Annotated in this window: 173 protein-coding genes, 2 pseudogenes and 1 riboswitch (2 of these 176 cut by a window edge); of the genes and pseudogenes, 82 read left to right on the plus strand and 93 right to left on the minus strand. The window is 57.1% G+C overall.

Translation table 11 applies throughout. From position 1 onward, the window contains the following. The 21 genes from pyrE to ALFI_RS11415 all read left to right on the plus strand — a co-directional run. Window positions 1-371: the 3' portion of an orotate phosphoribosyltransferase gene (gene pyrE / locus ALFI_RS11315; RefSeq protein ID WP_009597415.1), read on the plus strand. Its footprint begins 262 nt before the window's first position; only the last 371 of its 633 coding nucleotides appear in the window; its start codon lies off the left edge, out of view; its stop codon occupies window positions 369-371. A gap of 151 nt (window positions 372-522) precedes the next feature. Then, on the plus strand, window positions 523-1,608 hold the full coding sequence (gene pyrB, locus ALFI_RS11320; protein WP_009597373.1) for an aspartate carbamoyltransferase: 1,086 nt from the start codon (window positions 523-525) through the stop codon (window positions 1,606-1,608). Window positions 1,609-1,949: 341 nt separating this feature from the next. After that, complete coding sequence (locus ALFI_RS11325) at window positions 1,950-3,263, plus strand: MFS transporter (RefSeq protein ID WP_009597335.1); 1,314 nt, start codon at window positions 1,950-1,952, stop codon at window positions 3,261-3,263. A gap of 17 nt (window positions 3,264-3,280) precedes the next feature. Further along, window positions 3,281-4,291, plus strand: coding sequence for a glycoside hydrolase family 130 protein (locus ALFI_RS11330; protein ID WP_009597427.1), 1,011 nt, complete (start codon window positions 3,281-3,283; stop codon window positions 4,289-4,291). 5 nt (window positions 4,292-4,296) lie between these two features. Then, complete coding sequence (locus ALFI_RS11335) at window positions 4,297-6,561, plus strand: GH92 family glycosyl hydrolase (protein WP_042494077.1); 2,265 nt, start codon at window positions 4,297-4,299, stop codon at window positions 6,559-6,561. Continuing rightward, a complete protein-coding gene (locus tag ALFI_RS11340) occupies window positions 6,562-8,757 on the plus strand; it encodes a DUF4838 domain-containing protein (RefSeq protein WP_014775920.1) in 2,196 nt (731 codons plus the stop codon). 30 nt (window positions 8,758-8,787) lie between these two features. Further along, window positions 8,788-11,004: a GH92 family glycosyl hydrolase gene (locus tag ALFI_RS11345; RefSeq protein ID WP_014775921.1), complete on the plus strand. Its 2,217-nt coding sequence runs from the start codon at window positions 8,788-8,790 to the stop codon at window positions 11,002-11,004. A 15-nt stretch (window positions 11,005-11,019) separates the two neighbouring features. Beyond that, complete coding sequence (locus ALFI_RS11350; protein ID WP_014775922.1) at window positions 11,020-13,350, plus strand: GH92 family glycosyl hydrolase; 2,331 nt, start codon at window positions 11,020-11,022, stop codon at window positions 13,348-13,350. Between the two features lie 313 nt (window positions 13,351-13,663). Then, the gene (purE, locus tag ALFI_RS11355; RefSeq protein WP_009597424.1) at window positions 13,664-14,131 is read left to right on the plus strand and encodes a 5-(carboxyamino)imidazole ribonucleotide mutase; all 468 of its coding nucleotides are present in this window, start codon (window positions 13,664-13,666) and stop codon (window positions 14,129-14,131) included. After that, on the plus strand, window positions 14,132-15,226 hold the full coding sequence (gene purK, locus ALFI_RS11360) for a 5-(carboxyamino)imidazole ribonucleotide synthase (RefSeq protein ID WP_014775923.1): 1,095 nt from the start codon (window positions 14,132-14,134) through the stop codon (window positions 15,224-15,226). A 129-nt stretch (window positions 15,227-15,355) separates the two neighbouring features. Continuing rightward, window positions 15,356-19,066: a phosphoribosylformylglycinamidine synthase gene (locus ALFI_RS11365; protein ID WP_014775924.1), complete on the plus strand. Its 3,711-nt coding sequence runs from the start codon at window positions 15,356-15,358 to the stop codon at window positions 19,064-19,066. 22 nt (window positions 19,067-19,088) lie between these two features. Beyond that, window positions 19,089-20,051, plus strand: a complete 963-nt coding sequence (locus ALFI_RS11370; protein WP_014775925.1) for an endonuclease/exonuclease/phosphatase family protein — start codon at window positions 19,089-19,091, stop codon at window positions 20,049-20,051. A 37-nt stretch (window positions 20,052-20,088) separates the two neighbouring features. Further along, window positions 20,089-20,805, plus strand: coding sequence for a phosphoribosylaminoimidazolesuccinocarboxamide synthase (gene purC / locus ALFI_RS11375; protein ID WP_009597338.1), 717 nt, complete (start codon window positions 20,089-20,091; stop codon window positions 20,803-20,805). Next, window positions 20,805-22,226 carry an amidophosphoribosyltransferase gene (gene purF, locus ALFI_RS11380; RefSeq protein ID WP_014775926.1) on the plus strand — a complete coding sequence of 474 codons (1,422 nt, stop codon included), beginning with the start codon at window positions 20,805-20,807 and terminating at the stop codon, window positions 22,224-22,226. The genes purC and purF overlap by 1 nt, the downstream gene beginning before the upstream one ends. Window positions 22,227-22,249: 23 nt before the next feature. Continuing rightward, a complete protein-coding gene (gene purM, locus ALFI_RS11385) occupies window positions 22,250-23,275 on the plus strand; it encodes a phosphoribosylformylglycinamidine cyclo-ligase (protein WP_014775927.1) in 1,026 nt (341 codons plus the stop codon). Window positions 23,276-23,279: 4 nt separating this feature from the next. Continuing rightward, window positions 23,280-23,843, plus strand: a complete 564-nt coding sequence (gene purN / locus ALFI_RS11390) for a phosphoribosylglycinamide formyltransferase (RefSeq protein ID WP_009597404.1) — start codon at window positions 23,280-23,282, stop codon at window positions 23,841-23,843. Further along, a complete protein-coding gene (locus ALFI_RS11395; RefSeq protein WP_014775928.1) occupies window positions 23,840-24,259 on the plus strand; it encodes a pyridoxamine 5'-phosphate oxidase family protein in 420 nt (139 codons plus the stop codon). Before purN ends, ALFI_RS11395 begins: the two co-directional genes overlap by 4 nt. Before the next feature lie 6 nt (window positions 24,260-24,265). Then, window positions 24,266-25,795, plus strand: a complete 1,530-nt coding sequence (gene purH, locus ALFI_RS11400; RefSeq protein ID WP_014775929.1) for a bifunctional phosphoribosylaminoimidazolecarboxamide formyltransferase/IMP cyclohydrolase — start codon at window positions 24,266-24,268, stop codon at window positions 25,793-25,795. A gap of 170 nt (window positions 25,796-25,965) precedes the next feature. Beyond that, window positions 25,966-27,213 carry a phosphoribosylamine--glycine ligase gene (gene purD / locus ALFI_RS11405; RefSeq protein WP_014775930.1) on the plus strand — a complete coding sequence of 416 codons (1,248 nt, stop codon included), beginning with the start codon at window positions 25,966-25,968 and terminating at the stop codon, window positions 27,211-27,213. A 9-nt stretch (window positions 27,214-27,222) separates the two neighbouring features. After that, a complete protein-coding gene (gene folD, locus ALFI_RS11410) occupies window positions 27,223-28,077 on the plus strand; it encodes a bifunctional methylenetetrahydrofolate dehydrogenase/methenyltetrahydrofolate cyclohydrolase FolD (RefSeq protein WP_014775931.1) in 855 nt (284 codons plus the stop codon). A 543-nt stretch (window positions 28,078-28,620) separates the two neighbouring features. After that, entirely contained in the window at window positions 28,621-29,514 is an 894-nt protein-coding gene (locus tag ALFI_RS11415) for a fimbrillin family protein (RefSeq protein WP_014775932.1), read from the plus strand. A gap of 103 nt (window positions 29,515-29,617) precedes the next feature. Here ALFI_RS11415 and ALFI_RS11420 read toward each other — a convergent pair whose 3' ends face one another. The 8 genes from ALFI_RS11420 to ALFI_RS11455 all read right to left on the minus strand — a co-directional run bounded on the left by ALFI_RS11420 (window position 29,618) and on the right by ALFI_RS11455 (window position 39,299). Continuing rightward, window positions 29,618-31,003 carry a GNAT family N-acetyltransferase gene (locus ALFI_RS11420; RefSeq protein WP_014775933.1) on the minus strand — a complete coding sequence of 462 codons (1,386 nt, stop codon included), beginning with the start codon at window positions 31,001-31,003 and terminating at the stop codon, window positions 29,618-29,620. After that, window positions 30,996-32,906 (minus strand): LTA synthase family protein, encoded by a 1,911-nt coding sequence (locus ALFI_RS11425; protein WP_014775934.1) that lies wholly within the window; start codon window positions 32,904-32,906, stop codon window positions 30,996-30,998. Before ALFI_RS11425 ends, ALFI_RS11420 begins: the two co-directional genes overlap by 8 nt. Before the next feature lie 36 nt (window positions 32,907-32,942). After that, window positions 32,943-33,797, minus strand: coding sequence for a carboxylating nicotinate-nucleotide diphosphorylase (gene nadC, locus ALFI_RS11430; protein WP_014775935.1), 855 nt, complete (start codon window positions 33,795-33,797; stop codon window positions 32,943-32,945). Window positions 33,798-33,801: 4 nt separating this feature from the next. Continuing rightward, window positions 33,802-34,278 carry a hypothetical protein gene (locus ALFI_RS11435; protein WP_009597374.1) on the minus strand — a complete coding sequence of 159 codons (477 nt, stop codon included), beginning with the start codon at window positions 34,276-34,278 and terminating at the stop codon, window positions 33,802-33,804. A 15-nt stretch (window positions 34,279-34,293) separates the two neighbouring features. Beyond that, window positions 34,294-36,657, minus strand: a complete 2,364-nt coding sequence (locus ALFI_RS11440) for a TonB-dependent receptor (RefSeq protein WP_009597418.1) — start codon at window positions 36,655-36,657, stop codon at window positions 34,294-34,296. Window positions 36,658-36,733: 76 nt separating this feature from the next. Continuing rightward, entirely contained in the window at window positions 36,734-37,321 is a 588-nt protein-coding gene (locus ALFI_RS11445; protein WP_014775936.1) for a helix-turn-helix transcriptional regulator, read from the minus strand. A 4-nt stretch (window positions 37,322-37,325) separates the two neighbouring features. Next, window positions 37,326-37,799: a 23S rRNA (pseudouridine(1915)-N(3))-methyltransferase RlmH gene (rlmH, locus tag ALFI_RS11450; RefSeq protein WP_009597397.1), complete on the minus strand. Its 474-nt coding sequence runs from the start codon at window positions 37,797-37,799 to the stop codon at window positions 37,326-37,328. A gap of 141 nt (window positions 37,800-37,940) precedes the next feature. Continuing rightward, window positions 37,941-39,299 (minus strand): glycoside hydrolase family 2 TIM barrel-domain containing protein, encoded by a 1,359-nt coding sequence (locus ALFI_RS11455; protein ID WP_014775937.1) that lies wholly within the window; start codon window positions 39,297-39,299, stop codon window positions 37,941-37,943. A 131-nt stretch (window positions 39,300-39,430) separates the two neighbouring features. Between ALFI_RS11455 and asnS the strand changes: the two genes are divergently transcribed. The 3 genes from asnS to ALFI_RS11470 all read left to right on the plus strand — a co-directional run bounded on the left by asnS (window position 39,431) and on the right by ALFI_RS11470 (window position 43,182). Further along, a complete protein-coding gene (gene asnS / locus ALFI_RS11460) occupies window positions 39,431-40,819 on the plus strand; it encodes an asparagine--tRNA ligase (protein WP_009597341.1) in 1,389 nt (462 codons plus the stop codon). Between the two features lie 185 nt (window positions 40,820-41,004). Next, complete coding sequence (gene rpoN / locus ALFI_RS11465) at window positions 41,005-42,426, plus strand: RNA polymerase factor sigma-54 (RefSeq protein ID WP_009597405.1); 1,422 nt, start codon at window positions 41,005-41,007, stop codon at window positions 42,424-42,426. 150 nt (window positions 42,427-42,576) lie between these two features. Continuing rightward, a complete protein-coding gene (locus ALFI_RS11470; protein WP_014775938.1) occupies window positions 42,577-43,182 on the plus strand; it encodes a hypothetical protein in 606 nt (201 codons plus the stop codon). A gap of 67 nt (window positions 43,183-43,249) precedes the next feature. On the opposite strand, the gene gdhA is transcribed toward ALFI_RS11470, so the two are convergent. From gdhA to ALFI_RS11530, 12 genes are all read right to left on the minus strand, one after another. After that, window positions 43,250-44,605, minus strand: coding sequence for an NADP-specific glutamate dehydrogenase (gene gdhA, locus ALFI_RS11475; RefSeq protein ID WP_014775939.1), 1,356 nt, complete (start codon window positions 44,603-44,605; stop codon window positions 43,250-43,252). A gap of 238 nt (window positions 44,606-44,843) precedes the next feature. Then, window positions 44,844-45,470 (minus strand): DUF4923 family protein, encoded by a 627-nt coding sequence (locus tag ALFI_RS11480; RefSeq protein WP_014775940.1) that lies wholly within the window; start codon window positions 45,468-45,470, stop codon window positions 44,844-44,846. Then, on the minus strand, window positions 45,467-47,404 hold the full coding sequence (locus tag ALFI_RS11485; protein ID WP_208854093.1) for an NAD(+) synthase: 1,938 nt from the start codon (window positions 47,402-47,404) through the stop codon (window positions 45,467-45,469). The genes ALFI_RS11480 and ALFI_RS11485 overlap by 4 nt, the downstream gene beginning before the upstream one ends. 118 nt (window positions 47,405-47,522) lie before the next feature. Beyond that, window positions 47,523-48,740: a peptidase T gene (gene pepT, locus ALFI_RS11490; RefSeq protein WP_042493629.1), complete on the minus strand. Its 1,218-nt coding sequence runs from the start codon at window positions 48,738-48,740 to the stop codon at window positions 47,523-47,525. 22 nt (window positions 48,741-48,762) lie between these two features. Further along, window positions 48,763-49,635: a hypothetical protein gene (locus tag ALFI_RS11495; RefSeq protein ID WP_014775943.1), complete on the minus strand. Its 873-nt coding sequence runs from the start codon at window positions 49,633-49,635 to the stop codon at window positions 48,763-48,765. An 87-nt stretch (window positions 49,636-49,722) separates the two neighbouring features. After that, the gene (locus ALFI_RS11500) at window positions 49,723-51,729 is read right to left on the minus strand and encodes an OPT family oligopeptide transporter (RefSeq protein ID WP_014775944.1); all 2,007 of its coding nucleotides are present in this window, start codon (window positions 51,727-51,729) and stop codon (window positions 49,723-49,725) included. After that, on the minus strand, window positions 51,730-52,137 hold the full coding sequence (locus tag ALFI_RS11505) for a hypothetical protein (RefSeq protein WP_014775945.1): 408 nt from the start codon (window positions 52,135-52,137) through the stop codon (window positions 51,730-51,732). A gap of 2 nt (window positions 52,138-52,139) precedes the next feature. Further along, on the minus strand, window positions 52,140-52,466 hold the full coding sequence (locus ALFI_RS11510; protein ID WP_009597369.1) for a nucleoside triphosphate pyrophosphohydrolase family protein: 327 nt from the start codon (window positions 52,464-52,466) through the stop codon (window positions 52,140-52,142). A 275-nt stretch (window positions 52,467-52,741) separates the two neighbouring features. After that, window positions 52,742-55,345 (minus strand): 4-alpha-glucanotransferase, encoded by a 2,604-nt coding sequence (locus tag ALFI_RS11515; RefSeq protein WP_014775946.1) that lies wholly within the window; start codon window positions 55,343-55,345, stop codon window positions 52,742-52,744. 125 nt (window positions 55,346-55,470) lie between these two features. Continuing rightward, window positions 55,471-56,400 (minus strand): alpha/beta hydrolase, encoded by a 930-nt coding sequence (locus ALFI_RS11520; protein ID WP_014775947.1) that lies wholly within the window; start codon window positions 56,398-56,400, stop codon window positions 55,471-55,473. Between the two features lie 245 nt (window positions 56,401-56,645). Next, window positions 56,646-57,890 carry a UDP-N-acetylmuramoyl-tripeptide--D-alanyl-D-alanine ligase gene (locus ALFI_RS11525; RefSeq protein WP_014775948.1) on the minus strand — a complete coding sequence of 415 codons (1,245 nt, stop codon included), beginning with the start codon at window positions 57,888-57,890 and terminating at the stop codon, window positions 56,646-56,648. Between the two features lie 37 nt (window positions 57,891-57,927). Then, window positions 57,928-59,001: a mannose-1-phosphate guanylyltransferase gene (locus tag ALFI_RS11530; protein ID WP_014775949.1), complete on the minus strand. Its 1,074-nt coding sequence runs from the start codon at window positions 58,999-59,001 to the stop codon at window positions 57,928-57,930. 89 nt (window positions 59,002-59,090) lie between these two features. On the opposite strand from ALFI_RS11530, the gene ALFI_RS11535 reads away from it, so the two are divergent. The 3 genes from ALFI_RS11535 to ALFI_RS11545 all read left to right on the plus strand — a co-directional run bounded on the left by ALFI_RS11535 (window position 59,091) and on the right by ALFI_RS11545 (window position 62,761). Then, window positions 59,091-59,825, plus strand: coding sequence for a CDP-alcohol phosphatidyltransferase family protein (locus ALFI_RS11535; RefSeq protein ID WP_042493634.1), 735 nt, complete (start codon window positions 59,091-59,093; stop codon window positions 59,823-59,825). A gap of 72 nt (window positions 59,826-59,897) precedes the next feature. Beyond that, window positions 59,898-62,024, plus strand: a complete 2,127-nt coding sequence (locus ALFI_RS11540; protein WP_338141096.1) for a putative porin — start codon at window positions 59,898-59,900, stop codon at window positions 62,022-62,024. Window positions 62,025-62,068: 44 nt separating this feature from the next. Further along, window positions 62,069-62,761 (plus strand): transglycosylase SLT domain-containing protein, encoded by a 693-nt coding sequence (locus ALFI_RS11545; RefSeq protein WP_009596086.1) that lies wholly within the window; start codon window positions 62,069-62,071, stop codon window positions 62,759-62,761. A 263-nt stretch (window positions 62,762-63,024) separates the two neighbouring features. On the opposite strand, the gene ALFI_RS11550 is transcribed toward ALFI_RS11545, so the two are convergent. From ALFI_RS11550 to dpp5, 11 genes are all read right to left on the minus strand, one after another. Beyond that, window positions 63,025-64,710, minus strand: a complete 1,686-nt coding sequence (locus ALFI_RS11550; RefSeq protein WP_014775952.1) for a PCMD domain-containing protein — start codon at window positions 64,708-64,710, stop codon at window positions 63,025-63,027. Between the two features lie 3 nt (window positions 64,711-64,713). Next, complete coding sequence (locus tag ALFI_RS11555; protein WP_014775953.1) at window positions 64,714-65,715, minus strand: hypothetical protein; 1,002 nt, start codon at window positions 65,713-65,715, stop codon at window positions 64,714-64,716. Between the two features lie 13 nt (window positions 65,716-65,728). Beyond that, complete coding sequence (locus ALFI_RS11560) at window positions 65,729-66,550, minus strand: hypothetical protein (RefSeq protein ID WP_014775954.1); 822 nt, start codon at window positions 66,548-66,550, stop codon at window positions 65,729-65,731. 17 nt (window positions 66,551-66,567) lie between these two features. Further along, entirely contained in the window at window positions 66,568-68,715 is a 2,148-nt protein-coding gene (locus ALFI_RS11565; protein WP_014775955.1) for a DUF4493 domain-containing protein, read from the minus strand. Next, window positions 68,715-70,445, minus strand: coding sequence for a DUF4493 domain-containing protein (locus ALFI_RS11570; protein ID WP_014775956.1), 1,731 nt, complete (start codon window positions 70,443-70,445; stop codon window positions 68,715-68,717). Before ALFI_RS11570 ends, ALFI_RS11565 begins: the two co-directional genes overlap by 1 nt. A 21-nt stretch (window positions 70,446-70,466) precedes the next feature. Then, a complete protein-coding gene (locus tag ALFI_RS11575; RefSeq protein WP_244264972.1) occupies window positions 70,467-71,270 on the minus strand; it encodes a DUF4493 domain-containing protein in 804 nt (267 codons plus the stop codon). Window positions 71,271-71,712: 442 nt separating this feature from the next. Then, window positions 71,713-74,205, minus strand: a complete 2,493-nt coding sequence (locus ALFI_RS11580; protein ID WP_014775958.1) for a PCMD domain-containing protein — start codon at window positions 74,203-74,205, stop codon at window positions 71,713-71,715. Between the two features lie 13 nt (window positions 74,206-74,218). Further along, the gene (locus ALFI_RS16970) at window positions 74,219-74,389 is read right to left on the minus strand and encodes a hypothetical protein (protein ID WP_014775959.1); all 171 of its coding nucleotides are present in this window, start codon (window positions 74,387-74,389) and stop codon (window positions 74,219-74,221) included. A gap of 250 nt (window positions 74,390-74,639) precedes the next feature. Continuing rightward, on the minus strand, window positions 74,640-76,991 hold the full coding sequence (locus ALFI_RS11585) for a PCMD domain-containing protein (RefSeq protein WP_014775960.1): 2,352 nt from the start codon (window positions 76,989-76,991) through the stop codon (window positions 74,640-74,642). Window positions 76,992-77,005: 14 nt separating this feature from the next. Next, a complete protein-coding gene (locus ALFI_RS17155; protein ID WP_014775961.1) occupies window positions 77,006-77,170 on the minus strand; it encodes a hypothetical protein in 165 nt (54 codons plus the stop codon). A gap of 219 nt (window positions 77,171-77,389) precedes the next feature. Next, entirely contained in the window at window positions 77,390-79,522 is a 2,133-nt protein-coding gene (gene dpp5 / locus ALFI_RS11590) for a dipeptidyl-peptidase Dpp5 (protein WP_042493640.1), read from the minus strand. Between the two features lie 54 nt (window positions 79,523-79,576). On the opposite strand from dpp5, the gene ALFI_RS11595 reads away from it, so the two are divergent. Continuing rightward, on the plus strand, window positions 79,577-80,203 hold the full coding sequence (locus ALFI_RS11595) for an NUDIX hydrolase (RefSeq protein ID WP_014775963.1): 627 nt from the start codon (window positions 79,577-79,579) through the stop codon (window positions 80,201-80,203). A 5-nt stretch (window positions 80,204-80,208) separates the two neighbouring features. After that, window positions 80,209-81,342 (plus strand): annotated as a pseudogene (locus tag ALFI_RS11600) (acyltransferase family protein). A 45-nt stretch (window positions 81,343-81,387) separates the two neighbouring features. Here the strand turns inward: ALFI_RS11600 and ALFI_RS11605 are convergent. The 4 genes from ALFI_RS11605 to porX all read right to left on the minus strand — a co-directional run bounded on the left by ALFI_RS11605 (window position 81,388) and on the right by porX (window position 85,663). After that, the gene (locus tag ALFI_RS11605) at window positions 81,388-82,971 is read right to left on the minus strand and encodes a MutS-related protein (RefSeq protein ID WP_014775964.1); all 1,584 of its coding nucleotides are present in this window, start codon (window positions 82,969-82,971) and stop codon (window positions 81,388-81,390) included. A 109-nt stretch (window positions 82,972-83,080) separates the two neighbouring features. Further along, the gene (locus ALFI_RS11610) at window positions 83,081-83,497 is read right to left on the minus strand and encodes a polyketide cyclase (protein WP_009596069.1); all 417 of its coding nucleotides are present in this window, start codon (window positions 83,495-83,497) and stop codon (window positions 83,081-83,083) included. Between the two features lie 198 nt (window positions 83,498-83,695). After that, window positions 83,696-84,112, minus strand: coding sequence for a tRNA (adenosine(37)-N6)-threonylcarbamoyltransferase complex ATPase subunit type 1 TsaE (tsaE, locus tag ALFI_RS11615; RefSeq protein WP_014775965.1), 417 nt, complete (start codon window positions 84,110-84,112; stop codon window positions 83,696-83,698). Continuing rightward, entirely contained in the window at window positions 84,113-85,663 is a 1,551-nt protein-coding gene (gene porX, locus ALFI_RS11620) for a T9SS response regulator signal transducer PorX (RefSeq protein WP_009596052.1), read from the minus strand. Between the two features lie 475 nt (window positions 85,664-86,138). On the opposite strand from porX, the gene ALFI_RS11625 reads away from it, so the two are divergent. The 10 genes from ALFI_RS11625 (at window position 86,139) to ALFI_RS11670 (ending at window position 100,830) form a co-directional block, all read left to right on the plus strand. Then, a complete protein-coding gene (locus ALFI_RS11625) occupies window positions 86,139-86,411 on the plus strand; it encodes an HU family DNA-binding protein (protein ID WP_009596092.1) in 273 nt (90 codons plus the stop codon). Between the two features lie 485 nt (window positions 86,412-86,896). Then, window positions 86,897-88,447, plus strand: a complete 1,551-nt coding sequence (locus tag ALFI_RS11630) for an Rne/Rng family ribonuclease (RefSeq protein ID WP_009596110.1) — start codon at window positions 86,897-86,899, stop codon at window positions 88,445-88,447. A 4-nt stretch (window positions 88,448-88,451) separates the two neighbouring features. Continuing rightward, a complete protein-coding gene (gene mfd / locus ALFI_RS11635) occupies window positions 88,452-91,778 on the plus strand; it encodes a transcription-repair coupling factor (RefSeq protein ID WP_014775967.1) in 3,327 nt (1,108 codons plus the stop codon). Further along, window positions 91,775-92,515, plus strand: a complete 741-nt coding sequence (locus ALFI_RS11640; protein WP_014775968.1) for a type III pantothenate kinase — start codon at window positions 91,775-91,777, stop codon at window positions 92,513-92,515. Before mfd ends, ALFI_RS11640 begins: the two co-directional genes overlap by 4 nt. Beyond that, window positions 92,490-93,863 carry a BamG family beta-barrel-assembly machinery protein gene (gene bamG, locus ALFI_RS11645; protein WP_014775969.1) on the plus strand — a complete coding sequence of 458 codons (1,374 nt, stop codon included), beginning with the start codon at window positions 92,490-92,492 and terminating at the stop codon, window positions 93,861-93,863. Before ALFI_RS11640 ends, bamG begins: the two co-directional genes overlap by 26 nt. Before the next feature lie 116 nt (window positions 93,864-93,979). Then, window positions 93,980-95,314 carry a tetratricopeptide repeat protein gene (locus tag ALFI_RS11650; RefSeq protein WP_014775970.1) on the plus strand — a complete coding sequence of 445 codons (1,335 nt, stop codon included), beginning with the start codon at window positions 93,980-93,982 and terminating at the stop codon, window positions 95,312-95,314. A gap of 3 nt (window positions 95,315-95,317) precedes the next feature. Next, complete coding sequence (lptC, locus tag ALFI_RS16225) at window positions 95,318-96,193, plus strand: LPS export ABC transporter periplasmic protein LptC (RefSeq protein WP_052312792.1); 876 nt, start codon at window positions 95,318-95,320, stop codon at window positions 96,191-96,193. Window positions 96,194-96,196: 3 nt separating this feature from the next. After that, window positions 96,197-97,459 carry a hemolysin family protein gene (locus ALFI_RS11660; protein WP_014775972.1) on the plus strand — a complete coding sequence of 421 codons (1,263 nt, stop codon included), beginning with the start codon at window positions 96,197-96,199 and terminating at the stop codon, window positions 97,457-97,459. Window positions 97,460-97,549: 90 nt separating this feature from the next. Further along, entirely contained in the window at window positions 97,550-99,583 is a 2,034-nt protein-coding gene (locus ALFI_RS11665; protein WP_009596114.1) for a peptidylprolyl isomerase, read from the plus strand. Between the two features lie 104 nt (window positions 99,584-99,687). Continuing rightward, window positions 99,688-100,830, plus strand: coding sequence for an iron-containing alcohol dehydrogenase (locus tag ALFI_RS11670; RefSeq protein WP_014775973.1), 1,143 nt, complete (start codon window positions 99,688-99,690; stop codon window positions 100,828-100,830). A 273-nt stretch (window positions 100,831-101,103) separates the two neighbouring features. On the opposite strand, the gene scpA is transcribed toward ALFI_RS11670, so the two are convergent. Both scpA and ALFI_RS11680 read right to left on the minus strand, forming a co-directional pair. Beyond that, window positions 101,104-103,242: a methylmalonyl-CoA mutase gene (scpA, locus tag ALFI_RS11675; RefSeq protein WP_009596087.1), complete on the minus strand. Its 2,139-nt coding sequence runs from the start codon at window positions 103,240-103,242 to the stop codon at window positions 101,104-101,106. A gap of 2 nt (window positions 103,243-103,244) precedes the next feature. Next, window positions 103,245-105,095 carry a methylmalonyl-CoA mutase family protein gene (locus tag ALFI_RS11680; protein WP_009596057.1) on the minus strand — a complete coding sequence of 617 codons (1,851 nt, stop codon included), beginning with the start codon at window positions 105,093-105,095 and terminating at the stop codon, window positions 103,245-103,247. A gap of 605 nt (window positions 105,096-105,700) precedes the next feature. On the opposite strand from ALFI_RS11680, the gene ALFI_RS11685 reads away from it, so the two are divergent. From ALFI_RS11685 to ALFI_RS11710, 6 genes are all read left to right on the plus strand, one after another. Further along, window positions 105,701-107,857, plus strand: a complete 2,157-nt coding sequence (locus ALFI_RS11685) for a glutamine synthetase III family protein (RefSeq protein WP_014775974.1) — start codon at window positions 105,701-105,703, stop codon at window positions 107,855-107,857. A 128-nt stretch (window positions 107,858-107,985) separates the two neighbouring features. After that, complete coding sequence (locus ALFI_RS11690) at window positions 107,986-108,417, plus strand: hypothetical protein (RefSeq protein ID WP_042493645.1); 432 nt, start codon at window positions 107,986-107,988, stop codon at window positions 108,415-108,417. Between the two features lie 268 nt (window positions 108,418-108,685). After that, the gene (locus ALFI_RS11695; protein WP_014775976.1) at window positions 108,686-109,534 is read left to right on the plus strand and encodes an ATPase; all 849 of its coding nucleotides are present in this window, start codon (window positions 108,686-108,688) and stop codon (window positions 109,532-109,534) included. Next, window positions 109,497-110,312, plus strand: a complete 816-nt coding sequence (locus ALFI_RS11700; protein ID WP_014775977.1) for an N-acetylmuramic acid 6-phosphate etherase — start codon at window positions 109,497-109,499, stop codon at window positions 110,310-110,312. Before ALFI_RS11695 ends, ALFI_RS11700 begins: the two co-directional genes overlap by 38 nt. After that, window positions 110,293-112,104, plus strand: a complete 1,812-nt coding sequence (locus ALFI_RS11705) for a menaquinone biosynthesis decarboxylase (protein WP_014775978.1) — start codon at window positions 110,293-110,295, stop codon at window positions 112,102-112,104. Before ALFI_RS11700 ends, ALFI_RS11705 begins: the two co-directional genes overlap by 20 nt. A gap of 41 nt (window positions 112,105-112,145) precedes the next feature. After that, window positions 112,146-112,952, plus strand: a complete 807-nt coding sequence (locus tag ALFI_RS11710) for a ComEA family DNA-binding protein (RefSeq protein ID WP_014775979.1) — start codon at window positions 112,146-112,148, stop codon at window positions 112,950-112,952. Window positions 112,953-112,994: 42 nt separating this feature from the next. Here the strand turns inward: ALFI_RS11710 and ALFI_RS11715 are convergent, their stop codons facing one another. Continuing rightward, window positions 112,995-113,963 (minus strand): IS110 family RNA-guided transposase, encoded by a 969-nt coding sequence (locus ALFI_RS11715; RefSeq protein WP_014774638.1) that lies wholly within the window; start codon window positions 113,961-113,963, stop codon window positions 112,995-112,997. Between the two features lie 294 nt (window positions 113,964-114,257). On the opposite strand from ALFI_RS11715, the gene ALFI_RS11720 reads away from it, so the two are divergent. Next, entirely contained in the window at window positions 114,258-114,440 is a 183-nt protein-coding gene (locus ALFI_RS11720) for a ComEA family DNA-binding protein (protein WP_244265034.1), read from the plus strand. A gap of 99 nt (window positions 114,441-114,539) precedes the next feature. Then, a complete protein-coding gene (gene rpsU, locus ALFI_RS11725; RefSeq protein WP_009596091.1) occupies window positions 114,540-114,731 on the plus strand; it encodes a 30S ribosomal protein S21 in 192 nt (63 codons plus the stop codon). Window positions 114,732-115,152: 421 nt separating this feature from the next. Here the strand turns inward: rpsU and ALFI_RS11735 are convergent, their stop codons facing one another. From ALFI_RS11735 to ALFI_RS17805, 15 genes and pseudogenes are all read right to left on the minus strand, one after another. Further along, entirely contained in the window at window positions 115,153-117,831 is a 2,679-nt protein-coding gene (locus tag ALFI_RS11735) for a hybrid sensor histidine kinase/response regulator transcription factor (RefSeq protein ID WP_244264973.1), read from the minus strand. Between the two features lie 62 nt (window positions 117,832-117,893). Then, window positions 117,894-118,391, minus strand: coding sequence for a carbohydrate binding domain-containing protein (locus ALFI_RS11740; RefSeq protein WP_009596055.1), 498 nt, complete (start codon window positions 118,389-118,391; stop codon window positions 117,894-117,896). A gap of 70 nt (window positions 118,392-118,461) precedes the next feature. Further along, window positions 118,462-118,851 (minus strand): DUF4185 domain-containing protein, encoded by a 390-nt coding sequence (locus ALFI_RS17630; RefSeq protein WP_042493653.1) that lies wholly within the window; start codon window positions 118,849-118,851, stop codon window positions 118,462-118,464. 17 nt (window positions 118,852-118,868) lie between these two features. Continuing rightward, a complete protein-coding gene (locus tag ALFI_RS17635; protein ID WP_167537972.1) occupies window positions 118,869-119,966 on the minus strand; it encodes a DUF4185 domain-containing protein in 1,098 nt (365 codons plus the stop codon). A 44-nt stretch (window positions 119,967-120,010) separates the two neighbouring features. Beyond that, the gene (locus tag ALFI_RS11755) at window positions 120,011-121,576 is read right to left on the minus strand and encodes a DUF4185 domain-containing protein (RefSeq protein ID WP_139022425.1); all 1,566 of its coding nucleotides are present in this window, start codon (window positions 121,574-121,576) and stop codon (window positions 120,011-120,013) included. Window positions 121,577-121,610: 34 nt separating this feature from the next. Beyond that, window positions 121,611-123,209, minus strand: a complete 1,599-nt coding sequence (locus ALFI_RS11760; protein ID WP_014775982.1) for a RagB/SusD family nutrient uptake outer membrane protein — start codon at window positions 123,207-123,209, stop codon at window positions 121,611-121,613. An 11-nt stretch (window positions 123,210-123,220) separates the two neighbouring features. Then, window positions 123,221-123,685, minus strand: coding sequence for a hypothetical protein (locus ALFI_RS17485; RefSeq protein ID WP_244264974.1), 465 nt, complete (start codon window positions 123,683-123,685; stop codon window positions 123,221-123,223). 120 nt (window positions 123,686-123,805) lie between these two features. Continuing rightward, window positions 123,806-126,157: a SusC/RagA family TonB-linked outer membrane protein gene (locus ALFI_RS11765; protein ID WP_244264975.1), complete on the minus strand. Its 2,352-nt coding sequence runs from the start codon at window positions 126,155-126,157 to the stop codon at window positions 123,806-123,808. 17 nt (window positions 126,158-126,174) lie between these two features. After that, window positions 126,175-127,761: a glycoside hydrolase family 172 protein gene (locus ALFI_RS11770; protein ID WP_014775983.1), complete on the minus strand. Its 1,587-nt coding sequence runs from the start codon at window positions 127,759-127,761 to the stop codon at window positions 126,175-126,177. 25 nt (window positions 127,762-127,786) lie between these two features. Next, window positions 127,787-128,647, minus strand: coding sequence for a carbohydrate kinase family protein (locus tag ALFI_RS11775; RefSeq protein ID WP_014775984.1), 861 nt, complete (start codon window positions 128,645-128,647; stop codon window positions 127,787-127,789). Window position 128,648: 1 nt separating this feature from the next. Continuing rightward, entirely contained in the window at window positions 128,649-129,977 is a 1,329-nt protein-coding gene (locus tag ALFI_RS11780; protein WP_014775985.1) for a sugar porter family MFS transporter, read from the minus strand. Window positions 129,978-130,357: 380 nt separating this feature from the next. Further along, window positions 130,358-131,248, minus strand: coding sequence for an IS3 family transposase (locus ALFI_RS11785; RefSeq protein ID WP_014775986.1), 891 nt, complete (start codon window positions 131,246-131,248; stop codon window positions 130,358-130,360). After that, complete coding sequence (locus tag ALFI_RS11790) at window positions 131,245-131,784, minus strand: hypothetical protein (RefSeq protein WP_081488112.1); 540 nt, start codon at window positions 131,782-131,784, stop codon at window positions 131,245-131,247. Before ALFI_RS11790 ends, ALFI_RS11785 begins: the two co-directional genes overlap by 4 nt. Window positions 131,785-132,327: 543 nt before the next feature. Continuing rightward, window positions 132,328-133,335, minus strand: coding sequence for an IS110 family RNA-guided transposase (locus ALFI_RS11795; RefSeq protein WP_014774945.1), 1,008 nt, complete (start codon window positions 133,333-133,335; stop codon window positions 132,328-132,330). A 342-nt stretch (window positions 133,336-133,677) separates the two neighbouring features. Further along, window positions 133,678-133,779: pseudogene (locus ALFI_RS17805) on the minus strand (site-specific integrase); the annotation flags it as partial. A 564-nt stretch (window positions 133,780-134,343) separates the two neighbouring features. Here ALFI_RS17805 and ALFI_RS16640 point away from each other — a divergent pair. From ALFI_RS16640 to ALFI_RS11855, 12 genes are all read left to right on the plus strand, one after another. Continuing rightward, entirely contained in the window at window positions 134,344-134,490 is a 147-nt protein-coding gene (locus ALFI_RS16640; protein WP_227042929.1) for an integrase core domain-containing protein, read from the plus strand. Between the two features lie 663 nt (window positions 134,491-135,153). Continuing rightward, window positions 135,154-136,542, plus strand: a complete 1,389-nt coding sequence (locus ALFI_RS11805; RefSeq protein WP_009596088.1) for an MFS transporter — start codon at window positions 135,154-135,156, stop codon at window positions 136,540-136,542. 46 nt (window positions 136,543-136,588) lie between these two features. Then, window positions 136,589-137,152, plus strand: a complete 564-nt coding sequence (locus tag ALFI_RS11810; RefSeq protein WP_014775988.1) for an RNA polymerase sigma-70 factor — start codon at window positions 136,589-136,591, stop codon at window positions 137,150-137,152. A 179-nt stretch (window positions 137,153-137,331) separates the two neighbouring features. Beyond that, window positions 137,332-138,333: a FecR family protein gene (locus ALFI_RS11815; RefSeq protein ID WP_009596067.1), complete on the plus strand. Its 1,002-nt coding sequence runs from the start codon at window positions 137,332-137,334 to the stop codon at window positions 138,331-138,333. Between the two features lie 40 nt (window positions 138,334-138,373). Further along, window positions 138,374-141,961 carry a TonB-dependent receptor gene (locus ALFI_RS11820; protein ID WP_014775989.1) on the plus strand — a complete coding sequence of 1,196 codons (3,588 nt, stop codon included), beginning with the start codon at window positions 138,374-138,376 and terminating at the stop codon, window positions 141,959-141,961. A 26-nt stretch (window positions 141,962-141,987) separates the two neighbouring features. Further along, window positions 141,988-143,493, plus strand: coding sequence for a RagB/SusD family nutrient uptake outer membrane protein (locus ALFI_RS11825; protein ID WP_009596108.1), 1,506 nt, complete (start codon window positions 141,988-141,990; stop codon window positions 143,491-143,493). Window positions 143,494-143,516: 23 nt separating this feature from the next. Then, a complete protein-coding gene (locus ALFI_RS11830; protein ID WP_009596084.1) occupies window positions 143,517-145,586 on the plus strand; it encodes an FISUMP domain-containing protein in 2,070 nt (689 codons plus the stop codon). 43 nt (window positions 145,587-145,629) lie between these two features. Next, window positions 145,630-147,804 carry a glycerophosphodiester phosphodiesterase gene (locus tag ALFI_RS11835; protein ID WP_227042930.1) on the plus strand — a complete coding sequence of 725 codons (2,175 nt, stop codon included), beginning with the start codon at window positions 145,630-145,632 and terminating at the stop codon, window positions 147,802-147,804. A 34-nt stretch (window positions 147,805-147,838) separates the two neighbouring features. Then, entirely contained in the window at window positions 147,839-148,654 is an 816-nt protein-coding gene (locus tag ALFI_RS11840) for a glycerophosphodiester phosphodiesterase family protein (protein WP_014775990.1), read from the plus strand. A gap of 27 nt (window positions 148,655-148,681) precedes the next feature. Continuing rightward, window positions 148,682-149,737 carry an NAD(P)H-dependent glycerol-3-phosphate dehydrogenase gene (locus ALFI_RS11845; RefSeq protein ID WP_014775991.1) on the plus strand — a complete coding sequence of 352 codons (1,056 nt, stop codon included), beginning with the start codon at window positions 148,682-148,684 and terminating at the stop codon, window positions 149,735-149,737. Window positions 149,738-149,754: 17 nt separating this feature from the next. After that, window positions 149,755-150,735, plus strand: coding sequence for an endonuclease/exonuclease/phosphatase family protein (locus tag ALFI_RS11850; RefSeq protein WP_009596121.1), 981 nt, complete (start codon window positions 149,755-149,757; stop codon window positions 150,733-150,735). 31 nt (window positions 150,736-150,766) lie between these two features. Continuing rightward, window positions 150,767-152,800, plus strand: coding sequence for a transketolase family protein (locus tag ALFI_RS11855; RefSeq protein WP_014775992.1), 2,034 nt, complete (start codon window positions 150,767-150,769; stop codon window positions 152,798-152,800). A 629-nt stretch (window positions 152,801-153,429) separates the two neighbouring features. On the opposite strand, the gene ALFI_RS11860 is transcribed toward ALFI_RS11855, so the two are convergent. After that, window positions 153,430-153,795 (minus strand): tyrosine-type recombinase/integrase, encoded by a 366-nt coding sequence (locus ALFI_RS11860; protein ID WP_042493664.1) that lies wholly within the window; start codon window positions 153,793-153,795, stop codon window positions 153,430-153,432. 116 nt (window positions 153,796-153,911) lie between these two features. Between ALFI_RS11860 and ALFI_RS11865 the strand changes: the two genes are divergently transcribed. Next, the gene (locus ALFI_RS11865) at window positions 153,912-155,141 is read left to right on the plus strand and encodes a site-specific integrase (RefSeq protein WP_014775993.1); all 1,230 of its coding nucleotides are present in this window, start codon (window positions 153,912-153,914) and stop codon (window positions 155,139-155,141) included. 19 nt (window positions 155,142-155,160) lie between these two features. Then, window positions 155,161-156,372 (plus strand): site-specific integrase, encoded by a 1,212-nt coding sequence (locus ALFI_RS11870; protein WP_014775994.1) that lies wholly within the window; start codon window positions 155,161-155,163, stop codon window positions 156,370-156,372. A gap of 64 nt (window positions 156,373-156,436) precedes the next feature. On the opposite strand, the gene ALFI_RS16645 is transcribed toward ALFI_RS11870, so the two are convergent. The 15 genes from ALFI_RS16645 to ALFI_RS11940 form a co-directional block, all read right to left on the minus strand. Then, window positions 156,437-156,730: a helix-turn-helix domain-containing protein gene (locus tag ALFI_RS16645; RefSeq protein WP_005859453.1), complete on the minus strand. Its 294-nt coding sequence runs from the start codon at window positions 156,728-156,730 to the stop codon at window positions 156,437-156,439. A gap of 12 nt (window positions 156,731-156,742) precedes the next feature. Next, complete coding sequence (locus ALFI_RS16650) at window positions 156,743-156,946, minus strand: helix-turn-helix domain-containing protein (protein ID WP_009016895.1); 204 nt, start codon at window positions 156,944-156,946, stop codon at window positions 156,743-156,745. 387 nt (window positions 156,947-157,333) lie between these two features. Continuing rightward, window positions 157,334-157,546: a hypothetical protein gene (locus ALFI_RS17160; protein ID WP_005825814.1), complete on the minus strand. Its 213-nt coding sequence runs from the start codon at window positions 157,544-157,546 to the stop codon at window positions 157,334-157,336. 1,318 nt (window positions 157,547-158,864) lie between these two features. Beyond that, window positions 158,865-159,431 carry a DUF2284 domain-containing protein gene (locus ALFI_RS11885; protein ID WP_004289236.1) on the minus strand — a complete coding sequence of 189 codons (567 nt, stop codon included), beginning with the start codon at window positions 159,429-159,431 and terminating at the stop codon, window positions 158,865-158,867. Next, a complete protein-coding gene (locus tag ALFI_RS11890) occupies window positions 159,428-160,186 on the minus strand; it encodes an ABC transporter ATP-binding protein (RefSeq protein ID WP_004289235.1) in 759 nt (252 codons plus the stop codon). The genes ALFI_RS11885 and ALFI_RS11890 overlap by 4 nt, the downstream gene beginning before the upstream one ends. Further along, a complete protein-coding gene (locus ALFI_RS11895) occupies window positions 160,183-161,163 on the minus strand; it encodes a FecCD family ABC transporter permease (RefSeq protein WP_004311292.1) in 981 nt (326 codons plus the stop codon). The genes ALFI_RS11890 and ALFI_RS11895 overlap by 4 nt, the downstream gene beginning before the upstream one ends. Then, window positions 161,164-162,303 (minus strand): ABC transporter substrate-binding protein, encoded by a 1,140-nt coding sequence (locus ALFI_RS11900; RefSeq protein WP_004289233.1) that lies wholly within the window; start codon window positions 162,301-162,303, stop codon window positions 161,164-161,166. It abuts the gene before it with no gap. A gap of 11 nt (window positions 162,304-162,314) precedes the next feature. Further along, window positions 162,315-164,393 (minus strand): TonB-dependent receptor plug domain-containing protein, encoded by a 2,079-nt coding sequence (locus ALFI_RS11905; protein WP_007567603.1) that lies wholly within the window; start codon window positions 164,391-164,393, stop codon window positions 162,315-162,317. Between the two features lie 18 nt (window positions 164,394-164,411). After that, on the minus strand, window positions 164,412-165,512 hold the full coding sequence (locus tag ALFI_RS11910) for a YncE family protein (protein WP_004293828.1): 1,101 nt from the start codon (window positions 165,510-165,512) through the stop codon (window positions 164,412-164,414). 28 nt (window positions 165,513-165,540) lie between these two features. After that, complete coding sequence (locus ALFI_RS11915; protein WP_014775997.1) at window positions 165,541-167,631, minus strand: receptor L domain-containing protein; 2,091 nt, start codon at window positions 167,629-167,631, stop codon at window positions 165,541-165,543. A 14-nt stretch (window positions 167,632-167,645) separates the two neighbouring features. Then, window positions 167,646-169,427, minus strand: coding sequence for a PKD-like domain-containing protein (locus ALFI_RS11920; protein ID WP_004293827.1), 1,782 nt, complete (start codon window positions 169,425-169,427; stop codon window positions 167,646-167,648). Window positions 169,428-169,491: 64 nt separating this feature from the next. Next, entirely contained in the window at window positions 169,492-170,409 is a 918-nt protein-coding gene (locus tag ALFI_RS11925; RefSeq protein ID WP_007567599.1) for a DUF4465 domain-containing protein, read from the minus strand. Window positions 170,410-170,564: 155 nt separating this feature from the next. Continuing rightward, window positions 170,565-170,756, minus strand: a riboswitch (cobalamin riboswitch). 386 nt (window positions 170,757-171,142) lie between these two features. Further along, window positions 171,143-171,472 carry a site-specific integrase gene (locus tag ALFI_RS17710; RefSeq protein ID WP_004289226.1) on the minus strand — a complete coding sequence of 110 codons (330 nt, stop codon included), beginning with the start codon at window positions 171,470-171,472 and terminating at the stop codon, window positions 171,143-171,145. A gap of 46 nt (window positions 171,473-171,518) precedes the next feature. After that, window positions 171,519-172,412, minus strand: a complete 894-nt coding sequence (locus tag ALFI_RS11935) for a phage integrase SAM-like domain-containing protein (protein ID WP_004289225.1) — start codon at window positions 172,410-172,412, stop codon at window positions 171,519-171,521. A gap of 429 nt (window positions 172,413-172,841) precedes the next feature. Next, window positions 172,842-173,909 carry a site-specific integrase gene (locus tag ALFI_RS11940; RefSeq protein WP_014775999.1) on the minus strand — a complete coding sequence of 356 codons (1,068 nt, stop codon included), beginning with the start codon at window positions 173,907-173,909 and terminating at the stop codon, window positions 172,842-172,844. 486 nt (window positions 173,910-174,395) lie between these two features. Here ALFI_RS11940 and ALFI_RS11945 point away from each other — a divergent pair, with 486 nt between their 5' ends. The 3 genes from ALFI_RS11945 (at window position 174,396) to ALFI_RS11955 (ending at window position 178,554) form a co-directional block, all read left to right on the plus strand. Further along, on the plus strand, window positions 174,396-174,761 hold the full coding sequence (locus ALFI_RS11945) for a BlaI/MecI/CopY family transcriptional regulator (RefSeq protein ID WP_014776000.1): 366 nt from the start codon (window positions 174,396-174,398) through the stop codon (window positions 174,759-174,761). A 2-nt stretch (window positions 174,762-174,763) separates the two neighbouring features. Continuing rightward, the gene (locus tag ALFI_RS11950) at window positions 174,764-176,734 is read left to right on the plus strand and encodes a M56 family metallopeptidase (RefSeq protein ID WP_014776001.1); all 1,971 of its coding nucleotides are present in this window, start codon (window positions 174,764-174,766) and stop codon (window positions 176,732-176,734) included. 392 nt (window positions 176,735-177,126) lie between these two features. Beyond that, the gene (locus tag ALFI_RS11955; RefSeq protein ID WP_014776002.1) at window positions 177,127-178,554 is read left to right on the plus strand and encodes a WG repeat-containing protein; all 1,428 of its coding nucleotides are present in this window, start codon (window positions 177,127-177,129) and stop codon (window positions 178,552-178,554) included. Between the two features lie 53 nt (window positions 178,555-178,607). On the opposite strand, the gene ALFI_RS11960 is transcribed toward ALFI_RS11955, so the two are convergent. The 8 genes from ALFI_RS11960 to ALFI_RS11995 all read right to left on the minus strand — a co-directional run bounded on the left by ALFI_RS11960 (window position 178,608) and on the right by ALFI_RS11995 (window position 192,709). Next, a complete protein-coding gene (locus tag ALFI_RS11960; protein ID WP_014776003.1) occupies window positions 178,608-180,464 on the minus strand; it encodes a BamA/TamA family outer membrane protein in 1,857 nt (618 codons plus the stop codon). Window positions 180,465-180,671: 207 nt separating this feature from the next. Continuing rightward, complete coding sequence (locus ALFI_RS11965; protein WP_014776004.1) at window positions 180,672-181,052, minus strand: TraR/DksA family transcriptional regulator; 381 nt, start codon at window positions 181,050-181,052, stop codon at window positions 180,672-180,674. A 174-nt stretch (window positions 181,053-181,226) separates the two neighbouring features. Beyond that, window positions 181,227-184,628: an isoleucine--tRNA ligase gene (ileS, locus tag ALFI_RS11970; protein WP_014776005.1), complete on the minus strand. Its 3,402-nt coding sequence runs from the start codon at window positions 184,626-184,628 to the stop codon at window positions 181,227-181,229. Between the two features lie 159 nt (window positions 184,629-184,787). Continuing rightward, on the minus strand, window positions 184,788-187,055 hold the full coding sequence (locus tag ALFI_RS11975; protein WP_014776006.1) for a PAS domain-containing sensor histidine kinase: 2,268 nt from the start codon (window positions 187,053-187,055) through the stop codon (window positions 184,788-184,790). Window positions 187,056-187,068: 13 nt separating this feature from the next. After that, complete coding sequence (locus ALFI_RS11980; protein ID WP_014776007.1) at window positions 187,069-187,626, minus strand: sugar O-acetyltransferase; 558 nt, start codon at window positions 187,624-187,626, stop codon at window positions 187,069-187,071. A gap of 14 nt (window positions 187,627-187,640) precedes the next feature. Further along, window positions 187,641-189,470, minus strand: coding sequence for an ABC transporter ATP-binding protein (locus ALFI_RS11985; protein ID WP_009598706.1), 1,830 nt, complete (start codon window positions 189,468-189,470; stop codon window positions 187,641-187,643). A 140-nt stretch (window positions 189,471-189,610) separates the two neighbouring features. After that, complete coding sequence (gene rnhA, locus ALFI_RS11990) at window positions 189,611-190,075, minus strand: ribonuclease HI (RefSeq protein WP_009598701.1); 465 nt, start codon at window positions 190,073-190,075, stop codon at window positions 189,611-189,613. Window positions 190,076-190,081: 6 nt separating this feature from the next. Beyond that, window positions 190,082-192,709, minus strand: a complete 2,628-nt coding sequence (locus ALFI_RS11995) for a valine--tRNA ligase (RefSeq protein ID WP_014776008.1) — start codon at window positions 192,707-192,709, stop codon at window positions 190,082-190,084. 117 nt (window positions 192,710-192,826) lie between these two features. Between ALFI_RS11995 and lon the strand changes: the two genes are divergently transcribed. The 6 genes from lon to ALFI_RS12025 all read left to right on the plus strand — a co-directional run bounded on the left by lon (window position 192,827) and on the right by ALFI_RS12025 (window position 200,200). After that, on the plus strand, window positions 192,827-195,256 hold the full coding sequence (gene lon / locus ALFI_RS12000; protein ID WP_009598691.1) for an endopeptidase La: 2,430 nt from the start codon (window positions 192,827-192,829) through the stop codon (window positions 195,254-195,256). A 79-nt stretch (window positions 195,257-195,335) separates the two neighbouring features. Further along, a complete protein-coding gene (gene kdsB, locus ALFI_RS12005) occupies window positions 195,336-196,091 on the plus strand; it encodes a 3-deoxy-manno-octulosonate cytidylyltransferase (protein WP_014776009.1) in 756 nt (251 codons plus the stop codon). A gap of 78 nt (window positions 196,092-196,169) precedes the next feature. Further along, a complete protein-coding gene (gene kdsA, locus ALFI_RS12010; protein WP_014776010.1) occupies window positions 196,170-196,922 on the plus strand; it encodes a 3-deoxy-8-phosphooctulonate synthase in 753 nt (250 codons plus the stop codon). Further along, window positions 196,922-197,887: a KpsF/GutQ family sugar-phosphate isomerase gene (locus ALFI_RS12015; protein ID WP_009598708.1), complete on the plus strand. Its 966-nt coding sequence runs from the start codon at window positions 196,922-196,924 to the stop codon at window positions 197,885-197,887. Before kdsA ends, ALFI_RS12015 begins: the two co-directional genes overlap by 1 nt. Before the next feature lie 3 nt (window positions 197,888-197,890). Then, window positions 197,891-198,175 (plus strand): YciI family protein, encoded by a 285-nt coding sequence (locus ALFI_RS12020; RefSeq protein ID WP_009598702.1) that lies wholly within the window; start codon window positions 197,891-197,893, stop codon window positions 198,173-198,175. A 27-nt stretch (window positions 198,176-198,202) separates the two neighbouring features. Beyond that, complete coding sequence (locus tag ALFI_RS12025; protein ID WP_014776011.1) at window positions 198,203-200,200, plus strand: glycoside hydrolase family 97 protein; 1,998 nt, start codon at window positions 198,203-198,205, stop codon at window positions 200,198-200,200. A gap of 37 nt (window positions 200,201-200,237) precedes the next feature. On the opposite strand, the gene ALFI_RS12030 is transcribed toward ALFI_RS12025, so the two are convergent. The 3 genes from ALFI_RS12030 to trpS form a co-directional block, all read right to left on the minus strand. Continuing rightward, window positions 200,238-200,582 (minus strand): PAS domain-containing protein, encoded by a 345-nt coding sequence (locus ALFI_RS12030; RefSeq protein WP_014776012.1) that lies wholly within the window; start codon window positions 200,580-200,582, stop codon window positions 200,238-200,240. A gap of 79 nt (window positions 200,583-200,661) precedes the next feature. Next, on the minus strand, window positions 200,662-202,443 hold the full coding sequence (locus tag ALFI_RS12035) for a chloride channel protein (protein WP_014776013.1): 1,782 nt from the start codon (window positions 202,441-202,443) through the stop codon (window positions 200,662-200,664). Window positions 202,444-202,473: 30 nt separating this feature from the next. Then, complete coding sequence (gene trpS / locus ALFI_RS12040; RefSeq protein WP_009598718.1) at window positions 202,474-203,598, minus strand: tryptophan--tRNA ligase; 1,125 nt, start codon at window positions 203,596-203,598, stop codon at window positions 202,474-202,476. Between the two features lie 312 nt (window positions 203,599-203,910). Here trpS and ALFI_RS12045 point away from each other — a divergent pair, with 312 nt between their 5' ends. The 8 genes from ALFI_RS12045 (at window position 203,911) to ahcY (ending at window position 212,284) form a co-directional block, all read left to right on the plus strand. After that, window positions 203,911-204,810, plus strand: a complete 900-nt coding sequence (locus ALFI_RS12045) for a hydrogen peroxide-inducible genes activator (protein WP_014776014.1) — start codon at window positions 203,911-203,913, stop codon at window positions 204,808-204,810. Window positions 204,811-205,345: 535 nt separating this feature from the next. Then, the gene (gene rsfS / locus ALFI_RS12050; RefSeq protein WP_009598690.1) at window positions 205,346-205,696 is read left to right on the plus strand and encodes a ribosome silencing factor; all 351 of its coding nucleotides are present in this window, start codon (window positions 205,346-205,348) and stop codon (window positions 205,694-205,696) included. A gap of 39 nt (window positions 205,697-205,735) precedes the next feature. Continuing rightward, window positions 205,736-207,814, plus strand: a complete 2,079-nt coding sequence (gene ftsH, locus ALFI_RS12055) for an ATP-dependent zinc metalloprotease FtsH (RefSeq protein WP_014776015.1) — start codon at window positions 205,736-205,738, stop codon at window positions 207,812-207,814. 29 nt (window positions 207,815-207,843) lie between these two features. Then, on the plus strand, window positions 207,844-208,692 hold the full coding sequence (locus ALFI_RS12060; RefSeq protein WP_042493693.1) for a phosphatidate cytidylyltransferase: 849 nt from the start codon (window positions 207,844-207,846) through the stop codon (window positions 208,690-208,692). A gap of 20 nt (window positions 208,693-208,712) precedes the next feature. Then, complete coding sequence (locus ALFI_RS12065; protein WP_009598707.1) at window positions 208,713-209,384, plus strand: phosphatidylserine decarboxylase family protein; 672 nt, start codon at window positions 208,713-208,715, stop codon at window positions 209,382-209,384. Window positions 209,385-209,396: 12 nt separating this feature from the next. Next, complete coding sequence (locus tag ALFI_RS12070; RefSeq protein WP_009598703.1) at window positions 209,397-210,503, plus strand: AI-2E family transporter; 1,107 nt, start codon at window positions 209,397-209,399, stop codon at window positions 210,501-210,503. Further along, a complete protein-coding gene (locus ALFI_RS12075; protein WP_042493697.1) occupies window positions 210,503-210,868 on the plus strand; it encodes a riboflavin kinase in 366 nt (121 codons plus the stop codon). Before ALFI_RS12070 ends, ALFI_RS12075 begins: the two co-directional genes overlap by 1 nt. A 6-nt stretch (window positions 210,869-210,874) precedes the next feature. Further along, window positions 210,875-212,284 carry an adenosylhomocysteinase gene (ahcY, locus tag ALFI_RS12080; protein ID WP_014776017.1) on the plus strand — a complete coding sequence of 470 codons (1,410 nt, stop codon included), beginning with the start codon at window positions 210,875-210,877 and terminating at the stop codon, window positions 212,282-212,284. 79 nt (window positions 212,285-212,363) lie between these two features. Here the strand turns inward: ahcY and ALFI_RS12085 are convergent, their stop codons facing one another. From ALFI_RS12085 to ALFI_RS12095, 3 genes are all read right to left on the minus strand, one after another. Next, a complete protein-coding gene (locus ALFI_RS12085) occupies window positions 212,364-213,251 on the minus strand; it encodes an IS3 family transposase (protein ID WP_117615371.1) in 888 nt (295 codons plus the stop codon). Continuing rightward, window positions 213,182-213,706, minus strand: a complete 525-nt coding sequence (locus tag ALFI_RS12090; protein WP_032558195.1) for a helix-turn-helix domain-containing protein — start codon at window positions 213,704-213,706, stop codon at window positions 213,182-213,184. The genes ALFI_RS12085 and ALFI_RS12090 overlap by 70 nt, the downstream gene beginning before the upstream one ends. A 79-nt stretch (window positions 213,707-213,785) precedes the next feature. Beyond that, window positions 213,786-215,051 carry a fibronectin type III domain-containing protein gene (locus tag ALFI_RS12095; protein ID WP_014776018.1) on the minus strand — a complete coding sequence of 422 codons (1,266 nt, stop codon included), beginning with the start codon at window positions 215,049-215,051 and terminating at the stop codon, window positions 213,786-213,788. Window positions 215,052-215,621: 570 nt separating this feature from the next. Between ALFI_RS12095 and ALFI_RS12100 the strand changes: the two genes are divergently transcribed. Then, window positions 215,622-217,751 carry a PL29 family lyase N-terminal domain-containing protein gene (locus ALFI_RS12100; protein WP_014776019.1) on the plus strand — a complete coding sequence of 710 codons (2,130 nt, stop codon included), beginning with the start codon at window positions 215,622-215,624 and terminating at the stop codon, window positions 217,749-217,751. A gap of 78 nt (window positions 217,752-217,829) precedes the next feature. On the opposite strand, the gene ALFI_RS12105 is transcribed toward ALFI_RS12100, so the two are convergent. From ALFI_RS12105 to panC, 4 genes are all read right to left on the minus strand, one after another. Further along, on the minus strand, window positions 217,830-220,730 hold the full coding sequence (locus tag ALFI_RS12105) for a M16 family metallopeptidase (RefSeq protein ID WP_042493700.1): 2,901 nt from the start codon (window positions 220,728-220,730) through the stop codon (window positions 217,830-217,832). 11 nt (window positions 220,731-220,741) lie between these two features. After that, window positions 220,742-221,254, minus strand: a complete 513-nt coding sequence (locus ALFI_RS12110) for a DUF456 domain-containing protein (protein ID WP_009598367.1) — start codon at window positions 221,252-221,254, stop codon at window positions 220,742-220,744. Between the two features lie 127 nt (window positions 221,255-221,381). After that, complete coding sequence (gene panD / locus ALFI_RS12115) at window positions 221,382-221,741, minus strand: aspartate 1-decarboxylase (RefSeq protein WP_009598363.1); 360 nt, start codon at window positions 221,739-221,741, stop codon at window positions 221,382-221,384. Then, window positions 221,741-222,577: a pantoate--beta-alanine ligase gene (gene panC / locus ALFI_RS12120; protein WP_014776021.1), complete on the minus strand. Its 837-nt coding sequence runs from the start codon at window positions 222,575-222,577 to the stop codon at window positions 221,741-221,743. The genes panD and panC overlap by 1 nt, the downstream gene beginning before the upstream one ends. 365 nt (window positions 222,578-222,942) lie before the next feature. Between panC and ALFI_RS12125 the strand changes: the two genes are divergently transcribed. Beyond that, window positions 222,943-223,599 (plus strand): outer membrane beta-barrel protein, encoded by a 657-nt coding sequence (locus tag ALFI_RS12125; protein WP_014776022.1) that lies wholly within the window; start codon window positions 222,943-222,945, stop codon window positions 223,597-223,599. Between the two features lie 252 nt (window positions 223,600-223,851). Further along, window positions 223,852-225,867 carry a dipeptidyl-peptidase 3 family protein gene (locus tag ALFI_RS12130; protein WP_421721552.1) on the plus strand — a complete coding sequence of 672 codons (2,016 nt, stop codon included), beginning with the start codon at window positions 223,852-223,854 and terminating at the stop codon, window positions 225,865-225,867. A 68-nt stretch (window positions 225,868-225,935) separates the two neighbouring features. Here ALFI_RS12130 and ALFI_RS12135 read toward each other — a convergent pair whose 3' ends face one another. From ALFI_RS12135 to ALFI_RS12155, 6 genes are all read right to left on the minus strand, one after another. Beyond that, a complete protein-coding gene (locus tag ALFI_RS12135) occupies window positions 225,936-226,364 on the minus strand; it encodes a hypothetical protein (protein WP_042494088.1) in 429 nt (142 codons plus the stop codon). Window positions 226,365-226,678: 314 nt separating this feature from the next. After that, a complete protein-coding gene (gene rd, locus ALFI_RS16660) occupies window positions 226,679-226,843 on the minus strand; it encodes a rubredoxin (protein WP_009598359.1) in 165 nt (54 codons plus the stop codon). A 147-nt stretch (window positions 226,844-226,990) separates the two neighbouring features. Then, on the minus strand, window positions 226,991-227,581 hold the full coding sequence (locus ALFI_RS12140) for a PH domain-containing protein (protein ID WP_014776024.1): 591 nt from the start codon (window positions 227,579-227,581) through the stop codon (window positions 226,991-226,993). Beyond that, on the minus strand, window positions 227,565-228,272 hold the full coding sequence (locus ALFI_RS12145) for a 2-C-methyl-D-erythritol 4-phosphate cytidylyltransferase (protein WP_014776025.1): 708 nt from the start codon (window positions 228,270-228,272) through the stop codon (window positions 227,565-227,567). The genes ALFI_RS12140 and ALFI_RS12145 overlap by 17 nt, the downstream gene beginning before the upstream one ends. Then, window positions 228,242-228,649, minus strand: coding sequence for a pyridoxamine 5'-phosphate oxidase family protein (locus tag ALFI_RS12150; RefSeq protein WP_081488130.1), 408 nt, complete (start codon window positions 228,647-228,649; stop codon window positions 228,242-228,244). Before ALFI_RS12150 ends, ALFI_RS12145 begins: the two co-directional genes overlap by 31 nt. A gap of 254 nt (window positions 228,650-228,903) precedes the next feature. Then, complete coding sequence (locus ALFI_RS12155; protein ID WP_042494094.1) at window positions 228,904-230,220, minus strand: M23 family metallopeptidase; 1,317 nt, start codon at window positions 230,218-230,220, stop codon at window positions 228,904-228,906. A gap of 145 nt (window positions 230,221-230,365) precedes the next feature. Between ALFI_RS12155 and lpxK the strand changes: the two genes are divergently transcribed. Then, a protein-coding gene (lpxK, locus tag ALFI_RS12160) for a tetraacyldisaccharide 4'-kinase (RefSeq protein ID WP_014776028.1) crosses the window boundary here: on the plus strand, window positions 230,366-230,686 show its beginning. 723 nt of this gene lie beyond the right edge of the window; only the first 321 of its 1,044 coding nucleotides appear in the window; it begins with the start codon at window positions 230,366-230,368; its stop codon lies beyond the right edge, outside the window.

Consider the following 230,686-nt stretch of genomic DNA (forward strand, 5'->3'; position numbering starts at 1 on the left):
TGCCGATGGGCTATGTGCGCAGCGGTTCGAAGGATCACGGCCGCGGCAACCAGATCGAGGGCAAGCTCGAAAAGGGGCAGAAGGTGGTCGTGATCGAGGACCTGATCTCGACCGGCGGTTCGTGCATCGAGGTGGTGACCGCCCTGCGCGAAGCCGGCGCCGAGGTGCTGGGCGTGGCGTCGATCTTCACCTACGGCATGAAGAAGGGACTGGACCGCATGAAAGAGGCGAACGTCGTCAATTACAGTCTCTCGAATCTCGACGCATTGGTGGAAGTGGCCGCCGAGGAGGGATACATCAAGCCCGAAGACAAGGCCCGTCTGCTGAAATTCCGCGACAATCCGTCGGACGAAAGCTGGATGGAAAAATAGTTTGCCGGGATCGCACGACGCTTTTCCGCACCTCGCTTGGGGGCATGGAAATGCGGCTTGCACTCCCTCCGCACTCCGGTCGGCGCCGCGTGCAATCCGCAGCATGCCGCCGGCCGGCTGCAAACCCCGATTTTGATAAATGAAACAACCTATGAGACACCTGATTGACCCGACCGACCTGACGGTGGCCGAAACCGAACAAATCGTGGCGCTGGCCGAAGATATCATCGCCAACCGCGCCAAATACAGCGAAGCGTGCAAGGGGCGCAAGCTGGCGACGCTCTTTTACGAGCCTTCGACCCGCACCCGCCTGAGTTTCACCTCCGCCATGATGGAGCTGGGGGGCAGCGTCATCGGCTTTTCGGACGCCAATTCGTCGTCCGTGTCGAAAGGCGAAACCGTGGCGGACACCGTACGCGTGATCCGCTGTTTCGCGGACATTATCGCCATGCGCCACTTCAAGGAGGGCGCGCCGCTCGTAGCTTCGCAGTACGCCGGAATTCCGGTCATCAATGCGGGCGACGGCAGCCACAGCCACCCGACGCAGACCCTTACGGACCTTCTGACGATCAAGCGCGAGAAGGGGCGTTTCGACAACATGACGATCGGCTTCTGCGGCGACCTGAAATTCGGCCGCACGGTCCATTCGCTCATCAAGGCGTTGTCGCGCTATTCGGGGATCAAGGTGATCCTGATCGCCCCGCAGGAGCTGCGTCTTCCGGACTACATGCTGGCCGAGATGAGCGAGAATTCGAAACTCGAATTCCGCGAAGTCGAGACCATGGAGGAGGTGATGCCCGAACTGGACATACTCTACATGACGCGTGTGCAGAAGGAGCGTTTCCTCGACGAGGAGGAGTTCGACCGCGTGAAGAACAGCTTCGTGCTCGATCCCGGAAAGCTCGAAACCGCCAAGGAGGATATGATTATCCTGCACCCGCTGCCGCGCGTGAACGAAATCACGCGCGCCGTGGACAACGATCCCCGCGCAGCCTATTTCCGACAGGTCGAGAACGGCAAGTTCGTACGCATGGCGCTGATCCTTACGCTGCTGCGCTGGGCCGACGAAAACAAGCCCTTCGAGAAGACTCCCGTTTTCAGCGAAGACTACGTCGTCAATGAGATGGAGTGCTCCAACCGGCGCTGTATCTCGGCGACCGAAGATGTCGACCGGCTTTTCCACCGCCTGCCCGACGGCTCGTGCCGCTGCGCCTACTGCGAGGCCAAGGCGAAGTGATCTCCGGTATGGCCTTTCATATAAAGCTCCCATAAGGGAGCTTTTTTTCTTCCGCCTGCCTGAGTCTGTCTTCCGTTTTTCCTGAGTCCGCCGCTCTTCCGGGCCTTAGGGCGTGTTCCGGTCCGGGCGGTGCTTTCCGGCGGGTCGGACGGAGTGCATGCGCCCTGTTCGGCCGATTTTCCGGTTTCGAATGTAAAATTTGTTATTTCGATTAGTAACCTGTCTTGTGAAATTGTATTATTTATAGAAACAAAGGCGCAGAACGGGATGCATTCCCGTCTGCGGTTGCAAAAAGTTTTACTATCTTTGCATCAATTCTAACCTTAACCTGAAAAGAACCGATGTCTGCAAATTCCCGAAAAGTATCGCCGCTGGCATGGGTCCCCACGGTCTATTTTGCCATGGGGCTCCCGTTTATTATCGTAAACATGGTAGCGACGCTGATGTTCCGAGGGCTGGGTATCGACGATGCCCGCATTACGCTCTGGACTTCGCTGATTATCCTGCCGTGGTCGCTCAAACCCTTCTGGAGTCCCTTGATGGAGATGTTCAGGACCAAGAAATTCTGGGTCGTCGCCACGCAGCTGGTTTCGGGTCTGGGACTTGCGCTGGTCGCCCTGTCGCTTCCGCTTCCCAACTTTTTCCCCTATGCCATCGCCCTGATGGCCGTCGTGGCCTTCAGCGGCGCGACGCACGACATCGCCACCGACGGCGTCTATATCACCGAACTTTCCAAAGACCTGCAGGCCAAGTTCATCGGCTGGCAGGGCGCCTTTTACAACATCGCTAAGGTCTTCGCCATGGGCGGACTGGTCTATCTGGCCGGCGCGCTCAAGGACCATGTCGGAATCGTGCAGGCGTGGATGACCGTGATGGGCCTTTGCGGCGGCATTCTCTTCCTGCTGGGACTGTACCACATCCGCATGCTGCCTTCGGGTGGCGCCGCGACGGCCCATGCTGACAGTTTCGGCGGCGCCATGCGCGAAACGAAACGCATCTTTCTGGAGTTCTTCAAGAAGAAATACATCTGGATCTATTTCGCCTTCATCCTCTTCTACCGCTTCGCCGAAGGTCTGGTCATCAAGATCGTGCCGCTGTTCCTCAACGCTCCGCTCGATCAGCAGGGCATGGGCCTTACCGAACAGCAGATCGGACTCTATTACGGTACGTTCGGCGTGATCGCCTTCGTCGTGGGGTCCATTCTGGGCGGCTATTTCATTTCGTGGCTCAAACTGCGGCGCGCCTTGTTCCCGCTGGTCTGCATCTTCAACGTTCCGTTCGTGGTCTATGCGCTGCTGGCGTGGTTCCAGCCTTCGAGCCCCGTGCTGATCTGCGCGGCCATCGTGTTCGAATATTTCAGTTACGGCTTCGGCTTCGTGGGACTCACGCTCTTCATCATGCAGCAGGTGGCGCCCGGCCCGCACCAGATGGCGCACTACGCCTTCGGGTCGTCGCTTGCCAACCTCGGCGTGATGCTTCCGGGTATGATCAGCGGCTGGCTTTGTGACAGTTTGGGCGGCTATCACTACTTCTTCATGTGGGCGCTGCTGGCGACGGTTCCCGCCTTCCTGCTCGCCGCGCGCATTCCCTTCACCCATCCCGATACCGAAGAGGTGACGGCCGAGGAGATCGACAAAGAATTGATCAACGAATAAACAGATAACGTAAAACTATGGACAACAACCTGAAAATCGTAGGCCCGGCCATGCCGGATATGCCGTGGGAGGATCGTCCCGCCGGCTCCAAGGAAGTGATGTGGCGCTATTCGGCCAATCCGATCATCCCGCGCGACGCGCTTTCGACGTCGAACAGCATTTTCAACTCGGCGGTCATTCCCTTCAAGAAAGGCAAGTATAACTATGCGGGCGTTTTCCGCTGCGACGACACCAACCGCCGCATGCGCATCCACGCCGCTTTCTCGGTGGACGGCATCAAGTGGGATATCTGCGAGGAGGATTTCAAACTCGTGGGCGCCGATCCCGAAATCGCCGAGTGGGTTTACGGTTACGATCCCCGCGTAGCCAAGATCGAGGATAAGTATTATGTGACGTGGTGCAACGGCTACCACGGCCCGACGATCGGCATCGCGTGGACCGACGACTTCGAGACGTTCCACCAGCTGGAGAACGCCTTTATCCCCTTCAACCGCAACGGCGTGCTGTTCCCCCGCAAGATCAACGGCCGTTTCGCCATGCTGTCGCGTCCGAGCGACAACGGCCATACGGCTTTCGGCGACATTTTCTACTCGGAGTCGCCCGACATGGAGTTCTGGGGCCGCCACCGTCATGTGATGTCGCCCGCGGCCTTCGAGGTGTCGGCATGGCAGTGCATGAAGATCGGTGCGGGTCCCGTACCCATCGAGACGAGCGAGGGCTGGCTGCTGCTCTACCACGGCGTGCTGCGTTCGTGCAACGGTTATGTCTATGCGTTCGGTTCGGCGCTGCTCGACCTCGACCAGCCGTGGAAGACGATCGCCCGCAGCGGCCCGTACCTGATTTCGCCGCGCGAGATCTACGAGCTGACGGGCGACGTTCCGAACGTCACGTTCCCCTGCGCGTCGCTCCATGACCCCGAAACGGGCCGGATCGCCGTCTATTACGGATGCGCCGACACCGTCACGGGCCTTGCCTTCGGTTATATCCCCGAAATCGTCAAGTTTACCAAGGAAAACAATATTCTCTGACGATGCTGCGACGAACGCTCTTAACTGCTGCGCTCGCCGCAGCCGTTTTCTGCGCACCGCTGCGTGCGCAGGAACCCGCCGACTGGGTCGATCCTTTCGTCGGCACGACCAACTTCGGCACGACCAACCCCGGCGCGGTGTGTCCCAACGGCATGATGTCCGTGGTTCCCTTCAACGTGATGGGTTCCGACGAGAACGTCTACGACAAGGACGCCCGCTGGTGGTCCACGCCCTATGAGTTCCACAACAAGTTCTTCACGGGTTTCGCGCACGTCACGCTGAGCGGCGTGGGGTGCCCCGAACTGGGATCGCTGCTGGTGATGCCGACCACGGGCGCGCTCGACGTCGATTACCGCAATTACGGCAGCAAGTACACCGGTGAAACCGCTTCTCCGGGCTACTATTCGAACCGGCTTTCGAAGTACGGCGTCCTTGCCGAAGTGACGGCCACGCCGCGCAGCTCGGCCGAACGCTACACCTTCCCGGCGGGCGAGAGCCATATCCTGCTCAATCTGGGCGAGGGCCTTACCAACGAATCGGGGGCTTGGGTGCGCCGCGTGAGCGACACCGAGGTCGAGGGCATGAAACTGCTCGGCACGTTCTGCTACAACCCGCAGGCGGTGTTCCCGATCTATTTCGTGATGCGCGTCTCGAAACGCCCCTCCGCCACGGGATTCTGGAAGAAACAGCCCCCCAAATACGGCGTCGAAGCCGAGTGGGACAAGGATGCCGGCAATTACAAACTCTATACGCACTACGGCCGTGAACTCGCGGGCGACGATGTGGGCGTGTGGTTCAGCTACGATACGACGGAGGGCGAGCAGCTCGAAGTCCGCATGGGCGTTTCGTTCGTGTCGGTCGAGAATGCGCGCCTGAACCTCGAAGCCGAGCAGCAGGAGCGTTCGTTCGACGACATCCGTGCCGCGGCGCGCCGCTCGTGGAACGACGATCTGGGCCGCATCCGCGTCGAGGGCGGCACCGACGCGCAGAAGAAGGTCTTCTATACGGGGCTCTATCATGCGCTGATCCATCCCAACGTGCTGAGCGACGTCAACGGTGAATACCCCGCGATGGAGAGCGCCGAAATCCGCACCGCCGAGGGCAACCGCTATACGGTCTTCTCGCTCTGGGACACCTACCGCAACCTGCACCAGCTGATGACGCTGGTCTATCCCGAACGCCAGTTGGAAATGGTGCGTTCGATGATCGGCATGTACAAGGAGTGGGGCTGGCTGCCGAAATGGGAGCTTTACGGCCGCGAAACCTTCACCATGGAGGGCGATCCGGCCATCCCGGTGATCGTCGATACGTGGATGAAGGGCCTGCGCGATTTCGACATGGACGCCGCTTACGAGGCGATGCGCAAGTCGGCCACGACGCCCGGCGCGCAGAACAGGATGCGCCCCGACATCGATCCTTATGTCGAAAAGGGCTACGTGCCGCTGGGCTTCTACGCCCGCGACCTTTCGGGCGACAACTCCGTATCGCACGCGCTGGAATACTACATCGCCGACCATGCCCTGTCGCTGCTGGCCGATTCGCTCGGCCGCAGGGAGGACGCGGCGCTGTTCCGGAACCGTTCGCTCGGCTATAAAAACTATTACAGTCCCGAATCGGGCACTTTCCGTCCGATCACCGGGGAGGGCGGTTTCCTGACGCCGTTCGATCCGCGGCAAGGCGAGAATTTCGAGCCGGTCCCCGGTTTTCACGAAGGCTCGGCATGGAACTATACGTTCTATGTCCCGCACGACGTCTACGGACTGTCGAAGCTGATGGGCGGACGGCGCAAATTCATCGACAAGCTGCAAATGGTCTTCGACGAGGGGCTTTACGATCCCGCGAACGAACCCGACATCGCCTATCCCTACCTTTTCAGCTATTTCCGGGGTGAGGAGTGGCGTACGCAGCGCGAGGTGAACCGCCTGCTGGCCAAATACTTCACCACCGCGCCCGACGGCATTCCCGGCAACGACGATACGGGAACCATGTCGGCGTGGGCCGTCTTCTCGATGATGGGCTTCTATCCCGACTGTCCGGGCGAGCCGTATTACACGCTTACCTCGCCCGTTTTCGATCGGGTGACCATTACGCTAGACAGGAAATACTATCCGGCCGGGGAACTCGTCATCGAGACGAAGCGTCCCGATTCCGGCGCGGTCTATATCCGCTCGATGACGCTCGGCGGCAAACCGCTGAAGCGATACCGCATCGGCCACGACGAGCTGCTGCGGGGCGGACGGCTGACTTTCGAACTTCAAAACCGCAAATAGATGAGACTCTTCCGCTGGATATTCGTTGTGTCGCTGCTGCTCGTCTCGTCCGGAGTCCGGGCGCAGACCCGGCTGACCCGCAACGGCAAACCTGCGGCCCGGATCGTCGTGGCGCAGCAAACTGCCGCCGATCTCACGGCCGCGCAGCTGCTGCAGCGATTCGTCCGCGAATCGACCGGTGCGACACTGCCCCTGCTGCATGACGTGACGCCCCGCAAGGGCGACATCCTGATCGGAGCTTCGGATACCGCGGGACTTGCCGAGGACGGCTTCCGCCTGCGTACGCAGGACGGCGTGCTGCGCATCAGCAGCGGCGGCGACAAGGGGGCGGTTTACGGCGTCATGACACTGCTGGAACGTTACTTGGGGCTGGATTACTTCGCCGCCGGGGTCTATGACCTCGACCGGAATCCGACCGTCACGCTTCCGGCGATGGACTTCGCCGAAAATCCGGCGTTCCGCTATCGCCAGAGTCAGGGCTACGGCATGGCGCAGGACTCCGTGTACCGGCTGGCCCTGCGTCTGGAGGAGCCGCGCGACATCTTTGCCGGCGGCCTGTGGGTGCACACCTTCAACAGCCTGCTTCCGGCGTCGGTCTACGGCGCGGAGCATCCCGAATACTACTCGTTCATCAACGGCGAACGTCGTCCCGGCCGCGCCAGCCAATGGTGTCTCACCAACGACGAACTCTTCGAACTGGTGGCGGCGAAAGTCGATTCGATCTTCCGGGCCAACCCCGGCATGAACATCATCTCCATAAGCCAGAACGACAGCAATTTCACCTACTGCCGCTGCGAGGAGTGCGAGAAGGTCAACCGGTACGAAGGCGCGCCTTCGGGCAACTATATCCGCTTCCTGAACAAGCTGGCGGAGCGTTTCCCCGACAAGGAGTTTTCGACGCTGGCCTACCTCTTTACGATGCAGCCCCCGAAGCACGTGAAGCCGCTGCCCAACGTCAATATCATGCTGTGCGACATCGACTGCGACCGCGAAGTGCCCCTTACGGACAATGCGTCGGGCCGCGAGTTCATCGAAGCGATGGAGGGGTGGGCGGCCCTGTCGGACAATATCTTCGTGTGGGATTACGGTATCAATTTCGACAACATGGTCGCTCCGTTCCCCAACTTTCCGATACTCAAACCCAACATCGGGCTTTTCCGGCGCAACCACGCCACGATGCACTTCTCGCAGATCGGCGGCTCGTACGGCGGCGATTTCTCGGAGATGCGCACCTATGTGGTCGCCAAGCTGATGTGGAATCCCGATCAGGATACCGACTCGCTCATGCTGCGTTTCATGCGCGGCTATTACGGACCCGCTGCGCCTTATATTTATCAGTACGAAAAACTGCTCGAAGGCGCATTGCTGGCGGGCGGCCAGCGGTTGTGGATATACGATTCTCCCGTCTCGCACAAGGACGGCATGCTCAACGCCGCCTGCCGCAAGCGTTACGGAGAGCTGTTCGACTGCGCCGAGCGGGCCGTGGCGGGGGATTCCGTCCTGCTGCGCCGCGTGCGCCTGACGCGTCTGCCGCTGATGTACTCCAACCTCGAAATCGCCCGCACGACGGCCGACAAGGACCTCGGCGCCGTGGTGAGCGAGCTGGACGCGTTCGAGAAATACGTGACCCAATTCGGCGTGAAGACGCTCAACGAACGCAACAACAGCCCGCAGGAATACTGCCGGCTCTACCGCGAACGTTATCTTCCTGCGGAGAACTCCAATCTGGCGCTGGGCGCGCGGATCGTCTGGATCGACGCTCCTGCGGAGAAATACCGGGCGTCGGGCGAAAAGACCCTGACCGACGGTCTTTTCGGCGGCGCGTCGTTCGTCGAGAGCTGGACGGGCTGGGAGGGCAAGGACGGCGCCTTCGTCGTCGATCTGGGCCGCGACGTAGCCTTCTCGACGGTCGAGACCGATTTCCTGCACCAGCTGGGCCAGTGGATTCTGCTGCCCCGTTCGGTGCGCTACTCCGTTTCGTCCGACAACGCGGACTGGACCCCGTTCGGGCAGGTGGAATTTCCTGAGGACCAGTCGGTGCCCGTGAAGTTCGTTCCGGCTGCCGTCACGGCCGCACAGCCGGTGCGGGCCCGCTATGTCAAAGTCGAAATCGAAGGCGTCAAGACCTGCCCGCCGTGGCATTACGGCGTAGGCTGCCCCTGCTGGTTCTTCCTCGACGAAGTGACCGTGAAATAAAACGTTGCGAAAATTTTAAACGATTGCATAATGAAACCCAAGCATCTTCTTTCCTTATCCGTTCTGCTGATTTCGGCCGCCTGTTCGCAGCCTGAGCAGAAGCCGCTGACGCAGTATGTCGATATGTACATCGGCACGGGCGGCCACGGCCATGTCTTCATGGGGGCCAACGTTCCGTTCGGCGCCGTGCAGCTCGGCCCCACCAGCATCCCGCAGTCGTGGGACTGGGTGTCGGGATACCACATTTCCGATACGACCGTCATCGGTTTCAGCCATACCCACCTCAACGGTACGGGTATCGGCGACCTGTTCGACGTCACGGTGATGCCTGTCGTGGGCGGGGTGACCTACGCCCGCGGCACGGAGGACGACCCGCAGTCGGGGCTTTGGTCCTATTTCAGCCGTAAGAACGAAAAAGCCCGTCCGGGCTATTACGCCACGCGGCTCGACCGCTACGGCGTCGATGTGGAGCTGACCGCCACCAAGCGTGTCGGGCTGCACAAATACACCTTCCCCGCGTCGCAGGAGGCCGCCGTGGTCTTTGACCTCGAAAACGGCGGCTGCTGGGACAAGGCCACCGAGACCGCATTCGTTTCCGACGGACTCCGGCTCAGCGGTTACCGCTATTCGACGGGCTGGGCCAAGGATCAGCGCGTTTACTTCACGGCCGAATTCTCGAAGCCGGTGAAGAATATCTCCTATCCCGATGCGTCGGAGACGGTTCCGGAGGAGGGCGACGTTACGGTCAAGGGCCGTTACGCCCGCGTGGAGTTCGATACGACCGACGGCGAGCCGCTCTATATGAAAGTGGCGATTTCGCCCGTGAGCATCGAGAACGCCAAGCTCAACATGCAGGCGGAACTTCCCGGCTGGGACTTCGAAGCCACGGCGGCGGCGGCCGACAAGGCGTGGAACGCCGAGCTGCAGAAGGTGCGTGTCGAGACTGCGGACGAAGCCGCCCGCCGCATCTTCTATACGGCGCTCTACCACACGATGGTCGCTCCGTCGGAGTTCTGCGACGTGAACGGCGACTATCGGGGCGCTGACGGCGAGATCTACCGCGCCGCGCCGTTCGTGAACTATACGACCTTCTCGTTGTGGGACACCTACCGCGCTGCCCAGCCGCTGATGACGATTCTCCATCCTGAGAAGATGCCCGACATCGCCAATACGATGCTCCATATCTACACGCAGCAGGGCAAGCTTCCCGTCTGGCACCTCGCGGGCAACGAGACCGACTGCATGGTCGGCAATCCCGGCATTCCGGCCATGGCCGACATCGTGCTGAAAGGTTACGGCGGCTTCGACAAGGAGCTGGCCTACGAGGCGCTGAAGAAATCCGCCATGCTCGGCGAGCGGGGTATGGACCTGCGCATGAAATACGGCTATATCCCCTGCGACCTCTTCAACGAAGCGGTGGCCTACGACATGGAGTACGCGCTGGCCGACTGGGCCGTGGCTCAGGTCGCGGCGCAGCGCGGCGATACGGCCGATTACGACTATTTCCTCGATCGCAGCAAATCCTACCGCCACTTCTTCGATCCCGAAACCCGCTTCATGCGCGGGCTGGATTCGAAAGGCGGCTTCCGCACGCCCTTCAACCCGTTCGCTTCGACCCACCGCGAGGACGACTACTGTGAGGGCAATGCGTGGCAGTATACGTGGCTCGTGCCGCACGACGTCGAGGGGCTGATCGGCTGCTTCGGCGGCAAGGAGGCTTTCGTCGAAAAACTCGACTCGCTCTTCACGGTCAGCTCCGTGCTGGAGGGCGCCGCTTCGCCCGACATTTCGGGCCTGATCGGTCAGTACGCCCACGGCAACGAACCCAGCCACCACGTCGTCTACCTCTATACGATGATCGGCCAGCCCGCGAAGACCGCCGACAAGGTGCGCGAAATCCTGACGACGCTCTATCACGACCAACCCGACGGATTGTCGGGCAACGAGGACGTCGGCCAGATGTCGGCGTGGTACGTGCTTTCGTCGCTGGGATTCTATCAGGTCGAGCCAGCCGGAGGACGCTACTTCTTCGGTTCGCCGCTCTTCGACAAGGCCGAGCTGCGCGTGCGCGACGGCGTGTTCACCGTGATCGCGCACAACAATTCGGCGGCTGACAAATACATTCAGCGCGTGAAACTCAACGGCGAGCCGTACGCCAAGCCCTATATCGGTTTCGAAGAGATCGCCGCGGGCGGCACGCTCGAATTCGAAATGGGACCGGAGCCTGCCGTATGGTACGAACTTTAAACGGAAATGACAGCAATGAAAAGTAGAAATATCTTTTTCGCGGCCCTTTGCGCCGCCGTTTTGGCCGGCTGTTCGTGCCCTTCGGCCGGGCAGCGATCCCCTCAGCGTCCGTCGGACTATGTTTCGACATTGGTAGGCTCGCAGTCGGATTTCACGCTTTCGACGGGCAATACCTATCCTGCCGTCGCTCTGCCTTGGGGTATGAACTTCTGGACGCCCCAGACCGGTAAGATGGGCGACGGCTGGGCCTATACCTACGGGGCGCACCGAATCCGGGGCTTCAAGCAGACCCATCAGCCCTCGCCGTGGATCAACGACTACGGCCAGTTCGCGCTGATGCCCGTGCGCGGGAATGATAAGCTGGACGAAGAGTCCCGCGCGAGCTGGTATTCGCACCAAGCCGAGGTGGCGAAGCCTTACTATTACAAGGTCTATCTGGCCGACCACGACATCCGCGCCGAGATCGCCCCGACCGAACGTGCCGCGATGATGCGCTTCACCTTTCCCGAAAGCGACGAGTCGGGCGTTGTGATCGACGCCTTCGACCGCGGTTCGCAGATCGGCATGCTCGACGCCCGCACGATCGTGGGTTACACCACGCGCAACAGCGGGGGTGTTCCTGATAATTTCCGAAATTACTTCGTCGTGCGTTTCGATACGCCGTTCACCGCCGTCGAACTGACCGACGCCCCCGGCGAGTACGAACCCGGCAGCAGCTTGCTCTATCCTGACGGCAGCAAGTCGGTGACGGGCGGACACGCCGTGGCGAAGGTGCACTTCCCGACCCGCCGCGGCCAGCAGGTCTGCGCCAGCGTGGCTTCGTCGTTCATCTCGCCCGAACAGGCCGTTCAGAATCTCAGGGAGCTGGGGGCCGACGACTTCGAGACCGTCAAGTCCAAGGCGCAGGAGCGCTGGGACGAAGTGCTGGGCCGCATCGAGGTCGAGGGCGGCGCCGAAGAGCAGATGCGCACCTTCTATTCGTGCCTGTACCGTTCGGTGCTTTTCCCGCGTAAATTCTATGAAGTGACCGCTTCGGGCGAAATCATGCACTACAGCCCCTACAACGGCGAAGTGCTGCCCGGCTACATGTATACCGACACCGGGTTCTGGGATACGTTCCGCAGTCTGTTCCCGCTGCTCAATCTGGTCTATCCTTCGGTGAACGCCGAAATCCAGCAGGGACTGGCCAACACGGCCCGCGAAAGCGGCTTCCTGCCCGAATGGGCCTCGCCGGGCCACCGCGGCTGCATGGTGGGCAACAACTCCGCATCGGTGGTGGCCGACGCGCTCCTCAAGGGCGTCACGCCCGAAAAGGAGTGGCAGACGCTCTACGAGGCCATGATGCACGCGCGCACGAACGTCCACCCCGGCGTCTCCTCGACCGGACGTCTGGGGCACGAGTATTACAACCGGCTGGGATACATTCCCTACGACGTGAAGATCAACGAGAATGTCGCCCGCACGCTCGAATACGCCTACGACGACTGGTGTATCGCGCAGGTGGCCCGCAAACTGGGTAAGACGGAGGATGCCGCGGCGCTTGAGGAGGCTTCGCGCAACTACCGCAACGTATTCGACAAGACGACCAAGCTGATGCGCGGCCGCAACGAGAACGGGGAGTTCCAGTCGCCGTTCAGCCCCTACAAGTGGGGCGACGCCTTCACCGAGGGCAACGCATGGCACTACACATGGTCGGTGTTCCACGATGTGCAGGGACTTGCCGAGCTGATGGGCGGCCGGGAAGGATTCGCCGAAATGCTCGACTCGGTGTTCGTCGTGCCGCCGATCTACGACGACAGCTATTACGGGACCCGCATTCACGAGATCACCGAGATGCAGGTGGCCGACATGGGCAACTACGCCCACGGCAACCAGCCTGCGCAGCATATGATCTACCTGTACAACTATGCGGGCCAGCCGTGGAAGGCGCAGTACTGGACGCGCGAGGTGATGGACCGTCTCTATTCGTCCAAGCCCGACGGCTACTGCGGCGACGAGGACAACGGCCAGACCTCCGCGTGGTATGTCTTCTCGGCCATGGGATTCTATCCCGTATGTCCGGCTTCGGACCAGTACGTCATAGGGTCGCCCCTGTTTCGCAAGGCGACCGTGAAACTGGAGAACGGAAAGAAGATCGTGATCGAGGCTCCGGACAACGCTCCCGAAAACCGCTATATCGGAACCATGAAGCTCGACGGGAAGCGATACGACCGCAACTTCATCCGCTGGTCGGACCTCGTAAAAGGCGCGAAAATAGACTTCGCGATGCAGCCCGATCCGGCGTACAAACGGGGTGTCGGCCCGCAGGACGCGCCCTATTCGCTCAGCCGTGAAGAATGTCGATAATTTGTCAATAGAATCTGACTTTCGGTTTTGAAAATTGGCCGGAAAATACTACTTTTGTAGCGTTGTTTTTACAATTGTTAGGTTAATCCGGACATATCTCATGACCTCCACAGGCAAAATCGATCAACGCGAACGAAAGAAACAGCAGGGCCAAGCCGCTGCATTCTATTCGTCGTGCCGACAGCAGGGTCAGAGCGCGCAGTCGCAGGGGCAGCAAATGTCCTGCAGCGGGATGCGCGGATAGATACCAGACCGCCATGACATGCGATGTCGTGGCGGTCTGCTTTTTTGAAAAAACTTAAAACCAAAGGATATGAAGGTCGGTGTGATTATGGGCTCGGTGAGCGATTACGAGGTGATGGCCGACGCCGTCGCCACGCTCGAACAATTCGGTGTCGATTTCGAAAAGCGCGTCGTAAGCGCCCACCGGACGCCCGATCTGTTGTGCGAGTATGCCAAGACGGCCAAGGCGCGCGGTATCGGCGTGATCATCGCCGGTGCGGGCGGCGCGGCGCATCTGCCCGGCATGGTGGCTTCGATGACGACGCTGCCCGTGGTGGGCGTTCCGGTCAAGTCGCGCGCCCTGAACGGGCTGGACTCGCTGTTGTCGATCGTGCAGATGCCCGCGGGCGTTCCCGTGGCCACCACGGCGATCAACGGTTCGAAGAATGCGGCGCTGATCGCCGTCTCGATTCTCGCTTTGCAGGATGCGGAACTCGCGGCCCGGCTCGAAGCGTTCCGCGCCAAACAGACCGCCGACGTACTTAAAGCGGAACTTTAGATGAAGACGATCGGCATCATAGGCGGCGGCCAGCTGGGGCTGATGATTATCGAACAGGCGCACCTGCTCGGTGCGCGCACGGTGTGTCTCGATCCTGCGGCGGACGCTCCGGCCTTTGCGCTCAGTGACGAGCGGATCGTGGCGGCGTATGACGACCCCGCGGCGCTGGAGGAGCTTTGCCGCCGCAGCGACGCGGTGACCTACGAGTTCGAGAACGTGCCGGGCAGCGTGCTGATTCCGCTTGAGAAGAGATACAACATCCCGCAGGGCTTCCGTCCGTTGTACGATTCGCAGGACCGCCTGCGCGAGAAGGACAACGCCCGTGCCGGCGGGCTGGCGACGCCCGAATACGCCGCCGCGGACGACGAAGCGTCGCTGCGTGCCGCCGTGGCGAAGATCGGCCTGCCCGCCGTGCTGAAGACCCGGACGCTGGGGTACGACGGTCACGGACAGCTGGTGCTGAAGACCGAGGCCGACATCGAGAAGGCTTTGCCGATGCTCGCCGTGCCCTGTATTCTGGAGCAGTTCGTGCCCTTCGATTTCGAAGCCAGCGTCGTGCTGGTCTCCGACGGCAGCCATGTCGTCACCTTTCCGATCGGTCGCAACATCCACCGCGACGGCATCCTCGATTTGTGCTTCGTGCCCGCGGAGGAGATGGACGACGAGCTGCGCGGACGGATGATCGCCGCCGGCGAGCGGTTTATGCTGACGTGCGGTTACCGGGGAATTCTGGCGATCGAGTTTTTCGTGAAGGGCCGCGAATTCTTCTTCAACGAAATGGCGCCGCGCCCCCACAATTCGGGACACTATACGATCGAAGGCTGTACGACCAACCAGTTCCGCGAGTTGGTGCGCTTCCTTTTGGGAGAGCCGCTGCAGGAGCCGCGGCTGGTGGCGCCGACCGTGATGAAGAATATCTTGGGACAGGACCTCGAAGCGGCCGAAGCGATCGCCGCCGAAAACCGTCCGGGCGTGCATGTCCGTCTCTACGGCAAGACCGAGAGCCGGCCGAAGCGCAAGATGGGACACATTACCTTCGTGGGCATGACTCCGGCGGAATACGGGGCCGTCTGGGCCGACCGGTTTGTGAAATAGCGGGGCCGGTCCCGCATGCGTCGCCGCAGGCGGACGGGAGGAGTTTCCGGAAGCGGCGGCGAGGACGAAGACCGGCGGAACGGTCGGTAAGGACCGCAGAAACGAATGAAGAATATTAAACGATATAGGATGAAAAACTACCGGATTTTTGTTGAAAAACATCCCCGTTTCCGGGTCGAGGCCGAAAGCCTGCGCCGGGAACTGAACGCCAACCTGAACCTCGATATCCGCGAACTGCGGCTGCTGAACGTTTACGATCTGTTCGGCTTTTCGGAGGAATTGCTCGAAAAGACCCGCTACAGCGTCTTCGGCGAAGTGGTGACCGACAGCGTGACCGATGCGTGCGACCTTGCGGGGCAGAAGTATATCGCCGTGGAGTATCTTCCCGGCCAGTTCGACCAGCGCGCCGCGTCGGCCGTGGACTGCGTTCGGCTGATCGACCCGTCGGCCGAGGTGCGCATCCGTTCGTCGAAGCTGCTGCTGTTCGACGGCGCGGTGACCGACGAGGAGATCGCGCGGATCAAACGCTACTATATCAATGCCGTCGAGTCGCGTGAAAAGGACCTGAGCGTACTCAGCGACATGGAGCAGGCCGAGGTGAAGCCCGTCGCCGTGCTCGAAGGCTTCACGAAGATGACCGACGCCGAGCTGGCGCCCTACTGCGCGCAGTACGGACTGGCGATGAACGCCGACGATCTGCGCGAGGTGGTGAAGTATTTCCGCGCCGAGGGCCGCGATCCCTATGAAACCGAACTGCGCATCCTCGATACCTATTGGAGCGACCATTGCCGCCATACGACCTTCACGACCGAGCTGGAGGGAATTACGGTCGAGGAGTCGTTCGTCAAGGACGAAATCGAAGATTCGCTGGCCCTCTACCTGCGCATCCGGCGTGAGCTGGGCCGCGAACACAAGAGCATCTGCCTGATGGACATGGCCACGATCGGCGCCCGCTACCTGCGCAAGAAGGGGCTGCTGGACGATATGGAGGTGAGCGACGAAAACAACGCCTGCTCGGTCTATGTCGATGTCGACGTGGACGGCCGGACCGAGAAGTGGCTGCTGCAGTTCAAGAACGAAACCCACAACCATCCGACCGAGATCGAGCCGTTCGGCGGCGCTTCGACCTGTCTGGGCGGCGCTATCCGCGACCCGCTGTCAGGCCGCAGCTACGTCTATCAGGCGATGCGCGTGACGGGGGCGGGCGACATCTACCAGAAGGTGGGCGACACGCTCGAAGGCAAACTCCCGCAGAGCGTGATTTCGAAAAAGGCCGCGGCCGGTTATTCGAGCTACGGCAACCAGATCGGTCTGGCCACGACCCACGTACGCGAGGTGTACCACGACGGCTATGTGGCCAAGCGTCTCGAAGTGGGCGCCGTGGTGGGCGCCGTGAAGGCGGAGAACGTCCGCCGCGAGAAACCCGCTCCGGGCGACAAGATCATCATGCTGGGCGGCCGTACGGGCCGCGACGGCATCGGCGGAGCTACCGGATCGTCGAAAGAACACAACACCAAGTCGCTGGAGACCTGCGGCAGCGAGGTGCAGAAGGGCAACGCTCCGGAGGAGCGCAAGCTCGAACGTCTGTTCCGCCGTCCGGAGGTGACGCGGCTCATCAAGAAATCGAACGACTTCGGCGCGGGCGGCGTCAGCGTCGCCATCGGCGAGCTGGCCGACGGGCTGGACATTTACCTCGACCGCGTGAAGACCAAGTACAGCGGCCTGAACTCCACGGAGCTGGCCATCAGCGAGTCGCAGGAGCGCATGGCGGTAGTCGTCGAAGCGAAGGACGTCGAGACGTTCATGCGCTACTGTCTCGAAGAGAATATCGAAGCCGTCGAGGTGGCCGACGTGACCGACACGGCCCGTATGCGGATGTTCAACAAGGACCGCAAGGTCGTGGACCTCTCGCGCGAGTTCATCGACAGCGCCGGCGCCCGGCATTATGCCGAAGCGAAGGTCGGCGAGGTGGAAAACCGCAATCCGTTCGTACGTGAAATCGCCGGCGATACGCTTGCCGCGCGTTTTGAGAATAACCTGAAAGATAACAATGTCGTTTCCCAGCGGGGACTTGTCGAGATGTTCGACTCGACGATCGGCGCCTCGACCGTACTGATGCCCTTCGGCGGCCGTACGCAGGGCAGTGAGACGCAGGTCTCGGTGCAGAAGCTTCCGACCGACGGCTGCACCGACACGGCCAGCATCATGGCCTTCGGTTACAATCCCTTCATCGCTTCGTGGAGCCCCTACCACGGCGCGGCCTATGCCGTGGTGGAAGCTGCGGCGAAGGTCGTGGCGGCGGGTGCGCGCTACGACAGGATGCGTTACTCGTATCAGGAGTATTTCGAGCGCATGACCAAGAATCCCGAATCGTGGGGCAAGCCTCTCGGCGCACTGCTCGGCGCGCTGAAGATGCAGGTCGAGCTGGGACTCCCGTCGATCGGCGGCAAGGACTCGATGAGCGGCACGTTCCAGCATATCAACGTCCCGCCGATGCTGATGGCTTTCGGCATCACGACGGTCGACGCCGGAACGGTCATCTCGACCGACTTCAAGAAGGCCGGCAGCCGCATCTACCTCGTGCGCCATACCCCGAAGGAGAATTACATGCCCGACACGGCGCAGCTGAAGGCCAACTTCGGTTTCGTGAGCGGGCAGATCGAGAGCGGGAAGATACTTTCGGCATGGTCCGTCGGATTCGGCGGCGTGGCCGAGGGCCTTGCGAAGATGGCTTTCGGCAACCGGATCGGCGCCGAGGTGACGACGGACGAAAGCAGGCTTTACGAATACGCCTACGGTTCGATTCTCGTGGAGAGCGACGGCGAACTGGACTTCCCGGCGGCCGAACTGCTGGGTGCGACCGTCGCCGACGAAGCCCTGACCGTGAACGGCGTACGGATGCCGCTCGACGGGTTGTACGAAGCCAATACCGTGAAATTCACGACGGTTTACCCCGACAAGGGCGAGAACCGTGCCGACGTGATGAGCGCCGAACCCGAACGCCGCACCTTTGCCTATGAGGGCGAAGCCGTCGAGCGTCCGGTGGCCTACCTGCCCGTATTCCCCGGCACGAACTGCGATTACGATACGGCCAAGGCGTTCCGCAACGCGGGAGCCGAGGTGACGACCAGCGTATTGTGCAATCTGGGCGGCGACGACATCCTGCGCTCGATCGCCCAGATGAAGGAGCATATCCGCCGCGCCCATATTTTCGTGCTTTGCGGCGGCTTCTCGTCGGGCGACGAGCCGGACGGCAGCGCGAAGTTTATCGTGAACGTACTTAACAACAAGGATATACGCGAGGAAATTCACGCGTTGCTTGACCGCGGCGGCCTTATCCTCGGCATCTGCAACGGTTTTCAGGCGCTGGTCAAGTCGGGACTGCTGCCGTACGGCCGTTTGGGCATGGTGACGAAGGATTCCCCGACGCTGTTCCGCAACGACGTCAACCGGCATATCTCGCAGATCGTCTCGACGCGCGTCTCGACGCTCAACTCCCCGTGGCTCGCGGGCTTCGAACTGGGCGAGGTGCACTCGATCGCCGTCAGCCACGGCGAGGGCAAGTTCGTCGTCAGCGAGGAGCTGGCCAAGGAGCTTTTCGCCAACGGGCAGGTGGCCTTCCAGTACGTCGATGCCGAAGGCCGCGTGACGGCCGAGGCGCCCTACAACCCCAACGGCTCGTCGTACGCCATCGAAGGCATCGTATCGCGCGACGGCCGGATTCTGGGCAAGATGGGCCATACGGAGCGTTACGGGAAGAACCTTTTCAAGAATATCGCCGGCAACAAGGAGCAGGCGCTGTTCCGCAATGCCGTCGAGTATTTCCGCAAATCGAAATAGTGTAAACCGAAACCATATGCCTATGAAGACCTCTTTTTATCGTTTTGCGGCGCTCCTGCTTTTTGCGGCGGCGCTGAGCGCAGGATGCGGCGAGCGGACGGACGACATGCGTCTGCTCTATTGGAATATTCAGAACGGCATGTGGTCGGACCAGAGCAACGGCTACGACAATTTCGTGGCGTGGGTCAAAGGCTACGATCCCGACGTATGCGTGTGGTGCGAGGCCCAGTCGATCTATAAGTCGGGTACGGCGGAGAGGATGGATTCCGTCGATCGCTACCTGACGGCTAACTGGGGCGAACTGGCGGCCCGTTACGGTCATAAATACTGGTATGTGGGCGGCCACCGCGACAATTTCCCGCAGGTCGTTACGTCGAAGTATCCGATCGAGAACGTGCAGCGGATCGTCGGCCAAGCTCCCGACAGCATCGTTTCGCACGGCGCGGGCTGGGCCCGGATCGTGAAGAACGGCAGGCCGGTCAATATCGTGACGCTCCATACGTGGCCGCAGGCGTATGCCTTTCAGGCCGTGGACCGCGACGCCAGCAGGGCCGAACACGGCGGTGACCGTTACCGGCGCATGGAGATCGAGTATATCTGCTCGCATACGATCGCTACGCAGTCCGACGCCGGACAGCAGTTGTGGATGATGATGGGCGACTTCAATTCGCGCTCGCGCCTCGACAACCGGGTTTACAACTATCCCGACGACGACACGCGCCTGCTGGTGCATGATTATATCGCGGAGCATACGCCCTATGTCGACGTGATCGCGGAGAAGCACCCCGGCGAATTCCATACCACGACCCACGGGCAGAGCCGCATCGACTTCGTCTACTGCACGCCGCCGCTCTGCGAACGGATCACCCGTGCCGAGGTGATTGCGGACGACTTCACCGAGCCGGTGCGCGATCCGGGCAAGTTGTCGAACTTCTACCACCCCTCGGACCACCGTCCGATTCTGGTGGACTTTGATATGAAATAGAACGAATCAACAAATAAACTTAAAAAACACAAACATCATGAAACAGCTCGAAATGCTCTACGAGGGCAAGGCAAAACAGGTTTTCCGCACCGACGATCCCGAAAAGATCATCATTCACTACAAGGATGCGGCGACGGCTTTCAACAACATCAAGAAGGCTACGATCGAGAACAAGGGCGTGCTGAACAACGCCATCTCGACCCTGATTTTCAAAGAGCTTCAGAAGGCGGGCATCAAGACGCACTACATCGAGACGATCAACGACCGCGACCAGATCTGCCGCAAGGTGACGATCATTCCGCTGGAGGTGATCGTGCGCAACATCATCGCAGGCTCGATGGCCCAGCGTCTGGGCATCGAGGAGGGCACGCAGCCGTCGAACACCATTTACGACATCTGCTACAAGAAGGACGAACTGGGCGACCCGCTGATCAACGACCACCACGCCGTAGCGCTGGGCGCCGTGACCTACGACGAGCTGGATCTGATTTACGCCATGACTTCGCGCATCAACGAAGTGCTGCGGAACATGTTCGCCAAGATGAACATCAACCTCGTGGACTTCAAGATCGAGTTCGGCCGCACGTCGGACGGCGAGATCGTCCTCGCCGACGAGGTGTCGCCCGACACCTGCCGTCTGTGGGACATGTCCACCAACGAGAAACTCGATAAGGACCGTTTCCGCCGCGATCTGGGCAAGGTGCGCGAGGCTTACGAGGAGATTCTTGCCCGTCTGCAGAAAATCGTGGAGTAATGGCGATGCGGCAGATTAGCGACCGGGAGTTGCATGAGGAGTGCGGTGTGTTCGGCGTCTTCGGGGTGCCCGACGCTGCATCGCTGAGCTATTACGGCCTGCATGCACTGCAGCACCGCGGACAGGAGGGCGCGGGTATCGTGGCCGTCGACGAAGGGGGAATTTTCCGCCGCATCAAGGGCAGCGGACTGGTGACCGAGGTGTTCGACGAGGCGAAACTGGCGACGCTCAAGGGAAATACGGCCATCGGCCATGTGCGCTATACGACCGCCGGAGGCGGCGGCATCGAGAACGTGCAGCCGTTTCTGTTCCGTCACAACACGGGCGATTTCGCGCTGGCCCACAACGGCAACATCGTCAATTCGGCCCTGTTGCGCGAGTATCTGGAGAACAAGGGCAGCCTGTTCCAGTCCACGTCGGACAGCGAGATTCTGGCCCACCTGATCAAGAAGGAGACCCGCTACCACGACCGGCCGCGCATCTTTTCGATCATCGATGCGCTGAACATGCTGGAGGGGGCGTTCGCGTTCCTGATCATGACCGCCAACCGCATTTACGCCTGCCGGGACAAATACGGCCTGCGTCCGCTGGCCATCGGCCGGCTGGGCGACGGCTATGTCGTGTCGAGCGAAACCTGCGCGTTCGACGTGCTGGGTGCCGAGTTCGTGCGCGACGTCGAGCCGGGCGAGATCGTGACGATCGACAGGCAGGGTATCCGCAGCCGCGACTACTCGATGTACAAGCGCTGCGAGATGTGCTCGATGGAGTATATCTACTTCGCCCGTCCGGACAGCGACATCGACGGCTGCAACGTCCACGCCTACCGCAAGGAGTCGGGGCGTCTGCTCTTCAAGGAGTCGCCGGCCGATGCGGATATCGTGGTCGGTGTTCCCGATTCGAGCCTCAGCGCAGCGATGGGCTACGCCGAAGCGAGCGGCCTGCCGTACGAAATGGGACTCATCAAGAACAAGTATATCGGCCGTACGTTTATCCAGCCCTCGCAGGAGCTGCGCGAGAAGGGTGTGCGGATGAAGCTTTCGGCCGTGCGCAGCATCGTCAAGGGCAAGCGCGTCGTGCTGGTGGACGACTCGATCGTGCGCGGCACCACTTCGCGCCGCATCGTCACGATGCTCAAGGAGGCCGGGGCGACGGAGGTGCATGTGCGCATCGCCAGTCCGCAGATGACACATCCGTGTTTTTACGGCGTGGACACTTCGACGCGCGACGAGCTGATTTCGGCCCGCAAGGACCTCGAAGGCGTACGCGAGGAGATTTGCGCCGATTCGCTGGCGTTCCTGACGCCCGGCGCGCTGCTCAAGGCCGGCAACCGCAAGGAGCTTTGCATGGCCTGCTTCACGGGCGAGTATCCCACGGCGCTGTACCAGTCGGTCGATGAGGCGAACAAAGATGTAAAATGTTAAGTAAACCATTCAAGTAGACTATAATGGCACAGAGTTATGAGAAGGCCGGCGTAAACCTCGAAGCCGGATACGAAGTGGTGCGGCGTATCAAGAAGCACGTCGCGTCGACCTCGCGTTTGGGCGTGATGGGCAATATCGGCGCCTTCGGCGGCATGTTCGACCTTTCGGCGCTGAACGTGAAGGAGCCGGTGCTGGTGAGCGGCACCGACGGCGTGGGCACCAAGCTCAAGCTGGCGTTCGAGATGGACAAGCACGACACGATCGGCGTCGATGCCGTGGCCATGTGCGTGAACGACGTGCTGGCGCAGGGCGCGGAACCGCTGGTGTTCCTCGATTACGTGGCCGTGGGCCACAACGAGCCGAAGAAGATCGAAGCCATCGTCAGCGGCGTGGCCGAAGGCTGCCGTCAGGCCGGCTGCGCGCTGGTGGGCGGCGAGACGGCCGAGATGCCGGGCATGTATGCGCAGGGCGAGTATGACATCGCGGGCTTTACGGTCGGCGTGGTCGAGAAGTCGAAACTGATCGACGGCTCGAAGGTCAAGGCGGGCGACGTGCTGGTCGGCATCGCGTCGAGCGGCGTGCACTCCAACGGTTTCAGCCTTGTGCGCAAGATCGTCGCCGACAACTGCTTCGACCTGCACGAGGTATATCCCGAACTGTCGAACAAACTGCTGGGCGAGGTGCTGCTGACTCCGACCAAAATCTATGTCAAGCAGGTGTTGGAGGTGATCCGCAACTGCGACGTACACGGCATCAGCCACATCACGGGCGGCGGATTCGACGAGAATATTCCCCGCATCCTGCACGACGGGCAGGGACTCGAAATCGATGAGGGCGCATGGGAGATTCTGCCCGTGTTCCGCTTCCTCGAAAAGTACGGCAAGGTGGCGCACCGCGAGATGTTCAACATCTTCAACATGGGTATCGGCATGGTCATCGCCCTCGATGCGTCGGAGGCGGACAAGGCCATCGGCATCCTGACCGCGCAGGGCGAAAAGGCCTCGGTGATAGGACGTGTAACCGACGCCGAAGGTGTCGTAATCCGCTAAGGCCGTGCGACGCCTCGCAGTCTTCGCCAGCGGCAGCGGCACCAACTTCGAAGCCATCGTCTCGGCCTGCGAGCAGGGCGTGACCGGGGGCGAGGTGGTGCTCATGGTTTGCGACAAACCCGGAGCGCGGGTTGTCGAACGCGCTGCCGCGCACGGTGTCGAAACGTTTGTCTTCGCGCCGAAGGAGTACGCTTCGAAGGCCGATTACGAACGTGAAATCGTGCGGCTGCTCGATGCCGCGGGCGTGGAACTGGTTTGTCTGGCGGGGTATATGCGCATCGTCGGTGACGTGTTGCTGGAGGCTTACGGAGGACGGATCGTCAATATCCATCCCTCGCTGCTGCCGGCGTTCCGCGGAGCGCATGCCATCGAACAGGCGATGGAATACGGCGTCAAGGTGTTCGGGGTGACGATCCACTATGTCGATGCGTCGCTCGACGGCGGACGGATCATCGCCCAGCGGGCCTTCGAGTACGACGGTGATGACATCGAAGAGCTGGAAGCCCGGATTCATGCGGTGGAATATCCGCTTTACGTAGAAACGATAAAAAAACTGCTCGATCCATGAGTGTCGCATTCAATACGCTCGAATCGCTCGTCGACCGGCAGGCCGTCGCCTTTATCGGCTCGGTCGATGCCGAGGGTTTCCCCAATATGAAGGCCATGCTCGCACCGCGCGTACGGGAGGGGCTTGAGGTCTTCTACTTTACGACCAACACCTCGTCGATGCGTGCGGCGCAATACCGCCGCAATCCCAAGGCGGCCGTCTATTTCTGCGACGGGGCTTCTTTCGAGGGGCTGATGCTCCGCGGGACGATGGAGGTGCTGGAGGACGCTGCCAGCCGGCGGCTGATCTGGCGCGAGGGCGATACGGAGTATTATCCGCAGAGCGTGGACGATCCGGACTACAGCGTACTGCGGTTTACGGCCGTGGAAGGCAGGTATTACAGTAATTTTCATTCGGAAAATATCGAAATAAAATAGTAACAGATGAGAGCATTGATAAGTGTCAGCGACAAAACGGGTGTCGTTGATTTCGCCAAGGGCCTGCGTGCCTTGGGCTGGGAGGTGATCGCCACGGGCGGCACGATGAAACTGCTGGCCGACAGCGGTGTCGAGGTTATCAACATCAGCGACGTGACGGGATTTCCCGAAATCTGCGACGGCCGCGTCAAGACCCTGCACCCCAACGTGCACGGCGGCCTGCTGGCCCGCCGCGACGATCCCGAACACCTGAAAGCGCTGAAGGAGAACAAGATCGAGTTTATCGACATGGTCTGCGTGAACCTCTATCCGTTCCGGGAGACGATCTCGAAGCCCGACGTGAAGATGGAGGACGCCATCGAGAATATCGATATCGGCGGTCCCTCGATGCTGCGTTCGGCGGCCAAGAACTGGGCCGACGTGACGGTGGTCTGCGACCCTGCGGACTATGCGCAGATTCTCGACGAAATCCGCGCCGGCGGCAATACCGAGAAGGTTACGCGCCTGAAGCTTTCGGCCAAGGCCTATACCCATACCGCCGAGTACGATTCGATGATCGCGACCTACATGCGTGCGCAGGCCGGACTCAATGAGAAGCTGTTTCTCGAATTCGACCTCGTGCAGTCGCTGCGTTACGGCGAGAACCCGCACCAGTCGGCCCGATTCTACCGCGAGGAGAAAAAGGTTCCCTATTCGCTGGCTTTTGCCAAGCAGCTCAACGGCAAGGAGTTGTCGTACAACAATATCCAGGATGCCAACGCCGCGCTGTGCATCGTGCGTGAGTTCGACAAGCCCTTCTGCGTGGGTCTGAAGCATATGAATCCCTGCGGCGCGGCGGTAGGAAAGGATGTCGTGGAGGCGTGGACCAAGGCCTATGAAGCCGACAAGGTGTCGATTTTCGGCGGTATCGTGGCGACGAACCGCACCGTTACGAAGGAGGCGGCCGAGTTGATGAAGCCGATTTTCCTCGAAATCATCATGGCTCCCAAATTCGACGAGGGCGCGCTCGAAGTGCTTTGCACGAAGAAAAACCTGCGGCTGCTGGAGGTCGATATGGAGCAGGGCGCCGTCGGACAGAAGCAGTATGTCAGCGTGAACGGCGGTCTGTTGGTGCAGGACCTCGACGTGGAGACGAAGAGCGTGACGGCCGATATGTGCGTGACGGCGGCGAAACCCGCAGCGGAGCAGATGGACGACATGAACTTCGGCTGGCATATCGTCAAGCATGTGAAGTCGAACGCCATCGTGGTCGTGAAGGACGGCCGGACGCTGGGCGTCGGCGCAGGCCAGATGAACCGCATCGGTTCGGCCGAGATCGCCCTCAAACAGGCGCATGCCGCGGGCGTTACCGAAGGGCTGGTGCTGGCTTCGGACGGCTTCTTCCCCTTCGACGACTGCGTGACGCTGGCCGCCGAATACGGCGTGACGGCGATCGTGCAGCCGGGCGGTTCGGTGCGCGACGAAGATTCGGTCAAGAAGGCCGACGAGAAGGGCATCGCCATGGTATTTACGGGCGAAAGGCATTTCAAGCACTAGCAGAGCTTTAGTGCTTGACCATGCGGCGAACTATATTGATAATCCTCCTGAATCCCCCTTTGAAAAGGGGGACTTTGGATAAAGATTGTCAGGTTTGTCGCTTGATTCATCTGTGAAAAAACATGGATATTTTTGAAATTTCTTTGAAAGAACGGATAAAATAAACGGATATGAAAGTTCTGGTAATAGGCGGCGGCGGCCGTGAACATGCGATCGTAGACGCCCTCGCACGCTCGGCGCAGGTGGAGAAAATCTGGTGCGCCCCCGGCAATGCGGGCATTGCGGCGCAGGCCGAGTGCGTGGCGATCAAGGAGACCGAGGTGGAGAGACTGCGCGACTTCGCAGCGGCCAACGAAATCGGCCTTACGGTCGTGGGGCCGGAGGTGGCGCTGGCGGCGGGAGTCGTCGATGCGTTCAAGGCCGCCGGGCTGCGGATCTTCGGCCCGACGAAAGCCGCCGCGCGGATCGAATCGAGCAAGGAGTTCGCCAAGGACCTGATGGCCAAATACGCTATTCCGACGGCGGGGTACCGCGCTTTCACGGAGTATGCCGAAGCGTTGGATTACGTGGCTTCGCGTCCGCTTCCGGCGGTGTTGAAGTACGACGGGCTGGCGGCCGGCAAGGGCGTGGTGATCGCCGAGACGCTGGAAGAGGCCGACGCCGCACTGAAAGACATGCTGCTCGACGACAAGTTCGGCGAAGGCAAGGTCGTGGTCGAGGACTTCCTTACGGGACCCGAATTTTCGTTCATGTGCTTCGTGTCGGGCCGCAAGGTGTGGCCGATGGCGCTGGCGCAGGACCACAAGCGCGCCTTCGACGGCGACAAGGGGCCCAACACGGGCGGTATGGGGGCCTATTCCCCGCTGCCGTTCGTTACGGCGGAGGATGAGCGGTATGCGCTCGAAAGGATCCTGCAGCCGACGGCCGATGCGATGGTCGCCGAAGGGTGTCCGTTCGAAGGGGTGCTGTACGGCGGTCTGATGAAGACTCCGCAGGGGATCAAGGTGATCGAGTTCAACGCTCGTTTCGGCGATCCCGAAACCGAGGTCGTGCTGCCGCGCCTGAAGAGCGATATCGTCGATATCTTCTGCGCCGTGACCGACGGAGCGGATACGCGGCTCGAATGGCATGATTTCGCGACGCTGGGCGTCGTACTGGCCTCGAAGGGCTATCCCGGCTCCTATGAGAAGGGACACGAGATCAAGGGACTCGACCGGGTCGGAAGCGCTGTGTACCATATGGGTACGAAGGCCGACGGCGGCCGTATTCTGACGGCGGGCGGCCGTGTGCTGTTCGTCGTAGGCAAGGGGGCGACGCTGGCCGAAGCCCGTGCGAATGCGTTGAAGGACGTGGTGCAGATCGGATGCGACAATCTTTTTTACAGGACCGATATCGGACACTGGGCATTTGAAAAATAGTTGGAAAATATGATAATCAGCGGAAAAGAACTTTCAGCGAAACTTAAGGCCGAGATGGCCGCCGAGGTGGCGACGTTCGGCGAAAAATACGGCCGGGTGCCCCATCTGGTCGTGATTCTGGTGGGTGAAGACCCCGGCAGCGTGTCGTATGTGACGGGTAAGGCCAAGGCGTCGGCCGAGGTGGGGATTCGCAACACGACGATCCGCAAGCCGGAGACGATTTCGGAAGCGGAGCTGCTCGGCATTATCGCCGAATTGAATGCCGACGCGGAGGTGGACGGTATTCTGGTGCAACTGCCCCTGCCGAAACATATCGACGAGGACAAGGTGATCGAGGCGATCGACAAGGCCAAGGACGTGGACGGCTTTCATCCCCTGAACGTGGCGGCTTTGTGGCAGAAACAGCCCTGCACGCTCCCCTGCACGCCGAAGGGCATCATCAAGATGCTGAAGGCCGCAGGCGTCGGGATTGCGGGCAAGGAGGCCGTGGTGATCGGCCGCAGCAATATCGTGGGGCTTCCCGTGTCGAAACTGCTGCTGGATGAGAATGCTACGGTGACGATGACGCACAGCCGCACGCGCAATCTGCCGGAGGTGACACGCCGGGCCGATATTCTGGTCGTGGCGATCGGCCGGCCGAAATTCGTAACGGCCGACATGGTGCGTGAAGGCGCCGTGGTGATCGACGTGGGTGTAAACCGCGATCCTGAGACCGGGAAGTTGTGCGGCGACGTCGATTTCGCCGCAGTCGAGCCGAAGGCTTCGGTCATCACCCCCGTGCCGGGCGGTGTGGGGCCGATGACGATTTGCTGCCTGATGGAGAATACGATCGAGTGTTTTCTGCGGCGGATGGGCCGGAAATAGATGATGAATGCCTGAATCGGGTTTTCCCGGTTTGGGACAAGCATTCCGATAAGATAGGGTCCGTGGCCGGACCGAAATGCCCCGAAGCGAAAGCTTCGGGGCATTTGTTTTCCTGCGGGACAAACTGCGTCTTGCCTTTGCCGTTATCTCCGTGCCGCTGCGCAGGGATTGGTGTCGTGTGCTGTGTGCCGTGTGCCGTGTGCGGCGGCGGACGGCTTTCGCTGGGTTTTGCGTGCTGTCTTTATCCTTTTTGCTGGTGTTGGTATACATTTGCGTCCACGGGCTGTCCGTTGTAGTGCGACTTGGTATACAAAAAAGTCCTTTTGCTGGGCTTTAGCGGTTCTTGAGGTACATCTGCAGGGGATTATGCTTACCTTCGAATGTCACAATGAACGAAATTGTGTGTGCGAAATTAAACAATTCGGATCGGTGTGAATAATTGCGACCTTTTTTGATAGAACAATAAGGATTGCCCGCTTAATTCGTCCTGCGAGTTGCAGACCGTCCGGAAAATACGTACACTAATTTAAAAAAATCTCAACAATGAAACGTTTTTATTTGGTTGCTGCCCTTGCAGCGACAGCGATGGCTGCGGCCTTTTTTACTTCGTGTGACAAGCAGGATGAAGTTACCCCCCCCCAGCCTGAAAGCGCAGCATTAGGATTCCAGTCGGTTGTTACTGCAGCTCTGGAAACCCGTGCGGCAGGCGATCCGACTCCGCTCAATGCCTCGTTCAAAATCAATCTCGACACCAATGATGCTTATTCCACGGCTGTAAATAATCAGGAAGTTAAATATACGGTTGGCAGCGGCTATTCGATTTCTCCCGCGATTTATTTGTTGAAATCTTCCCGGAATATGGTCGCTTGGGCTCCGGTCGGCATCGAACCCGATGCCGAGGCTGCTCCCAATGTCTTTACGCTGAATCCGGGGAATACAACTGCGGCCGTCGATTTTGTATATCAGGAGAATACGGAGGTGAATTCAGGTAAGTGCACGGATCTGGCATTGACTCTGAAACACGCTTTTGCAAAACTGACGTTTACGTTGAATGCCACGAACTACCCGTTCAGTGCGCCGAGTCTTTCGTCGCTCGTGGTCAAGGGAACTCCCGGAGTCTCGACAATAGATATTTCAAACGGTTCTTATTCGACTGTTACGGATGCCGACCTGACGGTGGTCAGTACGGCTACTGACTTTACGAGTCCGAATGCCGTTACGGCATTGGTCCTTCCCAAAGCTGCAGCTTCGTTGACACTCGATTGTACGCTCGACGGGACTGCGTATCAGAATATCGCAGTCAAGGATATTGCCAAATTGGATGCCGGCGCGAATTATAACATTACGATAAACATAACGGGAACGGAGATATCGGTCTCCGGCGTGCAGGTCCCGGACTGGACTGCCGGCGGTAATGGTTCGGCAGATCTGAAATAAGGGGACTGGCCGTTTGCCCCGACCGTAAACATGAAGGGAACTGTCTGCAAGGACAGTTCCCTTTTTATTGTAAGAGCCGTTGTCGGAATCTGCTCCGGATGCACTATTTTTTCTTATAGTAACTGCATTGCAGCGTTTCGGGCATCGGGGCCGAGGCATCGCGGCGCCAGACCATCGCAAGGTCCTTCGACGGATCGCCCGTGCCGAAGTCGAAGCCGTCCGGCGAAGCGAAGGTTACGGGAATTGCGCCGGAGAATCCGTATGGGGCGTAGAATCCGCGCAGCCATTCCTCGCTGGGGATCAGCAGTGCCGCGTCGTCGCCGCGATCGGCGATCAGCCGCATCGCTTCGCCCATCAGCTTGCCGGCCAGCCCCCGGCGGCGGAATTCGGGAGCCGTCGCCACGCCGTAGATATAGGTCGTGCGGCCCAGCTGGCTTTCGAACGGCAGCAGGTGGAGCATCGCCGCCGTGCGGCCTTCGTATTCGGCCGTGAGCATGCGGCTGCGGCTGTAGTAGCGTATCAGGAACGAGTCGATGAACTGTTCGTCGTCGCCGAAGGCCGCGGTCCACAACTCTTTGCAGGCGATTTCGTCGGGGTGCAGGTGTATGGCCGTGAATTTGTGCTGGATGACGGCGGGGTGGTAGGAGAGTTTCGACTGGCGCAGACCGTCGATGCCGAGGTCCTCCTCGCGGTTGATCAGCGTGAAGCGTTCGGGCAGATGCTCGGCGAAGAGTTTGTTGATGATCGTGAAGGCTCCGTCGTAATCCGTGTCGGCCTTTTCGACGTGGGTGTCGAACGTGTGGTCGTTGACCGCCGAGCCGAACGTAAAGGCGACCAGCTTGTCACCGACGTAGATGCAGCCGCCCAGCATTTCCAGCTCCTCGAAGTGGTCGAAGGCCCGCTGCATGGCCCGCTGTTCGGCGCAGAGTTCCGAGGTGTGTCCCTCGTGCGCCCGGCGCCATTCGCGTTCGAGCTGCATGCACTCCGCGAAACGGTCGCGCGTCAGATTCTCGTACCGGAAGTCGGGGTATTCGGACATGAAGCGGTTGATGTGGTTGCGCTTGGGCTGGTAGCGGCGTCCCGTCAGGTTGCGCAGGTCTTCGGCGTTGTAGACGTAGTCTTCCAGTGCGCGGTCCGATTCGAATGCGAAAAGTCCCGCGTGCATGTTGCGGATCATCTCGCGGCCTTCGTCCGTCAGGCCGATCAGGCGCAGACGCTGCCCGTGGGCGTGGGCGTCTTCGCGCAGGGCGGGGATGATGCCCGCGAAATCGCCCTCGCCGACGGGCTGCATGTAGCCGATCTTCTCGCCGCCGCCGATGTGGAAGCGGATGACCAGAAAGCCGTCGATCACGGCCCATGCGCTATGGTACATTGCCTGCCAGCAGTACATGTTGGCGAATGCGAGGTCGCAGTTGAGGATGCCCGAAGGCATGGTATGGCGCTCGATGATCTGTTTGTCTTCGAGGCGTACGGGTTTGAATTCAATCATTGGGGGTGTAACTCTTGCGTTCGATATGGCTGTAATACTGCTGGATCAGCGCCCGGAACGACTGCATCAGGCTGTCGGCGGCGGGGGTGACCGGGCACTCCTGAACCTGCGCTCCCGAATCGTCGAGCACGACGGCGCCTTCGCCGGTCAGCGCGCGGAACTTCCCGTCGTACGACACCGACCAGCGTGGCCGCTCAGGCTCGTTCAGCACGTCGCGTCCGAAGGCGAAATAAGGTTCCTCGCTGCCCACGAGACCCAGCACCGTGGGCATGATGTCGAGCTGCTGCACTACGTCGCCGACCTCGCCCCGCAGCGCGCCGTCGGGCGTGTACATGAAGCCTATGATGTGGTAGTTGCCGGGGTAGGTGCGGGTCACGGGTGCGAATTTTTCGGACGATACATGATCGGCCACGAATACAAAAACCGTGCGGCGGAACCACTCTTCGCGGCCGAAACGTTCGAAAAAGAGGCGGAATGCATTGTCGTCGTAAGCCACGCCCTTGTGGATTTTGGTGTAGCCGTCGGGCAGCGTGTTTACGTATCGGGCGGGTACGACGAACGGATGGTGCGACGAGAGGGTGAAGAGCGTGGCGAAGAAGGGTTCCGGAGTTTCGGAAAGCTCCTCGCCCATGAATTGCAGGAACGGTTCGTCCCAGATGCCCCAGTAGCCGTCGAAATCCTCTTTGCCGTGCCGGGCTTCGTAATCCTCGCGGCTGACGAGCCGCTCCACGCCGGCCGAACGGGCATAGGCGCCGAAACCCATCGAGCCGCGCTCCGAACCGCAGAAAAACGCCGTGGCGTAACCTTTGTCGCGCAGGATGGCCGGCAGCTGCCGGCTTTCGCCCAACGACTGCGGCATCAGCACGAACGGCGTCTTGAACGACGGGATGCTGCCCAGCACCGAAGGCATGGCCTGAATCGAGCGGGTGCCGTTGGCATACATCCGTTTGAAGCACAACCCGCTGCGCATCAGCGAGTCGAGGAACGGCGTGAAACCTTTGGTCTTTCGGTCGGCATAGATTTCGGGCATCAGGTGCGCCGAATGTTCGGCCGACATGCTCTCCATAATGAAAATCACGACGTTGCGGCCCGCGAGGTTTACGGCCGTGCTGTCCGCCGGCTGATGGACCGGTGTGAAGCGGCGCGGCAGCTCTTCGGGCGGGAAGAATTTTTTATAGCTGACGCCGCCCGCACTGCCGATGGTGCGCAGGATGCAGAACGGATTGCTCAGAATCAGGTTGGCCTTGCCGCTGTCCGCAGTGTAGAGCGTGGCGTTGGAGAGGGTGATCGGCCGCGTCATGCGGGTCATGCCGCCGCGCATGCCGGCGATGCAGAGTCCGGCTGCGACGACGAAAATCGCCGTGCCGCCCGCATAGTAGCCCCAGCCCCGGCTCAGGAGGCTCTCCTCGCGTATCTTGCGGCCGTAGCCCCACACGAGCAGGGCGGTCAGGGCCGCCGCTGCGATGACCAGATACCAGTTTTCGGCCATGAATTTGCCGACCAGCTGCAACGAGTTGCCGTTGTCGGCGAAGAAGATTTCATCGGCGGTGAACCGCTTCTGCGTGTAGCGGAAATAGACGCAGTCGGCCATATTGACCGCCACGACCAGCACGGCGTTTACGACGGCGTAGTACCAGAACAGCAGACGGCGGTACCACTTGCGTTCGCGCGCGTGCAGAGGCAGCAGCGAGAGCAATACGAACACCCCGTCGGCGTAGACGACCGACGCGGTGTCGAATTTGAGTGAACCCGCCAGCAGCTGCCCCAGCTCTCCCCAGCTCAGCGGTCCCAGCAGCTGCGCGTTGTAGAGATAGAAAATCACGCGGCAGAGCATCAGCACCGCGTAAAGCAGTGCAATGCGCCGTAGCAGCATGGCCGTGGGGGTGTGCAGCAGGCGTTTCATGTTCCGGGGTGTTTTCGTGCGCGGTTCGTGCGCGGGCTATTCGCAGGCTTTGAGCGACATGTCGAGCGACTTGATCTGGTGCGTCAGCGCGCCGACCGAGATGAAATCGACGCCGCACTCGGCGTAGTCGCGCATCGTGTCGAGCGTGATGCCGCCGCTGGATTCGGTCTCGCAGCGTCCGGCGACCTTCTTCACCGCTTCGCGTGTCATGGCGGGCGTGAAGTTGTCGAACATGATGCGGTCCGCGCCGCCTGCGGCGAAGACTTCGTCGATGTCCTCCAGCGAACGCACCTCGCATTCGATCGGAATATCCTTGCCCTTGGCCTTGAGGTATTCGCGGGCGCCGCAGATCGCCTTGCGGATGCCGCCGGCAAAGTCGATGTGGTTGTCTTTCAGCAGGATCATGTCGAAAAGACCCATGCGGTGGTTTTCACCGCCGCCGATCTTCACGGCCATCTTGTCCAGTACGCGCATGCCGGGCGTGGTCTTGCGGGTGTCGAGGACTTTGGTGTGCAGTCCTTCGAGCCGCGCGACGTAAACGGCGGTCTGCGTCGCTACGCCGCTCATGCGCTGCATGATGTTGAGGATGATGCGCTCGGCCTGCAGCAGCGAACGCAGGCGGCCCGATACGTAAAACGCCACGTCGCCGGGTTTTACGCGGTCGCCGTCGTGAAGCACCTGCTCGAAGTGCATGTCGGGGTCGAGACGGTCGAATACGATCCGGGCGATTTCGATGCCGGCGATGATGCCTTCCTGCTTGCAAAGCAGGCGCATGCGGCCGTGTTCGCCGGCCGGGATGCACGAAAGCGACGTGTGGTCGCCGTCGCCGATGTCTTCTTTGATGCAAAGCTCGATAAGCTCGTCTACGAAAGGTCTGTATTCGGGTTTCATGTTCTTATTTGATAAGTGTTCCGTTGAATTCAGCTGTGTGGTTCAGGTGATAGGTGGGGTTGGTGCAAGTGAAGACCAAGTGGAATTTTTCTGCGTTGTCGGTCACTTCGCATGCGAAATTCGAAATTACGTAGTCTTCGTAAGGGGCATCGTCGATTTCGGGGATGATTGCGCCTGTGCTTTCGAAAATCGTCGATCCGTCGTCGTTGTGGCGTGATAGTTTGGGAAATACGATGGTCTTTACCGGTTCACGCGGGTTGTCGGTGAATTTTACATTCTTCATCGTCAGCGCAACGCTCTTGTCCGGCTGTTCGGTAAGGTTGCAGATTACGCCCGAAGTCTGGTTTGTCACGTCGCCTGCCGTGTCGGTGACTTTCAGTGTGCAGGTATATGACCCTGAGTCGGGATTGAAGTTTTCGTCGTCGTTGTCGCAGGCGGTGACGGTTGCGGCAGCCAGCAGGAGGAATAGTAATTTTTTCATGTTGCGTTATCCGTTTTATAAGTTAATGTTCAGTGTGATGCCGAATGTGCGGGGGCGTCCGCGCTGGACGAACTCGTTGCCGATCGATTTGAAATAGAATACGTCGTAACCGGCGTCGGTGAGGTTGCGGCCCCAGACGCTGAGCGAGTAGCGGGCGTGTTCGAAGCGTACCGAAGCGTCCGTAAGCGCGTAGAAAGGTTGTGAAAGCGTATTTTCTTCGTTCCACCAGATGCGGCCCGCGCAGCGGACGCCGGCCTGAAACACCAGATCGCCGAGCCATTTCACGCCGGTCGGGACGGTCCATGCGGCTCCGGCCGAAAGGGTGAGCTGCGGGGCGTAGGGGATGCGGTTGTCCTTGTAGCTGATGCGCACGGGATCGCCGTCGTCGTTCTTTACGGTCGTTTCGTACCGGACAAACCGGGCGTCGGTGTAGCCGTACGCGAGGTTGATGTCGAAGGTGCGCCACGGCGAAATCTGAACGGCCGCTTCGGCTCCGAGACTGCGCGTGCGCCCGGCGTTGGTCATCATGCGGCCGGTGGTCTGTCCCGGCGGAAAGACGGTGAGCTGCTGGTCGCGGCAGTCGATGTAGAACAGTGCGAAATCGCCCCGGACCGCGCCCTCCATGCACGAGAAATGCCCGCCGATCTCGTAGTTCCAGCTGTATTCGGGTTTGTAGGCGACGCCCCGCTGCACGTCGTACACTTCGCCGATGCCCATGCGGTTCATCATCTTCTGCTGGAGGACGTCGGAAAATATCTGGGTGTTGAAGCCGCCCGACTTGTAGCCCTTGGCGATGGTCAGGTAGAGGTTGCGCGTCTCGTCGAAGGAGTACATGACCGAGAATTTGGGCAGCAGCTCGGTAAAGGTCTGTTTCAATGTGCTGCGGTCGTCGATGTCTATTGGCCGTTCGTAGGCAGTCTCGTTTTTGATGTGGGTTTTGGTGTACCACGTATCCGTATAGTTGCGGTAACGCAGGCGGGCGTGCTCGAAGTCGAAGCGCAATCCTGCGGTGAAGCGCCAGCGTCCCAGCGTATAGTTGGATTCGTGGTAGAGGGCGCCGCCAGCCGAAGGCATGCGGAAATCGCTCCCCAGAAAGAGCTCGTCGCCGCCCGTTCCGTCCTTCAGCCCCCAGCTGTAGCGGTAGCTCTGGTCGTTTTCGTTGGCGTATTTGAGGATCAGCTCCTCGATGCCCGTCTGTTTGAAGTGCACCGGGGCGTTCATCGTGCCGTGGCGGTAGAATCCGAATGCCCCCAGCAGCCAGCGGTAGGCTTTGTCCCCGCGCGAACGGAAGACGAGGTCCTCAGTCACGCTATGCTCGGTACGGGCCTGCCTGAGCGTGAAATACGAGAGGGGCAGGAAATCCTGATCGAGGATCATCTCGTCGTCGGAATACTGGTAGCACGTGATGGAGGCGACGGTGAAATTGCCGGCGTCGTAGCGGATCGTGAGTCCGTCGCTCAGGGCGGTGCGGCGGTAGGAGCAGGGGTCGTTGTAGCGGATTTCCCCGCGGCGGACGACGGGGCGTCCGTCGTCGCCGATGATGTCGTCGCCGACATAGGCATAGGGATAGCCGCCCTGTTCGAGCACCGAGAACGAAAGCGTATTGTCGATGCGGAGTCCCGTGCGGTTGCGCCACTGGGTTTTCCAGCGTCCGCCGCCCAGCCGTTCCCAGTCGCATTTGTCGCCCGTGGCGAGATTCTCGAAGAATCCGCCCGTGTGGGTATAATAACCCGTTACGGCCATGCCCAGATCGGGCGTGAGTTTGTAGTAGGACGAGGCGCGGAACTTGTAGCTGTCGCCGCTGCCGTATTCGGCGCTCAGGCGCACGCCCTCGTACGAGAGCGGCGAGAGGGTGTAGACGTTGATTACGCCGCCCATCGTATTGCGGCCGTAGAGCGTGCTCTGCGGTCCGCGGAGTACTTCGATGCGTTCGGCGTCGGCCAGTTCCGTGTCGTAATTGTCCTTGTTGAGAACCGGTACGTTGTCGATATTGAGTCCCATGACCGGCTGGTCGATGCGCGCACCGAGTCCCCGGACGTAGATCGACGAGGTCATGCGCGAGCCGTAGTCGGGGGCGAAGAAGTTGGGGACCTGCTGGGAGAGGTGTTTCAGTGCGCCGATGCGCTCCCGTTCGATGGCGCGGCTGCCGACAATCGTCGCCGCGACGGGCTGCGACCGCAGGACCATGCCCTGCTTGATGGCCGTCACCTGCACCTTGTCCACCACGATCACGGTATCCGCCGCGGCCGGTTCCTCCCCGGCCGTGCCGGCGACTGCCGCCGTTGCCGCGGCATGCCGTTCCGGTGTCTGTGCTCCCCCGGCCGCCGCGAGGAGCGGAAGGAGTGTCAGAAGCGGTATGGTCAGTTGTCTGAGGTGCACGGTAAAGCGTTTGATTCGGATGCAAAGTAACGGATTTATTTCGGAAGCTGCAATCCTAATTTATGAGGAGGGGGCTTCACAGTTCGCCGGCATCGACGTAACCGGCCGTCAGGGCGTAGATGGCCAGACCCGCCACCGAGCGGATACCCAGCTTCTCCATGATGTTGCGGCGGTGCGAAATGACGGTCGTAAGCCCGATTTGCAGGCTGTTGGCGATCTGTTTGTTCATATAACCGCGGGCGATCAGCGCCAGCACCTCGGCTTCGCGGCCCGAAAGGGGCGCGGCTTCAGGACGCACCGCGCCGGGAACGATGTGTTCGGACCGGTGCGCGCCGTGGTGCATGCGCAGGATGTCGCGGACGATCGCCTCCTCGTTGGTGCAGACGTCGATGCAGTGCATGTCCGCATAAGCAGGCTGGGGCTGTCCGCTGCAAAGCAGGATCGTTTTGCTGCGCCGGGCGCGGAAGAAACTGCCGTGCGTGACGAAGAGCTGCGCCGCCACGAAGAAGTGGAAGAAGCGTTCCGGGTCCGCTTCCGTGAAGGATTCGAAGTCGCCGAAAAGTTCGACGTCGGCGGCGGGAATGATCTTTTCGAGAATGGATTTCATCCCGACGCCCATCAGGACGTTGGGCGCTGCGACGGCTATGGCGGGACGGCGCTCCATCGGCTTACTCGTGGTGATAGGGTTCGTTGTTGAGAATGGTGAAGGCGCGGTAGATCTGCTCGGCGAAGATCGCCCGCACGATCTGGTGCGAAAAGGTCATGCGCGAAAGGGACAGACGGGCGTCGGAGCGTTTGTAGACCTCCTCCGAGAATCCGTAAGGTCCGCCGATGACCAGCACCAGACGTTTCACGCCGCTGTTCATGCGTTTCTGGAGCCAATAGGCGAATTCGACCGACCGCATTTCGTCGCCCCGCTCGTCGAGCAGTACGACGTAGTCGCCGTCCGACAACTGGCGCAGGATCGCTTCGCCTTCGGCCGTGCGCTGCTGTTTGACGCTGAGGTTCTTGGTGTTGCGGATGTCGGGCAGGGCGGTGACCGCGAATTTGCAGTAGAAGTTTACGCGCCGGGCGTACATTTCGACCAGCGACGCGACCTCCTTCGAGTCGGTTTTGCCTATGACTATCAGTTCGATGACCATTTCTTTTCGTAAATCGTTTCCGCAGTCTGCCGCCGCATGCCGGACCGTGACTTGGTTGCCGGTCGAAGCGTTTGCCGGAGCTGCGCGAAAGGGGGGCGGGGCGTCGTAGCCCGGCCGGGGGTCGGAGCCGTAAAAAGCGGATTACAGGTCCGAATTCCATTCGCCGTCGGCGTCGGTGTAGATCACCGGCCGCGATTTCTCGACCGACTTGAGCCACTCGTAAGCCTTGTACATGTTGTAACCGTTGCCCGATTCGCCGCCCAGCGCGAAGGCGACGACGCAGGTGTGGTTGCGCGAGCGGTAGTACATCGCCTTGACCCGTTCGAGGTATTCGTCGGCCAGCGCGGGATCGTTCGACGGCGTGCCGCCCACACGGCGGTCGTCGCGCCTGTCGGGAGCGTTGATGTTGGCCCGGTCGATGACGTAAAGACCGAGTTCGTCGCAAAGTTCGTAGAACCACGCCGGCTGCGGATAGTCGGGGCAGACGGTGTTGCTGCCCTTGGATTTGAGGTTTTTCAGCTCCGCGAGGGTGATTTTACGGTCTGCGGCGGCGTTGTAGCGGGTTTTGACGAGTTTGATCTCCTTGTCGAAGCGGGTGATGCGGCCGTCGGTGAATTCGGTCTTGCCGAAGCCGATCTTCAGCGGCATGTATTCGCGGTAAGCTCCGTCGCGGCGCGTGAAGAGCATGACTTTGTAGAGCGGCGGATTCTTGGCGCCCGGTTCCCATTTGTTGGCGTTGGTGCCGTAAATGAAGGGGCTGAAGCGCACCGTGTCGGTCGTGCGGCCCGGAATCACGACTTCGCGGATGTTGAAGTCGAGCAGCTTGCCCTGCGGCGAGTAGATGTCGTAACCCACGGTGACGGGTTCGTCGTAGTTGAATGCGTTCTGGGCGACGATGGCCAGTTCGAGTACGCCGAATTTGCGGGTGGAGTCGGGGACGAGCGCGATTTCGAAGTCGCGGATCGAGCGTTTGTTCTGGGTGTATAGGTAGCTGTTTTCGAATGCCTTGCGCGACGCCGGGGCGGCGTTGAGCGCATCGGCCGCGCTGCGGCGCAGAGTCAGCACGACGGCGTTCTTGCCTTCGCGGATGTAGGGCGTCAGCGCGAATTCGGCGGGCGTCGAGGAGTCTTCGACCTCGGCGACCTCGGTGTCGTTGACCGTGAGCGTATAGGCCGTGCCGACGTTTTCGAGGTGGAGGTACACCACGCCGTCGGTCCAGACGTAGGGAATGTCTATCACCTGTCCGACGGCCACCGCGTCGTCCGTGGCCGCGAACGCTTCGGGGGTGTAGGCGATATAGGCTTCGACGCCTGCGCGGTTGCGGGCGTCGGCGTCGTGGCGCTTGTCGTAGGGAACGACCTCGGTGCGCTGGATGCGTCCCGCTTCGACCGGACGCGAGAGAATCTCGGTCGCGGGCGGCTCCTTGATATTGTAGAGGTCCTGTGCCCGGATGCCTGCGGCGCAGAGGATCGCCGCCGTCAGCAGTATGGTACGTTTCATCGTGCGTGTTCTTATATAGGTTAGGCAAAGGTACTTTTTTTTTGTCAAATCGCAAATAATAGGTATCTTTGTAAATTCGAAAAGAACGAATAGGAGCATTGATAAATAGGAGCATTGATAAAATGAAAGATATGAAATCGCAGAGAATCGCAGAAATTCTGAAGTCGGGTGCCGAGGACACCGACATCGTCGTCAAAGGTTGGGTGCGCACCAAGCGCGGAAACAAGAATGTGGCGTTCATCGCCCTCAATGACGGATCGTGCGTTGCGAATATCCAGATAGTGGTCGATCTTGCCAAGTTCGGCGAAGAGCAGCTCAAACCCATCACCACGGGCGCCTGCATCCGTGTGGACGGACGGCTCGTGGCGTCGCTCGGATCGGGCCAGCGCGTCGAGGTGCAGGCCGAGAAGATCGAGATCTACGGCACGGCCGATCCGGAGACCTATCCCCTGCAGAAAAAGGGGCATTCGCTGGAGTTCCTGCGCGACATCGCCTATCTGCGTCCGCGCACCAATACCTTCGGCGCGGTGCTGCGCATCCGGCACGCCATGGCCTACGCCATTCACGAATATTTCAACAGGGAGGGGTTCTATTACTTCCACACCCCGCTTATCACGGCTTCGGACTGCGAGGGTGCAGGCGCCATGTTTCAGGTGACGACGCTCGACCTGAACGACGTGCCCAAGAATGAGCAGGGACAGGTCGATTTCTCGCAGGACTTCTTCGGCAAGGCCTGCAACCTGACCGTGTCGGGCCAGCTCGAAGGCGAGCTGGGCGCGCTGTCGCTGGGCCGCATCTACACCTTCGGTCCCACGTTCCGCGCCGAGAATTCCAATACTCCGCGCCATGCGTCGGAGTTCTGGATGATCGAGCCGGAGGCCGCCTTCTATGAGCTGGAGGACAACATGGAGCTGGCCGAGGATTTCCTCAAGTACCTGATCCGGTATGCGCTGGACAACTGCGCCGAGGACCTCGAATTCATGAACAAGATGTGGGACAACGGACTGCTGGACCGCCTGCACTTCGTGCTGGAGAACGACTTCAAGCGTCTCGACTACACCGAGGGCATCGAAATACTGAAGGCTTCGGGCCGCAAGTTCGAATTCCCCTGCGACTGGGGCTGCGACCTGCAGTCGGAGCATGAGCGTTATCTGGTCGAGGAGCATTTCAAGCGTCCCGTCATCCTGATCAACTATCCCAAGGACATCAAGGCCTTCTACATGAAGCAGAACGACGACGGCAAGACCGTACGCGCTATGGACGTATTGTTCCCCGGAATCGGCGAAATCATCGGCGGATCGGAGCGTGAGGCCGATTATGGCAAGCTTCATGCAAGGGTCGCCGAATTGGGCATGAACGAGAAGGAGCTTTGGTGGTATCTCGACACCCGCCGCTGGGGTTCGGCTCCGCATTCGGGCTTCGGTCTGGGCTTCGACCGGCTGCTGCTCTTCGTGACGGGCATGACCAACATCCGCGACGTGCAGCCGTTCCCGCGCACGCCGAAGAACGCCGATTTTTAAAACCGCCCGGAAAGGCCGTTTCACACCTCATGCTGCCGGACCCGAACGAATTTCTTGTTCGGGCTGTGCGGGGCAGGCCTAGAAATAGGCGCCTTTCCATACGATTTACCCGGTTGCGGCCGTTTGTTTACTAACCGAAAGAAGAAACCAAATTCAGAACGAACTATTCTTAATTTGGAAAAAGTATGGCTATTAATCAGAAACAGGTATTATCGCTTCAGCAGAAGCTCTCTCCGCAGCAGATTCAGATGATCAAGCTCTTGGAGCTGCCCACCGTGCAGCTCGAACAACGTATCAAACAGGAGATTGAGGACAACATCGTGCTGGAGGAGGAGGAACATGCGTCCGAAGAGGAGGAGCAGCCGCAGCAGATCTCCGTGGACGAGTATCTGCGCGAAGACGATACGCCTTCCTATAAAAGCCGCATAAACAACTATTCGAAAGACGACAAACAGCGTCCGGTTTTCCTGACCGAAGGCCGTTCGCTGCCCGAATATCTGCTTGAACAGCTCGGTTTCCGCAACCTTTCGGAGCGTGACATGCGTCTGGCCGCCTATCTGGTCGGGAGCATCGATGAGGACGGTTACCTGCGCCGCGATCTGGAATCCGTCGCCGACGACATCGCCTTCACGCTCGGAATCGAGACTTCGGCCGAGGAGCTGGAGCGCCTGCTCGGAGTCCTGCACGAACTGGAACCGGCCGGTATCGGCGCCCGCAACCTGCGGGAGTGCCTGCTGCTGCAGATGGCGCAGATTCCGATCAACAGCCGCCCCCGGCGGCTGGCCCGCAAGATTCTGACCAACTATTTCGAAGAGTTCGTCAAGAAGCATTACGAGAAACTGATGTCGCGCCTGCAGGTGTCGGAGGAGGATTTCCGCGAAGCGATCGCCGAGATCAGGCGGCTCTCGCCCAAGCCCGGCAACCTCTATGCCGAGGGCGGCACCGACACGACGCCCTACATCATTCCCGATTTTATCCTCGATTATCAGGACGGGCGGTTCCAGCTCTCGCTCAATTCGTACAACGTCCCCGAAGTCCGCGTGAACCGTCGTTATATGGACATGATCCGCGAGATGGTCGGCTCCGACGGCACGGTCCGCGAGAAGGACAAGGAGGCGATTCAGTTCGTGAAGAACAAGATCGACTCGGCCAAATGGTTCATCTCGGCCATCAAGCAGCGTCACGACACGCTGATGCGCACGATGCAGACCATTCTCGACTACCAGCAGGAGTACTTCAAGGACGGCGACAAATCGAAACTGCGGCCGATGATCCTCAAGGACATCGCCGACCGCACGGGACTCGACGTTTCGACGATCTCGCGCGTGGTGAACAGCAAGTACGTGCAGACCCAGTTCGGCATCATCCTGCTCAAGTCGCTCTTCTCGGAGGCGATGCAGACCGAGAGCGGCGAGGAGGTGTCGAGCTATGAAATCAAAAACATATTGCAGGAGTGTATCGACGAGGAGGACAAGCGCCATCCGCTGACGGATGAGACGCTGATGGACATTCTCAACTCGAAAGGCTACCGGATTGCCCGCCGCACGGTGGCCAAGTACCGCGAAATGCTCGGAATCCCCGTCGCCCGGCTTCGCAAACAGATATAGATGAAGAACAGAAAACCGGCCGCCGGCCGTTTGCGCCCCGTGCGGGGACGTTGCGGGCGGATACGGAACCGATTTGCGCTGATCCGCCGGGCCGCCCCGGAAGGCGGCGGCAGGTCTGAGGCAGTTGCGGCCGGTGTGATAATTTGAAGAATGTACAGAAAACTCTCGAACGGCATATCGTGGGCTTTGCACCCGTTTCTGCTGCCTCTCTACATGATCGGCGTACTGCTGACGCTTACCGTCTTCGCGCATTATCCGTCGGGCGTGAAGATCTACCTGCTGTGGGTGGTGGCGCTTTATGCCATTATCATCCCCCTGCTGGCGCTGGGGGTGCTACGGTCGCTGGGCCGGATTTCGGATTACAGGATCGACGACCGCCGCGAGCGGCTTCTGCCACTGCTGGTAGGCGCCGTGTGCTATGTGCTGTGCGCCATTACGATCGCCAAAATTCCCTCCGCCATCTTCCTGCGTAAGTTCATGATCGCCGCCGCCTGCTGCGAGGTGATGTGTCTGGTGGTGTCGCTCTATTGGAAGATCAGCCTGCACCTGACGGCGATGGGGGCCGTGGTCGCATTGCTGGTGGTGATGAATATCGCGGGCGTGGGCGACATGATGGTTCCGCTGATGATCGCCATACTCTGCGCCGGGGCGCTGGCTTCGGCCCGTCTCTATCTGGGGTGTCACAACGGGCAGCAGGTGCTGGCCGGATTCTGCGGCGGGTTCGCCGTCGCGGCGCTGGCCGTGCTGTTTCTGTAGTCGGTGCGGATCTGAAATAGGAAAGCCCGGAGCATTGCTCCGGGCTTTTTCGTATGCGGACTGCGGATCAGACGCATCCCTGCGCCAGCATGGCGTTGGCGACCTTCATGAAGCCGCCGATGTTGGCGCCGTTGACGTAGTTGATGTAGCCGTCGGCCTGAGTTCCGTACTGCACGCAGACGGAGTGGATGTTCTGCATGATCGAGCGGAGCTTGGCGTCCACCTCTTCGGGCGACCACGTGATGCGCATCGAGTTCTGCGTCATTTCGAGACCCGACGTCGCCACGCCGCCTGCATTGGCGGCTTTGCCCGGCGCGTAGAGCAGCTTGTGCTGCTGGAAGATGCGGATGGCGTCGGGCGTCGAGGGCATGTTGGCGCCTTCGGCGACGCAGATGCAGCCGTTGTCGACGAGCGCCTGCGCTTCGTCGCCGTTCAGCTCGTTCTGCGTGGCGCACGGCATGGCGATGTCGCACTTGACGCCCCACGGACGCTGGCCGGGGTAGTAGGTCGCCGAAGGATAGCGGTCGGCGTACTCCTTGATACGGCCGCGGAAGATATTTTTCAATTCCATTACATAGTCCAGTTTCGCGGCGTCGATGCCTTCGGGATCGTGGATGTAACCCGACGAGTCGGAGAGCGTCACGACCTTGGCGCCGAGCTGCGTGGCTTTCTGGCAGGCGTACTGCGCCACGTTGCCCGAACCCGAAATGCAGACGGTCTTGCCTTCGAAGCTCTCTTTGCGCGTGGCGAGCATCTCCTGCGCGAAGTAGCAGGTGCCGTAGCCCGTGGCTTCGGGGCGCAGCGGGCTGCCGCCCCAGTCGCGGCCCTTGCCGGTGAGCGTGCCCGTGAATTCGTCGCGCAGACGTTTGTACTGGCCGAACATGAAGCCGATTTCACGGCCGCCGACGCCGATGTCGCCCGCCGGAACGTCGGTGTCCTGTCCGATGTGACGCTGAAGCTCGGTCATGAACGACTGGCAGAACTTCATCACTTCGTTGTCCGAACGGCCCTTGGGGTTGAAGTCCGAACCGCCTTTGCCGCCGCCCATGGGCAGGGTCGTCAGGCTGTTCTTGAAGGTCTGTTCGAAGGCGAGGAACTTGAGGATCGAGAGATTGACCGAAGGATGGAAGCGGATGCCGCCCTTGTAGGGGCCGATGGCACTGTTCATCTGTACGCGATAGCCGCGGTTGATTTCGATTTCGCCTTTGTCGTTGAGCCACGGCACGCGGAAAATGATGACGCGTTCGGGTTCGGCGATGCGCTCCAGAACTTTCATTTTCTGCAATACGGGGCTTGCCACGATGTGGGGTGCCAGCGATTCGGCCACCTCGCGGACAGCCTGATGGAATTCCGGCTCGTTGGGGTTGCGGAGGGTGAGTTGCGCCATGAAATCTTCGACGTACTGATGGGCTTGATCGTTCATAGTCAATCTGTGTTTTGAGGGTTATTATTCGAGTACCGCTGTAAAAATAATGTATCTTCGGGAGTTTTGCAAGTTCTTTAAGAATTTGCTAAAATATTTTACTTATGCGATTTTCAGTTTCAGACCCTCTTGTGCTTACTGTCTGCGGGAAGGGACGGACCGGGGGTGAAAATCCGTAATAAAAAATGACAGATCCGTTGTGAATCTGTCATTTGAAAAAAAATGTAATTTTTTTCGCCTACTTCGCATTTTCTCCCGCTTGGCGGCTGAATTCGAAGCCGATGTAGACGTTTTTGTAGTTTTCGAGCAGCGCGACGATGGTCTCCATCGACGATATTTTGCTGCCCATCGCCTTGACCATGTCGATGAGTTTGGTGACGGGGAAGACCAGCAGCAGATTAGAGCCGTCGATGTAGGCGTGCCCCGGAACCGAACCCAGATCGAGTTTGTCCTTGGCGAAGCTGAGCGTGGCGACATGCGTCGAAGCGTCGAATTCGTAGGTTCCCGAAAGTTCGTATTTGCCCATCAGGGTGGTGAATTTGCCGTCTTTGGCGAATGTGACCGTATCGGCGCCGGGTTTGATGCCGGCCATCTGGTAGCCCTTGTCGAGCTGCTGTTTGATGTTGTCCTGAAGTACCGTGCCGCCGAGCTGGCTCAGCAGGTCGTTGCCCTCGAATTTCACGCCCGGAGCGGTGTAGTTCCATGTGCCGGTGAGCGCATATTGCGTCAGCTTGCCGTCGGTGGCCTTGTCTGCGGCGGTCGTGGCGGCTTTTTTCAAGGCTTCCTTCCAGTCCTGCGCCGTGGCGGAGCTTCCGGCGAGCAGGAGCGTCGCAATCGCCAGTAAGAGATTTCTTTTCATGATCATTTCAGGTATTTCAGGGTTTCGAGTTCTTTGAGCCACACGGCCGCCGAGGCGTCCGAAGGCATGCGCCAGTCGCCGCGCGGCGAGAGCGCCGCGGAGCCGACCTTCGGGCCGTCGGGCATGGCCGAACGCTTGAACTGCTGCGAGAAGAAGCGGCGGAAGAAGACCGTCAGCCATTTGAGGATCGTTGCGCGGTCGTAACTGCCGTGGAAGGCCTGCTCGGCGAGGAACAGGATTTTAGCCGGGCCGTAGCCTGCGCGGATGAAGTTGTAGAGGAAGAAGTCGTGGAGTTCGTAGGGACCCACGAGGTCCTCGGTTTTCTGGGCGATTTTTCCCTCCTTGTCGGCCGGGAGCAGTTCGGGGCTGACCGGGGTGTCGATGACGTCGAGCAGCGTCGCGCGCGCGGCCATGTCGGATTCCGTGTCCGCGACCCATTGCACGAGGTGGCGCACCAGTGTTTTGGGCACCGAGGCGTTCACGCCGTACATCGACATCTGGTCGCCGTTGTAGGTGGCCCAGCCCAGCGCCAGCTCACTCAGGTCGCCCGTGCCGACCACCAGACCGCCCTCCATGTTGGCGACGTCCATCAGTATCTGCGTGCGCTCGCGGGCCTGACTGTTTTCATAGGCCGCCGAGCGGTCTTCGGGATCGAGTCCGATGTCGCTGAAGTGCTGCGAGCAGGCGTCGCGGATCGGAATTTCGCGGATCGTGACGCCCAGCCCGCGCATCAGTTCCAGCGCGTTGTTGTAGGTGCGGTCCGTGGTGCCGAAGCCGGGCATGGTGATGCCGATGATTCCGGCGCGGTCGAGTCCCAGCTTGTCGAACGTGCGGACCGTGACGAGCAGGGCCAGCGTCGAATCCAGTCCGCCCGAAATGCCGATTACGGCCTTTTCGCAGCGGGTGTGCACCAGCCTTTTGGCCAGCCCGTGCGACTGTATCTGGAAAATCTCCTCGCAGCGTTCGCTGCGGTGCGCTTCGTCCTGCGGCACGAACGGCATCGGGTCGATGTCGCGGTCGAGCGCCGCGGCCCGGAGCCCTTCGGGGACCTCCATTTCGATTACGGAGTTCTCCGCCGCCCCTTCGTGCATGCGGAACGAGGTGTTGCGGCGGCGTTCGAATTCCAGCCGCTGAATGTCGATATCGGCTACGACGAGCTGCTCTTCGAGCCGGAAGCGTTCCGATTCGCGGAGTATCCGGCCGTTTTCGGCGACGATGCCGTTGCCGGCGAACACCAGATCGGTGGACGATTCGCCGAAGCCTGCCGAGCAGTAGACGTATCCCGCGAGGGTGCGGGCCGACTGCTGGGCCACGAGCTGACGCAGGTAGGCGTGCTTGCCCACCGATTCGGGCGACGCCGAGAGGTTGAAGATCACCTTGGCGCCGTTGAGCGCGAGGTGCGACGAAGGCGGAATGGCGGTCCAGAGGTCCTCGCAGATTTCGACGCCGAATTCCGTGCCGTTGATCCCGAACGTGAGGTCCGCGCCGAAGTCGGCGCTCTGCTCCGCGACGGAGATCGTCTCTTCCGAGATTCCGGCGCCGGATGCGAACCAGCGGTTTTCGTAGAACTCCGTATAGTCGGGGATGTAGGTCTTGGGTACGACGCCCAGCACACGGCCCTGCGTGAAAACGACGGCGCAGTTGTAGAGTGTCGAGCCGTGGCGCAGGGGCGCGCCGGCGATGATGACCAGCGGCAGTTTGCGCGTGGCTTTTACCAGCCGCGCAAGGGCTTCGTCGGCCGCGTCGAGCAGCGCCGGCTGCAGCAGCAGGTCGGCGCAGGTGTAGGCCGTGACGGCCAGTTCGGGAAACGCGACGATCTCGACGCCCCGCTGCACGGCCTCTTCGGCCATCGCGGCGATCCGCTCGGTGTTGAAGTCGCAGTCGCCGACCCGTACGTGCGGCACCGCTGCCGCCACTTTCAGAAAACCGAAATTATCCATAGGTTTGTATGTTGTTTTGCCGCCGTCTTCGCTCCGGATCCCCGCTTTGCGGCGGGGACGGAGATGCGGCGGATTCGTCGCGGCGGCGGTCCGGACTGCCGCCGTTGCGGTCATATGTTTATTCGGCCCACAACTGTGCGAGGTTCAGGATCACCTGCTGGGCCTTGCGCATCGTGGTGAGCGAGCAGTATTCGAATTTGCCGTGGAAGTTCATGCCGCCCGTGAAGAGATTGGGGCAGGGGAGTCCCATGAACGAGAGCCGTGCGCCGTCCGTGCCGCCGCGAATCGGGCGGACGAGCGGTTTCACGCCGGCGCGCTCCATCGCTTCGAGCGCCTTGTCGATCACCTGCGGATGCGGTTCGACCATCTTGCGCATGTTGAAGTACTGGTCCTTGACGGTGAGGGTCAGCACTTCGTCGCCGTATTTCTTTTTCAGCAGATCGACGCAGGCCCACATGAAGACCTTCTTCTGTTCGAATTTGTCGGCGTCGTGGTCGCGGATGATGTAGCTGACGGAAGCCTTCTCGACCGTGCCGTTCAGTCCCACGCAGTGGTAGAATCCCTCGTACCCTTCGGTATGTTCGGGGCGCTGGCAGGCCGGAAGGAAACGCTGCAGGTCGCAGGCTACCTCGATGGCGTTGATCATCTTGTCCTTGGCGTATCCGGGGTGGACGTTGCGGCCTTGGATGTCGATTTTGGCGCTCGCGGCGTTGAAGTTCTCGTACTCCAGTTCGCCCTCCATGCCGCCGTCCACCGTGTAGGCGAAGTCGGCGCCGAAAGCCTTGACGTCGAAGAAATCCACGCCCCGGCCCACCTCCTCGTCGGGCGTGAAGCCGATGCGGATTTTGCCGTGTTTGATTTCGGGATGTGCGAGCAGGTACTCCGCGGCGGTCATGATCTCTGCCACGCCCGCCTTGTCGTCGGCGCCGAGCAGCGTCGTGCCGTCGGTGTGGATCAGCGTGTGGCCTTTGAAGAACTCCAGTTCGGGGAAGTCCGCGACCCGCATCGTGAGCTGGCCGTTCAGCGCGATGTCGCCGCCGTCGTACTCCTCGATGATGCGGGGCTTGACATCCTTGCCGCTCATGTCGGGCGACGTGTCCGCATGGGCGATGAAGCCGATCACGGGAGCGTTCTCGCAGCCCGGCGTCGCGGGGACGGTGCCCATCACGTAGCCGTATCGGTCCATCGTGACTTCGGTCATGCCGAGCGCCTGCATTTCGTCGCGCAGGGCGGCCAGCAGGACTTTCTGTTTCTCGGTCGAAGGGAACGTGCCGCTCTCCTCGGACGACTGCGTGTCGTAGGAGACGTATTTCAGGAATCTTTCTTTGAGGTCCATGATCTTAGCAGTATGGTTATTTTTATTCATTATTTTGCTCTATCATATACTCGGCATATTCATTTCCGGTATAATTTTTAGACACGATGTAATCAAATATTAAATCATCGTCGAATTCAACAGAAATAGATGCTTTTGACGCATTTCCCACATAACTTGTATAAAATGTAAAAGCTTTTGAAGAACCAGGAGAAAGTGCGTCATATGTAATATAGCCATCATCATCGGTAATCGCATTCCCATTTCTGTCTTTGTATACTATTTTATATTTGGGTTTTGGGATCGTGAATGTTGATTTATTGATGCATATCCCCTGTCCATTTGCTGAATTACCGTAATATGATGTTTCCCAACTCCAATTTTTAATGAGGACTTTTGATTTTAGTTCTGAATAAACATTCACATATTCATTGAACATCATTGCTTTTGCTATGACAAGTTTTTTAGCTATTTGTTGGTCTGTCTTGTCTGCCTTATTATCAATGCAACCTGTTTTTACAGCAAATTTGAACTCACTATTATCTTCATATCCACAGAATCCTTCGCTGTCGTAAATAATATATTTTTTTGGATCCGATGGAGACGGTTCAAGATATAATGTAATATCTCGATTAAATGATTTTCCAAATCCATTTGTAAAATTGTTTTCAATTAATACGGCTATTTTTTTGTCATTTAGTCGCTTTACTTCATTAATTTTAATATTGTCGGATTTGTAATATGATGGTAAGTTTGATGCTGCGGGATATATTTCGGTAATTATGTTGTCCTTATCATTCTTAATATAGGAAAATAATTCATTTACAGCGTTTGTTGCCAATTCTTTTCTATTTACACAGCTGGAAAAGAATAAAGAACAAATGATATAAACAAGGATTATATGAAATCTTTTCATTGTATATTCACTTAAATCATTATAAATTTGAGCAATTAAGACATCAGAGTATGGAATAAGTCCGAGTTCTTGTTATTTTATTTGTATTTATTCCTCTTCCTTTGCTTTCAGCGTGTGCCAGCCGAAGTAGCCGATCAGTGCGAGGTACATGACCAGTCCGGTCCACTCTGCGGCGTTCGACGAGGCCCATCCGCTCAGGAACCAGTCCACCTCGGCGAATTTCAGCAGGGCGCTCACCACGCCCATCAGCGCGCCGCCGGCGATGAAGCCCGACGCGATCAGCGTGCCGCGGTCGAAGCGCGCCTTGTTGAGAGCTTCGTCCTTCGAGCGGTTCGAAACGAACCACGCTACCAGACCGCCGACTACCAGCGGAGCGTTCAGCTCCATCGGGATGAACATGCCCAGTGCGAAAGCGAGTGCCGGAACGCCGATCGAGGTCAGCACCAGCGCCAGCGCCGCGCCGCAGAAGTAGAGCATCCACGGGGTCTGGCCGCCGGTCATCAGGGGCTGGATCACGGCCGCCATGGCGTTGGCCTGCGGAGCCACGAGGGCGCCCTCGCCCACGAATCCGTACGATTTGTTGAGGATGATCATCACCCCGGCCACGGTTGCCGCAGCAACGAACGTGCCGAGGAATTTCCATGCCTCCTGCTTGCGGGGCGTGGTGCCGAGCCAGTAGCCGATCTTGAGGTCGGTGATGAAGCCGCCGGCCATCGAGAGCGCCGTGCAGACCACGCCGCCGATGATCAGCGCCGCCGTCATGCCCGTCGTGCCGCTCAGTCCGACGCTTACGAGCACCAGCGACGAGAGGATGAGCGTCATCAGCGTCATGCCCGACACGGGGTTCGTGCCGACGATGGCGATGGCGTTGGCCGCCACGGTCGTGAAGAGGAACGAGATGACGAAGACGATCAGAATGGCCGTTACGGACTGTACCCAGCCGTCGAGTAGTCCGAAGTGGAAGAAGACGAAGATCGAGACGAGCGTGGCGATCAGGATCGTGAGGATGCGCTTCATCGTCAGGTCGCGCTGCGTGCGTTCGGTAGCGGCGGCTTGGGTTTTGTTGCCCCCCCCCAACTCCGAAACGGCCAGCCCTACGGCCTGACGGATGATCTTCGACTGTTTGACGATGCCGATGATGCCCGCCATGGCGATACCGCCGATGCCCAGCGGCTTGCCGATGAAGGCGAAGAGGTTCTCGGCCGTGAAAAGACGCTGCGGATCGGCCATGATGTCGGCGCGCGTTACGCCCAGCAGCGAAGCCATGGCAGCCGGGTCGATGCTGTCGGCCAGCGAACCCACCAGCGGCACGACGAGGAACCAGACCAGACACGAACCTGCGGTGATGATCATGGCGTATTTCAGACCGATGATGTAGCCCAGACCCAGCACGGCGGCCGAGGTGTTGAGCGAAAAGACGACCTTGAACTTGTCGGCGGCGACCTGTCCCCATGCGCAGATGCGCGTCGAGACCGCTTCGGTCCACATGCCGAACGTGCCGACGGCGAAATCGTAAAGACCGCCTATGAGTCCCGCCACGGCCAGCAGCTTGGCCTGATTGCCGCCCTTCTCGCCGGAGATGAGCACTTCGGTCGTAGCCGTCGCTTCGGGGAAGGGGTATTTACCGTGCATCTCCTTGACGAAGTATTTGCGGAACGGGATCAGCAGGACGATACCCAGCAGGCCGCCGAAGAGCGACGAGAGGAATACCTGATAGAATGCCGCGTCGAGTCCGAGGATGTAGAGCGCCGGGAGGGTGAAGATGGCGCCCGCGACGATTACGCCCGAACAGGCGCCGATCGACTGGATGATGACGTTCTGTCCCAGCATGTTCTTTTTACCCAGTACGTTGCCCATGCCGACGGCGATGATGGCGATCGGGATCGCCGCTTCGAATACCTGTCCGACCTTCAGGCCGAGAAATGCCGCCGCGGCCGAGAAGACGACGGCCATGACGATGCCCATCGTGACCGAATAGGGCGTCACCTCGCGGGGCGACGACGAGGCGGGCATGATGGGCGTGTACTCTTCGCCCGGTTTGAGTTCCCGGTAAGCGTTTTCGGGCAGCGATGTAAGTTGTTTTTCCTGTTCCATTTATTGAGGTTCTTTGATGTATTTGTCCAGATCCTTGAGGATGTAGTAGCGGTTGAGCGATGCGGGCGCCTTCTTCTCGTCGAGGTAGCTGTAGAGGGCGCCGATTGCGGCCGCCAGACGCAGCCGCTCGCCGTGCTCTTCGGATGCCGCGGCGAAGTCGAACAGCAGTTCGGCGAATTTTTCGAGGTCCGCGTCGCTGAATCCGTATTCGCCGACGAGGGTGGCGATGAAATCCTCTCCGGCCAGCAGCGTGTCGATGTCCAGATCCAACTGCTCGGCCAGCTCCGTTTTGGCGGTTTCCCGGATGAGTTCGGGGGCGCCCGACTTTTTGAGGAGACCGATTTTGTCCAGAAGGGCTGCGATCAGCTCTCCGATGCGGTTGATTTCACGTAAGATATAGTCTTCCATAGTTAGCGGTTGTCGCCGCTGCCCGAAATGATGTGACGCTGCATGCGCGAACGGAGCTTGTCGACGTTCATCTGCGCCACGTCGTCCAGTTCGTAGCCCAGATCGCGCGAGAGCGTGGCGCAGTACCACAATACGTCGCCGATCTCCTTGACGATTTCGAGCCGTTTCTCGTCGGAGAACTCCTCGTGTCCGTCGCGGATGACTTTCTTGACTTTGTCGGCCACCTCGCCCGCTTCGCCCGTCAGTCCGAGCGTGGGGTAGATGATGCGGCGGTTTTCGGGGTAGATCGCCGTTTCGAGCGCGTGCTGCTGATATTCGTTGAGTGTCATGAATGCTGAGAATTTGAACGTTTGGGAATAACTGTCGGACAAAAATAACAAAATAATTTAGAAATACGCACCAAAAAGCCCTTGTTCCTCACGAACAAGGGCCGAAGAATCGCGCCGCTTCCCCGGCGGCGGGGTGTTTTGCCGCCTACGGCCCGATTCGCACGAATCCGGATTCCGGACGGCGGGACGAATCGGGGAGTGCTGCGGTTATGCGCGGGGCGGTTCCGAACGCGGTCTTTCCGCTGTTGGAAATCAACGGGAACAGTCTGGCCGGATTAACGGCGGCCGCCGGCGATTATCATTTCGCGGAGCGTGGCGTTGAACGGCTCCTGCCGGAGCAGCTCCTCCAGCGTGAGGTGCATGCGGTAGCGCCAGTAATAGCGGGGCGCGGCCGGGATGTTGATGCGCTCCCTGTCCGCATGCGGACTGCGCAGGGCCGCGTCGGTCGCGAGCCAGTCCTGCAGCGGAAGTATGGCGAGCATGGCCGGGGAGCGTAGGTGCATGTCGACGATGCGGCGGCAGATCCACGGTTCGCAGGTGCGGGGAGCGTCGCCCTCCATGCCCAGCACTTCGCGGTAGAAACGTTCCGAGAGTTCGCGGTTCTCCTCCCACCATGCCCGCAGGGGATTCATGTCGTGGGTCGAGGTGGTGCAGACCGAGAAATAGGGGTAGCGCGCCGGGTCGGCGAACACCTCGCCCAGCGATTTGGGCATCCGCTGGATTTCGAGCGAAAGGATTTGCAGTGCGCGCATCGTTTCGGGAACGCTGTCGGGAATCATGCCGAGGTCCTCGCCGCAGGCCAGCATCCGCGTCGCCGAGAGGAGCACGGGGAGTTTGCGCAGGGCCGACTCCTGCCAGAACCGGTTGTGGCGGCGGTAAAAGAAGTCGTCGTGAAGCCGGTCGAAAGTGTCGCGCCGCTGCGGGTCGAGGGTGCGGTACATATAGGTCGATTGGGCCGCGATGCGGGGATGGAAAAAACCTTTGCGGCGCGGGTCCTCGATGAACAGCACGTCGTCGAGCAGCGTCATCAGCCCTTCGCGCAGGCGGCTTCGGCGCGGATCGTCGCCGGGAAAGCGCTCGGCGACCTTGCGTTGCGTCGCATAGGCGGGCAGCAGCCGGCCCTCCTTCATGCAGGTCGTGCGCACTTCGTCGGCCAGCTCGCCGAACAGTTCGCCGAGCATCCGGTCGTCGGGCGCGGGAACGGTGAAGCGTCCCCCGGCCGTATCGAAGCCCATGCCGCGCAGTTCGTCGGCGGAGTAGGGCAGGGCGGGATTGAAATAGCCCAGCAGGCCGTGAACGGCATGTACGGGAATCTCCCAGATGCGGAAGAAGCCGAGGATATGGTCGATGCGGAAAGCGTCGAAATATTCGGCCATCTTCGCCATGCGGGCCTGCCACCACGCATAGCCGTCCTGCGCCATGTGCTCCCAGTCGTAGGTCGGGAAGCCCCAGTTCTGGCCCGATGCGGAAAAGGCGTCGGGCGGTGCTCCGGCCTGCGAATCCATGTGGAAAAGCCGCGGATGAATCCATGCGTCGGCGCTCGTCCGGCTGACGCCGATCGGCAGGTCGCCCTTGAGGACGACGCCCCGGCTGCGGGCGTAGGCGCAGACCTCGGACAGTTGCGTGTGCAGGTGGTACTGCACGAAGCAGTGAAACGCGATTTCGCGGCTGTTGCGGCGGCAGTAGGCTTCGACGGCCTTTTTGTCGTAGCGGGCGTAATCGCCCCAGCGGGAGAAATCGGCGGTGCCGAACTCGTCGCGCAGGGTGCGGTAGGCGGCATACGGTAGGAGCCAACGGCTGTTGGCCTGCATGAATTCCCGGTAGTCGCGGCGGGTGGCGGTGCGACGCCCCTCTCGCTCGAACGCGCTGCGCAGCAGACGCAGTTTATGCGTATTGACCTGTTGGTAATCGACTTCGGGCAGGGCGTTCAGCCGGTCGCGCAGGCTGCGGTATTCGTCGTCCTCTTCGACGCCGGCGGCGGTCAGCCGGATGAACTGCGGGTGCAGGGCGAAGATCGAATTGGCGTTGTAGGGGTAGGAGTCTTCCCACGTGCCGTTCATCGTGGTGTCGTTGATCGGCAGCAGCTGGAGTACCCGCTGGCCCGTTGCGGCGGCCCAGTCGATCAGCAGTTTCAGGTCGTGGAATTCGCCGACGCCGAATCCGGCTTCCGAGCGGAGCGAAAAGACCGGAATCGCCGTCCCGGCTCCGCGCCACCTGCGTTCGGGGAAGCGGAGGTACGCCGCGGCTTCGACGATGTGTTCGCCTTCGCCGGGCAGGTCGTTCCATGCGCGGTTGGGACCTTCCTCCCACATGATCGGGGTCAGGGTCCTGCGGTCGGCGATCAGGAACTTGTATTCGAATCTCTGCGGCGCGTCGAGCCGGAGATCCCACTCCGGAAACCGGCTGTCGTCCATCGGAACGATCCGCTGCCACCCCTCCAGCTCCCTGCCGCTGCCTGCGACGGCCAGCACTTCGTCGGGGCGCAGGGTCGGCAGGACGACGCGCAGGGTGATGTTGCCGCCGTTTTTCTGCTGCGGCCCGCTTTCGCCGCGGCCGAATATGCCCCGCGTGAAGGCCGAGGAGTAGAAGGGCGTATCGGCGGGCATGTCGATCCAGCGGTCGCGGATGCGGAGCGTGCGGGGCGCAGGTGTGGCGGGGATGCGCAGGATGTGCGGACGCCATTCGCGGCGGATGCACACGCCCTCGCGCTCGACTTCGTAACGGTATTCTGCCGGTTGCGCCGCAGGGGCGTATCGCTCTACGGCGCAGGTCCAGACGCCGCTGTCGGCGTATTGCAGGGCGATGCGCCGCCTGCCGAGGCGGAGTACGAGCTGTTCGCCCCAGCGGGTGCGGTATTCGATGCTGAACAGGAGTGTCATGGCATTGGATTGTGGGAGGTTCTGATCGGTACTTGGGGTGTCGATTGTCTTTTTGCGGAATCAAAAATAACCAAAATAATCGAATGACGGAAATCCCCCGGCGGAGAAGCGGCGAAAAGCGAACCTCAGAGTCCTTCGATGAATCCGGTGACGGCGGCGACCAGCTCCGGAGCGACCGGAAGCGTATCGTCCGTATAGGCGGCGATCTGCTCCGTGCGCGTGGGGCCGGAGGCTTTTTTGAGCGTGTGGGTCATGCCTTCGATGATCGTTTTCCGGGACCGGGACTGGGCTTTCGCCAGTGCGTCGGCGTTGTCGGGCGTCACTTGGAAGTCGATGTCGCCGTTGACGATCAGTACGGGAACCGTCACTTTGCGAATCTCCTCGCGCGGGTCGTAGCTCAGCGACGAGATCCAGAATGTCTGTAACGGGGGTGCGAAGAGGGGCGTCAGTTCGGGCGGACACGACTCGACCCGTTCGCCGCGTTTCAGGGCGGCGGTGATGGCACGGGCCTGCATCAGCAGCTCCATGTGTGTCGGGGCGAGTTGTGCGGCCAGCTGAAGCTGGAGTATTTCGTCGAGCGGATAGCCGGCGCCCGCCAACGAAATCACGGCATCGACTTCGGGGCATTGTTGCGCCGCGCAGAAGGCGATCAGCGCCCCCTCGCTGTGGCCGATCAGCACGATGCGGCGGAAATCCTGCCGGGAGAGGTACTCGGCCCATGCCGCAGCGTCGCCGATGAAGTCGTCGAGCGTGGCGTCGGCCATTTTGTCCGGGTCGTCGAATTTGCTCGATCCGATGCCCCGTTTGTCGTAGCGGAGCGTGGCGATACCCGCTTTTTCAAGCTCCTGCGCCAGATAGAGGTAGTTGTTCGTGTTGCCGTTGCGGGGTGTGGGACCTGATCCCGCGATGAGGACCGCCACGGTTTCGGCGCCTTCGTCAGGCGTGAGCAGCGTGCCGTAGAGGGTTCCGAAATTGCGTTCGAGCGAAACGCTTTTCTCGCCGGCGGCGGCATTGGCCGCGGCCAGCAGCAGAAGTGCGGACAGCAATCGTTTCATGGCATTATTATTTAGGCGGTTCTCGTTCGTCGGTGTGGTTCTGTCCGGGGTAAAGGCGCTTTTTGTCGGCGCGGCGCCCCTCTTCGCTCCGGGCTCTCCCTTGTTCCGGGTCCTGTCTCGCTCCGGGTCCTGTCTCGCTCCGGGGCCTCCTTCTGCTTCGGGCCCCTCCTCGTTCCGGCGTTGTGCGGCGGAACGGTCCTGTAAGGCGGGGCGACTCTGTGCGCGGGAGGGCCTGCCGGGCGATGTTACAGCTCTTCGAGCGCCTTTTCCAGCCCGATGCCGCGTGAACCCTTGACCAGCACGAAGGCGTTCTCGACCGGACGGCGGCGCAGTTCGGCGATCAGCTCCTCGCGCGAGGGGAAGAGGGCGGTGTTGGCGGGCTGCGGCTCCATGCCGGCGCAGGCGCGGGCGAATTCTCCGCCCACGAGCATCAGTTCAGCGTCCGGATTCCGGGCTGCGAGGGCGACGATGTCGCGGTGCTCCTGCTCCGACCATGCGCCCAGTTCGAGCATGTCGCCCAGAATCAGCACGCGGCGGCTTCTGCCGCCGGCCGGCTCGGCGAGGAAGTTGAGGACCGAAGCGCGCATGCTCGACGGGTTGGCGTTGTAGCAATCCACGATCAGCGTGTTGCGCTCCGTTTCGGTCCGCTGCGAACGGTTGTTGTCGGGCATATAGCTGCCGACGGCGTGGCGGATGCGTTCGCCGTCGATGTCGAAATAGCGTCCTACGGCCACGGCCGCCGCGATGTTGAAGCGGTTGTAGTCTCCTTCCAGATGGTGCGCGATGCCGTCGGCCAGTGTTACGGAGTAGTATTCCGCAGCCAGCCCGTCGCGCTCCGCGGCCATGTTGGTCAGCGTTTGGTCTTCGCGCGGGACGAAGGCGCGGCCGCCGTTCGCGGCCAGATAGTCCAGCAGCTCGCCCTTGCCGCGGCGAATGCCCTCCGGGCCGCCGAATCCTTCGAGGTGCGCGCGGCCGATGTTGGTCAGGATGCCGTAGTTGGGTTCGGCGATAGACGCCAGCAGGGCGATTTCGCCGCAGGCGCTGGCGCCCATTTCGACCACGCCGAATTCGGTGTCGCGGGTCATGGCGAGCAGCGTCAGCGGCACGCCGATGTGGTTGTTGAGATTGCCGTGCGTGGCATAGACTTCGAAGCGTTCGGCCAGCACGCGGCTCACCAGCTCCTTGGTCGTGGTCTTGCCGTTGCTGCCCGAAATGGCCAGAATCGGAATCGCCAGTTCGCGGCGGTATTCGCGCGCCAGCTCCTGAAGGGCTTCGAGCGTATCGCCGACGAGTACCGTGCGGTCGCCGCTGACGGCCGCAGGATCGTCCACGACGGCGTATGCGGCGCCTTTGGAGAGTGCGTCGGCGGCGAAGCGGTTGCCGTCGAAGGTCGCCCCGTGCAGGGCGAAGAAGACGGACCCCGGCTCGATGCGGCGCGTGTCGGTCGAGATGCGGGGGTGCCGCCGGAAAATATCGTACAGTTCGGACATATGGATGCCGTATATGCGGGCTGCCGGCCCGGATGCGTCAGATGTGTTTGTCTCCGTTGTGGAATTTGACTTCGTCGATGAATTTCTTGATGTTCTGCTCCTCGGAGCGGGGGCAGATCATCAGCACGTCGTCGGTATCCACGACGATATACTCCTTCAGGCCGCTGATGACGGCCACCTTGTCCTTGGGCAGCGAAACGATGCTGCTGCGCGTGTCGTAAAGGTAGCACCCCTGCTCAGGCACGGCGTTGGCGTAGCGGTCCTTGCGCGAATGCTGGTAGACCGAGCCCCACGTGCCTACGTCGCTCCAGCCGAAATCGCCGCAGCGGACGTATACGTTGTCGGCCTTCTCCATGATGCCGTAGTCGATCGAAATGGCGCGGCACTCCGAGAAGACGATTTCGACGGTGGTTTTCTCGGCGTCGGTGCCCAGCGCCTTCATCACGCCGCTGAACATGGCGTGGTGTTCGGGCAGGTGTTTCCGGAACGCTTCGACGATGGTCTGCACTTTCCAGATGAAGATGCCCGAATTCCAGAAGAATTCGCCCGTCTGCAGGAAGGTCTGCGCCAGTTCGAGGTTCGGTTTCTCGGTGAAGCACTTGACCTTGCTGATGACGTTGGTGTCCGAAACCTGAATGTAGCCGTAACCCGTATCGGGACGTGTCGGTTTGATGCCGACGGTCAGCAGGGCGTCGTGTTTGTCGGCGAATTCGAGACACTCGCCGATGATCTGGCGGAAGTCCTCTTCGTTGAGAATCAGGTGGTCGGCCGGGGTGACGATCATCTCCGCATCGGGATTCTGTTTCATCAGCGTGTAGGCCGCATAGGCGATGCAGGGGGCCGTATTGCGGCCGATCGGTTCGCAGAGCACCTGCCGTTCGCCGATTTCGGGGATGTGTTCGAGTACGAGGTCCTTGTATTTATGGTTGGTCACGACGAGAAAGTTCTCGGCGGGGACGATTTTTGCAAAGCGTTCGTAAGTGTGGCGGATAAACGATTTTCCCGTTCCCAGTATGTCGAGGAACTGTTTGGGCATCGACTGCCTGCTCTTGGGCCAGAAGCGCGAACCGATGCCGCCGGCCATGATGACACAATATTTGTTGCTTGCCATAAGTTATAATATGGAATTAAGTGAGACAAAGATAAAAATATTTTGTAACTTTGCCGCCTATTGCTGGAATAAATATTTTTAGGTTCCCGATGAAAATAAAACTGTTCACCATACCCAATCTGCTGACCCTCTCAAGCCTGCTCTGCGGCTCGTTTGCGGCGGTTTCGGCGTTGGTTTACCACGATCTGGAGCTGACTTTCTGGCTCACCGTCGCCGCGGGCGTCTTCGACTATTGCGACGGCTTCGCCGCCCGGCTGCTGAAGTGTCCCTCGGCCATCGGCGTCCAGCTGGATTCGCTCTCCGACATGGTTTCGTTCGGATTCGTTCCGGCTTCGGTGCTTTTCGTGCTGTGGAACGACGCGCTTGCGGCCGATGCCGAACCGTGGATGCGCTACGGCGGCAGCGTGCTCTGCTTCGTGGTGGCGGCCTTTTCGGCGCTGCGGCTGGCCAAGTTCAATATCGACGAAACGCAGCACACCGAATTCTGCGGCCTGCCCACTCCGGCCAATGCGCTGTTCTTCGCTGCACTGGGCTGGATGAACGCCGAGACGGGCTTCAGTCTGGGCGTCTGGGTGCTCCTGCTGATGCCGGTCATGTCGTGGCTGCTCATATCGCCGGTGAGAATGTTCGCTTTCAAGTTCCGGAGTTTTTCTTTTAAAGGCAACGAGATCCGCTATCTCTTTATTGCGCTGTCCGTTGTCCTGTTGGTCGCCTTGGGTGTTCGGGCCGTCCCGGTTATCATTCTGCTTTATATCGTCGTTTCGGCGGTAAACTGGATCGTGACGCTAAAGAGCCGTGATTCAGCGGCTTGCCCGGAGGAATAATTTTATATCTAAATTTTTTTAATTACCTTTGCCGCGGATTCCCGTTCTATGTCGAGATTGACGAAAAGAATATTGCTGACAGCTTTGCTCGGTCTGTTCCTGACAGCGCCCGGCGTCGTCCGTTCGCAGGGTTTCGACGCCAAGACGCTGATGCGTGCGCAGCAGCGCGGGCAGACCGGCAGCCTCTACGGCAACAATCCGTTCGAACAGCCTGCGGAAGAGGGCGAGGAGGGCGAACAGCAGCCGCAGGATACGACCAAGAAGGAGCGCAAGATCCGCAAGCCGCTCGAATCCTATTTTTTCAGCGATTCGGTCCGCTCGCTGAACAATTTCCGCTGGAACGTCAGGCGCGACTACAACCGCGTTGAGATCGGACCGCTGGACACGACGCTGACCGACTGGCGCATCGACTATCCGTTCTACCGCGAAGAGGTGGGCGACATCGCGCAGGGCGCTCTCGGACAGGCTTCGCTGCCTATGAACTATTTCCGGCGGCCCCAGAACTTCGACTTCGGTTTCGCGAGTCCCTACTATGCCTACACGTACGATATGGAGAACGTGCCCTTCTACAATACGAAGAAGCCGATCATCCGCATGACCTACCTCGAATCGGGACAGAAGCGTTTCCGCGAGGAGAACTTCAACATCATGCACGCGCAGAACGTCTCGCCGACGACGGGATTCAACGTCGATTACAAGGCGCGGGGAACGCGCGGCCAGTATATTTGGTCCCGCACCAAGAACCACAACCTCGCGGTGGCGTTCAACCATACGGGCAAACGCTATTCGGTGCATGCGGCCTATTACAACAACCACATCGAGCAGCAGGAAAACGGCGGCGTGGTCGGCACGTGGGCCATTGCCGATACGACGTTCCAGATGCCGTCGGGCGTGCCGATGAAGCTGGCCGACGCCGAGGCGCAGAATACCTACCGCAACAACGCCTTCTTCGTCACCCAGTCGTATGCGCTTCCGCTGCAGCGGGTGACGGACAACGATTTTTCGCTGGCCGACCTTTCGGCGGTATTCATAGGCCATTCGTTCGAGTACAGCTCGTGGAGCAAGGTCTATACGGATATAAAGGCTGGCTATACGAACGAGCGGGGCGAGCGGGACCCGGAGACGGGCGAATTCAAGCCTACGGAGGGGATTTACTACAAGGACTGGTTCATCAATCCCCGCGATACGCGCGACTCGATTTACGAGCGCGTTATCTCGAACCGCTTCTTCGTTCAGGCGCAGCCTTGGGACCGCAACGGCGTGGTAGGCACGATTGATGCCGGCATAGGCATCGACATGCATACCTACTCGCAGTTCGAAATGCGTGATTTCCTGACGGGAAAGTATACGAAGGTCAACAAGACCAGCTATTTCGCATACGGCTCCGTCGGAGGCAAGATAAAAAAATATGTCGATTGGGATGCGAACCTCAAGTTCTACCCGTCGGGATACAGAGGCGGAGACCTCACCTTGGGCGCCCATCTGGCGCTGACGGGGTATCTCCGCGGACACCCCCTGATTCTCGAAGGTCGGTTCACGATGGACCGCCGCTCGCCCAACTACTGGCAGGAGAATCTCTTCTCGAACCATTATATATGGTCCACTCCTTTAGGCAAGGAGAATGAAACTCGGTTCGAGGTGAAGTTTTCGATTCCCGATTTCGCGTTTGAAGCGGGAGCATGGCAGGGCGTCGTCAGCGACAAGATCTATTACGACGCAGACAGCCAGATTACCCAGCAGGGTGGAAACGTAAGCCTCACGAGTGTGTACGCTCGCAAAGATTTCCGCTTAGGCGGACTTCATTTGGACAACAGGGTATTGTTGCAGTGGAGTACGAATCAAGAAGTTGCACCCGTTCCGCTTTTGAGCGCCTTCCTTTCGTATTATTACGAATTCTGGGTCGTGCGCGACGTACTGCGCCTGCAGATCGGTTTGGACGGACGTTATAATACGCGTTATTATGCGCCCGGTTACAATCCCGCACTGTCGGCGTTTTACAACCAGCGCGAGGTCGAGGTGGGGAATTATCCCTACGTGGACGCTTTCGTCATGGGTAAGTGGAAGAGAATGCGGATATTCCTGAAATATCAGCATGTGAACAAGGGACTGTTCGGTAACGGAGAATATTTCTCGGCGGCTAACTATCCGCTGAATCCGGGCATGTTCAAAATCGGTATCTCATGGGGTTTCTATGATTAGCGTATTGTTCTGCGCGGTGTGAACTGCCCGCAAAACAACCTTTTATGTTAAAAAAGACAGTTTTAACGTTTGCGTTCTTAACAATTCTTACGACATTTTACGGCTTTAACGCCAAGTTCAGCACACCCGTGACGGACGACATGCTGAACGAAGAGGCCGATTTCGGCAATTCGCTGCTCAGCGACGGCGATTACGTGATTTCGGCCTACGACAACATCATTCGCAACATCAGCGAAAAAGAGGGCCACGACTGGCGCCTGATGAGCGCCATCGCGTATCACGAGTCGCGTTTTACGCCCGATATCACCTCGCGCAGCGGAGCCAAGGGACTGATGCAGATCATGCCTTCGGTAGCGCGTCAGTTCGACGTTCCGGCAGGCGATATAGCCAATCCAGAGACCAACATATGGCTGGCCAACAAGCTGATGTCGAAAATAAAGAGTACGCTCCGTTTTCCTGCGGAAACTTCGGACAAGGACCGGATGAGCATAATACTGGCCTGCTACAACAGCGGTATAGGCCATGTGAACGATGCCCGGCGTCTGGCGCGTGTCAACGGGGAGGATCCCAATTCGTGGGAGGTGGTAGCCCGGTACCTGCAGCTCAAGGCGCAGCCCGAATACTACGAGAACGAAGTGGTCAAGTGCGGCCGTTTCACCGGCAGCCGGCAGACGCTGGCTTACGTGAACGACGTGATAGGCCGTTATGACAAATATTGCCGGGTCGCCGTGAGGTGATTTCCGCCCGGCGGAACGTAAGCCAGAGTGCGATAACGAAGCGGCAGAACCATCGGTTCTGCCGCTTTTGTTTTTTGTTCTGAGAGGGGCGGCGAAGGAGTGGGAACAGCAGCGAGCGATTGAGACTGCGGTGAGGGATTGGAGACTGCGGTGGGGGAGGCAGCGGCGCGGAACTGGGACCTGAGTGCCCGTAATGAAAAAGGATGGGACGCCGACGCGTCCCATCCTTTTTCGTTGTGTTTTCCGGTTTTAACGCTCCCGGCTTAATAAACCCATTCGAAGTCGTCGACGTACATCGTGTTCGTCGTGCAGCCGACCATGAAGTCGCCGTAGGCGCTGGTCGAGCAGGAGATGACGATGCTGTATTTGCCCGTGGGACGGGCCTGCGTGTCGTAGAAATCGAGCGGCAGCGTGATTTCGGTCATCCGGTCGCCGGCGGTCGAACGGTCGATGAACAGCGAACCGCAGGCGATGATCTTGCCCTCGTCCGTTGCCGTGGTTTCCGTCGGGTCCCAAGTGCCGGTCGGGGCGCCCCTTCCCGAAGCTACCCGGTGACGGGCATTCCAGTCTACGATTGCCACGAAGATCCGGGCCTTGTCCTGATCGCCCTTGCCGATCGGCGCTCCGCTGTGTTTTGTCTGATTGACGATGCCGACCGTCGCATGGTATTTTACTTTCATGCCGGAGGGGCGTGCCGTCCATGTGTAGGGCTGCCCGAATTCCACGACGCCGGTCGTCAGACCGTCTTTGTAGAAGATGCCGGACATCAGGTTGCCCGCGGCCAGTCCCACGATCGGGGGAGCCGAGGCTTTCAGCAGGGCGCAGCGGCTGCCGCCCATTCCGTCGAAAGCGGCCGATGTGCAGAGTTCCTCAGCGAAGCCGTTGTTGCCGCTGGCCCAGAATTCCGCATTCTGATTCTCTTGTGTGAAGCACGAAAGCCCCGGATTTTCCATGTTGCCGTCGGGTATGACGTCGCCCGCGGGGACGGTGTATTCGGACGTTTCGGTCGCTTCTCCGTTGACGAGCAGCCGCAACTCGTAGGTCTGACCCGCATAGACGCCCTTGGTCCGCACCAGACGTTTGACGGGGAGCCCGGCGGCGTTGGTCGAGTTCGTCCATTCGGGGGTGACAGCGGCCGTGAAGAGTCCGGTTTCGTCCCGCTCGCCCTTTTGCGTCGCCTGCCACTCGTCGGTGCCTTTCACACGGTATTGGATCACAGCATTGGGATACTCCTCTTCCGTTACCATGGCGGTTATGACGCCCGTGTTGTTCCAGAGATCGGTTTCGCGGAATGCTACTTTCAGGTCGGTATGCTCGACATGGAGCGTCCAGCGTTCGGTCGTTCCGTGATAGGTCGCATCGACGAAACGCATCGTTTCGAAGCCCGAAGCCGAAAGTTCTTCCGCCGTGGGAGAGTAGGTCGTGATGTCGGCAGGACCCAGTTTGAGCCGGGTGACTGTAATGTCGCCGAGGTTCGTCCCCTTGGCCACATAGGCCGTCGCCGTACGTTTCTGGGCGTCTATTACCGTCGCGCCGATCTGGCCTGCGACCGTAAAGGCGCGCTCGATCGGCTGTTCGGCCACGATCGTCCATTCGTAATCCTGATAGAGCGAGAGAGTGACGTACAGCGGCGAACGCAGGTCGAATTCTCCGCTGAGGGGCCGCGACGTTTTGATCTGGCCGATGAAAGACTCCGTGTCGGTCATCATCGGATTGGAGGTCGCGACGTCGAACGTAACCTTGTCGATGCCGACTTTGCGTATGTCGGTTTTCTCATCCAGCGTAAGCGCCACGGTGCGGTTGGCGATGCTGATGCCCGACACGGTGAAGCCGCTGCCTTCGACGCCCGCGATCCTGAGTTCGACGACGGGATAAGGCACGTCGTTGTCGATGCACGAAGCGGCTAAAAGAAGCGCTGCTGCCGAGAAGAGTATGCGGAAATATTTCATGTCTTACTGCTTTTTCTTGTCCCACAAATGGATCGTCATGCCGAAATTGATGGCTGCGATGTTGAGCCGGAAGCGCATGTTCGAAGCCTTGCGCGAACCGACCTTGTTGCCGTCGGCATCCTTCTGGGTGACGGAATTGTACTGTATGCCACCCAGCCCGAACGAAAGCGTCGCGCAGACGTTGGGGAAGATGTAGACGGCCGCTCCCGGATTAAACGAAAGTTTTACCTGCGTATTGTCACTGTAGGTACGATTGGGGTTGCCGCCCTCCTTGCGGTCGGGGTCGTACAGGAAGTTCGAAGTACCCGTAGAGAGGGCCAGTTCGAATTCGGCGAAGAGTCCGAAACGCCCCTTGGGATCGAGTCCGGCGTACGAACGGTGGAAGATGCCGAACGAGTAGTTGTCGCTCGAAAGGTCGATATAGGGGAGCTGCCCCGAAAGGTCGTTGCCCTCGCCGGCATCGAAATAGGTGTTGTCGAGCGTGCCGCTCATGTGGCGGTAACCGAAACGCACGCCGATGCAGTTGTTGTCGCGGTAGAAATAGCCGACAAAGGGTTTGACCGTAGCAACCGTACCGTCCGCGTTGATGTTGTCGAGGATGAGCATGATGTTCGTATCGTCGCTTGACAGGGTGCCGTACGATGCCGTCAGCCCCATCATCACTTCGCCTTTGTAGGCGAATTTGAGTTTGTTGATTTCGCGGTCGATGCGTTTGCGCGTCGGCAGAAAGCGCTGTTCCTTGGGCCGTTTCTGCTTTTCGGCGGCGATGGGCGACGGTGCGGGCGTCGCAAAGGCGTCTGCGGTCAGCTGATTTCCGGATGTCTGTTCCGCGGCGGGCATTGCTGTCCGTTCCGCAGGGGCTGCGGCGGATTCGGCCGTGACCGAAGGCGTTTCAGCGTCGGCAGCGGTTTCGGACTGCTGCATTGCGGGACGGGCTTGTTCTGTCTCCGCTGCGGCGCCGAGCGTAATGAATACCGAGAAGATGGAAAGTATGATTCGTTTCATGTGCTTGCCGATTTTAGAGATAGAATGCCATACCGAGTCCGATCGAGAAGATGTTGACCTTGAAGTTCATCATGCTGGCGTCGCGCTTGCCGACCGTAACCTGATTGTGTACCTGCTTGGTGTGCGTATAGGTGATACCCATTACGCCGACGTTTACTTCGACGGCCATGTTGTTCGTCGCGAAGGCCACGATGCCGGGCGAAATGCCGAGCGAGAAGGTGTAGCCTGTTTCGTAGGTGCCCTTCACCGGGGAATCCTTGGCGAAGCGCGCCTGCGTGCCGCCTCCGGACAGCTGCATTTCGTTGAAGAGCGCGAAGCGTTTGTTGCGTCCCAGCGGAATGTACTGCCGCCAGATTACCGCCACCGAGTAGCTGTGGCGCAGCGAATAGTAGTCGTTCACCTCGAAATTGAGGTCCGAATCCTCGCCGCCGAGGTTGAGGTCGGCCTTGTCGAGCTTGAGCAGCGAGCGCGAGTAGATGAAGCGTCCTCCGATGGCCATGTTGTCGCGCAATGCGTAGGCGATCATCGGGCTGACCTTGAAGGTGTAGCCCTTCGATTCGATGCCTTCGACGACCAGAAACCGGTAGGTTTCGTTCGAATGGGTCGAGTAGGAAGCCGTTCCTCCGAATATCCACTGTCCGCGCGGGACGAAGAGGTTGTGCGTGTCGGTCAGACCGCGCTGTTGGCGCATTTCATTGATTGTGAGCGCGCGTTCCTGTCCGACGCTGTCGGCCGGGAGGGACGCGTCCTCCGTTGTCTGCTGCGCACGCAGCGCCTGAGCCGTACCTGCGAGATACAGCAGGGTCAGGAGCGTGCTGATGGTTATTTTGCGCATTGTCGTGCGTTTAGTCGTTAATATACCCATTCAAAATCGTCGATATACATCACATTCGTCGTGCAGGCGTCCATAAAGTCGCCGTACGCACTCGTTGCGCAGGATACGGCGATATTGAATTTGCCCTGCGGAGCAACGGCCGTGTTCTGGTAATAATTTATCGGCATCGTGATTTCTACCATTTCATCGCCGGGGGTTGTCTCGTCGATGAATTTCGATGCATAGCCGATAATGGGACCGTTGGCTGCTTCGGTCTGTGTCTCCGGATCCCATGTGCCTGTCGGGGCTTTTGTGCCGGCAAATACCTTTTGCTGGGCCGACCAGTCCACGATACATACGAATACCCGCGCTTTGTCCATTTCGCCGACGGGAATCTTCCCTTCGTGGAGGTTGTAGTCCACAAGTCCGATTGTTGCGTGGTATTTGAATTTGATTGCTTTCGGCCTTGCGTTGTAGGTGAAATTTTTGCCGAAAGAGACATTGCCACCCATTGGGACAAGCGAAATGCCGAAGTCTCCCGTAAATAGATTACCCGGAGCAGGAACCTTGGCCAGCGTGTTATAGGTTGCGGTCAGTTTGGCGCAATAGCTTCCGACTCTGCCGGGCATGGTATCGTCGCGGGTGCACAGGTCTTTGGCGAACGAGTTATAACCGCTTCCCCAGAACGTGTATTTGGTGCCGCTTCCCGGAAACTGCTTGTCGCTTCTCCACATTTCGAGACTGCCGTCAGTCATGGCATTGCCTGCTTGGGTCGTGAATTGCCCGGTATGCTCTGCGCCGTTAATGGTGGCTTTATAGTCATAAGTGTTTCCTGCGGAAATGCCGGTCCCGTCTTTGATTCGCGAATAGGGCAGCACCGTATTGGGCGTACTCCAGTCGGCTTCGGTCTTATTTTCCCATTCGGGCGCATAGGTCGCCGAGATGAAATCGTCGCCCTGCGACGTGCCGGTCAGGTATTTCCATTGGCCGTCGCTGCCGCACAGACCGAACGTTACGTTTGCCGACCGGGTGAAATCCACGACCTGCAGCGTTACGGTATTGGCCCAGAGGTCGTAGCTTTTTTCCGTAACCGGAACCAGTCCCTGCAGACGGTAGGTCGTCGAAATCTCGTTGCTGCCGCCGTTGGCGTCTTCCACATGGATCGTCACGGCGTGGTCGCCGCCCGCTAGTCCTGCGAAGAAGGCGTCGGACAACGTCAGTTCGGTGTTGTATTTATCGGTAGGCGTGAATGAAATGCCTTCGTGCGTGCCGGTGAGCAAGTCGTAGCTGTCGTCGCCGACCGAGACCGTGAATTTTTTCAGCTCTGCGAAAGCCATGATCCGGTATTTCTTCTCGCCGGACGTGTATTTCTGCACCTCGTCGTTGTCGAATCCCTCGGTGAGAAGGGCCGGATCGGGACTGAAAATAATCTTGTCGTCCTTGTCTTCCGTCTCGGTATCGACGCGGATCAGCAGGGCGTCGATATAACCCGGCAGGTCGGGGGAGTAGCGGAAGGTGAAGACGTATTTGCCGCCGGCCTTGACCTCGGTCAGCGTGTTTTCCATCTCGACCTGCTTGCCCGACGTATGCGTGCCGCGGAACATCCATGCCAGCGAAGTCGTACCTGCGGGCAGGGTGTAATAGCCCGTGCCTTCGTCCGTGAATTTGAGCGCAGGAACCGCACCCGACTCGGCTTCCGCCTCGTCGAATTTGTCCGTACCGGCTATCCATACGAAGTAGCCCGGATCGAGATTCTCGACGATCGAAGCGTCGAATTTGACTTCGACGACGGTGTTCGCGATCTTGCAAACTACCTCCGCATGGGTCGTTTCGCCGGGTTTGACGGTGAATGTCTCCTCGCCTTTGTAGAAGCGTTTCGAGAAATCCGCGGGGACCTGTTCGCCCGCCTCGACCGCTACGCGGTAAGTGCCGGAGAGCAGCTCCAGCCGTTCGGGAATGTCGTCTTTCGCGGCGTATTTGCGGAGCAGCCCGCCCTCGCTGTTATAGATATACACTTTCTGGTATTGCAGCGGATCGTATTCGCCGTTGTCTTCCGCCCGCGAGGTCGAAATCGTCATCGCCATCACGCCCGTGCGCCCGTCGCCGGCAGGAGTTTCGTCCTGCGAGCATGACGCGCCGGTGAGTGCCGTGAGCAGCATGGCGATATATGTGATGTGTCTTTTCATTATTCGGCGGCTTTAACGATGAGTTTGACGGTCTTGTGCGTCAATACGTTGTTGTTGTCCGTCACGTCGAGGACGAAGTTATGCTCGCCCGGAATCTCCAGCAGTATCTCGACGAATTTGGTGATCGAGAACATTACGGCGGTCTGGTTCTTCACCTGTTCGTTGATCGGGAATCCGAATTCGTCGTGGAGAATCGCGGCCAGATCGGCCGGAATGTCGCAGATGTCGAACTTCTCCGGCCTGTTGATGACCGGAAGCAGATCTTTCAGTGCCTCGGAGTCGATCGTAACCCAGAACGACTTGATGCCTGCAGTTGCAGTCACGTCGATGTCGATGACCATGTCTTTCTGCACTTCGTACTGCTGGTCGATATCATAGCCTCTCCAGACGATTGCAGGACCCTCCTGACCCGCGCTTTTGTCCACGACGAGCGTCAGCGCGGCGGCGGTCGAGACGCCTTTGTCGTCGGTCATGTCGAACGAGAAGGTGTGCGTGCCGTCGAATTCGTAGAGCGCCTTGATCTGCCCTGCGATGTTGAAGCTCTTGGCCTGCTGGCCCTTGAGTTCGCCGCCTACCGGGTAGCCGAATCCTTTGAGTATGATGCCTGCCGGCGACGACGCGTCGAGCGCGCAGAGGTCGAACGTTTCGGGAAGCTGGATCGCCGCCATCGAAGCCATGAACTGACTGCTGGTCGAAGCGATATTGACGCGCAGCGACTCGATGCCGTTGGGCGATGCGAGGTCGAAGACGAACGGTTCGATGCAGTTGCCGTTGTCGTCGAACATGGCGTCCGTCAGCGTAAAAGGCTTGGACATGTCATGTCCGGGCCATGCGAGAGCCGGTGCGCTGGGGTCTTCGAGAAGCTCTTCCAGCAGGTTGTCGGTGCCGTCTACGACGAAAGAGTTGTCCTGAATGATGTTGTTGTCCACCGTTACCTGAAACAGAAGCGTTCCTTTGTCGGCGTAGTTGATTACGACCGAAATCTTACGCCACTGGCCGGCCTTGACTCCCGTGATCTGCTTGCTGAACTGCGCGGGGATGTCGGTGCCGGCGAAAACGCCGTCGAAGTTGAAAACCAGCGTATTCTCGATGTCCAGCGATTTGAAGTAGGCCGCGCGCGTTTCGGTTTTGAGAAACTCCTGACTGGTCTGGCCCAGCGATATGGTCGCCTTGCTGGTGTCGGCCAGCATGCCGGCCAGTTCGGACGAATAATCCACCGTGACCTTGATATTCTGCAATGTGCAGACCACCTCTTCGAGCTGGGTCGTCTGCGCCTTTGAAATCGTGAAGCTGCTCGTCGCGCCGTAAACCGGGTGCTCCCACGCTACGTCCGGAGTGCTCTCCTTCGAGCGCACCTCCATGCGGTAGGCGCCCACCGGAAGTTCCATCGGCTCGGCGAGCTGCTGTTTGAGTTCGGCATAGGTTTTTTTGAATACCTGCGCGTTGTCGGCGTCGAGAATTTCTACGATGAAACCGTCCACGTCGGGTTGCTCGGCACGGGTGCCGGATACGGCCTGCGGGCTTTGCGTTTGGTCCGAAGTGTCGTCGGGACGAACGTCCGTCTCGTCATAGACCACCCGCATCGAAAGGCCGCTTACCGACAGGAAGCCCGTCGCGTCGCCCGGCGTCGGCTTGGGTTCCTCCTTGTAGGGAGGTTCTTCGTTCACACAGCCTGCCGCAACGAACGCTGCAACCGCCAACATCGTAAAAAGTCTGGTAAATGTCTTCATATCTTTTGCTGTTTTTATTCCTTATTTGGTATCGTCTATGGCCCCCTCGTTGACTTCGCAGTCAATCTGCCGGGTTTCGGTGTAGTCGTCGCTGAGCGTGACGGTCAGCGTGACGCTGCCCGCATCCTTGGCGTCGAAGGTGAGAACGTGGCAGGTGCGCGGCGAAGTGGCTTCGAGCGTTTGCTCGGAGAAGGTGACCTTAGGCCCCTCGTCGGTTCCGGTCTGGCTCTGGCGGCGTGCCGTGCCGGTTACCTTGAGCGTCGTGGCGCTTTTGACGAATACCGGCTCGTCGGCGGGCGTGCTGCCGGGCGTGAAGTCGAACTGGTTGCCCGATGCCGTCGTTACGGTAAACTGCGCGTCGTGGAAATAGTTGAGGAACTGTTCCGTGGCGCGGACCACCGTCTGCGAGTTGGCGATCGTAGCGGTCATCTCCACCGTTGCAGCGCGGCGGGGCAGCACCTCGACGCTCTTCTCCGCGGCATAATAGGGTTTGTCGATTCCCTCCGCATCGGGGTCGCCGTGTGCGACGGAGACGGCGTAGGTTCCCATTCGGAACACGGCGTCGCTCTGCTCGAATTCCGTGAGCGTATCCCACTGCTGCGTCCCCGATTCTCCGGTGACCGTAAGCGTGAAATCGCCGGCTTGGGGGACGGAGGGCGCAGCCGGCATCCGGGAAGTGTCGTCCGATGCGGCGACGATCGAACCGTCGGCGGTGCAGCTGACCTTCAGCGTGCCGTATTCCGTGCCTTCGGCCTTGTTTTCCGTGGAGCATCCGGCCGCCAGCAGGGCCGCCGATGCCATTAAGTATATGAGTTGTCTTTTCATGGTATTCCAGCCGTTCAATGGTGAGTGTTGTCGGTCGTGCCGTTTGCGGACGGCGCTGCCGGAGCGTCAGCTGCATGTGCCGCTTTGACTGTCCCGGTCGGGGCGCCTTTATACGAAACGTCCCGAAGCGTCTGTTTGGAGCGGGATGTCCGGGTTTTTGTTCGCATGGATGCAGTCTTTTGTTGACAATATGCAAAAATAGGCATGTGCCGCGGATTTGTAAAATAAATTCAACGAACAGCGCATTTTTCATCACGAACACTCGACGCGCCGCACTCCGACGGACCGGATTCTCCTCTCTTCGGATGTCTTTCCGCAGCCGGGAAATGGCTTGCGCGCCCTTCTTTCGCGGTGCGGGCGGTGCCTAATAAAAGAACCTCCCTGCAATCGCAGGGAGGTCGGGGGTGAAGGCCGCGGGGCCTTCGGGTTTGTTATCGGAGGATTAGTATACCCACTTGAAATCGTCTACCCAGAGTTTGTTCGTGTCGCATCCGGTCAGATAGTCGCCCAAGTAGCTGGTAGCAGTCGAAATGACCAGCGTGTACTTGCTCGTCGGAGCCTTGTCCGTCTTTTCGTAATAGACGATCGGAAGCTCCAGATCCTTCATGCTGCCGGTGTGAGACTCCGTGATGTAGGCGGAACCGTAGCCGATGATTTTGCCTTCGTTCAGGCTCGATACGGTTTCCGGGTCCCAGAACGTCGTTTTGTCCACCTTGGTGCCCGATTTCACCGCATGGCGGTCGCTCCATTCTACGATACAGACGAAGATGCGTCCTTTGTCGATGCCGGTGCTTACGGGCGGATCGTTCTTGACCCGGTTGATTTCGCCTATCTCGGCGGCATATTTCAGTTTGAGGGCGGCGGGACGTGCGGAATAGGTGTAGGGCTGTCCGAATTGTGCGTAACCGACCGTGCCGTCCATCACGAAATCTCCGGTGTAGAGGTTGCCCGCAGCGAATGCGATGCCTGCATACTTCGCGGCGAGTTGCGCGCAGTAGTTGCCGACCTTGCCGGAATAGGTGGCCTGAGTGCATAATTTGTCGGTTCCCGAACTGGTCAGATAGGCGTTGTTGCCGCTGTCCCAGAATTTGTCGGTCCCTGTTGCGTCTTCGTATTTGACGGCATTCGGATAGGGTACGTTGGCAGAGCCTGAGAACATCTTTTTCATCGATTTCGTACTCCAGCTCTCCATGCCTGCATTGGGAATGACGTCGCCGTTGTTGTTTTTCGGCGTGAATTCGCCCGAAGCGACCGTTGCGCCGTCGGCGAGCAGTTGGTATTCGTAGCTCTTGCGGGCGAAGATGCCGGTCTTGGGATCGACGGTATATATGGTAAGGCCTGCGTCATTTGTTCCCTCTGTCCATGTCGGGCTGATTTTGGCCGTGCGGGACCCGTCTGCATTGGCTGTAATATCGGCGTCGTTCCATGTGGTCTGACCTTTGATTCTGTATTGCACGGAAACGGATGTCGCATCGGCAGGGATGTTCAAGGTAAACGATGCTGTATTGGCCCAAAGGTCTGCGTCGTTGTTGTAAGTGATGGGGGAAACGACTGTTTTTACGTATTTCAGCGTGATGACTGTTTTTTGTCCGGCATTGTCCGTGACGGTGAACTTGAAATCGGAGTTCGTCGTTTCGGTCACCTCGGCGCAGACCATGGCGAGCATGTCTATCAGACCGCCGATCTGGAAATACACATGCTGCTGGTTGAGCAGTTGTGCCGGAGTCGGAAAACCGAATCCGGCTAAAGCGGCTGCCATGTCATTATTGGCGGGATTGGTCAGTTCCATCGAAGGGGCGAGTTTTACCGCCTCCAGCAAATTTTGTTCGCTTCCCTCCATAGGAGTTGTCAGTACCGACGAGGTGATATCCACCTGCATCGACTTGATGCCGCCCGGTGCGCTGACCCGGATATTGGCGCTGTTGCCGCTTTCGAGCAGTTCGGTGGGTGTCGTAAGGTCTTCGTGGCCGATCCACTTGACGGTCGGGGCTGCGGCTTTGGTGAATGATGCGGTCCGCTCCACCGTGTAGACCCAGTTGGCGACGACGGGTGTCGTTCGGGTGATCGTGAAGCTTGCTGCGTTGCCTTTGTCGGTGCAGGCCGAGAAGGTCAGGTCGCCGTAGCTGTCATCAGGGAGCACGTTGAAAAAGGTCTCGCTGTAATCGGCCGAAGGAGCCGTGCCGTCGGCGTAGGTGACGGTGATGTGCTCCGAGTTGATCGAGATGGGAGAGCCCATTGCGGAGGTGCCTTCGACGACCAGCTTCGGGGTGATAGCCGACGGATCGTATGTGGCGTTCGGGTCCGAGGGAACGGTGAAGGTCAGCTTTTCGGAGGCGATCGGTTTTTTCGACGTCAGCATGACGGAGGCTATTTTCTCCGACGCAGCGCCGCCTTGCAGTTTGAGCGCGAGGATCGAGGTGATGCGGTGAAGATTGAACTTTACGGCATTCCCTTCCGGCGTTTTGCCCGGCTTGGCGTTGTTGTGGGTGATGGCGTCGGCGGCCATGATGTCGAATTCGCTGTTGTATTTGTTTCCGTTCTGGGTGCGCAGGGCGCTGAAAGGAACCGTTACGGTCGTGCCGGAAACGGTGGCGTTTCCGTTGTGAGGGTAGAAGGCGCGGTACGCCCAAGTGCCTGCGGAGCCGAAGAGCGAGCCTGTAAAAGCCTTGCTGTCTGTGGTGTACGTAAATTGCAGGAGCTTCGAGAAGTCGTTGGCGAGGACGCCGAGTTTGTCTTCGCCGTTCCATGTGCCGGTAAGACCGGTGCCGAAATCGACGTTGATGTCGGCGCGGCTTTGTTCGCGGGGAGCGATATCGGCGAGAAAACCGACGGCAGTTGCTCCGTCGCCGGATGTTGCGGGAACTTCCTCGTAGGTGCTGCACGCGCCGAGGAGAAGCGCTGCGGTCAGCGTTAAAAGAGAGACTTGTTTTTTCATGGCTGCCGGTTTTTTATTCGTTTTCGCCCAAATAAAAATCGTCGTAGCAGCTCAGGGGGCTGATTCCGTCGGAGGAAGGGACGTCTCCGGACGTGGCAAATCCTTTTTCCGCGGCGACCTCAATCGTCTCGATCATCGGGGCGGAGTATTGCCCCCCCCCTTTCGTGGTTGATACAATTTCCATGGTATGCAATAGTTTAAAATGGTATGCAATAGTTTAAAGTGACCTAACAAAAATAGGCGGAAAGCGGATCATCTGAAAATAAATTCAATGAACGGGCAGTGTTTCATCACGAAAAGGCATGTTTGCCTTGTGGAACCGGAATCGATTGCGGCAATATTGCAAGGCGGTGGAAATCAACAAAAAACCTCCCTGCAGGCGCAGGGAGGTCGGGGGTGAAGGCCGCGGGGCCTTCGGGTTTGTTATCGGGAGATCAGTATACCCACTCGAAATCGTCTACCCAGAGTTTGTTCGCGTCGCATCCGGTCAGGTAGTCGCCCAGATAGCTGGTCGCGGTCGAGATGACCAGCGTGTAGTTGCCCGTCGGAGGTGTGTCCGTCTTTTCGTAATAGACGATCGGAAGCGCCAGATCCTTCATGCTGCCGGTGTGAGACTCCGTGATGTAGGCGGGACCGTAGCCGATGATTTTGCCTTCGTTCAGGCTCGATACGGTTTCGGGGTCCCAGAACGTCGTCTTGTCCACCGTGGTGCCCGATTGCACCGCATGGCGGTCGCTCCATTCGACGATACAGACGAAGATGCGTCCTTTGTCGATGCCGGTGCTTACGGGCGGATCGTTCTTGACCCGGTTGATTTCGCCTATCTCGGCGGCGTATTTCAGTTTGAGGGCGGCGGGACGTGCCGAATAGGTGTACGGCTGTCCGAATTGTGCGTAACCGACTGTGCCGTCCATCACGAAATCTCCGGTGTAGAGGTTGCCCGCAGCGAATGCGATGCCTGCATACTTCGCGGCGAGTTGCGCGCAATAATCACCGACCATGCCGGGATATGTTGCCTGAGTGCATAATTTGTCGGTTCCCGAACTGGTCATATAGGCGTTCGGATAGGGTACGTTGGCAGAGCCTGAGAATATCTTTTTCATCGATTTCGTGCTCCAGCTCTCCATGCCTGCATTGGGAATGACGTCGCCGTTGTTGTTTTTCGGCGTGAATTCGCCCGAAGCGACTGTTGCGCCGTCGGCGAGCAGTCGGTATTCGTAGCTCTTGCGGGCGAAGATGCCGGTCTTGGGATCGACGCTATGGATCGTCAGCCTCGCTTCGTTGGTGCCGGTGGTCCAGTCGGGGCTGATCAGGGCCGTGCGGCTGCCGTCGTCGTTCGGCCCGGAGACGCTGGCGGCGTTCCATGCGCTTTCGCCCTTTATGCGGTATTCCGGCACGACGCTGCCGGCGTCGGCGAACTGATTGCTGATCGTCAGCGAGGCGGTGTTTTTCCAAAGGTCCGTTTGATCTACCCGCACGAGCGCCGGGGCCGTGAAGGTCAGCGATTGCTCGGTCACCTGCCCCGCGAGATCGGTCACCTTGACGTCGAAGACGTGTTCGCTGCCGGGGTCGGGACCCAGCAGGAGGATCATCGGCACGAGTGCCGTGATGTCGAAAACGCACTCTTTTTTATATTGTATTTCGGTCTGGCAGCTGAGTCCGAGATCTGCGAAGGAGATTTCCTCGATGACGTCGGAATCGTTGAACAGGTCGAGTTTCGAAATGCCCAGCATGCCCAGTACGGGCGACGAAACATCGACTTCCAGACCGGCGATGCCTCCCGGTACATGGATGTTGATGGCGGCGGAGTAGGTGAGTTGGTTGTTGTCGTCCACGGTGATTTCGTGCGCTTGGTCGATCTCATGTCCCGGCCAGTCGAACGACGGAGCTTCGAGCGGAGCGAAGACGGGCGTTTCGGCGCGCTTGTAGAGCTTGCCTGCGGCAAACGGTTTGTCTGCCCCGCGTTCGATGGCGACCGTACCGATCCGGGGTGCCGTAATCACGTCTACAGTCAGTTTGTCGTAGCTCCCCGGCATGATGTTGAAGAAGGCGTTGATGTCGTTGGCGTCGGGAGCCGTGCCCTGCTCGAAGCCCAGCGCGATGAGGTTCGACGGAGCGGTTTGGCTGAATGCGAGTCCGGAGCCCATGTCTGAAATGTCGAAGTCGATGCTCGCGGCCGAGAGCGTCTGGGTTTCGTTTTCCGAAGTCAGCAGCAGGTAGCGGACCTTGTCGGCATTGTCTCCGCCTTTTACCTCCAGATTGAGAATCGAGGTCAGGCGGCTGAGGGTGAATCGGACCGGATCGCCTTCGTCGGTTTTGCCCGGTTCGGCATTGGCGAAGTTCAGGCACGGGGCCACCAGTGCGTCGGAGGCGCAGTTGAAAGCGTTGCCGCTCTGGGTGCGCAGGTTGCCGAACGGAATGCTGGCTTTGGTGCCGTTTACGGTCGCATGGGGATAGAAAGCCATGTATTGCCACGCACCGCTCTGCGCCGGCAGCTCTCCTTCGAATGCGAAGTCGTTGTTGTTGGTGAACGGCCGAAGTTCGGGAGTTGAGCCGGGGGCGGTGAAAAGAATTCCCATAGCGTCGTTCTCTTCCCAATATCCGGTAAATGTGCTTTCCCCGACGGAGATGCCGGCACGGGTTTCGGCGTCGTCGGCGACATCGGCAAGGAGCTTTACGGACGTATTGCCGGCGCGCGCCGGATCGTTCGTCTCGTCGTAACTGCTGCAGCCCGCAAACAGTGCGGCCGCAGCGAGGATTGACAGAGCTTTATGGAAGTTTTTCATAGCTGCGCCGTTTTTTATTCGTTATCCAAATAGAAATCGTCGTAGCTTGCGCCGGTCGGCTCTACGCCGCCGCCGGGGAAGGAGTTGGCAAATCCCTTTTCGGGCTGCACGTCGATCTGTTCGAGCAGGGGTGTGACATAGCACAGCTTCCCCGCCCGGTGGGTGGTTACATTCTTCATAGTCAAAATCTGTTAATTGCGTCAAAAGCAAATGTAGGAAGGTCCTGACTAAGATGAAAATAAATTCAACGAACCGGCGGATTCTTCCAATGAACCGGTAGATTTGGCGGACGGCGGACGGGCTGAAATGGTTTAAGAAAGAGCGAAAAGGTTTGCTTGGCGAACGATAAAGGCCGCCCGACGATTCGGACGGCCTTCAATATCGAGCCTTTCGGACGGTTATTTTACGTATTTGTTCAGCCAGCCGAAGAACTCGCGGTTCCAGACGAGCGAGTTCTGGGGTTTGAACACCTGATGGGCTTCGTTTTCGAACTCCACCAGACGGGCCGGGATTCCGCGGACGCGGGCGGCGGTGAACGCTTCGAGCGACTGCGTGTAGGGGATGCGGAAGTCGTATTCGCCCGTGAAGATCAGCATGGGCGTGTCCCATTTCTCGACGAATTTGTGCGGCGAATTGGCGTAGGAGCGCTGTGCGACTTCATTCGACCGATCCCAGTAGGGACCTCCGTAATCGTTGTTGATGAAAAACAGCTCCTCGGTTTGGCCGTACATCGACTCGAAGTTGAAGATGCCGCAGTGCGAGATAAAGGCCTTGAACCGTTTCTCGTGGCATCCGGCCAGGAAATAGACCGAATATCCGCCGTACGATGCGCCGACGCATCCCATGCGGGTCTCGTCGGCCCACGGCTCCTTCGCCACGTCGTCGATGGCCGAGAGGTAGTCGCGGATGTTCTGGCCCGAATAGTCGCCCGAAATCTGGTCGAGCCACTCCTGTCCGAACGAGGGCAGGCCGCGGCGGTTGGGCGCAACGACGACGTAACCCTGCGCCGCCATCAGCTGGAAATTCCAGCGGTAGCTCCAGAACTGCGAAACGACGCTCTGCGGACCGCCCTGACAGTAGAGCAGCGTGGGGTATTTCTTGGCGGGATCGAAGTCGGGCGGCAGGATCACCCACGTCAGCATCTGTTTGCCGTCGGTGGTCCTGACCCAGCGTTTCTGCACCTCGCCCATTCTGATATTGTCGTAGACGGGTTTGTTGATGGCCGAAATCTGCGTCAGCGTGCCGTCGGCGGGATTCACGTCGAAGAACTCCGTGGCCATCGAGATCGTACACATTTCGGCGGCGATCCTGTCGCCCGCCATCGAGAAGGCGTTGATGTCGTGGTCGCCGCGGGTCACCACTTCGACTTCGCCGACCGAAGGCGCGATGCGGCATATCTGGTGCGTGGCTTCGATCGGGGCGATGAAGTAGAGCATGTCGCTGCCGCTCCAGACGACGTTCATGGCGTTGTAGTCGAAATCCTCGGTCAGGTCCTGCATTTGGGCCGTCTGGCAGTCGTAGAGGAACAGGCGCGCCTTGTCCGACTCGTTGCCGGCACGGCGCTGCGAGAGGAACGCGATCTGCCGGTCGTCGGGCGACCAGACGGGGTATTTGTCGTAACCCGCCATCGTGGCCATGTCTGCGATCGGTTCGCCGGTATTGACGTTTACGGGTTTGCAGATGTTCTGCGTCACGCCGTTTTCGAGGACGTAGACGAAGATGTCCGAATCGGTCGAAACGGCGTACTCGGTGCCGGTCAGCGGCTTGCAGGTGTACGCCAGCATCGTTCCGGCGTTGTTCCACGCGATTTCGGCCATGTCGAAGTAGGGTGCCAGCGGAGCGTCCCACGCGGCGTCCTTGCCGATGATGTCCACGCCGGGCTTCAGCCCCTCGGCTCCGAAGTCGCCGACGAAGATATGCAGGTAGGAACCCTCGTCCCAGTAATTCCAGTGGCGGGCCATCAGGTCGTCGTAGATGCGGGCCTTCGATTTGTCCATGTCCTTGTAGACGTCCGACGACTTGCGGTCGCAGACCTCGACGCGCTGTACGTACCACGCCTTGTCGCCGCGGGGACTGATGCCGAAGCCTTCGACGTCCTTGTCGAATGCCGAGAGCTGTCTGGCGTTGCCGCCTGCGGGCGTCATTTCCCATACCTGCATCGAGCCGCTGCGGTCCGAGAGGAAGTAGATCTTCTCCCCGTCGGCGCTCCACTTGGGATCGGCGTTGTTCGACGCGGTGTCGGTCAGGCGCGTCACGGCCTTGGTCGCAAGGTCTTCGACCCAGATGGTCGTCACGCCGCGGTTTTCGGCCATGTTGTAGTCGGTCTGCGCATAGAGGAGCGTACGCCCGTCGGGCGAGAGCGACGAGGAGCCTGCACGGCTCATTTTCCACATCACCTCAGGGGTGAGAATGCCTGTGGCGATCTCATCGGCCGTCAGGGCATTGTCGATGGTAAGGGGCTGCGGCCGCCTGCTGTCGCATGCGCTCAGTCCCGTAGCTGCAATAGCCATAAAAAGGAGTAATTTTTTCATTTTCGGTCGGGTTTCTTCTATTTATTCGTATTTTTGCATTCAAATCCGATCGGCATGAACCATACCGTATATTTTGCAGATAAATCCGTGATTTTCACTTCGGACGCGCTCGGCGGCGAATGCTATGCCGTCGTGCCCGCAGATCCGGCGGACCTATCACGAGCGAAGGTAACGAAAATTCTCGAATCGCACAACTGCGTCGCAGTCGTTTCTGCCGATCCCGACGCGGCGTTCCGCTCTTTTGCGGCTGATTTTACGCAGATCGAAGCGGCGGGCGGCGTGGTGGTGAACGACCGCGGCGAGTGGCTGATGATGCGCCGCAACGGCCGCTGGGACCTGCCCAAGGGACATCTCGAATGCGGCGAGCGCATCGAAGCGTGCGCCGTGCGCGAAATCGTCGAGGAGACGGGCGTGTGCGCCGAACCGGTGCGGCCGCTGTGCCGGACGTGGCACGCCTATTATTTCCCGAAGACCGAACGCTGGGAGCTGAAACGCACCCATTGGTACGAACTGCGCGCGGCGGCCTGCGGCGACCTCGTACCGCAGACCGAAGAGGGGATCGAGACGGTCGTCTGGTGCACTCCGGCCGAAGCGATGGCCCATGCCGCCGGGAGTTTCCCCACGGTGCGAGCCGTGCTCGAACGGCTCGAAGCCTGCTTGTCTGACGATAAAAAACGCTGATCCATATGCTTTCAATCTCCGCTTCCGCCTATCCCGACTCGAAGCCCCATTATGCGATCCTCGACGGTCTGCGCGGCGTCGCGTCGCTGGTCGTCGTGGCTTTTCATCTTTTCGAGGCGCATGCCGCGAGCCATGCCGACCAGATCATCAACCACGGCTATCTGGCCGTCGATTTCTTCTTCGTCCTTTCGGGCTTCGTCATCGGCTATGCCTACGACGACCGCTGGGGACGCATGACCTACCGCGATTTCTTCAAGCGCCGTCTGATCCGCCTGCATCCCATGGTAGTGATGGGCATGCTGATCGGCGCTGCGGCGTTCTCCTTCGGCGCCTGAGGACCTTACGAAATGATCGCCGGCGTTCCGGTCGGACGCATGCTTCTGATCCTGCTGCTGGGGTGTCTGATGATTCCCGTGCCGCCGTCGATGGATATTCGCGGCTGGAGTGAGACCTATCCGCTGGACGGCCCCGCATGGTCGCTTTTCTTCGAGTATATCGCCAATATCTGCTATGCCCTTGTCCTGCGGCGTCTTTCGAAGCTGTTGCTGGGGGCGCTCGCCGTTGTCGCGGCATGCTTTACGGTGCGTCTCGCCGTGACGCAGGGCGATATGATCGGCGGCTGGGCGCTCGACGGCGAACAGCTCGGCGTAGGTTTCACGCGGCTGGCCTATCCGTTTATCGCCGGACTGCTGCTGTCGCGCGTCGGAAAGCCGGTCCGTCTGCGCGGCGCTTTCTGGCTTTGCAGTCTCTGCGTCGTCGCCGTGCTGGCCATGCCGCATCTGGGGACGGACCGCTTGTGGCTGAACGGTCTCTACGACGCCGTGTGCATCATCGTCCTCTTCCCGCTGGTCGTAGCGGCCGGCGCGGGCGGCAAAGTCACGGACCGGGAGTCGAAAAAGGTCTGCGGTTTCTTGGGCGATATCTCCTATCCGCTGTATATCACGCACTATCCGTTCGTCTATATTTATACTGCGTGGGTGGTCGATACCCGTCCCGCATGGCCCGAAGCACTGGGGTACGGTGCACTGGTCTATGGCGGCAGCATCCTGCTGGCGTGGTTGTGCCTGCGTCTGTACGACGAACCGGTGCGCGGGTGGCTCAAACGCCGCTTCATGCAGCGCAAACCGGTGCAGGGGTAATTTTGTCGCACGGACGACTCCAGCCGGAGTCGCGTTTTCGTGTCGTCAGTTCGATTTCTCCGTCAGTTTCTCCTGCACCTCGTACGCTTCCGCGATCAGGTCGCGCGGATAGTCGTACATTTCCAGAATCCGGATGGCGTTGCGGGTGGTGAGCGGTCCCGTGTGCAGCCGGTAGTCGAAGACCAGCTTCCCGCCGATCACCTCCTCGCGGAAATGGTGCAGTTCGTAGCCGTCTTTGCGGAGCAGCTCCGCCAGCTCGACGTCGTGCGTCGATACCAGCACGAGATGCGGTCCCCGGTTGAGATGCGCCAGTACGGCTTTTCCGGCGGCGATGCGTTCGGTCGTGTTCGTGCCCTTGAAAAGTTCGTCGAGGGCGAACAGACACGGCGCCGGCTCCTGCGATGCGTCGATGAACCGTTTGACGGTCAGTACTTCCTGCAGGTAATAGCTCGTCCCTTCGGCGATGTCGTCCGAGATGCGGATCGAGCTGTAAATCTTCATGTACGGAGCCGTGTAGGCCTCGGCGAAGCAAATGTCGAGCGTCTCGGCCAGCAGGGCGTTGAGCACCAGCGTGCGGATGAACGTAGTCTTGCCCGACATGTTGGAGCCGGTGAGCAGCAGCCCCGTGCCGTCCAGCTCCAGCGTGTTGGGCACGCAGTTCTCGATGAGCGGATGTACGACCTCCTCGGTCCGCAGGTATTTCCCGTCGGTGAATTCCGGGCGGCAGGTCGGCGTTTCGCCGCGCAGGCGTGCCGCCGAAATCGCGGCGTCGGTCTCTCCGATGAACCGGAACAGTCCGTGGATGGCGTCGCGGCGCGCTATGATGCTGCCGATGAAGCGGTGGAAGAGAATCACCTCGACGTTGAAGGCCGCCTTCAGCAGTTCGAGCACCAGCCATACGGCCGCGGCCAGCTCGTTGGCGCTGTCGCCCTGCGTGCCGACCACGCGGCTGCGCCGTTCGACCTCGGAGACCTGACGGATGACCTTCAGGGCCTCCTCCGTGCCGGGAACCTCCTCGGCCGCGAGATGCCGGGCGGTCCGCAGCGCCAGCGACAACTGTTTCACGGCCGAAGCATAGATCGAAATGTTGAGCTTGTTGCTGTAATGGATATACATGTTCGCGGCGAAGACGGCAAGGAACAGCAACAGCAGCAGCGGATAGAGAAAGCTCAGCAGCAGCGACAGCACGGCTGCGGCCGAGAGCAGGTAGACGAGAGCGATGCGGCGCACCTGCTCCGGTTTGTCGAAAATCAGGTTTTGCAGGTCGTAGGCGTCGTCGTCCGAGAGCCGCGAAAGGTGTTTCGCGCATTGTTCGGCATGTCCGGTGTTCCCGGCGAAATGATCCGTCCTGCGACCGAACTCCTGCACCTCTTCCGTGCCGCGCAGGGTCCTCAGACGGGCGTACAGGTATTGCTGTCCCGGTTTGGAGGCGGTGCGGTCGATACGCTCGAATACGGCGTTGAGGTCGAGGTCGGCCGTGGTCTCGGCGTCGATGGTCTGAAAAGAGCTCTCTTCCGAAGAGACGTTGTAGAAATAACGGCTTGTCAGGTCGAAATTACACGCGGCCCGTTTTTCGCCGGATGCTCCGGGAAGCCCCAAAAAGGTTGTCAGGTATGCAGTAGGTTTCATGGTCGCGTGTCGGTTGTTCTGGCGTCCGACCGGAACGGCCGGTCGGATGCGGGGCGGTGGGCAGGGGGGCCGTATCGCATGCGGTCCCACATTCCGTGCCGCCTCTGCGTTAATATTGCGGTGCGGCGTTCATCGCCTTGGCGATGCCTTCGGCGATCTGATCCAGTCCGCCTTGGAGTTTGCCGCCGATCATCATTTTCATCATCATATTCAGCTCGATGTGCAGCACCAGCCGCATGCGGGTGTCGGTGTCCGAGACCTTGTGGAGCTGGATCCAGAATGCGAAGTCCATCGGCACTCCGCCGCCGTCGGCGACGATCTTGACGTGCCGGGGCGCTTCGCGCTCCTCCATGCGGAGCTTTACGGTGAAGCCTTTGGCTTTGAACGAGCAGGTGTCTTCGGTCGCCTGCCACTCCTCGACCTTGTCTGCCACGGCGGGCGTCAGGTTGTCGAAACGGCTGATGACGGCGTAAATCTGTTCGGCGGGACGCAAAATCTGTTGCTGTTTGGAGATGTATTCCTGCATGGTTGTATTTAATGGGTGAATCGGATTTCAGCGCAGGGCCGGCCTGAGTTTATCCCTTCCGGAGCCTGCCGCCTGCAAAAGTAGTGATTTTTCGCGGGACGGGCAAATTGTCCGCCGCCGGGGGCGGAACATGAACCGCCCGGCAACCTGCCCGGTGTAGCGGGGCGTGTTGCCGGACGTATGTGCAGGCTCGGAGTGTCAGTCGATCTCGAACGTGCGGGCCGTGTCGCTGTCCACGGTGATGCGTACCGTCATCACGTTGTCGGGCAGCAGCTGCTCGATCTTTTCGGGCCATTCGACCAGACAGAGGTCGCCCGAATAGAAATACTCTTCGTAGCCGAAGTCGTAAGCTTCGCGGACGTCGTTGATGCGGTAGAAGTCGAAATGGTGGATGCGGCGGCCGCCCTTGCCCTTGTACTGGTTGACGATGGCGAACGTGGGGCTGGTTACGGTGTCCGTCGCGCCCAGCTGCGCGGCGATTTCGCGGATCAGCGTCGTTTTTCCGGCGCCCATTTCTCCGCGGAAGGCGACTACCGTGCGGCGGCCGAGGGCTTCGATGACCGCTTCGGCGACGTCCGGCAGGTCGTCCTGCGAGGTGATATGGATGGTTTTCATCTATTGTTTGGGTTTTAAGACGATGTAGGGCACGATCATCTCTTCCATCGAGATGCCGCCGTGCTGGAATGTATTGCGGTAGTAGCGGATATGGCGGTTCGCGTCGTTGTTGTAAACCAGAAAATCCGAATTGTAGGCGAAGATGTAGCTCGACGTGAGGTTGCTCGACGGAAGCTGCACGTCTTCGGGCTTGAGCACTTCGTAGACGTCGCGGGAGTTGTAGGCCAAGTTGCGGCCCGTTTTGTAGCGCAGGTTGGCCGAAGTCTCGCGGTCGCCGGTCACCTTCACCGGATTGTCCACGCGGATGGTGCCGTGGTCGGAGGTGATAACCACCGTGTGTCCCCGTTCCGAGAGGAGTTTGAGGATGGTGTAGAGGTCCGAATGTTCGAACCACGAGCGCGTCAGCGAGCGGAACGCCGCGTCGTCCTCGGTGAGTTCGCGGATGATGTCGGTTTCGGTGCGCGCGTGCGAGAGAATGTCGAGGAAATTGTAGACGATGACCGAGAAGTCGGCGTCGTACACCTTTTGTATATTGTCCACCAGTTTGCGGCCCTGCTCCGGGCGCACGAGCTTGTCGAACGAGAATTTCCAGTTCTTGCCGTTCTGGGCCATCAGCCGTTTGAGGAACTCCTCCTCGTACTGGTTCTTTCCGCCCTCCTCGTTGTCGTTGAGCCATTTGTTGGGCATCAGCTTGTCGATGGCCAGCGGCATCAGTCCCGCGAATATGGCGTTGCGGGCGTATTGGGTGGCCGTGGGCAGGATAGCGCAGTAGAAATCGTCCTGCGCCACGTCGTAATAGCCTCTCAGCAGCGAGGAGATCGACCGCCACTGGTCGTAGCGGAAGTTGTCGATCAGCAGCAGCGTGGTCTTCGGATTCTCGTCAGCCACCGGGAAGATGTTGGTGCGCATCAGCGTGTGCGACATCACGGGAGTGTCTTCCGAACGCCTGTTGATCCAGTTGTAGTAGTTGCGGCGCACGAACTTGCAGAACTCCTGATTGGCCTCGGTTTTCTGGTAGGTCAGCACCTCCTTGATGCTCTGGTCGGTGGATTCCGAAAGATCGACCTCCCAGTTGGCCAGCTTGCGGTACAGCGAACACCAGTCGCCGAAGGTCTCGGCCATCTGCAGCGACGAGGAGATGCGTCCGAATTCCGAACGGTAGTCGGCCGTGGTCTGCTCGGTGACGAGCTGCTGCTGGTGGACGTTCTTCTTGATCGAGAGCAGCACCTGATTGGGGTTCACGGGCTTGATGAGGTAGTCGGCGATCTTCGAGCCGACGGCCTTGTCCATGATGTTCTCCTCCTCGCTCTTGGTCACCATGATGACGGGCGTGGTGGGGCGCACCTCCTTGATCTTGGGGAGCGTTTCGAGTCCCGTCATACCGGGCATCATTTCGTCGAGGATTATCAGGTCGTAGGCCCCTTCGGAAGCCATGTCGATCGCGTCGTAGCCGTTGTTGCAGGTGTCTACTTCGTAGCCCTTCTGTTTGAGGAACAGGACGTGGGGCTTCAGCAGTTCGACCTCGTCGTCCACCCAGAGTATTTTGACCATACCGTTAGCGGAATTTAGTTTGCAAAATTAGTTATTTTATTATCAAACGCAAAAACCGGGCGTTTATTGAGTCCCCGTATTTTCCGGCGCGGAATATAACCGCTTCGGCGCCGGCGTGCAGGGCGGGATTTCCGCCCCTGCACGCCGGAATTCCGGATGGTGTTTTGGGTATATTTTTGTTCCCAAAAGGTCGGGGCGCTTTTGGGCGCTTAGAGACTATGTTGCTGATCCATAATTGATTGCCGTGTCGTCCGTCCGACGGAGTCCGACGGGGAATAATTGCCTGACACATAATATTTTAATTTTCGGGCGAGTTTTGCCCGATATTTGTTATCGTACTGTTTCAGTGGCAGGTAGAGGACTGCGGGAAAAATAATGAAAAAAAACTGCGGTTTGTTGGCTAAAATGTAAATAAAGCGTATATTTGCAGTCCGAATGTCTTCACACGAACTTAATAATTTAATACTATATAGAAATGACAAAGGCAGATATCGTAAGCGAAATCGCTAAGAGCACCGGAGTTGAAAAGGTGCAGGTACAGGCAATCGTTGAGGCTTTCATGGATAGCATCAAGACGTCGCTGACCAACAAGAACAACGTGTATCTCCGTGGTTTCGGCAGTTTCATCGTAAAGAAGCGCGCCAAGAAGGTTGCCCGCAACATCTCGAAGAATACGACCATTACCATTCCCGAACACAACATTCCCGCTTTCAAGCCCGCCAAGAGCTTTGCGGCGAAGGTGAAATAATTTAAATAAATAAGAACCTCAAAAAATCAAGGACTATGCCAAACGGAAAGAAGCATAAGCGACACAAGATGGCTACCCACAAACGCAAAAAACGTTTGCGTAAGAACCGTCACAAGAAAAAGTAGGGTAGCACTTTAGTGCTAAACGATAGATAAAGCTAAAGGAACCCCAAGTTCTTTTAGCTTTACCTATTTTTCAGCGGTTTTTCGTGACGGCATCCTGCTTCCGGGGCATGGGACTCGGTGCGGAGCCGCCGTTTCCGGGAGTCCTAACCTTTCCCGATCCTCTTCCGAGGGCGTTTCGGGGCGGACTCCACGATAACCGCAAAAAATAGTCCGGGGCCTTTCCGCGCCCGGACCGCGTGCCGGACGACGGGTCCGCACGGTTTTTATCCTTTGGAGTTCGCCGCCACTTCAGACCAAAAAGCGGCCTAACCGATTTCAGTATTCCGCGTCTTCGTCTCCGGAGCGCGACACACGATATAGATGAACAGAGAATTAATTGTAAACGTCAACCCGACCGAAATTTCCATCGCGTTGTGCGAGGACAAGGTCCTTGTCGAACTCAACAAGGAGCAGTGTCAGACCGGGTTCGCCGTCGGGGATATCTACCTCGGAAAAGTACGTAAGATCATGCCGGGTCTCAATGCGGCATTCGTCAATATAGGACACGAAAAGGACGCCTTTATCCATTATCTCGATCTGGGCGGTCAGTTTCTTTCGTTGCAGAAGCTCGTCGCTTCGCAGCAGCCCGGCAAACGGGGCCTGCGCGTCGAGAGCATGAAGCTCGAACCGCCCGTGGAGAAGTCGGGCAAGATCGGCGACTACCTGCAGGTCGGCCAAAACATCATGGTGCAGATCGCCAAGGAGGCCATCTCGACCAAGGGGCCCCGTCTGACGGCCGATATTTCGCTGGCCGGACGCAACGTCGTGCTGGTGCCCTTCTCGTCGAAGGTCTTCCTGTCGCAGAAGATCCGTTCGGTGGACGAGAAGAAACGCCTGAAGCGGATCGCCGCCGCCGTGCTGCCCAAGAATTTCGGCGTCATCATCCGCACTGCGGCCATGGAGGCCAAGGACGAGGATATCGAACACGACATCCAGACCCAGATCGACCGCTGGCGCAAGACCTGCGCGGCGATCAAGAAAAACACGGCTCCCGCCCAGCTGATGAGCGAGATGAACCGCGCCAATACGATCATCCGCGACTCGCTGAACGGTTCGTTCTCGCAGATCGCCGTGGACGACGAGGCGATGTACAACGACATCCGCGGTTATATCAGGCAGATCGAACCCGAAAAGGAGAAGATCGTCAAACTCTACCGCGGCAACGTGCCCATTTTCGACAACTTCGACATCTCGAAGCAGATCAAGTCGCTCTTCGCCAAATATGTCTCGCTGCGCCGCGGCGCCTACCTCATTATCGAGCATACGGAGGCCATGAACGTCATCGACGTCAATTCGGGCAACCGCACCAAGGCCGAGGACAATCAGGAGCAGACGGCGATGGACGTCAATCTGGCCGCTGCGGCCGAAATCGCCCGCCAGCTGCGTCTGCGCGACTTGGGCGGCATCGTCATCATCGACTTCATCGACCTGCGCAAGGCGCAGAACCGGCAGGCGCTCTACGACGAAATGGTGAAGCTGATGGCTACCGACAAGGCCAAGCACACGGTCCTGCCGCTCACCAAGTTCGGCCTGATGCAGATCACCCGCCAGCGGGTGCGTCCCGTGGCCGTGGAGGAGGTTTCGGACGTCTGCCCGACCTGCAACGGATCGGGCAAGATCGAACCGACGGTGCTGCTGGACAAGAAGATCGAGAACCAGATTTCGTTCCTTACGCATGACCGCGGTCACAAATATATCAAGCTGGTCGTAAGCCCCTATGTGGCCTCCTTCCTCAAGCAGGGCCTTTGGTCGCTGCGCCGCCGCTGGCAGTGGAAATACAAGGTGCGGCTGCATGTCGTCGCCGACCAGAGTCTCGGTATCGTCGAGGTCCATTACCACGACCGCAAGGACAACGACCTGATAAACAAGTAACCGTATGACTGCCCGCGAGCAGCTGGCGCAGTTCGCCGCCGGGTCGAAAGCCCTGCCCCGCCTGTGCCGCGAATATAAGAAAGAGCGCGCAACCGTCCATCTGAAAGAGCTGGTCGGCGGCGCTCTTTCGTTCTATGCCGCTGCCGCTGCGGCGAAAACCGGGGGCGTACACGTCTTCGTCGCCGAGGACCGCGACGCTGCGGCCTACCTGATGAACGACTTCTATAACCTGCTGGACGAGAAGCAGGTCTATTTCTTCCCCTCCTCCTACAAGCGTTCGGTGGCCTACGGCGCCGAAGATGCGCAGGGCGTGGTGCAGCGCACGGCGGCGATGAGCGCCGTGAAGGGCTTCACGAAAGGGTATCTGATCGTCTGCACCTATCCCGAAGCGCTGGTCGAGCGGGTCGCCGACGCCGAAACCCTCCGGCGGGACACGATCGCCGTGAAAGTCGGCGACAGTATCTCGATCGCCGTGCTGGAGGACGCGCTCGTCGATGCGAACTTCACCCGCGTCGATTTCGTCTATGAGCCGGGCCAGTATTCGGTGCGCGGCGGTATCGTGGACGTCTTCTCCTTCTCGGAAAGCAAACCCTACCGTATCGACTTTTTCGGCGACGAGGTGGACTCGATCCGCCGTTTCAACATTTCGAGCCAGCTCTCGGCCGACAAACTCGACCGGGTGGAGATCATTCCCAACCTCAATGCCGGCGATGGGGCGGCGAAGGTGTCGTTCGTGCAGTTTGCGGGCGACGCGGCGGCCTATTGGTTCTACGACGCCGATTACGTGCTGCGTCGGGTGAACGATATCCGCCGCAAGACGCTTGCCGACATGGAACGTCCTGAGGAGATCGACCGCCTGATGACCAGCCGTAACGCACTGCTCGGCGATTTGGCGAACTGCCGGATGCTCGCCCTGCGCGACAACCTGCCGGAGCGTCCCGCCACGGCGGCCGTAGAGTTCGATACGGCTCCCCAGCCTAAGTTCAACAAGAATTTCGAGATGCTGGCCGACGACATGATCCGCAATTCGCTGCGCGGGTACACGACCTATATCCTCTCGGAAAACAAGGTGCAGGTCGAGCGTCTCGAAAACATCTTTCACCAGATCGGACGCGGGCAGGCCGTCGTGCGGCCCCTTTCGGTGACGCTGCACGAGGGTTTCGTGGACAACGACCTGAAGTTGTGCCTCTATACCGATCATCAGATTTTCGACCGCTACCAGCGTTACCGCATCAACGGCGAGATCAGGCGCGACGAACAGATGACCGTCGCCGAGCTGAACCAGCTGCGGCCGGGCGACTATGTGGTGCATATCGACCACGGCGTGGGCCGCTTCGACGGGCTTGTGAAGATCAACGAAAACGGCAAGGCGCACGAGGCGATCAAACTGGTCTACAAGGATGGAGACGTGCTGTTCGTGAACGTCCATTCGCTCCATCGCATTTCGCGCTACAAGTCGGGCGACGGCGAGCCGCCGAAGGTCTACAAGCTGGGCAACGGCGCATGGCAGAAGCTCAAGAACGCCACCAAGAAGGCCGTCAAGGATATTTCGCGCGAGCTGATCGCCCTCTATGCCAAACGCAAGGCCAGCAAGGGATTCGCATTTACGCCCGACAGCTATCTGCAGCACGAGCTGGAGGCGTCGTTCCAGTGGGAGGACACGCCCGACCAGCAGACGACCGTGGCGGCCGTCAAGAAGGACATGGAGTCCGACCAGCCGATGGACCGGCTGGTCTGCGGCGACGTGGGCTTCGGCAAGACCGAGGTGGCGATCCGCGCAGCGTTCAAGGCGGCCGTGGACGGCAAGCAGGTCGCCGTGCTGGTGCCGACGACGATTCTCGCCCTGCAACACTACCGCTCGTTTTCGGAGCGTCTGCGCAACTTCCCCGTGCGGGTCGAGTATCTCAACCGCACCAAAACGGCCAAAGAGGTGTCGCAGATCCGCGCCGACCTCGAAGCTGGCCGTATCGACATCCTGATCGGCACGCACAAGATTCTGGGCAAACAGATCGTATTCCGCGATCTGGGGCTGCTGATTATCGACGAGGAGCAGAAATTCGGCGTGGCGGCCAAGGAGAAGCTGACGCAGCTGGCGGTCAACGTCGATACGCTGACTCTCACGGCGACGCCGATTCCGCGAACGCTGCAATTCTCGCTCATGGGTTCGCGCGACCTTTCGGTCATCTCGACGCCGCCGCCCAACCGGCAGCCGATCGTCACCGAATCGCACGTCTTCTCGGAGGAGATCATCCGCGACGCCGTCGAAACGGAACTCGCGCGCGGCGGACAGGTCTACTTCGTCCACAACCGCGTCGAGGACCTGATGACCATGCAGGGGCTTATCACCCGCATCTGCCCCAAGGCCCGCGTGGGCGTGGGGCACGGCAAGATGCCCGCCGAGAAGCTGGAGCGGCTGATCATGGACTTTATCTACGGGGAATTCGACGTGCTGGTCGCCACGACCATCGTCGAGAACGGCATTGACATTCCCAATGCCAATACGATCATCGTGAACAATGCCCAGAACTTCGGCCTGAGCGACCTGCACCAGCTGCGCGGACGTGTGGGCCGCAGCAATCAGAAAGCCTACTGCTACCTGCTTTCGCCGCCCGACGAGCTGCTGTCGTCCGATGCGCGCCGCCGCCTGCGGGCCATCGAGGAGTTCTCCGATCTGGGATCGGGCTTCAATATCGCCATGCAGGACCTCGATATCCGCGGCGCGGGCAACCTGCTGGGAGCCGAGCAGAGCGGATTCATCGCCGATATCGGTTTCGAGACCTATCAGAAGATCATGAACGAAGCGATTGCCGAACTGCGCGCCGAGGGACTGCATGTCGCGGGCCTGAACGATTCGGAACAGGAGGTGGTCGAGCAGCTGCGCTATATCGACGACGCGCATATCGAAATCGAGGTCGAAGCCGGTCTTCCCGACTCCTATGTGGCGCAGCAGGCCGAGCGCCTGAAGCTCTACCGGGAGCTGGATTCGACCAAGGACGAGGAGGCGCTGCTGGCCTTCGGAGAGCGTCTGGCGGACCGTTTCGGCCCTCTGCCGCGTGAAACCGAGGAGCTGCTCAACGTGGTGCGCCTGCGCTGGGAGGCGATCCGGCTGGGCATGGAGCGCGTGAAGGTCAAGAACGGGCTGATGATCGTGCATTTCGTCGGCGAGCAGGACTCGCCCTACTACAAGAGCGACACTTTCATGGACCTGCTCCGCAAGGTCACGCAGAATCCCGGCAGATTTGTGTTGAAACAGCACAATAATCGTCTGGCGATGACCGTTAGGAATGTCAAAGACATTGAAGACGCATATAAAACGTTGCAGCAGCTTTGAATTTAGTAGTAGATATCGGAAACACCCTCGTGAAACTCGCTGTTTTCGACCGGGGGGAGATCGTTTTTCAGCGCTGCGTGGAGCGGCTGCATCCGTCGATGCTCGAAGAGCTGTTCGCGGCATGGCCCGTGCGCCGGGCCGTCGTGGCTTCGACGCGCGGCGAAGTGGACGAAGTAGCCGATCTGCTCCGGCCGCGCGTGGAGTATCTGCTGGAGTTCTCTTCGCAGACGCCCGTACCCATCGGCAACGCCTACCTGACGCCCGAAACGCTGGGCCGCGACCGGCTGGCCGCGGCGGTCGGCGCCACGGTGCTTTATCCGGGCCGCAACGTGCTGATCGTCGATTTCGGTACGGCGGTGACCATCGATCTGGTGACGGCCGACGCAACGTTTCGCGGCGGATGCATATCGCCGGGCATGAAGACCCGTTTCAGGGCGCTGCACGACTATACGGCCAAACTGCCTTTGTGCGCTGCGACCGAAAGCGAAGAGCTTGCGGGGCTTACCACCCGGCAGGCCATCGAGCTGGGCGTGATGAACGGAATCGCGTTCGAGATCGAGGGTTATGCGGCCCGCATGCGCAGCCAAATAGAGGATTTATGCGTAATTTTTACCGGAGGAGACGCGAATTTCTTTGTTAAACGAATTAAAAATACGATATTTGCAAATTGTAATCTGGTTTTTTGCGGATTGAATAGAATTTTAGAGTACAATGCAAGTGAAGAACACCTTAATTAAACTGGTTGTCATTGCAGCCGTGATGATTCCCTATGCCTCAGCGGCCCAGACAAGCAGTATTAACGCATTCTCTCCCTACACGATGTACGGCATCGGCGAACAGAACACGCCCGGCACCCTGCCGATGCGTTCGATGGGCGGTGTAGGTGTGGCCATGCGCAGTTCGGGCGTGGTCAATCTGCTCAATCCGGCGGCTTTCAGCGCCGCGCCGCAGAAGAGTTTCCTCTTCAACTTCGGGCTGGAGGGCCAGAATTACTACAACTCCCAGAAGGTCGACGGCATGTCGAAAAGCACGGCCTACAACACCTTCAACTTCCACGACATCGCATTTCAGCTGCCGCTGGCCAAGAAGCTCGGTCTGGGCTTCAGCCTCACGCCTTACAGTTCGGTAGGCTACCGCACCAAATACACCCATGACTACGATCCGTCCGATCCCGTATGGGGCAACGTCGGCCGCGCGCAATACGTCTATCAGGGCGAGGGCGACGTGACGGAGGTCAAACTCGGCGTCGGCTGGGAGCTTTTCAAGAACTTCTCGCTGGGTATCGCCGCGCAGTATTACTGGGGCGATATCGACCGTTCGTTCGTGATGACCCCGACCCCGATCACGGGCGACGGCTCCTACTCTTCGACGGTAGGCACCGACAACTACAGCATTTCGAGCATCAAGGGACAGATCGGCGTGCAGTGGAACGCCATCCTGAATCAGAAACGCGCCCTGACGCTGGGCGCCGCCTATGATTTCGGCGGCGACCTCAATCCCACGGTGACGAAAAATATCTATGTGGGCGACCTCTACAACTCCAGCGTAAAGGGCGATACGACGCATTTGGCACTCGTATTGCCCCGTCAGCTTTCGGTGGGCGCCTTCTACCAGACCTCCAAGTGGACGATGGGGGTGGATTACGTCTATCAGGACTGGGGCGGCCGCAACAGGCAGACCGAATCCACCGGCGTCAGCGGACCGGACCGGAGCGCCTTTGCGGTGGCATATGCCGATACGCATACGATCAAGGCCGGCGTGGAGTACACCCCCAACCGCTACGATGTGCGTAATTTCCTGAAACGCTGGTCCTACAGGGCCGGATTCCGTTACGGAACCCACAACCAGACCTACAACGGCGACAAACTGGGACAGTATGCCGTGACGCTGGGTATCGGCGTGCCCGTGAAGTTCCTCGCCATCTCGTCCATAGACGTCGGCGTCGAATACGGCCGCCGCGGTTACAACTTGGCCGAACGCCTCGGACTGGTGCGGCAGCAGTATTTCAAATTCTCGATCGGCTTCACGCTCTTTGCCGGCAGCGAGAACGGCGAGTACTGGTTCCTGCGGCCTAAATACGATTAGTTTTTGACCCGAAAATTTGCACTTTTGGAGAACCGGCAGTAAATTGCATTGGATTTCGGTACATCCGACGGACACTAAAACATATAAAATTAAATACAAAAATTAATCTCTGACCGATGAAAAACGTTAAAATTCTGCTTTCCGCTGCTCTTGTATTCGTAGGGGCGACGGCTCTGGCTCAGGACTTCAGCGCTCCGCAGTACGAGAAGTGGGGAGACACGCCCGAACAACGCGAAAAGAACATTCTGAACAGCAACTTCCTCAAGGAGTCGTGCGACAACCGCGACTACAATGCCGCTGCTCATTATCTGAATGAACTCATCAACAGCGTTCCGACCGCTTCGGTCTCGTTCTACCAGCGCGGCGCCGTGATCTACAAGAACAAGATCAACCGCGCCAAGAGCGTCGCCGAGAAGAATACGTATATCGACTCGCTGATGCTCATGTACGACCTGCGCGCCAAGTATTTCGGAGACCATCCCAAGCAGGGTGCCGCTTTCATTCTCGATCAGAAGGCACGCGAGTACCTGCGCTACAAGCCCAGCGACCGCAAGGGTATCCGTGAGGCGTTCCGTGCCGCGATCGAGGCCGGCGGCGACAACACCGATCCCGAAACCGTCGTGGCTTATTTCAGCAACCTCTGCGACGACTACAAGAACACCGACGAGGTGCTGCCCGACGAGATCATTGCCGAGTACGACCGTCTGACGCCGTTCTTCGAGAAGAATCCCAATGCCAACGAGTACAAGGCACAGTTCGACGCCGCGTTCGGTCTGAGCGGTGCCGCAAGCTGCGAGAACCTCGAAAAGCTCTTCCGCGGCAAGCTCGAAGCGGCTCCCGACGACGAGGCGCTGCTGGCGCAGGCCGTGGCGCTGATGTCGCGCGCCAAGTGCGACGGCGACTTCTATTTCACGCTCGCAGAGAAATACTATGCCGTGAAACCCTCTTCGGAGACCGCCATGTTCCTTGCGCAGGCTTTCCAGAGCAAGGGCGATTACGCCAAGGCGATCAAATACCTCAACGAGGCGCTTGCCGTCGAGCAGGATCCTGCGGAGCGTCAGCTGCTGCTGGTGCGCATCGCGCTGATCGACTTGGTTGCAAACGATATCCCCGGAGCCGCTTCCGCTGCGCGTCAGGCCCGCGACCTGAATCCTGAGGACGGCGTGCCCTATTACGTGCTGGCTCAGTGCTATGCCATTTCGGCTGCCAACTGTGGCGGTTTTGCCGGTCAGGCTACCTTCTGGGCCGCTTACGACACGATGTCGAAAGCCATCGAACTGCTGCCTGCCGATTCGGAATACATCGAGTCTGCCAAAACGTCGCTGAATGCGTTCCGCAGCCGTTTCCCGACCTCGGAGGAGTGCTTCTTCAACGAGCTGCAGGCCGGTTCCCGCTATACCGTGACCTGCGGTACGGCCGCCGGTGTCGTGACTTCCGTACGTCCCCGTTAATAAATGAACAGGCTCATCGCAAGATACGCCATGGTAGCACTCTCCGTTATGGGGAGTGCTATCTTGCTATTCTCCTGCGAACGCGACGAGGCGGAGGATGCTGCGGCTTCCGAAGAGACGATGAGAACCGAATACAGTGAAAATCTGTCGATCGTCGAATCGCAGAACGGCCGCCGTTCCTACCATTTCGTAACTCCGCTGGTCGAGGGCTATTCGCTGGCCCGCGAACCTTACCGCGAGTTCCGCAAGGGAGTCAAGATCACCACTTACAAGGACGATTCGCTCTCCACGGTCGATGCCGTGCTGACGGCCAATTACGCCATCTACTACGAGAACCGCAAATTGTGGGAGGCCAAAGGCAATGTCGTGGTCGTCAAATCGGACGGCAAGAACCTCTACACGCAGCAGTTGTTCTGGAATCAGCAGACCAAGAAGATCTATTCGAACGTCGATTCGAAAATCGTGCAGAACGACGGACGCGACGTCTTTATCGGCGAAGGTTTCGAATCCGACGAGGAGTTCAAGGACTGGCGTTTCCGCCGCATGAAAGGCCGCATGGAGGTCGAGGTCAAACCCACCGAACAGGAGGTCGAGGTCGTTCCCGACTCGACTGCCGGCTCCCGGACGGGGGCGTCGGGACCTGTCCCTGCGCCGCAGTCCGGTAAAACCGCCGCTGCATCCGTCGGCCAACCCATGCCCGAACCCGCTGTCAAGCCCGCCGTCGCTCCGGTTCCGGCCCGGCGGCCCGTTCGCAAGGATGCGCCCGGCAGACCGGCGCCCGCAGGGGAGCCTGCCGAAGCCCGGCCCAGAACGGAACAGCAGCAGATGAAGCCGGTGGATCTGAAACTGGACGATGACGAGATACAATCAACCCAATAAGAGATGCTTACTTCGGTCATACTGATTGTCCTGATGCTGTTGCTGTCGGCATTCTTTTCGGGTATGGAGATCGCTTTTACGAGCAAGAACCGCCTGAAACTGGAGATCGACCGCAAGCAGAGCCGCATGTTCGACCGCATAGCGGATATATTCTCCCGCCACCCCGGACAGTATATCACCACGATTCTGGTGGGCAACAATATCGCGCTGGTCATCTACTCGCTCTACATGTCGCTGCTGCTGCGCGGTATTTTCTACGCGCTGGGGTGGGAGAGCATCGCCCGGAACGGTTCCGTGGCGATCGAAACCGCCGTTTCGACCGTCATCATCATCTTTTTCGCGGAATTCCTGCCCAAGTCGGTCTTCCGCAACAATCCGAACTTCTATTACCGCGCGCTGGCGCCGGTAATCTATTTCTTCTATTTGCTGCTCTATCCGATCGCGCGGCTGACGACGCTCATTTCGCACGGCATCCTGCGCCTGACGGGCCGCCGCGTCGAAGAGCGGACGACGACGCACAGTTTCGACCGCGAGGACCTCGCGTCGCTGCTCGACACCAACAGTTCCGAGCCGCGTCCCGAACCCGACAACGAGCTGAAGCTGTTCCAGAACGCGCTGGATTTCGCCGACCTGCGGGTGCGCGACTGCATGGTGCCGCGCGTGGACGTCGAGGCCGTGGACATCGACGATACGACCATCGAACAGCTCACGGCGCGTTTCGTCGATTCCAAGTATTCGCGCATCTTCGTCTGGCGCAAGAGCATCGACAACATCATCGGCTATATCAACTCGAAGAGTCTGTTCACCCGTCCGGCCAGTATTTCCGACGTGATGATGCAGGTCAATTTCGTCCCCGAAACCATGCCGCTGCAACTGGTGCTGCAGAACTTTATCAAGCATCGCACCAACATCGCCGTGGTGATCGACGAATTCGGCGGCACGGCGGGCGTCATTTCGCTCGAAGACGTGCTGGAGCAGATTTTCGGCGAGATCGAGGATGAGCACGACGTGCCCGACCTGACCGAAAAGCAGGTCGGTCCCGACGAGTATGTCCTCTCGTGCCGTCTCGAAGTGAAATACCTCAATGAGAAATACGGTCTGGGTATCGAGGAGAGCCGCGAATACGATACGCTGGCGGGTTTCATCATCTTCAATTACGAGGGGATTCCCACGGCCGGAGAGACCGTTTTCGTCGGCGGTCTGCAGGTGCGAATCCTGCGTACGACGCGTTCGCGGATCGACTTGGCGCGGGTCCGGAAGTTGTGAGAATTTTTATGGCATAATAAGGGCCTTTTCCGAATAAATTTACTACCTTTGACTGCTAATTCGAAACAATACGAATAATTTACAATTTATATGGCAAGTTTAAACACTTTACGCACCAAGTTCGGCATCGTGCTGTCGATTGTCATCGCAGGCGCCCTCTTGGCTTTCATTCTCTCCCTGAAGACCGAAATGGGCTTCTCAGGCAACGACCCCCGGGTCGGTGTTATCGACGGTGAAAAGATCAACTATTCGGAGTATTACAACCAGTACGAGCAGGTCAAGGCGCAGAGCGGTGCTCAGGAGAGCAACGAACAGCAGTCGGCGATGCTTGCCAACGCTGCATGGCAGGCCCTGATCGGCAAATACGTGCTGACTCCCGGATTCGACAAGATGGGCCTTCGCGTTACCGAGCCTGAACGTATGTCGATGGTCAGCGGCCAGCATCCTTCGCAGGCTTTCTACAATGCCTTCGCGGATCCCCGCACGGGTGAGTACAACGTCGCCGCCGTTCACCAGTTCCTCTCCGAGGCCGAAGCCAACGCGCAGGCGCAGCAGGCTTGGGCGCAGCTCAACGAGCAGGCCCGCATGGAGCGCGAGGTCGCCAAGTTCCTCGGCCTGATCAAGGGCGGTGTGTATGTCAACTCGCTCGAAGTGGCCAACGGTGTGAACTCCGCCAACAACACCTATGCCGGCAAGTGGGCCGGTAAGAAATACTCGGCCGTTCCCGATTCGCTGATTCAGCTCAAGTCGAGCGACATCAAGGCGTATTACAACAGCCACAAGAACATGTTCAAGCAGACGCCGTCGCGTGCGCTTTCGTATGTCGTGTTCGAGGTTTCTCCGACCGACGACGACATGCTGGCGCTCGAAAAGAGCGTCGCCGAGGTCGGCGCGCAGTTCGCCGCCACCGAAGAGCTGAAGTCGTTTGTCCGCGCCAACCGCAACGGCAAAATCGCCGACAACTACGTCTCGGCGAAGCAGCTTTCGGAAGAGGAGGCCAAGGCCCTGCTCGACGGCGCCACCTACGGTCCCGTACTGAAGAACAACGAGTGGACGATGGCCCGCGCGCTGGATACCAAGATCGTTCCCGACTCGATGGGCATCCGCCACATCGTACTTCCCTATACGCAGGAGGCGCTGGCCGACAGTCTGCTGACCGTGCTCAAGGGCGGTGCCGACTTCGCTCAGGTCGCTGCGCAGTATTCGGTTTATGACGCTACCGCCGCCAACGGCGGCGAGGTGGGCGTCATGCCGTTCTCGGCCTTTTCGGGCGAATTCGCTGCAGCGCTTGCCAATGCGAAAACCGGCGATATCGTGAAGATCGCTTCCGGCGACGCCATTCAGCTGATGCAGGTTTACCGTGCCGACAAACCGTCGAAGCACGTTCAGGTCGCTTCGATCACCTACCCGGTCGAGGCTTCGGCCGCTACCCGCCGCGACATCCACAATCAGGCCGGCACCTTCTCGGTGAACGCCAAAGGTTCGGTCGAAGCGTTCAACGACGCCGCTTCGGCTGCCGCCGTTACGCCGCGCATCGCGTCGCTGGCGCAGGGCGAGCGTACGATCCGCGGTCTTGAGGATTCGCGCGACGTCGCCCGCTGGGCTTACGGCGCCGAGGTGGGCGATGTTTCCGAAATCTTCCCGGTAGGCAAGGATTATGTGATCGCCATGCTGACCGAGATCGACGACAACGAATTCGCTCCCCTCGAAAAGGTTTCGGCACAGATCCGTGCTCAGGTACTCCGCGACAAGAAGTACGACTATATCGTGAAGGAACTCTCCGGCTCCACGCTCGACGAGCAGGCCAAGAGTCTCGGAACCGAAGTCGCAGACTTCGACAACGTGACCTTCGGGGCTTTCTATGTGAACGGTCCCGGTTTCGAGCCCCGTCTGATCGGCGCTATCTCGTCTACGACCGAGAAAGGCGTTCTCTCGGCTCCGGTCAAAGGTCTGAGCGGCGTATATGTCTTCGAGGTGGATGACATCCAGACCTCGGACAAGCAGACTGCCGAAGGCGAGAAGGTGCGTGCGCAGGCTATGGCCGAGAGCATGGCCCAGCAGTTCTCGGTGCAGGCTATCCAGCAGATGGCCAAGATTCAGGACCTGCGCGGAAAATATTTCTAAACCCGATTTTTCGAGACATAGAAAGAACGCCGGAGTATTCCGGCGTTCTTTTTGTTATTTTTGCGTATATTTAGGAGCCGTATTAAAACTTATCGCATACCGTTATGAATAATTTCATTTATCACAATCCTACGAAACTGGTTTTCGGCAAAGGACAGATCGCCAGACTCGGCAAGTTGATCCCTGCCGACAAGAAGATCATGATTACCTTCGGCGGCGGCAGCGTGCGCCGCAACGGGGTTTACGATCAGGTCGTGAAGGCGCTCGAAGGGCGCGACTGGGTCGAATTCTGGGGCATCGAACCCAATCCCTCCGTCGAGACGGTCCGCGAGGCCGTGGCTTTGGGCCGTGAGAACGGTTCCGACTTCCTGCTGGCCGTGGGCGGCGGATCGGTCATCGACGGTACGAAACTCATCGCTGCGGGCCTGCTCTACGACGGCGATCCGTGGGATATCGTGCTCAAGGGGCAGGCGGATAAAACCGTTCCGCTGGGCACCGTCCTCACGATGTCGGCCACGGGTTCGGAGATGAATTCGGGTTCGGTCATTTCGCGTCAGGAAACCAAGGAGAAGTACGCCTTTTACGGCGATTATCCGGTCTTCTCGATTCTCGATCCCGAAACCCTCTACTCGCTGCCGCAGCGGCAGATCGCCTGCGGGCTCTCCGATACCTTCGTGCATGTGCTGGAACAGTATATGACCACGCCCGGCCAGTCGCGCCTGATGGACCGCTGGGCCGAGGGCATCCTGCATACGGTGATCGAAATCGCTCCGAAAATCTGGGAGAACCAGCATGATTATGCCGTGATGTCGGAGTATATGCTGGGGGCGACGCTGGCGCTGAACGACATGATCCGCATGGGCGTGACGCAGGACTGGGCGACGCATATGATCGGTCACGAGCTGACGGCCCTGCACGGACTGACACACGGTGCGACGCTGGCGATTGTCATCAATGGCACCCTGCGCGTGCTCCGGGAGCAGAAGCGCGGAAAACTGCTCCAATACGGCGAACGGATCTGGGGCATTGCCGACGGTTCGGAAGAGGAGCGCATCGACCGTACGCTCGAAGCCACCAAAAAATTCTTCCGTTCGCTGGGGCTTTCGACCCGGCTTTCGGAGGAGGGGATCGGCGAAACGACGATTGCGGAGATCGAACGCCGCTTCAATGCCTCCGGCGTCAAGTACGGCGAAGCGCAGAACGTAGACGGCGCCGCGGCGCGCCGGATACTCGAAGCGTGCATGTAGGCCGTTCGCACCGGATTTAAGCAGAGGGGCTGTCTGACAAGTCCCCGAAATTGGAAATCACCCCTGCCAGAGTTTTATCTGACGGGGGTGAAATTCTAAAAATCGGACTTGTTAGACAGCTCCTTTTGTTGTCGGAGGTGCGCTTCGTGTAAATCGGTCGGTTTTTGCGAAAGCAGGGAATTTCGTCATAGTCCGCCTTTCCGCTCTTTTCCCCGAACGGATAAAAAATACCCTCCGGGAAACCGGAGGGTATCGCTATTGCTTTCAGTCGCTTTAGTCGGCGAGCAGAATTTCGAGTATCTTGATAGCTGCGGTGGCGATCGGCGTACCGGGGCCGAAGATGGCGGCGGCGCCGTCCTTATACAGCTGGTCGTAGTCCTGTGCGGGGATCACGCCGCCGACGATGACGATGATGTCTTCGCGGCCGAGCTTCTTCAGCTCTGCGATGATCTGCGGCACGAGGGTCAGGTGGCCTGCGGCCAGCGACGAGACGCCCACTACATGCACGTCGTTCTCGACGGCCTGCTTGGCGGCCTCTTCGGGAGTCTGGAACAGCGGGCCCATATCGACGTCGAAGCCGATGTCGGCGTAACCCGTGGCAACTACCTTGGCACCGCGGTCGTGGCCGTCCTGACCGAGCTTGGCGATCATGACGCGCGGCTGACGGCCCTCTTTCTTGGCGAACTCGGCGCACAACTCCTTGGCGCGCTCGAACTGTTTGTCGTTTTTCACTTCTGAACTGTATACACCTGAGATGGAACGGATAACTGCTTTGTAGCGGCCTACGACGACTTCGCAGGCATCGGAGATCTCGCCCAGCGAAGCGCGGACCTTGGCGGCCTCGACGGCCAGCTCCAGCAGGTTGCCCTGCTTGGTCTTCACGCACTCGGTGATCGCGGCCAGCGCCTTCTTCACGGCGGCTTCGTCGCGGTTGGCGCGCAACTCCTTCAGACGCTTGATCTGGCTCTCGCGTACGGCGGTGTTGTCCACTGCGAGGATGTCGATCGGAGCCTCTTTTTCCAGACGGTATTCGTTCACGCCGATGATCTTCTCGGTGCCGGAGTCGATGCGGGCCTGCTTGCGGGCCGCTGCCTCCTCGATACGCATCTTCGGAATGCCGGTCTCGATAGCCTTGGCCATGCCGCCCAGCTTCTCGACCTCCTGAATACGCTCCCAAGCCTTGTCGGCGATCTCCTGCGTCAGCGATTCGACGTAGTACGAACCTGCCCACGGGTCAACCTCGCGGCAGACGTTGGTCTCCTCCTGAATGTAAATCTGCGTGTTACGCGCAATACGCGCCGAGAAGTCGGTCGGCAGGGCGATCGCCTCGTCGAGGGCGTTGGTGTGCAGCGACTGGGTGTGTCCCAGTGCGGCGCCCATGGCTTCGATGGCCGTACGGGCCACGTTGTTGAACGGGTCCTGCTCGGTGAGCGACCAGCCCGAAGTCTGCGAGTGGGTGCGCAGGGCCAACGATTTGGGGTTCTTGGGATCGAACTGCTTCACGATCTTGGCCCACAGCATACGCGCGGCGCGCATCTTGGCGATCTCCATGAAGTGGTTCATGCCGATGGCCCAGAAGAACGACAGGCGCGGTGCGAAGGCGTCCACCGACATGCCGGCGTTGATACCTGCGCGCAGGTACTCCAGACCGTCGGCCAGCGTGTAGGCCAGCTCGATGTCGGCCGTTGCGCCCGCCTCCTGCATGTGATAACCCGAAATCGAGATCGAGTTGAACTTGGGCATGTTCTTCGAGGTGTACTCGAAGATGTCGGCGATGATGCGCATCGAGAACTCAGGGGGATAAATATAGGTGTTGCGCACCATGAACTCCTTGAGGATGTCGTTCTGGATCGTACCGGCCAGCTGGTCGAGTGTGCAGCCCTGCTCCAGTCCGGCTACGATGTAGAAGGCCAGCACGGGCAGCACGGCGCCGTTCATGGTCATAGACACCGACATCTTGTCGAGCGGAATGCCGTTGAAAAGCACCTTCATGTCCTCGACCGAGCAGATCGACACGCCGGCCTTGCCCACGTCGCCCACCACGCGCGGGTGATCGGCGTCGTAACCGCGGTGCGTCGCCAAGTCGAACGCCACCGACAGACCCTTCTGGCCTGCGGCGAGGTTGCGGCGGTAGAATGCGTTGGACTCCTCGGCGGTCGAGAAACCCGCATACTGGCGGATGGTCCACGGACGCATCACGTACATCGTCGAGTAGGGACCGCGCAGGAAGGGGGCGATACCTGCCGCGTAGTTCAGGTGCTCCATGCCTTCGAGGTCTTCGGCCGTATAGGCGCCCTTGACGGGAATGCGTTCGGCCGTCAGCCACGGCTCGACCTGTCCGCAGCCTTTCGAGGCGCAGCAGCTCTTCTGCTGGCCTGCGTCATATGTCAGTTCTGAAAATTTAGCTCTCATGATTAGATTCCCATCTCTTTAAGGTAGAATTTAAGTGTTTCCAAGACGTTCGACTTCACGTTGATGAAGTTGGTGATGCCCTGCGCTTCGAGTTCGGGTGCGCAGGCGGGCGCTCCGGCAACCACGAGGATCGCCTTGCCGCAGAGCAGCTCCTTGATTTTGGGAGCGGCCTCGGCATAGTCGTCGTCGCTGGCGCAGACCACGACGATCTGGGCTTTCGACTCCAGCGCGGCTTTCACGCCCTCCTCGATCGACTTGAAGTAGGTGTTGTCGATCACCTTGATGCCGGCGCATGCGAAGAAGTTGCACGAGAACTGCGAGCGGGCGCGGGCCATGCCCAGATTGCCGCACGTCAGCATGAATGCCTTCGGCTCCTTGCCGCTGCGATCGACATGCAGGCGCATCTCCTCGAACGCCATGGCGCCGCGGTAGGGAACGAGCACGTTGCCCTCGGCCTGCTTGCGCGTAACGGACTCGGCGGTGATCTCCTTGCCGGCGACCTCCGTAAAGTTGGGATACTGGTTGGCGCCGAGCAGTATCTGGCGGCGCGTTGCGATGTTCTTGTCCTTGGCTGCAGCCGACGCTTTGATGCGCTCGGCGATGAAGCCTGCCTTGTAGGCTTCGGTGTAGCCGCCCTTCTCCTCGATTTCGAGGAAGAGCTTCCACGCCTCGGCGGCGATCGACTGCGTGAGGTTCTCGATGTAGTACGAACCGCCGGCCGGGTCTACCACCTGATCGAAGTGCGACTCGTGCTTGAGCAGCAGTTCGACGTTGCGGGCGATGCGCTTCGAGAACTCGGTCGGGTTTTCGAACGATGCGTCGAAGGGCGTAACCTCCAGCGAATATACGCCGCCGATTGCGGCCGACATGGCTTCGGTCGTGCCGCGCAGCATGTTTACATAGGGGTCGTATACGGTCTGGTTCCACTTCGACGTCTCGGCGTGGATCTGCATCTTGCAGGCGCAGTTCTTTTCGGGATTGTAGCCCTTGACGATGTTGGCCCACAGCATGCGCGCCGCACGGAATTTTGCGATCTCCATGAAGTAGTTGGAGCTTACCGAGAACGAGAAGCGCAGCTTGCGTGCGGCTTCCTCGATCGTCAGTCCTGCGTCCATCAGGCGTACGAGGTAGTCATGGCCTGCCGAAAGGACGAAGGCCAGCTCCTCGACGATGGTCGAACCGGAGTTGCCGAAGATCTGACCCGATACGGTCACCACGCGGATGTGCTTGTACTCTTTGGTCTTGCGGATCAGCTCTGCGATGCGGGCGAAGCACTTCTCGCCGTTGGGCGAGCAGAAGTCGCCTTTGGTCGAGAGGCCCTTGACCAGCGGGTCGATGCAGAACGCGATGCGGACATCCTCTTTGGCGATGCCCTCTTTTTCGATCTTCGCCAGTACGAGTTCGGCTACGTCAGCCGTTTTCTGACCGCAGAAGGTCAGCTGGACGGCCGGAATGCAGATCTCGCCAAGCAGCGTGTCGAGGTCGGCGGCGGTGAAAGCCTCCGACGCGATGCAGAAGCCGAGCGAATCGACGCCTGCGTTGAGGATCTTCAGCGCCTCGGCGTTTGCCTCCTTGGGGCATACGACGCTTACGGTCTGATGTACGCGCCAGCGGTTGTGTGCGCGTGTACCCCGTACGTAAGGGAACTCGCCTGCCTGCGAGCCCAGAAACTTGATGCCTTCGAGGTTCTCGGCGCGGTAGTAGGGACGGACGTTGAATCCTTCGCCCGTTTTCCATACCAGTTTGCGCTCGTAATCAGCACCTTTCAGGTCGGCCGTAATCACTTCCTCCCACTTCTCGGTCGGGACCGGCGGGAATTCGGTGAACAGCTTTTCACGTTTGGTATTTGCCATAACTATTTAGAGATTAGTATAAGTGTTGTTTCAAAATTGCTTGTAAAGGTACAAAATTATTAATGATTGAAACAAGAAATTGTTAATAAAATAACACTGTATAATTTCTTTTTATAATGTGGTGCATTTCGTTTACTTTCGCCAGCGGGCTGAACGGTCGATTCCGTCGGAGGTGAAATAGTTGAAATATGTTCTTTATTGCTTCTGTTTTGCGGAGAAACCAAAAATTGCGATTTTTGGGATTTCGGTGAAAAAATGAGGTATTTTTCCGGAAAATGGCGTGAAAATTCGGGCTGATTGCTGAAAAATGGCCTTGTTTTTCGGAAAATGTTGAAAAAAAATCGGTGTTTTTCGAAAAATAGCCGTTTTTGTAAAAACAACGTAACGGAAAAATAATTACATTTGCAACCAGATAACAATACATACGGCGGCGGGGGAGAAGCCTCCGGTTAGTTAGGTCGGAGAGAGCCTGCCGCGAGGCAGTTGTCCGTTGAATTTCAGGTTAGGTTTTAGTTTAGCAATTATTTCGGTTTCTCCCCTGCCCGTATGTTTTTCGGAACACTAATCCAATTCAGTTGATTATGTCATCATTACTCAGATTCAAGATGGTCGATGCGGCTATAAACCACACCGCCGTCGAGGTTAATGCCCCCGAAGGACGTCCGTCGGACTATTTCGGCAAGAAGGTGTTCGGGCGCGCCGCCATGCGCAAGTACCTGAACAAGGCGACTTACGAAGCGTTGGTCGATACGATGGAAAACGGCACGCGCCTGACGCGCGAGGTCGCCGACAGCATCGCGGCGGGCATGCGGCAGTGGGCGCTGGAGCACGGCGCGGACCACTACACGCACTGGTTCCAGCCCTTGACGGGCGGTACGGCCGAGAAGCACGACGCCTTCGCCGATCCCGACGGCTGCGGTTCGGTGCTGGAGGAGTTTTCCGGCAAGCTGCTCGTACAGCAGGAGCCGGACGCGTCGTCGTTCCCCAACGGCGGCATCCGCAATACGTTCGAGGCCCGCGGCTATTCGGCGTGGGACCCGACGTCGCCGGCGTTCATCGTCGATACGACGCTCTGCATTCCGACCGTCTTCATCGCCTATACGGGCGAGGCGCTCGATTACAAGGTGCCTCTGCTGCGTTCGATCACGGCCGTGAACAAGGCTGCGACGGAGGTGTGCCGCTACTTCGATAAGAACGTGCAGCGGGTCGTGTCGTATCTGGGCTGGGAGCAGGAGTATTTCCTTGTGGACGAAAGCCTGTGGGCCGTGCGTCCCGACCTGATGCTCACGGGCCGTACGCTCATGGGCCACGAGTCGGCCAAGAACCAGCAGCTGGAGGACCACTATTTCGGTGCGATCCCGACCCGCGTGATGGCATTCATGAAAGACCTCGAATACGAATGCCTGAAACTGGGTATTCCGGTCAAAACCCGTCATAACGAGGTGGCGCCCAATCAGTTCGAGCTGGCTCCGGTCTACGAGGAGGCTAACCTCGCCAACGACCATAACCAGTTGCTGATGACCGTGATGGACAAGATCGCCCGCCGTCACCGGTTCCGCGTCCTGCTGCACGAAAAACCCTTCAAGGGTATCAACGGTTCGGGCAAGCACAACAACTGGTCGCTGGGCACCGACACGGGCGTGAACCTGTTCGGACCGGGCAAGACCGCTTCGGAGAACCTGCAGTTCATCACCTTCCTCGTGAATGCCATCTCCGCGGTCTACAAGTTCAACGGCCTGCTGAAGGCGTCGATCATGAGCGCCACGAACGCCCACCGTCTGGGCGCCAACGAAGCGCCTCCGGCCATCATCTCGACCTTCCTCGGCACGCAGGTTTCGGCCGTACTCGACAAACTGGCCGCCAGCAAGGGCGACGACGCGATCCGTTTCGACGCCAAGAACGTCTTCAAGATGAGCGGCATCTCGCACATCCCGACGCTGCTGCTCGACAACACCGACCGCAACCGCACTTCGCCGTTCGCCTTTACGGGCAACCGCTTCGAGTTCCGCGCCGTGGGTTCGTCGGACAACTGCGCCGAAGCGATGATCGTGCTCAACACGGCGATGGCCTACGAGCTGACGGAGTTCCGCAAAAAGGTGGACGCCAAGATCGAAGCCGGCATGAAGAAGGAGAAGGCCATTTACGAGGTGCTGAAACAGATGATCAAGGCCTGCAAGGCGGTGCGTTTCGACGGCAACGGCTATTCCGACGAGTGGAAGGCCGAGGCGAAGAAGCGCGGTCTGGACTGCGAGACCTCGACGCCGCTGATTTTCGAGCGTTACCTCGACAAGGCGACCCTCGAAATGTTCGGTTCGATGGGCGTTTTCACCGATGTCGAGCTGGAGGCCCGCACCGAGGTGAAGTGGGAGACCTACACCAAGAAGATTCAGATCGAAGGCCGCGTGCTGGGCGATCTGGCGATGAACCATATCGTGCCTATCGCGTCGAAATACGAAGCCCTGCTGCTGGACAAGGTCTACAAGATGTCGCAGATTCCGGGACTGAACGCTTCGGCCGACATTGCGCTGATCAAGAAGATTCAGTATCATACGGCGGAGATTCAGCGTCTTACGGGCGAAATGATCGACGCGCGCAAGAAGGCCAACAAGATCGAGCAGATGCGCGAAAAGGCGATCGCCTACCACGATACGGTGTCGGTTTTCTTCGACGAGATCCGCCGCCATATCGACAAGCTGGAGGAGATCGTGGACGACCAGATGTGGCCGCTGCCCAAGTACCGCGAGCTGCTTTTCCTGCGCTGATGCGCTCCATAGTAAATAGTATTGACGTATTGTGCGATAATCCGGGCTTGCCGCCCGGATTATTTCTTTATCTTTGCTTCCCCGGAGGTTGCGAATAGTGTGCGGCCGCCGGATTGATTATAATAAGTATGGAGTATTTGAAGAGTTGGTTTCGCGGATTCGAGCAGGGGATTGCCGATTTGCAACCGCAGCAGCGGGAGGTGCTGTTCCGTGCGTGCGCCGTAAACTGCGTGCATGGAGGACCGTTCGGACTCTACCGCAGTCTGTTCGAGGCGGCGGAGGGGGATTTGGACCGGTTTTTTGTGAAAATAGACGAACTGGAGGGCGTTCGTGGCGAAAGCGTGTGTGCGGGACGGGAGTACAACCTCTGTTTCGAGGCTTGTTCCTGTGCCCTGCACCGTGCGGGGTGCGTGAATACGCCGATGTTGTGCGAATGTTCGCGGCAAAGCGTGCTTTACGTAATGTCCGAATTCTGGCCGGATCGGAAATTCGGGGTGGAAGTCCGCGCGTCGATCCTGCGGGGCGCGTACGAGTGCGTGCTGAATGTCCGGGTCGAATGACGGACCGGCATGCGGTCGCCGGGGCGGAAAACGGTTCTGCCGGACGCAGCTCTGGCCGGTGACGCGTCCGCTGCGGTGCCCGGTGGCGGAATCCGGCCCCGCGCCTGATATTGTGCCGGATACCGTGCCGCCGTCGCGCTTGATCTCCTGCCCGATACCGCGCTCCGGACCGTGTCCGGTGTCGCGCTGATACCGCGTCCGCTGCGGAATCGTGATTTCATAACGCGGATAACCGTTTTTTTTGCATTTATTTTTTACTTTTGTTTTCATGAAAATCATTGCCGACAGCGGATCGACCAAATGCACTTGGCTGCTCACCGACGGCGTGCATACCCGCGAGGTGCGCACGCGGGGAATCAACGCCGTGCAGCACTCGCCGGAGCAGATACGCGAGGCCCTTGCGGAACTTCCGCCCTGCGGCGCGGCCGAAGCCGTCTATTTTTACGGTGCAGGGTGCGGACATACGTTTCCCGACGCGACGGCGAAGATGGTCCGGGCGTTGGCGGACCGTTTCGGTGCGGAGCATGTCGAAGCCGAATCGGACTTGCTGGGCGCGGCGCGGGCTTTGTTCGGCCGGGGCGAAGGCGTGGCCTGCATCCTCGGCACGGGTTCCAATTCGTGCTGGTGCCGCGGCGGCGAAATCGTGGAAAACGTACCGCCGCTGGGCTACGTTCTCGGCGACGAGGGCAGCGGCGCGACGTTAGGGCGCAACCTCGTGAACGGCATCTTCAAAGGGCATATTTCCCTGCGCGGCGAGTTTCTCGCGGCGCACGGACTGACTTACGAGGAGATCATCCGCCGGGTTTACCGGGAACCTTACGCCAACCGTTTTCTGGCATCGTTCGCGCCGTTTGTCCATGCGCATCTGGACCGCCCCGATATCAGGGACATGGTCGAGAGGAGCTTCGCCGATTTCGCCGAGCGCAACCTGAGCGGTTATCCCGTCCATCTGCCCGTGGCGTGTGTGGGCGGCGTTGCGGCCGCTTTCGGGGATTTGCTGCGCGAAACGCTGACGCGCTGCGGCCGCGAGGTGGTGACGATCGTCCGCTCTCCGGCGGCCGGATTGACAGAATATCATTATGGAAAACAGAATAACCGAACAGGCTTCGGCCTATGACGATTTACAGCGGATGTCGGTGCACGACATCCTGACGGGTATCAACCGCGAAGACGCGCGCGTGCATGAAGCCGTGCGTACGACGATTCCGGTGATGGAACGTTTGGTCGAACGCATCGTCGAGCGCATGGAGTGCGGCGGGCGCATGTTTTATATCGGTGCGGGCACGAGCGGCCGGCTGGCCGTCACCGACGCTTCGGAACTGCCCCCGACCTACGGCGTGCCGTTCGACCGTGTGATCGGCCTGATCGCCGGGGGTGACGGGGCTTTGCGGCGGGCCGTGGAGCATGCCGAGGACGACATGGAAGGTGCGTGGCGCGATATGGCGCCTTACGCTCCGACCGGGAAGGATGTGCTGATCGGCATCGCTGCATCGGGAACGACGCCTTATGTGATTGGCGGCCTGCGCACGGCGCGGAGACACGGACTGCTTACCGGCTCCATAACCTGCAATCCCGCCTCGCCCGTGGCGGCCGAAGCGGAGTATGCGCTCGAAGCGGTCGTCGGTCCCGAATTCGTGACCGGCTCGACCCGCATGAAGGCGGGCACGGCCCAGAAGCTGATGCTCAACATGCTCTCGACCGCCGTGATGATCCGGCTGGGCCGCGTCGAGGGCAACCGCATGGTCAATATGCAGCTCACGAACGACAAACTCGTGGCCCGCGGCACGCGCATGGTGGCCGAAGCTTCGGGGCTGGACGAGACGCGGGCACGCGAACTGCTGCTGCGTTACGGATCGGTAAAAAAGGCATTGGAGCATGTACCGGAGTCTGAATGAATATATCGCGCGGCTGGAGCGCGAGGGTGAACTGGTCCGGATCGGGGCGCCCGTATCGCCCGTGGAGGAGATCGCCGAGATTACCGACCGCATCTCCAAGACGCCGGGCGGCGGCAAGGCGCTGCTGTTCGAAAATACCGGCACGGCGTTTCCCGTGCTGACGAATCTGTTCGGCTCCGAACGCCGCATGGCGCTGGCGCTCGGCGTCGGAACGCTCGATGAACTTTCGGAGCGTATCGACGTCCTGCTGAAGCAGGCAGCCGCGCCGCGCAATTCGCTCTCAGACAAACTGCGCGCCCTGCCGATGCTGGCCGAGATGGTGCGCTGGTTTCCCCGGACCGTGTCGGGCCGGGGCGCGTGCCAGCAGGTCGTGCTGACCGGCGCCGAGGCGGCGCTCTCCGCGCTTCCGGTCCTCAAATGCTGGCCTGCGGACGGTGGCCGCTTCGTGACCCTGCCGATGGTCAATACGGTCGATCCCGAAACGGGCGTGCGCAACGTCGGCATGTACCGCATGCAGGTCTTCGACGACCGTACGACGGGCATGCACTGGCATGTCCACAAGACCGGAGCGCGCCATTACGACGCTTACAAGCGTCTGGGCCGCCGGATGCCCGTCTCGGTCGCGCTGGGCGGCGATCCCGCCTATACCTACGCCGCGACGGCTCCGATGCCCGACAACATGGACGAATACCTGCTGGCCGGGTTCCTGCGCCGCCGTCCGGTGAAACTCGTGAAGTGCGTTACCAACGATATCTATGTTCCGGCCGACTGCGACTTCGTGATCGAGGGCTATGTCGATCCGGCCGAAGAGAAGGCGGTCGAGGGGCCTTTCGGGGACCATACGGGCTTCTATTCGCTCGAAGACCGCTATCCGCTTTTCCATGTCACGGCCCTGACCCGCCGACGCGATGCGGTTTATCCGGCTACGGTCGTCGGCATTCCGCCGCAGGAGGACGCATGGATCGCCCGCGCGACGGAGCGGATCTTTCTCTCCCCGATCCGTATGGCCCTGCAGCCCGAAGTCCGCGACCTGACGATGCCCGAAGCCGGTACGGCCCACAACGTCGCCGTCGTTTCGATCGACCGCCGTTACGAGGGGCAGGCCGTGAAAGTCGCCCAGTCGTTGTGGGGCGCGGGACAGATGATGTTCAACAAATACCTGCTCGTCGTGCCGTCGGGTACCGACGTGCGCGATTCCGATGCGCTGGCGCGGCTGTTGCGGCGGATCGACCCCGTGCGCGACCTCGTTCGCAGCGAGGGAATCCTCGATGTGCTGGACCATGCTACGGCGACGCCCGGCTTCGGCGGTAAAATTGCAATAGACGCTACCACAGCCGGAGCTGCGCTGAACCCCGCGTCTCAGTCGGAATCCGTACCGCAACTCTCTCTGCCGGAGGGCTGCCGCACCGATCTGCTCGAAAAGTGGGGCGCGGCGCTTGCCTTCGCGGAACCGGGGGCCGGGGTTCGAACCCCTGAGGGGGTGCGATATTTCGTGCTGTTCGACCCCGCGGCGGCGGAGCTGATGCCCGAAGAGCTGTTGTGGCTCGCGGCGGCCAATACCGATCCGCGGCGCGACGTGCGGACGGAGGGGGCGACGCTCGTGATCGACGCGCGAAGCAAACGGCCCGGCGAGGGCGGCAATCCGGCGCGGTTTCCCAACGTCGTGACGGCGTCGGAAGCGACCGTCGGGCTGGTCGATCGCCGCTGGACGGAGTACGGGCTGGGTGCTTTTGTGGAGTCGCCCTCGCGGCGTTACCGCCGCCTGCTGCTCTCCGGCGGTGCGCAGTGGTAGGTTCCGGCATTTGCCGGACGGTATGTAAATAGTCTCTGCATATGGGAAAGTTTTTTACAGAACGTGAGATTCGGGCCGTGGCGGTTTTTCTGCCGCTGGCCGGGTTGCTGGTCCTCGGCATCGTCCTCGTGCGTCCGAAGGCCGATCCCGCGGCGGCCCTGCGGGTCGAAGCCGAAATGGAGGAGCGGGCCGATACGGTCATCATGCAGCCCTTCGATCCGAACACCGTAGATTACGACGGCCTGCGGCGGCTGGGGCTTACGAAACACGAAGCCGTGAGCCTGCTGAAATACCGCGCCGCAGGCAAGATTTTCCGTATTCCCGAAGATGTGACGCTCTGTTACGGCATCAGCGATTCGCTCTTTTACCGGCTGGAGCCCTACATACGCATCGGGCGCAAGTATGCCATCGCTCCGCAGGAGTACCGCACGGGGCGCGTCGTCTCCGAGCCGATGCCGCCCGCGCCGTTCCGCATCGACACGGTGAGCGCGCGTTACCTGCGGGCCATCGGCGCATTGTCGAAACGGCAAGCCGAAGCCTTTGTCCGGTGGCGCGACCTGAGCGGCATTTACGACATGGAGGAGCTGCGGGCGTGCTATGTGGTGAGCGATTCGGTCGCATCGGCGCTCGAACCTTACGTCATCTTCCCCGAACGCAAAGCGGAACCGATCGACGTTCCCGTCGAGATCAACACGGCCGATTCGGCCGCGCTGAGGAGCGTGGCGGGCATCGGCGAGAAGACCGTCGTCTCGATTATCGGCTACCGCGACCGGCTCGGCGGATTCCTCCGCGCGGAGCAACTCGCAGAGGTTCCGGGAGTCACGGAACGCAATTACGAACTATATTAAAAAATGCGGAAAAAGAGTAATAATATCGGAGAATGGTTCCTACTAAGGTCTGTTGGAGACGAATCCGTCGATATACTCTTTATCGTGCGCGACAACAGCAAAAGCCTGCCTGATGAGCTTGTTTGCGACAGCGATCATAGCGAGTTTTCCCGATTTTCCGTTTTGCCTGAGCCTCGTATAGGTCTCTTTGCATTGGGCATTGAACCTACTGGCAGGCCAAGCGGCGATATAGAGAAGTCCTCTAGTGTATGCGTCTCCGTTTCGGTTGATATGCCCTTTGATGTTTACCGAAGTTCCGGACTGTTCGTAAGTGGGACAAATTCCGAGATACCGGGACACCTGCTTGGCATTTTGGAAGTAGGTAAAGCCTCCAGTAGTGATGATGAGCGCCGTGGCAAGCGTTATGCCTATCCCTTTGATGGTCGTCAGCAGCGCGAGTTGTCGGCTGAACTCCACTTCGACAAGATCCGTGAGTTCCGCCTGGAGCCTGTCACGCTTCTTTTCAAGGAACTTGATAGTTTCGTCTACGGTATGAGTTGCACCTTTGTCCGGGACAGGCAGACATGCAAGAGAGCCACGAAGGTTCGACATGGCGGTAATCTGCTTAGTAAGTTGGCGAATGACGGTTCTTTTCTGTCGGAGCCGCAGGATGGCCTCTCCCTGTACCTTGAAAGGACGCGGGTTCATCTTCTCTCCGTACAAGGTAATGAGTCGTGCATCGCTCTTATCGGTCTTGACCGTAGAGAGCAAGGCTTTGGCGAAGTTCTTTACCTTCAGCGGATTCTCCATGCTGACAGTAATTCCGGCGACATTGAGCATATACAGCAGCAAGGCGCTGTAATTCCCTGTCGCCTCCATAACACAGTGGATACTGCCGTCTTTGGGGAGAGTCCCGATAAACTGTCTGATACCAGCGGTCGTGTTGTTAAAAGTACGGATCTCCCCGCCTTTGTCGGAGGAGTAAGCTACCACGAATGTAGCCTTGCTCACGTCGATTCCAATGTACCTCATGGCCGTTCATTTTTTGGTTTTAACGACATCGCTTACATCTTGGTCCTTCATTGCGAATACGGGCTCAGACACCTTACGAACTATCCGGATTCTGATGTAAAGAGTATGGGGTCAGAACATAATTCCCGGTTTAGAAAACCAATGAGAGATCGGACTTATTCCATACTCTGATGTCTTAACTATTCAAATTTAATTAACTAATTACAAATATACAATGAGAAAATTTTGAAACAAATTTACTGCGATAGTTGTGAAATTCGGAAAATTGATATTAACTTTGCAAGCCCGAAAGAGTTGGGACGGCATCCGTACATTCCGCCGCAGACCCTTCGGAAATTACTTAAACGAAGACAGTTGAAAGGAGGTTGGAGTACCGCTGAGGAATTGATCGAAGACGACATAATGACCCGCGAGGAGGCAGCACGGCTGGTTCCCTATCTGCGGTTCGGTGCCCGAAGCGGACCTGACGACGAGTAGACGAAGCGACATTGCAAGGGGGAAAGGTATCGGAAGATATGCGCCCCGGAGGATTTTAAGTAAACGAAAGAATTAAAAACAATAAAAAAGTAGAATATTATGATTATCATGCCGGTAAAAGAGGGCGAAAACATCGAGCGCGCCCTGAAGAAGTTCAAACGTAAATACGAGCGCACGGGCGTCCTGAAGGAGCTGCGCCGCCGCCAGTACTTCACCAAGCCTTCGATCGCGAAGCGCGTGGCGAAGCAGCACGCCATTTACGTGGAGAACATGTACCGCGACGAGGACTAGTCCTCCGGTGTTCTGCACCATATACGCCCCGGCCCGAAAGGTGTGGGCTTGAAAAATGTAACGACTTGGTTTATCAGGTCGTTACATCTTTGTATAGGAGAGTAGGTAACAGAAGGCAACGGTTTATTTTTCAGCCCATTATACTGAATTTCAGTGTTTCAAATAACTACGACGAACTACAAAAACATACAGAAAAATCCAAACAGTCACCATTCATCCAAATTCTTCTAGTGCAAACCGAATTGATTTACCAATAACTATATTGGTAAATTCATCTCATTAGCTTGATTATTAATGTATTAATGCCATATTTTGTGTTTTTATCTAACAATTGACATTTTGAGCATCCAGATATGAGTTCTAACTCAAGTGTTTCATAATACGAGTCACAGTTAGATAAACGAGGTTTTTAAATCACCATCTATTCTCGCGTTCGATACATATATTCCGTCGGTGTCATATTGTATACGCTTTTGAAGCATTTTGCAAAATAAGCGGGTGAAGAGAATCCTACTATATAGGCGACTTCGCTTACATTGCGCCGTTGATCTGTTAACAGTTGAACTGCCTTCTGCAACCGGTAATTACGCAATAAATCCGATGGGGACATTCCGAAAATACTTGTGATTTTCCGATAAAGCAATATTCTCGACATTCCTAACATATCGCTCATCAGTTCGATTTTGAAATTGCTGTCGCTATGCTGCGCCTCGATCAGATTGAAGAGTTTATCCCGGAACACATCGTCCACACAAGGAAGATTGGCGGCTTCGTGCCTCGTCAGACGACCGAATTTTTGGGCGAATGTACTGGCAAGGCGCTTACGTTCTTCGATAATCCGGATAATTTTCAGACGGACATACTGCATATTGAACGGCTTGTGAATATATTCGTCAGCACCTTCTGCAATTCCGTAAATCCGTTGGTTGTCATCCGAAAGAGCCGTAAGCAGCACGATCGGAATATGACAGGTCGCTATGTTAGATTTTATGTTGCTGCACAACTGGAATCCGTTGAGCGCAGGCATCAGCACGTCGCTCAGGATAAGCGATACTTCATCATCCATCACGGCTTTAACGGCATCGTAACCGTTATTGACGGCAATAACGCGGAAGTTCGTTGAAAGTTCATCTTTAAGATAGGCGAGTATCTCAGAATCATCCTCGGCAATGACGATTGTTTCGTTATATTTCTTGGCCAATAACTCATTGACCTTATTGTCGTCGATCACCTCGTCCGCAAGATAATTCGTCGGAAGAGTTTCGTCAAAAATGACATTTTCTCCGAAATGCGATTTTCCCTTGAACAGTTCGACCCGGAAAACGGTATAAGCCCCCGGAAGACTATCCGCCGTTATGTATCCATGATGCAGTTCGACATATTCCCGTGTCAGGTGCAATCCGATCCCCGTACTGTAATTCGACGTGTTCTTGAGCGCATAAAAACGGTCGAAAATACGAGGAAGACTCTCTTTATCTATACCCTTCCCGTTATCCTCGACTTCGATCAGTACGCTCGGACCGTTATCTGTCACCGACACCAAAATCGTACCGTATTTGGGCGAATATTTGAAAGCATTTGAAAGCAGGTTGAGCAACACCTGTTCGATTTTATCGGTATCAATCCACAACTGCTGATGCGACGTGTCCGTACGAAATTTATAGACGATCTTTTCCGTTTCGGCATAAGTCTCGAAATAACTAAGTATCTCTTGTGTAAACTGCACGATATCCACCTGTTTCAGCGTAAGCATCATTTTATTATTTTCGATCTTCCGGAAATCGAGAATCTGATTCACGACATTCAGCAGATGGCGCGCGTTACGCTGAATCGTCCAGATATTACGTTGAATTTCGGGGTCCTTTTCCCGCTTGACAATGCTGTCGAGCGGATTGAGGATCAGCGTCAGCGGAGTGCGGATTTCATGGGTTATATTTGTAAAAAACTGTAATTTGTGAGCCGTTACATTCTCTATCTGGGCATGCTTATCCATCAACTCACGGGTTGCAATTTCGATTTCAGCATTTTTTGCGGTCAGGATTTCGTTGCGGCGCCGGAGACGCAGATTCAATCGGATGGCATAAATGCCCATTCCTCCCGCAACAAGGGCGATAATTATGACGGCCCACAATGAATATTTCAGATTGTCAACGCTTCGGTCATATTGTTCAAGAACCGTTTTCTGTTTGTTGATCTGTTCCTGATAACTGACTATCTGTTCCTGCTGCGCCTTGAGTGTGTAGGCATTGTGAGAATCGACGAGTGCCGATTGCAGTTGGTAGCTCTTCTCTACCCGTTTACCAAGAAGGATACGTCTGGCGATCGCCATGACCTTGTCTCCTCCCGTGGGATAGAGGAATGAGGCTTGCAGTCTGCCGTCGAGAACCGCATCTACTCCGACGAGCGCATCTATTCCGATAAATTTTATCCGCTGCGCACAGAGTGAATCGGCTGCATTGATCACATTGTAGGCAGCTAGTGCCATATCGTCGTTGTGCGCAAAAACCAGATCGATATCGTTATAGTGGCCGATCGCCGCCACGCGCTCTTTTGCCACATCGGGTTTCCAGTCGCCGGGAATGGTATGCACCGAATAGCTTTCACTCGCTTCGGCAAGGAATCCCTTATGCCGTTCCACAGCGGGTGAAGAGCTCATCAATCCGGTAATTTCGAGAATCGTAGACCCTTCGGATAATATGGTGTTGATGTAGCGTCCCACATCACGGCCGATATCGTAATTATCCGCACTGATGCAGGTCGTGTAATGGTCCGAATGTATTTTACGATCCCAGATGATTGTCGGAATTCCCATGTCGAAAGCTTCGACGGCGATCGGTGTCACCGGCTCCGATTCGTTCGGCGAGATGATGAGCAGGTCGACCTTCGCCTCAATGAATTCACGAATCTGATCGATCTGTAACTGTGTATTGTTATGCGCATTGCTGACCACAATGCTCAATTCCGGATATTTGGCCGCTTCGGCTTGCATCTGAATCATCATGATCTGACGCCATAGGTCGTTGGTACATTGGGAGAATCCGATCACATAATGACGCTTGGGCTCCGAGATCGATTCACGACGGCAGCCGTTCGTCATCATACATATGGCAAGCAGTAAAAACAGACGGATTGTGCAATGCGGCATAATACGCGAATTTATAATTATTTTATCATATTCAGGCTGAAATCATCGACGAAATAGGTTGAATTCCGGTCTGTCCAGACACCGCAGAAAACAGTGAGTTCCTGCTCCTCGCCGGAATCGAAATCCAGCGCCATTCGGGTCCAATCTCTGCCGGACAGCAGGAACAGCCTGTCTTTCAAAACACTGCCGTCGGGCCGGCGTACACCGATATACACGCCGTTCGTCAACGGGGGCAGGGACATGCGGGCGAATGCGGAAAGCCGGTATTCCTTTCCGGGCATCACTATTATTTTCTGTATGCAGATGTCGGACCAGACGGGTATATAACGGGGTGTTTCGACATACAAGGCGCAGGCAAACTCTCCCGCATGTGCCTCGGATGTCAATTCGGACTTACCGATGTCCCACATCTTCGCAGACTCTTCGAATCCGCCGTCGGCGAGCAGGTTTTCCCGGCCGTGCGGAGTGCAGGCGAACAGAATATAACTTATCAGCGGCAAAATGGTCTTGTACATAAAGTTAGGTCTTAAAAACGGATACCCGGCCGTGCATAACACGGCCGGTTCCGCCGGATGTCAGAGTTAGTTACAGTTGCGAAACGATAAAGTACATATTGTCGCCCGACGAGTAGGGATAAACGGACGGTGAGAACCAGCCTCCCTGATTAGCATTATCGAGCGCCAGCAGTTTTTCACCCGACCAGTCGCCTTCGGGAGAACCGGCATCGCGGTAGACCAGACCGCCCGTCGTCCCCGAACGGTAAATCATAATATAGCGTTTGTGAGTCGCATTATAGGCTACACACATTTCGGATGCATTGCCATAGGTGATCGCCGCCGCTGATTCTGGGTCTCCCGCCACCCAGTCGGTGCCGTCCCAATAGGTCCAGTTGGCTGCAGTTGCAATATCACCGTCGCTTTTGATGCGCGCGACGTATATCTTGGGCGTGGAACGGCCTGCGTCCGAACCGAACATGTAAAGATACTTGTCGCTCAAATAGAATGCCGCCTGCACAAAATGCCCGGCTCCGCTCCAACGGCCGCGGATCTCACGGGTCCAGCTTTTTTACCGCCGTCTGCCGATGACAACAACCCGGAAAAGTTTGCCGTCCATGCGTCGCTGTCTTCGGGATCGAGCGACTTGAACGAATAATAATGGATATACTGTTTGCCGTTGACGGTCACACCGGCCGTCGGAACACAGGCGGTTTCACCGTCTCCCGACGGTTCGAGAATAGGAACGATACCGTCGTTGCCGGGCGAAACCTGCGCGATATAGAATCCATCAGCGGGATTCATATCGTTCGACAATGCGAATGCGTTTGCGTAATGCTTACCCCCGGCCGAAACATCGGCCAGCGCCATGGAAACCGTATTGTTCGGTCCGGCCCAGATGACGGCTTTACCCGCAAACGAAATATCCGTAAACGAGGCATTCGAGACAGTGCCCGTCGTCAGGCAGGTACCCAATTTGGTCGAGGTCTGGGTGGTGCCGGTCGGAACGAGTCTGAAATCGTCCAATGCGACCCATACTCCGGGATAGCCCCATGCTCCGCAAAAGACATTACCCTGTGTATAGTCGCCGGAATTGAACTCCTTGGTGAATTCGGTCCATACGTCGGGATTCCAATCGCCGGCCTGTCCGTCATAGATCGGGCCGCCTTCCAGCCGGACGCCCGTAAAGGCGTTCATTCCGGCCCACGAAGCCTGTCCGAAGCAGGAGAAGGTGTAATCCTTGCCCTTTTTGAGTGCGATCGACTGCAAGCAGGCATCGCACCAGCTGCCGTCGTTGGGGTTTTCAAGCTTCAAAGCGACCTGACCGCCGTGTGTCTGCGTGTGTTTCGACACCAGCGAAGGCTCCTTGTACGCTCCTTCGAAATACCAGAGTGAACGGTAGTCGATTGCTTCATCGGGGAAAAGCTCGAAACCGGGCTCGGAAATCATATTGAATTCGTCCGCCGCGAACGTGGCTTTCATCAGGGTGATGTTCGAAAGCTGCGTCGGATCGGGATTAAGCTTGATGTCGTTGCCGCCCTCCTCTTTATCGTCGGCACATCCGGCAGCGAATGCGGCGGACAGCAAAAGTAACATTGCGAAATAACAGTTTTTCATGGTTTTTGTTTTTTAGTTGTAGGTTATTCTGTTTTTACGGGTTTCAGGCAAATATCGTCCACGGTGAGCGTCATTTCGGGAGCGCCCCAAACTCCGAAAAAGACATCGGCACTTACAGCCTGACCGGCATTGAATTCACAACCGAAGCGTGTCCATTCGCCGGCTTGGGCTGTGCCCGTTATGTCATGGATTGTTCCGTCGGTCAATCGGACTCCGACATAGGCACCCTCAGGAAGCACCTCTTCGGATTTCACCCAGCACTCGATCGAGTAATCGGCATTCTGCTGCAAGGATACCGTCTGAGTGCATACGTCCTGCCACTGGCCGGAATTCGTATTCGAGAAACGGCAGGCGATCTTGCCGCTGTGCGCATCGCGCGAAGTGAGGGCCGCCGCATTCACATGCCACATCGTCTTGTAGCTCAACGCCTGAGTCGGGTGCTCCTCGAAACCTCCTTCTGCAAGCAGATTGATCCCCGCCTGATCCCAGTTGAGGTCGGCACGCATCAGGAAAACGTTCCATGTAGGCACGGCATGAGAGATGACAAACCACAATTCGTCGTCTTCGTTGAACCACGGGTGAATATAGGGAGCATAAAGCGCATTGCCATCCTCATACATGATGATCTTCTCGCCCGACCAATCTCCTTCGGGAGAGGGTGCGTCCCGGTAAACGACGGCCCGCTGATTGACTGACAGATACATCATCATATACCGTTTGTAACGGCTGTTGTATGCAACGGTCATTTCAGACGCCGTTCCCCGTGCGACTGGCTCCGCCGCCTGTTCGTTGCGCTCCCAGCCGCCGCCGGTCCAGTATTCGTAGGCCGATTTGTCGAGAAGCTTCGTTTCGCTGACACGCGCCAGATAGACGTTGCCGTAACGTCCCGAATGTGTGCCGTACATATATATCAACCCGTTTTCCTTCAGATAGGCGACCTGCGTGAAGTTGCTGTCGGCATTCCATTTGACGCCCGAACGGGTCCATGCTGTCCCATAATTATCCGAGTAAACGATTTCGCTGTAATTCACCGACCAGTAATCGTTATCACCCGTAGGAGTCCAGTCATGGATACTCATGTAGTTCAGGTACTGACGGGTGCCGACCGCAATGCCGCCCGTAGGAATGCAGGTCACTTCGTATTCCGAACCATCGGGATATTGCCCGGTTTTGGCCCGCGAGACGACGATCTCCTTTACGGCATTGCCATCCATCAGCATTCCCGAATAATAAAGCCCGTCCGTCAAGTCACGATCCGAAGAGAGTGCGATGGCGTTCGATTTCCAGTTGCCGCCTCCGTAGTCGAAATTATCGCCGAATGCGCACATGACCGTCCCGTTGCCGGCATCCCACATATTGTTGTAATCGGTACGGCCGATATTGAACCGGGCGTCCGTTCGGTTGGGATTGGGAATCGTTTCTCCGCTTTCCGAACGTCCGGTGACGCGCGCCACGAGCGTTATGTTATCCGGCAGCAGCGTCCCTGTTTCGAGAGGTTCCGGTCCCGGCGGTTCCGGATCGGGAATCTCCGTATCGGATGCCGACGAGCAACCCGGCAGCAGAAATATGGCGGCAATCAGGAACAACATGCTTCTGATCCCGGATACGGGCCGCCTGTCTGTTTTAATAAGAATATCCATCATTTTGACGAAGGTTAATGTTGGAAAGCAGTTCGGAAGAGGGTATCGGATACAATTCGAGATATTTCTTCTGCTTGGGCGTGTGGAATGTCCAGCTTCCGTTTACATAGAGATTCCACCGGATCAGCTGCTCGCGCCGCATTCCTTCGCCCGTGAACTCGCGTCCGAGCTCTTTCAGGAATTCGCCGTAAGGCACGGATACGCCGTCAACGACTGTCAAGGCGGACAACTGCTCGGCCGTCAGCTTACGCACGGATCGGGGCAGAGACGGATCGAAACTGCGTCTGCGCACCTCGTTCACGATGTCAGCGGCTCCCTGTGCATCCCCGTCACGAAGCATACATTCGGCTTTCATCATCAGGGTCTCCCCGAAGCGGAACACGACCCAGTCCTGATCGGTCTCCCATTTCTGGCCGATTTTGACCTCGTACTTTCCGAAGCGGTAGCCGTCGAATTCACGGGCGGCGTCGATCGAGGCGATTTCGTTGACATAATTGAAGGGTGTCACACCGTCAGTAAAATAGAGCGGCTGCTTGGTGAGGTAGTCGTACTGTTGCCCCATGCAGTAACTCTGCCTGTAACGTTTGTCATTGTAATGATCGGGATCGGTGGCATCGAACGTCTCTTTTACGTACGAAGGCACGGCACGCAGTCCATTGTAACCGCCCGAACCCGCGTTGTAGATCGGTTTGCAGGCCCAGTGCTGGGTTTTGGCATAGATGCAGTGGAAAATCGGCGATCCCGTCGTTTCATCATACGGCACCGCAAAAATGATTTCGGGCGACGTTTCGCTTTGCAGACTGAAAATATTGGAAAAGCTGTCGTCGAGCTGGTATTTCGCAGACCCGATTATCTCGTTGCAAAGGATGAGCGTACTGTCGCGCTTGGCGGCATATTCGCTGCCGAGCCACGATTCGGCATTCAGATATACCTTTGCCAGCAGATGCTTGGCTGCCCACTTGTTAAAACGACTGTACCGCTGTTCTTCGGGCAGTTTGTCCATGCTCTCGCGCAGTTCCCGCACGACGAAATCATACACCTCTTTCCGGTCGCGCGTCGTCGGCATATAATCTTTCGGCACGTCGTAGGTCTCCATGATCGGCACATTCCCGAAAAGAGACAGCAGGTAATAATAATAGAATGCACGCACGGCACGAACCTCCGCCAGCGTTTGCTCGTCGAGCTCCAGCCCGGCCTCTTCGAACTGATGCAGCACCCGGTTGCAGCAGGTCGTAATGCCATACCACAAGTGGCTCCAACAAGTACTGAAATGGGGGTCGGTCGATTTCCATTCGTGATTGTCCAGCCGCAGCCAGATACCGCCGTCATACCAGCCTCCGTCCGAATTGGTCGGAATGACCCATGCATCGGTTCCGAGCTCGGTCAGGTCCCAGATGCTGCGGTCCTCGTTGAACCAGCGCATCTGCCCGTACATGGGTGTCAGCAGGTAGGCCGAGCTCTGTTCACTGTCCTCCAGAATCTTGTCGATTGTCATATCGCTGTAAATATCCGGATCGAGATTCGTGCATGAAGCCAGCAGAAGTGCGCATGCGCCGAACAGATGTATTGTTTTTCGTTTCATGGTTTTGATCATTAGAAGTTGAACGATGCACCGACGATGTACGAACGCAGGTTAGGGTATTTGTTGATCGGGTCCACGCCGGGTGTGAGGCCGACGATCGCCACTTCGGGGTCCAGCCCAGAATAGCCGCTGATCGTAAGCAGGTTCATGCCCGTACAGAAGACCCGGATACTGCGTATCACCTTGTTGCGTTGTGAAAGATCGAATGTGTAGCCGATGGTCAGATTGTCGAGTTTGACGTAATCGCCCGGTTCGATATAACGGTCCGAATAGATCGACGGCGCGAAATTGTAATATTCGCCGATCTTCTGATAAGCTGATTTCGGCACGTTGAAACTCGACAGCCAAGCGAGTGTTTCATACTTCATCCGGTAGGCGTTCAGAATATCGAAGCCGAAAGCTCCGCGAAAGGATACCGACACGTCAAGCCCCTTCCAGCGATAACTGGCCTGCAAAGCGGCGAACATTTTGGGCATCCCGTTACCGATAATAGTCTTATTATCTTCACTGGGGTCCGAATTTTCGGCTCCGACAACATTCCAAGTCGTGCTGTTTTTCAGTCCATCGACACGCCATCCGTAGAAGTTGCCGACTGCTCAGCCATCTTCGAGCCGGTGCGTGTAAGTTTGCATGGGTTCTCCGGTCGAGCCGAGTGTCAGATATTCCATTGTATACCTGTCGTTGGAGAGCGAAATCAGTTTGTTTTTGTTGTAGGAGAAGTTTCCGCTGAGGGTCAATGCCATGTCTTTGCGGGAGATCAGGTCGCCTGAAAGCATCACCTCGACACCTTGGTTGCGCATCGAACCCACGTTGGCCAGAATCGAATTGGTAATATTGGGCGGTGTCGGAACCGTGTAGGTGTAGAGCAGGTCATCGGTGCGCCGGTTGTAAAAATCGATACTGCCCCGGAACCGACTGTTGAAAAGAGCGAAATCCAGTCCGACGTTAAGTTCCTTTTTGCGCTCCCATTTCAGATCGTCGTTGGCATTGTTCGTCGGCACGATACCATTCACCCATTTACCTCCGTCATACCCCATGTATGCCGTACTGAAATTGTATAGCGGGACATATTGGTAGGGCGATGAGGGAGCGGTGCCGGTTATGCCGTATCCGACCCGTAATTTGAGATCGGAAACCCAATATGCATCCCGCATGAACTTTTCCTGTGTAATCCGCCAGCCGGCACTTACGGCCGGAAAAGTACCCCAACGGTTGTTCTTTCCGAACTTATCGCTTCCCTCATGGCGCAGGCTGGCCATAAAAAGGTATTTATTGTCGAAATTATAGTTCACTCGGCCGTAGAAACCGATCAGCTTGATCCGGTACTTATAGCTGGTCAGCTTCGAGGTGCCATCGAGCGTCGAATTCGCCGAACCGATATTCCATGCGCCGAATCCGTCAATTGGGAAATCGTAGGCATACATTTCGGAAGATTGGTGGATATAGTCATTGTAACTGTATCCGACGGTTGCCTGCAGCGTATGGCGGCCGAATTTGCGCGAATAGTCGGCCTGTAATTCGAGTGTCTTGTCCTCGCCGTGGCCCCCGGAGAGTCGCGCCTGTCCCTGCGTGCTGCCCATCGTCGATGAATAATGCTTTTGGGTCGTGCTGTAAGCGTAATCGTTGAAGTCGCCCATGTAGATACCCGTTGCACTGATCGTCAGGTCCTTGACCGGTTCGACCGAAATCCGTCCCGACATCATCAGCTGGTCGTACTTGTTTTCGGTGTTCTGTTCTTTCAGTAAGCCTACCGGGTTGGCACCGTTGCTGTTTTCATAATAGGAGCCGTCGGCGTTGTAGACCGGGATGGTCGGGTTCCGGCTGAGCGCCTGCATATAGAGATCGTCCGGAACGATACCCTGCGTTACGATTTTATTGCTGACATTCAGGGCGATCTTGAACCGGTCGTCGAACATTGCGTGGTTGATGCTGAGTTTGGCGGTCAACGACTCGTCGAAAGAGCCCTTGTAGATACCTTGTTTGTCGTTGTAGGTTACCGAAGCGAGGTAATTCGTCCGGGCATTTCCGCCTTGCAGCGAAACATAGTGCGTCTGACTGACGGGCGTGCGGGTAATCTCCCGGACCCAGTCCGTGTCGCCCTTGAAATCGTTGATCAGGTCGAAGCGGGAATCCTCTTTCGCAAGCCGGGATTTCAGACTGCGGAGTTCCGTGGCATCCGGATAGTCGGAGGTCTCATCGAGCATTTGGTCGATGGTGACATAGCCTTTGTATTCCAACGCGACTCGTCCCGACTGCGGCCGTTTGGTATTGATGATAATCACGCCGTTCGTTCCGCGCGTACCGTAGATGGCAGCGGCCGAACCATCCTTCAAGACATCGATGGATTCAATGTCTTCCGGTGAAATGGCGTTGAGGGACCCTCCGGCCACCCCGTCGATCACGATAAGCGGAGCCGAAGAGGCTGCCAGCGTCGAAATACCGCGCAACATGATGCTCAGCTCGCCGCTGGGATTGCCCGATGTTTTGGAAATACCCAGACCGGCGACTTTTCCCTGAAGCAGTTGAAGCGGATTGCTGACGCTTCCTTGTAAAAATTCATCGGATGACACTCGGGTGATTGAACTGGTGATCTCCTCTTTGCGGATCGTGCCGTAACCGATCGCAATCACTTCCTCAAGGCCGATGGCATCGGCTTCGAGTGCGAAGTTCACCTCTGTCCGGCCATTTACAGCGGCTTCTGCACTCTTCATGCCGATAAAGGAACACACGAGCGTTGCATTTCCGTCCTTTACGTTCAGCGAGTAACTGCCGTCGCTGCCGGTCGAGGTCCCGGTCGTAGTTCCCTTGACGATGACCGATGCCCCGGCAATTCCGTTTCCGGTCTGATCGGTCACTTTTCCGGAAATGCCGTGACTCGTTTGAGCAGATGCCGGCATGCCGTACAGCAGCATCAGAGCCATGCATAACATGAAATAGAGTTGTTTCATAATTGATGGTATTTAGGTTAATTTTTCTCCGTTGCCGCAGACGCTGCCGTCCCGTACCAGAAAGCAGCTGCCCGGTAATCGACCGCACCGGGATTCCAGCTCAGCATTTCCAAGTCAAATTGCAACCGTTGCCCGAAAGGTATTACATCCAGATTGCGGGTTCGGACAAAGGTATTGTATCCGTGCGACGATGCTTCATCGGCCCGGGGAGCGCCGCCGAACGGCGTTGCGAACGGCACCACAGGCGCCCAAGAACAGTTGTAATAGTCCTCTGTCCCGGTACCCATGAACGACGGGAACGTATCGTTATCGATCCATATCTTTTCATCGCCCTCACCATACCAGTCCGGGCAGTGGTTGTAAAGCGACAACACATCGCCGCAATAGACCCCGCGACCGGTTATGGTCGTAAAATTCCAGTCGAGATTGTCCGGCGAGTTATAATCATTGTTGACTGGAATACTTGTTTCATCGTGGTAAGTTGCATGGAAATAGAGTGTCTGTGCCGTCCAGTCGAAATCATCGACATAACCCGTGATTACGGCTGTAAAGGGAATATCGGTCCTTTTTTCGAGACGCAGGTCCGCATGTTCCGCATAAGGCATCACCCAACGGCTCGTAAAGGTGCCTTTGCCGTCGGACGAGACGTACCAGTTCGATGAAGCCGGTGCACCGGTGCCGGCTCCGAAGAAACAGTCGAGGGGACACCATACGCAGCGTATACCGTCGAAATCGATACGCAGCCAAGTCCGCTGCATGATCTCGACAAGATCTGCCGGATCAAATTCCGAGAGCGTTATGGTCAACGACCGGATCGCTTTGTTTCCGTCGGGCAAGTGCAGCGACGTGGCGCCGTTCGACATCGGGGTGACGGTCCGGGTACACTCCGTTCCGTCGGTATACGTTTCGGGCGAAAACAATTTACGGTTTACCGCGGCGATCTTATCCGTGAGCTTGCGCACTTCTCTCAACGAGAAGGTCCGAACATTCGTTCCGTTGTCATAGGTTCTGTATCCGACATGATAATAACGGGGGATTTTGACCGTGTAATCGGACTCTTCGAGTGTGATGCGGCAGGATCGGGCATAAGGCAGGGGCAGAAAGAAGGTGTTGCCACCGGTTTTGGAGAGTTCATCTTCATAATGCGTATGTGTCAATGAGAGGGCCTCGCCTACAGTCACCGGGAAGCGTGCCATATCATAGGCTGGAATCTCGATTTCAGGCGTACTTGCTCCGTCGAAATAGAACCGCAGCGTTCCCCGTTTATCGTTGGTTGTCATCCAGATGCGCGTTATGGCTCCGGGGCCCTTTTCATCGAAGAGCACCTTTTCGACACGGCCGCGAATCGTGTCGAGCCGTTCGAATCCGGCTCCGTCGTCGTTGGCGAACCAGCCGGGTTCATGAGGGTCAACGGTACGGCGGTCGTAACTGCTGACCTGCGCCGCACGGTAATTCACGGCCGGATAACCGGTCACTGCGTCGTATGAAATCATTTCATCCAACAGTGACGCCATCGTCACCTGTGAAGCGGCGTCCGAGGGACTGCCGTGCGTTCCGCAGCCTATGGTGCAGAGCGCCATTAAGATCGTAGTCAGTCGTTTCATGGTAAACTTGGGTTTTAAGGTCAGATTATTTTCGAGGCGGAGGCCATGCGCCTGCGCAGGTACAGACATAAGCCGCGGTTTCAACGGCAGTCCGGTGCGCCTCTGCGATCGTCCGGCCCGAAAGCAAGGCTCCGATCAGGGTTCCGGAGAAGGCATCGCCAGCGCCTACGGTATCGACGACTTCCACCCGGGGTGTCGGCAGCGTAGATATACACTCGCGGGTATAAATGGAGCTGAAACGATCCCCGCCGGTAAGTACGACCATGCGAAGTGCATATTGTTCCGCCAATTGGCGGCACGCAGCATCCGTATCCTCCGGAAGCGCAAACATCTCCTGCAACCGGACGAGTTCGTCATCGTTTATTTTCAGCACGTTCGCGATGCGGAGCGACCGGTCGATCAACTCTTTCGAATAGAAATGCTGACGCAGGTTGATATCATAGATGCGATAAGCGTCGGCCGGTACAGTTTCGACCATGGCGCATGTGGTCCGGTGCGAAACTTCGCCGCGCTGTGCCAGCGTGCCGAAGCAGATGGCGCCGGCTCGGCGCGCCAAAGACAGCATCTCTTCCGTGAGCGGAATATAATCCCATGCGACATGTTCGTGGATCGTGTAGGTAGGCTGGCCGTCGCAGAGCGACACATCGACAGTGCCGGTCGGCTTATCCACCGTAGCAACGAGTGTACGGATACCGTAACTGGCGGTAACTGCCAGCAGATCGCGTCCGGCATCGTCATTGCCGACAGCGCTGACAGCCCAGCCTTCGACACCGTTCTGCGAGGCATGATAGGCAAAATTCACGGGAGCTCCTCCGGCTTTGCGGCCAGTAGGCAAAATATCCCACAGAAATTCGCCGATGCCGATAACAAGGGGTTTAGAATACATCTTACTCTTTTTTTAGCAGTTGTTTTTCAATCTCTTCAAGCGAACGCCCTTTGGTTTCGGGAATCCAGATGTAGATAAACAGCCATGCAGCAAGGCAAAGGACTCCGAATCCGGCAAAAACGATTGCCGCACCGAAACTCTCCAGCATTATGGGGAAGAACTGCACGACCAGAAATGCGCAGGCCCAGCTGATCCCCGTTGAAAGCGCCATGGCCGTACCCCGGATCGCCGAGGGATATATTTCGGCTGTAACGACGAACATAAGCGGGGAAAGCGACACAGCAAAGAAAGCGATGTAAACAAGCAGGGCGATCAGAATCCCGATACTGCCGGGCAGCGGCTGGGCAAAGGCATAGGTCAGGTACGCTAGTGACACGACCAATCCGGCACATCCCCACAAAAGCAGTTTCTTGCGGCCCAGACGGTCCACTAGCCATACGGCGACAATCGTGAACAGAAAGTTCACTATTCCGACATAAATGGCCTGCATAAGTGCCGTATCTCCGCCGATACCGGTCTGCCGCAATATTTCAGGGGCGTAATTGATGATAACGTTAATTCCGGTGATTTGCTGGAATACGGCGAGCAACGAGCCCAACAGGACGATGTGTGTCGTCGATCCGCGGAATAACTCGGATAATTTGGGCCCGCCCTTCTGCGAAGATTTCGGTGTTTCAAGCATAACTGCCGCATCTTCGGAAGAAATTCCCATGCGGGCGATGGCTTTTCGGGCAACCTCATATTCCCCCTGTTTAATCAGCCAACGCGGACTTTCGGGCAGAAACAACAGCATCAGTAGATTGCCCGCAGCGAACAACAACGGCAATCCTAGCATCCAACGCCAGTTGTTTCCCCACGAAATCATCCCAAAATCGGCGCAATAAGCAGCAAGAATGCCGATAACGATGAATAACTGGTAAAACGAAACGAATGTTCCGCGCCATTTGGCAGGAGATATTTCGGATATATAAATAGGTATTACAGCCGAGAGGACACCCATACCGCAGCCGCCTAGGAAACGGGCTGCAATCAGCCATGCGGCATTGCTTGCCATGGCACATCCGACGGCCGACAGTATCAACATGACGGCAGATATGATCATCATGTTTCTGCGGCCGTATTTATCGCTGTAACGCCCTCCCAGCAATGCTCCTATCAGGCAGCCAATCATAATGGCGCTTGTCACGAGTCCCATGGCCATGGCCGAAAGCCCGAACTCGGCGGTAATGAATTCGAGCGCCCCGGAAATTCCTCCCAAATTAAGCCCGACTACGAATGCCCCGAACGAGGCGGCAAAGACATACCCGAATAGTAGTAACTTGTTTTTCATATCAGATTAGTTGATTTATTTGGTATAACAAAAATAGTCTGTTGTGTGTAACGTTTCGATAACGATTGTTACAGATGTGATAAGCCTTGTTACAAATCGATCTAATTCGATTTGCGTGTTTGTAGTCTGGTTACAAATCCGCAATATGGATAAGAGCGGTCGTATTCATGCAAATCTTTGCGTAGCGACACGACATGCAAATGGTCCCATCTGACGATGGGAAAAATCCGCGCCGGAGAATCTTTGAGAGAAGTTTTGAAAATCCTCCGTTACGGTTTCCATAGCCGGGTCTGTTCCCGGTGCAATATTACAACCGTTTCGGGGTGTCCCGTCCTGAAAAAGGTTTACAGTGATTGATAATTAAAGATAAACATTTTGGTTCAAAAAATATTGTCCTGATATAAGTTTACATATGCCTTCCGAACAACCGTCTTTCGGCCCCAATGATGTTTGAGTTTCCCGGTTCTAAGTTCCGCTTCCAAGGGCGTAAGCCAATCGCAGCTGGCATGAGGTCTGAGTGAATTGTAAAGGATAACGATCTGGTCGATGCGTTCTTTTGCTGCCTGAAAACTTTCAAAACATTCCTCGTCGATCCATTCGCTCTTCAGAATACCGTTCACCCGTTCGGCAACGGCATTCTCATACGGATCGCCCTTTTCAGTCATGCTGATGCGAATCCCATTATCGGTCAGTAATTTCACATATTCTTTCGAACAATATTGGCATCCTCTGTCCGAATGATGGATTAACCCTTGCCGTTTTTGCTGCGGAGTCTGGTCTATGGCCATCCTCAGTGCACGGAGCGCTCCGTCCCGTTCCAATGTCGTATTCAGATTATAGCCTACGATCCGTTTGGAATAGGCATCCGTTATCAAAGCCAGATATGCAAATCCTTCTTTCAAAGAAATGTACGTAATATCTCCGACCCATAAACGATGCGGCCGCTCGAGGTCGAAACCCCGGATCAGATTCGGATATTTACGCATCCAGTGCCGCGAGCAGGTCGTAACGCTGTATTTCTTCCGACGTTTGACCAGAAGATTGTTTTCCGAAAGCAGCGTAAATAACCGATCCCGACTGACCGGAAATCCGTCTTGTTGCAGCAAATGCCACAGTTTACGACCGCCGAGCCTGGGCATCAGTTTCCGGTAGTAACCCACCCGCTCCAAAAGAAGGGTGTCGGACAAAGATCCTTCCCTATTACGCCGTAAATGTTTATAATAGGCCTGACGGGTATAGCCGAACAACCCGCACAGAAACGACAGGCTCATTGCTGTGTGTCTTTCTTTGAGACGCTGGACTGTCCGGCTGCGGATTTTTTTAGCAGGTCGATACCGTATTCTTCTTGGAGGATATCTCCCATGATCTCATAGCCTTCCAGACGTAATAAAGCCTCTTCCAAGCGCCGCCGAAGGGCTTTGTTCTCGGATAATAATTCACTGGCTTCTTCACTCGTAACGCGGGACATGATCGGATAAGGATTAGGGGTACTCACAAAGCTACAACTGTTTTTCGCTTTCCACCGCTGACCCATCTTATGAATCGTAGACATGGGAATACCATGTTCTTCGGAGAGTTGGCGAGCCGTCTTGACTCCGCTCAAATACTCCTGTAAAATCAGATGACGCAACTGACGCGATAAATAATGACGTGATAAGTCTGAATTCGTTTTTTGCTGCATAAGATTTACTCTTTTCTGTAAACCTTTTTCAGGACGGGACAGATGAAAAAAAGTCCGCCGAACGGACTGGAGCGGTCGTGAGCGGACATCAGAATCGAAGCGATTCGGCAGGTTGTATATTGCCATCGAAACAAATATTCAGATAAAGAAACAGACGGTTGGACAAATATTTATCGGAATAATCACCCGGACATGCGGATGATTCGATGCAGAAACAGAGAAATATATAATTCAAGAAATAAATATCTAAACAAATCTGCATTTATACGGCAGTTTATCGAAGCAGGCCGCGAAAGAAATCTCTGTTGCAACTATTTGGTTTCTGATATGCGTGTGTTGTGAAGCGGCTGCCGTCCGGTCCGCAGAGTGTGCGACGGTAGAATTCTAAGATAAAACCAAATAAAAGCTGCAAAAAGTTTCATGCCCGGAAATTGTCATTTTTTGTCGTAGCGTTTAGCAAAATGATTCTGGTTATGGGATGCAAGGCCGCGAAGCGCTTGTATAGCCTTGCATCCCATAGTCAGAATCGTTAATTTGCGGAGTACGGAAATGACAATACATTAATTATGAGTAGGTTCGGCTCCCAATTAGACGGACTGTTCCGACAATAAGATTTTGAGATTTTGAATGATCTCAAAATCTTATCGAATGGCAGATATGTATGCCGGATTATATCTGCAACGCTACATATGGTGTTCCACGCCTTACGACGGCAAAGCATCTGGCGGCGATTTTGGCCCTCACAGCATTCAGGACGCTGAATTTATGTTTACCTTCAGCCACTTTGCGTTCGTAATATGCCTTTAGTTGCGGATCACACCTGATGGCAATCAGTGCACTGCGGTTCAGTTGTACTTTAATGTCTCGATTCGCCATGCTCGATGTGTGGCATCCCCCGCGAACGCTTGTGCCGGAGCTATGTTCGAACGGAGCCAGCCCGCAATAGCAGGCAAACTTGCGGTGGTCTGTGATTTTGGTGAAATTAAGCGTCGAACAGAGCATCACAATGGCCGTGATCGGCCCTACACCTTTGATGCTGGTCAGCAGCTTGTAGTTCCGGCAAATGTTGCTGTCGGCGGCTATCAGTTCCTTCATTTCCCGTTCGATGGTTTTCATATGAGTTTCTGCATACGCGATCTCCTCCTGGAGCATGGAACGTTGAATAGATACATCCGCGAATTTCTCTTTGTAGTCTAATTTTTCGAGCAACACCAGTTTCGCTACACGTTGTTTTGCCAGATGAGCCCTTAAGATCAGCCATGTGCGCAACTGACACAGTTCCTTCTCTGCCGGCAGATAAAGGGCTATCTTCCGATAGTGAGTGATCGCATACTCGGCGATACGCCGGGCATCCACTCTGTCTGTTTTGCCACGGGCAATACCCATCGAATACTTGATTACCAACGGCGAGATCAGTGAAAAATTGAAATTCAGCGTCCTGTCGGAAGCACAAACCGCCATCTCGGATATGTAGCTCCCCATATCCTCGGCGCAGAAAATCACATCGTCGAGCCGAATACCATGCCGCTTCTCAACCCAGTGCAGACACGAGCAGATCCCTTTTCGGGAGTTGGCGAATTTGCGGTGAGCCATCTCGTTTGCATCCTCGAAGGCGACCAAAGACGCATCGAAAGTCTCTTTCGACACATCCAGACCCACATAATACAAATAGTGCATAACTTGTTAGTTTTGTGAGAGTCGTATGCTATCACATGTACCAGGTCTTCAAACCTACAATTCTAAACAGCCATTCTCTCTGGTTAATGGAGTCGCAGTCCAAATCTACCGCCAAGCCTCAAAGCTTACGACAAGCCCCGGTTCACTGCGACTCCATATCGAAATTACCTGTGATTACATCACGCTGCAAATCTACATGCGACCAGCAAAACGCTGGGGATGGAAATCCCAAGGCTCGCCCTTCGAGCGATTCGCATGGCCTTGCGTATTTTCATCTCCGGTGTTTAATTCCCTGCCGGCGGAAATAAATTACGGGGTACGGTATTCCGGAATCGTGCCGGATTACTGCGTGACCTTGAAGACGCTGTTGAGTTTTTCGCTCAACGCCGCCATATCCTGCCCGATCTTGTCGTTGGTGATGCAGGCATAGATTTGGGACGTGGTTGGCAACCGGCATTTTGCCTGTCGTTTCTATGCAGGTTGTTCGGGCTATACCCGTCAGGCCTATTATAAACATTTATGGCGTAATGTGCAAGCAGCCTTGTCCGATACCCTTCTTTTGAAGCGGATGGGTTACTACCGAAAACTGATGCCCCGGCTCGGCGGCTGCAAACTGTGACATTTGCTGCAATAAGACGGATTTCCGGTCAGCCGGGATCGGTTATTTACGCTGCTTTCGGAAAACAATCTTCTAGTCAAACGTCGGAAGAAATAGCTTACGACCTGCTCGCGGCGCTGGATGCAAATATTCGAATCTGATCCGAGGTTTCGGCCTCGAACGGACGCATCGTTTATGGGCCGGAGATATTACGTATATTTCTTTGAAAGAGGGATTTGCATATCTGGCTCTGATAACGGATGCCTATTGGCTATGATCTGAATACGACTTTGGAACGGGACGGAGCGCTCTGTGCTCTGAGGATGGCCATAGACCACACTCCGTAGCAAAAACGGCAAGGGTTAATCCATCACTCGGACAGAGGATGCCAATATTGTTCGAAAGAATATGTGAAATTGTTGACCGATAATGGGATTCGCATCAACATGACTGAAAAGGGCGATCTGTATGAGAATGCTGTTGCAGAACGGGTGAACGGTATTCTGAAAAGCGAATGGATCGACGAAGAATGTTTTGAAAGTTTTCAGGCAGCATAAGAACGCCTCGATGAGATCGTTATCCTTTACAATTCACTCAGACCTCATGCCAGTTGCGATTGGCTTACGCCCTTTGAAGCGGAACCTAGAACCGGGAAGTTCAAACATCATTGGTGCCGAAAAATTCGGAAGTCATATGTAAACTTATATCAGGACAATATTTTTTGAACCAAAATGCTCATATTTAATTATCACTGTAAACCTTTTCAGGACCATCAGGAACCGTTTCATTTTCGGAAGCCGTAACGAGGAATTCTGAAACCTTTGGGTAGGAATTTTCCGGTGCGGATTTTTTGCTCATTTGAAGCGAGCGAGTCTGGAGCCGCTTTCAAATCGCGTTTTTTAGATATATAAATACCAACCGCAAATCGACAGTCGGAAATGACCAAAATATTGAAAAATGTGGTTTGTAAATATTCTTTCCGGCTTAATGAATTCCAATGAACTGCTCTGCGAAGCCGGATTGGAGCATGACTTCAACTGTCTTATCGTTAAATGTATTTTCGGCAAGGGGGCGTTGTCAGACACGACTCGTCGAAGATGCGGCTTTCTTCGGGAGTGATGATTTTTCATACTTCAAATGGCAGAAGTCTTTGTGTGTAGTGTGTGCTTCATGTGTCCTATATATAGACATGATGGATGAACCTGCTAATTCAAGACACAATGACTCCCGAACAAACGAAGAAATTCAAGTACTGGCAGACCCGCACAATCGTCGTGACGATGGTCGGTTATGCGCTCTATTATTTTGTCCGCAAGAATTTCAATACCGCCATGCCGAGCATCGAGGTTACATTCGGCATAACCAAGGCCCAACTGGGGCTGTTTCTGACCTTGAACGGTATTATTTACGGTCTGTCCCGCTTTATTAACGGATTCATCGCCGACCGTGTAAGCGCCCGGAAGGTCATGTCTCTGGGACTTGCGCTCAGTGCGCTGGTCAATATCGGATTCGGATTCAGTGATAAAATGGCGATGCTCGTCGCCGGAACGGCCGGCGGGCAGGAGTACATTACGGCGCTTACGATCATCATGGGTTCGATTTTGCTGTTGAACGGTTATTTTCAAGGCATGGGAGTTCCACCCGTCCCGCCCCTCATGACTCACTGGGTGCCGGCCAACGAACTGGCCCGCAAAATGTCGATCTGGAACATGTCGCACTCGATCGGGGCCGGGTTGATCTTTGTAATGGGCGCCGTGCTGGTACACTATTTTGACAACAGCGCATGGCGGCTTTGTTTTCTCATTCCTGCGGCGTTTTCGCTTTTGGGAGCGGTCGCTTTGTACCTTGCACTGCGCGACAAACCTTCTTCGGTGGGGCTGCCCGAACTTGAGCAGATGAAGGTTCCGGGCGAAGAGCAGAAACCTGTCCGGAAATCGGACAAGGCCTATCATGCGGCCTTCCTGCGCCGTATGGTATTCGGGAATCCGATCGTCTGGGTGCTTTCAGTCTCCAATTTTTTTGTTTACATCGTCCGGTTCTCATTGCTCGACTGGGGGATGATGCTTCTGCCTCATACCAAAGGAATATCGGTCGCCGTAGCCGGAATCATGGTGGCGGCATTCGAATTTATCGGCGGAAATCTGGGTATGGTGATCGCAGGATGGGCGACTGACCGGCTGTTCGGCAGCCGCGCACACCGCACATGTGTTTTCTGTATGCTTGGGACGATCGTCATGACGATCGTATTTTGGTGCATTCCCGATACCGTCTCTCCGTGGGTAATGGCCGTTCCTTTCATGCTGATTGCTTTTTTTATCTACGGACCGCAGGCGCTGCTCGGGATCGCCATGTCGAATCAGGCGACCAAAGAGGCGTCGGCCACTGCCAACGGGATACTCGGCGTATTCGGTTATGCCAGTACGCTGATCTCCGGCGTCGGGCTGGGGTTTATCGCCGACCGTTACGGGTGGAATTCCATCTACGCCGTAATTCTTGTCTTCGCCGTTTTGGGGTTGCTGACGTTGACGACTATCTGGAAAGCCGCTCCCGACGGTTACGGTGCGGCAAAAAAATTCACAGCCGAATACGAAAGGAATTCGAGTCGATAATTTTTTTTATATTTGTTTGCCTTCACACCATTATCCCGGAAAACAGATGCCGTTGGATTCCGAATACGAACTGATGCAACGATTGTCCGCAGGCAACGAGGATGCTTTCGGAGAGTTGTTCGGGAGATATTATCCCCGTGTCTGCGCGTTCGTCGGCTGTATCGTCAAGGAGGAGAGCACTGCGGAAGACATTGCGCAGGACATTTTTCTGAAGATTTGGGAACGGCGCGACATCTTTCAGGGGCGGGTCGCTTCGTTCAACGGATATGTTTATCGCATGGCGCGTAACGCCGCTCTCAATGCGATTCGTCAGATGACCAATATTGATTGGGAACAATATATTCAGATCGAGGAAACGCTGCCGGACGAATCGTTCGAAAAGGAATACTATTCCCGTGAAAAAGAGCTTTTCATCCGGCTTGTCGTCTGCCGGATGCCCGAACAACGCCGCCGGATATTCGAAATGAGCCGTTATGCGGGGATGGACAATCAGGCCATTGCCGACGAACTCAAGATATCGAAACGAACGGTCGAAAACCACCTGACGCTCGCATTGAAAAAACTACGCGAGGCATTAGCCGTTTTCTCGCTTCTTTTCTTTATGCACTGATCTCATTCGCCGGGTAATCCCGAAAAAAAGTGTTTGTCGTTGTGTGTCGAACCGTTCCGGTGTGTCTTATAAACAGAGACGGGGACCGGGCTTTTCCGCCCCTCCCCCGGAAAGCGGCAGGGAGCGCCCGCTTCTCTTTCCGCAGGAGAATTTGAAACCCAAACAATCGAAATACCACCATGTCGAGAATCCGAAAAATCATCAGTATTTATCTGAGTTATCGCCAGCCCCGCAGTACGCGTAAAGAGTTTGCCGAGTGGTTCGCAGCTCCGTTCGACGGAGAGACGAAACAACGGCTGATGCGGGAGTACTGGGATGCGCTGTCTCCCGAAATGTCTCAGGACCGGGTGCAGAAGGCATATGCCCGCGTACGGGAACGCATCGGGTTCCGGAGTGTCTCGCTGCCGTCGCCGCAGGGTGTCCGTCCGGTGTTCAGAAGAGCGGCAGTCATGGTGGCAATGATAGCTATTCCCGTTTTGGCCGTTGCGCTCTATGCGCTGATCGGGCATATGAACTCCGCTCCCAAGTGGCAGGAAATCTACGCCCCTTACGGTCAGACCCGGAGCGTGGTTCTGGCCGACGGTTCGCAGATCGTCATCAATTCCGGGAGCAGGCTGATCTATCCCGACCGGTTCGCCGGAAAGGAGCGGCGGGTGTTTCTCTGCGGAGAAGCTTATGCCGATATCGCCAAAAATCCCAAGCGCAGTTTCGTGCTCTCGGCCGACGACGTCGATATTCTGGTGCACGGCACCTCGTTCCGGGTCAGTTCCTATGTGAATGACAGCGAAGTGGAAGTCGCCTTGCTTTCGGGTGCGATAGACATGCAAACCAAGAATCTGCAGCAGAACTGCAAGATCCAGATGACTCCGGGCGACATGGTCAAGGTCGACAAACGGTCGGGGCGCGTCACGTCGATGCGGTTCCCCGGCGGGACGTTCGCCAACGGCATAGACGACGGTCACCTGACGTTCATCAATTCGCGGCTCTCGGATATAGCCCGGCAGCTCGAACGCACGTTTGACGTGAAGATCGTTATCGACAGCCAGCAGCTGGCCGACGAACGCTATTATTCTGTTTTCATAAATCACGAAACGCTGGACGAGATTCTCTCCATTCTGGAACAGAACGGCGATATGAAACACCGCCGCGAAGGGGAGATGATCCACCTTTATAAGAAATGACCATCCGAAAAACACAACCTATAAACCTAAAACTTCATCTATGAAAAAAACATTTACTTTTCACACCCGGAGCCGGTTATGGATTCTTTGCGCCGCGGTGTGCATGGTATGGGCCGTTCCGCTGCATGCCCAAACGCGGAGGATCAGTCTGAACCTGAAGAACGCAACGATTCAGCAGGCGGTGATCGCCCTGCAGCAGCAGGGATATTCACTCTCGGTCAAGGCCGACGATGTGGACATGAAGGCTCCGGTGGACATCCATGCCCGGAACGAAGAGCTGCAGGCGGTTGTGGACCGTATTTTTGCAGGGCAGGACGTGAACTGCATCATCAACGATAAAAGTATTCTGATTACGAAAGTCCCGTCTCAGCCTTCGTCCGAAGACTCGCCGCAGGAATCATCCGTAACCGGACAGGTGAAAGGCCCGAACGGACTGCCGCTTGTCGGCGTCACCGTGCTGATCGACGGTACGATGGTCGGGACGACGACCGATGCCTCCGGAAATTTCCGGATCAGGGCGAAGTCCGGGGATACGCTGGTCTTCTCGTATATCGGTTACGACGAGCGCCGGGAAAAGGTAGGAGTCCGGACGGAGATCGACGTGACGCTGGCCGAAAGCTCGACGCTGGTGAATGAAGTGGTGGTGATCGGTTACGGCACGCAGTCGCGCCGTACGCTCTCGACAGCCATCTCTAAAGTCAGCGGCGAGGTCTTCGACAATGCACCGGCCGCGACCGTGGGCGATGCGCTGAAAGGCCGGGTTGCGGGACTGCACGTACAGACGAGCAACGCCATAGCCGGAGAGTCTCCCCGCATGATGATTCGCGGCGGATCGTCCATCACGATGGGCAATGATCCGATCTACATCGTGGACGGGGCTTTGCGCGAGGACCTGACCGGTATCAATACGAACGACATTGAGTCGATGGAGGTGCTCAAGGACGCCGCCTCGGCCAGTATCTACGGCGCTAGGGCATCCAACGGCGTAATTCTGGTCACGACCAAAAAAGGTTCGTTGGCAAAGGGCCCCCAGATCGTGTTCGACCTCCAGCTGGGCTGTTCGTCTCCTTCGCGCAAATGGGATTTCATGAATGCCCGCGAATACATTAGTTTTCTTCGTCCCGTTATCAGCAAAGCCTATGCGAACGGCATTGAGCACAATGCGAAGACCATGCTTTCGGGTCCCAATGCCTACGGTACGGGAAACACGGCGCCGAATGCCAACTATTCGACCCGTTATCTCGATTACGGGCAGCCGGTCCCGGCAGGTTATCAATGGATGTACGATCCGCTGGATGCTAATAAGGTGATTATCTTCACCGATACCGACTGGCAGTCGCAGTGGTTCACCGACGCATTCTGGCACAAGGAGTACATCGGTGTAAACGGGGGAACCGACAAACTGAAATATGCCGCGTCGGTCAGTTATCACGGCGACGACGGCATGGTTGCGATGAGCAGCTACAAGGTCTTCACCCTGCACGGCAGCACGTCGTTCAAGATTACGAAGAATCTGGAGGCGTCGACTACGTTCGACTTGTCGCGCCAGAAAAAGCATCCGCTCATCGACAACTACTATCAGGCCATCGGCCGAGGCATCATAGCCGCACCCACGGCGCGCGAATTCGACGACAACGGCGACTGGTGTCAGCTGAGCTCCAACGGCAATGCCCATAGTGCGGGATGGTACGAGTCGTTCTACGACCGCGAGCAGGCCATCAACCGGGCTTCGGGGACGTTCGGACTCAAATGGAACATCACCGACGGATTGACGGCTTTCGCGCAGTACAACTATTTCGACAACTCCTACCGGGGAAGTTATTATGCCTACGGAGAGCGCAACGGCACTCCCAATAACGTCTCGCTGGAGCGCAACACCACCGAAACCCGCGAACAAACCATCCGGGACATCTTTACGGCTCATCTCAATTACAACAAGACGTTCCGCGACGTGCATACGCTGAACGTTACCGGCGGTTATGAGTATATGTCCCAGAATTACTGGAAGGTGAAAGCCAATGCGAAAGGGGCTTCGTCGGACGATGTGCCTGTGCTCGGCTCCGGTTCGATCTTCACGGCGAGCAATCAGGACGAGAAGCAGGCGATGATCTCCTATTTCGCGCGGGCATCGTACAATTATGACGACCGTTACATCGTTTCGGGAACGTTTCGTGCCGACGGGTCCTCCAAATTTGCTGTCGGCAATCAATGGGGCTATTTCCCGGCCGGTTCGGTGGCATGGGTCATTTCGGAGGAACCGTTCTGGCGCAATGCCAAGAAGACGGCCAACACCTTCAAGTTGCGCGCCTCCTACGGACAGACCGGTAACAACGGCATCGGGCTTTACGATGCATACGGCGCATTCGCGACCGGCACGTACCACGGGCACACTACATTGCTGCCGTCCGCCATGGCGAATTCGGCCCTGAAGTGGGAGACTACCACGCAGCTTGATCTCGGTATGGATTTGGGATTTTTCGGCGACCGGCTGCGGTTTGTGTTCGACTACTACAACAAACATACGGACAATATGCTGTTTTCCATCTCCGTACCCGATACGGGACCCTATTCGTCGGTCAAGGCGAACGTGGGCAGCGCCCGGTTCTACGGCGTGGAAGTCGAGCTTAGTTCGGTGAATATCCGCAGGGAGCATTTCAGCTGGACGACCGACATTACGTATTCGTTTACCCGCAACAAGGTGTTGTCGCTGCCCGGAGAATATGCCTATGACGAGATCGATGCGGACGGCCGTGCGACGGGGCGGCGTGCATACCGTATCGGCGGATACAAAGCTTCCGAGAGCGGTTACCGCTTCGGCGGTACTGCCGTGGGCGAACCGCTGGGACGCATATACGGCTATAAGATCGACCACATCATCCAGACGGAGGCCGAGGCTGATGCGGCTCTTTACGACGAACAGTCGAACGGTTACCGCGTAGGCGACGGACGTATGGTCAAGGGGCGCAAGGATGCCGGCGACTATGAATGGCGCAACCGCAAAGGTTCCGCGCGCAGGGACGGCGAGGAGATCATCAACGACGAGGACCAATTCTATCTGGGCAATGTCATGCCTCACTCGACGGGAGGTATCAACAATACGTTCCGCTACAAACGGCTTTCGTTGAACGTCTACTGCGACTTTGCGCTGGGACATTCGATCATCAACGGCATGAAGGCCCATCTGCTGCGCAACACCATGGGCAACTGCAATTCGACGATCGGCCGTATCGCGTACGACTGCTGGCAGCATCCCGGCGATACGGATGCCAAGTACGCCCGCTTTTTCCCCAACGATTCCGACTGGGGCAACCGCAACTGGCGCCAATCGAATTTCATGGTTGAAAAAGCCGACTATTTGTGTCTGCGCGACGTTTCGCTCTACTACGACCTGCCCGAACACTGGCTGCGCAAAATCGGCATCCGGAAAGTGACGGTGGGCGTAACCGGGAATACGCTTTGTTATTGGACGGGAGTTACGGGGGCCATCAGCCCCGAAAGCGGTATCGGATCCAATGCGGGTGCAGGCATGTATACGCCCGTGTCGACCAGCAATTCCAACTCCGACATCACCGCCAATATGATGCCGGTTCCGCGCAAGATCATCTTCAGCCTCAAACTGGTTTTCTAACGTTTCAGACCTTAAAACAACCAACCATGAACTATAAAAACATAAGATCGCTCCTGCTCGTATGGATTGCCGCGGGAGTTGTCTCCTGTCACGGCGATTTGGACATCATGCAGGACAACAAACTATCCGTGAGCAATATGTGGAAGACGTCCATTCAGGTCGAGAACTCCACTTACGGCATCTACTCCGCCATGCGGGACAACTTTGTTCAGGATCAGGTCAACGTCCTGACTTGGGGAGAGCTGCGCGTGGGCGAGTACATGTGGCGGAACAGCCGCACGGAGACGATCTGGCTCGCGGACCTGCGGAGCGTGGTGCAGAATACCATGTCCTCCACGACGAACGCCGTCAGCTGGTCGAAACTTTATACGGCGATCGATCAGGCCAATGCCGTGCTCAAATACGCGCCTGCGGTCGCCATGACCGATACGAAACGAAGCTGGGCGATCGGACAGGCGTCGTTCGCCCGCGCCTATCTCTATTTCTGGGCCGTGCGGTTGTGGGGCGACGTTCCTTTGAACCTGAATCCCATCGAGTCGGTCGCACAGCCCGAAGCCTATCCGATTCGTGCACCCAAAGCCTCGGTATACGCCCAGATCGGGACCGACATCGACCGGGCTGTCGAAAATGCGGGCAGTCTCGGTACGGATAAATACTTGGCGACCGCGGATGCCGTCAACATGCTCAAGGCCGAATACGCGCTATGGATGTATGCGGTGCAGAAGGGCGGCGACGACTATCTGACAATGGCCGAAGAGGCGCTTGCTGCCGTCGGAGTCAAGGCCGGCGACAACCGGCTGCTGACTGATTATGCCAAGATCTTCGATGGCTACGGTTCGAACAATAAGAATTCGAACGAGGTAGTATTCGCGCTCTACAACAGCCGCGATGAAAACAAGACCGGGGGATTTTCGACCTACTTCGCCTTCTCCGACGGTGCGATCGATCCCAATGCCCAAGCGACCGTGCCGACGAATACGACTGTGCAATATCTGGACTATGGCGACGAGTACCTTGAATTGCTGCACAAAAGTCAGACGGAAAACAACGACTCGCGTGTGAAGACCAATCTCGGCGAGGGACCCTACGGAAAGGAAAACCGGGCGGTGGTTACGTGGCCGAACAAGTTCATCGGCAATGCGGACAGCAGTCCGATGATTCGGGATTGCGACATCCTCTACTATCGTTATGCCCTTGCCGTGATGCTGGATGCCGAGTTGAAATATTACCGCAGGGACTATGCAGGGGCGCTGGCTTCGCTGAACATCATCGCCAAACGGGCGTACGGGAAGGAGAACTTCCATACTTCCGCCACGCAAGGCGATGTCTTGAAGGCGTTGTGCAACGAATACTTGCTGGAGTTTCCTTGTGAAGGCGTTGTCTGGTGGGCATTGATCCGCCTCGATCGGATTTGGGAGTACAACGCGGACCTGAAGGCGCGCAAGGATGCCGCCAACATCCTGTTGTGGCCCATCAGCAAGAGTGCCCGCGACAAAAATTCGAACCTTGCCCAAACGGAGGGATGGTATTGATCGAAAACCTAAAATTACGGAACATGAGACTGAATTTCAAGAAATATATGGCGGGGCTGGCGACTGCGGCGACGCTGCTTCTGACAGCCTGCTACGAGGATCATACAGATTTGGAGGACCGGACGACGCGGATTCGCATCAGTCCTGAAATCGAAGCGTTCGAAGCGGACGGAACTGCGTCCGTGTCGGGCAACAGCAATGTCACGTCGGTGGTGCTGGTCAAGGTCGGCACCCGCGTATCCCGCATGGAGTGGGAGGCGGAACTCGTCGACTGGATGCCCTCGGTCGATGAGACCGGGCCGTGGGCGACGATCCAGCGTGTACCCGTCGTTTCGCAGTATACGGAGATTGCCGGACCGAATACCGTCGCCGTGACGCAATCCGGTTTCGAGTTGACTGCATTGCCCAATACGGGATACGGACGCCGGTGTACGGTGCGCATTACGGCCGAGGACGGTACGGTGCAGGATTACGAACTGTTCCAGTACGGCGAGCTGGCCGATGCTGAGGTGGTGCCGGCGCTCGAATCGGTAGAGATATCTTTTCAGGGCGATCCTGTCGATCTGGCTTATACCACGAATATGGGCGACAAGTATGCCTATGCGATCGCTTACGAGGAGGGAGGCGCCGAGGGCTGGTTGACGGCCGAGCACCGCGGTGAAGGTTTGCTGACGCTGACCGCCGAGCCGTGGGACGACATGGAACGGGATCGCCGGGCGACGCTGACGATCACCGTGGGCGACGACGAAACGAGCAAAGCGGCGGTGGACATTCCCGTCGTGCAGCTTAGGAAGGCGGAATACTATTATGTTTACGGCTCTGCGCTGGGCGAGGAGGCTGCTACGGCGTTGCAGATGAAGCGCGAGTCGGACGACTCCTATCGTGTCAGCGGATTCTTCTTCGCCACGGAGGACAATCTGATCTGCATCAACAAGGATTCACGGGCCGGCGATCCGAGTTGGTATCTCGGTGCCGACGGCGAGCTGAAGAACTGGGCCCGGAATGTTACGGCTTCGGATCTGAAGATCGAAGCGAACGGTTATCGTACGCTGACGGTGGATTTCGCTGCGGGTACGTGGAACTGGATACGTCAGAACAGTACGCCCAATTGCATGCCCGACGAAGAACTTGCGAACTATCCTACGAAGGATTACCCGACGGCGTCCGGCGGAGTCAAGACATGGATGACCGTCAGCCTGCATTGGAACGGCGGGCCCGGCATCGGAGCCGTCAAGCTCGGTTCGGGACTCGTCGGGGGCTCCAAAACCGGCGGATACGGCAAGCCCAGCGATACGACCGTGCCCTACGACGTTCGCAATCCGGCTTACGATACGGCCGAAAACGGCGGAGGCATCGAGGAACTTCGGGCGAATGACGGAACCCCGCTGGCTTCCAAATACGGCCGGTTGTATTCCTCTTTCGAGGCTGTTACGGGGCAGCCCAACGGTGCATTGAACAAGGCCTATCAGATCGCTTCGCCTTACGGCGAGCCGGGTGCCGTGCTGGTCGATGCGACCGGAACCGCCGTCACGATCGAAAACATCCTTATGGCGACGCTCGCTGCGGCGGACGACGATGCGAAGGCCGAGGCCGAGCATCCCGTGTTGAAGATGCAGATACAGGGGATTTGTCCCTATGGCTGGCATATCGCCAACCTTCAGGACTGGAAAGATCTGATCTGGGCCGCAGCGCAGGCTTCGAAGGGTTCGCGGTACGAAATCGCCGAGTCGTCGGCCAGCTATAAGGCCATCGGCGGAGGTTCGATCGCCAATCTGTCTACGATTCTGTTCGACGCTTCATGGAATACCTATTCCTCCGGATCGCCCATATCGCCGCTGGCGCCCGATTTCGGGTTCAACATGTTCATTCAGGGATGGCGCCTCTACGATACCGGATATAATTACGGCGCTACCTCCGGCGATCCCCGGTTTTATGCGTGGATTCCGCTTCTGGGGCAGTATACCTCCAAGAAAACTTCGTTCTGGCGCATATACATCAGCGGACACACCAAAACCGACATGACGCTGAACGACGGGTTCGATCTGGGCAACGGTTCGGGCGCTGCGATACGCTGCGTGAAGAATTATAAATAAGGAACAAATCAAAAAAAGAATCATGATACGAAAAATCATATGCATGTTGACATTGGCCGCCGCCTTCGTCGGTTGTACGAAGGACGAATGGCCCGATCAGCCCGACTGGAGCAGGATTCCCGATCCGAGCATTCCGGTCGACGACGGATTCATGAAGCCGGCGGCGTGTTCCAATACGGTCGTTGCCCATCGCGGAGGAGCTGCCGAATGCGGTGCGCCGGACAACTCGATGGCGGCGTTGGAGTACGCCATGAGTCTGGGATGCTACGGCATGGAATGCGACATTTACTGGACTAAGGACAACGACATCATCGTGGCGCATGCCAACGGCGACTGCAAGGTCAATAACCTGCAGCCGTGGACGGCTACCGTGGCAGAGTTGCGCGCTGCAGGGCGGTTGTCGAACGGTGAGGAACTGCCCACGCTCGAAGAGTTTATCCGCCGGGTGATGGTCGAGGGCAACTGTACGCGTCTGGTGCTCGACGTCAAGCGTGTGGACAAACCCTATGCCCAGCCCGAATATGTGATCAATGCGGCGCGCCGTGCGTGCGAGATCGTCACTGAAATGAAGGCGAAGCATTTCGTCGAACTGATCTGCACGGGATTCAACCTTGATGCGATGAAGGCTGCGCACAATTGCGCCGTAATTGCCGAAGTGCCTATCGGCATGAACTCGTCGCGTTCAGGGAAGGAGTACGGCACGCTCGGCTTCGGGTGGGCCAACCTTTCGGCGGCAAGCGGAATGGATGCGGCGGCGGGCGGAAAGGGGTCCTGCTCGCTCGAAGAGTACGAGAAGGCGGGTGTGGCTCTATCGGTCTACAATGTTGACCAGCGGGCGGGAGACGGCAATGCCGTTTATTCGACCGCTGCTGTGAATTATTACATTGCGAATTACAAACGTTTCCGCACGTTATGTTCGAATTATCCCAAGTGGCTGATCGGGAAGATCGACCATGCTTACAAGGTGTACGACGGCATTCGCAGCGAGGCGGATTTCGAGGCTTTCGCGGAATCGCTCGCCAGCGATCCGACAGGGCGCCGTTTTCTCGACGGCAACGGCGAGGTGGTGCTCCATTGCGATCTGACGCTGAACGGGTTCGTGCCTTTGTCTAATTTTTCGGGCACGTTCAACGGAAACGGTAAGACGCTCACGATCGGTTATCGCGGCGACGCGCAGCAGATCGGTCTGTTCAAACGTCTCAGCGGCACGGTACGGAACCTGACCGTCGCCGGACGCTTCGAATCGGTACGCAGCGACGACAGCGAAATTCATCTGGGGGCGTTCGCGGCCGAAACCGACAATGCGGCGATCGAGAATTGTACGAACCGGGCGGAAATCGTTGTCGCAGACGCTGCCGATGTCACGCCGCGCACCATGATCCTGAGCGGATTCGTCGGAAAGGCTTTCAACGGCGTGACGCTTCGCAACTGCCGGAACACCGGAAATATCTCGTTTTCATCGCCGGCTCTTTATATGATCGGAGGCTTTGTCGGAGCTGTTCAGGAAGACGACGGGCTGTACACGATCGCCGACTGCCACAACACGGCCGACTTTGACAATGCGGGCAGTAATTCGGGCTGGAATTTCATGGGCGGCATTGCGGGCAAAACGATCAGCCGGCAGCTCGTTCCGGGCGAGACGTCGAATTACCGGCTTATCGTCGAAGAATGCTCCAGTACGGGTACGATCAGCATTGCCGGGCCGTCGAAAGTGCGCGCTTCGGGTATCGTGGCCCAAACGCAGGGCGCTTACCGGATCAGCGGATGCACGTTTTCCGGAGCGATCGAGAGTACGGACGCCACCAAACGCGACGTCGTGATAGGCGGTATCATGGCCATGGCCGACAAGGAGTGTGTCGGGCTGGTCGAAGGATGCACTTTCAGCGGACGGATTTCGGCTGCGCAGGCCGGTGCCAACAACTTCTTCGGCGGCATATACGGTAACAACGGAGGTGCCGCGAGCGTTGTGAACGATTGCCGGACCACGGCTTCTGCCTATGTCGGCTGTCCCATCGGCAAATCGGTGGGGATGCTTGCCGGGCGTCCCAACAAGAAGGGCTTTACGGTCAGCAATTGCCGGATCGCCGGAACCGTAACGAACAAACAGGGCGCGGCAGTGGTGATCACGGCCGATAACCTTGAAGATTGGATGTTTGCCGGATATGGTACCTCCGTGGCGGTGACTCTGAAAAACAACGGTTACAACGACGGAAAATAGCACGGAAAGATACTAACTCTAAATTATTCGAAAAATGAAAAAACTATTGTTGACGGGCATCGCGCTCGTCGGAGCGGCGCTCGTGTTTGCACAACCCCGGCTGGTCGCGCACCGCGGCTTTTACACGACGCCGGGATCAGACGAAAATACGATATCGAGTCTGATCAATGCGCAGCAGCTGGGCGTATACGGCGTGGAATTCGATGTCAACCGGACCTCTGACGGGGAGTTGATAGTCGTCCACGGTCCCAAAGTCGGCGATCGGCTCGACGCGCAAAGGGACACGTATGCGGAGATCAGCCGGGTCGTATTGCCGGGCGGCAATCGGATACCTACGCTCCGCGAATTTCTGGAGCAGGGTCGGAAGGACCCCGGAACGAAGTTGATTCTGGAATTGAAGAAACACAAGACGCCTGAGATCGAAACCCGGATCGTCGAAGAGATCGTGTCGCTCTGTAAGAAACTGAACATGCTGGACCAAATGGAGTTCACGTCCTTCAGCGAGCACGCCTGCAGGGAGTTTCGGCGCTTGGCTCCGCAGAACAAAACACTGTATATTTCCAATTCGCTTTGGACGCCCATCAATGCCGATGTCGCTAAGAAGGAGGGTTTTCAACTCTCTTACAGCATGTATGTGTTTATGAACCGGCCCGAACTGATCGACCGCATGAATGAAATCGGCGTAGAATCGACACTCTGGATCGTAGACAATCCGGAGGTTGTGGACTGGGCCGTCAAACATAATGTGGGTTTTATTTCGAGTAATTTTCCCGACCGGATCAAAGCGTATCTCGATGCGCTCCGGACAGTGGAAACTGCCCGTAATGGCGCCTGCAATCTGATCAGATAAGACACAATCTCTTAACTCAAATTTATCATGAAAAAAGTAATCGCAATTATCGGTTCCGGCATGATGGGGTCCGCTCTGGCGTTTCCCGCCGCCGAAAACGGTCATGAAGTGCGTTTGGTAGGCACGCACCTCGACCGTGACATCATCGACGAATGCCGCCGCAGCAATAAGCATCCCAAATTCGACAGAGCGTTCCCCGTCGGAGTAAAATATTATCAGATAGAGGAATACAGAGAGGCAGTCGCCGGAGCCGATTTCGTTATCGGCGGTGTTTCGTCGTTCGGTGTGGATTGGTTCCTGAACGAGATACTGGTAAATCTTGATCCCCGGTTGCCGGTGTTGTCTGTCACCAAAGGGCTTATCAATCTCGAAGACGGAACGTTGATTTCCTATCCCGATTATTGGCGGTCGGAGCTGAAGAAAAGGGGCGTCGACCGAGAGGTCTGCGCGGTCGGCGGCCCCTGCACCTCTTATGAACTGGTATTCCACGACCAGACCGAGGTAGCTTTCTGCGGCAGGGATACCGCTTCCCTCCGACTGTTCAAAGAGACGCTTTCGACCTCTTACTATCACATTTCGCTGACCCATGACGTGATCGGTCTTGAGAGCGCCGTAGCGTTGAAAAACGCGTATGCGCTGGCCGTCGCCATGACCATCGGTTTGGTCAACCGCCATCATGGCGCGGATGCCGGGTTGCATTACAACTCGCAGGCCGGAGCATTCTATCAGGCGGTCAAGGAGATGCGCCGGCTGCTTAAGATACAGCAGGCGACCGAAGACTGCGAGAACATCGGTATCGGAGATCTTTACGTGACGGTTTACGGCGGTCGGACCCGCAGAATCGGTATTCTGCTCGGTGAAGGGAAGTGTTATTCCGAAGCGATGGATATTCTGGCCGGTGTGACCCTCGAATCGCTGGTCGTGGCGCGCCGGGTTGCAAAGGCGATTTACCGCAAGGCGGAATTGGGTCAGGTCTCCCTGCAGGAATTCCCGATGCTGGTACATGCCAACGACGTCCTCGACAACGGGAAGGATGCCGAACTTCCGTGGGAGAAGTTTACGTTCGATCATACGGCAAACTGAACGGAGCGGTTACAGCAATGAAAACAGCAATTAAAGCGGCCGCAGCCGCCGGCCTGTTCATCCTGACCCTGTTTCCGGGATGCGCGCAGCGGCAAACGGATGAAGCGAATCTGCGCTTGCTCTATTGGAATATCCAGAACGGCATGTGGTCGGGGCAGGGTGACAACTATACGCGTTTTGTCAATTGGGTGAGCGCCCAGAACCCCGACGTCTGTGTGTGGTGTGAATCGGTAACCAACTACAAAACGGCTTCAGATGAGAAGATAAAACCCGAAGAGGCCTATCTGCCGGAACATTGGGGCGAACTGGCCCGGCGCTACGGACATGAATATTGGTATAAGGGCGGACACCGCGACAATTTCCCGCAGGTCATTACGTCGAAATACCCGATCGAGAACGTGGCTCGTCTGATCGGAGCCGTTCCCGACAGCATTGTTTCTCACGGTGCGGGATGGGCGCAGATTCGGAAAAACGGTCATACGGTCAATATCGTTTCGCTGCATACATGGCCGCAGGTCTACGGTTTCGGTCTGGCCGACAAGCTGGAACGCAAGGCCAGCGCCGCGGCGCGCGAGGGCGACAGGTTTCGCCGGATGGAGATCGAATACGTGTGCAACCATACGATCGGATCGGTTGCCGGCGCGGAAAAGCAACTATGGATGATGATGGGGGATTTCAACTCCAAATCGCGTGTCGATAATTACGAGTACGGATTTCCGGAGGATACGACCGCCTTTTTGGTCCATGATTACATATGTCAGCACACGCCGTATGTGGATGTGATCGCAGCGAAATACCCCGGCGAATTCCAGACGACGACCGGCCGGCGTTTCCGGATAGATTATGTTTACTGCACCCGTCCGCTTTACGATCGGATCGTCAGTGCGCGGGTCGTAAGCGACGAGTACACTACGCCTGTCCGAGATCCGCAGGAATTGCGCAATTTCTGGCATCCTTCGGATCACCGCCCGATCATCATAGATTTCGATATGCGTTGATGCGGATTCCGATGACTAAAGACTTTGCAATATGTCGATGACCAATTCCAAACTAACGCGTGTAGCGGACAATATCCGCATTTTGTCGGCCGCCATGGTCGAGAAGGCGAAATCGGGACACCCCGGCGGCTCCATGGGCGGCGCCGACTTCATGACGGTGCTCTATACCGAATTTCTGCGCTACGATCCGGACAATACGTCTTACCCCTACCGTGATCGTTTCTTCCTCGATCCGGGTCACATGTCTCCGATGCTCTATTCTACGCTTTCTCTGGCCGGGTACTATACGACCGAAGACCTTCAGTCTCTGCGTCAGTGGGGCAGCGTGACGCCGGGTCACCCGGAAGCAGACTTCGCACGCGGTGTCGAGAACACTTCCGGCCCTCTCGGACAGGGTCATGCCATGGCGCTGGGCGCCGCCATCGCGGAACGGTTCTTGGCTGCCCGCTTCGGCGAGTGGATGGCGCACAAGACCTACGCCTACATCTCGGACGGCGCCGTGGAGGAGGAGATTTCGCAGGGCGTGGGCCGTATCGCCGGCCATCTGGGTCTGAGCAACTTCATCATGTACTACGACTCGAACAACATCCAGCTTTCTACGAAGGTGGATGAAGTTATGACCGAGAACGTGGCCATGAAGTACGAGGCGTGGGGGTGGAACGTGCTGTCAGTGGACGGACATAACATCAACGAAATCCGCGAGGCGCTCGTTGCCGCGAACTCCGAGACGGAGCGTCCTACGCTCATCATCGGCCGCACGGTCATGGGCAAGGGCGCCAAAGGCCCCGCCGGCGAGAGCTTCGAGGACAAGGTTTCGACCCACGGGCAGCCGCTCACGGCGGCCGGTGCCGACTTCGCCGCTACGGTGAAGAATCTGGGCGGGGATCCGAACGATCCGTTCGCCGTTTTCTCCGAGAGTCGCGAAGCCTTCTCCGAGCGCCGCGAAGCGCTTCGCGCATGGGCCGCACGTCAAGCCGAGGTCGAGAAGACGTGGCGCGCCGAACACGGCGATCTCGCCCGCAAACTGGATATGTTCCTTTCGGGGCGCCTGCCCGAAATCGACTACAAGTCGATCGAGGTGAAGGCCGGCGTGGCGACGCGCGCGGCATCGGCTGCCGTGCTGGGCGTCTTCGCCGAAAAGATCGAGAACATGATCGTGGCTTCTGCGGACCTTTCGAACTCGGACAAAACGGACGGCTTTCTCAAGAAGACCAAGGCCTTCACGAAGGGCGACTTCAGCGGCAAATTCTTTCAGGCTGGAGTCTCGGAACTGACGATGGCCTGCGTGGCCAACGGCATGGCGCTGCACGGGGGTGTGATTCCTGCGTGCGGCACGTTCTTCGTCTTCTCGGACTACATGAAACCGGCAGTGCGTCTTTCGGCGCTGATGCGCCTGCACGTGATCTATATCTGGACGCACGACTCGTTCCGCGTTGGTGAGGACGGTCCTACGCACCAGCCGATCGAGCATGAAGCCCAGATCCGCCTGATGGAACACCTCCGAAACCACCACGACGAACGTTCGATGGTCGTGCTGCGCCCGGCCGACGGCGATGAAACCGTCATGGCGTGGAAGCTGGCCGTCGAGGAGCAGCGGCCCGTTGCGCTGGTGCTGTCGCGTCAGAACATCAAGAGCCTTCCGGCGCTGGGCGCCAGCCGCCGCGAGGAGGCCGCACAGGTCGCCAAGGGCGGTTATGTGGTGCTTGACTCGGCCAAGCCCGAAGTTGTGATGGTCGCCACCGGCTCGGAGGTCTCGACGCTCGTTGAGGGCGCCGAACTGCTTGCCGCCGAGGGTATCGCCGTACGTGTGGTGAACGTACCGAGCGAGGGTCTTTTCCGCGACCAGCCCCGTTCGTATCAGGAGAGCGTGCTTCCGGTGGGCGTGGTGCGCTACGGCCTGACGTCGGGACTTCCGGTGAACCTGATGGGTCTTGTGGGCGAGAAAGGTATGATCCACGGTCTGGATCACTTCGGCTATTCGGCTCCCTATACGGTTCTCGACGAGAAATTCGGTTACAACGGCAAGACCGTAGCCGAAGAGGTTAAGAAGCTGCTCGGAAAGTAGTCGGGACGTTTGGACTCTTCGGCAACGGATTCTTCCGGCCGAAGAGGTCAAGAAATTGCTCGGAAAGTAGTCGGGACGTTCTTGCTTTTCGGCAACGGATATTAACTTGTCGAATGGAATAGTTGATGGCTGTTTGTTTTTCAATATATCCTGAAGATCTGCCGAAAGGTTATAAGTTGTACCTAATCGCAATTAGTGGAGCCGCGTATCGCGTAAGTGATACGCGGCTTTTGTTAATTTAGAAATCGTATAGACGAGCAAATGTTTTTAACACACATGAAACTTCTGAATATGGAGCAAGAGATCAAAAAAAATCTACAACTTTAGATATTTGGATAAACCTTATACTTCATTAGATAATAATCAGAATCAATTTGCAGCAATAAACTTACACTCAGATAGACAAATTGTTACATGCGTCTTTATGTCGGGTCATCTTAAATAACCGAATCGCAATGTTTCCGCATGCAAACCTGCTTTTACGAATTTGCGCGCCATATTACAGTCCTTTGTGTTAATACGATTGTATGTCGGTATTGCATAAGTTAAATTATACGTAAATTCAATTACAATCCTTCTTATTTCGAGTTTCTGAATTTTCTGTATCGGCTGCGGGCGATTCGCTCGGCTTACTGCGCGACCTTGAAGATACTGTCGAGTTTCTCGCTCAACGCCGCCATATCCCGGCCGATCTTGTCATTGGTGATTTGGGCGTAGATTTGGGTCGTGGTGATCCGTTTATGTCCCAGCATTTTGCTGACCGTTTCCAAAGGTACGCCCTGTGCAAGCGTAACCGTCGTGGCAAAGGTATGCCGGGCCATGTAAGTAATATTTAGAAATGCAATAAAAAACAGAATGACGATAATTAAACGTAAAACGTTTATAATTAAGCATTTTGCAAGATTTGCAGAACAGACAGACCTGCAAAAGAAAACAAAATATTGCGACGTTTCAGTTACCAGACTGTTAGCCGCCTGTTTCGAAAACAACGGCAGGTAACCGAATTTTTACCGATAGGAACAAAGCAGATTTGTATTCACTGTTTATCAATGTTTTGCATGCCAAAGGACGCTTTTCAAAGGAGTATTTCTACAACCTAAAAAAGAGCGTTATGAAAGTGGAAAAATTCAAGGTGCTGCTCTACCTGAAAAAGAGCGAGCCGGACAAGACCGGCAAGGCCCCGATCATGGGACGGATCACCCTCAACCGCACGATGGCGCAGTTCAGCTGCAAGCTCTCCTGCACCCCCGGGCTGTGGAACGCGCGTGAGAGCCGGCTGAACGGCAAGAGCCGGGAAGCGGTGGAGACCAATGAAAAAATAGAAAGACTGCTGCTTGCCGTACACTCGGCCTTCAATTCCCTCATGGAAAGAAAAAGGGATTTCGATGCCGCCGCGGTCAGGGACATGTTCCAGGGCAATGCGGGCATGCAGATGACCCTGCTCAAACTTCTCGACCGGCATAACGGGGAAATGAAGGCCCGTGTCGGTGTGGACCGTGCGCCCACCACACTCTCGACCTACCTCTTCACCTACCGCACGCTTTCCGAATTCATCAAGGCGAAATTCAAGGTTCCGGACCTTGTCTTCGGGCAGCTCAACGAGCAGTTCATCCGCGACTATCAGGATTTCATCCTTCTGGAAAAGGGATATGCCGTGGACACGCTTCGCGGCTACCTGGCCATCTTGAAAAAGATCTGCCGCATCGCCTACAAGGAGGGCTACTCGGAGAAATACCATTTCTGCCACTTCAAGCTGCCCAAGCAGAAGGAGACAACACCGAAAGCACTCAGCCGTGAGAATTTCGAGAAGCTGCGTGATCTGGAGATACCGGAAAAACGCAGGTCACATGTCATCACCCGGGACCTCTTCCTCTTCGCCTGTTACACCGGCACCGCCTATGCCGATGCGGTAAGCATCACCCGGAAGAACCTCTTCCGGGATGACGAGGGCAGCCTCTGGCTGAAATACCGGCGAAAGAAAACCGACTACCTCGGACGTGTCAAGCTGCTTCCGGAAGCCGTCGCGTTGATTGAGAAATACCGGGACGACACCCGCGAGACTCTTTTCCCGCCGCAGGACTACCACACGCTCAGGGCCAATATGAAATCCCTGCGCCTGATGGCAGGGCTGAGCCAGGACCTTGTCTACCACATGGGACGGCATTCTTTCGCCTCGCTGGTCACGCTCGAGGAGGGAGTGCCGATAGAGACCATCTGCAAAATGCTGGGACACTCCAACATAAAGACCACCCAGATATACGCGCGCGTAACCCCGAAGAAGCTGTTCGAGGACATGGACAGGTTCGTCGAGGCAACCCGCGATTTGAAACTTATCCTTTAATCCCTAAACAATCATTATCATGCGCAGTACATTCAAGCTCTTATTCTACATCAACCGTAACAAGGTGAAATCGGACGGCACGACCGCCGTCCTCTGCCGGATCAGCATCGACGGAAAGAAATCGGCAGTCACGACAGGCGTCTATTGCAAACCCGGGGACTGGGACAGCAAGAAGTGTGAAATCAAAACAGCCAGGGAGAACAACCGCCTTGCCGCCTTCCGCAGCCGGTTGGAAGAGGCGTACGGGAACCTGCTGAGGAACCAGGGAGTGGTCACGGTCGAACTGCTCAAGACCACCGTGTCAGGCGCCAATTCCGTACCGGAATACCTCCTGCAGGCCGGAGAGGTGGAACGCGAACGGCTCAGGGTCCGCTCCAAGGAGATCAACTCCACTTCCACCTACCGCCAGTCGAAGACCACCCAGCTCAACCTCAGGCAGTTCATCGAATCCCGCGGGATGAAGGACATCGCCTTTTCGGACATCACCGAGGAGTTCGCCGAATCGTTCAAGGTCTTTCTCAAGAAGGAGCTGGGACACAGGAACGGACACGTGAACCACTGCCTGTGCTGGCTCAACCGGCTCATCTACATCGCCGTGGACCGGGAAATACTAAGAGCCAATCCGATAGAGGACGTGGCATACGAGAGGAAAGAAACACCTAAACTAAGGCATATCAGCCGCAGTGAACTGAAGCGGATGATGGAAACCCCGCTGCCCGACCCGATGATGGAGCTGGCACGCAGGACGTTCATCTTCTCCTCGCTGACCGGTCTGGCCTACGCGGATACGAGGGCTCTCCATCCCCGTCACATCGGAACGACTTCGGAAGGAAGAAGGTATATCCGCATCCGCCGCGCCAAAACGGACGTGGAGGCGTTCATCCCGCTGCATCCCATAGCCGGACAGATACTGGAGCTTTACAACACCACGGATGACGACAGGCCGGTATTCCCGCTGCCGGTCCGCGATGTCCTCTGGTACGAGGTACATGGAATGGGTGTGGCATTAGGCATGAAAGAGAACCTGTCCTACCACATGGCCCGGCATTCGTTCGGGACCCTGACACTGACCGCGGGCATTCCGATAGAGAGCATCGCCAGGATGATGGGCCATACGAATATCGACAGCACGCAGGTCTACGCCCAGGTCACCGACCGGAAGATATCCTCGGACATGGACCGGCTGATGGAAAGAAGAAAGCCTGCGGCCGGCAAGGAAGCCGCAGGCTAAATAAAAATTGCCGTCGGAATCGTAAATGCAATTCCGGCGGCAATCCTTAAACTTGAATACGATATTATACCAATGCAGCGTGATAGTTCTCCTCCAGCAGCTTCTCGATGTCCGATTGCCTGTACAGGATCTTCCCGCCAAGCTGGATATAGGGAATCCGTCCTTGGTCCCTGTAATCCTGCAGGCACCTGCGGCTGATCTTCAACGTCCCGGAAAGCTCCCTGTCGGTCAGGAACCGTTCCCCGTTGAAGGGAGGACGGTTGTCACGGGCAAGACGTTCCACTTTTTTCTCCATGTTGTCCAGCAGGGCAAAGAACCTGCGGGCACGTTCGTTCTCCTTGTCGATAATGCCTTCCATCTCTTCCGCTCTTTAAAGGTTTCCGTTCTTTCTTCCCTCTCTCACAGCCTTCTCCTTGCGTCTGATGCCGACGTAGGTCATCAGCCTCTCCACGTCTTCGGGCTTGTAATAGAACTTGCGCTGGAGGCGGGTGAACGCCAGCCGTCCGGTATCGCGGAGGGTCTGCAGGGTACGCGGCGAGATGTCAAGGCGCAGGCAGACATCCTGGCCGTCCAGTCACTCTCCGGGTTCCTTACGGCGGTTTCTCTCATACAATCTGTCCACATGTGCGGACAGGTTCTCGGCGCGTGCCAGCATCCTCTCAAGGACACCGGCCTCGATGTAGCATATTTCCATAATTTCAACTTGTTTAAATGTCAGTGCGAATATAAGGGAAGAAACCATGAGAGGCAAGCGCGACCGGTACACTGGCAGGAATAGTCATGGATAGTCGGTTTTTGTCATATGGCGCGGGAAAAATACTCCGTAGCCGGTCGGTTTTCACGACCCCCTTTGGAAAACCTGAAGGACGGGTGCGTCACGGCGATGAAAAAAGAAAAATCCCCACCGGAAGTGAAGCGACCCCAAACCGGCAGGGAGTGTAATAATAAAGGAACGGACTGTTCAGCCCTTGATGTAACCGTACTTTTTCAGGTCGTCCATGAAATGCTCCGGCGTGTCGGTCCTCACCGTCACCCCGTGCAGTTCCCTGTACCGCCCGGAGAAATTCACCATGTACTCCCCGTCGGTGCACCCGCTGTCAAACCAGCTGCCCTCACGCAGGACGCGTACAAACTCGGAAGGGCCGGAGGCGGCAATCCTGCCGCCATCCGCCAAAATACCTGATCTCGTTTTTTTTATTATCGGTATTTCAAATGTCTCAAAAGCCTCTTTGACAGGTTACCATCCGGGATGATCGCCTGAATTCGCATGTACCGGATTTTCTATTTACCAGATTCCATAATGGTTCCTGCCATCCGTTTTTTCTCTGCGGCTGTCGCTTTTTTCCTCGTGGCATCATGGTCTGTTACCGGATGGGAAAAGCCATCTCCATCACAACCATGAATTATAGTGTAGCCATATTTGTATATAGCCGTATGATACGCTATCCGGATAATGCTATCACAGAATTGCGATATAGCCGGATATCAAAATAGGGATAGCCGGGAGCGAAGGGAGCACGCATCCTTCCGGATATAGATATCTCAAAATCTCCATTTGCAGAAGTGTATAAATATCAATCCATTAATGGAGATTATAAAGAAAAAACATAAGTCACACACGACTACCTGTCATTCTCCATTTGCGGATGTGTAGAAGTAGCAATCCATTAATGGAGACGATGAAGAAAAACAATAAGGCGTATACGGCTACCTGTTATTCTCCATTTACAGATGTGTAGAAGTATCAATCCATTAATGGAGACGATGAAAAAACAATAAGGCGTATACGGTTACCTGTTATTCTCCATTTGCAGAAGTGTAGAAGTAGCAATCCGTTAATGGAGACGATGAAGAAAAACAATAAGGCGTATACGGCTACCTGTTATTCTCCATTTGCAGAAGTGTAGAAGTAGCAATCCGTTAATGGAGACGATGAAAAAACAATAAGGCGTATACGGCTACATGTCATTCTCCATTTGCAGAAGTGTAGAAGTAGCAATCCGTTAATGGAGACAATGAAGAAAAAACATAAGTCGTACACGGCTACATGCCCATTCTCCATTTGCAGAAGTGTAGAAGTAGCAATCCATTAATGGACAATAGGGCATGTAAAGGGCAGATTTTCCGTATATTCGCCTCCTTATCCCCGAATTATGGGCGTAAGTCACATGGTCATGGAGATATATCTATCCTTTAATGGGGAGAGCAGCCGGCAAATGCCTGATGGAAATGACCCGAAAATCACAGGAGAATAACCGTACAATAGGCTGATACACAATTCCTATTGGAGAATGTTGTCCCCATTAGGGGACAGCAAGTTGTGTTTTCGTTTAACGAAAACAGGACGGTTTAACGGAGAATACACCGATAAACCGTTACTTATTTCAAGCTCCAGCGTCGCTTTTTACATATCTAACTATAATTCATTTGAAATCACAAAACAGATTGAACCGAATGTGGTTAGTTTGTCTGTTTATTTCATGTCCGAATCATTAGTATGCTATGTTGCAAAGTTCGTATTCATTATGAAAAAATCCGCTTACGAGAACAAGATATTCAGGTAATTTGCCATCCTTTCCCCAAAGAAGTTCGATGTTAAAAAGTTCAGAAAGCGTTTTGGCTATGTCAAATCCGAAGGCTTCGAGTGACGGACGCACTTTTTCCGGGTGTCGGCATGGTGTGCCGCAGTTACGCGTACACTCGTTATCTGAGCAGTGAAGACATTTACCTATATAGGCAAATGAACGCCCTCCATATTTCCGTTCCATATCCAATAATTCGCTCTCGATTCGTATCCGTTCCGGTAAAATGAGTTTTTGTGTATATTCAATCGGAATATCTTTGTCTTCAGGGATTATCTTCGTTGCCATAAGATGTGCATACTTGTATTGTCGGAGAAACGATTCCGTATCAAAATCAAATGGAGGACACCCCCAACTTTTACCGTAATTGGTACATTGTTTGCAAAGTTCAAGAAAATGTGGTTCGTCACGGAATTCGGCGATATATCCTTCAACAGTGATGTCTGAAGTAAAATTTTCTACAGTGTATATACTCATTGTTTCAAAATCATTGTACCGCATAAGGAGTCGAAACGGATGTTTTCATTTTGGAAAAGTCTGTCAATGTATCCGCTTTTCTGCATTTCAGACGCGGTCAAGCAACTTAAATTCGGGGTATCTAACAATGCTATCGAATCGCACATGGACAACGCGATGTCAAGTTCATGTGTCGAGAACATGATACATTTTTTCTCGTCGTGGACAAGCCTACGAAGCAACGCCACAAGTTCGTAGCGATTAGGCATGTCAAGAAAGGAAGTCGGTTCATCAAGGAGAATGATAGGAGTATCCTGTGCCAATGCACGAGCAATCATCACACGCTGGCATTCGCCATCCGACATTTTATCCATCGTGCGGTTTGCATAAGCCTCCATTCCCACCGAAATGAGCGATTGCATGACTATCTCCTTATCTGTTTCTTGCATCCTACCTATCCAGTTGGTATAAGGAGCACGGCCTATGGCTACGACATCCTTGCACCGCAGGTTGGCGATGCGCGTGCGCTCGGTCGTGACGACAGCCAGCGTTTTTGCCATATCTTCGGTTTTCATGCAGGCGATGTCGTGCCCGTCGAGAATGATTTTTCCGGAATAACACCGGTTCAGACCGGCTATGGCGCGGAGCAACGTCGATTTTCCTGTCCCGTTTCTTCCGATAAGGGCTGTCAGTTGACCTTTTTTTATCGTGGCATTTACCTCGTGGAGCAACGAGTTTTCTTTGTAACCTATGGAAAAATGCTGTAATTCTATCATGCGGTGATGGATTTGTTGCGTAAAACCACCCATACGACGATTGGGATTCCCAATAGAGCTGTAATGGCGTTGATCGGCAAGGTGAATATTTTAGAAATGATGTCGCAAAGAAGCAATATCGATGCTCCCGAAAGAATTGTTCCGGGCAGAAGGACATGATGATCGCTATTTTGGAAAAGCATTCTTGTGACATGAGGCATAGCGAGACCTATGAAACCTATCGGACCGCAAAAAGCGGTTATCGTTCCGGCGAGCAGCGTTGTCGAGAGAAACAACAGGCTGCGTGAACGCCGAATATTCAGTCCCATTGTTACGGCATATTCCTCTCCGAACAGCAGGAGGTTAAGCGGTTTGATGGTCAGTACCGCCAACAGCAGTCCGGCAAACACCGATGGAACAAGAATCAGAAGTTGTCCGGAGGTGACGTCACCCAAAGCCCCCATCGTCCAAATGACAAAGGCTTTCAGCGATTCCTCTTTGCTGAGGTACTGCAATATCTGCACGACAGCACCTACGCCCGATGAGAACATCATGCCCAGAATCAGGATTACCATGATGTCTTTTATTCGCTGTCCGACGGCAGTTATCACGAGCAACACGACAGCCGCACCCACCCACGCTGCTCCGGCAATGCCTATTGATGAACCGATCCCGGCAAGTACCACAAGTGCCACACCGAGACTTGCACCGGAACTGATGCCAAGGACATAGGGACCGGCAAGAGGATTACGGAAGAGGGTCTGCATCTGAAGACCGCTGACCGATAAGGCAGCCCCGGCCAACAGTGCCACTATAGCTTTTATGAGGCGTATGTTGAGTACGATTTTTTCCGTGGCACGGGAACAATTTCCCCCGGTCAGTGCTGCCCATACATCGCGGATCGGAATGTTGACAGCTCCCACGGCCAAGTCCAGTAAAAAAAGACCGACCGTGAGCGTAATCAATATGGAGAATAATATAGTCGAACGGGAACGTATCTATTTCAGTTGCTTGTAATACACACACTCTTCCTGCACCAGTTCAGGATGGAATATCTTCACGAGGTCGCGGAGCACGATGTCAGGATTCACGACGGCAGACTCGTAATAGTCGTTACCCCCGGCTGTGTTGGTACGGGCGTTGTTGTTATACACCTCTCCATTTTTGAAACATCGGGTATCGGTGAATTTCGGACATGATGCCTTCAAGTCGTCAAGGGAGTTCGCCATTCCCACGTTCAGCCACATGTCCGCATCCGACGCGAGCAGATATGCTTCTTCTAAGTCAATGGGGATAGAAGCGTTTCCCGTGTTCTTCTGGTAGATATAGCGGCCTCCCGCATCAGTAATCAAGCGGGCTACATAACTTTGGGTTGAAGGCATGAACCACGAGTCGCCATAGGGAACATTAAGCATAACCGAAGGAGTGCCGAGGGTACTGTCGGCCACTTTCTTTTTCAAGGCGTTGTATCTGACCGGGATTGCGGCAAAGGCTTTTTCACCCTTCTCACGTTTTCCTGTGACTTCTGAAAGCACTACCATCCATTCGGCCTTGCCGAGAGGCGACTCTTCAAGATAATCGCCGACATACATGAACGGTATGTCGAGTTCTTCGAGTTTGCTTTCCATTGCGCTTGCGCCGTTCACCCCATAGAGCAGAACGAGGTCGGGATCGAGCGAGAGCAGCAACTCGTAGTTGATGTTCCCTTCATAGCCGACATCGCCAATACTGTCGCGGCGGGCTTGGATGTCTGGGTTGGAAATGTAGTCGATTCCCGAAACGCCGGTTATACACCGGACTTCACCGATTGCGTCAAGCATGGCGATATGAGTGGAAGACATCGCCACGATGCGTTTGGCGTCTCCTTTGAGTACCTGTCCTGCAAACCCTTCGGGAACCTCTTCACCGTTGCGGACGATAAACAGCCATGTGGTTACACTGTCCGCTCCCTGCCAGGGATTCCTGACGGTTATCAGTACGCTTTCCTTCCCGCCCGCCCCTTTGATGTCGAAGCCGGAGGCATATTCGGGAGCATAAAGCAGCAGGTTGAAATCATTGATTTTTGAGCTTTTGTTGTGGCAGCCTGTAAATGCCAGAGAAAGCAACAAAATCAGGCTTAAATTCTTTAATGCGTTCATATTGATGCAGATTATCGTTTACTATTTTTGTTTTTTCCGAACTTGGGTGTTATGCCGATGAATATCTCGAAATTGATGCCCGGCATGGGACGGGACAATACGGAAAGGTATTCTTCATCGAACAGGTTGTTGATGCTGCCCTTTAGCGACAGATCGGCCCATCGGAAAGAGAGCTGTTTTTCCAGTGTCACGTTATTCATGAAGTAAGGGGGCAGATAGCCCGTCAGAGTATAGTCATTACTCGACATGGTATAACGCTGGCTGTAATAACACCATTTGTAAAGCAGGCTCCATGTCCGCCATGACAGACGTCCGGTCACCGTTGCGGAAAACTCCGGCACGTATGGCAACTGTTTGCCGACGGATTGGTCTGCCGGACTCATCGGTTCGCTCTCGTTGATCGAGGAAGTCCACGAGAAAGTTCCGTTCATATCCAGTTTCCAGTCCTTTCCGAGCATTATATCAAGGTGGGCGTTGGTCTCTGCCCCGTAAGCATGTACCTTTTTGAGGTTTCTGGGGGAGAAGAATCCCTTGGTTGTGGGTAGCCAGATGATCCAGTCGTCGATGTGCGAATCGAACCAGTTGATACCACCGCTCAAAGCATATACATTTTCTTTCCCCACCGAGAACGACAACCCCACGTCGTATGTGAAGCCGTGCTCGCTTTTCAGGTCGGGATTACCGCCCGGCAGAAAATAGAGGTCGTTCAGCGTGGGAAAACGGTAGTTCCGGGAGATGGATGCTTTCGCCACGATATTGCCTTTTTTCGACAGTACCCCGTCGATGAAGAAAGCCGGGATAACCGGGGCCCATTCCGTACCGAACATATCCTCGCGAAGGACAAGCGAGGCGGCAAAACGATCGACAGGCCGCCATTTCGCAGAAACGGAACCGGAAAACTCGACACGTCCCTTGTCATACCCGACAACAGCCTTGTTACCTTCCTGCGAGATGATATTTTTGTCCGCGCTTTCCACCAAATGCTGGTGTACGGAAACACCGGCCGTGAACAGCCATTTCTCTGAAGGAGCATAATCCCCGTCCGCACTTCCGTAGAACGTGTTAATCTTACTGCGTGAGCGGGTCATCGAAGCCATTTCGCCGTTTCCCTTGTCCCGCTTGTAATCATAGGCCATCCATGTGTGTATATAGCCGCCTTTTACACCGACCTTCCATTTCTCCCGCACGCGATCCCACGAGAGGACGCCGCGAAACGTCTGCTCCCTTTGGCGGTTCTCGAAGTCCATGTCGTTCCCGTAATCCGTGCTGAGCATCGCCAGTTCCCGGTTAGAATTGATATACCAGGCGTTTAGCCCGAACTTGTCGCCTTCGCCCGTGTTATAATAAATTTCCTGCAAGACGTGCAGATCCTTATAAGCCCCGCTGCGGTTGCGTTCCGTCGGGTAATAGGAACCGATGATGTTCTTGTCCTCGTCATAGATGTTTTCCTTCTTGTCCCGGTTTCGGTATTTGTAGTCGTTGGGGGAAGAGGAATACACCACACGGGTGGAGGACTGCCAGTGTTTGTCACCGTAGGTCAGGCGGAGAAACTCGTCGAACGTGCTGAACGACCCCACTCCCTGCACGTACTGCAACCCGAACCCTTCATGGTTGGCCGGAGAAGTGGAGAGCCTGACCAGACCACCCAAGCCGCCGCCCGTTTCGTTTACCGATGACGTTCCGTGCAGCAGCGAGGCATCATCGATAAAGTAAGAAGGGATGGTGGAAAAATCCGTCATGCCCAGCATCGGGTTGTTAATGCGCATACCATTCCACGTCACTTGGGTATGCGAGGGAGAGGTACCCCGGAAAGCCACGGTGGATAACGTGGCGCGTCCGTAGTTCTTGACAAAAACGGATGAGTTGAATGTCAGCACATCGGCCATAGACAAGGCGATGTTCTCTTTCATGGCGATGGAATCGAAACGGGTTCGTTGCACGCCTATATCCTTCATAGGTCGTTTGCCCACCACCGTAACCTCCGGAATACGTAGTACCCTTTTGGTAATGCTGACGGAATTTTTCTGCTGGGCGGCAAGCAGAAAGGGCAGGCTTACCCCCACGAACAATAGAATAAGATGTCTTTTCATTTTTGTCCTCCTTCCTCGTTATTTCCAGCAGAAAGCTCCCGGAATGATTCCCACGTAAAATTCATCGATCAGCTTGCCTTGCGGCGAATAGCGATACACGATACCTTGTTGCTGGTAATCAATAGCGTCGGCCACATATACCTCCCCGTTGTTGGGATTGACCGTAAGGCCGTAGTATTTGGTGTCCCGAAACTCCAGAAAAGGCCGGACGGGAACACGGTCGGCTTCCACCGGCATTCGCCAAATATCGTTGTTGATCCAGTAAAGTGTATCCCGTGTACCGTTGAGCTGGACTTCCGAAGGCCAGTCGCCCAGCTTAAACTTGAACTGTTTCTCTACGGTGAAAGTCTCGGCGTCTATACGATAGAGAGACGGTGCCTCGTAACCGTATGGGCTGCCCTCGTAACCGCCATCCGTGATGGTCCACATCTTGTTGTATTTGTCCATGACCAGCGAAGTAGGTTGTATGCCGATGGTCAGTTCGTCCACGACCTTGTCCGTCTCCGTGTCGATTTTCAGGATGCGGTTCTGGTACGACCAGCAGTTCACATAGACGTACTTGCCGTATTGTACCATTTGTTCGGTGGAACCCGATTCCATGTCCATGTCTGGACATTCGATATAGCCGGTAATCTCGTATGTCTTGGGGTTGATGATGAAGATACGGTAGTCCCATATCTGCGTCACATAGGCTTTCTCATCCGACAGAAAATGGATATACCGGGGTGAGGTGAAACCTGTGATACGGCCCACTTCCTTGAAAGTATTGATGTCGATGGCGAAAATCACATGCGAGTTGTTCACCACGATCCAGCCTATACCGTCCCGGATAACCATAGACTGGGCCACATCGCCCAACTTGAACCCGTTGGCACGGTAAAACACTTCATTCTCCACTTCGCACGTGGCGGGATCGTAGTAGGAAAGCGTGGCATTGCTGTACTGGAAATTCCCCTCGTTGGTAATGAAAAGACCAGAGGCCGATACAGAGAAATCTTCCATCTCTCCGTAATCCCATTTCATGCAACTGCCGAAAACTGGCAGGCAGAAAAGAAAAAGGCAAATCCGTTGTATTGTTCTGCTCATTGTCATTCGGATAAAAAAGAGTACCCGAATCATTACGGGTACTCTGGTTAAGGTATAAGGTTTAATCCTGCTGCGTATATTGTTTGTCCTTCATATTTTGGAAGGTTGGGTTATACCCACATTTCGTCACGCTCCAACTTTCCCCCGTAATCATTCCGTTTTCTATAAACTTGCCGAAGAAAGTGTAGTCGGTAAATTTCGTCAAACCGTCAAAAACAACCCCATGCAAGGTCTCCAACTTCTCCATGAAAAGTGTTTCCTGAGAAAGAGAAGTCGCACTTTTTATCTGTAGCGTACCATCTATAGTCTGTAATTTATCACAAGTAATGCCTGTTGCTTTATTAACGAACAACCCTTCACCTCCTACGTGAAGCAATTCCGGAATATCCAGCGATTTACTTTGTAAAGATATTGCTAACGAACCCTCTCCCTCTTTATAATATACAGGAGAAGCTGAACAACAAACTTTGGATAGTAAGGGCAAGTTACAACTGGTAAAATTTCCAGATAAATAGAACTGTCCTCCCACTTCTTTCAAGACTGGCATTGTGATTGAAGCAAACATGGGTATTTGGATATATCCATATCCATCTATGATTTCCAAGTCGGGAAATTTGGCATTGCTTCGCATTTGGCCTGTCACATTTAGATTTCCATATACATGTTGAATTGTCGATATGGTATAATCGATATTGTTGGTGGTTGGCTTACAAGTGAAGTCTTTGATATTCTTGAACGTGATTTCAGGGAACTTATTATTCGTGAGACTGGTGATGACAAAATTTACATTTGACAAATCTTCGGCTGTTTCAATTTTGGAGAGCTGCACCTTGTTTATAATTTCAATCTGGGGCGCTGTTTCTCCGAAGGTTTCAAATCGGGCGTTCGGCAACAGCAGTGTTCCGCTCACATCTTCAAGATAATCCAGCGTGATGCTTCCAAGTGTGGTGATCTTGCTCCAGTCGGGAAGTTGTTTGAGTGCCGTGAAATTCTTTATCTTTATCTGTCCCTTTATCGTTGTCAGTTTGTCCATTCCACCGAAAGCCTGAAGCACGTCATTTCGTTGGGGAACAAAACTACCGGTAGGAGGAGCTTCCATATTGGCTTCCATAATAATACTTCCGTTTACTGTTTCGATTTCCGGAAGGTTGATGGTTTCCAACATCACGGGGACGGTATGGAAATCAAGGCCACCGGTCTCTTTCAGCTTAAGGAAGCTCATGGAAGTCAGCTTGGCAAGATTGTTTACGGACAAGACCCCTCCGACACTTGTCAGTTCCGGTATTTCCAAAGACGCAATCGAACCGGCTGCTGTGTTCTCTTCATTGAGTCCTTGAAGATTCAGATCCTGACCTACAGTAGTCAGAACCGGAAACTCAAAACTCTGTAACGACGACGCATTGAACATCACGCTTCCTTCAATAGTTGCCAGTTTCTCGAATAGGACATACGTCACTTGGTCGTTATATACCGATATGTCTCCGGAGAGCGTTTCCAATGCTTTCATGGAAATCATGTGAAGTTCCGTAGCTTTCGAGGCGACATCGGTCGAACCTACCTGTAAACCTCCGGCAGAAACGATATTATCCAACCCTGTCAAGTCTGCACCGTTGTAACTGTTACGAATGACAATGTTGCCAGTAACCTCTTTCAAAGATGCCAATGCAGATATGTCAGTGATTTTTTCTGCCTCTTCCGCATCAGAGCCGATAATCAGGTTCCCTTTGACAACGGTTGTTTTGGTTGCGGCAAAAGAAGCTACCTCCTCGGTGGTCTTCAACTCCACATCTCCGTCAGATTCTATCTCGCTTTTCACGACCTTATAGGTATATTCGCGGGCATCTCCGTTATAGGATGTCACCCGGAAGGTTCGTTCGTTATCCCAGTCCGTTACCGTTTCAGGATCAGGTATGATTGTTGCAGAAGTTGTGTACTTGAATTCCACTTCGGCGTTGTTCAGCGATACCGTATAGGGAACGGTTATTGTTACTGTATTGTCCGTAATGTCGGCCGTGTACGATTTCCCGTCCACGGTCATCACGACCGATGTGATGAAATTTTCATCTGCATCTTCAGGTATAATTTCATCGTTTTTGTCACACGCTCCCAAAAAGAACAAGGATAGGAGCATGGGAAGAAAATAAATTTTCATACTTGTAATTTTTATTATTTGGTTAGATCCTCAAAAGAAAATACCTCCGTAGAAACTTCGCCCAGCCAGCCGCTTTTGGCCAGAACACCGCATTGTATTTTGATAAAGTCAATATATTGCAGATTGGCTTCCGTTCCATCGGCATGGATGGCATTGGAAATTTTGAAACCGTTCCTTTGTCCGCTTCCATCCACCGTACTGCCGCCTTCTATCTGGTCGTTTCCGAAATTATCCACGTACCCCCAGTCATAACTCTGATTATCCCAATAACCGGTTTGAGAATCTTGGGTGTTGCGGGCGGCCAGACAAGTGCCTGTCAGGGTATAACTGTTTTCCGAAATCCAAGCCGGATAATAATAGTCTTGTGTATGATAAGCGGACAGATAGTCTACCCAGCCGTTTCTACCGTCGGAACTGATCCATTGGACATCCATTTTTTTGCCTTCCGGACGGTAATAGGTCACTTCAAAATTCTGTATTGTTTCTTCCTTGCCTGCTTCAGATCCTTTCAGTTCGTACCACTCGTCATCCGGCAATCCGTTTCCGTTTATATCTTGCATGACCCATACGATACCCGGTTCGGAACTGCCGTCAAAGGCGTTCCCCTGAACACAGAAATCATATTGGTTACCCGAATTGGGAATACTGTGGTCGAAGCCGACGATGATATAACCCCCGAAAGAACCTAAAGAGACGTGCAGTTTGTCTTTCAAACGCTGTGTTGCCCATGCGACAGCCGCTTCAGGGGATGTTTCGTTGCCGGTCATACCGCCTATCGTGCTCGTCTCGTTGATAAATTGGCCGGGAGCTGGGGTATATTCATAGACTTTATTCCAGAGCTTGGAACTTCCCGAAGCCCGGAAGCCGTCTTGTTCCTTTTTGTCCACACAAACGACTTTTACGGTGGCAGTGACAGCCGTTTTCCCTTTGTCGATATTCCTGCTTATTTTTTCCGTCGGTGTGTCTTCCGACACAGTACAGGAGACGGTGTATTCTCCGGGTGCGGACGGCGTGAACTTGAACATGCGTTCCACTTCTCCTTCCATGACCTGACCGTCCACACTCCACTCAAAACGGGGATTGTCGAAATACTCCAACAACGGACGCAGGAAAACAGGACGGTCGGCAAAAGTGTACCTGTCCGTGGATGTTTGCAGGTAAGACGGGGTCGGGAATTTGACAACGTAGGGCATCGTTTCCACGACCTCTACGCTTACGTCTTTCGTTGTTGTCCCATCTATATTGGAAGCGTTGATTGTCACCGTATAAACACCGAGTTCTTTTTCATTGAAAGTATAAGTATTCTCGGTGGAAACGATTTTTCCTTCCCGTACCCATTCGATTTTGAACCCTTCGACATCCGAATGCTGAATATCGGGAGTAAATGTGTAATCGGTATTCCGGACGACTTTTAGCCCCTGCGAAGGTAGTGCCAGTGAGATGACCGGAGGGGTGAGTTCTTTCACTTCTACTTTCAGTTCCTCTTCGGCATAGCCTTCCGCATTGTCTACTCTTAGTTTGACATAAAAATCCCCGCATTCATTCCATGTACGTTGAAGAGACGGACCCGAAGAAACCAGCGTACCGTCTATCGTCCAAGCAAAAAGAGCATCTTCAACATTCTGGTATGTCGGGGCGATAGTCAATTCGTGATCGACCTTGACCGTGTAAATACCGGTCTCGCTGTCAAGTTCTATTATAGGTTGTCCTCCTACTTCTTCGGTAATGACTTCATCCTTGTTGCAGGAGGTGAACAGCATACAGGCAGAAATAATAAAATAGTGAAAACGATGCATGATGTGTGGATTTTAGAAAAATAACAGGGATACCCCCGACAGAAGGGATATCCTTGTATTCTTTTTATTGTATGGTGATATCATCAATACAGATATAAGCCGGAGTATTCAAACCGTATGCTCCCGAATCCGAACCCTCGAAGTTGAATTTCACACTTTGCACCCCTTCGGCATTGATTTCCCAATAATCCCATGTCGTGATAGGATCAACCTGTTGTTGGCCGTTACGATAATCGGCTAAAAGACGTTTGTAAGTGCGGATCAGACCGCCATTCGCATCATAACATTCCAGATTCACTTGGAAATACCCTTTCATCTCTTTCAGAGGAGTCGCTACCCCCGTAGAACCGAACTGATTACCATAAGTAATGACACCATAAGTGTATGAGGTGTTGCAGATCCACAGGCCGACCAATTTCCGGGGAACATTGAAATAAAATTCTGGTTTAGCCATCCATGCCTGATTGTAAGCATCCACATATCCGTAAACGACACCGAAATTGGAACCGCTGTGCCCGGCTTCCTTATTCTGTCCTTCCGCTTCCACCGCAGTGTTATAGACAGAACATTGGTTTAGATAAGAATACCACCAGTCTCCGGTATTTCCCGACTGATTGGAGCGGATGTTCCAGTTGGAAAGTGCGATGCCGCCGCTGGAATACTCTGTGCTTCCACCTACAGTATTAAACATTGAAAGGAAGAGATATTCTTCCGGAGTATTGTCGTAAATGGTGGTTACTTGAGGATACCCTTGGTACGAATAAAGATTTTCTCCGGCCGAGGTAGGTCCTGCTAACATGCCGGGATCGAAATCATCGAAAGTGATAGTTAAAGTACCGTCCGGATTTGTCACAGCACGGGTTTGCGAAGTTCCGGAATCAACCGGGTCCATCAAAAAGTCATCGTCCGAACTACAGCCAGAGAACAAGGCGGTTGCGGTAAATAGACAGGCACCTGCCAGAAAGCGTAATTTTCTTTTCATAGGTCACTCATTTTAATGTAAAACATATTATTAACAAACACAAAAAATTCCCGTTCGTGCGGACTTACACGAACGGGAATATGTCTGTCTTCAAATATTGAATGGCCGATGAGCTATTCCTTATTTGATTACGACCCGTATATCCCGCAGGTGTAAATCTCATTCCGGTCATGGCAGGTCTTCTGACTCGTCCCGGTCATCGTGCCTTCCCGGTATTACACCAGTGGCAAAAGTTCGATGTCCGTTTTTGTGGACTCACAGCAGCGGGTACTGTCCCGGATTTTCACCGGGTTCCCTTTTCATTCGGAAGGCGTAAACCTCCCGAAACCATTTCCCGACTGCAAAATTATCTATATTACATATCAATTCCAAATAATTCATAATATTTATAATAAAACACACAAAGCATGACAACCGTACTGTTTTAATTAGAGCATTCAAGTTTACGACAAACGAAGACGGTAATTATCATACACAATATCCATAAACCAACAAAACAGCTTGCCATTTTCCATAACAATGCGTTCTGGAATAGATAACTGTTAGCTGCAATTATGCAAGCAAAAAAAGCAGACAGAATAATGACTATTAATATCATGCACCAGAAATTAATCCTATAAATTTATGGAAAACAAGTAAGGGAATGGAAGTTCCGTTGCCGCATGGATGCAGGTGAAGGACCTTCTCTTTTAACGTTGGATACGCCAATGCACGCCAACGGAAGACTCTGATATTATCTGTTTGGAAAGGATATAGGATGTGCGTTACTTTGTCGCATATTCAGAATCTTAAAAAGAATTTTAGTATGGAACTGACAATTATTGAAACAAGCGCGTATTAGGAGTTGAGAAAGCTGGTCAGCACGCTGGTCGTACAGATGGGCGACTTCCAGAAAAAGATTGCCCCGCCTGCGCCGGACAAGTGAATGGATGCGCAGGACGTATGTGATGGACTTATGCCCAAACACTTTCTGAAGAGTTTCCAGCAGCATCCCCTTGAGTATGGCCAGAACGGCAAATGCGTGGCGTCCGATGTGCGGGGTGACCTCGCCCCGGAGTTGCATTTCCTGCCTATGATTCCAAGACTGAGCCGCATGGCATTGTATTCACCTACCGGAAAGACACATTCGGGGAGTCTTTCTTTTCATCCGTACCCCTATATTTTTCAATCAGTTCGATAGCAATGGGCAATAATTTTACGACATACGCCACTCCCGTTTTTATACGGTTGCCCATCAGCCATGTACCGCCGTCGGAGTCGGTATGGATATTATCGTATGTTATGGCTTTCAAGTCCACATAGGAAAGACCGGTGAAGCACATGAACAGGAACATGTCGCGCATGGCACGCTGGCGTTTGTATCTCGGTTCTATATGGATTATCCTTTGCAGTTCCTCTTCGGAAAGGAAAGAACGCCTCTTGTATTCGGGCATACACTCGAATGATGCGAACGGATGAACCCGTATCCAGCCTTTTTCCTGCGCGATATACATCAGCCACTTCAAGGTATTGACACGCCCGAAGACAGTGGAGTTTGCCAAAGCGCATGTACCGAGCATCCAGTTGTAGTAATCCTCGATGAATGATTTCTCAAGTTCTTCGATGACAATATCCTCTGCATTCTTCTTGCTTTTCATGAAAAGCAGGAGACTCTTGTAATCGGCAACCAGACCGCAGTAGGTGCTTTCGGCTTTCTCTATGCCGATTTTCTTTTTATACGGTTCCAGCTGTTCCCTGAAAAGGTTCATAAGGGTGTGGCATTCCTCTGAGAAGCCGACATAGCGGTTATAGACTTTCTTGGCTGTAACAAAACTGTCGTGGTCGCAGATGTACTGGTAGTGCCTGGTGATTTGCGCCTTGATATTGTCAAGCTCCTGATTGAGTGTACGGGCCTCCTCGGACTTGCCTTTGGCCCGGTTGGTTTTGACGTCCCACAAAGCGAGGGACACTTCTTTCTTACAACTGAAACCGGCTTGGGTTCCATTGATGGTGATACGGCCCATAATCGGTGTCTTTCCGTTTTTTACAGACTGTTTATTCTCAAAACACTTAGCTATACATGGTCTGCGATAAGCTAAGAGAGATTCCCCTTACACAAAAGCATGGCATCTCCTTGTCGTATCTCGCCTTTATACTTTTATGTATAGTAGTCTACCGGATCGAATGAACAAGACCTATCCCATACATAAACCAATTTAGACTGCTATGTTATTTTTGAGGAAGAAGATGGAATGAGACCAGATACCCTCTTTAAGGCTGACTGTAAGTCGATTAAATGTAGAAAAAGATTGCTTTTGTCACAAGTAAAGTGTATATTTGCATTGAAAGAATCGTTCTTTGACAGAGGCAAAAGAAAACAGAATATTGTAATTCGCTCGTTTCTAAATCGTTACCTGATATTAATTAAACAGAAATAACTGTTTAATTTTCAATTAGATAGAGATTGTATGATGTTTCGCCACGTGCATTGTCGGATTGAATGACAATCCAGCATGTCTGGCAACATGCCGCAAGGACATGTTCATCGTCTTATAGTAGCGTTTGATCGGAAAGACCTTATTACCTTCCAGATGCAGATTTTTATAACGGTCGTAGATCATTTCAGCAACGGGAAGGAGTTTGACACGGAATTGTGTACCTGTCTTTTGCCGCTTGTCGATGATCCAATAATCCCCATTGTCGTCTGTATGAATATCGGCATGGGTCAGCTTTGCTACGTCCGAATGGCTCAGGCCCGTAAAAGCGCAGAAGACGAAGGCATCCCGGTTAATGCCCGTTCGGTAGTTAGGAAGTTCGACGTCCATCACGGCCTGCAATTCCGAAGCGGATAAATAGCGCCGTTCGGCGTATTTAGGCCTGACATGGAACCCTGCAAAAGGATCGACGAGAATCCAGCCGTTCTTATAGGCCGTATAGGTCATCAGACGCAGTTTCTTGACTCCGGCACAGATCGTCCCGGAAGCAAGACCCTTTACCGTGGAGAGGTAGACGACGAACTTTTCGATAAACTCCCGCTTCAGCTCTTTGAACGGAATGTCCTTTACATGGTATTCGTATTCGAGGAAAGCGGCAAGACGCCTGCGACGCAGACAGTAATCCTCATAGGTGGAATAAGCGCGGTCTTTGCCCACACGCTTGCGGAACTCCGCAAGATATTCGTCGAAGGTCTGTAACAGCAGGCGGCAATCATCGCCCATACCGAGGAAGGCGTTGCGGACCTTTTCGGCCGTTATGTATGAATCCCGGTCGCAGAGACGCTGATACTGTTTGCCGATATTGGTCTTGATATTCTCCAATTTCTCGTTGATGCGCTGCGATTCGAGACTTTTGCCGGAAGCTTTGTTGGCTTTGGCATCCCAGAGGGAGGAACGGACGGTGAGTTTGCAGCTGAATTGCGACATCGTGCCGTTGATGGTGATACGGCCCATGACGGGAACCTGACCCGATTTTTCGGACTGCCTTTTCACATAGAAAAGGACTTTGAAAGTGCTGCGTTGCATGATAACTTGAACTTTGAGGATGGGTTAAACGTTAAGTCAAGTTATTTGTTATGCGGAAATTCAATGCAACGAACTGAAAACGACTGTCTTAAATGCAAATAAAAGCATTTCGGGCAGGTAACGGATAAGTAACACAACTCACCGTTAAACCTGCCCGATTTTGCTTTTCTATTGCTCGGAGCACATGCAGAAGAGAGAATTAAATAACTGTAAACAAAATATTTACTCTTTTCTGCACTTTCTCTTACCTACAAAACTCCGGCTTGTAAGGCCGGGGATTTTTTGTGCAGTTCCCGGTGGGTCGGATCGGTCCGTCGGGTATTGTTTGCGACGAATTTGGGGATTGAATTTCTGTTTGTCAGATGCAAACTATATTTTTTAGTTTAAAAACTATGTAAAATAGTTGGATGTGAATTTTTTTTAGTTACCTTTGCTGGCGGACACCGGGATATACTCGTTTGCCCGGTTTTAAAAACAACCGACGCTATGGAAAAACTGACACGCAGGGAAGAGGAACTGATGCGCTGTTTCTGGGAACACGGCCCGCTGTTCGTGCGGGAACTGGTCGCGCTGGCCGCCGAGCCTAAACCCCATTTCAATACGCTCTCGACGATGGTCCGCGCTCTCGAAGCCAAGGGCTATGTCGCTCACAAGACCTTCGGAAGCACCTATCAGTATTATCCGGTGGTGACCGAAGAGGAGTTTTCTCGCCGCACGCTTGGCGGTGTCATCAGCAAGTATTTCGAGAATTCCTATCTTGGGGCGGTTTCCGCGCTGGTCGAGGAGGAGAAGATTTCGGTCGAGGACCTTCGAGAGCTGATCGACCGCATCGAAAATCAAAACCGCCGGTAGCCATGTACGCCCTGATGATCTACAGCCTGAAGGTCGGCGCCTGTCTGGCGGTGTTTTACCTCTTTTTCAAACTGCTGCTGAGCCGCGAGACCTTCCACCGCCTGAACCGTATCGTGGTGCTGGCGGCTATGGTGCTGTCGTTTATACTGCCGTTCTGCGTCATTACGATCTACCGTGAACTGCCTGCCGCACCGGAGATGCCAGCTGCGGAGCAGCTCTTCGAGGCGCCTGCCGAACCGCAGCCCGAACCGTTTCCGTGGGATAAGGCCGCGGCCCTTGTTTTTCTGACCGGAGCGGGGGCGACGCTGCTCTGGACGTTCGGATCGGTTTTCGGCGTGATCCGCATGATCCGCCGGGGACGTCGTGAACGTCTGGCCGACGGAACGGTGCTGGTGCGTATCGGCCGCTCGGTGACGCCTTTCAGCTGGTATCGTTATATCGTATTGTCAGAGAAGGATTTGTCCGAAAACGGCGACGCGATCGTCCTGCACGAAAAGGCTCATCTGCGTTTGCGCCATTCGGTCGATCTGCTGCTCACCGATCTCGCGGGCTGCCTCCAGTGGTTCAATCCCGCGATGTGGCTGCTTCGCCGCGAACTGCGGGCCATTCACGAATACGAAGCCGACGAGGCTGTCCTCGACAGCGGCGTCGATGCGAAACATTATCAACTATTATTAATAAGGAAAGCTGCCGGCGGGAGGTGGTACTCAGTCGCCAACAGCTTTAATCACAGTAAACTTAAAAACCGTATTACCATGATGTTACGTAAAAGATCGTCGCGGTGGGCCGTAGCCAGAGTGCTTTTCGTGCTGCCGCTTGCGGGACTCGCCCTCGGAGCCTTCGCCCGCACCGCCTATGTTTTTCCTGATGACAAAGGTAAAAAAGAAAATGTTACGATTCTCATTCGGAACGCAAAAATCGACCCTTCGGACGGAAAATCCGGCAATCCGCTGATTCTGGTGGACGGCCGCGAAGTGAAATCGATCGATTCGCTTCCCGCCGACCGGATCGCTTCGGTCTCGGTGCTCAAGGATTCCGTGTCGAAAGTTTCGTACGGCGAAAAGGGCCGGGACGGCGTGATTATCGTCACGACGAAGGAGGACGGTGCCGACTCGCAGATGCAGACGTTCACGTACGGCGGCAACAGCAGTTCGACTGCCGTCGTGGTGCGCGGCGTCGGGACGGAGGCTGATTCCCTTGCGGGGAGAGTGCGTACGATGACCTACAGGATCGACGGCAGGCGCGACTCGCTCGGCGGAGACATGGTCTGGAAAATAAACGGGCGGGACGTCGATGCCGGCGACTTGGAAGAGTTGTCCGGAAACGTCCGGTCGATCCGCATTACCAAGGACGCCGCCGTGCAGGGGGAAGACTCCGCTGCTGCGGAGGGGATGATTCGCATTATGACCGGACAGACGATGCAGGCTGCGGACGCCGGCCTGAAAGCCGCCGAAGCGGGGATGCAGGCCGCCCGTGCCGGGCTGGATGCGGCACGGCGGTATATGTCGGCCGAGGAGTGGAAGCAGGCGCAGAAACAGCTCGAAGCGGCGCAGAAGCAGCTGGACGAAGCCCGCGCGCAGGCAAAGTCGGAAATCTCCTTCTCCGAGGCGATCGCAGTCGATATGCAGGACTCCTCCGCCGATACTGCTGACGGCGGGGCGGTCGTCGCGGGTGCGGCGTCGGAAACGCCGTCTTATTGGCGCGTTACGACCGGCGAAGGCACGACGCGCGTGGATCATTCGAAAACGGAGTCGGGCAAAACGGTCTTTACGGGCCGCGTCACGCTGCACAATCCTTCGGAGATACCGGATAACTACGTGATTTTCATTAACGGCGAGCAAGCGTCCAAAGCGGACGTGCTTCGGCTTGCACCCCAGAAAATCAAGCGTATGGAGGTGTTGCGGGGCAAGGAGGCCGCCAAGGAATACGGTGCCGGCAGCGAGGGCGTAATCAAGATTACGACGCGCAGATAGTCGCAGGTAACCGCAGACAGCCGGAGGGGGACGGATTGCCGGGTTGAGACGATAAAATCCGTTGCCGTCCGGTTGTATACGACGAAAACCAACCGCCATAAGCATAAAAAGTTCGCGCCCGGAACGGTTTTGCCGTTCCGGGTTTTTTCGGCGTGCGGGCAATGCAGGCCCGAAACTTGCGGAAATCGCCCGTGACAGGTTGTCCTTGCCTGCGTAAATTCCGGTTGGCGGCAGTCTCGGCGGGCGTCGGCGCGGTGAATTTTCAGCCCGGCCGCCGTCGGTTTTGCCGGGACGACGCCTTCCCTGCGGAGAACCGTTCCGGGCGAAACCGAAAAATTTGGTTCTGCGCCCGGCTTGCGCTATCTTTGCAAGGGAAACACAAAACAGAAGCTATGAAACGCCTGCTATTTTTTCTTACAGTCGTAACGCTCGTCTCGTGCGGCCGGTCGTTCGAAAAACGTACGGCCAAATATGCCGAAGTGGGGGAGATGAGCGACAACCGCGCGGCCGTGCTCGATATCAACGAGGGCGTAGGCCGCTGGGGCTATGTCGATGGAACGGGGCGGCTGGCGATCGAATGCCGCTATGCCGACGCCCGCCGATTTGCCGACGGACTGGCCGCGGTACAGGTCCCCGAAGGAGCTTGGGGATATATCGACACCGTGGGACGGCTCGTGATCGCTCCGCAGTTCGTGCTTGCCGAACCGTTTGAGGACGGCATGGCGTGGGTGCAGGCCGCGGGCGAGCTTTGGGGCCGCGTCGATAAGTCGGGGAAGATGGTTATTCCCTGCCTGTACTCCGAAATCGGCGAGCCGGACGAGCGGGGCTGGATGCGCGTGCTGCGCGACGGCAAGTGGGGCTATCTGCGCGAAAACGGCGAAGTGGTCGTGCCGTGCGACTACAATCTGATCGGCGAGCCTAACGCATACGGGCTGATTCCCGTGACGAGCGGCGGCAAGCACGGCTTCTTGGACGCCGACGGCCGCGAAGTGCTTCCCTGCTTCTTCACCTACATTTCCGATTTCAAGGACGGCTATGCCCGGACCAACTACGGAGGCAGCATGATGCTGCGCGACGAGCCTTACGGCGGGCAGTGGGGACTGATCGACACGCTGGGCCGCGAGACGATTCCGTGCCGGTACTACTACCTCGATACGCCGGGCGAAGGACTTGCGGCCTTTATGCTCGAACAGTTCGGCAATTTCGGCTATGTGGACGTAAAGGGCAATGTGGCGATTTCGCCCCGTTTCGCCGTGGCGAAGCCCTTTTCGGGCGGTGTTGCCGTGGTGAGCTACAACAATGTCAATTACGGACTTGTGGACCGCAACGGCAATGAAGTCAGTTCGTTCCGCTATAAACGCATCGGGGAGTTCCACGATGGTCTGGCGCCGTTCAATACCAACCTTTACGGCATGAATTTTCAGGGGATGGAGCCGCGCTGCGGGTATATCGACACCGAAGGGCGCGAAGTGCTTCCCGCCAAGTGGGACGATGCCGGCGAGTTCAGCGAGATGCGCGCCCCGGTGATGCGTTTCGGCGTAAATTCCGAGGATTTCTACGACGCCCGCTGGGGCTATATCGCCACGAACGGCCAGCTCGTCGTACCCTTCAAATACCACGAGGCATATCCTTTCAGCTGCGGTCTGGCCCGCGTTTTCGTCAAGGGGCTGGGGTACGGCTATATCAACCGCAAGGGCGAAGAGGTCGTTCCCTGCAAGTATCAGGAAGCCGAAGATTTCCACGACTTTACGGCGAAAGTGAAACAGTACGACCGGGTGATGACGATCGACGACAAGGGGCAGATCGTCGAAGGGCAATAAAAAAACGGAGGTCCGAGACCTCCGTTTTTTTGTTGGCTGTCCGGTCCGCCGACTTATTTGAATCCCACGATTTCGGGCCGTGTCGGACGGTAACGGTATTGTTCGATGCGGGTCTGGTTCGATACGCGGACATATTCGCTCTCGACCAGTCCGCGTTTGCCGAAGGCGAGTCCCAGACGTATCTGTATCGTGTTGAAAATCAGCCTTTCGTTCTTGATGCGCACGCCGAAGCCGAACGAAGTGAAGAAGTCGTTCTTGAAGATGTTGGGGGAATAGCCGATCAGTCCGAAGTCGGCGAATCCGAACAGGGCGATACGGAAGCCGAGGGGCTGATAGGGCGTGAAAAATACGGTCTCCGTGTTGAGGATCATGCGGTTGGTGCCGGTGACATGCTCCTTGAGCGCCTGCAGTCCGTTTATGCGGGTCATGCGGATTATTTCGTCGCTGCCCGTGCCGCGGTTCCAGCCCTGCGTATAGTTGAAGGCCAGAAACTGGCGGATGCGGCTGCGTTTGAACATGAACAGGTTCGAGAACCACTTCAGGTCCACGTCCACCGCACTATGGCGCCACATGCCGGTTGCGAGGTCGATATAGCTTCCCAGCGTGATACTTCCCATGACATAGCCCACCGAGCGGAATCCGCCGGTCGTATAGGTCATGCCCAGATACATTTCGTCGTTGAATTCTCCCCACGAGTATCCGCTGACCAGCTCGGCCTTGTAACCCGTCGCAAGGTACTCCCTTGTGCCGAATCCGTAGATCATGTTGGCCGAATAGAACTTCTCGCGGTAGAGACCGGCCCCGAAGAGCATGGCGTCGTAGTCGTGCAGCGCGGGGTTGTGGTTGGGGGCAACCAGCGGCCGCCGGCTGAAACGGGCGTAGCTGTAGCGTCCCGTGAAATATACGCTCGAATTGATGGAGCGGATATAGCGCGACTTGCCGCCCCATGCGTCCAGATTGCGGACCTTGATGAGCAGCGAAGTGTCGAGGTCGATCATGTAGCGCTTCGACTTGACATCGCTGTACGTAAGGCCGATTTCATAGTCCGTCGGACGTATGAACTCCTTGCGCAGCCCCATGTTCAGCTCCGAGTTGTAGAAGTCGCGTCCGGCCGAAAAATCCGCCGTGTAGAAACTTCCCAGAACGTTGGGGATTTCGTATTCGACGATGTTGCCGCCGTATGAGAAGTCTTTGCGGCTGAAGTTGGTATTGAACTTCAGGGTGTTGCCCCAGCCGAAAATGTTGGCGTCCGACAGTCCGACCATCGTGCGGCCCTCGCCGTGGATGGCGCCGTCGACGCTGATCGTCCAGCTGTCACGGGTGCATATGACCATATTGACGCGTGTCGAATCCAGCGAATCGGGCATCAGGGTGATATCGACGTCGGAGATGTAGGGGCGCGAGCGGAGCAGCTGCTTGTTGCGCACGATCAGCTGCGGGTCGATCTTGTCGCCCGGCTTGAAGAGCAGGTCGCGGCGGATGACCCGGTCGCGCGTCAGCAAGTGTATCTTGTTGCCCGTACGTTCGAGCCAGTTGCCGTCGGAGTCGAAGGGATGCTGACGCTCGATGGTGATGTCGCCCACGGTTTTTCCCGCATAGGGTTTCAGCAGGCGGCTTTCGTCCACTACGCGGCCGCTGAATGTGGTGTCCAGCACGGGCTTTACGAAAAGCATTCTGTAGAGCATGCGCGGCACGGCGCGGCGGTTGGTCTTGGATTGGATGCTGTCGTACAGCCTTTGATTGCGTTCGGAAGTGGCGGTGTTCAGGCTGTCGGGCTTGAATCCGTCGGGCGAGTTTATGTTGGGAGAAGTTATTTCGGGACCGCGCATGCCGGGACCGGCCGTTCGGGCGAAACAAACGCTCACTGCCGCGAGGACGGTCAGTACGAGTATGCAGATCCGGCGATACATGTCATCAAAGATAACGTAATTTTTCGGCAAAACGTATAAAAAAGCGCTTCCCCGAAACAGGAAAAGACGGCCTTGGCGGTCGTCTTTTCCTCAATATACACTCTCTGCGGATGTTATCTCCGGGCATGTCCTGCGATTTTTCCGCCTTCCGGAATCGTACCGGGCCCGTGACGCCGCGTCGGAGTCCGTCTGCGCGCCCTTCCGGTTCTACCTGCGTCCCTCCTTGGCCTCGATACACTCGGTGGCGTGGGGCACTTTCATCAGGCGCTCCTTGGGAATGAGCTTGCCCGTGGTTTTACAGATGCCGTAAGTCTTATTCTCGATACGCACGAGCGCCATTTCCAGATTGTGTATGAACTTCATCTGGTGCGCCGCCAAGCGTCCGCTCTCCTCTTTCGAGAGAGTCGCTGCGCCCTCTTCGAGGACCTTGAACGTCGGCGAGGTATCTTCCGTGTCGTTGTCTGCCGTGTGGGTGATAGTGGCGCGCAGCAGCTCGTAGTCCGCACGCGCGTTCTCCAGCTTCTTCAGGATAAGCTGCTTGAACTCTTCGAGTTCGGCGTCGCTGTATCTCGTTCTTTCGTCTGCCATAGTCGTCTTCTCCTTAATTAGGTTTTATGTAAAATTAACTATTTTTTTCGTAAATACCAAATTTTACATCTCATTATACGATTCCGCCCGGACATACCCGCGCATCGTGCTCAGCATGAAACGCTTGCCGTTCCAAATTCACCGAAAAAGGGACTCGGAGACGTTCCGGACGGGCTAAATCCGCGTTACGGCGATCCGTACCGGCTCGTCATCGACATCCGAATCGACGATCACTCCGCCCGCAGGTTGTGCCGCGGTCTTGACCTCGACGGCCAGCGTCTGCGATGCGATGTAACCGGCGTATTTGGCGACGGCGTCGGCCACGAGCTCCTTCTGCTCGATCTCGACCCGGATCTTGTCCGTCACTTCGAATCCCGAATCCTTGCGGATATTCTGGATGCGGTTTATCAACTCGCGTGCCACGCCTTCCGCGCGCAGCTCCTCCGTTACGGTGATGTCGAGCGCCACGGTCAGCTTGCCTTCCGACGCCACGAGCCAGCCCGGCATGTCCTCCGAGGTGATCTCGAAATCGGCGGGGGTTACGGCGATCTTCTCGGCGCCGAGGTCGAGGATCGTCTCCGGAGCGGCTTCGATTTCGGCGATCCGCTCCTGCGTGAACTCCGCGGTCATGGCGGCGATCTGCTTCATGTATTTGCCGTAGCGCGGTCCCAGCGTCTTGAAGTTGGGCTTGATGCGCTTGGTGATAATGCCCGCCGTGTTCTCGATCAGCTCGATCTCCTTGACATTCACCTCGTTCATGATGAGCGTCTTCACGGCGGCGATATGCTGCGCCATTGCCGGGTCGAGCACCGGAATCAGTATTTTGGTCAGCGGCTGGCGCACCTTGATCGAGACTTTGCGGCGCAGGGCCAGCACCATCGACGATACGCGCTGGGCCAGCGACATCATCTCTTCCAGATCGGCGTCGATCAGCTTCCCGTCGGCCTTCGGGAAGGTCGAGAGGTGTACCGATTCGTCCGTATGGCGGCCGCTTACGGCGTTCAGGTCGCAGAAAATGCGGTCCGAGATGAACGGTGCGAACGGCGCCGCGAGCATCGAAACGGTCTCCAGACAGGTGTAAAGCGTCTGATAGGCCGCCAGTTTGTCCTCGTTCATGCCGCCGCCCCAGAAACGCTTGCGGTTGAGGCGTACGTACCAGTTGGAGAGGTTTTCGCCCACGAACTCCTGAATGGCGCGCGCCGCAGGCGTCGGGTCGTAATCTTCGAGCGAACGCGTCACGTCCCTGACCAGCGTGTTGAGCAGCGAGATGATCCAGCGGTCGATCTCCGGACGCTTCTCCACGGGAACCTCCGGCTCCCGGCCCGTAAATCCGTCCACGTTGGCGTAGAGGGCGAAGAACGAATAGGTATTGTAGAGCGTTCCGAAGAACTTGCGGCGCACTTCGTCCACGCCGTCCCTATCGAATTTGAGGTTGTCCCACGGCTGCGAGTTGGAGATCATGTACCAGCGCGTGGCGTCGGCTCCGTAGGTGGCCAGCACCTCGAACGGATCGACGCCGTTGCCCAGGCGCTTGGACATCTTGTTGCCGTTCTTGTCGAGCACAAGACCGTTCGAAATGATGTTCTTGAAAGCCACCGAGTCGAACAGCATCGAGGCGATGGCGTGCAGCGTGAAGAACCAGCCGCGCGTCTGGTCCACGCCTTCGGCGATGAAGTCGGCCGGATAGACCGTCTTGAAATGCTCGCCGCCGTTCTCGAACGGGTAGTGCAGCTGCGCATAGGGCATGGCTCCCGAATCGAACCACACGTCGATCAAGTCGCTTTCGCGCTTCATCGGCTCGCCCTTCGACGAGACCAGCACGATGCCGTCCACATAGGGGCGGTGCAGGTCGATATTTTTGGTCGAATAGTTCTCCGCCGACATGTCGCCGACCTTGAAATTTTTGTAGGGATTCTCCTTCATGAAGCCTGCGGCGACCGACTTTTCGATTTCGCCCGTCAGCTCTTCGATCGAGCCGATGCACTTCAGCTCCGAGTAGTCCTCCGTCGCCCATACCGGCAGCGGGGTTCCCCAGAAGCGCGAACGCGAAAGGTTCCAGTCCACCAATCCTTCGAGCCACTTGCCGAAACGGCCCGTGCCGGTCGATTCGGGCTTCCAGCGGATCGTCTTGTTTAGTTCGATCATCCGCTCGCGCAGGGCCGTGGTGCGGATGAACCACGAGTCGAGCGGGTAGTAGAGCACCGGTTTGTCCGTACGCCAGCAGTGGGGGTAGGAGTGGGTGTGCTTCTCGATCTTGAAGGCCTTGTTTTCGGCTTTGAGCATCACCGCGATGTCGATGTCGAGCGTCGTCTCGGCATCGCAGGCGATATTCGGATCGTATGCGTTTTTCACATAACGGCCCGCATACTCCCTGTATTTTGCGGCGTCGACATTATTTTTCACGAATTCGGGATCGAGCTCCTCCAGCAGAAAGAATTTGCCCTGCCTGTCTACCATCGGCTGATTTTTGCCGGCCTTGTCCACCATGAACAGCGGCGCAATGCCTGCGGCGCGGCCTACGCGGTCGTCGTCGGCACCGAACGTCGGCGCGATATGCACGATGCCCGTACCGTCCGAAGTGGTCACGTAGTCGCCGACGATCACGCGGAACGCGTCGCCCATCGGCTTTACCCACGGGATGAGCTGCTCGTAGCGGATGCCTTCCAGTTCGGGACCCTGCCAGCTTTCGCCCGTAATCTCATAGGTTCCCTCCATTTTCTTGGTGAAGTATGCGGGCACGAGCTCTTTGGCGAGGATGACCGTCTGCGGACGGTCGGTATAGGGGTTGCGGCATTTGACCTTGACGTATTCGATCGCGGGACCTACGGCCAGCGCCGTGTTCGAGGGCAGGGTCCACGGCGTGGTAGTCCAAGCCAAGAAATAGAGCGGTCCCTCGACGCCGGCGAAAAGCTTCTCGCTCTTCTGGTCGCGGATGACTTCGAACTGCGCCGTGCAGGTCGTGTCCTTGACGTCGCGGTAGCAGCCGGGCTGGTTCAGCTCGTGGGTCGAGAGACCCGTTCCCGCCGCCGGCGAGTAGGGCTGGATGGTGTAGCCCTTGTAGAGCAGCCCCTTGTCGAAGAGCTGCTTGAGGAGCCACCACAGCGTCTCGATGTATTTGTTGTCGTAGGTGATGTAGGGATCGTCCATGTTGACCCAGTAGCCCATCTTGCGGGTCAGGTCCTCCCACATGCCCGTAAACTCCATGACGGCTTCGCGGCAGGTGCGGTTGTATTCTTCGATGGTGATCTTTTTGCCGATGTCCTCCTTGGTGATGCCGAGCTTCTTCTCGACGCCCAGTTCGACCGGAAGTCCGTGCGTATCCCAGCCCGCCTTGCGGTGCACGAGGTAGCCCTGCTGCGTTTTGTAGCGGCAGAAAACGTCCTTGATCGTACGGGCCATGACGTGGTGGATGCCCGGCGTGCCGTTGGCCGACGGGGGGCCTTCGTAAAATACGAACGCGGGGTGTCCTTCGCGCGTGGTGATGCTTTTATGGAATGTATCGCGGGCGTCCCACTCGCCGAGCACGTCGGCGGCCGTCTGCGCCAGATCGAGACCTTTATACTCTTTGAACTTCATGGTGTATGTGTTTTGTTTTCGTTCGGATCCTGCACCCGGAGCAAAGCCGGAACTGCCGGAAACGTCATTCGTTTTCCGACAACTCGCAAAGATATAAAAAAGATTTGAAAATCTGCAAAATTCCGCCGATTAGGCCGCCGCCGCAAAAACGGCGTGGGCTTATTCCGCGATCGGCATTTCGACCCGGAAGCAGGAACCTTCGCCGACGGCGGAATCGACGCCGATTTGTGCGCCCATCTGCTCCGCGATGCTCTTGCAGATCGAAAGTCCGAGTCCGGTGCCCTGCGTGAAGGTGTCCACCTTGTAAAACCGTTCGAAGATTTTGTCCAGCTCTTCGGCCGGAATGCCGATGCCCGTGTCGCGGACATAGAGACTCAGCCGGTCCCGTTTGCGTTCGAATCCCACCGTGACGAATCCTTTTGGTGTGAATTTCAGTGCGTTGCGGATGAAGTTGGCCAATATCTGCATCAGCCCCTGCCTGTATTGGCAGACGGTGCAGGAGGGCAGTCCCTTTTCGACGTCCAGCACGACTTCCTCCGGAGTCTGCAGGCGGAACGTTTCGACGGCTTCGCGGCAGAGCGTCCGCAGGTCGAACCGGGTCCTGACCAGATCGGCATGCCCCGATTCGATGCGCGAGAGGTCCAGTACGTCGGATATGATCTGCAGCAGCAGTCCGTTGTTGAGCGACACGATGTCGTTGTACTCTTTGCGCACTTCGGGGTCCTCCTCGGTGGTCAGCAGCTGCGAAAAGCCTACGATGGCGTTGAGCGGCGTGCGGATTTCGTGGCTCATGTTGGCGAGGAACGCCGTCTTGAGCTTGTTGGACTCCTCGGCCCGCTCCTTGGCGGCGATCAGCTCCTGCTCGGTCTGTTTGAGCGCCGTGATGTCGTAATTGATTCCCAGCATGTCGATCACCTGCTCCTGCGGCCGGTAGTCGCGGCAGATGAGGTGGATTTTGATCCATGTCGTCCGGCCGTCGTCGTGCAGGACGCGGCAGGAGACCGATGCCGACTGTATCTCCCCGGACTCGAACTGCGCCAGCCGGTTCAGCAGCACCGTGCGGTCGTCGGGGGGGATATGACGGTATTTGCCGATGACGTCGCCGATGGCGGCCGTGTCGGCTTCGCCGTAGTTGCGCAGCCAGACGCTCTGCGCATAACCCTCTTTGTTGCAGAGGTTGTAGTTGATGTATCCCACCTGCGCGTATTCGGAGATAAGGCGGAACAGCGCTTCGAATTCCGTGAGCCGGTCCTGCGTCTGGCGGAGTTCCGTGTTGTCGATGTTGATGAGCAGGTAGTGGGTGATTTCGCCCGTGTCGTTGTAGAGACACCGGATGCGGGCCGTCCAGTCGATGTAGCCGCTCCGGCTGGTGTCGTAATAGCTTCGGGCTTTCGAAAAATCGTAGCGTGTGGTGAAGTCCGTACCCCGGCCTTCGCGGATGCAGTCCTTGATCTCGGCCGAGAAGTTGGGGTTGTCGAAAATGCTGAGTCCCCGGATGCCTGCCGGATCGGTTACGCCGAACATTTCCAGATCGCGGGCGTTGATGTCCACCAGATGCCCTGTGCGGTCGTATATCTCGATGCCGATCGGGGCGTTCTGAATGACGTTGCGCAGCAGTTTCTCCTTTTCGTCGAGCGCCTGATGCGCCGTGACGACGTCCGTGATGTCGAGGATCAGGATCACGATCTCCGTCGCGTCGTTGGGGGTGTTGTAGAGGAAGCTGCGGCAGTAGCGGCCGGTTTTGGAGGCATGCCACTGGTCCATCTTGTAATCCCCCAGCCTGATGGCCGCCAGCTCGTCGATGTGCCGGTCTACGGGGATGTCTATTTCGCGGGCGGTCTTGTCGAGGTAATCAGCGGCGTCTACGCCCAGAATCTGCTGCGCCGTCTGGTTGACCGAGAGGAAAAGGTAGTCGGTCGCCTGGCCGTCGTCGTCGTAGAGCAGCCGGATGCGGAAGTAGCCGATCGGCAGGTGGTCGAGCAGCTCGTCCATGTGTTTGTTCTCCTTCAGCACCGCGTAATAGTTGCTTTCGAGCGTGAGGACGTCCGCCTCTTTCCGGCCGGCGACCGGAACGCGCTGGAGGTAGCCGAAGAGTTTGATGCCCTGCTGCGGGTCCGATTGTTTGCGGACGAGCTGCGTATGGATCCATATTTCGCCTTCCGGCAGTACGACGGGGAACGTTTCGTCGAAATGGTTTCCGACCTTGAGCGACAGGAATTCGTTGTGTATCCGTGTCCGGTAATCTTCGCGCGTCAGCGGCATCAGTTCCCCGACTGCGGCCCGGTTGCTGCCGAGTCCCAGCAGATCGACGATGTAGTCGGAGAAGAACAGTTCGCCCGTGCGGAAATCCGCCTTCCACCACCCCATTTGGGCCGCGTCGAGCAGCTGCATCAACGATTGAAGATCGGGAGCGCCGGAGGTAAACATAACGGAGTCGCAGTTAAGTGTATGAAAGCGTGCGGGTGACGCGGGCCGGATTGCCGACGGCAACCGAATCCGCGGGAATGTCGCGCGTAACTACCGAACCCGCTCCAATTATCGCGCCGTTGCCGATCCGGACGCCCGGACAGACGATGACGCCGCCGCCCAGCCAGCAGTTGTCGCCGATGGTGATCGGTTTGCCGGCTTCGCGGCCTGTCGCACGCAGGTCGGGGTCCAGCGGATGGTGCGGGGTGAGCAGCTGTACCTTGGGCCCTATCAGCGTATTGCGCCCGATACGGATCGGAGCCAGATCGAGGAAGACGCAGTCGAAATTGACGAAAGAGCCTTCGCCGATATGGATGTTGTAGCCGTAATCGCAGTAAAAGGGCGCGCGGATGAATCCGGCTGCATTGGGACAGAGCTCGCGCAGAGCGGCGCGGTATGCTGCGTCGTGGCCGGGACATTCGGCGTTGAGCCGGTGCATCAGCAGCGTGGCGCGGTCGCGGTCGGCCGTCAGCTCCTCGTCGCGCGGGTCGAACCATTCGCCCGCCAGCATCTTCTCTTTCTCGCTTTTCATACGAGCGGGATATTTTATTCGAACGACTGCAGTTCGATCAGTTTGGCGTAGATTCCTCCGCGGGCCATCAGTTCGGCGTGCGTGCCCTGTTCGGCGATGCGTCCGTGATCGACGACGATGATCTTGTCGGCGTTGTGGATCGTGCTCAGACGGTGTGCGATGACTACCGAAGTACGGCCCTCCAGCAACTTGTTGAGGGCGTCCTGCACGAGTTTTTCGCTCTCGGTGTCGAGGGCCGAAGTCGCCTCGTCGAGAATCAGGATGTCGGGGTTTTTCAATACGGCGCGGGCGATGGAGAGACGCTGCCGCTGGCCGCCCGAAAGTTTCACGCCGCGGTCGCCGATATTGGTCCGATAGCCTTCGGGCGCTTCGGTGATGAAGCAGTCGGCATTGGCGATTCGGGCCGCTTCGACGATCTCCTCGTGCGAAGCTCCGGCCTTGCCCATGGCGATGTTGCCTTCGATGGTGTCGTTGAAAAGCACGGTGTCCTGCGATACGACGCTCATGTGTGCGCGCAGGCTCTCCTGCGTGTAGTCGCGGATCGAAACGCCGTCGATGAGGATGTCGCCCGCCGTAACGTCGTAGAAACGCGGAACAAGCTCGCTGAGCGTCGATTTGCCGCCTCCCGACGGTCCCACGAGCGCCACGGTCTCCCCGCGTTTGATGTCGAACGAAATGCCGTCGATCACCTCGCGGCTGCCGTCGTAGGAGAAGTGTATGTCGCGGAATTCGATCTTGTCTTTCAGGCCGTTCAGCTCCAGCGCGCCGGGCTTGTCCTGAATTTCGCTCTGGGCGTCGATGATCGAGAAGATGCGCTCTCCGGCCGCGATGCCCTGATTGATGTTGGCGAACTGGTCGATGAAGGTGCGCACGGGGCGCGTGATCTGCGAGAACATGGCGACGAAGGCGATGAAGCCTTCGGGGCTGAGCGACCCCTTGAATACGAGCGAACCGCCGAATACGAGGATGACGCCCACGGCCGAGATGCCGAGGAATTCGCTCATCGGCGAAGCCAGCTGCTGGCGGCGCGCCATCGAGAGGGTCAGCCGGGCCAGATCGGCGTTCAGGTCGTAGAACTTCTGCTTGATATAATCCACGGCGTTGTAGCTCTTGATGACCTTGATGCCCGAAAGGGACTCGTCGAGCGTCGATACCAGCTCGCCCATGCGCTGCTGGCTCGTGCGGGCCGGGTGGCGCAGGCGTTTGACGATGCTGCCGATGATGAGGGCCACCACGGGCAGAAACAGCACCGAGAAGAGGGCCAGCTCCCACGATATGGCGACCATCATCACCGTGTAGCCGATGATGAGGAACGGCTCGCGGAAAGCCACCTGCAGGGTGTTGGTGATGCAGAACTGCACCACGCCGACGTCGGAGGTGATTTTCGAAATGATGTCGCCCTTGCGCTGGTCGCTGAAAAAGCCGACGTGCATGTCCACCACCTTCGAGAACATCTCGTTGCGCATGCGCTGCAGGGTGCGGGTGCGCATGTTCTCCACCGTCCAAGAGCCCAGATAGCGGAACAGGTTGCTCAGCAGGCTCACGAAAATGGTCACCACGGCGAGCATGAGCAGTACGTTTTCGGGGTTGTATTCGTTGAACAGATGCGAGTAGGTGTAGTTGAACAAGGCTGTCAGGTATTCCTGATTGAAGGCCAGCGGGGGAAGTTTCTCCACATATACGAACGTGTAGTCGGCGTCGAACATCGTCTTGAGGATCGGCATGATCAGCAGGAACGTGAGCGAGTTGAACAGCGCGTAGAGCAGCGAGTAGAAGAAATAGGGAATTGCGTATTTCTGGATGGGTCGGGCGAAACCCAAGAGCCTCATGTATATTTTAAGCATTACGGGCGGATTATTTGCAGGTTATGTGATAATCGGGACAAAGATAGGAATAATAATGATAAAATCGGACCCTGCGGGTCAAAAGTGCGAAGTTTAGGAGAAATAAGGGCCGAAAAAGGAAAAGAGGCGGGCGTTGCCGCTCACCTCCCTTCCGGTTCATAACCAGTGTCTTCCGATAAATGCGCCTTGTCGTTGGCGGCGGCCACGGCCAGTTGGTCGCAGCGGTTGTTCTCGACCGTATCGGCATGCCCCTTGACCCATACGAACCGCACGTTGTGGCGTCGGTATATGCGCAGGAAACGCATCCACAGGTCGGGATTCTTCTTGCCGGCGAACCGTTTCTTCTCCCAGCCGAACACCCAGCCTTTCGTCACGGCGTCCACGACGTATTTCGAGTCGGAATAGACCGTGACGTCCGACCCCTCGAACTTGAGCGCTTCGAGCGCCGCGCAGACGGCCGTCAGCTCCATGCGGTTGTTGGTCGTCAGGCGGAATCCCTGCGAAAGCTCCTTGCGGTGAGGGCCCGAAAGCAGCACCGCGCCGTAACCGCCCGGTCCGGGATTCCCCAAGGCCGAGCCGTCGGTGTATATGGTGATTTGTGCCACGCCGGATTATTTCAGCGCCGCCAGCTGCTCCCTGATGGCCGCGATTTTCGCTTCTGCGTCCGCCTGCTTGGCGCGTTCGTTCATGACTACCTTTTCGGGCGCCGACTGCACGAAGCGCTCGTTCGAGAGCTTCTTCATGACGCTTGCGAGGAATCCCTCGTAGTAGGCGAGACTCTCCGTCAGTTTCCCGATTTCGGCTTCGACGTCGATCTTGCCCGCCATCGGCACGAAATACTGGGTCGTCTTGACGATGAACGCCGCGGCCGCGGGGTCTTTCTCCGTCACGGTTTCGACGGCCGTCAGGTTGGCCATTTTCCGCATCACGGGAGCGTATTCGGCGGGGTAGTTCTCGTCGGCGATCACCTTGAGCGTCAGCGCTTCCTTCTGCGGCAGGTTCTTCTGGTTGCGTATGTTGCGCACCGAGGAGATCGCCTCCTTGGCCAGCTCGAACCGGGCCAGCAGGCGCTCGTCGGCTTCGACCGGCTGCGGCATGGGGGCCGTGCAGATCGACTCGCCCTCTTTGCGGGGCGCGAGGTCCTGCCAGATCTCCTCCGTCACGAACGGCATGAAGGGGTGCAGCACGCGCATCAATTCGTCGAAGAATCCGCACGTCGCGGCGAACGTCTCCGCATCGACGGGCTGTCCGTAGGCGGGTTTCACCATTTCGAGGTAGAGACCGCTGAAGTCGTCCCAGAAGAGCTTGTAGGCCGTCATGAACGCCTCCGAAATGCGGTACGACCTGAAGTCCTCGTCGATCTGGCGCAGTGCGCGGCCCAGCGTCTGGCGGAACCATTCGACCGCCAGCCGGTTGTTGTCGTCCTGCGCGGCCTTGTCGTCCGCCGACCAGCCGTTCACCAGCCTGTAGGCGTTCCATATCTTGTTGCCGAAGTTGCGGCCCTGCTCGCAGAGCGCTTCGTCGAACATCACGTCGTTGCCGGCCGACGACGAAATCAGCATCGCCATGCGCATGCCGTCGGCGCCGTATTTGGCGATCAGGTCCAGCGGATCGGGCGAGTTGCCCAGCTGCTTGGACATCTTGCGGCCGATCTTGTCGCGGACGATGCCCGTGAAGTATACGTTGCCGAAAGGCTTTTCGCCGCGGTATTCGTAACCCGCCATGATCATGCGGGCCACCCAGAAGAAGATGATGTCGGGACCCGTCACCAGATCGTTGGTGGGGTAGTAGTAGCTTATTTCCTGATTGTCCGGGTTACGGATGCCGTCGAAGACCGAAATCGGCCAGAGCCACGACGAGAACCAAGTGTCCAGCACGTCCTCGTCCTGACGCAGGTCGCTCGGCTGCAGCGAGTCGTCGCCGGTCTTTGCACGCGCCTTTGCGAGCGCCTCTTCGGCCGTCGGGGCCACGACGTATCCGCCCTTGGGCAGGTAGTAGGCCGGAATGCGCTGTCCCCACCACAACTGGCGCGAGATGCACCAGTCCTTGATGTTTTCCATCCAGTGACGGTAGGTGTTCTTGTATTTTTCAGGCACGAAGCGGATCGCATCCTCCATGACGGCTTTGGTCGCGGGCCGGGCCAGCTCCTCCATCGAAAGGAACCACTGCATCGAGAGCTTCGGCTCGATGGCCACGCCCGTGCGCTCCGAGTATCCCACGTTGTTGGTGTACTCCTCGGTCTTTTCGAGCAGGCCCGCCGCGGCGAGGTCCTTCTCGATCTGTTTGCGGACGTCGAAACGGTCCATGCCGACATACATGCCGACCTTGTCGTTGATCGTGCCGTCGTCATTGAAGATGTCGATCGTTTCGAGACCGTATTTCTCGCCCAGCATGTAGTCGTTCACGTCGTGCGCCGGGGTGACCTTCAGCGCGCCCGTGCCGAATTCGATATCGACGTATTCGTCGCGGATCACCGGGATCGAACGGTTCACCAGCGGCACGATGACGCGCGCATCGACCGGCAGGGAGGCGTAGCGCGGGTCGTTGGGGTTGACGCACAGCGCCGTGTCGCCCAGAATGGTTTCGGGGCGCGTCGTGGCGACGATGATCGCCTTGTCCGTGCCTTCGATCTTGTAGCGCAGGTAGTAGAGTTTGCCGTGCGACTCCTTGAAGACCACCTCTTCGTCCGAAAGCGCCGTTTTCGCCGCGGGGTCCCAGTTCACCATGCGTACGCCGCGGTAAATCCTGCCCTTTTCGAACAGGTCGCAGAAGACTTTGATGACGCTCTCGGTGCGCGGCCCGTCCATCGTGAAGCAGGTCCGCTCCCAGTCGCACGAGGCGCCCAGCTTGCGCAGCTGCTTGAGGATCATACCGCCGTACTTCTCCTTCCATTCCCAAGCGTATTCGAGGAACTTTTCGCGCGAGAGCGACGATTTTTCGATGCCCTTTTCGTGCAGCATCGCCACGACCTTGGCCTCGGTGGCGATCGACGCGTGGTCCATGCCCGGCACCCAGCAGGCGTTCCTGCCCGACATGCGGGCGCGGCGCACCAGCACGTCCTGCAGCGTGTTGTTGAGCATGTGACCCATGTGGAGCATGCCCGTTACGTTGGGGGGCGGAATTACGATCGTATAGGGTTCGCGCTGATCGGGTTCCGAGTGAAACAAGCGTTTTTCGATCCAGTAGTCGTACCATTTCGACTCGATCTCCTGCGGCGAGTATTTGTCTGCGATTTGCATAGGGATGAAATTGTTTTACTTCGTTATTTGACCTGCAAAGTTATTAACATTCTGTCAAAGATGAAATAAATATGACTAAAAAATCGTTACCTTTGCGACATTATATATTTGTAAGCTATGAGTAAAAAAGATAAATTCGAAACAATCGAAGTCGAAGACGTGAACCTGCTTCCCGATCTGCTCGACGGCAATCACCGCGTGATCCCCATCGTGACGGGCGGTGACGAAGTCGTCGAAGAGGTGGAGGTTCCTGAGATCATTCCGATTCTCACGCTGCGCAGCTCCGTGCTCTTTCCCGGCGCCATCACCCCCATTACGGTGGGCCGCGACAAGAGCATCAGTCTGGTGCGCGCCGTGAATGCCGAAGGCGGTATTCTGGGCGCCGTGCTGCAGCGCGAAAGCGACGTCGAAGACCCCGCGCCGGACGACATGTACAAGGTCGGCACCGCGGCGCGCATCATCAAGATTCTCGAAATGCCCAACGGCAACCTCACGGTGATCCTGAACGGCTTGGAGAAGGTCGAGATCCGCGAATACATTACTACCGAACCCTACTTCCGGGCCCGTGTCACCGCACTGCGCGATACCACGCCCGATCTGAAGAGCGTCGAGTTCGAAGCCCTCGTGGACTCGATCCGCGACGTGGCGCTCAATATCATCAACGTCTCGCCGTCGATGCCCAAGGAGGCGGCGTTCGCCATTAAGAACATCGACTCCAAGCGCGGCATCATCAACTTCATCTGCTCGAACATGGAGCTGACGGACGAGGACCGCCAGTCGCTGCTGGAAGCCCCCGGCCTGCTGGCCCGCGCCCGCAAGCTGCTCGAAATACTGATCCGCGAGCAGCAGCTGGCCGAGTTGAAAAACCAGATTCAGGAGCGCGTGAAGCAGGAGATCGACAAGCAGCAGCGCGACTACTACCTCCAGCAGCAGATGCGCACGATTCAGGACGAGCTGGGCGACGGCGCCGACGCCGACATCGAGAAGATGCGCGAGGAGGCCAAGAAGAAGAACTGGCCCAAGGAGGTCGGCGAGACCTTCGAGAAGGAGTTGCAGAAAGTCGAGCGGCTGAACCCCGCCGTAGCCGAGTATTCGGTGCAGATGACCTATCTGCAACTGTTGCTCGAACTGCCGTGGAACGACACGACCAAGGACAACCTCGACCTCAAGTGCGCCCGTGAACAGCTCGACCGCGACCATTTCGGTCTGGACGAGGTGAAGGAGCGTATTCTGGAGCATTTGGCTGTCATCAAGCTCAAGGGCGACCTCAAGTCGCCGATCCTCTGCCTCTACGGCCCTCCGGGCGTGGGCAAGACCTCGCTGGGCAAGTCGGTGGCGGCGGCGCTGGGCCGCAAGTTCGGCCGCATTTCGCTGGGCGGCCTGCACGACGAGTCCGAGATTCGCGGACACCGCCGCACCTACATCGGCGCCATGCCGGGCCGGATCATCCAGACCATCAAGCGGTGCGGTTCGTCGAACCCCGTGATTATCCTCGACGAGGTGGACAAGGTGACCGTTTCGAACCACGGCGACCCGTCGAGCGCACTGCTCGAAGTGCTCGATCCGGAACAGAACACCACCTTCCACGACAACTATATCGACATGGAGTACGACTTGTCGAAGGTGCTCTTCATCGCCACGGCCAACAACGTGGCCAACATCGCCCCGGCCCTGCGCGACCGTATGGAGATGATCAACATTCCGGGCTATCTGGTCGAGGAGAAGATCCGCATCGCTTTGGACCACCTGCTGCCCAAGCAGCGCGAGGCCCACGGCATCAAGGAGCAGGAACTCGTGATGACGCCCCAAATCGTCGAAGGCATCATCTCCGGCTACACCCGCGAGTCGGGCGTTCGCTCGCTCGACAAGCTGCTGGCTAAGATCGCCCGCGCCCGCGCCAAGCAGATCGCTTTCGACGAAGCCTTCGCGCCCGAAATCACGGCCAAGGACGTCGAGAAGATTCTCGGCATGCCCAAGTTCCTCCGCGAGGAGTACGAAGTGGGCGGCATGACAGGCGTGGTGACGGGTCTTGCGTGGACCGAGGTCGGCGGCGACATCCTCTACATCGAATCGGTGCTGACTCCCGGTAAGGGCAAAGTCAGCCTGACGGGTAATCTGGGCGAGGTGATGAAGGAGTCGGCGACGATCGCCCACGAGTGGGTGATGGCCCACCACGCGGAGCTGGGAATCGACGCTTCGGCGTTCGAGAAGAACGACATCAATATCCACGTGCCGGAGGGGGCGATTCCGAAGGACGGGCCGTCGGCCGGTATCACGATGGTGACCTCGATCGTCTCGACCTACACCGGACGCAAGGTGCGGGAGCGTATCGCCATGACGGGCGAAACGACCCTCCGCGGCCGCGTGATGCCCGTGGGCGGCGTCAGGGAGAAGATTCTGGCGGCCAAGCGCGCCGGCATCACCGAACTGATCCTTTCGGAGGAGAACCGCAAGGACATCGCCGAGATCAAACCCGAATACGTCGAAGGGCTGACGTTCCATTACGTGAAGACCAACGACGAAGTGCTGAAACTGGCGCTCGTCTGAAGCGAAGATGCAAGTAAAAGGTGAAAAGTTTTGATTTTCACCTTTTACTTTTTATTTTTATGGCTAAATAACCGAGACGATGAAATTTATCGCAATCATACCGGCGCGTTACGGCTCGACGCGCTTTCCGGGCAAGCCGCTGGCGATGCTGGGCGGCAGGCCCGTCATTCAGCGCGTCTATGAGCAGGTGGCGGGCGTGTTGGACGACGCCGTGGTCGCCACCGACGATGAGCGTATCTACGATACCGTGCTCGCTTTCGGCGGCCGGGCCGAGATGACCTCGCCGGACCACAAAAGCGGCACCGACCGTTGCTGGGAAGCCTATCTCAAACAGGGCAAGACCTACGACGTGGTGGTCAATGTGCAGGGCGACGAACCTTTTGTCCGGGCCTCGCAGCTGGAAGCCGTGAAACGCTGCTTCGACGATCCGGCGACCGACATCGCCACGCTGGTCAGGCCTTTCGCCGCGACGGACGGTCTCGAAGCCCTCGAAAATCCCAACTCCCCGAAAGTGGTGCTCGACGCGCAGTCGCGCGCCCTCTACTTCTCGCGTTCGGTGATCCCCTACTTGCGGGGCGTCGAACGGTCGGAGTGGCTGGCGCGCCATACGTTCTACAAGCATATCGGTCTCTATGCGTTCCGCACGGAGGTCCTGCGCGCGGTTACGGCCCTGCCGCAGTCCGCGCTCGAAAAGGCCGAGTCGCTCGAACAGCTTCGCTGGCTGGAGAACGGCTATAAGATCGGCGTGGGCGTTACCGATGCCGAGACCATCGGCATCGACACGCCCGAAGATCTGGAGAAGGCAGAAGCCTTCCTGATCAGGCATGGAAAATGAAAAGTCGGGAGTCGAAGCCCGGCTGCTTGGCGGGCGGCGGCTTCCCCGGCCTTTGTTCTTAACTCATAATCGAATCTTATGAAGATCAAATTTATCGCCGGACCGTGCGTCATCGAGTCTGTCGAACTGCTCGACACCGTGGCGCAGCGTCTTGTGGCGATCAACGAAAGACTCGGCGCGGACATCATTTTCAAGGCGTCGTTCGACAAGGCCAACCGCACCTCGATCTCGTCGTTCCGCGGCCCCGGACTCGAAAAGGGGCTTCGGATGCTCGCCGACGTGCGTGCGAAGTGGGGGCTGAAGCTGCTGACCGACATCCATGAATCGTGGCAGGCCGCGCCCGTGGGCGAAGTGGTCGACGTGATCCAGATTCCCGCGTTCCTCTGCCGCCAGACCGACCTGCTGGTCGCTGCCGCGAAGACGGGCAGGACGGTGAATATCAAGAAGGCGCAGTTCCTGTCGGGCGCCGACATGCTCTATCCCTACGAAAAGGCCCGCGATGCGGGCGCTTCGGAGATATGGCTCACCGAGCGCGGCAATATTTACGGCTACAACAACCTCGTCGTCGATTTCCGCAATATTGCGGACATGCTGCGCATCGCCCCGACCGTGGTGATGGACTGCACCCATTCGGTGCAGCGTCCCGGCGCCGCAGGCGGCAAGACGGGTGGCAACCGCGAATTCGTACCCGCCATGGCGCAGGCCGCCAAAGCCTTCGGCGCCAACGGCTTCTTCTTCGAAGTGCATCCCGACCCGGACCATGCCAAGAGCGACGGCCCGAACATGCTGCAGCTCGACGAACTGGAAAACCTCATTAAAACTCTGCTATAATGACCGATACCACGAAAGCCCAGATTCTCGATCTGGCCCGCAAGGCGATCAACACCGAACTGCTGGCGCTCAAGCGCATGAAGGAGACGTTGGGCGATAACTTCGCCGACGCCGTCGAAATGATCCTTTCGGGTCAGGGCAAATGTATCGTTACGGGCATGGGCAAGTCGGGGCTGGTGGGACGCAAGATCGCCGCGACGCTCGCCTCGACCGGTACGCCCAGCTTCTTCCTGCATCCCGGCGAAGCCTTTCACGGCGATCTGGGCATGATCTCGAAAGAGGATGTCGTGCTGGCGCTCTCCTATTCGGGCGAGACCGACGAAATCCTGAAAATCGTGCCTTTCATCCACTCCAACGGCAACAAGCTGATCTCGATGACCGGCAATCCCGAATCCGCGCTGGCCAAGAACTCCGACGTGCACCTCGACGTGAGCGTCGAAGAGGAAGCCTGCATCCTGCACCTCGCGCCGACGACCTCGACCACGGCGCAGATCGCCATGGGCGACGCGCTGGCCGTGTCGCTGATGCAGATGCGGGGCTTTACGAGCGTCGATTTCGCACGCCTGCATCCGGGCGGAAGCCTCGGACGCCGCCTGCTGATGACCGTCGGCAACGTGATGCGTTCGCACGATCTTCCGGTCGTGGCGCCCGATTGCTCGGCGACGGACATGATCCACGCCATCAGCAAGGGCGGACTGGGACTCATCATCATCTGCGACGGCGACCGCATCGAGGGCATCGTGACCGACGGCGACGTGCGCCGCGCCATGGAGCGCCGCCGCGCCGAGTTCTTCAACATCAAGGCCGCCGATATCGCTACGCCGAATCCGAAGACGATCTCTGCCGACCGGAAGCTGATCGAAGCCGAGAAGATGATGACCCGCAACAAGGTCACCTCGCTGCTCGTGACCGACGAAGCCGGCAAACTGCAGGGCGTGATCCAGATTTACGACATAAAACTGTAGCGGGTGTTCATCGTACTGCTGACTTACAAACTGCCGCTTGCGGAGGTCGAACGGCACCTCGCGGCGCACCGCGAATACCTCGACCGTCAGTATGCCGCAGGGACGTTTCTCTGTTCGGGGCCGCAGAATCCCCGGACGGGCGGCGTCATTCTCTGCCGCGCCGCGGACCGTGCTGCGGTCGAGACCCTGACGGCGGAGGACCCGTTCCGCATCCACGGCGTCGCCGATTACGAGATCATCGAATTCTCGCCCGTCAAACGCCTGCCCGGATTCGAAGCTTTCCTTTGATTTAACCGTTTGCTTAACCCGACCGATATGAAATCCTTCCTCTTCTCTCTTGCCGCGCTGGCCTTGTGCGGAGCCTGTTCGCAAAATACCGGGGTTACCTCCCCCGACGGCACGATCCGTCTGGCGTTCGCCGTAGACTCCGCCGGACGCATGACCTATTCGGTTACGGACGGCGGTGTCCGGCTGTTCGAACCCTCCCGACTGGGATTCGAAGCCGCCGAGGCCGATCTCGGCGGTGGTTTCGCCGTCGAGCATGTGTCGCGCACGAGCGTCGATGAGACGTGGACCCAGCCGTGGGGCGAGAACAAGGAGAACCGCAGCCGTTACAATGAAATGGCTGTGCGGCTGCGCAACGGCGGCGGCGTGCGGCTGACGCTGCGCTTCAGGCTCTTCGACGACGGGCTGGGATTCCGCTACGAATATGAAGCGTCCGGGGCGGATTCGCTCCGCGTGACGGACGAACTGACCGAATTCCGTTTCGCCGCCGACGGCGATTCGTGGACCATTCCCGCCAGCTTCGACACCTACGAACTGCTTTACCGCAAACTTCCGCTGAGCGAACTGGCCGACGCCAATACCCCCGCGACGTTCAAGGTCGGCGGCCTCTACGGCAGTATCCACGAAGCGGCCTTGTACGACTTTCCCGAAATGACGCTTCGCAAGACGTACGGACTTGCGTTCAAATCGGATCTCGCGCCTTTGCCCGACGGCACGAAAGCGCATGTCGGCAATAAATTTACGACCGCGTGGCGCACCGTGCAGCTGGCGCCCGATGCCGTGGGGCTGATCAATTCGTCGCTGATTCTCAATCTGAACGAACCTTCGAAGATCGGGGATACGAGCTGGATCCGTCCGATGAAGTACGTCGGCGTGTGGTGGGGCATGCACCTCGGCGTCGAGACGTGGGCGATGGACGACCGCCACGGCGCGACGACCGAAAACGCCAAACGCCATATCGACTTCGCGGCGGCCAACAATATTCAGGGAGTGCTGTTCGAGGGCTGGAACGAAGGCTGGGAGAACTGGGGCGGCAGCCAGTCGTTCGACTTCACGAAGCCCTATGCCGACTTCGACATCGCAGAGATCGTGCGTTACGCCCGCGAACGCGGGATCGAGATCATCGGCCATCACGAAACGGGCGGCAACATTCCCGATTACGAACGCCAGCTGGAGCGCGCCGTCAAATGGTACGCCGATTTGGGAATACACAACCTCAAAACGGGCTATGCCGGCGGTATCTCCGGCGGCAACAACCATCACGGGCAGTACATGGTGCGCCATTACCAGCACGTGGTCGAGACGGCCGCGAAATACCGGATGACGGTCAATGCGCACGAACCGATCAAGGACTGCGGCATCCGTCGCACGTGGCCCAACATGATGTCGCGCGAAGGTGCGCGCGGCAAGGAGTGGGATGCTTGGAGCGCGGGCAATCCGCCGTCGCACGAAGTGACGCTGCCTTTTACGCGCCTGCTCGCCGGGCCGATGGACTTCACGCCCGGCACGTTCGACATTCTCTATGAAAATACGCGCAACTCGCCGCGCCGCAAACTCTGGAACTGCGGTCCTGAGGTCGATATGCGCGTGAATACGACCCTTGCCAAGCAGATCGCCGAGTGGGTGATCATCTATTCGCCCGTGCAGATGGCTTCGGACCTGATCGAAAATTACGAGGGGCATCCCGCTTTCCGGTTCTTCCGCGACTTCGATGCGGACTGCGACTGGTCGCGCGCGCTGGCGGGCGAACCGGGCGAATTCGTCGCCGTGGTGCGCCGCGCGGGGGAGAATTATTTTCTGGGTGCGGCGACCGACGAACAGCCCCGCACGCTGTCGCTGCCGCTCGACTTCCTGAAACCCGGCACGAAATACCGCGCGACGATCTACGCCGACGGTCCCGATGCCGATTGGAAGACGAATCCCACTTCCTATACCATTTCGGAACGCGAGGTTTCATCCGCCGATACGCTCGAAGTGGCGATGGCTCCGGGCGGCGGGCAGGCCGTGAGCTTCATGCCCGCTATATAGCGGCGCAAGTCGTCGGGAACTCTCGGCCCCGAAGCCCTCAGCCCCGGATGTAATGCGGCATCTCGGCGGGTATTTCCATCGAAATCTCCACCAGACCGCCTACCTTGTCCCCGGTCCGCCAAGCCGTCTGATAGATCATCTTGCGGACTCCCTGTTTCTCGATGGTGTAGGCGTTCGAACCGCCCTCGGCCGTCAGGCGGCGGATGATTTCGCGCGAACGTTCGTTGTGGCAGCCGAAAAGATTGCTGCCGATCAGATTGCCGTGCCGGATATAGGTCGCACGGGCTTTCTCGTTCATGTAAAGGATCACGCCTTCGGTGTCGCAGACCGTGACGGCGCAGTTCATGCCGTCGGCCCAAGGGAAAGGATTTTCTGTCGTCATGGCTGTTCGTTTTGTGTCGGTGGGAAGAGAGCCCCTCTCCTTGCGGAAAGAGGACGGCTGCATCTGCGCGGGCCGAGGGTCACTGCTGTATCTTGACCAGCTGTTCGCGGTAGGCGTTCAGGATGCGGGATTTGGAGATGAAGCCCATGTAGCGGTTCTGTTTGTCCACGACGGGCAGCATCCACGTATGTTTGTCCTCGAACTTCTGGACGACGCTCTGGATGGCTTCATGCTCCAGAATCTTGTCGGGCGGCTGAATCATGTAGTCCGAAATCGGATGGCCGTATTTCTCGCGTTTGAACATGTCTTCGCGCAGGTCGTCCAGCTGGATGATGCCGAGCAGATGCCCGAAGTTGTCGATCACGGGGAAGATGTTGCGGCGCGCCGTCGAAATGATGTGTACGATGTCGCCCAGCGTGAAGTTCTCCCTGATGCGCAGGAAATCGGTCTCCATCAGTTCGTCGAGTTTCAGGAAGACGAAGACCGACTGGTCCTTGTCGTGGGTCAGCAGCTCCCCGCGCAGGCGCAGCTGCTTGGTGTAGATCGAATCCGGATCGAGGTAGTAGTCCACGGCGAACGAGATGCAGGCGGTGATCATCAGCGGAATGAACAGCCCGTAACCGTTCGAGAGTTCGGCGATCAGGAAGATCGAAGTCAGCGGCGCCTTCATCACGCCCGACATGACGCCCGCCATGCCGACCAGCGTGAACGAGACGATCGACACGTCCCAGTCGAAGAAGGCGCTGCACAGCAGGGCTATCGACGCGCCCGTGAATGCGCCCACGAACAGCGACGGGGCGAATGTTCCGCCCACGCCGCCCGCGGCGTTGGTCGAAGCCATGGCGATGACCTTGAAGAACATCGTGGCGATGACGAAGAGTATGACAACCCAGTCGATGTCGCTGAAACGGTAGAAGAGCGAATTGTCGAAGAGTTTTTCTGCCTGTCCGTGCATCAGCGAGGTGAATCCTTCGTAACCCTCGCCGTAGAGCGGCGGGAAAATGAAGATCAGGACTCCGAGCACGGTGCCCCCGACGATCCACTTCTTGTACTGCTTGTCGATCTTCTTGAAAAGCGTGCTCACGCGCAGGTTCGTCGAGGTGAAATACCACGACATCAGTCCGCAGCATACGCCCAGCAGGATGAAGAGCGGTATCTGCCAGAGTTCGAACGCATCTGCGGGTGCCAGCGTCACGGCCAGAATCGGGTCGAAGCCCCGCAGCATGAAGGCCATCGTCGTGGCCGTGATCGAGGCGATGAGCAGCGGAATGACCGATCCTGCGGTGATGTCGAGCATCAGGATTTCCAGCACGAACACCACGCCCGTGATCGGAGCCTTGAAAATGGCGGCCAGCGCCGCGCCGGCGCCGCAGCAGAGCAGCAGCGTGGTGTGCTTGTAGTTGAGCCGCGCGATCCGTCCGACATTCGAGCCGATGGCGGCTCCCGTCAGCACGATGGGAGCCTCAGGTCCCACCGAACCGCCGAATCCGATGGTCGTGGCGCCGCCGACGATCGAGGTCCAGCAGTTGTGGCCCGCGATGCGCGAATTGCGGCTCGACATGGCGTAGAGCACGCGCGTGACGCCCTCCGAAATATTGTCCCGGACGATGTATTTGACGAACAGCGTCGCCAGAATGATGCCGACGGCGGGGTAGATCAGGAACAGGATGTGGGCGCTGTCCACCGGAAACCAGTTGGTCAGTCCGTATTTGATGCCGTACAGCAGCATCTCGAACAGATAGGTGCCCACTCCGGCGAGCACGCCGACGACCACGGCCAGAAGCATCATGATCTGGCTGTTGCTCAGCCGCCTCGTGAGGCGGAGGAACGTGCGGTAGATGTGGTCGGCGCGTAAGTTCAAATCCGTCGTGGTTTTATTGCTGTTGCGGTTTTATTCCTTGTGTGCGAAATGTTCGGCCTGACTTGCGATCAGCTCCTTGTCGTCGAAGTAGTCGATCTTCATGGCGCGTTTCACGTCGGCGAGCGTTGCGGCGGCGACTTCGCGGGCCGCTTCCGACCCCGCGCGGAGGATTTCGTACACCTCGCCGATGCGTCCCTCGTAATATTTGCGGCGTTCGCGGAACGGCTCCAGCATCTCGTTCAGCACCGCGATCAGGAACTTCTTGACCTTCACGTCGCCCAAGCCTCCGCGGCGGTAGTGGGCTTTCAGCTCCTCCAGCGAAGGGTAGTCGGGCAGGTATTTCGGGAAGTGTTCGGGACGGCTGAAGGCGTCGAGGTAGGTGAATACCATGTTGCCCTCCACCTTGCCCGGATCCTCCACGCGCAGGTGGTCGGGATCGGTGTACATGCCCATGACCTTCTTCTTGATCTCATCGGCGCTGTCCGACAGGTAGATGCAGTTGCAGAGCGACTTCGACATCTTGGCTTTGCCGTCGGTTCCCGGCAGCCGCATGCAGACCGCGTTTTCGGGCAGCAGAATCTCCGGTTCGACCAGCGCGGGGCCGTATACCGTGTTGAATTTGTGGACGATTTCGCGCGTCTGCTCGATCATCGGCTCCTGATCCTCGCCTGCGGGTACGGTCGTGGCTTTGAAAGCCGTGATGTCCGCCGCCTGACTGATCGGGTATGTGAAGAATCCGACGGGAATGCCCTGACGCTGCTGGGTGTCGCCCTCCGTGTTGTTCTCGGCAAAGCCGCGCAGCTGGATTTCGGCCTTCACGGTCGGGTTGCGCTGCAGGCGCTGTACCGTGACGAGGTTCATATAGTAGAACGCCAGTTCGCACAGTTCGGGAATCTGCGACTGGATGAAAAGCGTCGATTTGTTCGGGTCGAGACCGACCGAAAGGTAGTCGAGGGCGACTTCGATGATGTTCTGGCGCACTTTTTCGGGGTTGTCGGCGTTGTCGGTCAGCGCCTGCGCGTCGGCGATCATGATGAAGATGCGTTCAAATTCGCCCGACTCCTGCAGTTCGACGCGGCGGCGCAGCGAACCCACGTAGTGTCCCAGATGAAGCCGGCCCGTCGGACGGTCGCCGGTAAGAATGATTTTTCCCATAAAACGATTAATCCTCCGCTTGACGAATTTAAGTTACGTATGGTTTCGGGGCAGCTCCAGAGATGCGGAATTCGCCAAGCTCGCATTACGGCATCCTCGATGCCGGTTCCACATCCGGAATCCTGCCCAAACTCCCTTTCTGCCGGGAGTTCCGGCTTCCCCGCGGCACTGAAACTGCGGTGAAAATCAGTGCCGGCTCTCGTTTTTTCGGTATTTTGTGGACAAACATACGAAAAAGCGCGCGAGCGACCTAATAAAGTTGTTGTTTATAGATTTTTTTTATATTTTTGCTCGTCGGAATAATTGTCTACTATGACTATAATTCAGCTTGAATACCTGTTGGCCGTAGCCAACTGCGGCAGTTTTTCGCTGGCCGCCGAACATTGTTTCGTGACCCAGCCCTCGCTGAGCATGCAGGTCAAAGCCCTCGAAGAGGAGCTGGGCGTGGTGCTGCTCGACCGTTCGAAGAAGCCCGTGATCCCGACCGAAGCGGGCGACGTGGTGCTGGAGCGTGCCCGCGAAACGCTGCGGGCCTATAACAACATCCGCGAATCGGTGGCCGAACTCAAGGGCGAGACGTCGGGTAAACTCCGGCTGGGCGTCATCCCGACCATTGCCCCGTACCTGCTGCACAAATTCATCCTCGCTTTCGTGCGCGATTATCCCAAAGTCGAACTGGAGATCTCCGAGATGATCACTTCCGACATCGTCGAGGCCCTCAAGCGCGACCGTATCGACGCGGCGCTGGTGGCCAGCGGCACCTGCGGCGAGGGGATTCTGGAGCAGGAACTCTTCAACGACCGTTTCTTCGCATACGTTTCGCCCGAAAACGCCCTTTATGAGCGCTCAAACATCCGCATCGAGGACATCGACCTGCGCGATCTGGTGATTCTGAGCGCAGGAAACTGTATGCGCGACCAGATCATCGAACTCTGTCAGGCCAAGCGCGACATGCCGTCGCACTACTCGTTCGAATCGGGTTCGCTCGATACGCTCATGCGCATCGTGGACTGCACGTCGTGTCTTACGATCATTCCCGAAATGGCTGTCGAATACATTCCCGCGGATCACCGCGACCGGCTGAAGATGCTGGCCAAAGGCGCCACGTCGCGCAAGATCGCGGTCGCCGTGCGCCGGACCTATGTCAAAAGTTCGATCATCAAGGCCCTGACCGATACGATTATGGCCAATGCCCCGGAGGTCGGGAACTGACGTGCTTTTCACGAAATGAATGCGCCCGGCGGTTTTTTCTGCCGGGCGCGTTTTGTTTTTCGGATCCTGTTTTTTCGTTCCGGTCTGTGGCGCGTTGCTGCTCCGGTCTGTGGCGCGCCGCTGTTCCGCCCTATGCCGCGTCGTCATCCTCGGTCTGCATCGGTCGCCGTCCCCGTTTGTGCCGTGTCGCCGCTCTCGCCTTGTGCCGTGCCGCTGTTCCGCCCTGTGCCGTGTCGTCATCCTCGGCCTGCATCGGTCGCCGTCCCCGTTTGTGCCCTGTCGCCGCTCCGATTTGCGTCGCATTGTCATCCGCTGTCTGCGTCGTGTCGCCGTTCCGGTTTGCGGATGGCCGCCGCCGGAGAATTCTGCGGACGGTTTGGCGGGGAATCTGTGCGGGCTGCGGGGCTCTTGCGGCCTTTCCCTGCGTTGCGGCGATTCCGGTCGGGTCGCCCGCCCGCTTTTTTGTAGCTCTTAATTTTCAAATCTCATTCTATTTTCGTACCTTTGCAAGGTTATAGACACCTATTGAAGATTTATGGATAAACTGATCGAAACTATCGTAAGTGCGATTGAAGATAAAAAGGGTAAGGATATTGTATCGTTGGACCTCTCAGGTTTCGACGGAGCCATATGCTCCCGGTTCATCGTGTGCAACGCCGATTCCACGACGCAGGTCTGCGCCATTGCCGCAAGCATCGAAGAGAAGGTGCTCGAAACGCTGGGCGAGAAGGTCTGGCGCATCGAAGGCCAGCAGAACGGCGTATGGGTCGCCATGGACTACGTGGACGTCGTGGTGCATATTTTCCAGACCGAACTGCGCAGTTTCTACAAACTCGAAGAGTTGTGGGCCGACGCACCCATGACCAAATACGAATACGAAGAGTAATTTTTTAGTATGGCACAACAACGCAAAAACAATAATAGGATGAATATGAACATGCCGAGGCCCTCGATGCTGTGGATCTACGGTCTGATCGGCGCGTTCATCATCGGCTGGTACGTATTCGGCGATGTCAACGACACGCCGCTGCCCAGCGACTGGACGACGGTCCGGGAGATGGTCGAAAAGGGCGACGTGGAGAAAATTCAGGTTGTGAACCGCGATCAGGCGCAGGTTTTTCTGAAGAAGGAAGCTGCCGAACAGTACCGCAGGGATACGGTGGACAAACGTTTCAAGCGGCTGCCCGAAACGGGCGTGCAGCTCACCTTTACGATCGGATCGGTCGATTCGTTTCGCGAAGATTTGAAGAACGCCGAGCAGCAGTCGGGACAGACCGTGCCGGTGGTCTATGAGAACAAAGCCAACGACTGGACCAACGTACTTGTCAACCTGCTGCCGTGGGTGTTGATTATCGGCGTTTGGATTTTCATCATGCGCTCGATGTCGCGCGGCGCCGGAGGCGGTGCGGGCGGCGGCATCATGAATGTCGGTAAAGCCAAGGCGCAGGTCTTCGACAAGGACGCTTCCAAGCGTGTGACGTTCAAGGATGTGGCCGGACTGGAGGAAGCCAAGGTCGAGATCATGGAGATCGTCGATTTCCTCAAGAAGTCGGAAAAGTACAAGGAACTGGGCGCCAAGATTCCCAAGGGCGCCCTGCTGGTAGGCCCTCCGGGAACGGGCAAGACGCTGCTGGCCAAAGCCGTGGCCGGCGAAGCCAACGTGCCGTTCCTTTCGATTTCGGGTTCCGATTTCGTGGAGATGTTCGTGGGTGTGGGCGCATCGCGTGTCCGTGACCTGTTCGAGCAGGCCAAGCAGAAGGCTCCCTGCATCGTCTTCATCGACGAGATCGACGCCATTGGCCGCGCCCGCGGCAAGAACGCCGGATTTTCGGGCAACGACGAACGTGAAAATACGCTGAATCAGCTCCTCACGGAGATGGACGGCTTCCAGACCAATACGGGCGTTATCGTCCTCGCGGCGACCAACCGCGCCGACATTCTCGACAAGGCGCTGATGCGCGCCGGGCGTTTCGACCGTCAGATCGAGGTGGGCCTGCCCGACGTCAAGGAGCGCGAGGCGATTTTCAACGTCCATCTGCGTCCGCTGAAACTCGATCCGCAGCTCGACCGTGAGTTCTTGGCGCGCCAGACGCCCGGTTTTTCGGGCGCCGACATCGCCAACGTCTGCAACGAAGCGGCGCTGATCGCCGCGCGGCACAACAAGAAATTCGTGTCGAAGGAGGATTTCCTCGCGGCCATCGACCGCATCGTGGGAGGTCTCGAAAAACCCAATATGCCGATGACGGCCGCCGAGCGGCGCGCCACGGCGATTCACGAAGCGGGGCACGCTACCGTCATGTGGTCGCTTCCCCAATGCGATCCCGTGCTGAAGGTCACGGTGGTTCCGCGCGGGCGGAGTCTGGGCGCGACGTGGTATGTGCCCGACGAACGCCGCATCCACGTTACCAACGAAGCCCTGCAGGAACGGCTGGCCGGGTTGCTGGGCGGCCGGATCGCCGAGGAGGTCAACTACGGAACGCTGGGCGCAGGCGCGCTGAGCGATCTGGAGCGGGCGACCGAGACGGCCTATGCGATGGTGGCCTATTACGGCATGAGCAAGAAGATCGGCCCGATCAGTTATTACGACTCGTCGGGCACGCGCGATACGTTTACCAAGCCTTTCAGCGAGCAGACGGCCCGCGACATCGATACGGAGGTGCGCCGCATCATCGAAGAGGCGTATGCCAAGGCGCGTGGCATCATCGAACGGAAAAGCGAACAGATCAACCGGATGGCGGACCTGCTGCTGGAGAAGGAGACGATCTATGCCGAGGATATCGAACGCATACTCGGCCCGGCGGCGCAGGTGCCGCGGGAGGATGACGACCCGAAAAAGGGTGTCGTCGTCGCCGACGACGATGCCGCGTCCGGAACGGCGGCTGCGCCGCCGGACGCTCCGCCGGCCGGGACCGGAACGACGCAGGAAGGCGATGCCGGAAGTGCGTCGGGAACGAAAACCGCCGCTTCGGGAGCCGCGAACGCCGAAAAATCCGAACTCAAGTAACCGACGAACCTAACCCGCTGATATATCTGATGAGTGAAAAAATGAAGAACCTCATGGTGCGTACACTGAGCGGCGCAGTCCTCGCAGTGGTGGTGCTGGGGGCCGTAATCTGGTCGCAGTGGAGTTTCGGCGCACTGTTGCTGGCGATGCTTGTCGCCGGCATGCTGGAATTTTACGGGCTGGCCGAAAAGCAGGGCAATGCCCCGCAAAAAATCGTGGGAATGGCGGCAGGCATCGTGCTTTTCGCGCTTAATTTCGCGTTCGTGTCGGACGACATCGAAATTCTGGGCGGCGCCAGTCAGGCTTTTGCCTGCGGAATGGCGTTTATGCTCCTGCTGATACCCGCGATGTTCATCTGCGAACTTTACCGCAAACAGCAGAATCCGGCTTCCGGAATCGGCACGACGCTGATGGGCGTCTGCTACATAGCATTGCCCCTTTCGCTGATGTGTTATATTCCGATCATCGGAAGCGAGGTGTGGACTCCGTGGGTGATGATTTTCTACATCTTCATCATCTGGGCCAACGACGTCTTCGCCTATCTGGTGGGAATGTCCGTCGGACGGCACCGCATGTTCGAGCGTCTTTCGCCCAAAAAGTCGTGGGAGGGATTCTTCGGCGGGCTGGCCGGCGCCGTGGCGATGGGCTATGCCGCCGCGCGGGTATTGGATGCCGATGTATGGGCGTGGCTCGGTCTGGCGCTGGTGGCGGCCGCAACGGGCGTGCTGGGCGATCTGGTGGAGTCGATGTTCAAACGCGCCGCGGGCGTCAAGGATTCGGGAAATCTGATCCCCGGACACGGCGGTGTGCTGGACCGCTTCGACGCCTTGCTGCTCTCGGCGCCGTTCGTCTTCGTCTATATGCTTTTTGTTATGTAACTGCAATCCTAAATTAAGTTATGAGAATAAATAAAGAAGGCTACAAAATTATCGGCATTTCCGGCGCCGTTTGCGTATTTTTGTGGTGGTTGATCTATCACCTGCTGGTCAGCGACGCGAATATTTCGCTGTTGTGGGTGAGCGCCGTGCTGTTGCTGCTGTTCTGGTTCTTTATCGTCGCGTTTTTCCGGGAACCCCGCCGCGTGCGCATCCACGATGCCGACCTCGCCTTTTCGCCCTGCGACGGCCGCGTCGTCGTGACCGAAGTCGTGAAGGAAAACGAGTATCTGAATGAGGAGATGCTCCAGATTTCGATCTTCATGTCCGTCACCAACGTCCATATGAACTGGGTTCCCGTGGGCGGTACCGTCGAATATTTCAAATACCATCCGGGCCGTTTTCTGGTGGCGTGGCATCCCAAGTCCTCGACCGAAAACGAACGCACCACGACCGTGGTGAAGATGGCTTCGGGACAGAAGGTTCTCTTCCGTCAGATCGCAGGCCTGATCGCGCGCCGTATCATCTCCTATATGAAAGTGGGTTCGCCTGTGGAGCAGAACAGCGTCTGCGGCTTCATTAAATTCGGGTCGCGCGTCGATGTGCTCGTTCCGAAGAACAGCGAACTGCTGGTCGAGATCGGCGATCCTGTGGTGGGTTCGCAGACTCCGATCGCACGCCTTCCGAAAGCTTAATTCATCCGATGTATGAGGGCGACACCCCAGACCTTCCTGCGGTTTATTGCGGGCGCGGCGGTTGCTGCGGCCGTCCTCTTTCTGGTCTGGTACTTCCGGTCGATCGTCGTCTATGTGCTGATCTCGGCCGTGCTGGCCGTCATGGGCAATCCGCTGGTCAAACGGCTCGCGGCATTGCATATCAAGGGCTGGAAAGTGCCCCGCTGGCTGGCGGCGCTGGCGACGCTGATCGTCATCTGGGTGGTGCTGGCGACATTGTGTTCGCTGTTCGTGCCGCTGGTCTTCAATAAGATCTACCAGTTGTCGAACGTCGATTTCGCCACCGTCGTGGCGAGCATCGAAGAACCGATAGCCCGCGCCCAAAGCTACCTGCACGAATTCTTCGCCATGCCCGAAAGCACCTTCTCGCTCTCGGAGGCCCTCGCGTCGGCGCTCAAGCAGGTGATCGACATCGAGTCGCTCAACACGGTCTTTGCGTCGATCGTCAATGTCGTGCTCTCCTCCGTGATCGCTATTTTCTCCATCACCTTCATCACCTTCTTCTTCCTGCGGGACGAGGGGCTTTTCTATGCTATGATTACGGCGATGTTCCCCGAACGTTATCACGAGAACATCACCCGTGCGCTCGACTCCGTAACCCTCTTGCTGGCGCGCTATTTTACGGGAATCCTCTCCGAAAGCCTGCTGTTGATGGTCGCCGTGTCGCTGACGATGATGGCCTTCGGGATGAAAGCCGCCGACGCGGCGTTCATCGGGCTGGTCATGGGCGTGATGAACGTGGTGCCCTATGCCGGGCCGCTTATCGGCGGCGTGGTTTCGGTCTTCGTGGGCATCGTGACCCCGATCGGGGGCATGACCGTGGGGCATACGGCCGTCGTCATCATCGGTTCGCTGCTGATCCTCAAGGGGCTCGACGACTTCGTGCTGCAGCCGACGCTCTATTCGTCGCGCGTCAAGGCGCATCCGCTGGAGATCTTCCTCGTGATTCTGATCGCCGGGTCGCTGGCCGGAATCCTCGGCATGCTGCTGGCGATTCCCTCCTATACCGTACTGCGCGTCTTCGCCAAGGAGTTCTTCTCGCAGTTCAGTCTGGTGCGTAAACTGACCGAAAAAATCTGATGGAAAAGGTGATTATCGAGGGCGTTGTGGAACACGGACGCCGGCTCGGACGCGAGCTCGGATTTCCGACGGCGAACGTGGCCGTTCCCGATTCCGTCGCCGCGGAGGACGGCGTTTACCGTTCGCGCGCCGAGGTGGACGGAGCGGTTTACGACGCGATGTCGAACCTCGGCCGCAATCCTTCGGTCGGCGGGACGGCGCGGCGTCTCGAAACGCATATTTTCGGCTTCCGCGGGGCGTTGTACGGCCGTATGCTGCGCGTGGAACTGCTCGAAAAGATCCGCGACGAGCGGCGGTTCGATACGCTGGAGGAGCTGCGGGCGCAGATCGAAAAAGACAAGGAATATATTTTGAAATTAAAATAAACAGTTATGTATTTAGACTTGACAATGCCCTACAAGGTAGCCGACATGTCGCTGGCCGGGTGGGGACGCAAAGAGATCGAGATCGCCGAGCACGAAATGCCCGGACTGATGGCCGTGCGCCGCAAGTACGGTCCGCAGAAGCCGCTGAAAGGCGTGCGCGTCATGGGTTCGCTGCATATGACCATCCAGACCGCCGTGCTGATCGAGACCCTCGTGGAACTGGGCGCCGACGTGCGCTGGTGTTCGTGCAACATCTTCTCGACGCAGGACCATGCCGCCGCCGCGATTGCCGAGACGGGCGTTCCCGTTTTCGCATGGAAGGGCGAGACGCTGCCCGAATACTGGTGGTGTACGGCCATGGCGCTGTCGTTTCCGGGCGGCAAAGGCCCGCAGCTGATCGTGGACGACGGCGGCGATGCGACGCTTCTGATTCACAAGGGCTTCAAAGCCGAGGACGACGCTTCGACGCTCGATTACGAACCCTCCTCCTATGAAGAGGAGGTGATTATCGACACGCTGAAGAAGGTGCTTGCCGAGGACAAGGATAAATGGCACCGCACGGTGGCCGAATGGAAGGGCGTCAGCGAGGAGACCACTACGGGCGTACACCGGCTCTACCAGATGCAGGAAGCGGGCGAACTGCTCGTTCCGGCCATCAACGTCAATGACTCCTGCACCAAGTCGAAATTCGACAACCTCTACGGCTGCCGCGAGTCGCTGGCCGACGGCATCAAGCGTGCGACCGACGTGATGATCGCCGGCAAGGTGGTGGTCGTGTGCGGCTACGGCGACGTGGGCAAGGGGTGCGCCGCTTCGATGCGTTCGTACGGAGCGCGCGTTATCGTGACCGAGATCGACCCGATCTGCGCCCTGCAGGCGGCGATGGAGGGCTTCGAGGTGAAGACCGTCGAAAGCGCTCTCGGCGAAGGCAATATCTTCGTGACCTGCACGGGCAACTGCGACATCATCACGCTGGAGCATATGGAGCGGATGCGCGATCAGGCGATCGTCTGCAACATCGGCCACTTCGACAACGAGATACAGATGGCGCGGCTCGAAAAGTCGGGCGCCGTGAAGACCAATATCAAGCCGCAGGTCGATAAGTTCACCTTCCCCGACGGACATTCGATTTTCGTGCTGGCCGAAGGCCGTCTCGTGAACCTCGGCTGCGCTACGGGCCATCCCTCGTTCGTGATGTCGAACTCCTTCACGAACCAGTGTCTGGCGCAGATGGAACTCTGGCAGGAGAAGCTCGAAGTGGGCGTTTACCGTCTGCCCAAGCATCTCGACGAAGAGGTGGCGCGCCTGCATCTGGACAATCTGGGCGTGGAGCTGACCCGCCTGACCGAAAAACAGGCGGATTATATCGGCGTGAGTCCCGACGGTCCCTACAAGGCGGAGCATTACCGCTATTGAGACCGGCGGCATCCGGCATGGAAAAAGAGGATACCCGTGAATGAAGTGCACCCCAAATATTGGACGGATTAGTATTTGTTTAGATGGCATGAGTTCGGTATTGTACCGGGCTCATGTTGTTTAAGTATTTCTTTATCCGCTTGTTATTGTAGTAGTCGATATATTCTTCCAATTCTTTTCGGAAATGGTCTATGGATGAGAATTTTTGCAAATATAATAATTCGGACTTCAATAATCCAAAGAAACTTTCCATAGCAGCGTTATCCAGACAGTTACCCTTGCGCGACATGCTCTGTGTAATACCTTTCTGTCTTAAACGGAGCTGATACTGCTTCATCTGATACTGCCAGCCCTGGTCGGAATGCAAGACAATACCCGGAGAATCCGGTATTCTGGCAAACGCATCGTCCAGCATCTTCATGATCTGCATAAAGTTAGGGCGTTCAGCTATTTTATAGCTAATAATCTCCCGGTTATATAAGTCCATAATCGGCGATAGATATAACTTTACGCCGCAAACCGAAAATTCCGTAAGGTCAGTAACCCACTTCTGATTCGGTTTTTCGGCTGCAAAGTCGCGTTGCAGAAGATTGGGCGCTATCCGTCCGATCTGTCCTTTGTATGAACAGTATTTACGGAGCCTGACCTGACTTTTTATCCCGCAAATATTCATCAGCTTAAGTACGGTTTTGTGATTTATCGCATATCCGATCTTATTCATTTCAACGGTAATGCGCCGATAACCATAACGCCCCTTATGTTCGTGATATAACCTTATAATACTCTCTTTTTCGCGAGCATATTTATCGGGTTGTTTTGATTTTCTGAAGTGATAATAAAATGTGCTTCGCGCCATCCCTGCGGCTTTGAGCAATACTGAAAGCCGGCACTGCGGCCTTAGTCCTTCGATGGCTTGGGCTCTTTCCCGCTCTCGCGGACAATGCGCTCCTCGACTAAGGCCTGCAATTTTTTTAAGTAAGCATTCTCGGCACGAAGATACTCCAGTTCCTTAAGCAACTCTTCGTGCGGAGTCGTTTTGAGTTTGACTTTTTTAGTCTTCGATTTACTCATGGCCGGCCTCCTTCTTTGCGGTTTACGCCGCAGGCCTTCAGCACCTTGGTTTTGATAGAGCCGCTCCCATTGACGAATAACAAAAGGGCCCGGAATGCCGAAATGCACTGCTGTCTCCAGCAAAGATAGATGATTTTGGTGCATATGCTTCAAAACTGACAACTTAAATTCTGCACTGTAGCTACCGTGGCGCAGCTTAAGGCCGGCAAGGCCATGGCGCTCGAATAATGTTACCCACAAGTGAACTTGCGAGCGGCCACAGCCCAAGTGACATCCGGCTTCCCTAACCGAAAGTCCGCCTTCGAGTACCAGTTTTACGGCCTTTAAACGAATCTCATAATTATATTTCATAAAAAACACCCCAAAAGTGTCCAACTTTTGGGGTGCAGTACAGAAGGTATCCTCTTTTCGTTTTCAACCGTTCCGCAGATCAGCGGCGGCGGGGAAGGGCCTGCGGATGTGCGAGTCGGTTGGCTGCTGCGACCGCAGCCTTATATGCCGAAGGTGCCTGCTGGGGCGTTACGGCGGGTATCTCCGCGGGCAGGGTCACCGTGTAGCAGGCCGGGACGCCGGGAACGCCGTCGGCATCGTAGGCCATGTAGATCACTTCGAAGGTTTCGTTTGCCATCGAAACGTCCCAGAACGTGACGTCGTAGTAATAGAATCCGTCGGCGCTCACTTCCAGATCCATGCTGCTTTTCCAGCCGGAGTAGTAGCCGTCGTAGTCTTCGCCGTAGGCATTGGCGAGCGACGAGAAATACTGGCGCCAGTAGGATGTCTCCTTTTTGGCGAAATCGCCCTTGTAGTAGCCGTCCTCGTAGCGGAATGCGCGGGCGCCGGCGGTCGGTTCGAAACGGTATACCGTTGCGAAGCAGTTTTCGGGGGCGCCTTCGAGTTCGGAGGAGTTGACCACCACGTGCTGGATGCGCAGCGCGGCCTCGCTCTGGCCCTGATCGCCCGACGACGAGCGTGCCGGAGTCTTGAGTTTGGCCCAGTTGAGCTTGCCGAAATTGCCGTCGGCATCGACGCCGACTACGGCGAGGATGTACTCGGTGGAGTATCCCCAAGACGATTCGGTCAGCGTGTTGTTGGAGATGGGTTTTTGGGCACTCAGATACCCGATCATGTCCTCTTCGGTGTTAGGCTCGAAATCGGGATCGTCCGGGTCGTCGTCGAAATAGCTGCCGTATACGCACGTGGCGTAATAGGCGACGGTCTTGTCGTTGGGGGTAAACGTAGCCGTGATGCGGCAGTAATAGCTGGTGCGTTCTTCGTAGTTGACTTCGAACGTCACCCACGGACCTGAGAGATATTCTGGTTCGTCGGTCGTTACCGGGCATTCGCACCACTCCGAGTCGAGCGTCTTTTCGCCGTCGCCTAGCGCCTTGATGCGGAAAGTGTAGGCTGTCGATGCTTTCAGGTCGGTGAAAGCTGCCGAGAGCGCATCGGTGTTGGTTTCGGGAACGATCACCGTGATTGCGCCGTGGGGATTCTTATGCTGCAGGGTATAGGTGTACGATACGGCTCCTTCGACCGCTTCCCATGAGATTGCAAAGGAGTCGGAGGTGATGTCCGATGCAACCGGGGCCGGCGGCATCACGGCTTCCGGTTCCGGAACGGTCGGATCATCGTCGGAGCAGGAAATCCCCCCCCCTGCCAAAATGAAAAGCAGCAGATACGGTAATAATTTTTTCATAACGTGTGGGATAAAAGAGTTGAAGATTTTTGATGAATAAAAAAAATTGCGAAACGAATTTACTGGTTTTCTCCGAAAATTCCAATACCCGTTCGCCCTCCGCGGAAGTCGTCCGAAAACGGATTGTAACTGTAATATTCGGTTTGTTTTATAATTTTTTTCTTTTCCTGCGGATGGAATTTGCAGGGTTTTTTCGAACCGGGGCCTGAAAATTACGATTCGTAATTTTAATTTTTTTTCGGATTTTTTTCGACCGGGTGCGCAAATGAAAGCGGGACTTGCGCACTGCCGTTATCGGTCTGCCGGGGCGGAATTATCCGCAGACTTCATCCGTCAGCCGTGCGCAGATACTCCTGTTTGCGGGCCGTTTTTTCGGACGGCTGTTAAATATTGTCTCCTCTGTTTTTCCGATCGATTGCTTTTTGCCGTGAAAATACTTATCTTTGAACGGGTTTACCGATTCTGCAAGCTGTTTCTATCCGTATATGATCATATAATATTGTCGGCAGAGACTTGGTGTTGCGCCGTCATGTATCCGACCCTACTTTTGTTTAACTTAAATAAATTGCTATGAAATTTTTTACGATGCGGAGACTGGCCGCCTGCGTGGCTGCCCTGCTCCTTGTTTCCCCCCCCCTGCTGACGGGTTGCGACGACTATGACGACTCGGAACTGTGGCAGAATGTGAACGACCTGAAGAGCCGGATCGAGGCTCTCGAAACCAAGATCGGCCAGATGAACACCGAGATTGCGGCCCTCCAGAAAATCGTGGACGATGCGGTGACCGTCGTCAAGGTCGAAAAGGGCGCCGACGGCTATGTCATCTATTTTTCGGACAACACGACGGCCGAGATCAAGAACGGCACGGCCGGAGCCGACGCACCCGTTATCGGCGTCAAGCAGGATACGGACGAGGTCTACTATTGGACGATCACGACCGACGGCAAAACCGAGTGGCTGATGGCCGGCGGCGCGAAACTGCGCGTGACGGGCGAAAGCGTCAAGCCCGTGATGTCGGTCGATGACGAGGGCTACTGGACGATCAGCTACGACGGCGGCAAGACCTCCGAGCGGATTCTCGATGCCGCGGGCGATCCCGTTTCCGCCGTGACCGAGGGCAGCAGCATCGGTTCGCTGTTCAAGAGCGTCAATTACGACGACAACAATGTCTATTTCGAACTGAGCGACGGTTCGATCGTGACGGTGCCCGTGCGCAGCAATTTCTACATGCTGATCCGCAAGGCGCCCGAAGTCGCGACTTTCGTTTTCGGCGAGACCAAGGTCTGGGACGTCGAGTCCGCCGGGGTGACGAAAACCCTTGTTTCGAAGCCCGACGAGTGGAAGGTGACCTATGCCGACGGCAAGCTGACGGTCACGGCCCCGACCGAAGCGCATAAGGAGTGCGCCGATCTGCGGGGTACGGTGGGCATCACCTACTTCAGCGCCAACGGTCAGGCCGACGCCGTGATGATGGACGTCGTGGCCGACGCCGACTACAGGGGCGAGACCGTGGGTGAAGATTTCACGGTCAATATCACGGAGATCACCGATAAGATTGTTACGATGGCCGTTACCCCGAAGAATACCGAGACATATTGGTATGTAGGATATGGTACGAAAGAGGAAATCGACGCTAAAGGGACTGATTATCTGGTCAAAGCCCCTAACGGTTACCTTTCGATGCTGGGATTCTATGCCACCATGGGCTGGCTCGACAATTATGCCAGCAAGGGGATGAAATCGGACCTTTCGTTAAGTATCGGGTTGCAACCCGCTACGGAATATTATGCCGTGATATTTGGCTTTGAAGCCAATGCCGCCACTTCCAGCAGCACCCTTACCACAGGTGTGATGACGGTTCCTTTCAAGACTCAGGAGCCGGTCGTAATCAATACCGTTTACCGCATCGACGTCTCCGACGTGTCGTGGTACGGCGCCAAGTACGTCTGCGTTCCGTCGGACGATCTGGGGTACCTCCACGGTTTTATCCGCAAGTCGGAATTCGACACTTATGACGATGACGCCGCCTTTATGACGTCGCGTATCGAGATTTACAAGAAGGCCTACAAAGACGAACTGGAGAGCGGCGCGCTGACATGGGCCGATCTGACCTTCACCGAAACGCAGACTGTCGTGGCTCCGGCCTATATCGAAGAGGCAGGCGCTACGCGCATGGGACTGGTCGATGATACGGAGTACTATGTCTATGCCTTCTCCTGCACCGACGGCAATGCCACCTCGCCGTTGTCGAAGGCAGCCTTCAAGACCGGAAAATTCACCCCTTCCGAGGAGTGTACGTTCGAAATCACCACCACGGTCGAGCGTCAGGACGTAACGGTGAACGTCGTGCCGTCGAACAGGAACGTCACTTATTATTTCAGCGTCACCAGAGCCGCGCAGCAGGAGCAGTTCGACGCCGACCTGCAGTTTGCCGTGGACGACCTGATCTGGACCAAGATATGGGCCGAGTCGCAGCAGATCACGCTCTCCAGCATGCTTTCGAAGGGTGAGGACAGCAACAAGTGGACCGACCTTTGGGCCGCGACGGCTTATATCGTTTGCGCCTACGGCGTTTCGGAGGACGGGACGATCACGACGCGTCCGACCCTCGCCCGCTTCGTGACGAAGGGGACGATTGACCAGACGAGCGTGAAAAACGCCGCCGCGAGCGCCATGGGCGGCAAGGTCTTCCGCCGTTAGCCGTTCCGGACATACTGAAAACGGGAACGCCGCAGGAGATTTCCTGCGGCGTTCTTCGTTTCTGCGGATTCCGGCGCGTCAATAGCCGAAAATCTCCTCCTGCGATACGGTCTGAATGGGACCGAGGGTTTTCAGGTAGTTGAGATCGAGGTCCTGAATGTCGCCCAGAATGCCGTAGACGTATTTGCGGCCTTTGACCCACTTCTGCTGGGCGGCTTTCACGTCGTCGAGCGTCATGGACTGGACCTTCTCGAAAATCTGCTTGTCGCGGGGTGCGTCGAGGCCCAGATCGCGGGCGCGGAGATAGCTCCACAATACGCCGTCTTTGACCGTGCGCTCGGTACGCAGGCGCGAGACGAGGGCTTCCTTGGCGATGCCGAACGCCTTTTCCGATTCGGGCATGTTGTTGATGATGTCGTCGAACGCTTCGGCGGCTTTTTGCATCTTGTCGTTCTGCGTGGCGATGAAGGCGTAGTAGCTGTAATCGCCGTTGGCGTTGCTCGGCGTAGCGAGGGTGGCCCATGCCGTGTACGCCAGACCGCGCGCCTCGCGCATCTCTTGGAAGACGATGGTGTTCATGCCGCCGCCGAAATATTCGTTGTAGAGCGTGATTTCGGGATCGGCTGCCACGTCGAATTTCTCGCCGCGGTTCGAGAACTGCAGGTAGTAGAGCTGTTTGGCGTCGTACTGAGCCAGTACGACCTTGTTCGCGTCGGTGGGCAGCAGGGCGCTGAACTTCTTCTCCAGCGGCTGCAGGTCGGCGGCGACCTTGTGGTGTTTCGCCAGCGCACTCTTGACTTCGGCCTCTTTCTGCGGGCCGTAGTAGAGCACTTCGTGCTGTTTGCCCGTCAGGTCGCCGATTTTGGCGAGCAGCTGCTCCGAGGTCAGCGCCTGCAGCGCCGGGTCGGTGAGGGTCGTGCGGCGGATGAAGTCGCCGCCGTAGAACAGATAGCGCTGGAGCGCGCCGAAACAGCGGCTCTGATTGAGCTTCGCATCCGCACGGCTCTTGAGCATGTCGGCCTTGCAATTCTCCAGAATCGCTTCGTCGGGTTTGGCTCCGGCGATCAGCCCTTCGACGATCTCCATGGCTTTGCCCATGTTTTCGCTCAGTCCGGTGATCTGGATCGAACTCTGGTTGGCCCCGGCGTTCATGTAGAACGAGCAGGCGATGTCGTACATCTCCGATGCGATCTCTTCGGCGGTCATCTTGTCGGTCCCCAGATAGCTCAGGTAGTTGAATGCCAGATTCAACGCCGGATCGTTCTCCGTACCGGTGTTGAAGACGTAGATCAGCGTGAAGATATCGTTGGTCTCGTTCTTCTTGTAGAGAACGTCGATGCCGGGCTGCGCCTCGAACTGCGACATGTCTTTCTTGTAATCGACGAATACGGGTTCGATCGGCTGCACCTGCGAGGTCTGTATCTCGGAGAGGAATTCGCTCTGCGAGTCGCGGTTGGTCACGATCGGGGTGATCTTCGGTGCTGCGATCTTCTGCTCGTCGGGGTCTTTGCCCTCGCGTTTGTAGATGATGGCGTAACTTTCGGGACCGAGGTATTTGTTGGCCCACTCCACGACGTCCTGCTTGGTGATCTTCGACATGCGGTCGAGCCGTGCGACCTCGTCGGCCCAGTCTGCGCCGCTGATGAACGAATAGACATAGAGTATCGCGCGGCTGTCGTTCTCCTCGAACGAGCGCATCAGCTGCATTTTGTAGTTGTTGATGGTCGCTTCAATCAGTTTTTCATCGAAGTCCCCCTCCCGCAGTTTTGCCACCTCCTCCAGAAGCAGGTCGCGGACTTCGTCGAGCGACTGCCCCGTCTTGGGGCGTCCGGCCACGAGGAACGAACTGTAATCGGGCTGCGTCGAGGCATAGCCGTAGGCCGAGAGCACCTTCTGCTGCTGGTTCAGGTCGAGGTCGATCAGTCCGGCCTGTCCGTTGTAGAGGATCGAACCCACGATGTCGCTGATGTCGGTCGATTTGTCGTTCGCGCCCGGCAGACGCCAGCCCAGCATGACGTTGGCCGCTTCGAGTCCGTAAACCTCCTTCACCACGGGAGTCGTGATCGGCTTTTCGGGTTCGAACTGCAGTTCGGGCAGGTTGGGATTGGGCTGCATGTCGCCGAAGTACTTCTCGATCGTGGCGACCATTTCGTCGGGTTCGAAATCGCCCGAAACGCATACGGCCATGTTGTTGGGCACGTAGTAGGTCTTGTGGTAGTTTCGGACGTTGGTGATCGACGGATTTTTCAGATGCTCCTGTGTTCCCAGCACGGTCTGCGTGCCGTAGGGGTGGTTGGGGAACAGCGCGGCGTCCATCGCTTCCCAGACTTTGCGGCTGTCCTGCGTCAGGGACATGTTCTTCTCCTCGTAAATGGTCTCAAGCTCGGTATGGAAGCCGCGGATCACGGGATTCTTGAAACGGTCGGCTTGGATTTTGGCCCAGTTGTCGATCTGGTTCGAGGGAATGTCCTCGACGTAGACCGTCATGTCCTGCGACGTGAAGGCGTTGGTGCCGTTGGCTCCGATGGCCGACATCAGCTTGTCGTACTCGTTGGGAATGGCGATTTTCGAAGCTTCGTAGCTGATCGAGTCTATGCGGCGGTAGATGGCCGCGCGCTCGGCCTCGTCGGCGGTCTTGCGGTAAACCTCGAAGAGACTTTCGATCTCGTCGAGCATCGGTTTCTCCGCGGCGTAGTCCGAGGTGCCGAACTGCTGCGTGCCTTTGAACATCAGGTGTTCGAAGTAGTGCGCCAGACCCGTGGTCTCCGCGGGGTCGTTCTTGCCGCCGACCTTCACGGCGATATAGGTCTGGATGCGGGGCGCCTCCTTGTTTACGCTCATGTAGACTTTCAGTCCGTTGTCGAGCGTGTAGATGCGGGTGTTCAACGGATCGCCCGCCACCGTTTCGTACTTGTACTTGGAACAAGCCGCGGCCAGCATCGCTGCGATGACTACCGCAAATAGTAGAAACTTTCTCATTATCGATAGGGTTAGAAAAGAGTTGCGAACCAGTCCCGGACGGCGGGGTAGGTGTCGGCCGTCACATGGACGAACATGCCGATCGCCGCCGCGAGTTTGATGCCCGTGCCGACGACGAACGAGAGGAACGAGCCTATGCCGACCAGAAACGCCTTGCCCGCGTCGCGGCGGTCGTTGAGCAGCTCGCCGAGCACGGCGCCGAAGAAGGGGCCGAGGATGATGCCGACGGGCGGAAAGAAGAAGAATCCGGCGAAGACGCCGACCGTGGCGCCGATGGCGCCCGAACGGGAGCCTCCGAAGCGGCGGGTCATCCACGCCGGCAGGAAATAGTCGGCGACGCTGACCGCCACGGTAATGGCCAGCCATAGCCAGATGGCCGCCGGCGACATGCTCGAATAGGAGGTGAAGTAGGCGCAGAGAAGTCCTGCGTAACTGAGTACTACGCCGGGCAGGGCGGGGACGATACAGCCGACGATGCCGACGATCGAGAGCAGAAATGCTGCGACGGAGAGTGCTATGTCCATAATATTCAGCAGTGGAAAAAATATCCGTTATTTAACAAAGGTAAGCATTTATAGCAAAAAATCTCCCTGAAACGGGAGATTTTACTTTACTTATGACGGTTTACCGCCTTGCAGGACGGTGAAGCCGTTATTTCACGAGCCGGTTCGTCGCCGTGTCGGGGAATACGATCCACGGCTTGAACTGTTTGGCGTCTTCGAAATCCATCAGCGCATAGGATGCGATGATGATGACGTCGCCGACCTGTACCTTCCGGGCCGCGGCGCCGTTGAGGCAGATGCAGCCGCTTCCGCGTTCTCCCTTGATGACGTAGGTCTCGAAACGCTCTCCGTTGTCGATGTCCATAATCTGGACCTTTTCGCCCTCGATGATGTTGGCCGCCTCCAAAAGCGCCTCGTCGATGGTGATGCTGCCCACATAATGCAGATCGGCCTGCGTGACCGTTACGCGGTGGATCTTGGATTTGATGACTTCAATCTGGAATTTCATTATCGGATACGGATGTTGTCGATTAAACGAATGTCTCCCGCCTGCACGGCGATACAGCCCTGAATACGCTCGGCGTCGCTCCATGCGGCGACTTCCTGCATCGTCCGCGCATCGACGGACTGGTAGTAGATGACCTTCAGCAGCGGATTGCGCTCCACCTCGGCCGTGACCCACGCCTTCAGCGCTTCGGGCGCCAGTTCCTGCGACTTTTCGGCGGCAGCGCGCAGGGCGGCGTAGATCTGCGGGGCTGCGGCGCGGTGCTCCGCGTCGAGCAGCGCGTTGCGCGACGAGAGGGCCAGCCCGTCTTCGCCGCGGACGATCTCGCATTCGACGATCTCGACCGGAAGCGACAACTGGTCCACCATCGCCTTGACGACGGCGATCTGCTGGAAATCTTTTTCCCCGAAGTAGGCGCGCGCCGGGCGTACGATGTCGAACAGCCGGCTGACGACCTGCGCCACGCCGTTGAAGTGACCGGGGCGTGTGGCGCCCTCCATCACCTTGTCGATCTGTCCGAAGTCGAACTGACGGCCGTCCGGTTCCGGGTATATCTCCTCGACCGAAGGCATCAGCACGAAATCCGCGCCGGCCCGCTCCAGCAGACGCGCGTCGGCCTCCGGAGTGCGGGGATAATGTCTCAGGTCGTTTTTGTCGTTGAATTGGGTGGGATTGACGAAGACGCTCACCACGACGGTGGCGTTCTCCCGGCGGGCGCGCTCGACCAGCGAGCGGTGTCCCGCATGCAGGGCGCCCATCGTCGGGACGAACCCGATTCCGGACTGCTCCGCAGTCTCCAGCTCCGCGCGGAGCTCTTTGACGCTTGTGAATATTTTCATCTCTTCTGAAACGAACTTGCGGGGCAAAGGTATGAATTCCCGCAAACATAACGAAGAAAAAACGGAAAAAAAGCGCCGGACACTCCGGCGGCGGCCTTTCCCCGGCCGGAAACGCTTCTGCGGGGCGTTTTGCCGCTTTCGGTCGGGCTGCTGCCGCGCTGCGGACAAGCCGTTCGTGCGAAAAGATGTGGAATTCGTTGAATATATTTCGGGGAATGGCAAAAAGCGACTATATTTACAGATATTTAGACCCAAGCGGGAATGCCCGTCGCCCGCATCGGCAGATGCGGGAGTCCGGGGGCCTCCGTTTCCGCAATACACTGATAACCGCTCTCTCCGGGGCCGGAGACGATTTTTAATTGACTATGAAGAAAATCTTACTGTGTCTGCTTGCCCTTGCGGCCGGTCTGACCGCTTTCGGACAGAACGAAAGCTCGTTCGGCGTTCGTGCCGGTCTCAACGTGGCGAATCTCCATCTCAGCGCAGGGGGCCTGAGCGCGTCGCTGGACTCGCGCGCCTCCTATCATGTGGGCTTTGCCTATCAGCAGCCCGTGCTGCGGGTGCTTCCCCTCTATTTCGAAACGGGACTTTACCTCTCCGGACGCGGGGCGTCGGTGACGGCGGGCGATCTGGATTTAGACGTGGAAGGAAAGGCCAAATTCAATATGTTATACCTGCAGGTTCCGGCTGTGGTGAGCTGGCACTTCAATATTAAAAGCGTCTCGATCCAGCCAGCCGCCGGCGTCTATTACGGTTTCGGCATCCACGGCAAGCTCAAGGGCGACGCCGCGAAAGTCGATCTGTTCAAGGAGATTTCAGTGCCCGTCGAGGACGGCTCCGTCGAAGGGCAAGTGTTCAAGCGTTCCGATTTCGGACTGCGCTTCGGCGTAGGGGTTACCGTCATGAAGCATTACTATGCGGGCGTCGGCTACGATCTCGGCCTGCTCAATATCTCCAAGGATTCGGGCGAGGGTAAGATAAAGAACGGCAGCTTCTTCATTTCGCTGGGTTACAACTTTTAACCCCGCTGCCTGAATGAACGGTGCGCATGTCCTTCGGGATGTGCGCATCTTTCGTATTGTTTTGTCCGTTTTTTGCTATCTTTGCCGAAGCGAAACCCCGGCTTGGACGGACGGTGTCCCGGCAGGGCCGGTTTGCGGCTCTGCATTCGGCTTGCGCTGTCCTTGCACGGCAGGCGCTTTCCGGCGGAATCCGGTTCCGGCCGTTTGCCGGGAGCGTGCCGTTTTTGGCGAGAAATTCCAAACCCGAACGATATGAAAAATTTATTGACGTTTGCATCTATGACTGTTACCGCTCTCGCACTGACCTCGTGCGGCGGGGCTTCCCGAAGCGAAACCCCGTGGATCGTCGACCGTTTCGACGACATCAAGGTCATCCGTTACGAAGTCCCCGGCTTCGAGCAGCTTCCGCTGGAGGAGAAGGAGCTGATCTATTATCTGGCCGAAGCGACCAAGTGCGGTCGCGACATCCTGTTCGACCAGAATTTCAAATACAACCTCGCCGTGCGCCGCACGCTCGAAACGGTGTATGAGAATTACGAGGGCGACCGCACGACGGCCGAGTGGAAGGCGTTGGAGAAATACCTGAAAAAGGTCTGGTTCGCCAACGGCATCCATCACCACTATTCGAACGACAAGTTCGTGCCCGAATTCACCGAAGGTTACCTGCTCGACGTGATCGAGACCATTCCCGAAGAGAAGTTCGGCGAGCTGAACCCGCTGCGCGGCGAGGTCTGCAAAGCCATTTTCGACGCTTCGCTCTACAAGACGCGCCTGAACCAGACCGCCGGCGAGGACCTGATCGCCACTTCGTCGAACAACTATTACGAGGGTGTGACGCAGGCCGAAGTCGAGAAGTTCTACGCCGACATGGCGGACCCCCACGATCCCGAACCGATCTCCTACGGCCTGAATTCCAAGCTGGTCAAAGAGGACGGGGTGGTCAGGGAGCGCGTCTGGAAGATAGGCGGCATGTATTCGCCCGCCATCGAGAAGATCGTCTACTGGCTCGAAAAGGCGCAGGCCGTGGCGGCCGAGCCGCAGAAGAGCAATATCGCCGCGCTCATCAGCTATTACAAGACGGGCGATTTGCGCGAATTCGACCGCTATAACATCGGCTGGGTGAAGGATACCGTGTCGAATGTCGATTTCGTGAACGGCTTTATCGAGGATTACGGCGATCCGCTGGGACGCAAGGCGTCGTGGGAAGGCATCGTCGATTTCATGGACAAGGAGGCCTGCCACCGCACCGAGGTCATTTCGGAGAACGCGCAGTGGTTCGAGGACCATTCGCCCGTCGATCCCCGCTATCGCAAGGAGAAGGTGAAGGGCGTTTCGGCCAAGGTCATTACGGTGGCGATGCTCGGCGGCGACTGCTATCCCGCCACGCCGATCGGCATCAACCTGCCCAACGCCGACTGGATCCGCAAGGAATACGGCTCTAAGTCGGTGACCATCGACAACATCACCTATGCCTACGACATGGCCGCCCATGGCAACGGCTTCAACGAGGAGTTCGTGCTGCGTGCCGACGACCGTGCGGTGATGGACAAGTACGGCAAGCTGGCCGACGACCTGCATACCGACCTGCACGAGTGTCTGGGCCACGGTTCGGGCCAGTTGGCTCCGGGCGTCAAGGGCGGCGAGCTGAAAAGCTACAGCTCGACGCTCGAAGAGACGCGCGCCGACCTGTTCGGTCTCTACTATCTGGGCGATCCCAAAATGGTCGAGCTGGGGCTGGTGCCCTCGTTCGATGTGGCGAAGGCCGGGTATGCGAAATATATCCTGAACGGCATGATGACCCAGCTGGCGCGCATCGAGCCGGGCAAGAACGTCGAGGAGTCGCACATGCGCAACCGCAAACTGATCTGCGAGTGGTGCTACGAGCGCGGCAAGGCCGACAACGTGATCGAGATGGTCAGGGAGAACGGCAAGACCTACGTCGTGGTCAATGACTACGAGAAGCTGCGCGGACTGTTCGGCGACATGCTCCGCGAGATACAGCGCATCAAGTCCGAAGGCGACTACGAGGCGGGCCGGGCGCTTGTCGAGCGGTATGCCGTACAGGTCGATCCCGAACTGCACAAGGAGGTGCGCGACCGCTATTATGCGCTCAGCATCGAGCCTTACGGCGGTTTCGTGAATCCCGAATTCAAACTCGTGGAGAAGGACGGCAAAATCGTGGACGTCAAGATCAGCTATCCGGCCGACTACGTGAAACAGATGCTCGGTTATTCGAAGGATTATTCGTTCCTGCCCAATATCAACTGACGGTAATCTCCTTTACGAAAAGATGCGCCCTGCGAGGGGCGCATCTTTTGTTTTTCAGCGTGTCTTCATCATCGGTTCCGGGCCTCTTCGCTGCCGCCGATGGCGAATGTCGAAACGATCACCATCTTCTCGTCCACGTTGTTGGGGTTCGAGACGATGATGCCGTATTCGCCTTCGGGCTGCTCCCCGAACGTCAGGCGGTAGGAGCTTTCCCCGTATTTCTCGGCCGAGAAGGGGAGGTATTCCATGGTGTTGGATTGGACGGCGAAGGACCCGACGGCCGAAATCACCGCCGAACGGTTCTTCTTTGTGCTTTTCATCCGGAAGATGCGCACGATCGACATCGGGTCGGCTTTGTTGTCCTTGGCGCGGACGATGAGGGCGAACGGCTCTCCGGTTTTGAACCGTATTCCGGCCCTGCCGCCTTCGATGACTATTTTTGTCTTGGATTTGCTGGCTGCGAATCCGGCAATGTATACGCCGCCGCCGGTTCGCATCTGAACGTTGTGTTTTTCGAGTTTTGCGGACGATCCGTCGGAATATATTCCGACGACCTCACCCTCGAAATCGGGTTCGAGGGTTTGTGCCGTTACGGCGTTACCCCCCCCCAAGTCATGGCCGCTACGGCCATCAGGAATAGGATTTTTTTCATCGTTATATAAATTTGGATTGTACCGCGCAAAATGCACGGCAGACAAAAATAATAATTTTCCGCAAACTGCACAACAGCCTTTCCCGCTTTTTGATGCCGCCGTATACGCCGCGAGACGCACCCGTGGGATGCGTCTCGCACTTTTCCGGTCTTTAGGATTTACTCCTCGACCTCTTCGAACTGGTCTTTGCCTACGCCGCAGACGGGGCAGACCCAATCGTCGGGAATATCCTCGAACGACGTTCCGGGGGCGATGCCTCCGTCGGGATCGCCGACTGCGGGATCGTAAATCCATTCGCATACGATGCAACGGTACTTTTTCATCTTCTCTGTCTTTTTAAGTGAATAAAAAATGTGTTGATTTCGGTATAATGCAGTTAATTGCGTATTCTCTCCTTTTCGGGCCGTTTTTCCGGTCCGGCATTCCGTCGCTTCCGCAAATCGGATGCCGTCTTATGTCGCCTGCGTTTCTCAGGTCGTCTGCGTCTCCTTTGCGGTCTGCGCTTCCTCCCGTTCCTCCTCCCGTTCCTCCTCCTCTTCTTCCGCAGCTTCTTCGGTCAGCCGGTTGCCGCCCGGCGGCATGAGTTCGGCGATCAGACAATCCGCGTCGGAGCACGACACGTAGAGCCGCTCCTCGTATATGTCGGTGATCTCCACGAAGTTCTTCCACTCCGAAGCGTACAGACGTACGCGTTCGAACCGGCGCAGGTCCAGAAAATGGCCGTAGTAACCGAAGAATCCGCAGCCGCCGAAGAGCGGAAAGAACCATTTCATCCGCTTGGGATCGACGCGGCGTACCGAGGCGATCTCCCCGCGCTTTATCTCGGTGATGTCCAGCAGACAGCGCACCTCGACCTTTTCGTCCGTAACCATGATGTAGCGGGGAATCGACAGCGACATCAGGGCGATGAGCGCCACGATGAACGACGTGAACCAGGCCGAGAGATAACCTCCCTCGTAGAGGTGGTACAGCAGGCCGCCCAGCAGTCCGAAGACCACCAGATAGATCAGCGTCCAGTAGATCGTGCGGCGGCTGAAGCGGTATTTATATATTTTCTCCATCCGTTTCGTGCGTTTCTTCGCGGTCAGCCAGCAATGCTTCGGCGATGACCGTATCTTCGGGAGTCGTGATCTTCAGGTTCGCCCGTTCGCCTTCGCAGAGAAATACAGCTTCCCCGGACAGTTCGACTACCGAAGCGTCGTCGGTGAATTCGGGCCGGTATTCCGTTTCGTAGGCGCGGCGCAGCAGCTCGGCGCGGAATACCTGCGGCGTCTGGACGATGCGCAGGCGGCGGCGGTCGATGATCTGCGAAGCCGCGCCGTCCGTTTCGCGGAACGAATCCACAGGCTCGACGACCGGAATCGCCGTGCCGTGTTCCGCGGCGGCCGCGACCGTGCGCCGGATCAGCTCCTGCGACCCCAGCGGCCGCACGCCGTCCTGCACGGCGATCAGCTCCGGATCGCGTTTCAGGGCCGCCAATCCGTTTTTCACCGAGTGGAACCGCTCCCGTCCCCCTTCGGCGACCGTGTGCGGCGCCACTTCGAAACGCGCCGACAGATTGTACCAGAAGCCGGTGTGTTCGGCGGGCAGTACGACGACGATTTCCGCTCCGGGAAGCGCCGCGGCGAAGTTGTTGATCGTGCGCGCCAGTATGGGCATGCCCTCCAGCAGCATGAACTGCTTGGGACGCGCCCCTCCCATGCGGCTTCCGCCGCCGCCCGCTACGATGATGACTCCAGTTTGTCGTTCCATATCAGTTTCTTTCCAAAACCGAGCGTATTGTCGGTCAGTTTCATATAATCGGGCCTTATCGCCCAGAGCGTCAGCTCGGCCAGCGCCGCGTAGGGAAACCGTTTGAGGTATGCCCGTCTGGCCGTTTCGTCGGCCCGCGCTGCCGTGCCGCACAGCTGCAATCCCTGCACCCGGCCCACGATTTTCGTTTCGAGGACCACCGATGCCGCGATACGCGGATTGCGCTCCATTTCCTGCGCATGGCGCGTTGCGGGGTCCGATGTGAATACGAGCAGGTTTCGCTCCTTGTCGTAACAGTAGAACGCATTCGAGCAGTAGGGGACCCCTTCCGCGACGGTGGCCAGCGTCAGTACATGGTGCCGCCGGAGAAAACGCACGAAACGTTCGTTTATTGCTTCGCCGCAGCCGCTTGTTTTTGCCGTCCCGGATTCCGCGCTTCCGGGTGTTTCCGCAACCGGGGTGTTCCTTTCCGCAGCCGGGACGCTCCCTTTCTCAGCCGGGGCTTCTTCCGTTTTCGTTTCCGGAACCTTGTGTTCCGTCCCCGGTTTTTCCGTGTCCCGCCTCTCCGCCGCTTTTGTTGCGACCGCCGGCTGCATCTTTTTCCCGTCCGTTTCCGCTGCCGCCATATGCGTTATTTCGCTGCCGTGGTTTCGCCTGCCGGGGCGGAAGCCGCCGGAGCCTGCGGAATTACGAGCGAATCCAGCTGCGTGATGCGCTCTTCGTCCTTCACCTCGCCGTTCAGCTCGGCCGCGATGCGGTCGCGTACGAATTCGAACGTCGCCCGGTTCTCTTTTGCGATCGGCTCGGCGGGTTCCTGCGGAACTTTCAGCGGGTCGATCGGCGTGCCGTTTTTCCAGATGCGGTAGTCGAGATGCGGTCCCGTCGAAGCGCCCGTCGAACCGACATAGCCGATCAGCTGGCCCTGCGATACGCGCGAACCCTTCGAAATGCCTTTGGCATAGCCGCTCAGGTGCAGGTAACCCGTCATCAGGTTGCCCGCATGCTTGATCTTGAGCGTGTTGCCGCCTCCGCCGCCCCAGCCTTTGAAGGTGACCACGCCGTCGGCGACGGCATGCACGGGCGTGCCTTTCGGTGCGGCGTAATCGACGCCCGTATGCGGGCGGTACACCTTGTAGATCGGATGTTTGCGGGCGTAGGTGAATTTCGAGCTGATGCGCGAATATTTCAGCGGCGCCTTGAGCATCTGCTTGCGCAGGCTCGCGCCGTCATACTCCCAGTAGCGGATTTTGCCGCCCTGCCGGAACGGAATGGCGTAGTACTCCTTGCCGCCCTGACAGAATTTCGCGCCCCAGATGCGGCCGATGCCGACCGAGACGCTGTCGTCGATGAACCGCTCGTCGTAGATGACCGTGAAGTTGTCGCCTTTCTGGATGCCGAAGAAGTCCACCGTCCACTGGTAAATGTCCTCCATTTCGGCGGCCAGCGCATAGGGCAGCTCCTGCTCCATGATAGCGCCCCAGAGCGACGAATTGATCGTGGCGCTCTTCTTGGTGCGGCGCACGGTAAACTGTTTTTCGCCCGTGCGGACGCTCACCGAGTCGTCGTGGAATCCGAAGACCACGTATTCGGCGACGTTGCGTTCGTAAACCAGATAATCCAAGTGCGGGGCATAGAGCGAATCCTCGTGGATGAAGGCCGTGTACTTGTGTCCCGCGCGGATGTTGCGCAGCGGGAAAATATCCTTCGAAGCCTTGTCGAGCCGGTCGATCGTCAGCGCCGAAACGCCGAATCCGTTCAGGATTTTGCCCAGCGTTTCGCCGCTTCCCACCTCGCCGGTCTCGGTGCGGTAATTGTCGGCGTTGATGCCGTATACGATGTTGTGCTGCTCGGCGGCTTCCTCCCCGGCCGTTTCCTGCTGCTGCGTTCTGCTGCACGCCCCCGCCGCAACCAGCAGCAGGGCGCATATGGGTAATCTGAGACTTTTCATAATCGAAACAAAGATATAAAAAAACGACTCTTCCGCCAATTTTATTATTCGTTTGTCAGTGAGGCCTGAGATTTGCTTTTTTTTGTTTTGCGTTCCGAAGATTTATTTCTACCTTTGAAAAATTGTGTAGATAAACAGACCGAAGATGTTGAAATGCCTGCTTGCACCTGCAGCTCTCTTATATAAAGCGGGGGTGACTTTCCGTCACCGCTTGTTCGACTGGGGAGTGCTCAAAAGCGAGAAGTTCGACATCCCGGTCGTCTGCATCGGCAACATCACCGTCGGCGGTACGGGCAAGACCCCGATGGCCGAAATGGTGATCGCCTACATGTCGCAGATGCACAACGTGGCCCTGCTGTCGCGCGGCTACGGTCGCCGCACCAAAGGCTACCGGGAGGTGAAGACCGATTCCCACTACCGCGACGTGGGCGACGAACCGCTTCAGATCAAACTCAAATTTCCCGGC

This window comes from Alistipes finegoldii DSM 17242, assembly GCF_000265365.1.
Taxonomy (GTDB): domain Bacteria; phylum Bacteroidota; class Bacteroidia; order Bacteroidales; family Rikenellaceae; genus Alistipes; species Alistipes finegoldii.

What these genes read in the sequence shown, in the direction of transcription:
- pyrB (WP_009597373.1), top strand. Translation starts at nt 523, where the DNA reads ATGAGACACCTGATTGACCCGACCGACCTGACGGTGGCCGAAACCGAA.
- ALFI_RS11325 (WP_009597335.1), top strand. Translation starts at nt 1,950, where the DNA reads ATGTCTGCAAATTCCCGAAAAGTATCGCCGCTGGCATGGGTCCCCACG.
- ALFI_RS11330 (WP_009597427.1), top strand. Translation starts at nt 3,281, where the DNA reads ATGGACAACAACCTGAAAATCGTAGGCCCGGCCATGCCGGATATGCCG.
- ALFI_RS11340 (WP_014775920.1), top strand. Translation starts at nt 6,562, where the DNA reads ATGAGACTCTTCCGCTGGATATTCGTTGTGTCGCTGCTGCTCGTCTCG.
- ALFI_RS11345 (WP_014775921.1), top strand. Translation starts at nt 8,788, where the DNA reads ATGAAACCCAAGCATCTTCTTTCCTTATCCGTTCTGCTGATTTCGGCC.
- ALFI_RS11350 (WP_014775922.1), top strand. Translation starts at nt 11,020, where the DNA reads ATGAAAAGTAGAAATATCTTTTTCGCGGCCCTTTGCGCCGCCGTTTTG.
- purE (WP_009597424.1), top strand. Translation starts at nt 13,664, where the DNA reads ATGAAGGTCGGTGTGATTATGGGCTCGGTGAGCGATTACGAGGTGATG.
- purK (WP_014775923.1), top strand. Translation starts at nt 14,132, where the DNA reads ATGAAGACGATCGGCATCATAGGCGGCGGCCAGCTGGGGCTGATGATT.
- ALFI_RS11365 (WP_014775924.1), top strand. Translation starts at nt 15,356, where the DNA reads ATGAAAAACTACCGGATTTTTGTTGAAAAACATCCCCGTTTCCGGGTC.
- ALFI_RS11370 (WP_014775925.1), top strand. Translation starts at nt 19,089, where the DNA reads ATGAAGACCTCTTTTTATCGTTTTGCGGCGCTCCTGCTTTTTGCGGCG.
- purC (WP_009597338.1), top strand. Translation starts at nt 20,089, where the DNA reads ATGAAACAGCTCGAAATGCTCTACGAGGGCAAGGCAAAACAGGTTTTC.
- purF (WP_014775926.1), top strand. Translation starts at nt 20,805, where the DNA reads ATGGCGATGCGGCAGATTAGCGACCGGGAGTTGCATGAGGAGTGCGGT.
- purM (WP_014775927.1), top strand. Translation starts at nt 22,250, where the DNA reads ATGGCACAGAGTTATGAGAAGGCCGGCGTAAACCTCGAAGCCGGATAC.
- ALFI_RS11395 (WP_014775928.1), top strand. Translation starts at nt 23,840, where the DNA reads ATGAGTGTCGCATTCAATACGCTCGAATCGCTCGTCGACCGGCAGGCC.
- purH (WP_014775929.1), top strand. Translation starts at nt 24,266, where the DNA reads ATGAGAGCATTGATAAGTGTCAGCGACAAAACGGGTGTCGTTGATTTC.
- purD (WP_014775930.1), top strand. Translation starts at nt 25,966, where the DNA reads ATGAAAGTTCTGGTAATAGGCGGCGGCGGCCGTGAACATGCGATCGTA.
- folD (WP_014775931.1), top strand. Translation starts at nt 27,223, where the DNA reads ATGATAATCAGCGGAAAAGAACTTTCAGCGAAACTTAAGGCCGAGATG.
- ALFI_RS11415 (WP_014775932.1), top strand. Translation starts at nt 28,621, where the DNA reads ATGAAACGTTTTTATTTGGTTGCTGCCCTTGCAGCGACAGCGATGGCT.
- ALFI_RS11420 (WP_014775933.1), bottom strand. Translation starts at nt 31,003, where the DNA reads ATGATTGAATTCAAACCCGTACGCCTCGAAGACAAACAGATCATCGAG.
- ALFI_RS11425 (WP_014775934.1), bottom strand. Translation starts at nt 32,906, where the DNA reads ATGAAACGCCTGCTGCACACCCCCACGGCCATGCTGCTACGGCGCATT.
- nadC (WP_014775935.1), bottom strand. Translation starts at nt 33,797, where the DNA reads ATGAAACCCGAATACAGACCTTTCGTAGACGAGCTTATCGAGCTTTGC.
- ALFI_RS11435 (WP_009597374.1), bottom strand. Translation starts at nt 34,278, where the DNA reads ATGAAAAAATTACTATTCCTCCTGCTGGCTGCCGCAACCGTCACCGCC.
- ALFI_RS11445 (WP_014775936.1), bottom strand. Translation starts at nt 37,321, where the DNA reads ATGGAGCGCCGTCCCGCCATAGCCGTCGCAGCGCCCAACGTCCTGATG.
- rlmH (WP_009597397.1), bottom strand. Translation starts at nt 37,799, where the DNA reads ATGGTCATCGAACTGATAGTCATAGGCAAAACCGACTCGAAGGAGGTC.
- ALFI_RS11455 (WP_014775937.1), bottom strand. Translation starts at nt 39,299, where the DNA reads ATGAAACGTACCATACTGCTGACGGCGGCGATCCTCTGCGCCGCAGGC.
- asnS (WP_009597341.1), top strand. Translation starts at nt 39,431, where the DNA reads ATGAAATCGCAGAGAATCGCAGAAATTCTGAAGTCGGGTGCCGAGGAC.
- rpoN (WP_009597405.1), top strand. Translation starts at nt 41,005, where the DNA reads ATGGCTATTAATCAGAAACAGGTATTATCGCTTCAGCAGAAGCTCTCT.
- ALFI_RS11470 (WP_014775938.1), top strand. Translation starts at nt 42,577, where the DNA reads ATGTACAGAAAACTCTCGAACGGCATATCGTGGGCTTTGCACCCGTTT.
- gdhA (WP_014775939.1), bottom strand. Translation starts at nt 44,605, where the DNA reads ATGAACGATCAAGCCCATCAGTACGTCGAAGATTTCATGGCGCAACTC.
- ALFI_RS11480 (WP_014775940.1), bottom strand. Translation starts at nt 45,470, where the DNA reads ATGATCATGAAAAGAAATCTCTTACTGGCGATTGCGACGCTCCTGCTC.
- ALFI_RS11485 (WP_208854093.1), bottom strand. Translation starts at nt 47,404, where the DNA reads ATGGATAATTTCGGTTTTCTGAAAGTGGCGGCAGCGGTGCCGCACGTA.
- pepT (WP_042493629.1), bottom strand. Translation starts at nt 48,740, where the DNA reads ATGGACCTCAAAGAAAGATTCCTGAAATACGTCTCCTACGACACGCAG.
- ALFI_RS11495 (WP_014775943.1), bottom strand. Translation starts at nt 49,635, where the DNA reads ATGAAAAGATTTCATATAATCCTTGTTTATATCATTTGTTCTTTATTC.
- ALFI_RS11500 (WP_014775944.1), bottom strand. Translation starts at nt 51,729, where the DNA reads ATGGAACAGGAAAAACAACTTACATCGCTGCCCGAAAACGCTTACCGG.
- ALFI_RS11505 (WP_014775945.1), bottom strand. Translation starts at nt 52,137, where the DNA reads ATGGAAGACTATATCTTACGTGAAATCAACCGCATCGGAGAGCTGATC.
- ALFI_RS11510 (WP_009597369.1), bottom strand. Translation starts at nt 52,466, where the DNA reads ATGACACTCAACGAATATCAGCAGCACGCGCTCGAAACGGCGATCTAC.
- ALFI_RS11515 (WP_014775946.1), bottom strand. Translation starts at nt 55,345, where the DNA reads ATGACACTCCTGTTCAGCATCGAATACCGCACCCGCTGGGGCGAACAG.
- ALFI_RS11520 (WP_014775947.1), bottom strand. Translation starts at nt 56,400, where the DNA reads ATGAAACGATTGCTGTCCGCACTTCTGCTGCTGGCCGCGGCCAATGCC.
- ALFI_RS11525 (WP_014775948.1), bottom strand. Translation starts at nt 57,890, where the DNA reads ATGTCCGAACTGTACGATATTTTCCGGCGGCACCCCCGCATCTCGACC.
- ALFI_RS11530 (WP_014775949.1), bottom strand. Translation starts at nt 59,001, where the DNA reads ATGGCAAGCAACAAATATTGTGTCATCATGGCCGGCGGCATCGGTTCG.
- ALFI_RS11535 (WP_042493634.1), top strand. Translation starts at nt 59,091, where the DNA reads ATGAAAATAAAACTGTTCACCATACCCAATCTGCTGACCCTCTCAAGC.
- ALFI_RS11545 (WP_009596086.1), top strand. Translation starts at nt 62,069, where the DNA reads ATGTTAAAAAAGACAGTTTTAACGTTTGCGTTCTTAACAATTCTTACG.
- ALFI_RS11550 (WP_014775952.1), bottom strand. Translation starts at nt 64,710, where the DNA reads ATGAAATATTTCCGCATACTCTTCTCGGCAGCAGCGCTTCTTTTAGCC.
- ALFI_RS11555 (WP_014775953.1), bottom strand. Translation starts at nt 65,715, where the DNA reads ATGAAACGAATCATACTTTCCATCTTCTCGGTATTCATTACGCTCGGC.
- ALFI_RS11560 (WP_014775954.1), bottom strand. Translation starts at nt 66,550, where the DNA reads ATGCGCAAAATAACCATCAGCACGCTCCTGACCCTGCTGTATCTCGCA.
- ALFI_RS11565 (WP_014775955.1), bottom strand. Translation starts at nt 68,715, where the DNA reads ATGAAAAGACACATCACATATATCGCCATGCTGCTCACGGCACTCACC.
- ALFI_RS11570 (WP_014775956.1), bottom strand. Translation starts at nt 70,445, where the DNA reads ATGAAGACATTTACCAGACTTTTTACGATGTTGGCGGTTGCAGCGTTC.
- ALFI_RS11575 (WP_244264972.1), bottom strand. Translation starts at nt 71,270, where the DNA reads ATGAAAAGACAACTCATATACTTAATGGCATCGGCGGCCCTGCTGGCG.
- ALFI_RS11580 (WP_014775958.1), bottom strand. Translation starts at nt 74,205, where the DNA reads ATGAAAAAACAAGTCTCTCTTTTAACGCTGACCGCAGCGCTTCTCCTC.
- ALFI_RS16970 (WP_014775959.1), bottom strand. Translation starts at nt 74,389, where the DNA reads ATGGAAATTGTATCAACCACGAAAGGGGGGGGGCAATACTCCGCCCCG.
- ALFI_RS11585 (WP_014775960.1), bottom strand. Translation starts at nt 76,991, where the DNA reads ATGAAAAACTTCCATAAAGCTCTGTCAATCCTCGCTGCGGCCGCACTG.
- ALFI_RS17155 (WP_014775961.1), bottom strand. Translation starts at nt 77,170, where the DNA reads ATGAAGAATGTAACCACCCACCGGGCGGGGAAGCTGTGCTATGTCACA.
- dpp5 (WP_042493640.1), bottom strand. Translation starts at nt 79,522, where the DNA reads ATGAAAAAATTACTCCTTTTTATGGCTATTGCAGCTACGGGACTGAGC.
- ALFI_RS11595 (WP_014775963.1), top strand. Translation starts at nt 79,577, where the DNA reads ATGAACCATACCGTATATTTTGCAGATAAATCCGTGATTTTCACTTCG.
- ALFI_RS11605 (WP_014775964.1), bottom strand. Translation starts at nt 82,971, where the DNA reads ATGAAACCTACTGCATACCTGACAACCTTTTTGGGGCTTCCCGGAGCA.
- ALFI_RS11610 (WP_009596069.1), bottom strand. Translation starts at nt 83,497, where the DNA reads ATGCAGGAATACATCTCCAAACAGCAACAGATTTTGCGTCCCGCCGAA.
- tsaE (WP_014775965.1), bottom strand. Translation starts at nt 84,112, where the DNA reads ATGAAAACCATCCATATCACCTCGCAGGACGACCTGCCGGACGTCGCC.
- porX (WP_009596052.1), bottom strand. Translation starts at nt 85,663, where the DNA reads ATGGTCAAAATACTCTGGGTGGACGACGAGGTCGAACTGCTGAAGCCC.
- ALFI_RS11625 (WP_009596092.1), top strand. Translation starts at nt 86,139, where the DNA reads ATGACAAAGGCAGATATCGTAAGCGAAATCGCTAAGAGCACCGGAGTT.
- ALFI_RS11630 (WP_009596110.1), top strand. Translation starts at nt 86,897, where the DNA reads ATGAACAGAGAATTAATTGTAAACGTCAACCCGACCGAAATTTCCATC.
- mfd (WP_014775967.1), top strand. Translation starts at nt 88,452, where the DNA reads ATGACTGCCCGCGAGCAGCTGGCGCAGTTCGCCGCCGGGTCGAAAGCC.
- bamG (WP_014775969.1), top strand. Translation starts at nt 92,490, where the DNA reads ATGCAAGTGAAGAACACCTTAATTAAACTGGTTGTCATTGCAGCCGTG.
- ALFI_RS11650 (WP_014775970.1), top strand. Translation starts at nt 93,980, where the DNA reads ATGAAAAACGTTAAAATTCTGCTTTCCGCTGCTCTTGTATTCGTAGGG.
- lptC (WP_052312792.1), top strand. Translation starts at nt 95,318, where the DNA reads ATGAACAGGCTCATCGCAAGATACGCCATGGTAGCACTCTCCGTTATG.
- ALFI_RS11660 (WP_014775972.1), top strand. Translation starts at nt 96,197, where the DNA reads ATGCTTACTTCGGTCATACTGATTGTCCTGATGCTGTTGCTGTCGGCA.
- ALFI_RS11665 (WP_009596114.1), top strand. Translation starts at nt 97,550, where the DNA reads ATGGCAAGTTTAAACACTTTACGCACCAAGTTCGGCATCGTGCTGTCG.
- ALFI_RS11670 (WP_014775973.1), top strand. Translation starts at nt 99,688, where the DNA reads ATGAATAATTTCATTTATCACAATCCTACGAAACTGGTTTTCGGCAAA.
- scpA (WP_009596087.1), bottom strand. Translation starts at nt 103,242, where the DNA reads ATGAGAGCTAAATTTTCAGAACTGACATATGACGCAGGCCAGCAGAAG.
- ALFI_RS11680 (WP_009596057.1), bottom strand. Translation starts at nt 105,095, where the DNA reads ATGGCAAATACCAAACGTGAAAAGCTGTTCACCGAATTCCCGCCGGTC.
- ALFI_RS11685 (WP_014775974.1), top strand. Translation starts at nt 105,701, where the DNA reads ATGGTCGATGCGGCTATAAACCACACCGCCGTCGAGGTTAATGCCCCC.
- ALFI_RS11690 (WP_042493645.1), top strand. Translation starts at nt 107,986, where the DNA reads ATGGAGTATTTGAAGAGTTGGTTTCGCGGATTCGAGCAGGGGATTGCC.
- ALFI_RS11695 (WP_014775976.1), top strand. Translation starts at nt 108,686, where the DNA reads ATGAAAATCATTGCCGACAGCGGATCGACCAAATGCACTTGGCTGCTC.
- ALFI_RS11700 (WP_014775977.1), top strand. Translation starts at nt 109,497, where the DNA reads ATGGAAAACAGAATAACCGAACAGGCTTCGGCCTATGACGATTTACAG.
- ALFI_RS11705 (WP_014775978.1), top strand. Translation starts at nt 110,293, where the DNA reads ATGTACCGGAGTCTGAATGAATATATCGCGCGGCTGGAGCGCGAGGGT.
- ALFI_RS11710 (WP_014775979.1), top strand. Translation starts at nt 112,146, where the DNA reads ATGGGAAAGTTTTTTACAGAACGTGAGATTCGGGCCGTGGCGGTTTTT.
- ALFI_RS11715 (WP_014774638.1), bottom strand. Translation starts at nt 113,963, where the DNA reads ATGAGGTACATTGGAATCGACGTGAGCAAGGCTACATTCGTGGTAGCT.
- rpsU (WP_009596091.1), top strand. Translation starts at nt 114,540, where the DNA reads ATGATTATCATGCCGGTAAAAGAGGGCGAAAACATCGAGCGCGCCCTG.
- ALFI_RS11735 (WP_244264973.1), bottom strand. Translation starts at nt 117,831, where the DNA reads ATGATGACGAACGGCTGCCGTCGTGAATCGATCTCGGAGCCCAAGCGT.
- ALFI_RS11740 (WP_009596055.1), bottom strand. Translation starts at nt 118,391, where the DNA reads ATGTACAAGACCATTTTGCCGCTGATAAGTTATATTCTGTTCGCCTGC.
- ALFI_RS17630 (WP_042493653.1), bottom strand. Translation starts at nt 118,851, where the DNA reads ATGTTCGGTTCGGACGCAGGCCGTTCCACGCCCAAGATATACGTCGCG.
- ALFI_RS17635 (WP_167537972.1), bottom strand. Translation starts at nt 119,966, where the DNA reads ATGTTACTTTTGCTGTCCGCCGCATTCGCTGCCGGATGTGCCGACGAT.
- ALFI_RS11755 (WP_139022425.1), bottom strand. Translation starts at nt 121,576, where the DNA reads ATGTTGTTCCTGATTGCCGCCATATTTCTGCTGCCGGGTTGCTCGTCG.
- ALFI_RS11760 (WP_014775982.1), bottom strand. Translation starts at nt 123,209, where the DNA reads ATGAAACGAAAAACAATACATCTGTTCGGCGCATGCGCACTTCTGCTG.
- ALFI_RS17485 (WP_244264974.1), bottom strand. Translation starts at nt 123,685, where the DNA reads ATGCCCAAAATGTTCGCCGCTTTGCAGGCCAGTTATCGCTGGAAGGGG.
- ALFI_RS11765 (WP_244264975.1), bottom strand. Translation starts at nt 126,157, where the DNA reads ATGAAACAACTCTATTTCATGTTATGCATGGCTCTGATGCTGCTGTAC.
- ALFI_RS11770 (WP_014775983.1), bottom strand. Translation starts at nt 127,761, where the DNA reads ATGAAACGACTGACTACGATCTTAATGGCGCTCTGCACCATAGGCTGC.
- ALFI_RS11775 (WP_014775984.1), bottom strand. Translation starts at nt 128,647, where the DNA reads ATGTATTCTAAACCCCTTGTTATCGGCATCGGCGAATTTCTGTGGGAT.
- ALFI_RS11780 (WP_014775985.1), bottom strand. Translation starts at nt 129,977, where the DNA reads ATGAAAAACAAGTTACTACTATTCGGGTATGTCTTTGCCGCCTCGTTC.
- ALFI_RS11785 (WP_014775986.1), bottom strand. Translation starts at nt 131,248, where the DNA reads ATGAGCCTGTCGTTTCTGTGCGGGTTGTTCGGCTATACCCGTCAGGCC.
- ALFI_RS11790 (WP_081488112.1), bottom strand. Translation starts at nt 131,784, where the DNA reads ATGGCAATATACAACCTGCCGAATCGCTTCGATTCTGATGTCCGCTCA.
- ALFI_RS11795 (WP_014774945.1), bottom strand. Translation starts at nt 133,335, where the DNA reads ATGCACTATTTGTATTATGTGGGTCTGGATGTGTCGAAAGAGACTTTC.
- ALFI_RS11805 (WP_009596088.1), top strand. Translation starts at nt 135,154, where the DNA reads ATGACTCCCGAACAAACGAAGAAATTCAAGTACTGGCAGACCCGCACA.
- ALFI_RS11810 (WP_014775988.1), top strand. Translation starts at nt 136,589, where the DNA reads ATGCCGTTGGATTCCGAATACGAACTGATGCAACGATTGTCCGCAGGC.
- ALFI_RS11815 (WP_009596067.1), top strand. Translation starts at nt 137,332, where the DNA reads ATGTCGAGAATCCGAAAAATCATCAGTATTTATCTGAGTTATCGCCAG.
- ALFI_RS11820 (WP_014775989.1), top strand. Translation starts at nt 138,374, where the DNA reads ATGAAAAAAACATTTACTTTTCACACCCGGAGCCGGTTATGGATTCTT.
- ALFI_RS11825 (WP_009596108.1), top strand. Translation starts at nt 141,988, where the DNA reads ATGAACTATAAAAACATAAGATCGCTCCTGCTCGTATGGATTGCCGCG.
- ALFI_RS11830 (WP_009596084.1), top strand. Translation starts at nt 143,517, where the DNA reads ATGAGACTGAATTTCAAGAAATATATGGCGGGGCTGGCGACTGCGGCG.
- ALFI_RS11835 (WP_227042930.1), top strand. Translation starts at nt 145,630, where the DNA reads ATGTTGACATTGGCCGCCGCCTTCGTCGGTTGTACGAAGGACGAATGG.
- ALFI_RS11840 (WP_014775990.1), top strand. Translation starts at nt 147,839, where the DNA reads ATGAAAAAACTATTGTTGACGGGCATCGCGCTCGTCGGAGCGGCGCTC.
- ALFI_RS11845 (WP_014775991.1), top strand. Translation starts at nt 148,682, where the DNA reads ATGAAAAAAGTAATCGCAATTATCGGTTCCGGCATGATGGGGTCCGCT.
- ALFI_RS11850 (WP_009596121.1), top strand. Translation starts at nt 149,755, where the DNA reads ATGAAAACAGCAATTAAAGCGGCCGCAGCCGCCGGCCTGTTCATCCTG.
- ALFI_RS11855 (WP_014775992.1), top strand. Translation starts at nt 150,767, where the DNA reads ATGTCGATGACCAATTCCAAACTAACGCGTGTAGCGGACAATATCCGC.
- ALFI_RS11865 (WP_014775993.1), top strand. Translation starts at nt 153,912, where the DNA reads ATGAAAGTGGAAAAATTCAAGGTGCTGCTCTACCTGAAAAAGAGCGAG.
- ALFI_RS11870 (WP_014775994.1), top strand. Translation starts at nt 155,161, where the DNA reads ATGCGCAGTACATTCAAGCTCTTATTCTACATCAACCGTAACAAGGTG.
- ALFI_RS16645 (WP_005859453.1), bottom strand. Translation starts at nt 156,730, where the DNA reads ATGGAAGGCATTATCGACAAGGAGAACGAACGTGCCCGCAGGTTCTTT.
- ALFI_RS11885 (WP_004289236.1), bottom strand. Translation starts at nt 159,431, where the DNA reads ATGAGTATATACACTGTAGAAAATTTTACTTCAGACATCACTGTTGAA.
- ALFI_RS11890 (WP_004289235.1), bottom strand. Translation starts at nt 160,186, where the DNA reads ATGATAGAATTACAGCATTTTTCCATAGGTTACAAAGAAAACTCGTTG.
- ALFI_RS11900 (WP_004289233.1), bottom strand. Translation starts at nt 162,303, where the DNA reads ATGAACGCATTAAAGAATTTAAGCCTGATTTTGTTGCTTTCTCTGGCA.
- ALFI_RS11905 (WP_007567603.1), bottom strand. Translation starts at nt 164,393, where the DNA reads ATGAAAAGACATCTTATTCTATTGTTCGTGGGGGTAAGCCTGCCCTTT.
- ALFI_RS11910 (WP_004293828.1), bottom strand. Translation starts at nt 165,512, where the DNA reads ATGATTCGGGTACTCTTTTTTATCCGAATGACAATGAGCAGAACAATA.
- ALFI_RS11915 (WP_014775997.1), bottom strand. Translation starts at nt 167,631, where the DNA reads ATGAAAATTTATTTTCTTCCCATGCTCCTATCCTTGTTCTTTTTGGGA.
- ALFI_RS11920 (WP_004293827.1), bottom strand. Translation starts at nt 169,427, where the DNA reads ATGCATCGTTTTCACTATTTTATTATTTCTGCCTGTATGCTGTTCACC.
- ALFI_RS11925 (WP_007567599.1), bottom strand. Translation starts at nt 170,409, where the DNA reads ATGAAAAGAAAATTACGCTTTCTGGCAGGTGCCTGTCTATTTACCGCA.
- ALFI_RS17710 (WP_004289226.1), bottom strand. Translation starts at nt 171,472, where the DNA reads ATGCAACTCCGGGGCGAGGTCACCCCGCACATCGGACGCCACGCATTT.
- ALFI_RS11935 (WP_004289225.1), bottom strand. Translation starts at nt 172,412, where the DNA reads ATGGGCCGTATCACCATCAATGGAACCCAAGCCGGTTTCAGTTGTAAG.
- ALFI_RS11940 (WP_014775999.1), bottom strand. Translation starts at nt 173,909, where the DNA reads ATGCAACGCAGCACTTTCAAAGTCCTTTTCTATGTGAAAAGGCAGTCC.
- ALFI_RS11945 (WP_014776000.1), top strand. Translation starts at nt 174,396, where the DNA reads ATGGAAAAACTGACACGCAGGGAAGAGGAACTGATGCGCTGTTTCTGG.
- ALFI_RS11950 (WP_014776001.1), top strand. Translation starts at nt 174,764, where the DNA reads ATGTACGCCCTGATGATCTACAGCCTGAAGGTCGGCGCCTGTCTGGCG.
- ALFI_RS11955 (WP_014776002.1), top strand. Translation starts at nt 177,127, where the DNA reads ATGAAACGCCTGCTATTTTTTCTTACAGTCGTAACGCTCGTCTCGTGC.
- ALFI_RS11960 (WP_014776003.1), bottom strand. Translation starts at nt 180,464, where the DNA reads ATGTATCGCCGGATCTGCATACTCGTACTGACCGTCCTCGCGGCAGTG.
- ALFI_RS11965 (WP_014776004.1), bottom strand. Translation starts at nt 181,052, where the DNA reads ATGGCAGACGAAAGAACGAGATACAGCGACGCCGAACTCGAAGAGTTC.
- ileS (WP_014776005.1), bottom strand. Translation starts at nt 184,628, where the DNA reads ATGAAGTTCAAAGAGTATAAAGGTCTCGATCTGGCGCAGACGGCCGCC.
- ALFI_RS11975 (WP_014776006.1), bottom strand. Translation starts at nt 187,055, where the DNA reads ATGTTTACCTCCGGCGCTCCCGATCTTCAATCGTTGATGCAGCTGCTC.
- ALFI_RS11980 (WP_014776007.1), bottom strand. Translation starts at nt 187,626, where the DNA reads ATGAAAAGCGAGAAAGAGAAGATGCTGGCGGGCGAATGGTTCGACCCG.
- ALFI_RS11985 (WP_009598706.1), bottom strand. Translation starts at nt 189,470, where the DNA reads ATGCTTAAAATATACATGAGGCTCTTGGGTTTCGCCCGACCCATCCAG.
- ALFI_RS11995 (WP_014776008.1), bottom strand. Translation starts at nt 192,709, where the DNA reads ATGCAAATCGCAGACAAATACTCGCCGCAGGAGATCGAGTCGAAATGG.
- lon (WP_009598691.1), top strand. Translation starts at nt 192,827, where the DNA reads ATGAGTAAAAAAGATAAATTCGAAACAATCGAAGTCGAAGACGTGAAC.
- kdsB (WP_014776009.1), top strand. Translation starts at nt 195,336, where the DNA reads ATGAAATTTATCGCAATCATACCGGCGCGTTACGGCTCGACGCGCTTT.
- kdsA (WP_014776010.1), top strand. Translation starts at nt 196,170, where the DNA reads ATGAAGATCAAATTTATCGCCGGACCGTGCGTCATCGAGTCTGTCGAA.
- ALFI_RS12015 (WP_009598708.1), top strand. Translation starts at nt 196,922, where the DNA reads ATGACCGATACCACGAAAGCCCAGATTCTCGATCTGGCCCGCAAGGCG.
- ALFI_RS12025 (WP_014776011.1), top strand. Translation starts at nt 198,203, where the DNA reads ATGAAATCCTTCCTCTTCTCTCTTGCCGCGCTGGCCTTGTGCGGAGCC.
- ALFI_RS12030 (WP_014776012.1), bottom strand. Translation starts at nt 200,582, where the DNA reads ATGACGACAGAAAATCCTTTCCCTTGGGCCGACGGCATGAACTGCGCC.
- trpS (WP_009598718.1), bottom strand. Translation starts at nt 203,598, where the DNA reads ATGGGAAAAATCATTCTTACCGGCGACCGTCCGACGGGCCGGCTTCAT.
- ALFI_RS12045 (WP_014776014.1), top strand. Translation starts at nt 203,911, where the DNA reads ATGACTATAATTCAGCTTGAATACCTGTTGGCCGTAGCCAACTGCGGC.
- rsfS (WP_009598690.1), top strand. Translation starts at nt 205,346, where the DNA reads ATGGATAAACTGATCGAAACTATCGTAAGTGCGATTGAAGATAAAAAG.
- ftsH (WP_014776015.1), top strand. Translation starts at nt 205,736, where the DNA reads ATGAATATGAACATGCCGAGGCCCTCGATGCTGTGGATCTACGGTCTG.
- ALFI_RS12060 (WP_042493693.1), top strand. Translation starts at nt 207,844, where the DNA reads ATGAGTGAAAAAATGAAGAACCTCATGGTGCGTACACTGAGCGGCGCA.
- ALFI_RS12065 (WP_009598707.1), top strand. Translation starts at nt 208,713, where the DNA reads ATGAGAATAAATAAAGAAGGCTACAAAATTATCGGCATTTCCGGCGCC.
- ALFI_RS12070 (WP_009598703.1), top strand. Translation starts at nt 209,397, where the DNA reads ATGAGGGCGACACCCCAGACCTTCCTGCGGTTTATTGCGGGCGCGGCG.
- ALFI_RS12075 (WP_042493697.1), top strand. Translation starts at nt 210,503, where the DNA reads ATGGAAAAGGTGATTATCGAGGGCGTTGTGGAACACGGACGCCGGCTC.
- ahcY (WP_014776017.1), top strand. Translation starts at nt 210,875, where the DNA reads ATGTATTTAGACTTGACAATGCCCTACAAGGTAGCCGACATGTCGCTG.
- ALFI_RS12090 (WP_032558195.1), bottom strand. Translation starts at nt 213,706, where the DNA reads ATGAAATATAATTATGAGATTCGTTTAAAGGCCGTAAAACTGGTACTC.
- ALFI_RS12095 (WP_014776018.1), bottom strand. Translation starts at nt 215,051, where the DNA reads ATGAAAAAATTATTACCGTATCTGCTGCTTTTCATTTTGGCAGGGGGG.
- ALFI_RS12100 (WP_014776019.1), top strand. Translation starts at nt 215,622, where the DNA reads ATGAAATTTTTTACGATGCGGAGACTGGCCGCCTGCGTGGCTGCCCTG.
- ALFI_RS12105 (WP_042493700.1), bottom strand. Translation starts at nt 220,730, where the DNA reads ATGAGAAAGTTTCTACTATTTGCGGTAGTCATCGCAGCGATGCTGGCC.
- ALFI_RS12110 (WP_009598367.1), bottom strand. Translation starts at nt 221,254, where the DNA reads ATGGACATAGCACTCTCCGTCGCAGCATTTCTGCTCTCGATCGTCGGC.
- panD (WP_009598363.1), bottom strand. Translation starts at nt 221,741, where the DNA reads ATGAAATTCCAGATTGAAGTCATCAAATCCAAGATCCACCGCGTAACG.
- panC (WP_014776021.1), bottom strand. Translation starts at nt 222,577, where the DNA reads ATGAAAATATTCACAAGCGTCAAAGAGCTCCGCGCGGAGCTGGAGACT.
- ALFI_RS12125 (WP_014776022.1), top strand. Translation starts at nt 222,943, where the DNA reads ATGAAGAAAATCTTACTGTGTCTGCTTGCCCTTGCGGCCGGTCTGACC.
- ALFI_RS12130 (WP_421721552.1), top strand. Translation starts at nt 223,852, where the DNA reads ATGAAAAATTTATTGACGTTTGCATCTATGACTGTTACCGCTCTCGCA.
- ALFI_RS12135 (WP_042494088.1), bottom strand. Translation starts at nt 226,364, where the DNA reads ATGCGAACCGGCGGCGGCGTATACATTGCCGGATTCGCAGCCAGCAAA.
- rd (WP_009598359.1), bottom strand. Translation starts at nt 226,843, where the DNA reads ATGAAAAAGTACCGTTGCATCGTATGCGAATGGATTTACGATCCCGCA.
- ALFI_RS12140 (WP_014776024.1), bottom strand. Translation starts at nt 227,581, where the DNA reads ATGGAGAAAATATATAAATACCGCTTCAGCCGCCGCACGATCTACTGG.
- ALFI_RS12145 (WP_014776025.1), bottom strand. Translation starts at nt 228,272, where the DNA reads ATGGAACGACAAACTGGAGTCATCATCGTAGCGGGCGGCGGCGGAAGC.
- ALFI_RS12155 (WP_042494094.1), bottom strand. Translation starts at nt 230,220, where the DNA reads ATGAAAAGTCTCAGATTACCCATATGCGCCCTGCTGCTGGTTGCGGCG.